Raw genomic sequence first — 197,150 nt, 5'->3', positions numbered from 1 at the left:
GAGTTATTCACAGCCGGTGGATAACTTGCCACTGGGCTAGCCTAAGGGATGGAAACGGCAGAAGATAGCAGGGAAAGACCTTGTGGATAATTCTCACAGTACGGCAGCTCAGGTGCCTGAAAGCCGTCGCCCGGGGGTCCTCATTGAGCTTTCTCGGCCTACGGCAACCCAAGGCTTGGACCAAGCGCCATTTGACTGCAGAGTACCGGATGACCTAATGTGGTGAAGTCCTTTGTGTCTACTATGTGCCGTTTGGCATGCGCCGATATTTGGCGCCGGTGGGCACCTGATTCTTCGCGTCGGCCTGTTCTTCCCCTGTATTACGGGCAAGGCGCATCTTTGATTGTCTTGGAGTAACCCAACGTGAGCAAGCGGACTTTTCAGCCGAATAATCGCCGTCGTGCCAAGAAGCACGGCTTCCGCCTTCGTATGCGTACCCGCGCAGGCCGTGCCATCCTTTCGGCACGCCGCGGCAAGGGCCGCATCGAACTGTCGGCCTAATCTACAACACCGGACTTTTGTCTAATACCGTTTTGTTGAATCCGATCCACCCGCAGTTGATCTGACGGTGCTAGCCACCCGAAATCGATTACGGGCCTCGGCCGACTTCTCGAATACAGTACGTTCCGGCGTCCGCAACGGACGCCGGAACTTAGTGTTATATGCGGCGCTTTCCGCCGCGGATGAACCGACGAAGGTCGGGTTCATCGTGGCGAAGACTGTAGGGAACGCTGTTGCACGGAACCTCGTTAAGAGGAGACTAAGAGAAGCTGCGGCAGCAACTGTGCGGCAGAATCCCGCCGGCCTCAATATTGTAGTCAGGGCACTGCCTGTGTCGGCCGGGTCTTGTTGGCCGGAGTTGGTGAAGGATTATCAGAATGCCTGCCTCAAAACGCTCGACCGGCTGGCCGCCGGAAGGGTAGCGGCGCCGGACAAGGAAGGGAATAACACGCCATGACATTCAGTGGTGCTGTTCACTCCCCGTCCGTCCCTCCGATGTACCGGTGGCAACTGCCGGCTTCCGGATCCCGGCGCCGGCTTATCCTGTTTCTGGGTCATTCAATCTGGAATCTGCCGCGCAACCTATTGATCCTGCTGCTGACCCTGTACCGGAAACTGATTTCGCCGCTGTACGGACCTGTCTGTAGGTTCTTCCCTTCATGCTCCGCCTATGCCTTGGAAGCCGTTCTGCTGCGCGGCGCGGTAAGGGGCAGCTGGCTGGCGGGGCGGAGACTTCTGCGATGCCACCCGTGGAATGCAGGAGGCATAGATCACGTCCCCGGCGCCCCGCACTCGCACGGCACCGATCCCGCTGCGGTCCCGTACATAATCCAACTGAACCATCCAGACGAGTTTCTAGCTGTTGAGTCAGACGCAGAAGGCCGTGAAGCGGCTTGAGGAGAATAGAAAAGAATGTTTGATTTCTTCGGGACAATCCTGGCGCCATTCAAATGGGTGGTGTCATGGATCATGGTGGTCTTCCATGATGGGCTGACCAGCATTGGACTACCGTCCTCCTCGGGCTGGACCTGGACCCTTTCCATCATCGGCCTGGTCCTGGTGATCCGCGCCGCCCTGATACCCGTCTTCGTGAAGCAGATCAAGGCCCAGCGGGGCATGCAGGCCCTGCAGCCGGATATGAAGAAGCTGCAGGCCAAGTACAAGGGCAAGACCGATCAGCTCTCCCGCCAGGCGATGGCGCAGGAACAGATGGCGCTGTACAAGGAACACGGGACCAACCCGTTCTCGGCATGTCTGCCGATGCTGATCCAAATGCCGTTCTTCTTCTCGCTCTTCCAAGTGTTGTCCGGCGTATCCAAGGCAGCCACCCAGACGCAGGAAGGAATCGGCGCGCTCAGCCATCAGCAGGTGCTGCAGTTCGACCAGGCGCAGATCTTCGGTGCGCCCCTTTCCTCCGCGTTCCTGCCCCAGGTGCAAAACGGCGACGTCAACGTAGCCGTCGTCGTACTTTCGATCATCATGATCCTCGCCATGACTGCCTCACAGTTCATTACGCAGAAGCAGATCATGTCCAAGAACATGTCCGAAGACGCCATGGCGAGCCCGTTCATGAAGCAGCAGAAAATGATGCTTTATGTCCTGCCGCTGGTGTTCGGCATCGGCGGCATAAACTTCCCCATTGGTGTCCTTATCTACTGGACCACCACGAACCTGTGGACCATGGGTCAGCAATTTTTCGTGATCCGCAAGATGCCGACGCCCGGCTCGCCGGCCTACCGCGAGTACCAGCAGCGCCGCGTAGCTAAGGGGTTGCCGCTGCTGAGTGCCAGCAGGAAAGCGGAACCAATCGTCGAGGAAATTGTTGAGCCCACCGGCCAGCGCCAACAACCGCAGCGCAAGAACAGGAAGAAGAAGTAATGACTGCCGATAGCCCCGCCGAGCTTGCCCCCGATGATGCCGCTCAGGCCTCCGACGCAGCACTCAGTACGGGTGTAAGCCGGCTCGACGAGGAAGGCGACGTCGCCGCGGACTATCTGGAAGAGCTGTTGGACATTGCAGATATAGATGGAGATATTGACATTGAAGTCCGCAACGGGCGGACATATATTTCGATTGTCTCCGATGAGGAAAGTTCCAACCTGCAGTCACTGGTCGGCGACGGCGGCGAGGTTCTGGAAGCGCTGCAGGAACTGACCCGGCTCTCGGTGCTATCGGCGACCGAGAGCCGCTCCCGGCTGGTGCTCGATATTTCCGGCTACCGGCTGGAGCGCAATGGTGAGCTGGCGAAGCTGGCCCAGAACGCCGTCGAACTCGTCAAGGATAACGGGCAGCCCGTTTCGCTTGCCCCCATGGGGGCTTACGAGCGCAAGATTGTCCACGACGCCATTGCGGAGCTGGGTTTCATCAGTGAATCAGAGGGCGAAGGTACCGATCGCCACATTGTGGTCTCCGCGGCGGAGTGACGTTGGTTTGTTCGATGCCATTCCGGGCGCCGGGTATGGTGCAGGTCCGAGGAGATATTTGTGGTTGAACTGAACGGTGCCGAAACTATTGCTGCCGAAAAAATTTTTGGCGCGCGGTTGGGGATTGCCGAACGGTTCGTCGAGCATCTGGCAACGTCCGGCATTGAGCGCGGGCTCATTGGTCCGCGAGAGGTTCCGCGATTGTGGAGCAGGCATGTGCTTAACTGCGCTGTCGTGACCGAGCTGATAGCCGACGGCGCTAGGGTTGCCGACGTCGGCAGCGGCGCAGGACTTCCGGGCCTGACGTTGGCGCTGGCGCGTCCGGATCTCCAGGTCACCCTGATCGAGCCGCTGGAGCGGCGCGTGACGTGGCTTGAGGAAGTGGTGATGGATCTCGGGCTGGATAACGTGGAAATCATGAGGGCGCGGGCCGAACAGGCGCTCGGGAGGGTTACGTGCGACGTTGTGACTGCCCGCGCCGTGTCTGCACTCGACACGCTGGTGGGTCTGACAATCCCCTTACTGGACGGGGACGGAGAGCTGCTTGCCATCAAGGGACGAAGTGCCCAGGAGGAGTTGGATAAAGCAGCCAAGGCCATCCGCAAGTTAGGCGGCGTGCAGACGAGCGTTGTAACAGCCGGAGTCGGCATTTTGGACGAGCCGACGACGGTCGTGAGAATTCGGGTTTCGAAGAGGTAGGACGTCGTTCTCCGGTGGGGTACGGCCTGCGCGTCCCGCCGTCGAGGACCTGGACCGGATCCGCTGCACATCAGGGTTGGCCGCACATGAGGGCTCGCCAGACTGCCGTTTCTCCGCCGGGTTTGTCTGCTGCAGCGGCTAGGCTAGAGAACGGCAAGCACAGCTTTATGAAAGTGAGAGTGTCATTGTGATCAGCAGCGAAGCGGCTTCGCGGCGCATCCCGCCCTTTGTATCCTTGGGCTCGGCACGCTCGGGGTCACAATCGGTCACCGCACAGACAAAAGCGACCAGCCAGTTCATCAAACAACCATCTAAGGTTGATAAACGCAGCGGCGGTTCTGTTTCACGTGAAACCGTCATTGAACCACCAGCTGGCGCGATGGACAATATGGACGAGGGCAGTCCTATTGCGCGCCAGCTCGTCAGCGAAACAAAGCGGCGCGAGCGGCTGTTGGGCCGTAGTTTGCCGAAGCCCAGGAAGACCCGGATCATGACGGTCGCCAACCAAAAGGGCGGTGTCGGCAAGACGACTACGACGGTGAACATTGCCGCCGCCTTGGCCTCGGCCGGCCTGAAAGTCCTCGTTGTGGACATCGATCCGCAGGGCAATGCTTCGACCGCTCTGGGAGTGGAGCACCACGCAGATGTGGACAGCATCTATGATGTCCTCATCAATGATTTTGCGCTAGCTGACGTTGTTGCACCCTGCCCGGATATTGTCAATCTGATCTGTGCTCCCGCCACTATTCATTTGGCCGGCGCTGAAATTGAACTGGTATCCCTGGTGGCACGCGAGCAGAGGCTGCGACGGGCTTTGGATGCGTACGCCCAGCACCGCGAGAAGTCCGGGGAAGAACGACTGGACTACATTTTTGTTGACTGCCCCCCAAGTCTCGGTCTCCTCACCGTCAATGCCTTTTGTGCTGCCAACGAGGTGCTCATACCTATCCAGTGCGAGTACTACGCATTGGAGGGCCTTAGTCAACTACTGAATAACATCGAAATGATACAAAAGCATTTGAACGGTGAATTGGAAGTATCCACGATCCTGCTGACAATGTACGATGGGCGGACCAACCTGGCTGCGCAGGTCGCCGCGGATGTCCGGGAACATTTTCCGGATCAGGTTCTCAAGGCGGTTGTTCCGCGATCCGTACGGATATCCGAGGCGCCCAGTTATCAGCAGACAGTAATGACTTACGATCCGTCGTCGACCGGCGCATTGTCTTATCTGGAAGCCGCGGCAGAGATAGCTGAACGCTAGACTCTCTTCTATCGCCGGCATTAAGACTTCACCAGAACAACATGGCCCGATGCTCGATGGGCCTTTCCAGCGGAGGGATCTGTCCATGACCGAAAAACGTAGGGGACTCGGACGAGGTTTGGGCGCGCTTATCCCCAACTCGGCCGCAGCGGACGGGGGCGCCAGCGGGTCTGCGCAGTCCGGATCACGGCCCGTAGACCTATTCTTTCCTGAAGCCACCATGAAGAAGGTTTCTCGGTCCGCTGTTTCACGTGAAACAGCGGAGGCGCAGGGATTAATGGAGGTCCCCGGGGCGCGGTTTGCCGAGGTGCCCATCACCGACATCCACCCGAACCGTAAGCAGCCGAGGACCACCTTCGATCAGGACGAAATGGACGAACTGGTCCACTCCGTGACGGAAGTCGGAGTGCTGCAACCCATAGTGGTTCGTACGTCCTCCGAAAAAGGCGGTGAGCCATACGAACTGGTCATGGGTGAACGTCGCTGGCGCGCTTCGCAACTCGCGGGACTGGAGTCCATTCCGGTCATTATTCGGGACACTACCGACGATAATCTGTTGCGGGATGCGCTGCTGGAGAACCTGCACCGAAGTCAGCTGAATCCCCTGGAGGAAGCGGCGGCATACCAGCAGCTCCTCGAGGATTTCGGGACAACACATGAAGAGCTAGCGGACCGCATTGGTCGTTCCCGCCCGCAGGTGTCCAATACGCTCCGCCTGCTTAAACTACCGGCCGTGGTTCAGCGCCGGGTTGCCGCAGGTATTATCTCCGCTGGGCATGCGAGGGCGCTGCTTGGCCTGCCGGACGCAGTGGCCATGGAGCGGATGGCGCAGCGGATCGTCGCGGAGGGAATGTCGGTACGCGGAACCGAAGAGGCTGTAACTCTTTATCAAGCCCCGGACGCGGATGGCCGCGTTCCAGCACCGAAGACCAGTCCCCGTCACGAACGCCTTGACTACTTGGCCACTTCTCTTTCGGACAAGCTTGATACAAACGTGAAGATCACGCTTGGAGCCCGGAAGGGAAAGGTCAGCATCGAATTTGCCTCCGTAGAGGATCTTAACCGAATTATGGACGTTTTGGCGCCCGGAGCCAGCTCCTAGCAATACGTCTGCTTTGTCTCTCAGGCCGGGCCTTAGCTTCAACTGATGGTCCGACGATACAAGGCTGCTCCGGCTCTCGGAGATGTGTCGCAACGTCCCTTTGTTCCTTAGCCGAAATATCAAAGGATGCCGCAGGGTCCGCTCCCCGACGCCATTTCAGACGTAAGCGGGTGTGTCAGGCTTCTCCAGGATCGATTCTAAGCCATGTCGAGCATGCCCGTTTGGCAGCCAGTGCGGCGTGTTTCGGCCCTATCTGGTCCCCCGGTGGGCAGCAAAATTGCACAAGGGGTACTGTTGACGCGTTCCCACAAGGACGAGCTCTAGCGCGGAACGTCTAGCCGCTGGGCACCTGCCTCGTACCAGAGACGGAGATGCCGCATCTGCCGTCAATGTTATAGGGCTGCGAAAAAGAGGAAGCAACGGAGGTTTTTGTTGCTGTAGGACGGGTGGATTCGTGCGCCCAGCGTCAGCGGGCCGATCTCCCGGTTGGGGTTGCTACGTCTTGGGTTCGAGCCGATGTTTCACGTGAAACAAGCGTCCGTTGTCCGGGGTCCCATTCCGACGACGTGAATAGTCAGGCCGTTTCACGTGAAACGCGCTGGCGGTGGCGGTTGCTTGTGGCGTTGCCCATGGCGGAGGAGGTACGCGCGGATGTCTTAAATAGGCACGTAGTCCCCAGTCTGGGGTGCTTTCTGTTCACAAGAAGGGGTCGCCGGCCCGGTTCGCGCCAAACGGTCCTCGGAGGACAAAGTTTTCGTTGCTGCAGGGGGAATGCCTCGGCGGTTACGAGGGTTGCGGACGTCACCGATGTAGCGGATGCTGGCCGATGCTGGGTATCCGCCGCGGCAGACCCACTTGAATCCGGGAGCGATATTGCGGGCAATTAGGAAGGTCGATGCCACTGCTGATTGGTGGACGATGATTGAGGGCCTTCATTGGGGCGACAGTGTTGATGTCTGGATATCCGTTGTAAGTATGGACACATAGCAGTCATCGCCTAATGGTTGTGGCAGTTATTCGTCTTTCGGCAGCGCCCATCGAGGCCCCGCCCATCGCGGCCGCGTTGCGATATTGCCCCTGCGGTACTCTCCGGAGTTTCTGCAGTCGTAAAATTTGGAGATTACTTGGATGCAAATAGGTCTTTACTAATAGTTTTCGGGCACGTGGAGCCCGCAGGATCATCGCGACATTGAGCACATCAGGCCGTTTCACGTGAAACGGATCAAGCCGTTTCACGTGAAACCGAAATTCACCGTCAGGAGGTCTTCCAAGCTTGGAGAGGAAGGAGGGGCGAGTCGTGCAGAAGGACATGGCAGGCACGTAGCCGAGCTCCCTGGGTGATCCTCTCCGCATTAATCCACTCCGATTGCCAAAAATGATTCCCCGAACGGAGGGATTCGCGGCGTACCAGCAGGTTGCAATCAACATTGCCCCCGTCGCCCGTGTATCGTCCATCGCCCTTATCACGCAGCTGGCGTCCTCCAGGGACTGAAAGTGCGCGAAAGGCAGCTATAGCTTCCGGCGTGTACTGTACCACCATGTGGTTTCACGTGAAACAGCGAGCCCCCAGGCAGCCGGGGCGGCAGGGAATGCGGAAACGACGCCGTCTCTGTCTTACTGGCTTTATTTAGGGGAGCTGGCGAATAGGGGCAGACTCTGAAACAACCGGCAGCGAGGACATAGTCGAGTTCACCCTCCATCCGTAAATAAGTCGGTGCTGACGCCTCGGAGACGTCCCTAAGATGCATGTTCCCACCGTCGGAGAGGTCCATTGGGAACACGGCTGTAGGGGCTTCTAAGGGCCGATTGGACTGCGTCGGGCGCCCATGGCCCTCTTTGATGTTCTGCGTCCGTCGCGTCGCTCTCTGTCGGCCCAGGAGGCGGTACCATACAGTCCCGCGTCCGTCGCGGTGCTCTCCGCGGTCCTAGCTGGCGGTAACCTACCGTCCTGCGTCGGTCGCGGTACTCTCCATCGCCCCAAGAGGGGCTTTCCTGCTGTCGTCCTGCATCACATCAACAAGGATGGAACTACGGAAACGTTAAGGGGAAAATCGGGAGCGCGTGGACCTGCGGGTAGTATTATCGGGCTGGCTCCCGCTGCAACGCAGATTGAAGACGCGACCGTTGGCCGGCTCGGAAAGCTCATGGTTGGCATTTGCTCGTGCAGCGACAGGCGCCAATTTCTGAGAAGTTGCGTTGCACCAGCCAAGAAGGCGTTGTGCACCGGAGCGGGCGCCCTCCTGAAAAATACGGCGAAGGTGGCGGCGCGAACGCACAACTAAGGTCTGGGGTTTGCGGACGAAGCGGTGGCGCCGGAGCCGTTCCGTGACCACCAGCATCGAGCCCGTTCGCTTCGGTAGTTTCACGTGAAACGAAACTGCCGGCCAACGCGCCTCGGACGATGCCAGGCCGTGAACCAGCACACCGGCCATCCAGAACCCAACCGATGCCGCTAGCCTCCAGACCGGCATTTTCGGTCTGCACGTTGCGGCTGGGCGCGGGGCGGAGGGCCCGACGGGTTTCCTCAGGAACGATTCTGAGCACCGAATAGTCGACGAACGCAATCGCTCCAAGCTCCATCATGTTTCCCATGAGCGCTTCTCCCACGAGCATTCCCTGGCTGGGTCACGGTTCGGCGGCGTTATTGGGTTCCACCTTCGGATACGCACTGTACCTGATCCGGCCCGGTGCAGGGCCAAGTGAAGTGGCGGTTCCACCGTCGCCGGGAGACATCGGAGTTGTTGTCCGGAATCAAAGCAATTCGTCTGGTCCGCAAACAACTGTCCGCAAACAAGTGTTCACAAACGGCCGTTCACAAACGGCTGTTCACGAACAAAAGAAGCCGGCGCGGACTGCCCATCACATCGGGTCACTCCGCACCGGCTCCCTAGGCTGAAGTTACGTTAGTTAAGACAGGAAGGTCCCCGGGTTTCCGGGGACCTTCCTGTCTTTGCGTCTGGGGTGTCTGGCTACTTTGTGTGGTCTTGGATGAGGATCGCGGCTTGGTGCTGGATCGGCGTGGGGACGGCGAGTAGTTCGAAGGTGCCGGTGGTGCCGATAATGTTCATGGTGTTTCGGGTCCTGGTGGCCAGGTGTGTGAGTAGGCCTTGGTAGCTGCGGGCCGGGGTGCCATCGGCCAGTTTTTGGGTGTGGGCCTTGGTTTGGGCGGCGATGGAGCGGTGCACGGAAGCCACGGGCTCCTCGGGTACGGGCCGGTTCTCATCGGTGTAGGTCAGCGGGTTGAGGGCCTCGCGTAGGTGCCAGGTCAGGTGTCCGGCGAGCATGCACAGGAACACGTGGGCGCGGGTGCGTTCTTCGGTGTGGTGGTAGACCGGGCGGATCTGCAGGTCCCTGGATTTGAGGGTTTTGAAGATCTTTTCCACGTTCGCCAACGCCTTGTAGACGCGCACCGTCTCGGCCGCGTCCATGGTGTCCGCGTCAACGCTGGTGCGGATGATGTAGATCCCGTCCAGGTCCGCTTCGCGGGCGATGGATTCGGGGTTGCGTGCGTAGCTTAGGGTGGTGTCGGTGATCGTGATGATGAAGTGCTTGGCCATGTTGTTCAGCCCCACGGTCTTACCGACCCGCACCCCGGTTTTCCCGGCGTTGGTGAGCCGGCCGGCACTCACCGCAGCCTGAATGACTTTTAGCCGCTCTTCGGTGACCTGCAGTAGCTCCTCGCGCTTGCGGGAGCGGCGGGCGGCCACGGGCGGGTTATAGCAGGCGATCAGGCGTTCACCGGGGTAGTCCGGGTGGCTGATTTCGGCCAGGTTCTGCTCATCGAACAAGCTCATCTGCAAAGGGCCCTGGTCCTCGGCGAGGGCTTGGATCGCGGAGTTACGCAACGCACTGACCCAGCCCAGGGAGGTCTTTTTCAGCTCACGGATCCGGGCGGAAGTGATCATGCCCCGGTCCCCGACCATGACCATGTCATCAACCCCGGCCAGGGCCTGGATTTCGGCGGCGATGCCAATGAAGGCGGCGGGGTCCGCAGTGTTCCCCGGCACCACGCGCACCGCGATCGGGATCCCGGCACGGGTGGCCAGCATCCCGTACTCGATCTGCTCCACGCCGCGCTTCTTATCCCGCGAGTACCCGTGGGCGGCCAGCGGGTTGTGGGTGCCGGTTACCCAGGACGAGGACAGGTCGAACAGGGCCGGTTTCTCCGGGTTTTGCTCGGTGCGCAGATACTTCCTCGCCAAGGTTTTCTCGATCCGGCCCTGCCGTTTGTAGAGCCAGTCCATTGCCCGGTAGAGGTCATCGGTGCTCACTGGCCCCAGGTCCGGTCCCAGGGTGGTGTCAGCGAACCAGGACAAGGTCGCCAGCTTCGGCGACGGCGCACAGATCCTTGCCGCGAGCAGGGCCATGATCAGGTCCCGTTCCCGGCAGGCCGGCCCCAACATTGATTCGAAACACAGCCCCTTCGCCAGGGCGTAGACCGCCTCGATATGACCGTGCGGCAGGGAACGAGCCAGTACCAGCTGCGCACCGGCTTCTACCATCGTCCTGCCTGCCAGCGACGCCTTCAGCGTCTCAATCGCCGGTTCAGGCAAGGCGGAGAGGTTGGCCAGGGTCTCGTGCTTGACCTTGCCTTCCTCCCGGTAGCTGCGCCGCAGCAACACCGAACGATACTGGACCTCCACGCCGTTCTTGTTCACACGGTTGGAAGTATTCACGGCTACATGCATTGCGGACGTCAACTGCTTCATACCGGAAGAATACGCCGATCGGTTACGAAAATGGAGGGGTATTCGAAAGAATTTAGTGGCTACAAATATTGTCATAAAAATGGCTCGTTCCCCGGAATCCGCAGGGAAACCGGGGAACGAGCCCACGTAACTTCAGCCTAAAGTCCGTTTGCCTTTGTCCGGCCGCCGTCCACCAGGCGCTGCTGAACCCCGTCTCCAGCTGAAACTTCTTTAGCTGAAATTTCCCTAGCGGAAATTACTGCAGGTAGTCGGCAAATTCCTTCTCAAAGTATTGTTTCGGCCGGGCACCAATGACGGTGCTTTTCACTTCGCCGGCCTGGAACAAATAGACAGCAGGGATGGACGTTATGCCGTACTGGGCTGCAATGGCCGGGTTTTCGTCGATGTCCACCTTGACCACATCGATCTTGTCCGCGTAGTCAACCGAGATCTGATCCAGGATCGGTCCCAATTTTCGGCAAGGTCCGCACCATTCGGCCCAAAAATCGACAATTACGGGCCTGTCAGCGGAAATGACGTCTGCCTGGAAGGTTGCATCGGTGACACTCTTGGCATTGCTCATGGCATCCTCTTTCTGATTTGGACGGGTATTACGTTTAAGTTTTCAGGAGTCGAGGTCGGAGAGGAAGTGCTCCACGTCCAATGCAGCCGCACACCCTGAGCCGGCCGCCGTGATGGCCTGCCGGTAGGTCGGATCGATGACGTCACCGGCGGCAAAGACGCCGGGGACACTGGTCTTGGACGATCGGCCGTCGACGGCTATGGTTCCGGCCGCGGTCAGGGTCAGTTGGTCCTTGACGAGGTCAATCCTTGGGTCATTGCCTATGGCAACGAAAACTCCCGTTACGGCAAGGGGGCTCTTCACTCCGGTAACGAGGTTGTTCAGGCGCAGACCCGAGACCTTCGTTTCGCCGTCGACACCAACAACTTCTGAGTTCCAGATAAAGCTGATCTTCTCATTTTGCAGAGCCCGATCCTGCATGATCTTGGACGCACGCAGGGTGTCCCTGCGGTGAACGACGGTCACGGTGCGGGCAAACTTTGTCAGGAACAGAGCTTCCTCCATGGCCGAGTCACCGCCACCGATGACGGCGATGTCCTGGTCCTTGAAGAAGAAACCGTCGCACGTGGCACACCAGCTGACTCCGTGGCCGGACAGGCGCTTTTCATCGGGCAGTCCCAGCTCCCGGTACGCGGAACCGGTCGAGATGATCACGGAGCGGGCAGCAAACACCTGACCGTCTCCAAGGGTGATGGTTTTCACCTCGCCGGCAAGGTCAAGTGTTGCTGCGTCCTCAAACATGATCTCGGTGCCGAACCGCTCGGCCTGCTTTTCGAACTGTTCCATCAGGTCAGGACCCATGATGCCGTCGGGGAATCCGGGGTAATTTTCCACGTCAGTGGTGTTCATCAATTCACCGCCGGCTGTGACCGAGCCAGCGATCAGTAACGGCTTCAGGTTGGCGCGGGCAGTATAGACGGCAGCGGTGTAACCAGCCGGGCCGGAACCCACAATGATGACATCCCGAACCTCTGGGGCCGGACTTGCTTTGGTGTTCACGGGTCGGAGAACCTCTTCCTGCATAGATGGGCCCATTTGGGGTGGGCTTGCCACCATCACAACTGATTCGTGGCGGACCTTATTCCAGATGGGTTGGGGACGCAACCACAGATTACGTGCGCAACCGCGCCTACTTGATAACGATTTCCGCGATCTTCACACCGTACGGATACGTTTGGAACGTCTGCTGCTTGGGCAGCTGGGTAAAGCTGATGATGACGTACTGTGCCTTCGTGCCTTGCGGCGCGCTGAGGGTGATGCTGGGAGCCGTGAAGCTGCCGGTACCGATCTCAGTGGCACCGTCCAGCGTCGGTGTGGTGTTGGTCAGCAGCTTGAAGCTGCCGCCGGACCCGCCGAGCTGGGCCAGTGCCACCGTGCTGATATCTGCGGCTGCCTTTAACGTGACAACGAGATTGATGCTGGACGTTAGCCCGGCGAACGTGTCATTGGAGAATTCCAGTGTCTGCCAGAAGGTAGCAGGGTTGCCGTCAAAAGTGGTGGGAAGTTTGTTGTCGAATTCCTGGCCCAAGGTGGGGGCATCCGGACTCAAACGGGCAACCGAAGCGATGGCCGGAACAACCGCCGGTGTGGCTCGCGCAGAGGGAGAACCGGCACCCGTGGCGGAGGAACTGGCCGAAGCCTGCTGTTGCGAGTGGGACGATGCCGGAGCAGCGCTCTGATTGCCGCCGAACCAACTGCCGAGGTTGGTCACGGCCAGAATCAGTGCGGCGACGATGATGATTGAGACGACGCCACCGACAAGCCAGCGCCCGCTCGTCCGCGGAGCGTTGGCCGCGTCGTCATCCTCCTCGGCATTTTCATCGAATTCGACACTAGCTTCCCGTGCGGAAGCGGGGAAGCTCGACGGCGCACGGGCGGCTCCCGATGACCTCGCCCCGGTGCCCGTGGCGGGCTCGGCGGCGTGCTCGTGGTTAAGGAACCCGTAGTCCTCTTCGGACCAGAGGGTCACCTTGGGTGCTGAGGGCTCCGGCGGTGTTGCGGGCTCCTTAGCCGGCGGTTCTACGGGCTCTTTTACGAGCGGCGCAGCCGACGTCCCCTGTTGAGCGTGGCTGGCGGTGGCAGGAGGGGCTGACGAGGCGGGCTGCCGGCGGGGGGCCTTGATCGAGGTGGGACGCACCACGGGCGGCGCGGGACGTTCCGAGGGAGCAGCCGCTGGCTGCTGCGGGGGAACGGCGCCCGTGGCTTTCCCGCCCATCGCGGATGCGGCCGGAGCGGACCTGGTAGCGGCCTCGTCCTGCTGCCGGGACGCGGACGCAGGGGTGGAGGCACCGGGCTCTACAGGGGAATCATCCTCGTAGACATAGTCATATCCGTCGGCGCTGTCGGGCGATTCAGCCCGGGGTATGCCGAAGATTTCGTTTCCCAGCGTGTCGGTGAAAACGGGCTCGACAAAAGGCTCGGTCGGAACCACCAGATCAAGGAGCTCCGCCGCAGCGCTCTTGTTGGAAATCAGATAAGTGGCGCCATCGCTGGTGCCCAGATCCAGGATCTGCAGATTCGCATGTCTTTCTCCCGTCGCCACCTCACGGGCACCAATAGTGAGGTTCCCGGCATGACCGGGGCCTGCCACCAGAATACTGACGGGTCGGTTCAGGACCTGATCAACGCCGTCCAGCACGGTATCGTGCTCGGCGGTGACCAGGACATGAGCGGTCACTTTGTAGCGTCCGCCGAGGACAGAGCCCACGTCAACGGATTGTGACACCGCATCCTCCTTCAAAGACCAGCGGCGCCCACGCGCCGGAAGGCGGCGCAGGGCGTATCAGCTTCCGATCCTATCGGATCAACCCGGTAGGTTCCGATATGATGTCCCGGCATCTACCGGCGCACGGGCACCCGTCCACGGAATCTGGCCAACAAAGGGTCAAGGAAATCGGCCAGTTCAGAGACCTTGAAGACCTTTAGCACGGCCAGGTAGGTCACCGCCATGACGAGTCCGACGACGGCGAGCGTCACCGCAGCGGTCACGATTGAATGCCAGGAAAAGCCATTCAGGTCAAATCCGCCTAGGGCCCACAACACTGCTGCGCCGAGAATTCCCGCAGCAGCAGCGGCTCCCGCAAACCTCAGATGAGAACGGAAAATGCCAGCCGTTCCGTAGTTACCCAGTCGGGACCGCAGAAACAAATGGCTTACGGCTACGGCGAGTATATTGCCCAGCGTGTAACTCAGGGCGAGGCCAAAAATGATGACGTCTTTGGGTAGGAATGCTGCCGCAACTGCTGTGCCGACACCGAAAATGATCAGCAGGCACTGAATGATGAACGGTGTCTTGGCGTTCTCGGAGGCGTAAAAAACCCTGTTCATCATGAAATTCGCGCTCAAAAAGGGTGAGCCGACCGCCAGGATGGCCAGCGTGATGGCGATATTCAAGGCGGTCTGCCGGTTACCGCCGCTGAACAGCATGCCGAAGGGGCCCGAAAGCACCAGCAGTGCGACGGCACCGAAGACGGTGGCGACACCGATGGTCCGCAGTCCCTGCGAGAGAAAGGTGCGCACGCCGTCGTCGTCCTTGTCGGCCGCAGCGCGGGCAATTCTGGTGAACAGCACCGTGGCAATCGAGAGTGCAACCACCGAGTGAGGCAGAATGTACACCTCGGTGGCGCGGCTAAGCTCAAAATTGCCCGCGATCGGCGTCCCGTTGCCTTCATCTGTCTGAGCGGCCGTGGCAATCGTGGCAACATAGCCGATCAGCAGGAACGTGAGATTACCGATCACCATGGTCCCCATGGTCCAGGCTGCGATCTTGCCCGTGGCCTTGAGCCCCACGCCGCGCCAGCCGAACTTGGGCCGCAGTCCCAGACCGAGCCTTTTCAGCGGCCAGAGCAGCACCAAAGATTGGAGCACAATCCCGAGCGTCGCAGAACCGGCCAGGATCAGCGTCTGGGTTGACGTCCAGTTTTCGACAGAGTGCGGGGAGAAGGCGTTGCTGCCGGCAATGGCGATGAACGTCACCAGCCCGGCGATGGCGATGATGTTGTTCACGACCGGGGACCAGGCGTAGGCCGCAAAGGTGCCGTGCGCGTTGAGGACCTGACCCAACAGCGAGTAGAAGCCGTAGAAGAATATTTGCGGCAGGAGCAAGGCGGCGAAGGCGGTGACCAGCGAGAGCTTTTGTTCCGTGAAGTCAGTGGTCAGCATCATGACGGGACGGGCGGCAGCGGTGAGCAGCACGGTGACGGCCAACAGGAGAATCACGGCGAGCGTGAGGATCCGGGAAATGAAGTCCGCTCCGCGGTCAGGTCGCTTGCTGGCCTTGACGATCTGAGGGATAAGCACGGCGTTGAACACTCCGCCGGCCACCAAGAGATAAATGATGTTGGGCAGGTTGTTGGCCGCATCAAAAATGCTGGCGACCGGTGAGCCGCCCACCGCAACGCCCAGGATCATGCCCTTGACGAAGCCGAGGACGCGGGAGGCAAGCGTACCAGCGGCCATGTTGGCGCTGGAACGGGCCATCGTGGGAGCAGTGAGAATGCCCGTGCCGGACGCTGGGGGGATGGCGGGACCGGAGGACGGATCCGTTGCTTCTTGCTTAGTCATCGCCACCCATCATCTCATTGAGGGGCTAAAAGTCTGCAGGCAGGATGTCCTTGGCCAGATCGGCGATCCGGCGTTCGTTCGGGAAGGAGAGCCGTTTGGGCAGGTCGGCCAGTTTCACCCAGGCGACATCCACCGCCTCGTGGTCCGGATCATTCTCGATGGTCAGGTACCCTCCTGTCGCGCGCAACAGGTAGTGGTGCACCGTCTTGTGGACGCGGTGCCCGCTGACGGTGAACCAATAATCGATGCTGCCCAGCGGCGCCAATACCTGGCCACGGATGCCCGTTTCTTCCTCAATCTCGCGGACGGCTGCCTGTTCATGGTTTTCCTGGTTTTCGGGATGGCCCTTCGGCAGGCACCACTCAAGCCGGCCCCCGCGGTTCAGGCGCGCGATAATCGCAACCCGTAGTTCGTCGTCGGCCTTGTCCACCACGACGCCGCCGGCCGAAATCTCTTCCACGGTCGGGAGCGCCGACACCTGATGGTGTCCTCCGGGCGCGATGTGGGCACCGATTGCCGACGGCAACGGTGTCCTCTTCGGAGCGCTCGGAACTGGGTGGGCCATGACCTCCACTCTAACTACCTTTGCGCGCAGATGAGGACAGACTGTCCGCTCCGTTCCGCACCCCCGTGCGAGTGCAGAACCCGGCCGTCAGCAAAAAGTCTGGCATTGTTAAAGAACTATGGTGCAAGATCTTGATAGCTCGTCGCTAGACCCGGTCGTACTCGAACTGGGGCAGCTCTTTGTGGACGCCGGGCATGAAATATCGCTGGTGGGAGGGCCGGTCCGCGATCTCTTTCTGGGGCGCGGCTCTCCGGATCTGGATTTCACCACCGATGCCACCCCGGAAGAGACCCTGCGGGTGGCCAAGAAGTGGGCGGATGCTCATTGGGAGATCGGCCGCGCCTTCGGCACCATTGCCTTCCGGAAGAACGGGCGCGACGGCAAACCGCTGACGATTGAAGTCACCACCTACCGTGCTGAGGCGTATGAGGCGGACTCCCGCAAGCCTTCGGTGGCGTTCGGTAAATCCCTGCGGGATGATCTGCAGCGGCGCGATTTCACCATTAACTCGATGGCACTGCGTCTCCCATCCATGGAACTGGTGGACCCTTTCGGCGGTGTCCGGGACCTGCGCGCAGGACTGCTCAGGACACCAGCCGCCCCTGAATCGTCGTTCTCAGATGATCCACTGCGGATGATGCGCGCCGCCCGCTTCGCCGCCCAGTTGGGCATGACGATTCACCCGGACGTGCACGCGGCGATGACCGCGATGGCAGCGCGGATCGGTATTATTTCCGCGGAGCGGGTGCGTGATGAACTGGTCAAACTGATCTGTGGGGCCGATCCGCGTGCCGGGATCGATGTTCTGGTGGATACCGGGCTGGCGGAGCAGGTGCTACCGGAAGTTCCCGCGCTAAAGCTGGAAACAGATGAGCACCACCGGCACAAAGATGTCTACCAGCACTCACTGCAGGTATTGGAACAGGCCGCGGAGCTGGAGACCGGCCCGGACGGCGCGGTGCCGGGCCCCGACTTTGTGCTCCGCTTCGCCGCCCTGATGCATGACGTGGGGAAACCGACCACACGCCGCTTTGAACCCGGCGGTGCGGTGAGCTTCCGTCACCACGACGTGGTGGGCGCAAAGCTGACGGCGAAACGGATGAGAGCGCTGCGCTTCGACAATGATTCCATCAAGGCCGTTGCGCGCCTGGTGGAGCTGCATATGCGCTTTTATGGCTATGGTGAGGCGGAGTGGACGGATTCCGCCGTTCGCCGGTACGTCGCGGATGCCGGACCGTTGCTGCCGCGGCTGCACCGACTGACAAGGTCGGATGTCACGACGCGCAATCAGCGTAAGGCCGACAGGCTCTCCTTTGCCTACGACGACCTGGAGCAAAGAATCGCGGTGCTGCACGAGCAGGAAGAGCTGGCCTCGATCCGCCCGGACCTTGACGGTGCCCGGATTATGGTTTTGTTGGGCTTGAACCCCGGGCCCGTGGTGGGGCGGGCCTACAAATTCCTGCTCGAGGAGCGAATGGAAGACGGTCCGCTGGATCAGGCGGAGGCAGAACGTCGTCTTCGCCTGTGGTGGTCGAAGCAGCCCGAGGCCGCCGTTGTCAGGGACAGGACCGACGGCGGCAGCGCGGGTGACGGGACCGGCGACGGTCAGGCTGCGGGTCCCCGGTCAAGGGACGTCCATTCCGGAATACCAGATGCACCGTCAATGGAGGAACAGCATGAGGGTTGATTCAGACGCAGCGACACGCTCATCCGAGACTGCACCACCCAAGCTCTGGCTGCTGCGACACGGGGAAACCGAATGGTCCAGGAGCGGGCAGTACACGGGTTTGACGGACCTGCCGCTAACGGAGCTCGGTGAGGAACAGGCACTATCGGCCAAGGCGGCCCTGCGGGGTGTCGATTTTGACCTGGTACTGACGTCTCCGTTGCAGCGGGCACGTCGTACGGCCGGTATCGCCGGGTTCCCCGACGCGATCGTGGAACCCGCCGCACATGAATGGGACTACGGCGACTATGAGGGCATCAACAGCGCCGAGGTCAGAGCGGAAAACCCCGGTTACCTAATTTGGAAGGACGGCGTACCCAACGGGGAAACACTGGCCCAGGTAGCCTCGCGGGCGGATGGCATCATTGCGCGGGTATTGAGCACCCAGCCGGACGGGGCAATGGTAGGGAATGCCCTACTGGTAGCCCACGGGCACTTCCTTCGGGTGCTGGCCGCACGCTGGCTTGAATTGGATGCGTTTGAGGGCCGGCACTTTTTGTTGGGCACTGCCAAAATTTGCACCCTCGGCTGGGACAAACGCACTCCCGCGATTGAGCAATGGGGCCTCTGAACAGTGCCTGCAGACGCGGAATTCAACCGTCCTTAAAACTTCCTTGAGAAACTTTATGAATGGTGTGGTCAAATACGCGCTTTATGGGGTAGCCCGGTGAATGAGTTCACCGCAATCAGCCTGCAGGTGCCGGAACATATCGCCGCCGACCGGCCTTAGCTCGTCGCGCCCGCCGATCCTGCTAAAGAATCCACGGCACCGCCAGGCACTGCCACTGGGACGAATGGACGAATGACTGTCGGTTCTTCCTTGAACAGGCCCAACTCAATGGGTCCAACCGGACAGCCCGCGTTGTCTGCCGGACCATACATTGGGAACAATACGGTGGAATTGCTACGGATTTCCGGTCAGGGACATCCCGACTGCGGCAGAAACCGGTGACCAGGTACAAACAATTCGCGCAGCTTTGTGCCCGGATAATGTCTTCTTCCCTAAAAGAAAATGGTTTTATTTGTTGCGCCCGATAAAAGGCTGCTCCAATCGAAAGGCCGCGCGGTGCCACTTCTCGTAAACACCCTTCACGCAATCCGAACGCATTCCTGCCCCCGAATCATGGTATTGAAGGAGGTGACAACATGAGTGGATTCCCTTCCCTTTCCTCCATTAAGAGGGTCTTCTTCACTCCGATCGATCAGGACCGGGTCGATCGGAGTCGTCAAAAGCACGAACGTGACATTGCGGGTCTCAGGACTCTGGACATAGGGCGTGACTGTCGCGATGGCTTCCGTGTGATTCCGGTGTTTTTGTTGAGTGGTCGGCTGTTAATTTTCCCTCAGACGCGATAGAATCTAAGCAAGATAATCGGCGGCTTCGGGAGGGGTGGATGATGGGCGTGATGACATCTCAACTGCCCCTTCCGATGGCCATGGACGCCGGTGCCGTCCCGATTGGTCTGGCGGTGTCGCTGGTCGAGGATGAGACGGGTGGCAGGGCTTTTGTTCATGGGGAACTCTCTTACGCCTGGGATGTCGGGGACACCGCGACGCGCCGGTTCACGGCGGCGAAACTGGCGGACATTAAGGCCGCGTCGGTGGCGGAGATTTCTGCCGCTTTCGGTGTGGATCCGGGCACGTTGTGGCGCTGGCGCCAGGTCCTGGCCATGGATGGGGTGTTGGGTCTGGCCCCGGAAAAGCCGGGCCCGAGGGGGCCCAGCCGGCTGACGGAATCCATGATGTCCGAGATCCGCGCCTTGCGCTCCACCGGCCTGCCACTGCGCGCAGTCGGTGCGAAAGTGGGTGTCTCCGAATTCACCGTCCGGCGGACATTGGCCATGGAAACCGCCGCACAGGAACCGGCCACTGCGCACCCGTCCCGGCAGGACCCGGAAGCCGGTCCCGTCATCACCGAACCGGCGGAAGGGCTGCCGGTTCTGCCGGCTGCGGCGGACCGGTCCGGGGAACGGGCCTGGGCCCGGACCGGGCTGCTGGAATGCGCGGCCCCGGCGTTCGCCCCGGCGGCCCGGGTGCCGTTGGCCGGGCTGTTCCTGGCCCTGCCCGCCCTGGTGAACACCGGATTGCTGGAGTGTGCGAAGGAGGTGTTCGGGGCGTTGCCGAACGGGTTTTACGGTCTGGACACCATCCTCACCGGGGCGGTGTTTCAGGCCCTGGCCGGGGAACCCCGGGCCGAGGGGATAACCCGGATCGACCCGGTCGCGATGGGACGGGTGCTGGGTCTGGACCGGGCGCCGGAAGTGAAAACCCTCCGCCGCAAAACCGCGGCCCTGGCCGGGACCGGCAGGGCCGGGGAACTGCTGACCGCGATGGCAACCAGACACCTGAACGGCAGCGGTGACGAGGAGGGCGGGGGTCTGGCCGCGGTGCTCTACGTTGACGGGCATGTCCGCGCCTATCAGGGCACGAGGAAGATCGGGAAGGTCCATTCCACGAGGTTGAAGTTCCCGGTCCCGGCGACCGAGGAGACCTGGGTCGCCGACGGACACGGGTCCCCGGTGCTGGTGGTCATGGCCGAACCCGGGGTGTTGGGCGTCGCATTGTTTGACGGTGGCCTCGTCATGGCTGGCGACGATACTGGTTTTGTCTGCAGGGTCTTGCTTTAAGTTGGTCGGCGGCGTCAGAGTGACGATGACCAGTTAAGCGAATGGCCCGGCATGCGAATTTGGAAACCTCCACGCCGGGCCGTTCTAACGCGGAAGGCCGCGCTGATGCTCACGGTAAATCATGATCTTGGGGTTGTCGAGTCAGAATTGTTGGACGGCCGCCTCTCGTGCCCCGGATGCGCCGGGAGATTACGCCCGTGGGGTTGGGCGAGGGTCCGCGTTATTCGCCATGGCACCAGCTCCGGGCGGGAACTAATGGAGCATCGTCCCCGCCGGGCCCGGTGCTCGGGGTGCGCTGTCACGCATGTGCTGCTGGCGGTTACTTTGGCGGCACGGAGGGCCGATAGCGCGGCAGTGATCGCCGCCGCGATAGAAGCCAAGACGGCTACCGGCGCCGGGCACCGGGTTATCGCTGTCCGGTTGAGCCGGCCCGCCTCCACGGTGCGTGACTGGTTACGCACCTTTGCTGCCTGCGCCGGGATCATCATAGAGAAATTCACAGCTTTTACGGTCCGTGACGCCGCGGACGCGGCCCGGATCTGGCCCAAACCAGTTGGCACTGCCGCCGGGCAGGCACTCTCGGTCTTGGCCGCTTATTCGAAGGTCCTGGGCCAGAGGTTCGGCGCCGTCGTTACGGTGGCGTGGGAACAGACCGGGATCGCTGTCTGCAACGGGTGGTTGTTCTGTCGTCCCTGGTGGGAAAACAGTGCCAACACGAACCCGCCCTTATGCCCGGCACTCTAGGTCCGGCACGCTGTGGGAAGCACCTTCCCCGACCCGGGGCAGGCGTAAACCCTGCCTAAGTTGAGAGGAGAGCCCTATGGCCGGCTCCCACAGCACCGCTTCCCGTGATGGTCTTGCCCGGAAAGAGCGAGCGGAGAAAATCGCGTTATTCCGTTACCAGCTCATCCGTGAAGCCGCGGACGACTCCGTCACTACCCGCCAACGCGGTCCCATGGTCAAGGCCCTTGCCGCGACCGTGCATCCTGGCCCGTTCGGCGGGACCATCCAGGTCTCCAAGGACACGATCGACCGGTGGATCCGTGCCTGGCGTGTCGGCGGGTTCGACGGACTCAAACCCAAACCCCGCGCCCAGGGCATGATTACCCCGGAACAGGTGTTGTCTCTGGCGGCGGTCCTCAAACGGGAAAAACCCGCCCGGACTTCGGCGCAGGTGCGGCGGATCATGATCGACACACCGAAATCACACCCGCCGGCGCCAACAAAACCGATGACGTCAAACCCGCCACCGGCGCTACGGTCCAGGATACTGCCGGGACCACGATCTCGTCCTTGGAGGAGCTGAACGCGTTATTCAGTTCCTGGGTGGAAATGGTCTACCACCAAGCCATCCACTCCACTACCGGACAAACACCGTTAGCCCGGTGGGATACCGGCTGGGCGAACCGGCGCCCGGACCGCCGGGACCCGGACATCATTGCCGAAGCGTTCCGCTGGTCCGCGCACCGAACAGTGACAAAATCAGCGACGGTCTCCCTGCAGCCCAACATCTACCAAGTCGACCCGTTGCTGGCCGGGAAACGCGTTGAGCTGATCTACGATCCCTTCGACCTGACCGGTGCCATCAGCGTTAGTGCCGCCGGCGGGGTCCCGGCCGGGGAAGCGGTCCTGCTGGAGATCCGCCGCCACGTCCACCACAAAGCAGCCAAAGCCGTTAACGACGCCGATACCGGGGCCGTCAACGCGTCCTCCGGGATCGATTACCTGCGCATGGTAGCGGACCGGCATAAAGACACCATGGTCGGAGCGCCCATCAGCTTCGACAAAATCGCCGCCGGGACCACCAACACCGCCAGCACCACCGGGACCGCTAAGGAACTAAACATATGAGTATCGATCGTTTACAAGCCCACTATGGATTCACCCGCATGCCCTTCGGTAGGGACCTCCCGCCCCAAGCCCTGCACGCCCACCCTTCCCACCGCGAAGCGATCGCGAGGATCGATTGGTGCGTCTCCCAACGCCAACTCGGAGTGATCACCGGTGAAGTCGGCGCCGGGAAAACCGTCGCCGTCAGGGCAGCCCTGAAACAACTCGAACCATCCCGGCACCAGATCATCTACATCCCGGACCCCACGATCACGATGCGCGGGATCCACACCGCGATCGTGACCGCCCTCGGCGGCGGGCCAGCCTTCTACTCCGGCGTCCTAGCCTCCCAAACCGCGTCCCTGCTCGCCGGGGAACTCGACGAGCGTTCCCGCTTACCCGTTGTCGTGATCGATGAAGCCCACCTGCTCTCCAACACCGATCTGGAAGCCCTGCGCATGCTCACGAACACCGAGATGGACACCGGTTCGCACTTCGCGCTGCTGCTCATCGGTCAACCAACCCTGCGCCGACGACTCAAACTCGCCGTGCTGGCCGCCCTGGACCAACGAATCTCCACCCGCTACACGATCACCGGGATGGCGCCGACAGACACCACCGATTACATCCGGCACCACCTCACCTATGCAGGCCGATCCGACCCGCTATTCTCCGATGACGCGATCACCGCGATCCATCAAGCATCCCGCGGCTACCCCAGAGCAGTGAACAACCTCGCCGTCGCCTCCCTGATCGCAACCTACGCCGGCAACAAATCCATCGTGGACGTCAGCGCCGCCCAATCCGCGATCACCGAAAACAGTGAATAAACCCGACCAGCGCCCCCGTCACCGATGACGACCACCACGTCACCATGACAATCAACGCCCCGCCGGGCACCACCGGCGGGGCGTTTCCATACCCGAACCATCGTCACCAAAGACGACGGCCCTATCGTCAAACAACGCGACGGATAACACCGGGGCCGCGCTGACCGGGGAACTGCGCCGGCTCCTGCCGACCCTGCGCACCATCATCGGCGATGACCGCCCGGTCCTGGTCGGTTTCGACCGGGGCGGCTGGTCCCCGGCCCTGTTCCAACACATGAGTTCAGCAGGTTTTGATGTGCTGACCTGGCGCAAGGGCACCACCGGGGACATCGACGACTCCCTCTTCAGCGAGGTCACGCACACCGACGAACACGGACAAACCCGGACCTGGGCCGCGGCCGACATCCGGGTCGAGGTGCCTGTCGGAACTACCGGGGAAGTGTTGTCGATGCGCCAGATCAGCCGCAAGGTCAAGGTCCCGGCAGGCGGGTTACGGCAGATCCACATCCTCACCACCGACACAGACCTCGCTACCGGGGAAGCGATTTACCGTATGGGTGCCAGGTGGCGGCAGGAGAACTACTTCCGCTACGCCAGGATCCGCTTCGCCCTGGATTCCCACGACGCCTACACCAGTACCGATGATGATCCGGAACGGTCGGTGCCGAACCCGGCCAAACGCAAGGCCTACCAGAACGTACTTACCGCCAAAACCCGGTACGGGAAGGCCCTCGCCGACACCGATGCCGCGTTGCTGGCGGCCCGGACCCCGGCGCCGGGAACGGCCACGGTCCTGATCACCAATGCCGGGCACAACGCGATCACCGCGGACCTTTTCACCGCCCAAACCGTCTTCGAGGAGGCGCAGGCGGTGCATAAGGAGATCCCGGCCCGGGTACCCCTTGGTGACATCGCCCCGGGCCAGCAGGTCCTGGACACCGAGACGAAACTGCTCACCCACGCGATCCGGATGGCCGCGTTCAACACCGCGTCCACCCTGGCCAGGGAGATCCGCACCAACACCGGCTACGCCCGCGCCGACGACGAAGCCCACGCCCTGATCCGGCAGGCTCTCACGACCAGCGGCGACATCGACCCCGGCCGGGACGGCTACCTCACCATCCGCCTCGACCCCCTCCCCACCAAACGGGCCACGGCCGCGATCGCCGAACTCTGCGACCACCTCACCAGCACCGAAACCCGTTACCCAGGCACGGACCGGATCCTGCGATTCGAGACAAAGAAACGCGAAACGTCGCTCAGCGATTAAAGCGCTAGGTCAGGAGTCCTGGGGACTGAACGTCATCAATATCAGGTAGCGGCCCGGGGTCAGGCTGCCTAGGCCCATGGCCGACGTGCACGCACCGGCTCTCCGGAGCCGTCCGGTATATTCACTCGCCGTTCGGCTCCGGATATGCTGCCCTCCTTTGTCAGCACCAGCCGGTAAGCTCGCAATCATGCAGGATTCCGAACCCCACGCGCGCCGCCGGCGCGTCCGCATCGCCGTTCCCACCCGCGGTGATGCGCTGCTGAGCCGTATGACCGAGGTGGTTGGTGGCCCGCTGGGACGCCGGAGTGCGCCGGGCGTTGTCAGTCCGGGATTCTTTACCGTCGAACGGGTGCTGATCATTATGGTCGTGGCGTCTGGAATCCTGGCGGTGCTGTTGAAATTCCATTGTCGCCAGTCCGGCTGGAGCACACCGGATCAGTACTCCACCACGTGCTGGTCCGAGATACCCAATGTCTTCAAGGAAAAGGGCCTGGCCGTTTTCTTTCCGTACTTCGGTCCCAACGCCACCTTTGACTACCCGCCGCTGACCGGCGAGGTCGCCGGAATCACGGCATGGCTCACCACTGCCGCCGGTGTGGGCGCTCCGCGTCAGCTGGCTTTTTTTGATCTCAACGCCGTCCTGATCATTGCGATGTGGATTCTTGCCGTCGTGGCCACTGCGCGCACGGCGCGGCGCCGCCCGTGGGATGCGGCAATCGTGGCGGCCAGCCCGGTGCTTCTTTTTACCGCACTGACCAGCTGGGACATGTGGGTTGTGGGCCTGGTTTCCGTGGGCATGCTGCTGTTTGCGCGGCGGCGGAACGTGGCCGGAGGCGCCGTGCTGGGGCTGGCCGTCTGCGCCCAGCCGTATGCCCTGCTGATCCTGGTGGCCCTGCTGATGCTGAGCATCCGGACCCGCCGGTGGCTTCCGCTGCTCGAGGCGGTGACCGCCGCCGTCGTCGCCTGGCTTGTTATCATGCTGCCGGTCCTGGTCCTGAATTTCGGCACATGGCGCGCCTACCTGAATATCGGACTGGATAACCAGCCCAGTGAATCCTCCATCTACAAGGCCTACAAACTGGTCGCGGAACGGTTGGGCGGGGCGGGAATGGGCACCGTGGCCGTTGACCTTGCCCAGCTGATCCTGCTGACGCTGTCGGTTTTGGGCATCGGTTGGTTAGCGCTGGCCGCTCCGCGCCGTCCACGGTTGGCGCAGCTCGCGTTCCTGCTGGTCGCGGCTTATTGCCTGACGGACAAGCATGCCGCACCCCAGCACGTCCTTTGGCTGCTGCCGCTGCTGGCGCTGGCGCGTCCCAAATGGCGCACGGTGCTCAGCTGGCAGGCGGTGGAGGTTCTCCACTACCTGGCGCTGCTGCTGTTCCTGGGCCGTGAACTCGGGGATGGAAATGCGCAGCACGCCATCGACATGCCGTATTTCGTGCTGGCGGTGCTGCTGCATGTCGGGGCGACTCTGGCCGTGATGGCGCTGGTGGTGCGGGAGATCCTGCGGCCCGAGTCCGATGTGGTGCGGCGTCTGGGAAGCGACGATCCGCAGGCGGGCATGTTGGAATTTGCTCCTGACCGGTTCACCGTGGGCACGGGTTGGTCCCGGGTAGTGTTGAACGGAACGAAGGCCCTGAACGGAACCGCGGGCGCGGAATTCACCCAAGGGTCAACACCGGAATCGGTCGATTGCGGAGGCACGAATCCGAGCTGTACGAGTCACGCCAACATGACTCACTCCAGTACGAATCACGCCAGTACGGATGAAGCCAGTATGAATCACGACAGCATGGATCCAGTTCATAGAGAGCAACCCCAAGGAGAATTCCCCCGGTGACCACCGAGCACTATCGTTACGAAGAGCTGACCGCGGCGCGCTTTGACGAACTCGTTGCCCGACATCCGGACACGCTGGTGCCACTCGAGCAGACGCCGCAGTGGGCCGTCTTTGAGCGCGAAACGGGCCGGAAGCCATTTGGGATTTTCGCCTATTTTGAGGACGACGGCGACGGGCCAGCAGTGCTGGCCAGTTATCTGCATTCCACCCGCCGTCTGCGCGAATCGATGGTGGTGGTTAATGGGCCCGTCTGGTTCGTGGCCCGGACGCCCGCGGCAGAGCGGCGTTTTGTGGCCACCATCCGTGGCCAGTTTGACCGTGATGCGCGGGTCAGTCCCGTCTTCCTGCGCCTGCAGGTGAAACATCCTCAGCCGGGGGTGGCCAAGGCCCTGGAACCGGGCTGGTATGACCGTGAAATTGTGGTGGACCTGACGCAGGACGAAAAGGCCATGCTGGCCGGATTCCGTCCCAACGCCCGGCAGAGCATCCGCAAGGCGACCCGCGCCGGGGTGGAGATCCGCAGGATCGAGCGGGCCGACCGGATGGAGGTATTCCGTCGGGAGCTGTACCCGATCATGGCGGAAACGGCCGCGCGTGACGGGTTTTCTGCCTTCGGCTCCGCCTACTACGAGACCTTGCTGAGCTCGCTGGCAGATTACACGGAACTGCTGGTGGCCTATCTGGACGGCAAGCCGCAGAGCTGGTTGATCAGCACAGAATACCGCGGATATGCCGTCTACTACTTTGCCGCGAGTTCCGCCCGGGCGCGGAAGGCCTTTGCCCCCTACCTGCTGTTGTGGGAGAGTTTCCGGATGCTTAAGGCCAACGGAAACACGAGCTGCGGGCTGACCGGAATCGTCAGCGAGACCTACCCGTCGCTTGCCAACGTCACGACCTTTAAGCGCAATTTCTCCAAAAACGTTGTGGTCCTGCCGACGACATTCGACGTGCCGGTGAAGAAGCTGCACTATGGTGCTCTCTGCACTGCCCTGCGGTTGCGACGCGAAGGATTCGTGGCCGTACGCCGCGGTCTTGTCCGGGCCAGGGCCCTGCTGAAGAGACTGACCCGGCGTGCCACCAAGGCAGCTGCTGTTACGCCCGAGGCAGACCATGACTGACGCCGTCGTCGTTGGTTCCGGCCCCAATGGGCTTGCCGCAGCGGTCACGCTGGCGCGGGCCGGACTGAAGGTACGGGTCTATGAGATGGGCGCCGGCATCGGCGGCGGAACGCGCAGCTCCGAACTCACTCTCCCCGGATTCCTGCACGACGTCTGCTCCGCGGTGCACCCGATGGCACTGGCCTCACCGTTTTTCCAGGCCTTCGAACTCGATAAGCGGATAGAGCTGGTGGTCCCGGAGATTTCCTACGCACACCCGCTGGACGGCGGCAGGGCCGGCATCGCCTACCGGGACCTTGACCGTACCGCCGACGGACTCGGGCGCGACGGGGACGCCTACCGGGCGCTGTTCGCCCCGATCGTGCGGCTGCTGGATGGCGTCACGGATTTTACCCAGCACCAGCTGCTGCGGATGCCTCGGAACCCGCTGGCCGCGCTGGTATACGGGCTGCGGACGCTGGAGCAGGGCACGCCGTTGTGGAATGCACGCTTTCGGGAGGACGTCGCGCCAGCGATGATCGCGGGCGTTAACGCCCACTCGATCGGCAAAATGCCGAGGCTTTCCACCGGCGGCGCGGGGATGCTGCTGGGTGCGCATGCCCACGGGCGGGGCTGGCCTGTCCCGCTGGGCGGATCCCAGGCCATCGCGGATGCCATGGCGGCGGATCTGCTGGCTCGCGGCGGTGAGATCGTGCTCAATACAACCATCTCAACACTGGCCGAAGCCCGCGCGGACTCGGGTGCGAAGGCTGTACTGCTGGATGTCTCCGCAGCGTCCCTGGCCAGAATCGCGGCCGACGAGCTGCCGCCGTCGTACCTGCGGGCCCTGGCATCCTTCACATACGGCAATGCCGCCAGCAAGGTGGATTTTGCGCTTTCCGGACCGGTGCCCTGGAGCAATGCCGAGCTGGCCGCGGCATCCACCCTGCACCTGGGCGGGAGCCGGGCGGAACTCGCCCGCTCCGAGGCGGAGGTGGCTGCCGGAATCCACCCCGCCAACCCCTACGTGCTGGTCAGCCAGCCGAGCCCCTATGACCCCAGCAGGGCACCCGCCGGACGCCAGGTGCTGTGGACCTACACCCATGTTCCGGCCGGCTCGACGGTGGATGTGACCGAGGGGATCACCGCGCAGATTGAACGCTTTGCACCCGGGTTCCGGGACGTCATCGTCGCCCGGAACACGATCACCGCCGACGAATACAGCCGGTACAACCCGAACTACATTGGCGGGGACTTCAGTGCCGGAGCGGTGACACTGCGGCAGCTGATCAAACGTCCCGTGGTTTCGGCCAATCCGTGGCGCACGCCGGCGAAGGGTGTGTACCTTTGTTCGTCGTCGACCCCGCCGGGCCCCGCCGTGCACGGGCTGTGCGGCTGGTATGCGGCGCAGAGTGCCCTCAAGGACATTTTCGCGCTGCCGGCGCCGGAGCTCGGCGTCTGACCGTTGGCTTTTCGGTGTCGCGGCTGAGCCTGTTAGGAAGCAGCCGGGCCCGATTCCGCGGGCCTGTCCGCCGGCATTGCGGCGGAGGTGGCAGTGGTCGGCGGCGTCGTACTCCGTCCGTCCGGGTCCTGTCCGTCCGGGTCCCGACGTTCGGCGCTCCTGGCTTCCGAGGTGCCCGTCGGCGCTGGCTCCAGCACCGCACCCGGCCGGCGCTTACGCCTACCGCGGAGCCAGCCACCGACGGAGTCTATGGTCGAGTCACGCACGAAGATGACATCCGCGGCCACCATGGACAAGGAGAAGACACTCAGACCCAAGAAGACGCCGATGCCGGCATGCATGGCGATGAGTCCGAGAACAGCAAGACGCCGGGTCCAGCGGTTGAGCAGCAGGAGCGGAAACAGCACCTGAATGGCCACCGAGCCCCAGGAAATCAGATGCACCATTAAATCATTGGCCACCAGCAGGTGGTTCAATTGCGGCCACGGACTGAAGTTCTCCGCATGCATTGGATAATAGATCGCCGTGCCGTCGCGCCATAGGGTGCCGCGGGCCTTTGCGACCCCGGCCACCAGATAGATGATGATGACCTGTGCGCCGATGGCGACGACAGCGAGGTTGTGCACGATGATGCCAAACCAGCCCGGTGCCGCGGTCCGGGCGATAAATGACTGACGCCGTGCGGTGGACGACTTCTCGCTGCGGATCCGGCGGCGCCGCGCGTCCAGGGACCACCGCTGCGAACCGTCGGTGAAGGAACTGTAGATCAGCATGATGCGCAGCGCATTATCCGCCGAGTCCGAGGAGGTGGGGCCCAGGGCCGCCAGCGAGATGAACATCAGCAGCGTCACCAGCGTAACGATGCGGGTCCGCCAGCCGAGCACCATGAGTACGCCGAAACCGGCCAGCAGCACCAGTTTGGCCACCAGCAGGGCATCAGGGTCACCGGCGTTAAAGTACTTGAACAGCCAGAAGTTCCAGATGCTGTCATTGCGGTAAGGCTGCGCCCAGCCAGAGGCGGTACCCCAGATGTATTTACGGTCCATGAAATTGGTGGCAACGATCGCGACCACGGACACGCCGAGCAGAATACGCAGGATGGATGTGGCGTACTTGGCGCGTTTTCCGTCCAGCAGCCAGGATTCGAGCCTGCCGACGACGTTGAGCTTCGGCGCTTCGGCTGTTCCGGCGGCGGGGGCCGACGACGTATTAGTTGCTGACATGGGGTGCCGCCTTCGTGCCGTACATGGCCTCGATGGCGGCCAAATCTATGTCTGGAACCTGGATGACGCCGCGCCAGCCCGCTTCGAAATCCGTCGCCGTGACCTGATAGTCGTTATTGTTCCGCTCGGCGTAGGGTTTTACCGGGATGGTCCGGATCGTGAATTGGACCGCCGTGACACCGTCGCCCCAGCGTGCCCGGGCCACGGAGCTGACCATGGACGTCATCGCCGTTTCATCCTTAACGAACTGCGTGACGGCCGCGGTGTCCGCGGCTGAGCCGGTATCGGCCAGATCCTTCTTCATCCGTTCCAGCCAGTCGGATCCGACGAATGGCTGCTTCGGCACGTTTTGCAGGTTCTGCGGGAGCAGCCCGGCGGATACCTGATAGTGCGAGGTGAGCTGGAAGTTGGTCAGGTACAGCCGGGAGGGCACGGGCTGGTGCAGGATGGACCTGTCCACGTCGGCCTGGGAGATATTGAACCACTCGGTGTCTGTGCCGTTGATCTGGGCCCGGACCAGAAGCTCCGTATCCACCTGGATCGGATCGGGGGCGAATACCGACCAGTACTGTTTGAACAGGGGGGTCATGTAGGCATTGATGGTTCCCTTACCGGCAATATTTGCGAGCTGGCTGGAACCGCTGAGATAGCTGACGGTGGCGAGGCCCTGCCACAGGAGCACAAGCGTCAGCGCGGCTCCCACCAGGCGTACCACTAAGGGTCTTTTTTTCATGATCTCGGCCGGACGCCCCCGTGGTCCGCCCGGTGGCGGTCGGGCGGTGCCGCTCCCTCTCTTCCGTTGCGCTCAAATTTCAGTATTGCATGCTGAAAATGAGCTCGGCGCGGGGCACGCCGGTCAGGGACCGGGCGCCGCGGGTAACAGCGGCGCCCGGATTCCGTCCCCTGCGGGGTACTCCGCTGTATTTCCGGCCGGATCAGGAATGCGTCGGGACGGCGGCGGACAGCTTGCCATCGCGCATCGTGGCCACGGCATCCGTAAGCGGAACAAACTCGGTGTCGTGGGTCACCATGACGGTGGCCAGCTGGAATTCGTCCGTGACCCGGCGCAGCAGCCGGACAATGGCGTCGCTGCGCTCATGATCAAGCGCCGCCGTCGGCTCATCCACCAGCAGCACCGTCGGGTCGCCCATCAGGGCGCGGGCAATGTTGACACGCTGGCGCTGACCCCCGGAGAGCGGGTGCGGGCGTTTGTTGGCCGACGACGCCAGACCGACGATGTCCAGCAGCTCGGCGGCCTTTGACCGTGCCGCTTTGAGCGGCTTCCCGCGCAGGTGGTCGCCGATAACGAGCTGTTCCGCTGCAGTCAGTGCGGCCAGCAGGTTTGGCTGTTGAAAGATGATGCCGACCTTGTCGCGCCGCAGCGTCGTGAGTTCCTTGTCCTTGAGGCCCGTCGCGTCGGTGCCGTCAATGATCACCAGTCCGCTGGTGGGGCGGACCAGGGTGGCGGCCGCCGCCAGCAGGCTGGACTTGCCCGAACCCGAGGGCCCGACGAGGGCCATCATCTGGCCGGCGCTGACCTCCATGCTGACGTCGTCCATCGCCTTGATGGTTCCCTCGCCGTCCGGGTATTCGAGGGTGACGTTGATGAGGCTCAACGGTGCGCCGGTGCGCGTCGGTGTAGGTGTCGGTGTCGGGGAGAGCGGGCCGAGAGTGGTGGAAGCCATGAGGAAGGTCCTTTCAGGAACTGAGGTGCTCATAGCGGGGGTGTTTTCGTTGAGGGGCCCCATCGCGGGCACCTCAGATTGTGGTTAGTTGCCGCCGAGGGCAATCAGCGCGTCCACCTTGGTCACCCGGCGGACGGCCAGGGCGGAGCCGGCCAGTCCCAGCAGCACAATGCCCACAATCGGCAGCAGCGTGGTGGCGGGTGAAACCAGGAAGGGCGCGGCCGTCGCGGCGAAGAAGCCGCCGGTGATGCCGATCAGGCCACCGATGGCGGCTCCTGCGAGCAGGACGATGGCCGCCTGGGTGATGGCGTCCCGGAGCACATAGGAGCCGGAGGCGCCCATCGCCTTTAGGACCGCGATGTCGCGGGTCCGCTGGACGGTCCAGACCGTCAGGAAGGCCACGATCACCAGGGCGGAGATGCCGTAAAGGAACGCCTGCATGAGCATCAACGAGCCGTTTTCGCTCTTGTAGGAACCCAGGGCCTGGAAGGATCCGGTACGGGAGGTGCTCACCGTGTTGGCGGCGCTGTTGGCCGCAGCCTCATCGACCCTGTCACCAATCACAGCCCCATCGGCGTAGCTGACCGCGAGGACCGTGCCCACCTGATCCTTGTCCGTCAGGTGCGCCAGCGCGGCCCAGGTGGGCTGGGCGGTCCACACGACACCGGTATGTGAGTACCACTGGTCATCGACGATGGCGCTGATGGTCAGCTCGGTATCGCCCACACTGGCCTTATCGCCGACCGAGAGTGAAAGGTCCTTTGCCACGGTTTTACCGATGACAACGGTGTCTGCGGTAACGGGCGCGGGGGCCAGGCTGCCGCCCGCCTGGACACCGAAGACCGCCACATTGGTGGTCCCGTTGTTGCCGCCGGCACCCTGGAAACGGGTCTGGCTGATGCCAACAGGCTCGGCATTGGCCACGCCCGGCTGCGTCTTCCAGCTTTGCACCTGTGCGGCGGTCACCTCTCTCTCCGTAAAGGATGCCTTGGGATCAGTGCTGCCGGGTGCGCCAAAGGCGATGGTGTCGACCGCCTTGGTGCTGCTGCTGGCGCCAAGCTCCGCGATGGCAGACGTTGACTGATTGCCCAGTCCGGCAGTGAGGCCGGAGAGCATGACCAGCAGCACGGTGATCAGGGCGACGACGCCGCCCATGAGGGCGAAACGGCCCTTCGCAAAGCGGATATCGCGGATGGCGAGAAACACGGTTTTTCTTCTTTCAGTCGGGTGCCGAAGCGGCGGAACATCTCGTACTTCCACTTTCCCGCCGATCAGTGCCTTCAACATCGGGGAGTCGGATGATCCCCGCTGACCGGGCGGCTGATCGCCCCATCAACCATTCGTATGATCCGCTCGTCTCCGGCAGCGCCTAAGCTGGTGCTATGCCTGCCCCGGAACCAGTCCCCGCGCCGGCCGCAGCGGGCAGCCCCGCCTCCTCCAGCGTCCTGATCCTGCGTTTCCTGCGGGTCACCTTGCATGTCGGCTTCGCGCTGCTGCTGACGATCGCCGTCGTCCGGCTCCTCACCACGGTCCAGGATGGCCCGGCACGCTGGGCGCTGCTGGCCGTCGCCGTCCTTCTGGCGCTGGTGTTTCTGGCCGGAACCGTACTCGAAAAGCGGTACGCGGCAGGACTCTCCGCGCTGGATCCGGGCCGGTATGCCATCTTCTGGCTGGCCACGGTCACCGCACTCTGGGGCGTCCTGCTCGCCGGAAGTGCCGAATTTTCCTGGCTGGCGTTTCCGCTGTTCTTCCTGCATATTCACGTGCTCCCGCGTCGGCTGGCGATAGTGACCGTTGCGCTCATGACCGCGGCCGTCATCGCGTCGCAGTGGGCCGCCAGCGGGCTTGCCGTACCGGCGGCGGCGGCCGTGGTGGGGCCGGTGCTCGGCGCCGTTTTCTCGATCGCAACCGGGATCGCCTACCGGGCGCTGTACCTGGAGGGCGAACTCCAGCGCCGTGCCGCGGATGAGCTCCGCCGGACCCGGGCCGAACTGGCAAGAACCCAGCACGACGCCGGTGTGCTGGCCGAGCGCGAGCGGCTGGCCCGTGAAATCCACGACACCCTGGCGCAGGGTTTTTCCAGCATCGTGCTGCTTTCGCGGGCCGCGGATAAATCGCTGAGCACCGGGGATCCGTTCACCGCGCGGAACCGGTTGGCGATGGTGCAGCAGACCGCGGCGGATTCGCTGGCCGAGGCCCGGAACTTTGTCCGTGGCCTGTCGTCCCCGCAGCTGCAGGAGTCGTCGCTGGTGGAGAGCCTGCGCCGGCTCTGCGAGAAGACGGAGACGGAGGCGGCCGCCCGCGGCGTTGGCCTGCGCTGCAGGTTCGAGCTCGATGGCGAACCCGTGGAGCTGCCGCAGCCGTACCAGGTCACCCTGTTGCGCGCGGCGCAGTCCAGCCTGGCCAACGTCTGGCTGCACGCGAAGGCCGGGACCGCCGTCGTCACCCTCAGCTCCCTGGGGAGCGAAGTGACGATGGACATTTACGACGACGGCGTGGGCTTTGATCCGGCGCCGGCGCCGGCGCGGGCGGACGGCAGCGGATACGGGCTGCGCTACCTGCGTGAGCGCGTCGGAGCGCAGAACGGGACGCTGGCGTTGGAATCCGCTCCCGGCGAAGGCACCGTGGTGGCTTTGCGCCTGCCGCTGGAACCGGCCGTTCCGCCGGATAGGGGCGACCGTGAAGGCGCCGGTCTGGGAAATGGTGTCGGGGACGGCGACGAATTGGAGGTCGTCGATCGCGATAGTGCCGTCCGGGATGGCCCCGCAGACAAGGGGAACGATGTCTGAAATCCGACTGCTGCTGGTTGATGACCACCCCGTGGTGCGCGCCGGGCTGCGCGCCATGCTCACCGAATTCGAGGGCATAACGGTCGCCGCGGAAGCAGCCGACGGCGGCGCCGCCCTGCGCGAGCTGGCGCGCCTGACGACGCTGGGTGAGCAGGTGGACGTGGTGCTGATGGATCTGCAGATGGGCGCCGGGATGGACGGTGTCATCGCCACAGCAAAGATCAGATCCCTGCCGTCGCCGCCCCCGGTGCTGATTCTGACCACGTATGACACGGATGCGGACATCCTGGCAGCGGTTGAGGCCGGTGCCAGCGGATAAATGCTCAAGGACGCGCCGCCGGAACAGATCCTGCAGGCGGTAATGTCTGCCGCGGCCGGACAGACCGCGCTGGCCCCGGAGGTGGCGGCCCGGCTGATGGGCCGGATCCGTAACCCTGAGCCGGCACTGTCGGTGCGGGAAGTGCAGCTGGTGGAGCTGCTGGCCACCGGAATGTCCAATCGTGCCATCGCCAAGGCCCTGTTCATCTCGGAGGCGACGGTCAAGACGCATCTGGTGCACATCTACGAGAAGCTGGGCGTGGATAACCGGACGGCCGCGATTTCCGTGGCCACGCAGCGCAGGATTATCCGCGCCTCCGGCCGCTAGTGTTCCGTGTTAATGGTTTGTTTGCGTTTCATCTTGCCCAGGAGATACTCCGCTGACTTGGTCCAGGTGAATGGTTTGGCGTCCTGGTTGTAGTTCTCGATGTAGCGTTCCATGGTTTCCTCCAGCTCTTTCACGGAGCTGAATGCTCCGCGTTTGAGGCACTGGCGGGTGATGATCCCGAAGAAGATCTCCACCATGTTCAGCCAGGAACAGCTGGTCGGGGTGAAATGCAGGCTCACGCGCGGGTTTTCGGCCAGCCAGTCCTTCACGTTCTGGTGCTTATGGGTCGCATAGTTGTCGCAGATGACATGCAGCTCAACCCCGGGGTGGGCGTGGGCGACCCGGCTCAGGAAATCGACGAACTCGATGTTGGTGTGCTTTGGGTAGAAGGCGTTCGCGCTGAGTTTGCCGGTGAGAACCTCCAAGGCGGCGAACAAGGTGGTGGTGCCGTTGCGCTTGTAGTCGTGCGTCTGCTGCAGCGGGTGGGTCGGGGACAGCGGCTGGTCCGGGCCGGTGCGGGACAGTGCCTGGATTTGGGTCTTCTCATCAATGCTCACCACCACCGCGTTTTCCGGCGGGGACATGTACAGGCCCACCACGTCCCGGAGCTTGGACTCCAGGGCCGGGTCGGTGGAGAATTTAAACGTCTCGATCCGATGCGGCTGGATCTTCCAACGGCGCCAGATTCGGGCCACGGACGAAAAAGAGATTCCGTGGCGTTCGGCCATGATGCGCGCGGACCAGTGCGAGATCCCCAGCTCCGCCGGCGGGTTCCCGTCATTGGTCAGGGTGTCGGCAATCAGGGCGAGTTCGTCGATCTCCCGCTCCCGGCCCGGGCGCTGGACATCGGACAGGGCCTCGATCCCGCCCTCGGCATAGCGGTTGCGCCACTTCAAAACCGTGGGCGCCGAAAACCCGGTGATCTTCTCAATCTGGACATTCGGCATCCCGTCAGCAGCCAACAAAACCGTGCGCGCCCGCAACGCCAACGTCGCAGTGGAAGAATTCCCACGAGTCAACGCTTCCAGGGCGCCCCGGTCCCCGTCGCGCAACTGAAGTGCCTTTGCCAGATAAACCATGGATCAAGTCTGACAAACAATCAGACCCAAAGGAATCAACGACACGCTACACTAGAACCGCTGATCAAGCGTGCCGCTGGCCGAACGAGCCGTCGGACTATTCGGGTGTGGCCCGCGGGTTGACCCTGCAGGGCCTCGCCGCCGATCCGCGTCGTCGGGGCCCCGCGGGTAGCTGCAGGGCCGGGCCGGTGCTACGCTCCGAGCTATCGGACCATCACACGAGGGACTTCGGCCATGAGCACTCCACATTCCAGCGTTCCGCAGCTGATCCGTGTTTCTGCACAGGAAAACGGCGACAGGCTGTGCGTACGCTTCCAACTGAGCAAGTCCATGCCGACGCATGGCAGTTATCTGATGGGAATGGTTGCCGCCAGTGAGGACTATTCACACCAGCGCCGGCTGTCCATTGAATTCGTCAACGGCGATCTGGTGGACTTTTCCACGTTCAACCACGAGCAGGTGGACCAGGAACACCACAACCACTCCGGTGTCACTCTTGACGGCACCACAGTCACCGCGGACTTCCCAGCCTCATCCATCGGAGGGTTAGGCAGGGGACGCATCGTCACCGCCTACAGCCACGCCGACGGTGAGCAGCTGCAGTCGCGCTTTCCGGTGGACACCGAAGGATTTTAAGGGCCGTTCCACCATCTGCTGATAGCCTGAAAAGTACCTATTGCCTCCGGCCTCATTCGGCGTACCCTCGGTACTACCGTTGGCCGAGCCTCAGGAGGTAGCTTTTGTGTCCCGTTCCCTTGGCCCCGCGTAAAGGCCGCCGCACTGCACTGACTTCCGCGTGCGCGTTCCTGGTCGGTATCGGCCTCCTCAGCGTCGGAACGGGAAGCACAGATCCGCTGAGGACCACCTACGCGGATGGACTGCAACCGGGCGTGATCGACAGTCCAGCCAGCACGGTGCTCGGTGAGAGGACGACGGCGGCCGTCTTGGCGCCGTCCGACGCCCAACTGGTGTTCGCCAGCAGTCCCGTGCTCTCGGAACCGGCACCGATACCCGGTTGGCCAACGCAGATGTTCCCGCTTCCAGCGCGGGACCGCGTCGCCCCGCTCTCCGCGACCGGGCAGCTCGCTGTGGTCAGGGCAGCGTATGCGGGACTGGGGCACCCCTACGTTTGGGGCGGGACCAGCGTTCTTCTTGGCTGGGACTGTTCCGGATTTGTGCAGTGGGCGTACCGGCAGGCCGGTCTCAATCTGCCGCGGACGGAACAGTGGACAGTCATGGTTCCGACATCGGCGCCGCAGCCCGGGGACCTGGTAGCGCAGAATCAGGATGGACCTGATCATTGGTCGCATGTGGGAATCTACGTGGGCGGCGGCATGATGATCAGCGCGCTGAACCCGGACGTGGGGACGGTATTACTGCCGGCCTGGGCCACGGGAACGTCGAGATACTTCACCATGGCCGCGCCGTCGGGTTCCGGGGAGCCTCTGCTGGAGCCGTCGACGGCGCCGGGACTTCCCTTTAGGGTGACCCCGGCTCCCGTGGCGGCGCCGCGGCCGTTGCCGGCCGCGGCATTTGCTCCGCCCGCGCCGTTGGCCCCGTCGCCGCGACCCGCGCCTGACCCTACCCCGTCGGTAAGGCCGAGGCCTATTCCGAAGCCGATGACTACCCCGTCCCCGTCCCCGACGCCTAGCCCGACTCCGAAGCCGTCGCCGTCGCCGTCGCCGACACCAATGCCGTCGCCGTCGCCGACACCGGCCTCGTCGCCGCTGCCGACCCCATCACGGACTCCGGCTTCGTCGCCGCTGCCGACTGCCACCCCGTCGCCGACTGCCACCCCGTCGCCGACTGCCACCCCGTCGCCGACAGCCACTCCGAAACCGACGGCAACCCTGCCTGCAACCCCGTCGGCCATCGGGCTCATTCCGCAGCTGGCGCAAAAACAAAAGTCCTCTGATGGGCTTACCGCTGCTGCGGCCGCCGCGCTGGCCGGCATAGGCATCGCCCCAGCCGATACGAGGAAGGTCGGAAAATCCGGCACGGTGAGCTATTTCGCGGCGGTGAAAGGTGCGGAGGGCATATGTTTCCTCGCTGCTGACCAGTACGGTGCACTGATCCAGAGCCGCTGCACCGACACTGACACCTTCTTTGCCCAGGGACTCCGGCTCACCGGCCTCCCACTCGGTCAGGCTGCGCTGCTCATCGCGACGGATTCAGATCCCGCCCACAGCCGGAGCGCCGGTTGGAACGCGGTGTCGGGGAATCTGCTGGTCAATAATCCGTAACCCGTTGAGCGCGGCCGTCCATACCAGTAGCGGCATGGTTTGGTGCGGGTGCGCCGATGCGGCCTTCAGGGTGGAAGACTGGTCACGTGGGCCATATAGACGTTGCAAATATTGATTACTTCCTCTCCGACGGCAGGCAGTTGCTCAACGGAGTGAACTTTCGCGTTGCCGATGGCGCCAAAACGGCGCTGATAGGCCCCAATGGGACGGGTAAGACGACCCTGCTGCGGATTATCGCCGGAGACCTTGTTGCGGATGAGGGGGCCGTCTCCAAATCCGGTAATCTGGGCGTCATGCGCCAGTTCGTCGGGCAGGTCCGGGATGAGACCACCGTGCGGGAGCTGCTGCTGTCCGTGGCATCGCCGGACATTCGGGCGGCCGGGAACGCCGTCGATGCCACCGAACTGACCATGCTGGAGCGCGACGACGAGCCCAGCCAGATGGCGTACGCCCGGGCAATCGCAGACTGGGGCGATGCGGGCGGTTACGAGATGGAGACGACCTGGGACGAAGTGACCATGGCGTCCATGGGCATCGACTTCTACAAGGCCCAGTATCGGAAGGCCTCCACCCTCAGCGGCGGAGAGCAGAAGCGGCTGGTGCTGGAAGCGCTGTTCAGCGGGCCGGACGAGATTCTGCTGCTCGACGAGCCGGACAACTACCTTGATGTGCCGGGCAAACGCTGGCTGGAAGCCAAACTTGCGGCCTCGGAGAAATCCGTTCTCTTCGTCAGCCATGACCGGGAACTGCTGGCCAATGCGGCCAGCCGCATCGTGACCCTGGAACCTGGCATCAACGGTGCCTCCAGCTGGACGCACGGCGGAGGATTCGCCTCCTATGTGCAGGCCCGCGAAGACCGTAATGCGCGCTTTGAGGAGCTGCGGCGCCGCTGGGACGAGGAACACGTCAAGCTCAAAGAGCTGGTGAACATGTACAAGAACAAGGCCGCATTCCGCTCCGACATGGCGAACCGGTACCAGGCCGCGCAGACACGGCTGACAAAATTCCTGGAGGTGGGGCCGCCGGAAGCGCTGCCGATTGAACAGAATGTGAAAATGCGGCTCAAGGGCGGCCGGACGGCGAAGCGTGCCATCGTGGCCCGGAAGCTGGAACTGACGGGGCTGATGAAACCGTTCAACGCGGAAATCTGGTTTGGCGACCGCGTGGCGGTGCTGGGCTCGAACGGTTCCGGGAAGTCACATTTCCTCCGGCTGCTGGCGGCCGGAGGTTCCGATCCGGACAAGGAACATCAGCCAGTCTCCGACGTCGACATCGCACCCGTCCCGCACGAGGGCTCGGTGAAACTCGGTGCCCGGATCCGCCCTGGCTTCTTTGCCCAAACGCATTCGCGTCCCGACCTTCTGAATCGCACGCTGCTGAGCATCATGCACCGCGGGGATGAACACCGTTCCGGGCTTGGACGCGAGGCCGCGGCCGGTGCGCTGGACCGGTATGGACTGGCCTCGCAGTCGGAGCAGAAGTACGATTCTCTCTCCGGAGGGCAGCAGGCGAGGTTCCAGATCCTGTTACTGGAGCTGTCCGGCGCAACGCTGCTGCTGCTCGATGAACCCACCGACAACCTGGACCTGCATTCTGCCGAGGCGCTGGAAAAGGCGATCGATGCCTTCGAGGGAACCGTGCTTGCGGTCACGCACGACCGCTGGTTTGCGCGCAGTTTCGATAGGTACTTCGTCTTCGGCAGTGACGGCAACGTCTATGAAAGCGACGAGCCGGTGTGGGATGAAAAGCGGGTACAACGGGCCCGGTAGGCCGGCAGCGGACTACAGGTCGAGGACGCGGCGGAGACCGCGGTCCACCTCGTCGATGAAGCTAGCTGGGACGTGATCGACTTCGTGGCTTAGATCCGATTTGTTGAGCGTGACCAGGGCCGTGACATTCACTACCGAATCTTGAGGCAGACCCGTCGCAGCGACGGGCAGGAACACATTTCCAGGCATCGCGGCTAGGGCAGTGTTGGAGGTGATGATCGCTACCAAGACAGTTGCCAAGTGACTGGCGTTGTAGTTGCTGGCCTGAATGACCAGGACAGGTCCGCGCTTGGCAGGTCGGCTGCCAATGGCTGGACCTAGATCAGCCCACCACACGTCGCCGCGCTCGATCACCACTGCTCGTCAGCAGCCAGCAGGAGCCGATGACCCTCTTCGACAGCCGCGGCGTAGGACTCGTCTTGCACGCCGATCTGGTTCAGTGCACTATTTATCTGCTCAGCCAGAGAATGAGTGTCCAGTTTGTCAAGGTAGCTGTTTGCGGCAAGCGCGAAGAACTCCGATCGGCTCAGCCCGAGGTCTTTTGCGCGGCGAGAGACCCGGTTAAAGGTGTCGTCGGGAACGGAGATGGCGGTCTTCATGGAATAAGTGTAGCCAGGTATAACCAGGTATAACCATCCTTTCACCAAAGTTGGCGCCAGCAGAATCAGCCGGAGTCGCCTTGGCGATATAACAGGAGGGACGCTAGCATTGAATGTAATTGCGGTAATCCGAAGAAGTTGAAGAAGCGGAAACTTCCGCCCGCAGGCTCGATGCGCAACTGTGTGAGGCACGCAAGAGCTCAAATTCATTGCGCTCGGCGCTTCTGTCTTCTGCCTTCTCCGGCCAGTTGGTTGACCAGGACCCCAACGACGAACCAGCCTCTACCCTGCTTGAGCGCCTCAAAACCGAGGGGGCCGCGGAAAGCCGGCCCCTCGCCGTCGTACTTCCCGAAAGGCCGTCTCCATATGAGCAACCACGCTGAACTCCGTCGCCTGGTCGACAAGTTATGGAGCTACTGTGACGTGCTGCGCGACGCCGGGGTGGCTGCGATCGAGTATGTGGAGCAGCTGAGTTTTCTGCTGTTCCTCAAGATGGCCGATGAGCGTGAGAAGAACCCGTTCTACCCCAAAAAGGTGTTCCCGCCGGGGCTTGATGTCTCTTGGGACCGGCTCGCCTCGCTCAGTGGGGACGCGCTGGAGGTGGAGTACCAGCGGGTGCTGCGCAAGCTGGGCAAGGAGCCCACCAATCTGGGCGTGATCTTCCGCAAGGCGCAGAACCGGATCCAGGAGCCGGCGCTGCTGCGCAAGCTGATCCGTGACCTGATCGGCACCGAAACGTGGTCTGTGGGCGGTGACCTGAACGGCGACGCGTTTGAGGCGCTGCTGCAGCGCTCGGCCTCGGGCGTGAAATCCGGGGCGGGCCAGTACTTCACGCCGCGGCCGCTGATTCACGCCATGGTGGAAGTGATGCGCCCGGTGCCGACGGATTTTATCATCGACCCGGCCTGCGGAACGGGCGGGTTTCTGCTCTCCGCTGTGGAGTACATTGAACGCCACTTCGGCACGGGGGTGACGCCGGACCAACGGGAAAATCTCAGCTCCGGGCAGCTGGTCCGCGGGGTTGAACTGGTGGATTCCACCGCCCGGTTGGCCACCATGAACCTTTTCCTGCACGGGGTGGGCCGCGAAAACGGGGAACCCGTGATTGACGTGCGCGACGCCCTCTCCGGGGTGTCGTCCACGCACGCCACGCTGGTGCTGGCGAATCCGCCGTTCGGCAAGAAGTCCTCCATTACGGTGACCGACGATGAGGGCCGGGCGGAAAGGGAGGACGTTTCCTACTCCCGCCCGGACTTCTGGGTCACCACCACTAACAAGCAGCTGAACTTCCTGCAGCACATCGCCTCGCTGATGGCCGTCGGCGGCCGGGCTGCCGTGGTGGTTCCGGACAACGTGCTCTTCGAGGGCGGGGTGGGGGAAACCATTCGGCGGCGGCTGCTGAAGGAGTACGACGTGCACACCCTGCTGCGTCTGCCCACCGGCATCTTTTATGCCGGTGGCGTCAAGGCCAATGTGCTGTTCTTCGACCGGAAACGTGCCCGGCCGGAGAAGCACTGGACTGACAAGCTCTGGGCCTATGACTTCCGCGTGGGCGAGCACTTCACCATGAAGCAGAACCCGCTGCGGGACGAGCACCTAGCGGATTTCATTGCCTCCTTTGCCGCGGAGGACCGCTCCCAGCGGGTGGAATCCGAGCGCTTCATCTCCTTTGGCTATGAGGAACTCCTGGCGCGGGACAAGGTCAACCTGGACATCACCTGGCTGAAGGACCCCTCGCTGGAATCCGCGGACGACGGCGTGCCGCCCGAGATCATTGCGCAGGAAATCGTGGAGGACCTGCAGGCGGCGCTGGCCGAGTTCGCGGCGGTGGCGGATGCGCTCACGGCCCGCGCGGCGGAACGGGGTTCGGTATGAAACCGGAGCAGGTCAACAAGGCGGCCATTGCCACTTTCGTGGTTTTTGCCATCAACGGGCTGGCCTTCGCCAGTTGGGCCGCCCGGATCCCCGCTGTCACCCGCGTGCTGGGCCTGAATCCGGGCGAAATGGGCGCGGTGCTGCTGACAGGAGCTGCCGGTTCGGTGCTGGCCCTTCCCGTGGCCGGGACTATCGTGGGCCGGATCGGAACGGCCAACACCTCTCGTCTGGGAGGGTCCTTGGCGGCCATCGGGGCCCTGGTCATTTCGATGGCGCTGCTGGTCACCTCGGTGCCGATAGTCGTCGTCGGGCTGTTCCTCTTTGGAATTGGCATCGGGCTGTGGGACGTCTCGCAGAACATCGAAGGCGCGGAAGTGGAGCGGCATCTGGGCCGCACGGTCATGCCCCGGTTCCATGCCGGGTTCAGCGGCGGGGCCTTTGTTGGTGCCCTGCTGGGTGCCGGAATGTCCAGTCTGAATCTCAGCCTGTCCCTGCACCTGACCGCGATCGCGGTCTTCGTGATGGTGGTGCTGCTGGTGGCGACCCGGTATTACCTGCCGGAGCGGGACCTGCACACCGGCCACGCCGAAGGGGTCCGGCTCGACAATCCGTCACCGGTGAAACCCGCCCCCAGCGCTTGGCGGGAACTGCGCACGGTGCTGGTGGGGCTGGTGGTCCTGGGTGCAGCGCTCACCGAAGGGGCCGCCAACGACTGGATTGCCAAGGCTACCGTGGACGGGCTGCACAGCAGCGAGTCCGTGGGCGCCGTAATGTTCGCCGTGTTCGTTGCCTCGATGACCATCTTCCGTTTCATTGGCGGGCGCTATATTGACCGCTTCGGCCGGGTTCCCGTGCTGTATGCAAGCCTGGGTGCGGCACTGGTGGGTCTGGTTGTCTTCGTTTTTGGTCCGAATATCTGGATTGCCGGGCTCGGCGCCATCCTTTGGGGAGCCGGCGCCGCCCTTGGCTTCCCGATGGGGATGTCGGCTGCGGCGGATGATCCGCAGCGGGCAGCCGCACGGGTGTCGGTTGTTTCGACCATCGGCTATGTGGCCTTCCTGGCCGGGCCGCCGCTGTTGGGATTCCTTGGGGATCATTTGACGATCCGGGTCGCGCTGCTGGCGGTGGGCGCCGCCATCGTTGCTTCGCTGCTGACGGCACCGGCGGCAAAGCCGCTCCCGGCCGTCCGGGCGGAGCTGGGCCGGCCTGAGCACCGGGGGTAATATGTGATGCGGTTCACATTTGGTTAAGCGGGACCGTTAACGAAGCAGGTGACGCGTGATCATTGAGGCAACCGGTTTGACGAAGGTCTACAAGGCCAAGGGCGGAGCTGTGCATGCGCTCGATGGGCTGAATCTCGCCGTGCCGGAAGGGACAGTGAAGGCACTGCTGGGACCCAATGGAGCAGGCAAGACAACGGCCGTGAAGGTCCTCACGACGCTGACCAGGCCCGACGCCGGCTCCGCCAGCATCGCCGGTATTGATGTCCTTCGTGACCCGAAGGCCGCGCGTCGCATCATCGGAGTCTCCGGGCAATACGCGGCAGTGGATGAAAATCTCACCGGCTTTGAAAACCTGGAAATGGTCGGGCGGCTCTACCATTTGGGCGCGAAACTGGCGAAACAGCGTGCCGGCGAGTTGATAGAGATGTTTGAGCTGACGGCCGCGCAGAACCGGCCGGTCAAAGGGTTCTCCGGCGGCATGCGACGCCGGATCGACCTGGCCGGCGCCCTGGTTATCCGGCCCAAGGTCCTCTTCCTCGACGAGCCCACCACAGGGCTGGATCCGCACGGCCGGCTGGCAATGTGGGACGTCATCAAGTCCTTGGTGGCGGACGGGACGACGCTGCTGCTGACCACGCAGTACCTTGAGGAAGCCGACCAGCTGGCGGATGAGATTTCCGTGATCGACGACGGAAAGGTCATCGCGGAGGGTACGGCGGATGAGCTCAAGGCCCGGATCGGCGGCCACCGTGTGGAAGTCACGCTGGTCGCGGAGTCCGACGCCGACGCGGCCCGCGAAATCCTGACCCGCCACGGCGAGGGCGAACCCTCGACGGACGGTGACGGCCGAAGCCTGGAGGTCGGGGTGATCAACGGGCCGGTGTCCCTGCACAGGGTCCTGGGGGCACTGAACGATGCCGGCATTGCCCTGCACGATGCCGGGATCCGCCGGCCCACTCTCGATGACGTATTCCTCAGACTCACCGGGCACGGCACCGGCCAGGAAATGGCTGACCACGCCAGTGGACCGGAGAAGGTCACGGAAAAGAGGGTTCAATGACCACGACATTGCCCCAGGTCCGGCTCAATCCCGCGGCACTGTGGCTCTCCGACGGATGGATCGTCACGAAGCGCAATCTGATCAAGATGAAGCGCTCGCCGGACATGCTGCTCTTCGCCGTACTCCAGCCGATCATGTTTGTGCTGCTCTTCAGCCAGGTGTATGGCGGGTCCATCGCGGTGACGGGGACGGACTACACGCAGTACCTGATGGCGGGGATTTTCGGTCAGACGGTGGTGTTCGGTTCAACGTTTTCCGGCTCCGCCATGGCCCAGGACCTGAAAGCCGGCATCATTGACCGGTTCCGGACCCTGCCAATGAGTCCTTCGGCGGTGCTGATCGGGCGCACCAACAGTGACCTGCTGCTCAACGCAATTTCCATGCTGATCATGATCGCCACCTGTCTTGCGGTGGGTTGGCGGGTGAACTCCTCCGTGCTGCATTTTCTGGCCGTCATTGGCCTGCTGCTGCTGTTCAGCTATGCCTTCAGCTGGGTGATGGCCCTGCTGGGGATGAGCGTGAAGAGTCCGGAGACCATTAATAACGCCTCCTTTGTGGTGCTGTTTCCGCTGACTTTTATTTCCAATGCCTTCGTTCAAAGCAGCAACCTTCCCACTCCGCTGCGGCTATTCGCGGACTGGAATCCGGTCTCGGCCCTGGTACAGGCCGCGCGGCAGCTGTTCGGGAACCTAGGTACTGCGCCCATTCCGTATGCGTGGCCTATGCAGCATGCCATTCCCACCGTGATAATCGGCGCCCTCGTGATGCTGACGGTCTTCGTGCCGCTGTGCGTGCGGAAATTTGCCTCCATCAGTTCCCGGTAGATTTTAGGAGGGCCTGGACCGGGTCGGTCCCGGGGCCGATCCGAAGATAAATCCCGATGTCATCCCTGCGGATTACCCGGAGCGGACCCTGAATCATCCCCCAGACAGACGTTTAATGCCCGGAGGGTGGGTAGCGTTGAGGCTGAAATCGACAGACAGCAGCCACCAGGCTGCCGGCAGATCTACACAAGAGGATGATCACATGATCGAGGCAACAAACCTCGCTAAGCATTACGGTGAAAAACCCGCCGTGGCAGGCGTGACCTTCACCGTCAGGCCCGGCCAGGTGACGGGTTTCCTCGGGCCCAACGGGGCCGGCAAATCCACCACGATGCGGATGATCGTGGGCTTGGATCGTCCCTCCGCCGGATCTGTCATTGTGAACGCGCTGCCGTACGCCAATCACAAGGATCCGCTGCACCAGGTCGGCGCCCTGTTGGATGCCAAGGCCGTGCACACCAGCCGCAGCGCCTACAACCACCTGCTGGCCATGGCGGCGACGCACAATATTCCGGACCATCGGGTGAACGAGGTCATCGAAATGACCGGTTTGGCGGAGGTCGCGAAGAAAAAAGCCGGCGGATTCTCCCTGGGCATGGGGCAGCGTCTGGGCATTGCCGCCGCCCTGCTGGGCGACCCGCAGACCCTTATCCTTGATGAACCGGTCAACGGGCTGGACCCCGAAGGTGTCCTCTGGGTGCGCAACCTGGTCAGGTACCTGGCCGGCCAAGGCAAAACCATCTTCCTTTCCTCGCACCTGATGAGCGAAATGGCCCAGACCGCGGATCACCTGATCGTCATTGGCCGTGGCCGGATCATCGCCGATGCCCCGATCAAGGACATCATCGCCGGCAACCAGCAGGCCCGGACCAGGGTACGGGCGCAGCAGGTCTCCGAGCTGGCCGCTCTGCTCGCCGGCAACGGTGTGAGTGTCAACAGCGGCGAAAACGAGACACTGGAGGTGTCCGGCCTTGATGCTCACCAGATTGCCCGCATCGCGCTGGACAACCGGGTGCTGATCTACGAGCTGACCCCGCTGAACGCCTCGCTGGAAGAGGCGTACTTCGATCTGACCAAGGACGAGGTCGAATACCACTCCCATCCACTCGACAGCGGCCCCGGCTCGGGTTCAGGTCCCGGCCCCTTCGCCGCTGCAGTCCCCGCCCCGGGCGGCTTCCCCCCGGCCGGCACGAATGCCGATCCGATGACCGGCAGCGGTTTCGACCGCGCGGAAGGAAAGTAAGAGCTATGGGTACCTCAACAACGGCCAAGTCTGCCGTCCCCTCGACCGCCGGTTCGGCCGGACTGACCTTCGGCGGTGTGCTGAAGTCCGAATGGATCAAATTCCGCTCGCTGCTGTCCACCAAACTCCTGGTGCTGTGCGCCTTCGTGGCCGTCATCGGCGTGGGCACGTTGGCGGCCTGGCTTCGCGGAACGGTGATACAGCAGCTCATGAGTGGTGCGGCAGAAAGGGGGCCGGCCCAAGGCGCGCGCGGCGTCAAGCTGACCGAGGCCATGGCGGAACAGAGTCTGCCGCCGGCTTTCGACATTTACGGTGTCCCCAATGCCGGTCTGCAAATCGGCATTCTGATTCTCGGATCCCTGGCGGTGCTGTTCATTTCCTCCGAGTTCGCCACCGCCATGATCCGCTCCACAATGACAGCCGTTCCCAGGCGCCTGCCGGCGTTCGCGGCCAAGGCCATTGTGCTGGTTGTGGTGGCCTATGCTCTCACGCTTGTCGCGGCGTTCGTCACCTTCCTGATCTCCATTCCGATCCTGCACGCCTACGGGGTCAGCATGAGCCTGCAGCGCGACGGCGTGGTGCAGGGGATCTTCATGGGCGGCCTGTACGTTGCCGGCGTCGCCCTGATCGGTCTGTCGCTGGGAGCGCTGCTGCGCAATTCGGCCGGCGGGATCATGGTGCTGGTAGCGCTGTTCTTCGTGCTGCCGTTCGCCACCTCGCTGCTCGGCCTGGTGCCGGGGGAATTCTGGATGCATGTCAATGAGTACGTGCCCAGCGTGGCCGGCGGCAGGATGCTGGAGATCGGGCACCGCGATGCCTTTATCGATCCGGGGGCCGGTGGCCTGATCTTCCTGGCCTGGATCCTGGTCTTCCTGATTCCGGCAGTGGTCACGCTCAAGAAGCGTGACCTCTAGCCTGCGGGGAAACAGGGCACCTAGGCTCACCACCATGGGCACCACAGAGCAGGCAGGGGCACCGGCGGAACGGACGGCCTACGGTGCCACTGCCGAACTGCATGGCGGGCAGGGCATAGCGGCCGTGTCCCCGGCCGAACTCACCGCGAGGCGCCGCGGAGCGTTCCGGCGGTACTTTTACGAACGGCCGCTGGTCATGGATCTCGTGATCGTCGCCATCTACCTCCTGCTGTCCGCGTCCACGGTAATCCCGCGGCTGATCGCGGTGAGTTTCTGCACCTGATTCTGACCGTCGTCTCCGCCGGTCTGCTGATGTTCCGGCGGCGCCGGCCTGTCGCCGTCGTCGTGCTGGCGGTGATCGAAACGGTGCTGCTGGTCCAGGACCCGCTCTCCAGTAACGCCAGCCTGAGTCTGTGGTTCGGGCTGTACGCCGTCGCGGTGCAGCGCGGCCGGGTTTTCAGCTTCATCACGACGACGGCGGTCAGCCTGCCGCTGCTGCTGGTGTTCCTCCTCCTCTTCAGGCTCCCTACCCGAATGGTTTCAGAGGGGACCGACAACCTGGCGCTGACCGGCATCATTGCCGCCGCCGTCGTTCTGCTGTCCAATGTGGTCGCCACCGGAATCGGACTGAACGTACGGCGGGACCGTGAGCATGAGATGGAACTGCGCGCCTGGGCGGACCGCAATGCCCAGCTGGCGTCGGTCTCCGAGCGGAACCGGATCGCCCGTGAAATGCATGACGTGGTGGCGCACTCGCTGACCGTGATGATCGCCCTGTCGGACGGGGCCGCCGTCGTCGTCAAACGCAGTCCCGAGCGCGCCGGCCAGGTGCTTGCGGAACTGTCCCAGACGGGACGCACCGCTCTCGCCGATATGCGCCGGGTGCTCGGCGTGCTGCGGGCGGACGGATCACTGACGTCGCAGTCGAGACGACCGCTGCCGGCCGGAGCAGGCATCGATGGTCTGCTGGACGGCTTTCGGACGGCGGGTCTGCCACTGACGCTGACCCGGACAGGACCGGCGCTCCCGACGGACCCCGCCTTTCAGCTCACCGTCTACCGGATCCTGCAGGAGTCGCGGACGAATGTGCTGCGCTACGGCCGGTCAATTTCACGGGTCCAGGTGGAAATTACGCATTGGGGCGGACAGGTGCGGCTGCGGATATCCGACGACGGGCGCGGCAGCACGTTAGAAGTCCCTTCCGTGGGTACGGGGCAGGGGATTGTCGGCATGCGGGAGCGGGCCAACATCTATGCTGGAACGGTGCAGGCCGGCCCGGGCCCCTACGGCGGGTGGGTGGTTGAGGCCGTACTGAACACCTGACCGCGGTGACTCTCGAACCGAGAGTCCGTCCGCACTTCACGAACGTTGGCCCACCGTTGAGGAGACCATGAGTTTGCCTGCGCACGACGACGACGGCGGCACGCCTGGGGCAGACGCCGCCGCTTCGGTGCTGCTGGTTGATGACCAGCCGCTGCTGAGAATGGGGTTCCGGCTGATTCTGGAGGGTGAGGAGTCGATCGTCGTGGTGGGGAGGCCTCCGATGGTGCCGAGGCGGTAGCCAAGGCGGCGCTGTTGCGGCCCGATGTGGTCCTGATGGATGTGCGGATGCCCGTTATGGACGGTATTGCCGCTACCCGGAAGATCACCGCGGGCGGGAGCTGCGCCCGGATCATCATTTTGACGACTTTCGACCTGGACGAATATGCGTTCGCGGGGCTGCAGGCGGGGGCGAGCGCTTTCCTGCTCAAGGATGTTGCCCCCGCCGAACTCATCCGCGCTATCCATCTGGTGGCCAGTGGGGATGCCGTGGTGGCCCCGCGGGTCACCCAGCGGCTGCTGGAGAATTTGTCCGCTCCCGGCCGCCGCGGAACGGGCAGGAGTCCAAGGACCCTTTGCTGGCCGAGCTGACCCGACGTGAGACCGAGGTCCTGCAGGCCATCGCGGAGGGCCTCTCCAATGCCGAGATCGCGCACACGTTCTTTTTGTCCGAGGCGACGGTGAAGACCCATGTGCGCCGGATTCTGACGAAGCTTCACCTTCGGGACCGGGTCCAAGTGGTGGTTTACGCGTATGAGACCGGCCTGGTGGTGCCGAGCAACCCCGACTACTGAACGATCGCTTCATCGGCGCCGGTAGCCGCGCCTATCCCCGCATACCAGCGGCCAGGTGTGTGATTGCCGGAATTCAATCCGGGTTCGTGAACCATCGGCTGTGGCTGCAGGGGTGACGGATGTTTGGTTAAATCGTTGTATGACTGAAGCCGTGAACCACATCCTGGACCTGGGCGCCTACATCAGCTCGTCGCCGTCGAGCTTTCACGCCGCCCATGAGGCGGGACGTCGGCTGACCGCCGCCGGGTTCACCCAACTGGCTGAATCGCAGGCCTGGACCGGCGGACCTGGGCGGTTCTTCCTCATCCGCGACGGTGCCATCATAGCCTGGCTGACGCCGGAGCATGCCACGGCGGTCACCGGGTTCAACATTCTTGGTGCGCACACGGATTCTCCGTCCTTCAAGCTCAAACCCAAGCCCACCACAGGCAGGTTTGGCATGCTGCAGGCCGGCGTGGAAGTCTATGGCGGTCCGCTGCTGAATTCCTGGCTGGACCGCGAACTGAGGCTGGCGGGCAGATTGGTGGCGCTGGACGGGACCGAGGCGCTGGTGGCCAGCGGCCCGCTGCTGCGCTTCCCCCAGCTCGCCATTCACCTGGACCGCGGGGTCAACGACGGGCTGGTGCTGGACAAGCAGCAGCACATGAATCCGGTCTGGGGACTCGGCGATCCGGCCGGCGCTGATCTGCTCGGGCTGCTGGCGGCCGAGGCCGGCCTGGACCCGGCGCAGATCGGCGGGTACGACGTCGTCATTGCCGACACGCAGGCCGCTGCCGTCCTCGGGGCGAAGGGGGAGCTCTTCGCCGCCGGCCGGATGGACAACCTGACCTCCGTCCATGCCGGCCTCATTGCCTTGATCGCGGCCGCCGAAGCCGGCGCGGCGGACGGCCCGATCGCAGTTTTCGCCGCTTTTGACCACGAGGAAGTGGGCAGCGCCTCCCGCTCCGGCGCCTGCGGTCCGATCCTGGAGGATGTCTTGACCCGGGTTTCCGACGGGCTCGGTGCGACGGTGAGCGAACGGCGCCGCGCCTTCAGTAATTCCTTTTGTGTCTCCGCCGACGCCGGGCACGCGGTGCATCCGAACTATCCGGAGCGCCACGATCCGGCCAACCGTCCGGTGCTCAACGGCGGCCCGCTGCTGAAGATCAATGCCAATCAGCGCTACGCTACGGATGGTGCCGGGGCTGCCGTCTGGGCGCGCCTATGCCGGGGTGCCGGGGTGCCATATCAGGAATTCGTTTCCAACAATGTGATGCCGTGCGGCTCCACCATTGGACCGCTGACGGCCACCCGGCTCGGCATCAGGACAGTCGATGTCGGCACGCCGCTGCTGTCGATGCACTCGGCCCGGGAACTGTGCGGGGTGGAAGATCCCTTCCGGCTGGCCCGGGTGGCAGAGGTCTTCTTCGGGACCGTGGCCTGAGCGCCGGTGGTCTGAGCCCCCGACCTTGGCCCGTGGGCTGAGTTCACGGCCGCGCGGGGACCGGCGCGCTACTGGGCCAAGCTGACCACCAGGTTGATGGTGGTGGCGAGGATGCCGGTGCCGAAGACGTAGGCCAGTAGGCTGTGCCGGAGCGCGGCGGAGCGCATTTCACGCGTTTGGATGTCCGTGTCCGAGACCTGGTACGTCATGCCCAGGCTGAAGGCGGTATAGGCGAAGTCCGTATACTGCGGCGGCTCGTCCTGATTGAAGCTGATTCCCTTCGGCACGCGCCGCGAGTAGTAGATTTCCGCGTAACGCAGGGTGAAGAGCGTGTGCACCAGGAGCCAGGACAGACTCACGGTGCCCAAGGCGAGGAGCGCCAGCAGCAGTTTGGCGATGCCCTTGGCGTCCTGCGCCGCGATCATGACCAGAACGACGGCGGCCAAGCTGACCAGGGCGGCCAACAGAATCAACAGATCAGCGGTGGAACGCCGGGGATCCTCCTCCACGGCATGCCGGGCCGTGGCATCCGCATCCATGCGGGAGATGGTCAGCCAGATCCAGAGGTTGTAGATCAGCGCCGCAGCCGCCCAGCCCACCGCCGGGGCATAGATCCACTCTCCCAAAAACGCGGTACCGAGGCCGGCAACTATCCCGGCCAGGATCATGATCGCAAAACGCAGATGCGCGCGCCGTGCCCGAAGTGATGTGATCGCCATGGCCCGATCTTCCCACATGTTGCTGCGGGCCGGACGGCGCGCATCCGCGGTTCTTGACGGGCGGGCGTATCGTGGCCAGAGTCAGCGGTGGCACGAATTCACGAACGACGGTGAGCATCACATGGCGGCGAACACAACCATCAATCCCACGGGTACCGGCAACGGCGTCAGGCAGATCGCCGCAGCCGGTGTCGGGAACGCCGTCGAATGGTATGACTGGTATGCCTACAGCTTTCTGGCAGTGAACTTTTCCGGTCAGATCTTCCCATCGCATGATCCCACCGCTTCCCTGCTCAGTGCGTTCGCCATCTTCGCTGCGGCGTTCCTGCTGCGGCCTATTGGCGGGCTTTTCATCGGCAATCTGGCGGATAAGATCGGCCGAAAAAACACCCTGTCACTGACCATTCTCACCATGGGTCTGGGCAGCCTCATTGTGGGCCTTACACCAACGTTTGACGCGGTGGGGGTCTGGTCCCCGATCATCCTGATCTTGGGCCGGATGATTTCCGGGCTTTCGGTAGGCGGCGAATTTGCCGCCAATTCGGTCTTCCTGGTCGAATCCGCGCCCGCCAACCGGCGGGGATTCTTTTCCTCCTTTCAATACGTCTCTACCACGTTCGGTCAGCTCATCGCCTCCGGCCTGGCAGCGGCCCTGGTATTCAACCTCGGTTCAGCCGGCATGAATGCCTGGGGCTGGCGCGTGCCGTTCATCCTCGGTGCGGTTCTCAGCCTCGTTGGCCTGTGGATCCGGCGCGGCGCCGCGGAAACATTCATCGAACCGGAAAAGACCAAGCGGGCCGGGGTCTTCGACGCGCTGATCAAGTATCCCCGGCAGTCCCTGCTGATTGTGGGCATCACGATCGCCGGAACCATCACGTACTACACCTGGACCACGTACCTGCCCACATATGCCAAGGCCAACGGCTCGCTGGGCCAGGGCCCGCTGCTGTTGATGTCGACGATCGCCCTGGTGTTCTTCATGCTCATTCAACCGCTGGTGGGCGCGCTTTCGGATCGGATAGGCCGCAGGCCGCTGCTGATAGGATTTGCGGCGATCTTCACCGCCGGAATCATTCCCGGGCTGTATCTGGTGTCCAGATCCGGCTTCTGGGGCGCGCTTGGCGTCATGATGCTCGGCATGCTCGTCCTCAGCGGCTACACCTCCATCTCGGCGGCGATCAATGCCGAGACAATTCCAACCCATGTCCGCGCCGCAGGCATCGGCTTCCCCTACTCGCTGGCCGTCGCTCTCTTTGGCGGTACGGCACCGCTCATGGGCACCCTCTTCGCCGAGTGGAACAACCCAGGATTGTTCGGCTGGTACGTAATGGTCCTGACCGCCATTTCCCTGGTGGTCTACATCTTCCTTCCGGAGACGGCGCGCAGACCCCTACCGGAATAGTGGTGGCAGGCCCGCATCGCCGCAGATCAATAGCCCAGGGGGATATCAGCGCGGCGGTCTGACGATTGGAGCCGTAAGACTCAAAGAGCTCGTTGAGGAAGGTCTGGGCCTCCGCCTTCTCACTGCCCGCCTACGGGCTCCATTTGCCGGCAAAATTGACCAGAGCCGCCCGGATTTCCTCACCGCTGCGCGCCAGTGCGCCCCCAATCATCGATATTCAGCTATGAGCCGAGGTTACAGGAGCCGGAAGGCTTCCTGCCGGTAGTACGCGTCCTGCATTAGCCGTTTCTGGGATTTATCGAGCGCGGTTATCGCCTCATCCAAGGCCAGCCTCGGACGCGGTGCGTTGCTGACCCGCTGGGTTGCGTGCCCTGAATCCTCCACTGCCAGCGCCGTAACGTAGTACTGCGTGCGCGGTCTCTGACCCCGTGTCAGAAGAGGTTCCCGGCATGTGCACCTAGTTTAACCCAGATCGGAACTTGACGTTTGAAAGTATCCACAGGGACAGACGACCGCTATCCACAGCCGGTCCTGTCGCCGTCGTACTTACGGTAATATAGATAAGTCTGTGCTGGCGGCCGGTAGCGGGTTTTCCGCTTGCTCCTGTCCGTAGCCCGCCCAGTCACCGCAAATGAACCTCCTGTTACGGAAAGACCGTAGCCGTTTAGCCCAAAGGAGGTGGGTTCACATATGCGTCCTTACGAACTGATGGTAATCATCGACCCCGAGGTCGAAGAGCGTACCGTTGAGCCGTCGCTTCAGAAGTTCCTGAGTGTCATTACCACCGATGGTGGAACCATCGAAAAGGTAGACATCTGGGGCCGTCGTCGACTGGCTTACGAGATCAAGAAGAAGACCGAAGGTATCTACGCAGTGGTGAACTTCACCGCAGCTCCGGCTACCACCCAGGAACTTGACCGCCAGCTGGGTCTCAACGAGACCATCCTGCGCACCAAGATTATCCGTCCCGAGGACCAGAAGGTCGTTGCCGAGTAATTCCGGTTTCAGCTTTTCAGCGTTTTCATCCGTAGGAACACACCAGCAGGAAGCAGGAGCAGATGGCAGGCGAAACCATTATTACTGTCGTTGGGAATCTCACCAGCGATCCGGAACTGCGGTTCACGCCGTCAGGTTCGGCAGTAGCGAACTTCACCATCGCATCCACTCCGCGGACCTTTGACCGTCAGTCGAATGAGTGGAAGGACGGCGAAACGCTGTTCCTCCGCGCATCCGTTTGGCGTGAGGCTGCCGAGAACGTTGCGGAGTCCCTGACCAAGGGCACCCGCGTGATCGTCTCCGGCCGGCTGAAGTCGCGTACCTACGAGACCAAAGAAGGCGAAAAACGCACCGTGATGGAGCTTGAGGTCGACGAGATCGGCCCCTCGCTGCGCTACGCCAATGCCAAGGTCAACCGCACCCAGCGCTCCGGCGGTGGTGGCGGAGGCAACAGTGGCGGCGGCTTCGGCGGCAACAGCGGTGGCGGTAACTTCGGCGGCAACTCCGGTGGGGGAAACCCGGCTTGGAGTGGCGGCGGAAGCCAGGGATCGGGCCAGTCCGCTCCGGCTGACGACCCGTGGGGCGCGCCCTCCGGTGGTTCTGCAGGGTGGGGTGCGGGTCCGGATTCCTCGGAACCTCCCTTCTAAACACTATTCATGACGGCAGTTGCCGTCGCAAACCATCCCGTGGATCCATATCCACGGGCTCCACGAATACTAAGGAGCTCCACGATGGCAAAGGCTGAACTCCGTAAGCCCAAACCAAAGTCCAATCCCTTGAAGGCCGCTGACGTCACCGTCATCGACTACAAGGACGTAGCATTGCTGCGCAAGTTCATCTCCGACCGGGGAAAGATCCGTGCGCGCCGCGTCACGGGCGTCACCGTTCAGGAACAGCGCAAGCTCGCCCAGGCAATCAAGAATGCCCGCGAAGTTGCGCTGCTGCCCTACTCCGGCGCCGGCCGCGGCTAAGCGAAGGGGATAACTAGATGTCTAAGCTCATTCTGACCCATGAAGTCACCGGTCTCGGTGCCGCCGGCGATATCGTCGAGGTGAAGAACGGTTACGCCCGTAACTACCTTCTGCCCCGCGGCTTCGCCCTGACCTGGAGCAAGGGTGGCGAGAAGCAGGTTCTGTCGATCAAGGCTGGCCGTGCCGCTCGTGCGCATGCTTCGGTTGAAGCTGCCCAGGCCCAGGCCGTTGCTTTGTCCGCGAAGCCGGTCAAGCTCGTCGTCAAGGCCGGGGAATCCGGCCGCCTCTTCGGTACCGTTAAGGCCGAAGATGTAGCCAAGGCAGTCGAGGCTGCCGGGCTCGGCACGATCGACAAGCGCAAGGTTGAATTGCCGGCGCACATTAAGAGTGTTGGCTCCTACACCGCCAATGTCCGTCTGCATGAGGACGTTGCCGCTGTGATCAACCTGGACGTTGTTTCCAGCTAATCGATCAACAGTTGAAGGGACTCCAAGCGAGTTTGGGTATCCCGCAGGTTTGAAGGCGAGGGCCTCTACCCATCGGGTAGGGGCCCTTTGCCGTCCCCGGTGGGACCACTGCCCTCAGGATCGGCACTCTCCGGATCGGTGCCGGCACGTCCAAAGGTGGCATAGCTGGTGAACGCGTCGCTGGTCATAAGCTTTTGCACCCGCTCCAGCGTGCTCAGCTTCCCCTCCGCCTGCTCCCGCTGATTCTCGGCCAGCGCGGCCCGCAGCGCCGCCCGCTGACGAGCGTCGCGGTCGTCGTCCGCTTCGGCGCGGTCGTCACCCGTTCCGGTGCCGCCGTCCGTCCCCCTGATGCCGTCCACCATGGGCTCAGTCTAGGCCTGATAGCCTGTGGCCGTGACCCTGCGACCGTTTGCCCAAGTTGACGTCTTTTCCGGCTCTCCGTACCGCGGAAATCCGCTCGCCGTGGTGCTGGACGCCCAGGGGCTCAGCGGCGATCAGATGCAGCAGTTCGCGAACTGGACCAACCTTTCCGAAACCACCTTTCTGCTGCCGCCTGGCGACCCCCCTTGCCGACTATAGGATCAGGATCTTCACAGCCACTGAAGAGTTTCCCTTTGCCGGACATCCGACGCTCGGCTCCGCGCACGCCTGGTTGGCGGCCGGTGGAGTGGCTAAGAGTGGGAACATGCTCATCCAGGAATGTGCCGCCGGTCTGGTGAGGGTGAAGCACGACGGCGACCGGCTGGCCTTCGCGGCCCCGCCACTGACACGCTCGGGACCGCCGGACGAAGCCACGATGGGTGCGCTTGCTGCGGGGCTTGGTCTGGCGGCTGCGGAGCTGCTGGACGTCTCGTGGCTGATAAATGGACCGGAGTGGATCGGCGTACTGCTTGGCTCGGCGCAGCAGGTCCTCGACGTCCGCCCTGACTATGCTGCGCTCGACGGACTCAAGGTTGGGATCATAGGGCCACACACAGCACGATCGGAGACTTACTTCGAAGTGCGTACGTTCATTGCCAACGACGCGGTGACAGAGGACCCGGTCACCGGCAGCTTCAACGCTGGAGCCGCACAATGGCTGATCGGCTCCGGGCGGGCACCGACGCGCTACGTTGCCTCGCAGGGCACCGTGTTGGGCCGGGCTGGACGGATTTATATCGAGGCGGACGGAACGGACATCTGGGTGGGCGGACGCTGCCGAACCTGCATCAGTGGGACGGTTGGGATCTAACGGCGAGACCCAGCGGTGGAGGCTCAGCGCCCGCTGTTACCCCGCACCGCTGTTACCCGAGCCGGTCCACGAACGTCTTCGCATCCATGAGGCCAACACCCGTCTTGGAGCGCAGCAGCGCGATGGCCTGCATCTTGCTGCCGTTGCGAACGAGCGCCTGAAGCTGTGAGACCAGCTGCGGATCCATTGACATGGGCTGGTCCTGGCCGGCAAAGCGACCACCATTCTGGCCCCCGTTACGGCCGCTAAGGTTCTGCCCGTGGGATTCATTCTGACCCCGGGCGACGTTCTGGCCGTGGGTTTCGTTCTGTCCCTGAGCGGGCGACGTGCGGTAAGCGTTGGCCTGAGAGTAACCGGTACGCTGGGACGGATGGGCCGGGCGCTGTGCGGCCGAGCGCGCCGACGCCTGGATCTGCGCCTGCGCCTTGCGCGCCAGCTCCTGCTGATAACGGTCGGCGTCGGAGAGGCCGCTCTTCCCGGTTCTGCCCGCCTTGGCTGCCCAGACAAGCACGATGACTCCGACGACCGCGATGAGCACCACAATGAACCAGTCCATAACCCGAGCATATGCCACCTTTGGCCAGCTGCGAACGGTCCGGTGCGGCGCAGCCAATCCTATGCTCGCAACGGATTATGTGACTGCTCGCGACCGGCGGTCAGACGCTCATCGGCCGGGGGTATGCCCGTACGGGAATACGCCGTGGTCAGACGCCCCCGACGGGATCCAATGGCGATACCAGGGGTGCATACTTCGCCATTTGCACGCGGCCGGCTATCGGCAGTGCGACGCTTTGTCAACACGTAAGCTGTGGATGAAGGTTGGAGGAAAACTTCTTTTCCTCCACAGGTTGTGGGGAACGTTTTCGCAGGTCAGAGCCGTATGAGAGCGGAATAATTAATGATATCCACAGCGTTCTCCCCAGCCTGTGCACAAGACACGCCCGCACTATTCACAAGTTATCCACAGGCTCGGGTTGGCTGTCCTGCGCTGAGGGTCTACCGTGACTGAGGATCCCTTCCCAGCAACGCACTTTGTCGGTGCCGGCTGTTAGGAATGAGGTATCCGCGGAACAGTCCGGCATCTTGTCGGTTCACGGTCGGCAGACCTGCGCGGCACGAAAGGGGCATTACCGATGTCAACGACGAATGTGGACTCGGTCGGGACCCTCCGCGAACCGGATTTTGCCCGCACCCCGCCCCAGGATCTCGTTGCGGAGCAGAGCGTGCTCGGCGGCATGATGCTCTCCAAGGATGCCATCGCCGACGTGGTCGAGGTGCTGCGCGGTAACGACTTCTACCGCCCTTCGCACGAGAGTATCTATGAGGCAATCCTCGATCTGTACGGGCGTGGTGAACCTGCGGACGCGGTCACCGTGGCGGATGAGCTGACCAAGCGCGGGGAAATTTCCAAAATCGGCGGTCCGGCCTATCTGCACCAGCTGATCCAATCCGTTCCCACCGCGGCCAACGCCGGCTTTTACGCCGAAATCGTCGGTGAACGCGCGGTCCTGCGGCGGCTCGTAAACGCCGGCACCAAGATCGTGCAGCTCGGGTACGCGAACGACGGCGAGGTTGAAGACATCGTCAACGCCGCCCAGGCTGAGGTGTACGCCGTCGCCGAGCGCCGCTCCGCGGAAGACTACGTCGCCCTAAAGGACGTGATGGAATCAACCGTCGACGAGATTGAAGCCTCCGGGCACCGTGGTGAAGGCATGACCGGCGTGCCTACCGGATTCTACGAACTCGACGAACTCACCAACGGGCTGCACGCCGGGCAGATGATAGTTATCGCGGCCAGGCCGGCCGTGGGCAAATCTACATTCGCTTTGGACTGGGCCCGTTCCGCGGCGATAAAGCACAACCTGCCGACGGTGGTCTTCTCGCTGGAAATGGGCCGCAACGAGCTCGCCATGCGCCTGCTCTCAGCCGAAGCCACCATCAGCCTGCAGGATCTGCGCAAAGGAACCATCAAGGACGATCAGTGGTCCAAGATTGCCACCACGATGGGTCGGATGAATGATGCACCGCTTTTCATCGATGACAGCCCGAACATGTCCTTGATGGAGATCCGGGCGAAATGTCGTCGGCTTAAGCAGCAGCACGGGTTGAAGCTGGTCATTCTGGACTACCTGCAGCTGATGTCTTCCGGCAAAAAGGTCGAATCGCGCCAGCAAGAGGTCTCCGAGTTCTCCCGCGCGCTGAAGCTTCTCGCCAAGGAACTGCAGGTCCCTGTCATTGCACTCTCGCAGCTGAACCGTGGTTCGGAGCAACGTACGGACAAGAAGCCCATGATCTCCGATCTTCGCGAGTCGGGCTCGATCGAGCAGGATGCGGACATGGTGATCTTGCTGCATCGCGAGGATATCTATGACAAGGAATCACCGCGGGCCGGGGAGGCTGACGTCATCGTGGCCAAACACCGTAACGGTCCCACCAAGACCATTGTCGTCGGATTCCAGGGCCACTATTCCCGATTCTCCAACATGGCCGTTGACTCCGCCGGCACCGGCTCCTTCTAGCTTCGCTGGCAGACCTGTCCTGAATTTTGTCTCGATTCGCTGGCCGGCGTAGCTGGCGGCGATGATCAGGACGGCGCCGGCCACGGCGGGAGGGCCCAGGCTTTCGCCGCCAATGGCCATTCCGACGACGACGGAGACGACCGCGGCGACGAAATACGCCGGCGGAAGCCAGCGTCGGGCTGCGACGGATTCGAGCATGGGAGTGAAGATGACAGTCAGCGAGATAATCAGCCCGGCGTTGGTGGCAAGCGTCAGGGAGACACCGGAAGTCTCCAGCAGTAGAACGGCCGCCTGCGTGAGGCCCAGGATGAGGCCAGTCAACCGTTCGGCTCGGCCGGGGATCGGCGGCCGTGCCAGTACCAAATGGGCAGTATTGTCAGAGAACAGCGACGACGAATCGGAGGGCCAGCAGGGCCGGAACGGAGGAGTGCCCGGTCAGGACTTTCCGCTGCTGACGGCCGATTATGATCTGGTGCTGGCTCACCGGCTGCCCAACAGTCCCGCGTGTCCGCGCACTTTGAACGTGGAGCCGCTGGTCTTTGAACCGTTGGATGTGGCCATGAGCCGTAGCCATCCGCTGGCGGGCAAGGAAAGGCTGACCGGCGGATTTAGCCACGGAGCGCTGGGTTTTGGTGCATCACGGCTATTCCCTGGAGGGCGCCATAGCTGATTTCCACTCTCGCCGGTACGGAGATCGATATCAGGCACCGCATCAACGTACAACTCGTGCTGCGGGAACTCCGGGCGTCCATGGTCGCTCTGACGGCCAGGGGGTCGGTCGCTGACGGCTAGCATTGTCCGGTGCCCACAACTACTATCAGCCGACAGATCCTGCATCTGGCGGTCCCCGCCTTCGGCGCGCTGATTGCGGAACCACTTTTCTTGCTCGCCGATTCGGCGATTGTCGGGCACCTTGGCGTGGACCAGCTGGCTGGCGTCGGACTCGCGGCGACGGTGTTGCAGACGGCCGTCGGGCTGTTGGTGTTCCTGGCGTATTCGACGACGCCGGCCGTCGCCCGATTGCTGGGGGCCGGACGGCTGGCTGACGCGCTCGCCGTTGGGCGGGACGGGCTCTGGCTGGCGGTACTGCTGGGCTTCGGGCTCGCGATAACCGGGTACGCGCTCGCCGCGCCCGCCCTGGGTTTGCTGGGAGCCAGCGGCCCTGTTCTGGAATTCGGCGTCGAGTATCTTCGGTTTTCGATGCCGGGGCTGCCCGCAATGCTGCTGGTGCTGGCCGCAACGGGCGTGCTGCGGGGTCTGCAGGATACCCGGACGCCGCTGCTGGTGGCGGGTGTGGGCTTTATGGTCAACATCGCACTGAACTTGCTGCTGGTGTTCGGGCTGGGCCTCTCGGTGGCTGGCTCGGCGCTTGGGACCAGCATCGCGCAGTGGGGTATGGCGGGGGTCTATCTGGTTATCGTGGCCCGGGCTGCACGGCAACACGGGGTACAGTTGGCTCCTGATTGGGCTGGAATTCGTGCTGTATCGCGGGTGGGAAGCTGGCTGATGCTGCGTACGCTTAGCCTGCGGATTGCCATCCTGGCCACCGTGCTGGTGGCCACGGCGCAGGGGGCCGTGAATTTGGCAGCCCACCAGTTGGCCATGACGATCTTCACCTTTTTGGCGTTCGCGTTGGACGCGCTTGCGATCGCGGCACAGGCGTTGGTCGGCAAGGAGCTCGGCGCGGAGAACGTGCTCCGAGTCAAGGAGTTGACCGGCACCATGGTCCGCTGGGGACTGGTCTTTGGGGCTGGAACCGGACTGCTGCTGCTGGTGGCCGGGCCCTGGGCCGGGTGGCTGTTCACCCCGGACCAGGGGGTGCATGCAGCGCTCGCGTCGGCCCTGTTGGTGCTCGCCATCGGCCAACCGCTCGCCGGACTTGTCTTTGTGCTGGACGGCGTGCTGATAGGAGCCGGCGATGCCCGGTACCTGGCGCTGGCCGGCGTGGCCAATCTGTTGGTTTACCTGCCGCTGCTGTTCTGGGTCTCCGCTGCAGCAAGAACCGGGCCGGGCGGGCTGGGCTGGCTGTGGGCGGCCTTCGCACTGGGCTATATGGCCGCGCGTGCGTTGACCCTCGGGCTACGGGCGCGGAGCACTCGCTGGATGCGAGCCGGGGCACACTAGGGATTGCACATTTGCATACTGGAGTCGACGGGAATCAGGAACCGCGCGGGAACCTAGCTAGGGCGACTAAACTGGCACGGTGACTGAACCTCCCGTACCCGTTCTCCTGCCCGAGGCCGGCAGCCCGGCGCAGCCGGCGTCGCTGTGGAAACCGGTGCTGTTGCGCGCCCTTGTGGGTCTGGTTTTCGGCGCGGTGACGGTTTTTTGGGCCGCGCCGAACACCGCCGGGATGGGACTGGCAATCGGGGTGTATTTCCTGGCCTCCGCCGCCTCCCTGAGCTGGCTGCTGCAGCACCTACGCCTGGCCAAAACGAACAAGAACTTCATTGCCTTGGCGCTGCCTGCCGGCGTCCTTGCAGCCTGCGGTTTCATCCTGTTTTTCCATGCTTCGAACTCTTTTGTGGCCTGGATCGGGGCGGCGGGGCTGTTCGTGCTCGGGCTCGGTGAGCTCTACCTGGGCATCAAATACCGCGGGAGACACCTGTTGGCGCGGGACTGGCTCACGGCAGGCATTGTGGGCATCGGTACGGCTGTGGTGCTTCCCTTTTTCACGGAGCTGGGGCCGCACGCTCTCCTTGGCGTGGCCGGCGGCGGCTCGATCGTCACCGGAGCCCTGCTGCTGCTGGCCGGCCTGACCATCCGCTTCGACGCGGGGAAGCCGGCCAGGCCGTAAACTAGAGATACCGGGCCTTCTACTCCGCGTAGAACTTGCGGGTGGGCTCTGCCGCGGGACAACATTTGCGCGTGCCGCCCTGCAGAACGGGCAAAGCACCGGCAGCGCCGGAAACAACAGGAGGACATGACGTGGCGGAGAAGAGACCGGCAACGCCCGGGGAACCGCGGATCTCGGTAAAGGCGCCGTTGGGGTTTTCCTTTGTGCTGGGATTGATCGCGGGGGTCGTGACGCTGGTTTTCTCAACTGGAGGCACCGCGCATACGCCCCGCTGGGATCTCGCGGCCATCGCGTTCGGCGTCGCTTTCATTGTCTGTCTGGTCGTGGCCGCGATGCTGTCCATGAGCTACAAGGAGAACGCCGAACACCTGGGCAAGGGATCAGGTGTGAATCTCACCTCCGCTGAGCGGCTGGCTCAGAACCAGCGTCGGCAGCAGAAGCCGCGTAACGACGACGGCGGCTCCCGGCAGTAGCCAGCTAGGGTCCGCGAAGGGCCGCCAACGTGTTGCCGATCCGGGAATAGACTGCTGCGTCTACGGTGACCCCGGCGTGCCGCAACGCGAGCACCGCGGCCCCCACGACGCCGTCGGCGACCCGTATCACTCCTGCGCCTTCGAGTGCGGGGCCGGGCAGTGACCGCTTCACCGACGACGCCAGCGGGGAATCCCTGCTGAGGATGCTGCCGCCGAATACGACGGGTCCCCTGGTTGATGGATCAATCACGGCACCGAGGGTGGCGGATAGGGCTCTGGCAGCGCCTTCCAGTATTTCCCGCGCGACTGGATCCGGTGCGGATTTGTTCTGGGCGGCTTCAAAAGCAAGCGGGGCGAAGCGGGCGAGTTCCACCGGCCGCAGGTCGTAGAGCGCGTCGACCATCTGCTGGGCCGCCGCCGGGCGTCCTTGGATGATCGCGGCCAGTCCCGGGTCGATGCCGAGGGCATCCATCAGTGCGGCGGTCAGCAGAGTCCGCGGCCCGCGTCCATCCACCGCTGCGGTGACGGCTCGGACCACGTGATGACCGATCCAGAACCCGGATCCGGCATCGCCGAGCAGCCAGCCCATTCCGTCCGCCACGGCGTCGAGCCTGCCGTCCTTGATTCGTGCTCCCACCGCGCCGGTTCCCGCCACGAGTGCATACCCTTGGTCATGAAAGGTCCCGGAAAAAAACGTCGCCAATAGATCAGCTTCGATCACAAGGCTTCCCCGCAGCCCGAGCGCCGCTAGTTCTCCAGAGAGCAAGTCCGCCGAAGTGTGCACGGACGAGCCAGCCATCGCGATGACCGCCGAAGAGTAGCCGCCGGACGCCGCTCCCAGCTGCGCCGCGGCGCCTTCCAGTGCCCCGCGCAGGGATGCCAACGCGACCGCAAATCCGCTGGAAACAGGGTTTCCGCTGCCACCCCTGCCGTAGCCAAGGCAGCTGCCCAAGCGGTCCAATATGACGGCGCGGGTGGACGTTCCTCCGGCGTCAAAGGCAAGAATATTCTGCATCGTTACCATTCCGTGTCTACATTATGACTTGACACACATCGGGTCTGAGAATAGTTTTCAAGGATCGATCGAAATCAAGAAACGGATTTTCATTTATGTCAACGTTCACGTCTGCTGGTGGGGCTGGTACTGCGGTGGGTGTCGTGAACCGCATTCAGGCCAAGCTACCCGAAATGCCGGCAGCCATGGCTAAGGTCGCCGGATATCTGCTCCAGCATCCGGCGGCGCCGATCCAACTGTCCATCTTGGAACTGGCCGAGCAGACGGGGACCTCCGCGGCCACCGTGACGCGGTTCTGCCGGCTCCTGGGCTACACCGGCTACGTCCCCTTCCGTGTGGCCATTGCCGGGGATGCCGGACGCAGCGATGCCAAGGAATCCTGGAAGGTGGACATCGGCCGCGCCTTTGGTCCGGATGATGCTCCGGAGGACGTCCTCAGTACTTTGGTCAACGCACACACTCGGTCACTGCGCGAAACAGCGACGGTCATGGACATGGCGCTGATGAATAAGATCGCCCGGCGGATCGCGCTCAGTACTCATGTGGACATTTACGGCATCGGTGGCAGTGCGTTGATGGCCAAAGAGATGCAGTCCAGGTTATACCGGATCGGAATCAATGCACACCATTGGTCGGAGGCCCACGCCGGTCTGACCAGCGCCGCCATCCAGGACAGCACCTGTCTGGCCATCGGTATCTCCAACACCGGCCGGACCGAGGAGACCATCCAAATGCTGCGGCAGGCCGGTGCGGCCGGAGCCATGACGGTGGCCTTGAGCAACAACCCGGGTTCCCCGCTTGCGGAGGCGGCGGACCTGCAGATCATTACCTCCGTCCACGAGCAGTTCCTTCAGCCCGACGATCTTTCGGCCAAGCACGTTCAGCTGCTGGTGCTGGATCTGCTCTATCTGCTGGTGGCCCAGCTCAACTTCACGCAGACCACGACGAAGCTTGCTTCCTCCGCGATGGCCGTCGCACCGCACCGTCGGTCTACCCGGTCGACCTCAAGGGTGGATCAACACGACAGTCTGTACACCGCGACGTCGTCACGAAAGAGGAGGAACCATGTCTGACGTGGTGGACGGGTATCTGCTTGAGGTCACGGGCAGACTGGACCAGCTGGCTGCGGAGGCCCGGTCCGGCGGTCTGGACGGGGCGGTGGATCTGATAGTCAACGCCCTGGAAGCCGGCGGCGTAGTGCAAACGTTTGGCACCGGTCACTCCGAGGCCTTCTCGATGGAGTTCGCCGGCCGCGCCGGAGGACTGATCCCGACCAATAAGATCGCCCTGCGCGACGTCGTCCTCAGGGGCGGCCGCGAAGCGGGCACTCTTGGCGGCTCCTCGCTGGAAAGGGACCCCGCCGTCGTCGACGAACTCTTCGATATATCTCCCATCGGCGCGGCGGACGTCTTTATTATCGCCTCGAACTCCGGGGTCAACGGATCGGTCGTGGGCCTGGCGCTGCTGGCGAAAGACCGCGGACACAAGGTCATCGCCGTCACCAGCCTACGGCATACCAATGCCGTCGAGACCAAGCACCCCAGTGGTATGCGGCTCAGTGAGATCGCCGACGTTGTCATCGATAACGAGGCTCCTTACGGCGACACCACACTCGAACTTCCAGGTATAGGGGGTGTCGGCGCCGTCTCATCGATCACGGCAGCGTTCATTGCACAGCTGCTGACGATCGGAACGGCCCGTCGGCTCGCGGCCGCGGGGAAGACACCGCCCCTCTATATTTCGGCGAATATTCCGGGTGGCGACGAACACAACAAGGGCCTCGAAAACCTCTATCAGGGCAAAATCAGGCGCGAGGCATGACCTGCGGAATTACCGGAGCCGTTCAGCATCCTGTCAGACAGGGATGCGGCGCCGGACGAACCAAAAACATTAGATCGAACCCGTTTCGCACCAATAATGGAAGGCACTAAAACAATGAACATCCAGAACAAAACTCTGCAACGCCGTGGTTTCCTCCGGGGCGTCCTGGCTGCGGCGGTCCTGGTTCCCGTCGCCGGTTCGCTGGCATCGTGCGCGGGCGGCGGAGGCGGCGCGCCCGCCGCCTCCACGGCCGCGGGCCCGGTATCCGACACGAACCCCTTCGGCATGGCGGATAACTCCACCATTGATGCGGTCATCTTCAAGGGCGGCTACGGCATCGACTATGTCGAATTCGCGGGCAAGCTGCTGGAGAAGAACCATCCGGGCAGCACCGCCAAAATAGCGCCCTCGACGGCCATCGCGCAGGAACTGCAGTCGCGTTTCGTCGGAGGTAACCCGCCAGACCTGATTGACAACTCGGGTGAAGGCGCCATGGGGTTCAGTGCGATCCTGGACCAGCTGGAGGACTTGAATTCCGTCCTCGAAGTTAAGAACCTCGAGGGCACGGTCATCAAGGACACCCTGTATGCGGGGGTAGAGGCGCCGGGAACCTTCGGCGGCAAGCTGGCTGCGTTGAACTACGCGCTGACAATATACGCCCTGTGGTACTCGGCCTCGTTGTTCCAGGACAACGGCTGGACGGTCCCGAAGACCTGGGACGAGGCGCTTGACCTCGGCGCCAAGGCCAAGGCCAAGGACAAGTACCTCTTTGTCTGGGGTAAGGAAGCGGCCACCTACTACCAGACCCTGGCCCTGGGTTCCGCCATCAAGGAAGGCGGCGACGCGGTCCGCCTGGCCGTGGACAACCTCAAGGATAAGTGCTGGTCCCAGCCGGCCATCCAAAGCGTGTTCGCCGCGATGGAAAAGGCGGTCAAGGCCGGCTACTTCAAGCCGGGTGGTTCCGGCACGAAGTTCACGGCGGCACAGGCACAGTGGAGCAACGACGAGTCTGCTCTGCTGTACCCGTCGGGTTCGTGGATTGAAAACGAAATGAAGGACCAGACCAGGCCCGGCTTCAAGATGACGGGGGCGCCGGAATTCACGGTCACCTCATCCTCCAAGATGCCGTACGACGCCATGCACAGTGCCGCGGGCGAGCCTTTCATCGTTCCGTCCAAGGGCAAGAATGTTGCCGGCGGCAAGGAACTGCTGCGCACCATGCTGTCCAAGGATGCGGCCACCAACTTCGCCAAGACGAAGCTGGCCCCGAGCATCGTCAAGGGCACGGTCCCGGCCGACGGGTTCGGCTCCACGGCCCTGGTCTCCCAGACCAAGCTGCTCGACGCCGCGGGGTCGAACATCTTCACCTGGGGTTTCGTTGACCTGTACGGAATGAACAAGGACCAGCTGGTGCTGTGGAACACCTTCCTGGACGGCAAATCGGACGCGGCGACGCTTACTTCCGGCCTGCAGAAGATCACCGATGACGTGCGCAACGACAGTTCAGTAACGAAGATTGAAGTGAAGTGAAGTGAAGTGATTGATCTAAGTTCCCAGGTGCGTCCGGATAGCGGCAAGCCCGCCGCTATCCGGTCCCGCCGGAAGAAACTGACCTTCGACAAGGTCAGTTTCATGGTTGTTTTTCTCGGCCTGCCGCTGGCTGTATACGTTATTTTCGTGATCTCGCCGTTCGTCCAGGCCGCGTATTACTCCATGACCGACTGGTCCGGGTTCACCGCGAATATGAACTTCATCGGCCTGGACAATTACGTGAAGCTCTTTCACAACGCCACATTTATGAAGGCACTTGGCAACAACATCATTCTGGTGATTGTGTTGCCCCTGGTGACTATCATCCTCAGCCTGATTCTTGCCACCCTGGTCACCGTTGGGGGCAGCAGCCGCGGACAGATCAAGGGCCTGAAGAACTCCAGTTTCTACCGCGTGGTCTCGTTTTTCCCTTACGTCATTCCTGCCATCATCATCGGCATCATGTGGACGCAGATCTACGATCCGAGCAACGGTCTGGTGAACGGAATCCTGACCTCACTCGGCTTAGACCAGTTCAAGTCCTTCCCGTGGCTCGGGGATGAACGCACCGCCATGGTCGCCACGATGTTTGTCATCGTGTGGGGTTTCATCGGCTTCTACATGGTCCTGTTCGTCGCGGCCATCAAGGGCATCCCCGCGGAGTTGTTTGAGGCGGCCAGGATCGATGGCGCCGGCAGGGTCCGCACCATGGTCAGCATCACCGTTCCGCTGATCCGGGACAACATCCAGACGGCCTACGTCTACATGGGAATCCTGGCCCTTGACGCCTTCGTTTACATGCAGGTCATGAATTCCGGCGGTGGCCCCAACAACTCCACGCTGGTCATGTCCCAGCAGCTGTTCTCCACCGCCTTCACCAAGAACCAGTTCGGCTACGCCAGTGCCATGGGCGTGGTCCTGGCGGCCGTAACCTTGGCGTTCTCCGGGCTGGTGTTTCTGGTCAACAGGCTGACCGGCGGAAAGGATGACGCACGATGATGTCACTCAAACAGACCTCACGACGGCGTGCGGTACCCATGGAACTCCTGAGGAAGTCCAAGGAAACGTCCGGCGACAAGGCCGTCGCAGCCGTCTCGCACACCATGCTCATCATCTGGTCCCTGATCGTCATTCTGCCGCTGTTGTGGACCCTGATGACGTCCTTCAAGACGACGCGGGAGATTTTTGCCTCCCCGTTCTCCCTGCCCGAGCAGTGGAATTTTGACAACTATGTCTCGGCCTGGACCACGGCGGGGATCGGCAGCTACTTTGTGAACACCATCATCGTGGTGGGCTTCGCCCTGATCATTGTGATGGTGCTGGGCGCAATGTGCGCCTACGTGCTGGCGCGCTTTAAATTCCCGGGCAGCCGCGCTATTTACTACCTGATGCTCGCCGGGCTGACATTCCCGATCTTTCTGGCCATCGTTCCGCTGTTCTTCATCCTTAAAAACATTGGCCTGCTCAATACCCTCCCGGGCCTGATCATTGTCTACGTGGCGTTTGCGCTGCCGTTCACCGTGTTCTTCCTCTTTTCCTTCTTTAAGACGCTCCCCCACGAGATCGGCGAGGCGGCGGCCATTGACGGGGCAGGGGAATGGCGGACCTTTTTCCAGGTCATGCTGCCGATGGCGAAGCCGGGGCTGGCGTCGGTGCTGATTTTCAATTTCCTCGGACTCTGGAACCAGTTCCTCATTCCGGTCGCGCTCAACACCAATGTGGGGCACTACGTCCTGTCCCAAGGCATGGCCGCGTTTGCGTCCCAGGCGGGATACGCGGTCAATTTCGGCGCACTGTTTGCCGCAGTCGTGATTACCGTGGTCCCCGTGCTGGTGGTGTATGTGATCTTCCAGCGCCAACTGCAAGGATCCGTTTCCGCGGGGACCAACAAATAATGCGGACCTGATCCGACGGCGGGTCGGCGCCGGACAGTTGCGGAGCCACCTTCCGCCAACTGGCCGGGTGCCGCGTCTGATGCGCCAGATTCGCCTTTGTCCGGTGCGGCTCCGGTTCAGGCCGGCATTTGGTCCGATTTGCGTCGGCGGCGGTATGCCGCCACGTGGGTGCGGTTGGCGCAATTGCCGGTGTCGCAGAAGCGCCGTGAGCGGTTCTTGGAAAGGTCGAGCACCACTGCGTTGCAGTCGCCGGCCGCGCAGATGCGCAGCCGGCCCAGTTCTTTGCCCCTGATGACATCCACCAGGGCCATTGCCGCTTCCGTACCCATCCGCAATGCCAGCGGGGCCTCCGGCGCGGTTGCGTGCAGGTGCCAGTCCCACTGGTCGTGTTTGACCAACTGCGGTAACGCACGGGCATTGGCGAGGATCAGGTTGGTCAGCCGCACGGCGTCCTCTTCCTCTGCCGTCCAGATCTCCCGCAGCTGACACCTTAATTGCCGGACCGACCGAAGCTCGGCAAGGCTGCGCGTGCGCGGGCCGGAAAACTGTTCCTGCTCGACGAACACCTCCAGATCATGGACAGTCGCCAGGGCGTCGGCATCGCGTTCCCCGGTGTTGATAAGCGCTGCCGCCGATCCAAGCGCAATCTCGGTGTCATTGCTGAATACCACTTTGACTCCTGACATAACATAGTCGTAGAGTCACTACCATACCGCGCTTTACTCATGACGTCCCCTTGGTGAGGACGCTCAGGACCGACACCGGAGTATGACCTGATGACGACGATACGCAAGACCCGCAGCCCCGCATCCTCCGCATTGCTGGTGGCCCTAATTTCGGCGGCGGCCTTTGCGCTTTCCGGCTCGTTTGCCAAGTCCCTCTTTGAAAGCGGCTGGTCTCCCGGCGCGGCGGTGGCGGTACGCATTGGCGGCGGTGCCGTCGTCCTTCTGGCCCCCGTGCTTGTCACCCTGGTCCGGCGATGGCACACCGTGCGGCGGTCCTTGGGCCGGGTGGCGTTGTATGGGATTGTGCCGATTGCCCTCTGTCAGCTCTTCTACTTCAACGCCGTTCAGCACCTTTCGGTGGGCGTTGCGCTGCTGCTGGAATACCTTTCCCCCGTGTTGCTGGTTGGCTGGGTTTGGCTGCGCACACGCACGTCACCTCGGGTGCTGACGGTCCTCGGCGCTGTGTGCGCGATGGGGGGCCTGGTACTGGTGCTCGACCTTGCAGGGGCACAGAAGCTGGATTTGCAGGGCGTTCTGTGGGGGCTGGCCGCGGCCGTCTGCTCAGCAGCGTTCTTCATCATGTCCGCGCGGTCGGACGACAACGTGCCGCCGGTGCTCATGGCCGGCGGTGGTATGGCGGTGGGCGCCGGACTGATTTTTGCTCTCGGTGGGCTCGGCGCGATGCCGCTGACCTTCTCCACCGGGGACGCAATCTTCGTCGGCCGGCAGGTCAGCTGGCTGGTTCCCATTTTGGGACTGGTGCTCGTGACGACCGTTTTCGCGTACATAGCCGGGATAGTGGCGGTACGGGGGCTCGGGTCCAAGGTGGCTTCCTTTGTGGCGTTGTTCGAGGTGCTGTTCGCGGTCATCTGGGCCTGGCTGCTGCTTGGTGAGCTGCCGCGGTCCATCCAGCTGCTCGGTGGGGCGCTGATCGTGGCCGGGGTGGTGCTGGTGAGGCTGGATGAACTACGCGGCCCCCGCCATCCGGAACTGGAGCACGCCAACTACCTGGAGACGCTGCCCGAAACCCGCTCCGAAACCCTGAACTCCCGCCAGTCGAATGTGGACATCTGCCCCTGAAAACTGCACGTACCCCCGCGCGGCAATTTTTGCCCCGGGGCCAGATCCTGAGCCGATTTTGACCCGGACCGAAAAAACTGTTGCGTCGGGCCCTCCCCGGTGGTCGAATGGGGGGCATGGCAACCAACGCGAGCGTGGTTTTGGCGATCGGCACCAAAAAGGGTCTCTGGGTGGGCACCAGCACGGACCGCAAGACCTGGGATTTCACCGGCCCGCATTTCCTGATGAACGAGATTCCCGGCATCGGCATCGACACCCGGGGGGGCCGGACGCGCATTCTGGTGGCCGCACGCTCCGAACACTGGGGAACCAATGTGGTGCATTCGGATTATTTCGGCGCCAACTGGACCGAGCCGGAGCAGGCTGCGATCGCCTTTCCGCCGGACACCGGGGCCGCGTTGGAACGCATCTGGCAGCTGCAGCCCGATTCCACCGACCGCCCGGGCGTGGTGTGGGCGGGCTGCGAACCGATCTCCGTCTGGAAATCCACCGACGGCGGCGAGCACTTTGAGCTCAACCGCGGGTTGTGGGACCACCCGCACCGGTCCCAGTGGGGCGCGGGCTTCGGCGGTGCGGCCGCGCACACGGTGCTGCCCAGCCCGGCGGACCTGCAGACGGTCCATGTCGCCATGAGCACCGGAGGCGTCTATCGGAGCACCGACGGCGGGGAATCATGGGAGGCCCGGAACCACGGTATCTCGGCATATTTCATGCCGGATCCGCAGCCGGAGTTCGGCCAATGTGTGCACAAGATCGCCCGCGACGCCGTACAGCCGGAGCGGCTCTACGCACAGAATCACCACGGGGTGTACCGCTCCGATGACAATGCGGACAGCTGGACCTCCATTGCGGACGGGCTGCCGGCGGACTTCGGTTTTGTGATGCTGTCGCACCCGAGGCGTTCCGGCACCGCTTGGGTGATCCCGATCAAGGCCGACGGCGAGCGGATTCCGCCGGACGGAAAGCTTGCGGTGCACCGCACGGACGACGCCGGAGCCAGCTGGATCCGCGCGGATGCGGGCCTGCCGCAGTCCGAGTACAACGTAGTCCTCCGAGATGCGGCCGCGACGGATACGGCAGAGCCTGTAGGGGTATACTTCGGGACACGCGGCGGGTCCGTGTACGCCAGCGCGGATGAGGGCACCACGTTTACGGAAGTCGCCTCTCACCTGCCCGATGTGCTCTGTGTACGTGCCGCCGTCGTCGCCGGTTAACCAGGAATGCCATGACCGAGCCTGCGGACGTTCTGGTGCGTGTCCCCAGTCTGCTGCGCCCGTTCACCGGCGGGAGGGAAGAACTCCTGCTCGCCGTGGAGGGGGCGGTGTCCGTGGCGGCGCTGCTGGACACGATCGGTGCTCAGTTTCCTGTCTTCGACCGGCGGGTGCGCGATGAGACGGGCGCGCTGCGCCGCTACGTTAACATTTATCTGGGGCACGACGACGTCCGCCGGCTCCGCGGGACGGACACCGAGGTGCAGCCCGGGCAGGAGCTGATGATCATCCAATCCGTGGCCGGTGGTTGAGCGGTCCTGTCCGCTGGGTCCTAACCGGCGAGTCGGCACATCTGCCCCTACAACGGCCGGTGCTGGCGGTAATCGGCGGGAGTGTCATCAACCAGTGTTCGTGAGACTAGCGGACGGCATCGGTTTGCGGCTGGCAGGATGTCAGAATCACTTCCAGGTGGCGCGCGATTTACGTCGTATCAAGTATTCGTGGAGCTTCGGTGCGGTGTATTCGTAGGTGCCCTTTTGAAGCCTGTAGACAACACCTTGGTCTGCAAGCCGCCCCATGAGCACATTGACATTTCCCTGCTTGCGAGATGTCACCCGATGGATATCGGCGGTTCGCAACGGCGGATACTCGCAATCCCCTGTGAGTTGCAGTAGGTGTTGTTCGGCAGGGGTTAGGGAATCGATCGTTGGAGAGTAGAAGTCATGATCCAATCGCCTGAAGATAGTCTCACGGAGTCCTACTAGAAGGCTGGCAGTCATGGAGTCTGTTGTGATGTCTTCCGCCTCTTCCCAGAGTTCGGCCCCCCACAGTTGCACAAAGTATGGATAGCCCTCAACGTCGTCCATTACGGCGTTTACAAGATCCGAACGGGCCGTTCTGCCGGTTCCATCGAGTGGCCGGAGGAAAGCCTCTCGGGTTTCTTCCCGTGTCAGACGACCAACTTCTTCCCCGCGGAACATCCGCTCGCTGTAGGTTCTCGCTTCAAGAGATTCGAGATAAGCGTAGGCAACCCGCAAAGCACAAGCGCTAAGGGTACGTGCTGTTCCTGCAGGCTGTTTACGGCTTCAACGAGCAAAGACAGAGGGTGCTGCCCCTCCCGGTCTTTCTCATCCACGAGTACCTGCGCTTCGTCCAGCATGAGCACGAGGCCCGATTTTCCCGCTTTAACTGCAATGAGTGTTGTCTCTAAGAGGTCTTCTGCCAGATTGGAAGCTTCCCGATCAGTCGTGCCGGACAGCGAAACGGTGAAATCCTCAATGGTCATCGTTTCCAACGAGCGAACGCTATTGACGACCATTTCTGTTCGCTGCCGAAGGTTTTCGATGCGGCATACCTGAGCTTGCACTTCGATGAGGCGGCTATGGAGCACGTTAACGATGGCGTCTTCACGGTTGTGACGGGGTTCGAGCTGAACGCGGCAGACTGCCCAGTTAAGTTCGCCCTTTTGATCTCTTCGAAGTGTTTCAGCAGGACAGTCTTGGGTTCTTCGTGACGTCTCCCGGCTATGCAGTACTAACAAAATGTTGTTGTTATCCATGGTCCTAACAGTTTTTTGTTAGAAGCGAATGGCCGGGCTCCAACGACATTTACGCCCTGCAAAAGAACACTACGGGCAGTGAATGCGTGCCGGTGATGACCTCGTGTCCGCACTGGTCACTGACGCCTTTACCCTGCTGGGCACCATTCCCCGACCATCAACCGATGCCACTTGGCCGCCGCATCCACACGGCCAAGAACGCGCGGAAAATGCTGCCCCAGTCCCATGAGCGGCTCCGCCGCGAACACCGTGTCCCGGCTGCTGGTTCCTGTTTCGCAAACGTTTACCGCCGGCACCGGCCGATGGTGCAGCGCTTGTCATGAGAGACGTGCGGGTCATGCGGACCCTGGCTGAATTGGCGTCAGGGGTGGACGACCGCCTTCAGTGCGCCGGGGGTGGCTCCGACGGTCAAGGCCGCTTCCACGTCATCGAGCCCGTGCACCGAGGTGACCAGTCCGTCCAGGTCAACCGCAGATATTGCCGCCAGTTCGATGGCGGTCGGCCAGGTGTTGGCGTACCGGAACGTTCCGGTGATCAGAAGCTCACGGCCCTGCACCAGCTGCACCGGCAAGGCGATGGTGTCGGCTCCCATCCCAACCAGGACACACCGGCCCCGGGGAGCCAACCGGGCCAGTCCGTCCAGTACCGCCGGTTCCGCTCCGGTTGCGTCGATGAAGACGTCGAATTCGGGCCCGGCGGCCGGGGCCGCGCGCGCCGGATAACTATGCGACGCACCGTAGTGCGCGGCCAGTTCCAGGCGTTCGGCGCGGACATCCGTGAGGGTGACGACGCCGCCGGCCAGTTGGGCGACCTTCGCCGCGAGCAGACCGATCGGGCCCGCACCGGCCACCAGCACCTTGTCGCCGAGCCCCACCTTGCCGGCGCGGCTTGCCGCAATCGCAACACTGAGCGGCTCCAGCAAGGCGGCCGCGTCGTCGGAGACGGAATCGGGAACGGGATGGCAGAACGCCGCGGGGTGGACGGCATACTCGGCGAACACACCGTCCACCGGCGGGGTGGCAAAGAACCGCACACCGGGATCCAGGTTGTAGCGGCCGGCCAGCGTCTGCGCGGAAAGCGGCTCCGGGACACCCGGTTCCAGCGACACCCGCTGACCGGTGGTCCGGTTCAGCACCCCGGGCCCGAGGGCGACGATAACACCGGAGGGCTCATGGCCGAGCACCAGGGGCCGGTCCACCAGATAGTTACCGATCCGTCCGTGCCGGTAATAATGCGTATCCGATCCGCAGACGCCCACGGATTTGATCCGGACCAGGACCTCGCTTGGCCCCGGCACCGGCAGGGGGCGTTCTTCCACATGCACGCTGCCGTGACCGGCATCGAAGGGACCGCTGAGAACCGCAACCTTCATCGTCGTCGTCATTTCACCGCGCCCATGGACAGGCCGCGCACCAGCTGCTTTTGCGCCACCCAGCCGGCAATCACGACCGGCAGCGACGCCAGCACGGAGGCCGCCGACAGCTTGGCCAGGAACAGGCCCTCGCTGGTCATCTGCGAGACCAGGAAAACGGGCACCGTGGCCGCGTTGGCGGCGGTGACGTTCAGGGCGAAGAAGAACTCGTTCCAGGCAAAGATCACGCAGATCAGGGCCGTTGCGGCCAGACCCGGAGTGACCATGGGCATCAGGATGGTGCGCAGGGTCTTGATCAGGCCGGCGCCGTCCATCGCGGCCGCCTCCAGGACCTCGGCGGGGACTTCCTGGAAGAAGGAGCGCATCATCCACACGGCGATGGGCAGGTTCATGGCCGTGTACAGCACCACCAGCGTCCAGATGTTGTCCAGGGCCTTGATCTGTCCGGCAATCACATAGATGGGCATGATCACGGCGACCACGGGCAGCATCTTGGTGGAGATGAAGAAGAACAGGACGTCCTGGGTCTTCTTCACCGGCCGGATGCTCAACGCGTACGACGCCGGCACTGCCAGCAGGATCACGAAGACCGTGGACACGCCGGTGGCGATCAGCGAATTTAGGAAGTAGCTGCCCGCTCCGTTGCCCAGGACGGCCGCAAACTGGTCGAACGTTGGCACGAAGAAGAACACGGGCGGGTTGGAGGCGGCCACCGATTCCTGCTTGAAGGCCGTCATCACCAGCCAGATCACCGGGGCGAAGAAGATGAACGCCAGCACCCACGTGCCGGTGGTGATCGCGGAACCACTGAGCCGCCGTCGGGCTTCACGGGACCTCCGCTCGGCGGACGGAGCGGTGGAATGGGGGGTCATGGTGGTGGTCACGGCTTAGTCCTTCGTGTCAAAGCTGCGGAAGATGAGGCGCAGGGCGAACGTGGCGATGATGATGGTGGCGATGACCACCACTACACCCATCGCGGCTGCCTGGCCGATGTCGAAGCCCAGGAAGGCCCGTTGGTAGATGTAGAACGGCAGGTTGGCGCTGGCGGTGCCGGGGCCGCCGGCGGTCATCAGGTAGATCTGGTCGAAGGTGTTGACCACGTAGATGGTGCCGAGCAGGACGCCGAGCTCAATGTAGCGGCGCAATTGCGGGAGCGTGACCCAAAGGAACGTCTTGCCCCAGCTGGCGCCGTCAATCTGCGCCGCTTCCAGCACGTCCTTGGGCTGCGACTGCAGGCCGGCCAGCACCAGCAGCATAGTGAACGGCGTCCACTGCCAGACCAGGGCCATCAGGATGGAGACCACAGGGAACGACGACGTCCAGTCCACGGGCGGGATGCCCACCAGGGAGATCACCCAGTTCACCAGGCCGAAGCTTGGATTGAGCATGGAGACGCTCCAAAGCGTGGCACCGGCCACCGGCATGATCAGGAACGGGGTGATGAGCATGGTGCGCACCACGCCCTGGCCGCGGAACTTGCGGTCGAGCAGGAGCGCGAAGATGATGCCCAGAACCATGGCGGCAAAGACGCAGCCCAGGGTGATGATGATGCTGTTCAGGGCGGAGCTGCGGAATGTGGAGTCCAGGAAGATGTCCACATAGTTTTGCAGGCCGGTGAACTGGTTGCCGTCCGGACGGAGCAGGTTCCAGTTGCGCAGCGAATACCAGATGGTGACCAGGAACGGCAGCTGAGTGACGATGATCGTGAAGACCAGGGCCGGCAGCAAGGGACCGCGCCGGCGCCAGCCCTCCACCTTGGAATGCCTGGTTCCATTCGTGGCATTCTTGAGCTTGTGTCGTTTGAGATTGTGCCGGTCAACGAGAGTGCTGGCCATCACTTTCCTCCTTGTTGGTAGGACTGCGCAATGGATTCCGCATAGAGCTGCGCCTGCTTGAGTGCGTCTTCAACGGATTTTTGTCCGGCAATCGCGGCCGAGACCTGCTGACTGACCCGGGTGCCCAGGTCCTGGAACTCGGGGATGCCCACAAACTGCAGGCCCGGGTAGGGGACGGGATTGACCATGCTGGTCTCCTGCGTGGCCGAGTACATGGCATCCAGGGTGGGCTTGGCATAGGCCTGCGCCACCTTCGCGTACTCGGGGATTTCATAGGTGGACTGGCGGCTCCCCGGGGGTACCCGCTCCCAGCCGATTTTGTTGCCCACCAGCTTGATGTAGTCCTTGTTCGTCATCCAGGAGATGAAGTCCCAGGCCGCAGCCTTGTGCTTGGTGGTGGTCGGGACGGCCAGCGACCAGCTGTACAGCCAGCCGGCGGACTTGGTGTCCTTCACGGGTGCCGGGGCGTACCCGGACTTGCCCGCCACCAGCGAGGAACTGGGATCCTCAATGCTGGAGACCATGGCCGTGGCGTCGTACCACATGGCCGCCTTGCCCTGGCTGTAGCGGGTGATGCAGTCGCCGTAGCCACTGGTTGCGGCGCCGGGCTGGCCAGCCGTTTGCAGCAGGTCCACGTAGTCGGTGACGGCGGACTTTACCTGCGGCGAGTCCAGCCTGGCCTTCCAGTCCTTGTCGAACCATTGGCCGCCGTAGGTGTTGATCACGGTGTCCAGCGGCGCCATGACCTCGCCCCAGCCAGCGAGCCCGCGCAGGCAGATGCCGGCGAAGTCCTTCGATGGGTCGTTGAGCTTCTGGGCCAGGGCACTGACTTCGGCCCAGGTGGGGTGCGCCGGCATGGTCAGCCCGGCCTGCTTGAACAGGTCCTCGCGGTACACCAGGAAGGACGATTCCCCGTAGAACGGGACCGAATACATGTCACCCTTGTAGCTGAGCGCATCCTTGATGGTGGGGATGAAGTCTGCGGTGTCGTAGCCGGACGTGGCATCGGCCATCGGCTGGAGGTCCTCGATCCAGCCGTTCTTCGCCCACATCTGGGTTTCGTAGTTGGAGATCATGACGACGTCGAACTCGCCGCCGCCGGTGGCCACGGATGCGGTGATCTTGGCCCTGGCCTCGTTCTCGGGCAGCGTCACGAATTTCACGTTAACGTCCGGGTGCTTGGCTTTGAAGTCGTCCTGCAGGGAAATGGCGTCCTTCATCTGCGGGTTGGCGACGATGGCCACGACGATGTCGGCTTTGGCGCCTTCGCCGCTGGCAGCCGGGGCGCAGCCGGACAGCGCAAGGGTGACGGCGGCGGCGCCCGCCAGCAGGGCCCCGAGCCGGGTCTTCCTGTCCTGCGGACGCCGGCGACGTGCGTTGTGGTGTGGAAATTTCATTGGCCCCTTCAATCGTCGTGCTCATTTGAGAGCGAACAGTTGCTCATTTGTAAAGTGACTCTAGTCATATAGACTCGTTTGAGCAAGACCTGATGCTTATCCGTATTATCCGAAAGAAGAATCCGGTGCCCCAGCCAACGCATGAAGAGCTTCTTGCCCTCATCGGCAGGGACTACTATTTGGGCAATAGATCCAAGGTCGAGATAGCCACTACCTACGGAATTTCACGCTTCCAGGTGGCGCGGATGCTGGATGAGGCGCGCGCCGAGGGCATCGTGAAGATCGAGGTCCGCACGCCGGGTTCCATGCCGCCGAAGGATCTGCATCAGCTGGCGGCCTGGCTGGGTATCCGGAAACTCGTGGTGGTCAAAACCGCCGGCGACGAGGTCCAGCAGCGCGACATCCTGGCCCGCGCCGTGGCCCGGGAACTGATGGGCGGCGTCCGCGCCGGTATGACTCTTGGCATTTCCTGGTCCCGCACCCTGGACCTCGCCGCCCGGTATGTCACCGAGCTGCCCAAATGCGATGTGGTTCAGCTGGCGGGCGCGCTGCCGGTGGCCGGCGACGGCAATCCGCTGGAGCTGATCCAGCGGCTGGGACAGGCCTCGAACGGCCGCACCTGGCCACTGTGGGCGCCGCTGGTCGTGGACAGCGCCGCCATGGCCTCGGGGCTGAAGCTGCAGCCGGAAATTTCCGATGCCCTGCGGAAGGCCGATGCGCTGGATATTGCCGTCATTGCCATCGGTGCCTGGGCGCCGAGCCTATCCACCGTCTGGGACCGGGTGGACAACACTGCACGCGAGCAGGGCATCACCGGCGGCGCGGTCGCGGAATGCTCCGGACGCCTCATCGACGCGGCCGGATCGGCGGTGGTCACCGAACTGGACAGCCGGATCTTGGGCGTCAGTCTGAGCCAGCTCAAGCGCACATTTATGGTCGTCGCCGTCGGGCACGGGGCCGAACGCGCCGCCGCCGTCCGCGCCGCCTCTGCGGCAGGCATAGTCAGTACGCTGGTCGCGGACGAATCCCTCGCCACCGCGCTGATCAAGGAAAAAGGCCGGCAGGAAAAGGATCAGAAAGTAATCGACTCGAAGGAAAGAGACCTGAAGGAATACCAGCTCAAGGAAAAACTGTGACGACGGTTGTGGGAGTCGATTCCTCAACCCAGTCCTGCAAGGTGCTGGCCGTCGACGCGGGAACCGGGCGCATCGTCGCCAGCGGCACCGCCGCCCATCCGGACGGCACCGCCGTCGACCCGCATCTTTGGACGTCGGCGCTGCGCCAGGCTTGGCACAGCGCCGGGATTCCGGGGCTGGGCGGGGACGTGACGGGCGTTTCCGTGGCCGCCCAGCAGCACGGCATGGTGGCCCTGGACGCAGAAAACGAGCCGGTCTTTGACGCGCTGCTCTGGAACGACATCCGCAGCGCCGGCGACGCGCGGACCATGCGCGCCGAACTCGGTGCCGAGGCCTGGGTGGATGCCGTCAATGTGGTGCCGGTGGCCTCTTTTACGCTGACGAAGCTGGCGTGGCTGGCGCGGAACGAGCCCGCGGCCGCCGCACGCCTGGCGCGGGTGGTGCTGCCGCATGACTGGCTGAACTATCAGCTGTCCGGGCGGTTCACCACGGACCGCAGCGACGCCTCGGGGACGGGATATTTCAGTCCCGTCACGGACAGTTACCGGCCCGAGCTGCTGCAGCGCTACTTCGGCCGGGTTCCGGAGCTGCCACAGGTACTCACACCCGGCGGCCAGGGCGGCCCGGTGCTGCCGTCCTGGGGTCTGCAACACGCCGTGCTGGGCGCCGGCGCCGGAGACAATGCCGGCGCCGCCCTTGGCTTGGGCCTGCAGCCGGGGGAAATTGTTGTATCCATCGGAACGTCGGGGACGGTCTTCACCACGTCGACCACACCCACCCGCGATCCGAGCGGACACATCGCGGGGTTCGCGGATGCCACGGGCAACCACCTGCCGCTGCTTGCCATGTTGAATTCGGCGCGGGTGATGTCGGCGACGGCCCAGATGCTGCAGATCGATCTGACCACCCTTGACGCGATGGCGCTCGCAGCCGACCCGGCTGCGGAGGGGTTGATGCTGCTGCCGTATCTGGATGGCGAACGCACGCCCAACCTGCCCGACGCCCATGGCAGCCTGCTGGGGCTGAGCCGGTCGAATATGACCGCGGAAAATGTGGCCCGGGCCGCGGTTCTGGGCGTGCTGAATTCGCTCGCCGACGCCATCGAACGGATGAAGGAGCACGGGGTGCCCGCCAAGCGGGTGCTGCTGATTGGTGGCGGGGCCAAATCGCGGTCCCTCCGGCAGGCTGCAGCCTCGGTTTTCGGACTGCCCGTCGAGGTGCCGGTGGCCAACGAATACGTGGCACTGGGTGCGGCACGTCAGGCGGCGTGGGCGGCCACCGGTGTGTTGCCGGCGTGGGAGCGCCGGATCGAGGCGTGTTTTGAGCCTGACGGCGGATGGGGCGCCGAGGTGCGCGGCCGCTACGGCCAGGCGAGGCAGACCGTCTACGGGGTTTAGCCGCGAGGGGTGTAACGGGAGCCGCGCGCGTAGCTCAGGGTGCTGATGGTGATGGTGAAGTGCCTGGCCATGTTGTTCTGCCCGACGGTTTTGGGTGACCTGCAGGTGTGCGCCGGCCTCCACCACCATCATCTTGCCTGCCAGGGACGCCTTCAACGTCTCAATGGCGGGTCCGGCAGGGCGGAGAGATTGGCCAGGGTCTCGTGCTTGACCTTGCCTTCCTCGCGGAAGCTGCGGCGCAGCAGCACGGAACGATACTGGACCACGGCCCCGTGCTTGTCCACCGGGCATTCCGTTGGGGTTACTCCTTGTAGACGTCGCGTCGGTGTCCAAGCGTTACGACAACGACGATCAGGACATCGTCGTTGACGGTATAGAGGATGCGATAGTTGCCGACTCGCACACGAAGGCCATCCCGGCCCCTAAGTTTTCGTGCCCCGGGCGGCCGAGGGTCCTGGCCCAGCAACGCAATGGCGCCGTGTATTCGGCCCCGGATCGATGGATCCAGTTTGCGAAGAGCGCGCAATGCCGCGGGGCGGACCTCAATGCGGTATTCGTTCATACCCAGCCGAGATCAGCCTTGGCCTGATCCCACGGTATATTCTCTCCCTCTTCGGCCATCGCGGCGTCAAAGGCAGCGATGTCCTCGGTCTCTTCCAAAGCGTGCATCATCTTCTCGTATTGTTCCGGACTCACCAATACGGCGGCCGATCGGCCGTAGCGCTCGAGAAATACCGCTTCTGTTCGTGCCGTCTCCATCGCTGCTGGGAGGTTCTCTCTCGCGGCACTTACATTCATGGTTGCCATGCATAAAACGTACAACTAAGTATTGGTCTTGTACAGACCTGTCAGCAGTCTCGTAGGACCACCGGCGCGATCGCCGGATTGCCTGGCAGGTACGACAGAAAGTCGCCGTGGGAGAGCGCGTGTGATGTCGACGCGGGCAGCAGGAAGATCTCAACCAGCGGGTTGATGCCGAAGAACAGTGGCAACCGCTCCATCGCCGCAACGATGGAGCGGTTGCGCCGGTACTCTCGGAGCTCCTTCCGGAAGACGGCCCGGACGTGTCTGCTGCTTATCCTCACCTCCGACTCGCCTCTTAGTCCTCCTTGATCAGCTTGAGGTAGACGTCCTCGAGCGAGTGGTGCGACTCGCTGATCGACAGCGCGTCAGCGCCAGCCGCCACGAGAACCCGGCTAACCTCTGGTGCGGCCAACGTCGAATCGGAGACAGCGAGGACGTATGCTTCGGGGCCGTCCGGGTGCCAACCGTCCACGGCCGGGAGGCAGGCAAGGACGCGGTCCGGCTCGGGGAACGGGACGAGGTCCTGACCATGAGCGTCCTGGCAAACAACTGCTCTCGCAGCGCGTCGGGTCGACCGATCACGCGCAGGGTGGTGTAGATAGCAACACGATCGCAGATTCGCTGGGCCCCCTCGAGGCGGTGAGCGGTGAGAAAGATTGTCACGCCCCGCGTGCGGAGCCCGTCGCTCAACTCATGAACCCCTCGGGCGGCGACGGATCCAGACCCGAGGTCGGCTCGTCGAGGAAGAGCACCTCAGGGTCGCTGAGTAACGCCCTCGCCAAGGCAACCCGCTGGCGCAGACCCTTGGACAGCACGCCATAGACATCATGCGCCCGCTCGGAGTCGTTCGCGGCTAGGAGGGCGCGATCGATGCGCTGGCGGGCATCGGACAAGTCATAAAGACCGGCAGACAGCTGGTCTACTTTACTGGTGCGAACGCGGATGCGTGGGCGTCACGCTGGCGCCAGGAGCGTCAGCTACCCGACGAGTTGGGCTACGGCCGCGCGTGCGCCCGCGGTGTGCAGCGTATCGAGGGTCTGCAGGTATGCGGCGACGAAGCGCTCGCTGTCGATCAGGTCGCCGAAGACCTCGCGGTTGGCCAGAAACGCGAGCTTATCCTCGTGCTGCCGTGCGGCCGCGGCCATCAGCGGCTCCTTGAGGCGGTCGACGACGTCGATCACCCCGCCGTTTTCGTCGACTCCCTCGGCGTACCGCGCCCAAGACGCGACGATGCCCGCTGAACGGAAGATGTCGCCGTCGTTCTCCAAATTGATCCGGATCACCGGCAGCAGCCACTTCGGGATCCGGTCCGAACTTTCCGCGCACAGCCGCGCCAACGTGTCACGGACGTATGCATTGGAGAAGCGTTCGATCAGGGTGCGCTTGTAAAGCGGCAGGTCCACGCCCGGCAGTTCGGCGAGCGTGGGGGTGCCCTCTTGATCCATGTAATCGAGCAGGAACCGGGCGAACAGGGGATCCTGAGCGACCTCATGGGCGTAACGGTAGCCGGTCAGGTAGCCGAAATAGCACAACCCCTGATGGCTGGCATTGAGCAGCCGCAGTTTCATCAGCTCGTAGGGTTCGACGTCCTCCACCAGCTGCACCCCGGCATCCTCGTACGGGGGCCGGCCCAGACTGAAATGATCCTCCAGCACCCATTGTTCAAAGGGTTCGCAGACCACGGGCCACTGATCCTCAACGCCGAATTCGGCGGCGATGGCCTCGCGGTCGGCATCCGTCGTGACAGGGGTGATGCGGTCCACCATGCTGTTCGGGAACAGAACATTCGCCGCCATCCAGTCACCGAGTTCGGGGTCCTTGAGGGAGGCAAATGCAGTGAACATCTTCTTGGCCACGTCCCCGTTGCCCTGGATGTTGTCGCAGGACATCACGGTGAAGGGCGTCATGCCACGCGCGCGCCGACGGCCCAGGGCCTCGGTGATGAGACCGAAGGTTGTCCGCGGCGCGGCGCCGGGCTGCAGATCCAGCAGCACGTCCGGGTTTGTGGCGTCGAACTCCCCGGTGACATGGTGGAAGTTGTAGCCGCCCTCGGTCACGGTAAGTGAAACGATGCGCACTTCCGAGGAAGCCATCTTCTCGATCACCGCCTCCGGATCGTCCGGCGCGAACAGGTACTGCGCAACGGAGCCGATGACGCGGGCCTCGCGGGTGCCGTCCGGATTCTTCAGCAGCAGGGTGTAGAGGCAGTTTTGATCTGCCATTACCTGCTTCATTTTCTCATCGTGGGCCAGCACACCGACGCCGCAGATGGCCCAGTCCAGGGCTTTCCCCTGATTCATCAGCCGGTCCAGGTACATGGCCTGATGAGCGCGGTGGAAGCCGCCCATGCCGAAATGCACAATACCGGTTTTCAGGGTGCTGCGGTCATACCCCGGTGTGGCAGGGGCGCCGATGCGTTCGGCCAGGACAGGCAGGGCGGCGGAGGCCAGTTTCGTCATCGAATCTCCTCGGTTGCAGGAACTTTGCTTCAGAGTATCATATGAGCAATTCATCCGTGCTCAGATGAGCACGGCTCCTTTTCCCGGCCGCCGACGCTCCTGTTCTCCGCGGGCCGACGTTGGTCCGTGGGGAGATGTGCCCCTTTCCACCGGATCTCAACGGGCAAATGGCCCCGCTTGGCAGACTTGTCGACGGGATGGCGGCTTCGTCGTTTGCGCCGAGGGCTGGCGAGTGCCTGCTCTGCTATGCCTGCCGGATGCTTTACTTTGGGTTAATCCGGGCTCACCTGGGCCTGCCACTACCGGGAGGTCGTTCCGCCGCGGGCCACCCCGCTCGAAAGACGCTTGGGCAGCCACGGCGGTAATGGCGACTGCGAGAACTTTTCGAATTCCTGCGTCCCCAACGAGCAGCTCTGGCCGCCATGGATAGTCGATGAGTTCGGCGGTGATGCACGAGTTCCGCGGCGTGCTGTGCTGTTTTGCCTTCCGCTCGGGCATTGGCTGCGATCTTCAGCCTTTTGGCCCGGCTTGCCCATGAAGGCCACGGCGAGCCGCACCTTGGCGAGGGTCATTTTGCCCGGATGGCAACGCCTACGAAAGAAGCCACAGAAGTCCTCACGGGCAAGATCCCGGAGGGCCATAAACTCCTCGCGATCCGCACGAACCGCTGACAGAGCATTAGCCCCCCGCAATGTCCCGCAGGATCTGCAGGTGTCCAGTCCAGGCCTCGCGTCCGTTCGCGGTCAAACTCGCCGAGGTTCGCGGCATCTTCCCGGCGAAAGTCTTCTTGATCTTTACGTAGCCGGCCTTTTCCAAGACGGACAGTTGTTTGCTGAGGACGGAATCGCTGACCTGGATGGCGTCACGGAGGTCCATGAAGTCCAAGGATTCCGCACGAGCCAGCGCTGCCATGATGGAAAAGCGGACCGGTGAGTGGACGAGCTCATTGAGCTTGTGACGGGGATGATCCGAGGCAGTGCTCATGCGCGCAGTTCGCGGAAGGCTGCGGCCAGGCCGATGCCGCCCAAGACGATGGCGGACGATATGTAGAACCACAGGTTGCCGTCGCGGAAGAGACTGACCCCCACACCCAATGCAACCCCGTACAGGGCGAAGTAGGCGGCCAGGGATGTCAGGAACCGCTTCGTGAACCCGACTTTGGTCGACCTCTGAAACATCGGCCAGATGCTTGCCGTCGCAACGGCCCAAACACCCACAGCCGCGGCCAGCAGCGGCGCGCCGTACCCGGTATGGGAAACGATCTGCATTCCGATCATCAGCATGGAACCCAGGATCGCCAGGCTGGTGAAAATTATGGCCACGGGCCAGGCCGCAGCGTTGGTCGATGCGGCCCCGATCGAATCGGCTTTGGCCAGAAGCGCCTGCGCCTGTGCCGGCGACGGGCTGCCCGTTGTCTCGTCCATTATGGGGCCTCTCCTTATTGGCGGCTGATTCCACGAGTATAGGAAAGTACTTTCCATTTAGTCAAGTACTTTCCGTAGAGCAACTGGACCGCCCGTGCGATGGCGTCCGCCAACCGCCGGGCGGACTACGGTCAAGCCTGGTGTGACCCTTGAGCCAGAGAGCTGGGTGGAGCTCTTCTCGATAACGAAGGATTTCAAGGATGGTTCGAATCGAGAATCGGCAGCCTGTGGTTTCCAACGATCGCTGTCGCATTTTTTTGCGAGGTTTGGGCGGCCGCCGCCCGTACCGAAGAAAACACCACGCCACGTCCAATTGTGAAGGGGCGGACATGCGCGCCCAGCGTCCTGGGCCAACCCCGCACATCTTGCATGTGTAGCAGACCGGACGGATTGCCGGGGGTGATTCGTGCCAGAAGAATAATGGTGTTCCGTCGTGGGATCGAGAGGGATTCGCACCAGTATGGTGGTTGTTAATGCCGATCTCTTCACCAAATCCATCCTCGGAGGGTTCGTGCAGCTGCTACCCGCCGGCCCATGGAAAGGTAACGACACCATGGTGATTTTTAGCCGCCCTCAACCGGGAACCCTGCCGATAACGTTAAAGCTTTTAGTGGCAATCCTGATTCCTTCCGCAATCGTGAGCGTGCTGGGAGGGTCCTCGGCCAGCATGGGATTTGGCCTGGCGATGGGCCTGGGGATGGCGGTCACTCCGGTGAGTCGACCGCGCCAGGCGGCGCTGCTGGTGGTCCTGGGCGCCGCACTTGGCGGGTTGGCGGCATGGGCCGGTTCAACGCCGTGGGCCATCGCGGTGCTTATGTTCATCTCTGCGGTCCTGTTTGCGGTCACCAACCAGCGCTCCGCCGGGCTGCTCTCGTTGACACCGATCATGGTGATCCTGTTTGGCCCGGGTCCTATCAACCTCAGCTGGTGGTCCGCGGCGTTGTGGATTCTTGCCGGTGGCGTGGTAGGTGCCTTCATCACCCGCATGCTGAAGTTCCAGGCTCCGACCCTGCCCGTGGAAAAGCGAACTGCCTGGGAGCACGGCATCGCGGTGGGCCTGTTGTGCGCGGCGATAATGTTCTGGAGCCTGACCAATAACATCCCCCATGGCTACTGGATCGCCGTAACCATACTGATGGCCTTGCGACCACTGCCCAACCAGCGCCGCGAGACCTTAAACGGGCGCCTCATCGGCACCTTCCTGGGGGCCGTGGTGGCCCTGCTGGTGGTGCTGTTCCTACCCGTGTGGGGCGCTGTCATCGTCGCCGTGCTGTGCCTGTTCTTCCTCGTCTGGTATTCCATGGGAGGGGCCTACCTGATGCAGGCGCTGGCTCTGACACCGATGCTGTTGATCTTCGCCTCTCTCGGCGACGTCGAGCGCGGTTTCGAGCTGACCCTTGAGCGAGTCATTTTCACGGTGATTGGAATTGCCGCGGCGGTGCTGATCGCCTTGCTGCTACGGCGCTGGGAATCCCGGCGTGAGGTCGTCTCCGGGTAAAACTTCAACACCGCCCCTGTGTGTCGTCACCCTGTAGCCTCGTCCTGCTCCGGGGCACATTGGTCCGCCCGGGCATTGCGCCTCGATTGCGGCGTGATACCGGGAGGTTACCGGACGAGGTGTTTGCCGGGCCGGTGTTCCGCTGGGCACCTCGCGGGTATATGCTGTCTATGCGACAGTAAATTCGACCCAAGGAGAAGAGCTTTTCTCATGCTTTTTGAGAACCAGGTAGCACTTGTCACTGCAGCCGGAGCCGGAATCGGCCGCGCCATTGCCCTGCACCTAGCCGCCGACGGTGCCTCGATCATCGTCTCAGACGTCAACGACGAGGCCGGCGCCGAAACAGTTTCGCTCATCGAGGCCGCCGGCGGACGCGCCGCCTACAAGCATGCCAATGTCGCCGAAGCGGACGAGGTCAACGCTCTGGTTCCCTTCGCAATCGAGAGCTTCGGCCGCTTGGACATGGCAGTGAACAACGCGGGTGTCGGGGCCATGCCCAAGCCCGTGCAGGAGATCACCGCCGCGGACTGGGACCGCACCATCAACGTGACCTTGCGCGGCACCTTTCTGGCCATGCAGACCCAGGTCGCCCACTTCCTGGAGCAGGGACGCGGTTCCATCGTGAACATCGCCTCGCTGGCAGGCATCAGTGCCACACCCCAACTGACTCCCTATGGAGCGGCAAAGCACGGGGTGGTTTCCTTGACCCGCAGCGTTGCCAAGGAAAACGCGGCACTGGGCATCCGCGTCAACGCGGTGGCGCCGGGCGCCATTGAAACCGCCGCGCTGGCTTCCCTGCCTCCCAAGGCCAAGGCCGGATACGCCGCAGAGATCCCGATGAAGCGCCTGGGACAGCCGGAGGACATCGCCAACGCAACCGCCTTCCTGCTTTCGGACCAGGCCGCCTTCATCACCGGCGTCGTGCTGCGTGTAGACGGCGGAACCGAGGCCTAGCCATGGCCGCAACGGAGCAGAATGCGGCGCTAATCCAGGTCCTGAACGGGATCTTGGCGCAATGGACGGCGCCGGACTTCACCACCGCGGTCGCCGCGCGCGAGGGCGTGGTGCTGGACCCGGGGGCCCTGACGCTGCTCACCATCCTGAACAACTCCGGTGCCCAGCGGCCCTCGGCGCTGGCCGAGCGGATGGTCACCGGAGCCTCCAACATCTCCAAGATCACCGCGCGCCTTCAACAGGCTGGACTCGTTGGTCGTTCCGGGGACCCGATGGATTCGCGGGCCTCGCTGATCGTGCTCACCCAGGCCGGGCAACGGGCAGGGGAGGCACTGCAGCGTTCGGGAAATTCCCTCATCGATGAGCTGCTGGAAGATTGGAACGCCGAGGACCGCAGCGACATGGTGCGTCTACTAACCCGGTTCGAGGTCGAAAGCAACCGCGTAGCCGCCACCTTGAGGGACGCCCACGGGCCGCCTACGTGCTCGTAGCCGCCACCTTGGGCGGCCTCATAAACCTACAGGATTATAAGACGCCGAGTATCCGATGTCGGCACTGTCGCGCCGGAAACGCTTGGTGAGTGCCGCCGTGGGGCCTTACAAACTGCCTGCCTTGACCCCGGACTGCCTTGACCCCGGACTGCCTTGACCCCGGACTGCCTTGACCCCGGACTGCCTTGACCCCGGACTGCCTTGACCCCGGACTGCCTGCCCCTGGACTGCCCCTAAACGTGCTGAACCGGCGGTGCTGAACCGGCTGTATTGAAGTATGTGCGGCAGCGACTAATCCCGCAGATGATCCACGAGAAGGTCCGCAATGCCGGTGTAGCCGCCGGGGGTGAGGGCCAACAGGCGCGCCTCGGCGTCCGCGGAAAGCCCCAGCCTGGAGACGAAGTCCTGCATGCGGGCGGCATTTATACGCTGCCCTCGGGTCAGGTCCTTGAGCCTTTCGTACGGGTTTTCCATCCCAGGGACGCCGGCGATCGCTTCCGCACGCATCACCATCTGGATCGCCTCGCCCAGCACCTCCCAGTTTTGGTCCAAATCGGCCGCCAGCACGTCCTCGGCGGTGTCCAGCCTGTCCAAGCCGCCCAGTACGTTGTTGATGGCCAGCAGTGAATGACCGAAGGCGACGCCGATGTTGCGCTGGCTGGAGGAATCGGTCAGGTCCCGCTGCCAGCGGCTGGTCACCAGCGTGGCCGCAAGGGTATCCAGCAGTGCGCTGGACATCTCCAGATTGGCCTCGGCGTTTTCAAAGCGGATCGGGTTGACTTTGTGCGGCATGGTCGAGGACCCGGTGGCGCCGGGAACAGGAACCTGGGCAAAGTAGCCGATGGAGATGTAACTCCAGACGTCCGTGCAGAGGTTGTGCAGAATGCGGTTGAAGCGGGCCATGTCGGAGTAAAGCTCGGCTTGCCAGTCGTGCGACTCGATCTGCGTCGTGAGCGGGTTCCAGGTCAGGCCCAGCCCTTCAATGAAACTGCGCGAGACCTGCTCCCAGTCCGCCGAGGGCACAGAGGCGTAGTGCGCGGCATAGGTCCCGGTGGCTCCGTTGATCTTGCCCAGATATTCAGTGTTTTCCACGCGCTTTAGCTGCCGGCCGAGTCGATGCGCCGTCACCGCGAGCTCCTTACCCAGCGTCGTTGGTGTGGCGGGCTGGCCGTGCGTACGGGAGAGCATGGGAACGGCGCGGTTCGTCTGCGCCATTTCCGTGATTTTGGCCACCAGTGCCCGGGCGGCCGGAAGCCAGACATTCTGCACGGCGCCCTTGATGCCCATTGCGTAGGAGAGGTTGTTGACGTCCTCGCTGGTGCAGCCGAAGTGAACCAGCGACGTGAGATTTTCGATTCCGATGCTCGGCAGCCTTCGCCCGAGGTAGTATTCCACCGCCTTCACATCATGGACCGTAACCTTTTCGATTTCGGCCAGTTCCGCCACAGAGCCGGCGTCGAACCCGGTCACGATGGCGCGCAGTTGAGCTTGCTGATCGGCGTCCAGCTCAACGGTTCCGGGCAGCACCCGGTGCGACGTGAGGTGGATCAGCCATTCGACCTCGACGGCCACCCGGTCCCGGTTCAGCGCAGCTTCGGAGAGGTAGTCCACCAGCGGTGCGACCGCCCGCTGGTACCGGCCATCGAGCGGGCCAAGCGGGATGCGCGCATCGGCGGCGGCTAAGGCCACCCGTCCGGAGGGTGTGCGGGTGGCAGATTCAGCGGCGGTAGCGGTTTCAGACATACCGCAATTCTTTCACGAAGTCCCGCAGCCCGACGGTTGGGCGGCTCCTTGCAGTGCATAAACCGGGATTTGAGGTGAACCCGTCCTGCACAGCCCTGCAAACGACGGAGTGGGGGCACCTTTCTGGTGGCCGCTCTGGTCGGTCAGCAGCTGCCGGTCTAGCGTCGTCAGCAGCAGACCGCGAGGCTGGTACAGGCAGCGGGCAGGGGGCGGCCGCTCAAACACGGCACGGCCGGACGAGGGGAAGGGGAAGGGGCAGGACTGATGGCGATGGCGGGGAAGGGGCAGGACTGATGACGACGGCGGGACGGCTCGCGCCGCGGGCCGATGACGTAGCGCGCCTGGCAGGTGACCTGTTCAGGGCGGCGGAAGATATGGACGGGCTGAGGTGCCGGGTGCATGGCGCCGGTCAGCTGCGCTGGCAATCGCCGGCCGCCACCGCGTTCCGGAACCTGCTGGCGGAGCGGGAGCGGCGGATGCAGGACGCCGCGGGCATGCTGCGGGACGGCGCGGAAATGCTGCACCGCTATGCGTCCCAGCTCTACGCGGAGGAGTCCGATGGCACAGCGGGACAGTCCGCACTGGGTAGTTTGGCTGGCTCTGGGATTTTAGCCGGCGGCGGCGTCTTGGCACCGGTGGGCAGGGCAGGGGCGGGCGGTCCGACGGGTTCCGGTCGCCTTACCTGGTCCGGTGCTTCGGGGCTGTTGCCGTGAACCGGCAGATCGGTGGCTGGCTGACGGATCCGCAGAATATTGCACCGGAAGGGCCTGTCGGCGGCCCAGTCCTGCCTGCACCGTCCGTAGCGCTGGCCGCCGTCCTAAGGGCGCCGGCCGGCAGTTATGCTCCGGCCAGCAGCTATACCGTGCGCGGAGGAGCAGGCTCGGTCAGCTACGTGCTCAGCGAGATGGTCCTGGCAAGTTCCGGGCTGCAGCGCGTTGCCGACGAACTGGCTGACGTGGAACGGACGGCAGCCGGCGCCCTAAATTATGCGGAGTGCGCGACACCCATCGTCGGTGCCCAACCTTTTGGCCTCATCCCGGTCCTCCGTGACGCTGCAGCAGATTGCCGTGAGTGCCGCGTTGAACTGCAGAAAACGGCCGACAATGCCCGGACCGCCGTAGTCCGCTATCAGGATGCGGAAAACCAGGCCATGGCGGGGCTGGAGTGGCAGAAGTCAGCTGACGCCCACATGGGCGGCCTGCTGCTTCGCGTCTTTGGGCTGCCGCTGGCCCCGTTTGTGGCCATGTACCAAGCCACCTCACTGGGGGTCGATGTGCAGAAACGAGGACTGCGGGACGTGACAGAGGACGTAATGGGGCATGTCCCCGATTACCTGGTCGGCCTGCTGGGTTTTCCGCCTGGGCTGCCGTCGCAGACCGCTTCCGGACCGGGCCGGACGGGGGTGCTGAAGCCGGCTGGTGTGGCCGCAGCGACCGGGCTGCGGCACTTCATGGACGCAGCCGGTCTATTCATGCTGGGAGACCTGCTGATGCGGCGGGTCCCACCGTCCGAATGGAATGCCGCCCAGCGTCCGGCACTCCGATTTCCGACGGGCCCGGGTTCGACCAACCAGGGACCGGTACCCCGGCCGTCGGAGAGGCAGGGTGCAGAGCGGGGGACCGGCGCCCAAGCCGACTTCGTCCTCGGCACCATGGCTCCCACGCTGCACGACGCACTGGCCGGTTCTCAGGACGCTTACTCGGTGGCGCCCGCGGCCATCGTGATCAAGCGGATCGACCGCGGCGACGGCTCCGTGGCGTGGATAGCCGATCTTCCCGGGACGGAGCAGTGGTGGCCGCTGGACAGTGCCAATCCCTGGGACGTGGAAGGGGATGTGGAAGCAATGACGTCGGCCCAGCGGGCAAAATTTGCACAACATCAGATCCTGGTCCAGGAGTGGGTCAAGAGTGCGCTCCGGGATGCCGGCGCCATGCCCGGGGAAGGAGTCATGATCAACGGCCATAGTGGCGGCGGAATCCACGCGGCAGCCATGGCCTCCGACCCGGCGTTCCTCGCTGAGGTTAACGTGCGGATCCTCAATATAGCCGGCGCCCCCGCGGCCAATCAGAACGTGCAGCCGGGGATCAAGGTGCTGGCTTTGGAAAATGTCGACGATGTAGTCCCGGCTCTGGACTTGGCGGCGGCGCCTGAGTCCGCCGATTGGGTCACCGTTACCACCGACCGGCGGCGGGCTAACACATGGCTGGATCCGGGGAAGTTAGTCACTGGCGCGCACAGTCTGGATTCTTATCTGGATGACGCGGAACAACTGGATGGAAGCCTGAACGTCTCGGTGCTGGCGCACAAGGAGGCGCTGCTGGAATTCCTGGGTCCGGCGGCGCTGACCGGAGCAGTCAGCTACCGCAAATTCGTCTACCAGGGCACAGACAAAAACAGGCAGAAAACGCAAGGCGAAAAGACAAAAGACGCAGGGTGAAGACGCCGTCTAGCTGCGCCTGCTGACCCGGCTCCCGTTGATGCCGGTGAGGGAGATGGCGATCATCGAAACAACGCTGATCACGATCGCCGCCAGCACGGCGGTCCACAGGAAGGTGTCGATGGTGAAGCGAACGGGCGTGTAACGGCTCAGCCAGGAGGTCAGCCACAACATGGAGGCATTGATAATGACGGTGAACAGACCCAAAGTGATAAAGGTGATGGGTAGGGACAGCAGTTTCACAATTGGCTTGACGAGGGCGTTGACCACGCCGCAAATCAGCCCAATGGCGACGAAGGCCAGTACGGCGCCTGCGGTGCTGTTGCCCGGCATTAGCCCGCCCGCGCCGCTGGAGGAGATCTGCAGGCCAGGCAGGAGTGCGCTGGCGATCCAGAGCGCCAGCGCGTTGACCAGGACACGGACAATGAATTTACCCATGCGCCATAATCCCATACCTGCCAGACATGGGCACGGGCCAGCGGCATTAAGCTGTAACCATGACAACTGAGAACCCCACCGCTGCTGCTGTGGTTCACCCCCGCTCCGTCGTGGGCACCCTGCCCCGGTATACCGCAGGCAAACCGCCCATCGTCGTCGAAGGACTGCAGAGCTTCAAGCTTTCGTCGAATGAAAATCCCCTGGGACCCGTTCCGGCCGTGCTCGATGCCGTGCGTTCGCTCGCGGACATCAATAGGTATCCGGACTCGCTGAGCACCAAGCTGCGCACTGCTCTGGGGAAGTTCCTTGACGTGGCCGCCGAGGATATTGTCACGGGTGCCGGCAGCCTGGGTGCCCTGAACCAGCTGCTGTCCGCGTTTGCGGGCCAGAACGAGGACGGCCGCCCGGACGAGGTCATTTACGCGTGGCGGTCTTTCGAGGCATACCCGATCTGCGTGGGACTGGCCGGGGCCCAGAGCATCATGGTCCCGCTCAAAGCGGATGGTACCCATGACCTGGACGCCATGGCGGCTGCCGTTACCGACCGCACCCGGGTGATCCTGCTGTGCACGCCGAACAACCCGACGGGACCGGTGCTGTTCACCGAGGAAGTGGAGCGGTTCATCGGCTCCGTCCCGGCCGATGTCGTGATCGTCATCGACGAGGCGTATATGGAGTTCGTCCGCGCTGAGGATGCCGTGGACGGCGTTGCCATGTACCGCAAATACCCCAACGTGGTGGTCCTGCGGACCTTTTCCAAGGCGCACGGGCTGGCCGGGCTTCGGGTCGGGTACTCTGTGTCCCGGCCCGAACTGACCCGGTATCTGCGGGTGACGGCCACGCCCTTCGCCGTGTCTTCGCTGGCTGAGCACGCCGCCGTCGTGTCCTTGCAGTACTACGAGCAGGTTGTAGAAAGGGTACAAAGTCTCGTGGATGAACGGAACCGTGTGACGGCCGGCCTCAGGGCCTTGGGCTGGGACATTCCCGATGCGCAGGGAAACTTTGTCTGGCTCAACTTGGGGGAGAGCAGCACCGGGTTTGCCGCCCTCGCCGGGCAGCGGGGGCTGTCCGTCCGGGCCTTCGGCGACGAGGGCGTGCGGGTCAGCATCGGCGAGACCGAAGCCAATACCCGCTTTCTGGAACTCTGTGTGGAGTATACAAAAGCGCCGCAGGGTTCCTAGCGCTTAATAAACGTCAGCAGGGCCGGCCTGCCGCTACAGTTGAATCCGGAAATAGATGAATATATGCGTCTGCGGGAAGCATTCCGGAAGACGTATGTCTTCCCACTGATGAACCGATGTTGCAGATGCGGCAGGCGAGGAGACGGTATGGGCGCCGCCCAGCTACCCACCACCGAGTTTGAGGATGCCGGACTTGATGAGCCCGGGGAGTCCTTGGAAGCAGCCCAGGCGGCGGAAACGGCCGCCCCCGAGGACGACATGGTCCAGCTGCTGGGCCCGGACGGAACACTCCGGCACGACGCTACCTTCAGCCCCTTCCTGGAGCGTCTGACTCCCGAGAAGCTGCGGGGGTTTTACCGCGACATGGCCACCATCCGCCGGTTTGATCAGGAGGCCACAGCCCTCCAACGTCAGGGCGAGCTTGCCCTCTGGGTGCCGCTGACCGGCCAGGAAGCGGCCCAGATCGGTTCCGGGCGGGCCACGCAACCGCAGGACTATATTTTCCCCACCTACCGTGAGCACGGCGTGGCGCTGACCCGCGGCGTCGATCTGTCCCAGCTGCTGAAGCTTTTCCGGGGCATTTCCAACGGCGGTTGGAACCCCAAGGACAACAATTTTCACTTGTACACCCTGGTCCTCGCCGTGCAGACCCTGCACGCGGTGGGTTACGCAATGGGGATCCAGCGTGATTTGGCGGCCGATCCGGAAACCGAGCCTGCCGCCGCCGTCGCCTATTTCGGTGACGGTGCCAGCTCCGAGGGCGACGTGCACGAATCGATGGTTTTCGCCGCCTCCTACAACGCCCCCGTTGTCTTCTTCTGCCAGAACAACCACTGGGCCATATCCGTTCCCTTTGAGGTCCAGTCGCGGGTCCCGCTGGTGAACCGGGCCGGCGGCTATGGGTTTCCCGGTATCCGGGTGGACGGCAATGACGTCCTCGCGGTGCACGCCGTCTCGGAATGGGCGCTGGAGCACGCGCGCTCGGGCCAGGGACCGGTGTTGATCGAGGCGTACACCTACCGCGTCGGCGCCCACACCACGGCCGATGACCCCACCAAGTACCGGCCGGCGGCTGAGGAGGACAAGTGGCGCGCCAAGGACCCGCTGATCCGGCTGGAAACATATCTGCGCGCACAAAACCTTGCCGACGATGCGTTCTTCGCGTCCATAAAGAACGACGGCGACGAGCTGGCCGCCTATGTCCGCAAGACAACGCTGGCCATGACCGTCCCGGACATCCGCTCCTCCTTTGCCAACGTGTATGCGCAGGCTCACCCGCTGGTGGCCGAGGAACTGGCTTGGTTTGAGAATTACGAGGCCTCCTTTGCCGACCAGGGCGCGGGCACTGTCGCCGGGAGCACGACCGAAAACGGTGCAGCATGACCACGATGACCATCGCGAAGGCCATCAACGAAGGCCTCCGCGCCACGCTGGCCGCCAATCCGAAGACGCTGATCATGGGCGAGGACATCGGTGCACTCGGTGGCGTGTACCGGGTCACGGAAGGATTGAAGGCCGAATTTGGTGCGAACCGGGTGATGGATACACCGCTGGCCGAGTCCGGTATTATCGGCACCGCGATCGGGATGGCGCTGCGTGGCTACAGCCCCATCTGTGAGATCCAGTTCGACGGTTTCGTTTTTCCCGGCTTTAATCAGATCACCACCCAGCTGGCTAAGATCCACACCCGCAGCAGTGGTCAGCTGAGCGCGCCGGTGGTCATCCGCATTCCCTACGGCGGCGGGATCGGGTCCATTGAGCACCACTCCGAGTCCCCGGAGGCTCTCTTCGCCCACACCGCCGGTCTGCGGATTATTTCACCCTCGAATGCCCATGATGCGTACTGGATGATCCAACAGGCCGTGGCGTGTCCGGACCCGGTCATTGTCTTTGAGCCCAAGCGACGGTACTGGCTCAAGGGCGATGTGAATACGGAATCGCCGGGGCTTGATGCATTCCAGGCCCAGGTGCTGCGCGCCGGAACGGACGCCACGGTGGTCGCGTACGGGCCGCTCGTTCCCGTGGCGCTGGCCGCCGCGGATACCGCGGCGGAGGAAGGGCACAGCGTGGAGGTCATTGACCTGCGGTCCATTTCCCCGATCGATTTTGACGCCGTAACGGCGTCAGTGGAGAAGACCGGGCGGCTGATCATTGCACACGAAGCGCCCACCTTCGGGGGCCTCGGCGGGGAGATAGCGGCCCGCATCAGTGAGCGTTGTTTTTATGCGCTGGAGGCGCCGGCTCTCCGAGTGGGTGGGTTCCACATGGCCTACCCGGTAGCCCGTGTGGAGGAGCATTACCTGCCGGACATTGACCGGATTCTAGAGGCGCTCGACCGCGCCCTGGCGTACTAAGGAAGGCCACCGATGTCCGCACTGAATACGTTCAATCTGCCCGATGTCGGCGAAGGCCTGACCGAGGCGGAAATCGTCTCGTGGAAGGTCAAGCTTGGCGATATCGTTGCCATTAACGATGTGCTCGTCGAGATTGAAACCGCCAAGTCCATTGTTGAGCTGCCCTCGCCCTACGCCGGGCTCGTCGCCCAGTTGCTGGTCGAGGAGGGGCAGACAGTGGACGTCGGCACCGCGATCATCAGAATTGGCGCCGCAGCGGAAGCGGCCGGTGCGATCCCCATGTATAGCGCTCGGGCGGCAGATGTGGAGCGGGCGCCCGAAGGGAAGCCGCTGGTTGGTTCAGGACCCAAAGCCGACGCGGTCAAGCGCCGGCCGCGGCGCACGGCAACTCCGTCCGTCCCAACGGCGGCTCCGTCCGTCCCAACGGCGGCTCCGTCCGTCCCAACGGCGGCTCCGTCCGTCACCATGGCGGCTCCCGCGGTGGCGACGGGCACGGACTCCTTAGTGACGCCGTCGTCCGTTCCATCCTTCGGACCTGCCGCAATCGGGACCAGGGACGGCCGCGTGCTGGCCAAGCCTCCGGTCCGCAAGGCAGCCAAGGATCTCGGGATCAATCTGGCCGATGTATCCCCGACGGGGCCGCGCGGGGAGGTCACGAAAAAGGATCTACTCAGTTACCAGGACCAACGGACCGCGGAACGGGACGACGCGGGGAGCTTCTGGCAGCCCATCAGGGCCAGCGGGCTGGGCGCTGCCGCGGATCAGCGCGTCTCCCGGATTCAGGTCAGGGGCGTGCGGAAGGCGACGGCGAGGGCGATGGTGGAGAGTGCCTTTAGCGCCCCGCACGTGAGCATTTTTGTGGATGTCGATGCCAGCCGCACAATGGAATTTGTCAAGCGGTTGAAGAATTCACGGGATTTTGAGGGCATCAAGGTTTCGCCGCTGCTGATTCTGTCCAAGGCCGTGATCTGGGCGGCGGCGCGCAATCCGTCGGTCAATGCGACCTGGACCGGGGATGAGATTATCGTCAAGCACTTCATGAATCTTGGCATCGCCGCCGCCACGCCGCGCGGGCTGCTGGTGCCGAACATCAAGGATGCGCAGGATTTGTCGCTCAAGGAGCTGGCCGTTGCCATCAATGAGTTGGCCAGCACCGCGCGCGCGGGCAGGACGCAGCCGGCGCAGATGGCGGGCGGCTCGCTGACCATCACAAATATTGGCGCCCTGGGCATTGACACGGGTACCCCGATCATCAATCCGGGCGAGGTGGCGATCGTCGCATTCGGCACGATTAAGCAAAAGCCATGGGTGCTCGACGGCGAGGTGCTGCCGCGCTGGATCACCACGCTGGGCGGTTCCTTCGACCACCGCGTGGTCGACGGCGATCTATCTGCCCGCTTTATGGCGGACGTGGCATCAATCCTGGAAGAGCCGGCGCTGCTCCTTGACTGATCATCTGAGGCGCGCGTTTGTGGCCAATCCACGGAACGGCCACTAATGGGTACCTCAGATGAGGTTAATGGTGACGGTCGACGGCGGCACGCAGCACCGGGGCGAGCCGGCGGACACCTTCCCAGATGTTTTCCGGCGTAGCGGAGCTGAAGGCGAGCCGCAGAGTGTTGCTGGGCCCTGTGACCGAGGTGAAGGCAGCTCCCGGCACAAACACCACGCCGGCGTCGATCCCCTTGCGCAGCAGCGGATAGGTATCCACGTGCTCGGGGACTGTCAGCCAGATAAAGAAGCCGCCCGCCGGAGCGGTCCACCGGATCCCCGCGGGCATGAGCTCGGTCAGCGCCGCGAGCATGGCTTCGCAGCGTTCCTGGTAGAGCGCTCGGTAGGTGCGGATCTGCCCCATCCAGTCAAAGTCCCGCAGATATGTCGACACGAGCATCTGGTTGAACGTCGGTGGGCAAAGCGTGACAGCTTCGCTGGCGAGGTAGAAACGCTGCTTCAGATGTGCGGGGACCAGCGCCCAGCCGATTCGCAGACCAGGGGCAAAAATCTTGGAAAAGGAGCCCAAATACAGCACTTCGCGCGCATTCCCCGCCCGTAGCGGTGACGCGAGTTCGCCATCGAACTTCAGCAGACCGTACGGGTTATCCTCCAGCACCAGAACATTCGCTTCACGGCATATATCAACGATTTCCTGCCGTCGACTGCGGGAAAGCGTTACGCCGGAGGGGTTGCTGAAGTTGGGAATCGTATACAGCATCTTGACTGTTTTGCCCGCGGAGCGCAGTTCGGCGATGCGGCGCCGGAGCTCTGATGGCACTAGGCCGTCGTCGTCGACCAGGACGGGCTGCACATCGATCTGGTACGTCTCAAACGTGTTCAGCGCACCCACGTAGGTCGGATCCTCAATCAGCACGACGTCCCCGGGATTGCAGAACACCTTGGCCGCGATATCCTGGGCGGACTGGGAACCGGCCGTGATGACAACGTTCTCCGGATCCGCATCTGTGATGCCCTCGGCGGCCATCACCATGCAGATCTGCCGCCGGAGTTCCAGTGTCCCCTGGCCGCCTCCGTACTGCAGCGCCTCCAACCCCTGCTCGGCGATGATGGCTGCCGCAGCCTGTCCCAGCTTTTCCAGCGGCAGGGACTGCAGATACGGATTGCCGCCGGCCAGGGACACGAGGCCGGGCTGCATGGAGATTTCAAAGACATCCCGAACCGCGGACTGCTTGATATTTGCGGCGCGGTCGGAGAAGAGCGACTCATGTGGGTGGACGGTTCCGGAGCTTTGCGCTTCGGCCCGTAAGAGGGCCTCTTCGGTTTCGGCGGGGAGCGGCTCTGCGGCATCGGTGGCGCGCGCTGTTTTGTAGGTCACAGACCAAGGATAGCCCCATTGTTGCTAAAGAGGCATCAAATGTTTTCTGGTCGTCTCCGATTGGCCGGCCGCTGCGACCGTGACTGCCGTCCGTAACTGTTCCTGCTGCTCGCCACCGCGTCTGACGTCAGCCAGGCCGCGGTCACCGATCGGCGGCCGACGGCGGGAGCTCGAGCCCAACCGCCGGTTGCCGGCGCTGTTTTCAGAGGAGTCCGGACCAATCCGCCGCCAGTTCCAGCCCGAGGGCGCTGGAAACCGAGTGGTGGGTCACCTTGCCGCCGGCCACGTTCAGTCCGGCCGCGAGCGAGGCGTCCCGCTGCAGCGCATCGCTGACGCCGAGGTTGGCCAGGGCGACGGCGTACCGCAGGGTGACGTTGGTCAGCGCGTAGGTCGAGGTGTTCGGCACCGCGCCCGGCATGTTCGCTACGCAGTAGAAGATCGAGTTATGCACCGTGAAGGTGGGGTCCTCATGGGTGGTGGGATGGCTGTCTTCAAAGCAGCCACCCTGGTCCACGGCGATATCCACCAGAACTGATCCCGGCTTCATCCGGGACACCGTCGCGTTGGTGACCAGCTTCGGCGCCTTGGCTCCGGGGATCAGGACCGAGCCGATCACCAGGTCGGCCTCCAGCAGGGACCTCTCAATTTCAAGCCTGTTGGATGCCACCGTCTTAAGCCTGCCCTGGTAGATGGCGCCGAGCTCGCGCAGCCGCTCAATATTAATGTCCAGGATGGTGACCTCGGCGCCTGCGCCCACGGCCATGGCCGCGGCATTACTTCCCGCTACCCCGGCACCAAGCACCACAACCTTGGCTGGCCGGACACCGGGGACACCGCCGAGCAAAATGCCTGGGCCGCCGGCGGGCGCCGTCATGCTCTGTGCACCGACCTGTACGGACAGCCGTCCGGCTACCTCGGACATGGGTGCCAGCAGTGGCAGAGAACGGCCAGCCTGGACGGTCTCATACGCGATGGCGGTCACGCCGGATTCCATCAGCGCAGCGGTCAGCTCGGGTTCGGCGGCCAAATGCAGGTAGGCGAACAGGATCAGACCCTGCCGGAAGTGGTGGTATTCGGCGGCAATCGGCTCCTTGACCTTCATCACCATATCCGCGCGCTTCCACAGTTCCTCGGCGGTGTCCACCAGCTCGGCACCCGCGTCCGTATATTCCGCATCGGTGATGTTCGAGCCCAGACCAGCGCCCTTTTCAACCAGAACCTGGTGGCCGTGGTCCCTAAACTCGTGGACCCCTGAGGCGGTGATGGCGACGCGGAATTCGTTGTTCTTAATTTCCTTGGGGACGGCGATGATCATGGTTTCTCCGTAGCTGGGTCTGGCTTTTGGGACTGAAATTTGAGTCTGGCTTTTGGGACGGGGATCGGGCCGGATGCGAGGACGGCCGCGTTGTCCGCCGGGTATTCAGCTTAGGTCCGGATGTGATGCGCGGTACAGGCGGCCGCAGGGCTGTCCGAGCGCCCGCGGCGGTATTCCGGTCCGTTTGGGCCCCGGGGATCGACATATGTCGTGTGCGGGGACGTCAATTGTCGTCTGCTGTCGCCGGCCGAAAGTAATGTTGGAGCATGCACACAACCGACGTTGAGCAGCTGGTCGAGCAGCTGGCCGCGAAGCTGGGCAGGGGGCTGTCGCTGGAGGATCTCGACGGCGTCCTGCTCGCCTACAGCTCGGACCAGTTGCATGCGGACAAGGTGCGGGTGAATTTCCTGCTCAGCAAGCGGGTTCCGGCGGATGTCAGCGGGTGGCAGCTCTCGCACGGTATCTCGGCTGCGGTGCGCCCCGTCGTCGTCCCGGCTAACGATGAGCTTGGCATGCTCGGCCGCGTTTGCGTTCCGCTGCTGGTCCGCGGCTTCCGGGTGGGGTATCTCTGGGTGCAGCAGGACGAGGCGGACCAATCGGCGACGGCGATCCTGGCTCAGTTGCCCGGTGTCCGGGACGGTCTGGATCTGCTGGCGTCGTTGTTGCTGGATTCAAATACGGCAGAATCGGAGAGCCGACGCCGGCGGGAGCAGGGCTTCCTTGCCGCGTGTGCTGCCGAGACCGCTGCAGCGGCGGCCGGCCGGGAGGAGATGCTGCAACGCGCGCCGTGGCAGCTGGGGATTATTTTCGAGGTAGCCGGTGCCCCGGCGGGGCCCGGGCCTGCCCAGGTGTTACCCGCGCGGTCGGATCCGCTGGCCGCTACCCTAATTCATCGAGCCGCAGCGCTGCAGGCCACGATCGGCATCGACGACGCCCTCTTCAGTGCCGGAACCGACACTCACGCCGTGATCCTGTTCCACGCCTCGCACGGTGAGAGGAGCCATGCCGCCGTGCTGGAGCGGTATGAGCGGGAGCTGGCGAAGCGCGCAGGCGCTACGGCCCGGGTTCTGATGGGACTCAGCGAGCCCTTCGCGGCCCAGCGGCAGCTGGCCGCTGCGTATCAGCAATCCGCGGTGGCTGTGCAGGCGTCGGCGGTGGATCCACAGTTCGGCGATCTGCTCAATTACCGGTCCGCGGGCGTTTATCAGCTGTTGGCGGCTGGCCGCTGGGATCAGCTGACATCCGTGCACTACCGCACCCTGCAGGCGCAGGACCGCAACGCCGAACTGCTGCCGGTGCTGGAACTGCTGTACGACAACGACGGCGCGGTGCAGGACGTAGCGGACGCGGTGCATCTGCACCGCAGTAGTGTCTATAACCGGATCGCCCGCATCAGGGCGCTGCTCGGGACTGATCCGCTGCATGGGCGGATTCGGTTGGAACTCCATCTGGCCATCAAGGCCGGCCGCTGGCAGCGCAGGCCGCGGTTGTGATGCCGCGGGGCCGATCCGACCGCGGCACTGCAGCCCCCGGCCCCGGCTCTGCCGCCGCGGCGAGGGGTTAGTCCCCGGCCACCCCGCCACCGGTTGCCCCGCCACCGGTTGCCCCGCCACCGGCTGCCCCGCCACCGGTCTCCAGTGCATTCGGCTGCGTCGCCAGCCACGCCAGCATGTCCTGCAGGCGGATCCGCCGGTGCGTGCCGCGGTACTGCACGGGGATGATGCCGGCATCAGTGAGCCTGCGCAGATAGGTGTGCGAGATGCCTCCGACTTCGGACGCCTGGGAAGTGGTCAGCAGATTTTCCACCGAACTGACCACGATTCCTTCGCCGCGGGCAAACCGTTGCAGCAGGTCCAGTACTGCGCCCACCGCGCCGGCGGAGAGCCGGTGAACGGTGCCGTCCACGAAGATCGTCACATCCTTGTCCGCCTCGAGGACACGGGCCAGCGACCGCGCCTCCTCATCCGGAAGGGGCGGCGCGGTACGCGGCGGTAGTTGGGCCATGGGTCGAGCCTAGACGCATGACGAGGGCATGGCTTTGTTCCGGCAGGTGCTGGAGGCGAAGACCGAAGACGCAGAGATCCGGCCGACTGGGCAGTCGACCAGAGTGGCAAACCCACCACCGGACGCCATTGAAGCCCTGTTGGATGCGGAGTCAGGGGATGGTCTTCGAGGGTAGCTGATCTCTGCGCGCAGTCGCGCGGGTCGGAATATTCCACTTCCGGCGATCGCGGACGGTTCAGCACGGGCTTCCGTAATCGCGAGGTACTACGACCATCGGAACCGGCAGAGCACGGAGCATCTTGTTCGCGGTCGCACCGAGAAAAATTTGGCTGTTCTGAGCCAGTCTGCTGGAGCCTATCAGCACGATGTCATTGTCGTCCCATTCAAGGCTTTCAATTGCTGCTTCAATGGTTCTTCCATGAGCGATCAACGCAGTCACTGTCGTCTTTTCGTCTGCTTTTTCAGCTGCCCGTGTTCGTACCGAGTCTGCGTGGGATCTGGCGCGTTCAACGGACTGGCTGTTGCTCTCGGTTTCCTCGGGGCCCAGGGCGACCAGCGAGATCAGCCGCAGGGGAATGTGCCGCCGTGAGGACGCGTCGACCGCCACATCCAAGAGCGTGTCCGCTCCTTCTCTGGTGCCCACGGCGCACGTCATGCGAGTGACGGCACCCTCTGACCGGTAACCGGACGGCGCCAGCGCCACTGGAATCGGAGAGGCATGCAGCAGTGCATTGGCGACGGAACCGATGGTAAAGCGCTTGAGCAATCCGTTGCGGGCAGCACCGACCACGATGAGACTTGCGTTTAGCTCCGTGGCAGCTTCAATCAGGCCCTCGGCGAATGAGTCTGCGTAACTGATGTGCTTGTGCGCGGGAAGCCCTTGAGGCACCATGGCCAGTCCCTCGTCCAGCCATCCGTCAGCGGTGCCGGTGAGGAATTCCTGGACGGCCCGCTCCGGAGGGAAGGCGGCGTCCTGCGGCGCCGGATTGCTGAGAACGTGCACCAGGTCCAACTGAACGCCGGTGGTTTGCGCCAGAGCCGATGCAAGGGCAATGGCGTCCCTGCCGCGGGCATCTTCGGTATAGCCAACGATATAACGCGTACGGACTGCCTTCTTTCGTCCCACGCTGCGAACTGAACTCGGTACCAGCTAAAGTATCCCAGCTGTTCTGGGCATCTGCACCCAGCAGGTGCCCAGAAGACGGTCTTGGCCGTCGAGCAGGCGGAACGCCGAGCATGGTCAATAAAGGGACTCAGGGCCCGGGAATCCACCCCCTAACGAGGCTGTAATACGAGCGGGAGTCCCGGTCCGCTCCCATCTGTGCCATCTGTGCCATCGGTGCCTCCCGGTAAGCTGGCTGCCATGCAGCCGATCCGCACCGCCATTGTTGGCTTCGGCCTGGCCGGAAGCGTCTTTCATGCTCCCGCCATCGCTGCCAATCCCCGCTATTCACTGGATTCAATCGTCACTTCCAATCCGGAGCGTCGGGCCCTGGCGCGGGCCCGGTACCCGCGGGCGCGCGTCCTGGACAGCGCGGACGAGCTGTTCGCACAGCCCGGACTGGATCTGGTCGTCCTCGGCACTCCTCCGGCCAGCCACGCGCCGTTGGCGCACGCCGCGCTGGACCGCCGGATCGCCGTCGTCGTCGACAAACCGTTCACCGTGACGTCGGGGCAGGGACAGGAACTGATCGACCGGGCCACCGGGCTGGGCGTACCGCTGACCGTCTATCAGAACCGGCGCTGGGACGGGGAATACCTCACGCTGCGCAAACTGCTGGCGGAGGACGCGCTCGGCGAGGTGTACCGTTTCGAGTCCCGGATTGAGCGCTGGTCGCAGGAGATTGCCAAGCCTTGGAAGGCGGCGGCAAGGGCGGACGACGGCGGCGGGCTGCTGTACGATCTGGGCACGCACTTGATCGATCAGGCGCTGCAGCTATTTGGTCCCGTTACGCGTGTGTACGGCGAGCTGAGCGCGCGGCGGCCGCAGGAAAAGGCCGACGACGACGACTTTGTGGCGCTGCGTCATGCCAACGGCGTGCGCTCGCACTTATGGATGAATTTCAGCGCCGCCCGGCTGGGCCCCCGCTTCCGCGTGCTCGGCGCCAAGGCCGGGTACACGAAGTTGCGCGCCGATCTGCAGGAGGCACAAATCCTTGCCGGCATGCTGCCCGGTAGTCCGGCCTACGGCCTGGATCCGCAGGAGAACTGGGGCACGCTGGGCCGCGACGGGGCGCTGATTCCCGTGCCAACGGAACGCGGAAATTTCCCGGCGTTCTATGAACTGCTGGCGGCGTCGCTGCTGGAGCGCGGCGCGCTTCCGGTGGATCCGGCGGACTCGGTGGCGGCACTGAAAATTATCGAAACGGTGCGCGCACAGAACGGCTGACGCCGTAGGCTGAAGCCAATAGCGGGCCGTCCATCCGCTGGGCGAGGAAAGAGTGCCATGACGCTGAGCCAGCCATCAAAGAGTTATCCGGACAGAGGCACCGCCGGAACGCGAACGGCGCTGCACGAGCCTGTCACGAAGGTCCGTCACCGCTGGACGGCCGGCGTGGTGCTGGTCAACGTGGGCATCAACGCCGCATTCTTCGGTCCGATCCAGGTGCTGCTGGGCCAGCAAGCCATCCACTTCGATGCCGCCAATAAGGAAGGAATTCTGGCGCTGGTGACCGGCTGCGGCGCCGCGGTTTCGCTGGTGGCCAACCCGCTGTTCGGGGCATTTTCGGACCGGACCCTGTCCCGCCTCGGCAGACGGGTCCCTTGGGTGCTGATCGGGTCCCTGCTGGGAACGATCGGCCTGCTCGGGCTCACGGTCGCTCCCGGAGTGGCCGCGATGACGGCGTTGTGGTGCCTGGTCCAGCTGGGCTGCAACGGGGCGCTCGCCGCGATCACCGCGGCGGTCCCGGACCGCGTTCCGGTTCGCCAGCGCGGGACCATCGGCGGTCTCGCGTCGATGGGGGCAACGGCCGGTATCCTGATCGGCGCTGGAGTAGCCGCGGCGGTTGCCGGAAACTTCGGGCTCGGCTACCTGGTCTGCGCGGCGGCACTGATGCTGGGGATCGTGATGTATTTGTTCACCTCGGAAGACCAGCCCCTCGATCCGGCGCTCCGGCCGGCCTTTTCGCTGCCAGGTTTCCTGCTGAGCTTCTTCTCACCCTTCGCTTTTCCGGATTTTTGCTGGGCCTGGCTGACGCGGTTCCTGGTCAATGTGGGGAATCACTTGGTCACGCTGTACCTGCTCTTCTTTCTGATGGATGCGGTGCACTACGCCGATCCGGCACTCGGAGTGCTGATCTTGACCGGCATCTATGCCGTGATGACGCTCATCACCGCCGTTATTGGCGGGATGTGGACGGACCGGGCCGGGAAACGGAAACCATTCGTGATCGGTTCTTCCGTCATTATTGCCCTGTCCGCGCTTATTCTGGCCTTCTTCCCGACGTGGGCCGGAGCCTTGGTCGGCGCCGCGGTGCTGGGCGTCGGCTATGGGGCGTACCTCGCGGTGGATTTTGCCTTGCTGACACAGGTGCTCCCGTTCGCCGCCGATCGCGGCAAGGACATGGGGGTGATCAACGTGGCCAATTCACTGCCGCAGGTCATTGCGCCGGCAGTTGCCTGGTTCCTGGTGACGGCGGTCAACGGTGGGTACCTACTGCTCTACGTAGTCGCGGCCGTGATCGGGCTGCTGGGAGCCGTTTTCGTTGTCAAAATCAAGAGCGTGGACTGACCGCAGGCACTTCACGCCAAGTGGGGAGACAGGCCTTGGCGCCCGATATTAGGGCGGATGTCCCCCGGTCGGGAGGGTCGTTATTCGGAGGCGAGAAGCCCGGTCATTCGATAGGGGATCAGCTCGCGCAGGAACATGCTGGTGGATGTGCGCATGATGCCGGGACAGAGCCGGATTTCTTCACTGACCCGATACAGATCGTCCGGTGTCCGTGCCACCACCCGCACCAGCAGATCGGTGTCGCCGGCCGGGGCATGGCATTCGAGCACCTCGGGAATCCGCTTGAGTCCCTCGATCGCCTCGCGTAAGTGGTGCTGGTCCACCTCCACCCGAACGCTCGCGCCCACGCCCCTGCCCAGCGCCGCCGGAGTTATGCGGCTGCTGTTGGCACGCAGTGCGCCCGAGGCCGACAGCTTTTCCAGCCGGGACTGGACGGTGCCGCGGGCCAAGGCAAGTTTTTGCGCCAGCAGCAGCACCGGAATGCGCGGGTCTTCATCAAGGGCCAGCAGGATTCTGCGGTCGGTAGCGTCCAGGTTCTGCAATATGACCACTTCCCGGAGATTTGATGGAGGCGTATTTGATCATATTGTCCACTATCCGCAGCAGCGATTGCACTGATTGTCCGCAGTTTGTTCCAATGGACAGCAGCAGCCGGACAAGCCACAAGCAACCTCCGGCGAGGATCCGACCGTTGGCCTACCGGTCCCGGCCGGAGAAGTCCGCCGACACAGCGGCAACCTCACGATGGAGCGGGTCCTCACCTGAACGCGCCGTTCCGCTGTTTTCGCAGCCGAAGACCCCAGGATGTGCCTTGCGCATCCAGGGGGCTTCGTCGTCGTTCAAGACCTTGGCATATCCGGCCCGGTTTGGCTGGCGGTGGCTTGTCGGCCTGCTAGACCGGCTTGGCTTGCCCGCCCTGCATGCGCCCGGCTGGCAGTGGCAGACTGGCACCATGGACACCCAGCTGGTTTGGACAGTCATTTGCGGTTTGCTCATCTTCGTTGGAGCCGCCGGAGTCGTCATCCCGGTGCTGCCGGGCAGCATCCTGATCGCGCTGAGTCTGCTGGCCTGGGCCCTGGCGGTGGCGAGCCCCGTCGGCTGGGTGGTGTTCGCCGTCGGGCTCGTGTTGGTCACCGCCGGCATGCTCTCCAGTGCGGTGCTGACCGGGCGGACCATGCGACGGCGGCAGATCCCCGGGCGGTCAGTGCTGGCCGGCCTGGCCTTGGGAATCGCGGGGTTCTTCATCATCCCCGTGGTCGGGCTGCTGATTGGTTTTGCGGCCGGACTTTTTCTCAGCGAGCTGGCGCGGCAGCGTGGCTTGGCCCCAGCACTGTCGTCGAGTCTGGCCGCGCTGAAAGCGACCGGGCTGGGCATACTGGCCGAATTCGGTTTCGCCGCACTGGCCGGCAGCGCGTGGATCATCGGCGTCTGGATCCAGTTCGCCACCCGGTAGTTCTCCTCCGTGGGCGGCGGTAGCGCTGGCTCGAGGAGATCAGCCGGTGACGCTCGGCGAATGAGTTTCCGCATGGATGGGCGGGTAGCCCGCCTAAGTTACCAGCGAGTAGCATGGACGGAATGCACCTGCTCCTGCGCACCCTCCTGCACATATTTCTGCCCTCCCGACGACGCCGCCGGATGGCTTCTGGGAGCCCTCCTCGGTGGCCATGCGGGTTCTCCCGACAGACCTCGATCTGGCCATGCACGTCAACAACGGCATGTATTTTTCGCTGATGGACCTGGGTCGGCTCGGACACCTGGCCCGCAGCGGCATGTGGGGCACAATGCGCCGCAAGGACTGGAGTCCTGTGGCCGGCGCGGAAACGATCGCGTTCCGAAAATCCTTGAAATTAGGGCAGCGCTATTCCATAGGGACTCACGTCGTTGGCGTCGATGATAAGGCCATTTACTTCGAACACCGGATGGTGGCCGACGGCGAGATCTACGCCCGCGCGCACGTCGCCACCCGGCTGGTCGGCAAGCACGGGCCGGGGAGTAACGAGGAGATCTTCGCGATGGCGGGACCGCCGCCGGCAGACCTGGTACTGCCCGACTGGATCCGGCAATGGCGCGAGGGGAACGCCCTGCCCGGCAGCCGGAGGCCGGCCCCGCACAGCTGGGTGTGAGACCGCCGGGGACTTCCTCTGCTCCCGACGGTGGAGCTATTCGGCACTGTGCCGACGTTGCATTTTTCTGCGGATCCGGCCGCCGCCCGGACCGTCAGCCGGGCGCGGGGGTACGCCGGGAGCCGCGCCGGGGCGGAGCCCCAAACGTTCGGGCTCGCCGCTGGCGATTCGCCCGGGGCACTGATCCGTCGCCACTATCTCAGCTGGGCATCGGTGATCTGCCAGCTGCGCAAATCGCCGAACGACATCGAGGAGTCGGTGGCCTGACCCATGATTCCCAGCTGAAAGTTGGTCCAGACGTAGATGCTCTCCCCGGCGTCAGTCTGATAACACCCGTATCTACCGGTGGTCGCGTTCCCCTGGGCGAAGGTGCCGCGCCCCTGAAAGGTGGCCCTGCAGGTGCTCGCCGACACTGGAATTTTACTGGTCAGGGAGGAGAAGGACTGTTCCAGGGCCGGGACGTTGAAGTACTGCAGAAAATACGCCTTCTCCGGGGCGCCGGAAGCGGGCGAACACGACAGCTCCGCCACCAGCCCCAGCGCCTGGCCGGGGTCCTGCTCGCTTACCTCCTGGCACCTGCCGGCGAACGAGGACGGAAGGTGGCTGAGCAGGACCTGCGCGGCGGTCGGAGGCGTCGGTTCGGGGCTCTGCTGGGGCTCGGGGGGCTGCTGGGGGTCGGAGGTCTCCTGGGGTTCGACAGTAACCGAGTCCTCCGGGGCGGTCAGCAGCACCGTTCTGGCCTGGGTGCCCACGAAACCTGTGAAGACCAGCGCCGCCGCGGTGACCAGGGCCGCGATCACTGCCTGGACGGTCTTCCGTGAGCGGCCGGGCGTTCGCCCGTGCGGCGAATCCTGGATCGCCTTGGTCAGCCGCTGACGGGCGGCGGGATCCAGGGTGTCGAAGTACGCCTGGGCCGGGACGGGGGACCTCTGGGCAGCGAAGGCCATGAGGTTCAGGTAGCGGTTGGTTAGGTGCGGCTCGTTCATGGCGAGCTGGGAGAACCGCGGCAGCCAGCGGGTGCGGACCCTCGCCGCCTGGTCCAGGACCCCGCTGATCACCAGGCTGGGGCTCAGTTCCTTGCCCACCAGGAGCCGGTTCATCATCGCCCCCGCCGCCTGGATGTCGTTGCAGCAGGCGGCGCCGATCTGGTCGCCGGAATACGTGGTGGCCCTGAAGTACGGGGCCAAAAACAGGTTGAGGAACTTCAGGCTTTCCTGCCCCTCCAGCCAGGCGACTAGTGGTGTGTCTCCAAAATAGTTTATGACTTGTGGATTAAGCTGGGAACATGTCGAATCCAGCTCCCGCATTGACCCTCACCGACGCCCAGCACCAGGTCTTGGAGGCCCTGTCCAAGTCTCGGCTTGCTTCACATCGCGAGGTGCAGCGGGCGCAGGTTCTCCTGATGGCTGCCGAGGGCCTGGCTAACGAGTGGATCTCCCGGGTGGTGGGTGTAAGCCCGGCGACGGTGCGGGCTTGGCGTGCCCGGTTCGTAGGGGAAGGGCTGAAGGAGTTCGGCAAGGTCAAGGAGGGGCGGGGGCGCAAGCCGGCGATCCCGGAGTCGAAGATCGCCGAAATCGTTGAATTGACGCGGTTTTCCAAACCGGAGGGTGCGACGCATTGGTCGGTGCGGTCCATGGCGGCACGTGTCGGTGTGTCTCCGGCGCAGGTGCAGCGGATTTGGGCGGCACGTGGGCTGAAGCCGCACCTGATCAAGACGTTCAAGCTCTCCACCGATCCGAACTTTGACGAGAAGCTCATTGATGTGTGCGGGCTGTACCTGAATCCGCCGGAGAACGCGATGGTTTTCTGCATGGATGAGAAGACCTCGATCCAGGCTCTTGACCGTTCCCAACCGTCCCTGCCGATGGTCAGGGGTCGGGCCGAGACCGTAACGCATGACTACAAGCGCAACGGAACCACCACGCTCTTCGCGGCCTTGGAGGTCGCCACGGGAAAGGTCCTGGGATCCTGCGTGCCCAAGCACCGGCACGATGAATTCCTGGGGTTTCTAAAAACCATCGAGAAGGAGGTCCCCAAGGGCCTTCAAATCCACCTCATAGTGGACAACTATGCGACCCATAAGCATTCGAACGTGAAAGCATGGCTGGAGAAGAACCCGCGGTTTCACCTGCATTTCACCCCAACCTCCTCCTCCTGGCTGAACCTGGTGGAGCGCTGGTTCAGGGACCTCACGGAGAGGGCACTGCGCCGCGGGGTCTTCCACTCGGTGCCGGATTTAATCGAGAAAATCGAAGCCTACATCCGCGTCAACAACGAGAACCCCACGCCGCTGATTTGGACAGCGACCGCCGACTCCATCATCGAAAAAGTCCGCCGCGGACGCGTAGCCCTCCACAAAACAAAACTGAGACACTACACTAGATGGGGGTTATTGGGGACTGTTCAGCGGGTCAATGAACCGTTTTCCCTTGTGACAGCCGGTTTGGTGCTTGATTCTTCCTTCGAAATGACCCATGACCTAAAGTATGACAAGTCTCTACAAGAAGGTGATCCCCGGCCACCCGTACTGGTACCTGCGCGAGATGGGTTGAGTGGACGGCAGGTCTTCCCGCGCTACCTCATCAGGAAATCGGACGAACCCGGGGGTCTGTTCATCACTGATGAAAATCGGCGGCCATCCCACCAATTCAACAGGCACCGGGCTCCTAAGCGTGAATATCCGTGCCGGTCCTCCTCAGACCCCGAAACGCCAACGACCAGAAGGGTGATGAGTGCGTCAGTGACCCGCAGCCGGTCCACGTACCCGGCACTCCAATTCGCCTCGGTGCGCTTGCCTTCCGCGGCAAGGCCGGGCAGGTGTGCGTCCCAGACGTCCGCGACAAGGCACCCGAACTACTCGCCGACGCCGTGGTGGACGCAAGCTTCGATGAGATGGACGTGGACTCGCTGTCCCTCGTGGAGATCGCCGTCATGGTCAGCGAGAAGTACGGCTTCACCATCCAGGACTGGGAGATCGCCGAGGCCGGCAACTTCCCTGCCCTCGCCACCCTGATCGGCGACCGGCGCGCTTTCGAGACAACACGCTGACCAGCCGCCAGCCCGCCGCAGCGTACTTCGACGTCGACGGCACCGTCACCCCGCTCACCACGATGTTTGAGCTACTCCGCTTCGACGCCGCCAACACGAATCGGCTGAGCGAAGGAAACGCCTTCCTGGCCCACCTGCGCGAGCTCAAGCTCAACGGTGCACCTCGACAGGACACCAATCGGAAGTACTTCACCTGGTGGGCAGGGCGTCGGGTGGGCGACGTCGAGAAACTTGGCAGGGAGTGGTTCAAGCACGCCCTGGCCACCCACGGGCAACAGCTGATCCACCCGGAGGTCCACGACCGCATGCTCGAACACGAAGTGCTTGGCGACAGGATTGTGCTCGTCAGTGGCTCGTTCCTCCCGGCCCTCAACCCCTCGCCAAGCATGTGGGCGCGGACGACATCCTCGCCTCCGAGCCCGAGATTACCGGCGGCCACTACACCGGCGGCATCACAACGCCGATGATCAGCCACGGCAAGGCAGATGCGGTCCAGGCGCACGCTGCCCGTCTTGGCTACGACCTTGACTCCTGCCACGCCTACGGAGACGACGCCTCCGATGAACCCTTCATGGAGCGCACCGGACACCCCGTCGTCGTGGGGCATCCCAAAGAGTCCTTTGCCACAAAATCGAGCCAGCTCGGCTGGCACCTCATTCCCGTCACCTAACAACCCATCGAGGCACAATGCGAATCGCCATCACCGGCGCCCACGGCGTCGGCAAAACCACCCTAACCAACGCACTTACCGGGAACCGCCGCTTCATCGCACCGGTTCCCACACCAATGCACAATCCGCAGCCGGGCCAACTGAAGTCCCTCCAGGACTGCACGAACGAGGAAGTCCTCCGCCTCACCCAGCGGCGCTATACCGAGCGCATCCAACAAGAGCACTCGGCCGAATTCATCATCTCGGACGGATCGGTCCTCCACGAGTGGGTATACGCGGCCACGAGGCTCCAGTACGGGGTCTTCCCAGCAGCCGACGTCACACCCTTCATCCCGGATACAGGGCAGGTCCAGCTCGCCCTCATCGAGGACTTCATTGAGGAGGCGCTGGCCTACACCGAGGCGAACTACGACGAGATCTTCTTCATCCCGGTCGAGTTCCCGCTCCCAGCCGACGATGCACCGATCAGCGCCCGCTTCCAGCGTGAAGCGGGCGAGCACCTCTACCAGCTGCTCAAGACGCTTAACAAGCCAGTGCACATCCTCGGCGGCACGGTCGAGCGACGGCAGGCATGCGTGTCGTCCATTCTTGACCCTGAAGGCATCCGAGCGAATACTAAATTCGTTGGCAGATGACAAGACATAGATGGCCAACAGGAGGGCCACGATTCAATGGCCGTCAGTGCGCTCGGATCTCCGCGAGGCTCTGGCCGCTTGCCAGGCTGGGGATACCTTCAAGGTCACCAAGCTCGACCGCCTGGCCCGTTCCGTCCGAGACGCCCACGAAATAGCAGACGACCTCGCCAGCCGCGAAATCAAACTGAACATCGGTGGCTCGGTCCACGACCCAACCGACCCAATGGGCAAGAGTGGCCAATCGCGCCAACGTCGGCTTCTCCGCCCGAGGTTCGCAAGCGGGACAGCCGTCCGCGGTGACGGTTTCTTGACGGGGCATCGGTTGGTGATGGTGCGGTGGATCGTGTCGTGTTCGGCCTGGCTCATCCAGAACCCGTGTTTGGCGTTGAGCGCCGTCTGCTGGCCGATGTAGTCGCACCCGTGCCAACCATTCGATCTCCCGATTGTGATGCGACGATGTAGATGATCAGCCAATTAGTCAATCTCAACAATGGAACCATTGACAGGATTCACCGCGGTCGACCTTCTGTGCCGCAAGTGCGCGGCTTCTCGCGGACCCTGGTTGTCTCAATATTGTGTCTCATCCCGCTATTCTCGGAATCAGACAAAACCATCCTTTGATGGGACGTCGGGAATCAGGCTCGTGACGTGCGTGGGTGTCGCTTTCAGAAGTCGTCTGCACAGCCATTTTGTGTCCGTATGGTGAAGGCTGTGGTCAAGTCCAAAAGGCAAGAGCATGAATCTGAGTACCTGCCTGCGCGATCCCCTGCAGGTAGGTGATGCGTCCATTTGGTGTGAACTCCAAGCAGACACGCTCGAGGCCACACCGAGCGTTCGCAAGGTCTAGCCTTGCTTACAGGCTGAGCCGGTGCGCTCCCGCTAATTCTCCGGCCCGACCTCACCCGTATGAGTGGCACGCATACTGATGGCCCAGCAAGACACTTGGGAACGGCACTGACATCCATCGTGACCGGCTCACACCCATCAGAAACCAGCCTCTGGGGTATACATCTGACCGGACTAGTGTAGTGTCTCAGTTTTGTTTTGTGGCTTGGAGGGCTACGCGTCCGCGGCGGACTTTTTCGATGATGGAGTCGGCGGTCGCTGTCCAAATCAGCGGCGTGGGGTTCTCGTTGTTGACGCGGATGTAGGCTTCGATTTTCTCGATTAAATCCGGCACCGAGTGGAAGACCCCGCGGCGCAGTGCCCTCTCCGTGAGGTCCCTGAACCAGCGCTCCACCAGGTTCAGCCAGGAGGAGGAGGTTGGGGTGAAATGCAGGTGAAACCGCGGGTTCTTCTCCAGCCACGCTTTCACGTTCGAATGCTTATGGGTCGCATAGTTGTCCACTATGAGGTGGATTTGAAGGCCCTTGGGGACCTCCTTCTCGATGGTTTTTAGAAACCCCAGGAATTCATCGTGCCGGTGCTTGGGCACGCAGGATCCCAGGACCTTTCCCGTGGCGACCTCCAAGGCCGCGAAGAGCGTGGTGGTTCCGTTGCGCTTGTAGTCATGCGTTACGGTCTCGGCCCGACCCCTGACCATCGGCAGGGACGGTTGGGAACGGTCAAGAGCCTGGATCGAGGTCTTCTCATCCATGCAGAAAACCATCGCGTTCTCCGGCGGATTCAGGTACAGCCCGCACACATCAATGAGCTTCTCGTCAAAGTTCGGATCGGTGGAGAGCTTGAACGTCTTGATCAGGTGCGGCTTCAGCCCACGTGCCGCCCAAATCCGCTGCACCTGCGCCGGAGACACACCGACACGTGCCGCCATGGACCGCACCGACCAATGCGTCGCACCCTCCGGTTTGGAAAACCGCGTCAATTCAACGATTTCGGCGATCTTCGACTCCGGGATCGCCGGCTTGCGCCCCCGCCCCTCCTTGACCTTGCCGAACTCCTTCAGCCCTTCCCCTACGAACCGGGCACGCCAAGCCCGCACCGTCGCCGGGCTTACACCCACCACCCGGGAGATCCACTCGTTAGCCAGGCCCTCGGCAGCCATCAGGAGAACCTGCGCCCGCTGCACCTCGCGATGTGAAGCAAGCCGAGACTTGGACAGGGCCTCCAAGACCTGGTGCTGGGCGTCGGTGAGGGTCAATGCGGGAGCTGGATTCGACATGTTCCCAGCTTAATCCACAAGTCATAAACTATTTTGGAGACACACCACTAGTGCACATTTATCCAATGCGCTCCAAGCCGGATTGGGCTGGGGTTGGGTGCTCGAAGCCTGGTAGTCGCCCCCACCGGCTCAGGCGGCTTCGGCGTGGCGTTCCGGTGTTGAGTACTTGTCTGCAAATTCGTGGCGTCTATGGGCCGATGGTGACCCCAGCCTGAATAATCCAGAGTTAGGCGGTCAGCTGAATACCCCAAATCAGCCTAACCAACCCGCCACCTGATCAGACATGCGCCGTTCAATATACAGTTCCATTCCGAGATCCTACGGCGGTGTCAGCCGATGCGGATCATCTTCTTGTTGACGAACTCGTCTGCGCCGAAACGTCCGAGCTCACGTCCTGAGCCGGAGCGCTTGACACCGCCGAAGGGCAGCTCGGCGCCGTCCGCGCCGACAAGGTTGACGAAGACCATTCCGGCCTCGATCCCGTCGGCAACCCGGAGCGCCTGCTCGGGGTCCGTCGTGAAGACATAGGAGCCGAGGCCGAACGGCGTATTGTTCGCCAGGGCGATCGCCGCTGACTCATCGCGGACGCGGAAGATCTGCGCGACGGGGCCGAAGAACTCCTCGTGGAACGCATCCGAGCCGGGCTGCACGTCCGTCAGCACCGTTCCGGCGTAGAAGTTGCCGTCCACGGTGCCACCGGTGACCAGCGTCGCGCCCTGTTCGACGGCTCGCGCTACCTGCTTGATGAGGGTTTCGGTGGCCTTGGCGGAGGAAAGCGGGCCGAGATCGGTGCCCTCCGCCGTGGGGTCGCCCATTTTGACAGCCGAGATGGCCGCCGAGAACTTCTCAACGAACGGATCGTAGAGGTCGTCCGCGACGATGAAACGCTTGGCGGCGTTGCACGCCTGACCGTTGTTGTCCAGGCGGGCGGTTAGCGCAGCGTTCACCGTCGCATCCAAATCGTCGGTGGACAGCAGGATGAACGGGTCGGAACCGCCGAGCTCGAGCACGATCTTTTTCAGGTTGCGGCCAGCAACCTCCGCGACGGCGGCACCGGCCCGCTCGGACCCGGTGAGCGAGACACCCTGCAGCCGCTTGTCGGCGACGACCGTCGCGATCTGCTCGTGCGATGCGTAAATGTTCGTGTAGGCGCCCGCGGGGAAGCCCGCGTCGTGGAAGATCGCCTCGATCGCCGCGGCTGATTCCGGGCACTGCTCGGCGTGTTTGAGGAGGATGGTGTTGCCGATCACCAGGTTCGGGCCGGCGAAGCGGGCGACCTGGTAGTACGGGAAGTTCCACGGCATGATACCCAGCAGAACGCCCAGCGAGGAACGGCGGATCAGCGCTGAGCCTTCGCCGGCCAGGAGTGCGACCGGCTCGTCGCGCAGCAGTGCCTCGGCGTTGTTCGCGTAATAGGCGTAGATGTCCGCGCTGAAGTCAACCTCGCCGAGCGCCTGCACCATCGGCTTGCCCATCTCTCGGACGATGATCTCGGACAGCTCCTGACGGCGTTCGGCAAACAGCTCGCCGACTCGGCGGATGAGCGCGGCGCGCTCTGCGACGGTGCTTGCGCGCGACCAGTCGCGGTGTGCGGCGTCGGCAGCGCCGATCGCGGCGTCTAGATCAGCACCACTGATCGTGGGATAGGTCTTCACTGTCTCGCCGGTTGCCGGGTTGATGACTGCGTAAGCGTTCATGGCTCTCCTTATCGGGCGCCGGCGCACGGAGAAAGCCGGCGCCGGTGCAAGCTCTCGTAATTCAAAGGTATAACAACGAATGGGATACGAGACATATCGCAGGGGCGATGTCGATCTGAGTTCGGAAGGTACCTGTCACCTTCAGAAGCTCACTTCACGGAATATCCAAAGTCGTCTGCACATCCGGTGCACCCGTTCGAGGAGGCATCCGATGCGTGAAGGCAGCCACCGGGGCGGTGCCCTGCAGCCTGACGTCCATTCTCGGTAACGAAGGATTCCGAGAAGACCACGAATCGAGAATCTCCCGGCCTGTCGTTCCCCGCTCCAGCGCGGCGTCCTGCCGCGGAAAACCAGCACTTCGAACACGGGACTGGCCACTGACCCCTGATTCTCACAAATAGTTCTCGGAACGGTACAGCTGAACCAAGACCCGGAATCGAGTTTTGAGAAGGGACCCCCCATGGCTGCACACCGCATCGGCTAATGCCCGGGTCTCCACCCGGGAGCAGAACCTTGACCTGCCAGGAGTTTTCCACTGCCTAAGCCGAGTCACCCAATACCTCGATCACATGGCTGCCAACGCTGGTGTCGGTGGCGACTAGTTGCCTCGAAACGACAAGCTAGAATCCGAAGTCGCTCAAGCCCGGGTGGTCAAGCGGACGGGGACCGCTACGATACCAGTTGAACTTGCGTTCGGATTCCTTGATCGGCACGTCGTTAATGCTCGCATGCCGCCAACGCATGAGTCCGTGCTCGTCAAAGTGCCAGTTCTCGTTGCCGTACGCACGGAACCATGCGCCGTCGGAATCGTGGTACTCGTAGGCGAAGCGCACAGCAATGCGGTTGCCCTCGAACGCCCACATCTCTTTGATCAGGCGATATTCGAGTTCGTGCTGCCACTTACGGGTGAGGAAAGCGATGATGGCGTCGCGCCCCTCGACGAATTCCGACCGGTTGCGCCACCAGCTATCGACCGTGTACGCGGAAGCGACCTTTACCGGATCGCGCGCGTTCCAGCCGTCTTCACCGGCTCGGACCTTCTGCGTCGCGGTCTCGCGCGTGAAGGGCGGGAACGGCGGCTTATCCTCTGTCATGGCTGTGCCTATCCTTCTGCCGGCCTCGTTTGCGGCTTGCGTCGAGACGAACGCTGGCGCTGCGATCACGCCAGTCTAGTCGGTTGACACATTAGAGGAGAGGAACGAGGCGTGAAAGTTGGCGCGGAACTACTGCAGGATGCTTGATGAACGCCCAATGATCCCTGGCTGCCATTTTCACTATCTGTCGATTCGCCAGCCCGCAAAAGGCTGACCACCTACCCCTATAGGACTATTTAACTGACTTCCCCTCGTCGGAGGCCCGGTGCTCCTGAAGGTGCCGTGGGCCGCCAAGTTGGGGTTTACCCCAACTTGACGTCAGGCATGATGCCTTCTCGCCTGTCAGAATGAAGTCCTCTTTTCGATTCATTAACAAGTGTTGTCGCGGGTCTCGGATTTCATCCTGACAGTTTCAATCCTGGGGGGACTGTGAGCGGTCAGCGTCTCGGATACATTCGGGTCAGCAGCCTGAACCGGCGCACGCATACTTCCCGCTGCCGTTCAGGGCTGCGTACAGCGTCTGCCGCGAGACGCCGAGATCCCGGGCCACTTTGGCTTTGGGCACGTCCTGGTCAATCCGTTCGCGTGCCAGTTGGATCTGTTCCGGTGAAAGCTTCGGGACGCGGTCGTAGACGCCGTTCCTCTTGGCAATGGCGATGCCCTCGGCCTGTCGCTCACGGATGGTCTTGCGCTCCAACTGCGCGATGGCGGCGAGGACCGTGAGCATGAACTCCCCTTAGGCCGTGTCAGTGTTCAGGGCCGGGTTGTCGATGAACTCCAAGGCGACGCCCTTGGCTTTGAGTTGCTCAACGAGAGCGAGAAGGTCCGTCGTGGACCGTGCCAAACGGTCGAGTGACTTCACTCGAACCTTGTCCCCGTCGCGGACGTAACCGAGCATTTCTTGGAGCTGGGCTCTGTCGTCTGTGTTCTTGCCGCTGACCTTCTCACAGAACAGCCTATCTACAGGGCCAAGTGCTTCGAGCTGCCGCGCCTCGTTCTGGTCGGCGGCGCTCACCCTCACGTAGCCAACCACCTGCCCTTTATGTCCAGTCATCCTTAAGACCCTCCATCATTTATGTCTAACCATAGTCGAACTAGACCCTAATTGACGTAGCCCCACAGTGGACTCAACCTGTTCTGCCAGTGCTTGCAACTGTGCAGGTCCGGGGCAGGTGTGTCCGGTGCGGGACCGGCTTACGGGACGTGGCCTAAATCGCCGAGGCGGGAGGCCAGTAGCGGATAGGTGGCTCTTCGCATTTAGGCATGGTTTGCCGCTTTTTTCCGGTATGGGCGATGGCCGCCGGCTGCGAGTAGGCATCTGAGTCTGTAGTGGTCGAAGTTCCGGAATCCGCGGGCGATCCGCCGTGTGGTCTCGATAACACCGTTGATCGCTTCGGTCGGTCCGTTGGAGGCCCCGTGTGTCTCGAAGTACGCGAGGATCGCGCTCTTCCATTGCCGTAGGGTCCTGCCGAGTCTGGCGATCTCCGGGATCGGACAGGACGGGAAAGAAGTGAGTATCCCGGTCACCAGATCCCGGCCTCTGGCCGGGTTGGAGTGGTATACATCCCGGAGCTTCTGGTAGCACTGCCAGGCCAGCGTGACTTCATGGCCGGGATCTCCGGCGATGAGTTTGTCCTCCAGCCGTTTGGCCTGTTTGTCGTTGAGGTGTTCGGCACCGATCTGCAGGGTGCGGCGGATCCCAAAGAGCGGGTCCCCTTTACGTCCGCGGTGTCCCAGGGTGCTTTGTTGGACGCGGCGGCGGACATCGTCCAGAGCAGCACCACCAAGCTTTACGACGTGGAATGCGTCAACGACGGTGATTGCTTCGGGTAGCTCATCACGGACGGCGTTGGCGTAACCACGGAATGGATCCAGTGTTGCGACCTTGATCCCCTCGGCGAAGTCCTTGCCCTGGGCCTTGATCCAGTCCGCGTAGACCTTCCCCGACCGTCCCGGCATAAGATCCAGCAGCCGGGCATTAACACGGCCCTTCTCATCGCGGGTGTGGTCCACGATCCCGGTGACCATGCCCGTGCCGGGGAAGCCGGTATGGGACCAGACATGCTCGTCAACGCCGAGGGCGTCCACCCCGGTCAGCCGGACCTTGTCCGCGAGCCGCCGGAGTGCTTCGGCTTCGATTCCGTCCCAGACGGTCCGCCACGCCACGCCGAGCTGGTGTGCCAGGGCCGAGACGGAGGTATCGAAGCGTTCCAGTGCGTCCACGGCCCAGTGCACGGCCCGGGTCGTGAGTTTCGCCCGACGACCGGCCAGGGCGTGTTCCTCGGTGAAGGTGCCTCTGGGGCAGCCGGTGTCCGGACACCGCCATACCCGCTTAACCCAGACCAGGGACACCGGCCGCCCCAACGACGGTGCGTCGTGCAGGCGGACTTTACGGCGGCCGTGGCCGATCGCCACAACCCCGCAGTCCGGGCAACCGGTGGTGTTCTGATCGGTTTCGACATGAAGGAGGAGTCTGCTGGCAGCATTCGCGGCAGAGATGACGTGCACGCCGTCGACGGCGAACATCGTGTCTGCCCGTTCGCACCAGCGCCCATTCGGGCAGGACATAGAATTAGACAAGTCAGGGTCTCTTTTATGATTGGAAGCTTGGTCGCTACCAATTCAAGGAGACCCTGACCTCGTTCCGCCTCACGCCACGCCGCGCAGGCCGGAGAACATCCCACAAATCCCAATTCTTAGGCCGCCCTAACCATGCTCAAATGCGAAGAGCCCTCTAACGGGACAGGCCGTCGAAGGACGAAACAGGGTCAATGACTGATTAGCGGATCCGATTGTAGTGTTTTGGCATGGCTGACGAAGCATGGATAGTTCCACCGCCGGCACCACCCAGCCAAGGTTCTGATCGGTTTGTTGGCATGGACGCCACGGTCGTTGACTTCTGGCGGTTCGCTATGAGCGACTTGCGCATGAATAACACGCGCGGGTATCTGGCTGAGTTCCTCGTCGCGAAGGCTCTCGGGTTGCACGATGTCACGCGGGTGGAGTGGGACGCGTACGACCTTCTGTTGGACAAGATCCGGATCGAGGTAAAGTCGTCTGCTTACTTGCAGGCGTGGGAACAGCCTAGGCCGAGTCGAATCGCTTTCAGCGGTTTACGGAGCACCCGATACCACCCACGTCACGGTTACGATCCGGGTGGAAAAGGACTGAACGCCCACGTTTACGTCTTCTGCGTTCAGACTGCTGTGGCCCACGAGGATTATCGACCGCTGGACCTCGGTCAATGGTCGTTCTACGTCGTGAAACGCAGCGCTCTGGAACGCCATGGGTCTGGATCTGTTGGGCTCGATACTGTCGTCCGGCTCGCCAATAGCGACACTGCGTGGGCGGAGTTGCGTCCCACGGTGCTTCAGGCTGCACAAGGGGAAGAAGTCGACGAATCACTTTGGTGGTCATAACCAGACGGAGGTGAAGCATCGGCCCTCGCCCTGCTGGGACTGCTTAGCTGTCCCAGCCAAGGTTCCCCAAACGGACGGACTTTGGCCAGCTTCCATCGACAAGCTGCGGACCAGTGGTTACCTGCCTCGACGCGGCCTTAGCGTACGATTTTTTCCGTTTTCTGAAGCGACCCCAGAGACACCGTTCTTCTGCGGGGTGACAAACCAGACGGCAAACCAGGTCCGCATCGGAGTGCGGGTGCGGTCAAAAATGGTCCCGGCTGTCACCGACGTCCGCCGTGAGCATCCCCGACACATCCATAGCCCAGCACCCGTACGCCAGCACTCGCCAGCGCCGCATTTAGGGCAGAGGAATCCATCTGGCCAGCGCAACTTTGCCAGGCACTCCAGACACGCATCATCGGTACCGAACCAGTCCTGAAACTGTCCAAATGTACTGGGATAGTCCACGCCTGCGCCTAGGGCGTGCCGCCCGATCAGTCAAGGGGCGGGCGGCACCCCGGCCGACTAGCCGGCGTCGAAACTTTGTTCGCCGTTTTCCTTACCTTGATCCTCGATGCCCTGGCGGCGGTCAGTGCCCGAACCATCGGGCAGCGCGTCAGCGTCCTTGCGGGCTGGTTTTTGCGTGGCGGCCCCGTTCGGGTCCGCCGTACTCTCTGCGTCAGAGGCGCTTTCTTCGCTGCCTAGCGGATCTGGATTCTTCTCGTTGGGTGTCGCGTCAAATGATTGCATGTCACTCCCTGGTGGTGAAGGCGATTGATGTGGGCTTATGGACGAATCTATCCTCGGCCGCTGCAATTGTCGACCAGTTCCAGCCTTCTGCGGCCGTATGGTCGTACAGATCCTCGGCGCCCTGGATGCAGATTTTGTGGACATCCAGGGTGATAGATGGCATGGTCTTGTTGGGTGTCGCCGCCCTGTGCTGTGTTCTGGCAGTCCTCATTGACGGCTGGCTATAGAGACATGCAAAGCCATGGAAGCGAATTAGCGAGAGCATATTGTCCTTTCTTGACGGGCAACGACGACGCTGGTGTCTGGCAGCACTTTGACCTGGCTGATGATGACTGTTCGTTGACTGCGGAAGCCGGCTTTCGGACGTACCGCGTGAAGGCCGAGGCTAGAGACAGAACAACTTCCATGAACGAGAAAAACCAGCGGGCTCCGCCAGGGACGGCACCTTTAGACCGTGTCGTTCTGTCCACAGCCGAGCCTGCGCCGCGAAGCGTGTTCCTGTGGAAACGCGAGGAACAGTATTACTACTCATCGCGTTAATTTATGGAACATAGCAAAATGAGCGGTGGGACACGGAAGGGTTCACTGCGGCGCCCCGCCAGTCCTCCACCGTTGGAAACTATCAGCCTCCCGAGGGGTTCTCCACGGGGGTGCCGTCCGGGTCTTCCGTCACGGGGGTGCCGTCCGGGTCTTCCGTCACGGGGGTGCCGTCCGGGTCTTCCGTCACGGGGGTGCCGTCCGGGTCTTCCGTCTTGTCGGGTTCTCCTGCCGGTTTCGTAGACGGGTTGTTTGTTCGGGGATCCTCGGGTTCGCCGTAGGGCTGTTGTTCAGTTCCGGGGTCGCTCATGATGCTCCTCTGGTTGGTTTTTTCACGCTAGTCCAATTCCGTGAATCCGACAACAAACCCCGAGTGTGTCGGCGATCTCCTGCACCGTATACTCGCCCGCGTCGTACCTCGCGAGCCTGGCGGATCTTTTCGGTCTCATCTTGAACTTTGGACCGCCCTTGCGACCGCGGGCGCAGACGGCCGCAAGACCGTCGTGGGTGGGTTCGACGATGAGATTGTGCTCGAACTCCGCGATCGCGGCGAGCATGTGGAAGAACAGTGCCATTTTCCGAAGTCGTCTGCACGGATGTCCGAAAGTCGAGTGCACAGATCGTTGTTTCAACAACACGAAATTACCGAAGGCATCCGCACGCGCAAACACTCCAGTCCCGGTGGTGGCCCCACATTCGCGCCCAAAGCGTCGGCAGCGGAGTGAAGCGCACCCATCCCCATGGCTGGTCGCACCGAATATCTTTCACATCCAGTTTGTCCACGACAGCTCAGCGGAGCGGACACCGGAAACGGGGTAGGCCCTGTCGCAGGCGTAAAACCTGATGTCCGCAGTCGCGGCCGACAGATACCCACATCCCGCCGACGCGACCTAAAGGAGCGAAAAAACAGTGGACAACGTACACCCCGTCATCACCTCAAGAGTCGTTTTTGACCGGATCAGACAAGACCATGACATTGCCGACCTTGAAGTCCGATTCGTGTACCCAGAACAGCTCAAAGCAATGATTCGGGACTATGTCCTGCCGTACATGGACTATCCGGAATTCGACCTGCACATCACCCAGGACAAGGGCTTGATCGATGCTGTCACCTATAACGCCGGCAACTTCACCATCACCACCGAAAACCCCGCCGTCGCAGACGAAGCCGGCACCGGTACCGGCGAGAACCTGGTCCCAGGTCGAAAAACGCTCAACAACGAGAGAACACTCCAAAGTGCTGCCCAAAACCACCTGGACGCCACCATGCGGCTGGAGGAAACCAAACAGCAACTGGCACAGCTCATCCGCACGGCAGCAGGGAAGCATCCCAACCCGGAATGGATAGCCGACCAAACCGGACTCAATCTGAACGTCGCGGAACAGGTGTTGAGCGTCGCATTGTTTGACGGCGGCCGCGTCGTGTCCAGTGGTGATGGATGATTTTGGGAGAAAGCCTGATTAGGCTGGCCGGCAGCGTCAGAGTAACGATGACCTGTTAAGCGAATGGCTCGGCGTAAGACTTTGTAACCTCAACGTCAGTTCTAACGCGGAAGGCCGCGCTGATCCTCACCTTGGCGCTGGGTTTTCTACGTCAATATTCCCATCGGAGCGGCGGCACTGATCGTGGTGGCCTCGGTGCTGCCCGGCTCCGGGGAACGGGTCAAACGACAGATCGACTACCTGGGCACCGCAGCACTCGCCGCAGCAGCCACCGGTCTGGTGCTGGTGACAACCCTTGGTGGCACCTCATACTCCTGGGGCTCAGCGTTCATCATCGGCCTCGCCGTGGCCAGCGCGGTGTTGATCGTGCTGTTCGTGCTGATCGAGCGCCGTACCAAGGAGCCCGTCATTCCGCTGACCCTGTTCCGCAACAGGGTCTTCGCGGTAGCCAGCGGAATCGGCTTCATCGTCGGTTTCGCCATGTTCGGCGCCATCACGTTCCTGCCGTTGTTCCTGCAGGTGGTCCGGGGCGACGCCGCCACGAGCTCTGGGCTGCAGCTGCTGCCCATGATGGGGGGCCTGCTGCTGACGTCCATCGGTTCGGGCCGGCTGATATCACGGTGGGGCCGCTACAAGATCTTTCCAGTGGCCGGCACCGCCGTCATGACCGTGGGCCTGTTTCTGTTCTCCACCATGGATCAGAACACGCCGACCATCGTGGTCTCACTGTTCATGTTCATCCTGGGCATCGGCATCGGCGGGGTCATGCAGGTGCTGGTGATTGCGGTGCAGAACGCCGTGGATTACTCCAATCTGGGCACAGCAACCTCCGGCGCCACCTTCTTCCGGTCCATTGGCGGCTCGTTCGGCTCGGCCGTTTTTGGGGCCATTTTCGCCGCCGTGCTGGCCACACACACTCTGCCTGCGGGCCTGAGCGGGGCGAACATCAACCCCGCGCAGCTGGCGGCGCTGCCGGCGGGTGCGCGCGCCGAATTCATTTCCCAGTACGCCAACGCGCTGCAGACCGTGTTCCTGATCGCCGCACCCGTTGGTGCGCTGGCCTTTGTGCTCACCTTGCTGCTGCCCGAGCTGAAGCTGCGGGCCACGGTGGACGCCGATGCAGCCGAGGCCTTTATTCCGCCGGAGGGACGCACATCGCTGCAGGAAGTGGAGCGCAAGCTCAACCACCTGCTGCAGCACGAAAACCGGGCGGAGATGTACCGGCATTTGGCTCAGCAGGCCGACGTCGATTTGGAGCCAGGGGCCGTGTGGCTGCTTTACAGGTTTGCCGAGCGGCCGGCCGCCAGTCTGTCCACGCTGGCCAGCGGTCTGCACACCGGCCAAACGGATCTGGAGCCCCTGGTGCAGGAGCTGCTCCGGAACGAGCTGGTCACGGGCATCTCGGTAAGGGGCGCCCCGGCTGCCGACGATCGGGCTGCGGGAGCCCGGGCCGCGGGCGGGCGGGGCGCTCCCAATGTGGATGCCGGGGCCGACGACGGCGGCACGCGTCGTGGCTCTGACGGCCGTCCCGGCGGCGCGCACGCCGCTGCCCACATTCTCAGCGACAGCGGCGAAAAGTTCACGCTCACGCCGGCCGGGCGTTCCGCCGTCGACCGCCTCACCACGGCCCGGCGTGACGGGCTCACGGAGCTGCTGGCCGGTTGGGACCCGGGGGAGCACCCGGAGCTGGCGGAGCGCTTGGAGAAACTGGCGCATGACCTGCTCGCCGACGACGATCAACTGGTGCTCGATGCGGTCCCCGCGGAACGGTGATTCGCCGACTCGGCGTCCGTTACCCGGATACCTGTCGTCTGTCTGTCGTCTGCCTGTCTTCCTGCGACGGTTCCGAACCCGGTCAGCGGAAGCCAGCGCCATCGCTGCCCGGACATGCTCACACGGCCGGACATGCTCACACGCGGGGGAAACTCACGCGCCGGGCTTCCTCACGCTCCGGGGGTTCCGCCGCGCAGATAGACGGTCGTGGTGTGCGTGAAGAACTCCTTGGCGGACTGGCCCTGCTCCTTAGGCCCATAGCCGCTCTTCTTGGCGCCGCCGAACGGCACATGCGGGTCCGCGCTGGCCGATTCGGAGTTCACGTGCAGAATGCCGACGTCGATCTCATCCATCGCTTCCAGGGCGCGGGTCACGTCTTGGGTGAAAAGGGCAGCCGAGAGCCCGAATTCGTTGTCGTTGGCGAGCTCGAAGGCCTCGTCCGCCGTGGCTGCCCGGCGGACGCAAAGCACCGGGCCGAACAGCTCCTCCCGCCAGGCATCCACCGGTCCGGCAGCGGCGCCGGCAGCCGGCAGCTCCACAATGGTCGGGGCAATAAAGTAGCCGGCGGCCAGCTCGCCGCCGCTGTAGGGGCGGCCGCCCGTGACCAGCGTTGCCCCCTGGGCCAGCGCCGTATCGATGCCGGTTTGGATGGATTTGCGGGCGCCGTCGTTGACCACCGGCCCCATTTGGACCGACGGATCGGCGGGATTGCCCACGATGAGCGATTCGGCCCTGCTCCGCAGCATGGCCAGGAACTCGTCCGCAACGCTGTCCGCGACAATGAGCCGGGAGGTGGCCGTGCACTTCTGGCCTGTGGACCGGAAGGCGCCGAGCATGACCTGATCGGCGGCGAGTTCCAGGTCCGCGTCGGCGAGCACCACGGCCGCGTTCTTGCCGCCCATTTCCGCTTGGACGGGAACTCCCCGGCCGGCCGCAGCACCGGCCAGCCGGCGGCCGACGCCGGTGGAGCCGGTAAAGGTCAGGCCGTCCAGGGCTGGGTGCTCCACCAACTGGTTGCCGATCGAGCCGGGGCCGATCAGCAGGTTCAGCACGCCGGCGGGCAGGCCCGCGGCGTCCAGCGCCTGCGCCAGGCGCATGGCCAACAGCGGCACGGTGCTGGCCGGCTTCCAGACCACGGTGTTGCCGTACGTCAGCGCCGGGGCGATTTTCCAGGCAGGAATGGCGATCGGGAAGTTGAACGGCGTGATCACGCCGACGACGCCGAGCGGTTTGCGGGTGACCAGGATCTTCTCGCCGCGGCGCGGCGAGGAGAAGATCTCCCCGGCCGTTCGGTCGCCGTCGTTCCCGTAATAGCGGAAGATCTGCGCGGCCCGGCGCACCTCGCCCCTGCCCTCGGCGAGCGTCTTGCCCTCTTCGCGGGCAAGTTCGAGTCCCCAGCTCTCCGCGGACTCCTCAAGGACGGCCGCCGCCCGCAGCAGGACGGCGCCACGGTCATGCGCGGGGGTGCGTGCCCACCCGCGCGCGGCCCGTGCCGCTGCACCCATGGCGGCATCGACGTCGTCCGACCCCGCCTGCAGCCCGCGCGCCACGCACTCTTCGGGCCGTGCCGGATTGAAACTGCTGGTGGCCGCACCGGTGCCATCGAGCCAGGCGCCGTCGATGTAATGCCGGAGTTGAATAACGTCGGTCATGGTCCCTCTTTCTTAGCGGAAGGCGTTCTTAGCGGAAGGCAGGGATGCCAGTGATGTGCTGGCCCAGGATCAGGGTGTGCACCTCGTCGGTTCCCTCGTAGGTGCGGACGGATTCCAGGTTGTTCGCATGGCGCAGCGGGGAGTAGTCCAGCGTGATGCCGTTGCCGCCGAGGATGGCCCGGGCGTCTCGGCAGATGGTGATGGCTTCCCGGCAATTGTTGAGTTTGCCGACGGAGATCTGGTGCTGGCTCAGCTGCCCGGCATCCTTGAGGCGCCCCAGATGCAAGGCCAGCAGGGTGCCCTTGTTGATCTCCAAGGCCATATTGACGAGTTTTTCCTGCGTGAGCTGGTACCCGGCCAGCGGTTTGTCGAACTGCAGGCGCTCCTTGGCGTACTCCAGAGCCGCGAGGTAGCTGTCCCTGGCGGCGCCCATCGCGCCCCAGATGATGCCGTAGCGGGCCTCGTTGAGGCACTCGAACGGACCGCGCAGGCCCTTGGCGTGCGGGAGCACGGCGTCGGCGGGCAGGCGGACGCCGGAGAGTTCGATGTCGCACTGGATGGACGCCCGCATGGACAGCTTGGGTTCGATGGGCGTGGCCGTGAAGCCCTGCGTCTCGGTGGGGACTACAAAGCCGCGGACGCCGTCGTCGGTCTGGGCCCAGATAAGGGCGACCTTGGCCACCGAGGCCAATCCGATCCAGCGCTTGCTGCCGTTGATGACCCAGTCCGCGTCCGGGCCGGAGCCATCACGGCGAGCGAAGGTTTTCATGGCGCCGGGGTCGGACCCGGCGGTGGGTTCCGTGAGGCCAAAGCAGCCGATCGCTTCGCCGGCGGCCATCCTGGGCAGCCATTCGTTTTTCTGCTCTTCTGAGCCGTGCTTGTAGATGGCGCTCATCGCCAGGGATCCCTGCACGCTGACGAATGTCCGCAGCCCGGAGTCACCCGCCTCCAGCTCCATGCCGGCCAGTCCGTACATGACGGCGGAACGCCCGGCGCAGCCGTAGCCCTTCAAATGCATGCCCAGCAGCCCCAGCTTGGCCATCTCGGGGACGATCTCCAGCGGGAAGACGGCATTCTCATACCAGCCGGCGATGTTGGGCTTGATTTCGGTGTCCACGAACGCACGGACGGACCGGCGGAGCTCAATTTCGTCGGCGCTGAGGAGGGAATCAATATTGATCAGATCAACTGCATCTGGCATGGTTTTTGCTTTCTGTGGGGAGGGACGGCTGAGTTGCGGGTGCGGCCGGCCGACTAAACGACGACGGCGGCAACCGGCTCGCGGTCCGCCGCCAGGATGCTTTCGGCAAGAACCTGGAGACCGTCGGCCAATAGTTCATCACCGATCACCAGCGGCGGCAACAGGCGGATGACATTGCCGTAGGTGCCGCAGACCAGCACCAGCACGCCCTGCTCATGGCATGCCGCGGCCACTGCCTTGGCAATCTCCGGCAGCGGCTCCAACGTGTTCTGGTCCGCGAATTCGACGGCCAGCATGGCACCGCGGCCGCGGACGTCGACGACGACGGCGGTGCCGGCCAGCAGGGGTTCGAGGACCGCACGGGCAGTGGTTTCAATGCGGCGGGCGTTGGCAAGCAGGGAGCCGTCCGCAAAGGCTTCGAAGACGCCCAGTGCCGCGGCGCAGGCCAGCGGGTTGCCGGCGTAGGTGCCGCCCAAGCCACCGGTGTGGACAGCGTTCATCAGCTCGGCGCGGCCGGTCACCGCACTGAGCGGCAGGCCGCCGACCAGCGCCTTGGCGGTCAGGATAAGATCCCCTACCACGCCCTCATGCTCGCTGGCGAAGAGGGCACCCGTGCGGCCCATGCCGGCCTGGATCTCATCAATCACGAAGACGATGCCGTGGCGGGTGGCGATCTCCCGCAGCCCGGTCAGGAATCCCGTCGCCGGCACGATCAACCCGCCCTCGCCCTGAATGGGTTCAATGACCATGGCGGCAAAGTTCTCCGCGCCGTGGTCGGCCAGCGTCTGCTCCACGCCGGCCAGGGCCTCGGCGGTGGCGTTTTCCGCGCCCGTCGCCCAGCGCAGCGGCGCGGCCATCGGGGCACGGTGGACATCGGAGGGGAACGGACCGAAGCTCTTCTTGTAGGGGTTTTCCTTGGCCGTCATGGCCATCGTGAGCATGGTGCGGCCGTGATAGGCGTCATCGAAAACCAAGACCTTGTCCCGCCCGGTCGCTGCACGGGAGATCTTGACGGCATTTTCCACCGCTTCCGATCCGGTGGAAAACAGGGCCGTACGCTTCTCGAAGTCACCGGGCGTGTGCTCGTTTAGCCATGTGGCCACCTCAGTGAATGACTCGTATTCGGTGACCATGAAACAGGTGTGGGTGAAGCGTTCCAGCTGCTCCGCCACGCGGGCCTGGACGTGCGGGTTCGAGGCGCCCACGCTGGTCACCGCGATGCCGGAGGCGAAGTCAATGAGGCGGTTGCCATCGACATCCGCCAGGATGCCGCCCTCTGCGCGGTCGATGAAAACGGGCAGGGTCACACCGAACCCACCGGTGACTTCCTGCAGGCGCTTGCTGTGCAGCGTCTGGGACTTGGGACCAGGAATCGAGGTCGCGAGGTGGCGGGACTGGGGAACCGGCCGTGTGGTAGGTGTCATGAATCAAAAGTAGCCATTGCCGGGACCGTTGCCATTAGGTACAACGACCATAATGTGCCGAATTTTAGATAGAATATCCAAAACGCTTTTCCAGGGTTGCGGCATCGGCGGGAATGGGGGCACCATGATCAGTCTCGCGCAGCTTTGCGGCGAGCTCGATGCGCTGCAACCAGCCGGCGGGGCGGAGGTGGCCCGCCGACAGATCTCCGGTGTGCACATATCGGAGCTTGACGATCCCACGCCGTATCTGGAAGGCGGCGAGTTGCTGCTGACCACGGGCATCCCCGTCTCGGGCAGTGCGGAAAAGGTGCTGCGCTACGTGGAGCGGCTCGTGGAACGGGACATCGCCGCGCTTGGACTCGGGCTGGGGGCCGGCATTGACGCGGTTCCTCCCGCGCTGACGTCCGCCTGCGACGACGCGGGACTGGCGCTGCTGATCATCCCCGCCGGCACACCGTTTATGACCGTCTCCAGGAACTATTGGGATCTGGTCGCCCGCGGCGGACAGGCGGATCTGGCTGCCAGCCTGGGCACGCAAACGGCGCTGGCCCGGGCCGCCACCCGGCCCGACGCCTTGATCGCCGTGGTGAAGGCGCTGGCCCAGGCGCTCGGCGGCTGGGTGGTCTATTTAACGTCACTGGATGGCGCCGAGACAATCTGGCCTGCAACCGCTCAAGGGGTTGTACCGCAGCTGCGGCTCGAAACGTCACGCCTGAACATGGCCACCACCTATTCGGCGGCGACCTTCCAGCTGCACGGCACCGATGTCGTCGAATATCCAGTCCTGGTGGGGGAGCAGATGGCTGGTTTCCTCGCGATCGGCGCCGGCCGGAAGCTGACCAAGGCCGATCGGCAGATTATCCTGACGGTGTGCGTGCTGCTCTCGCTCAAGGCGCAGCAGGACCTGGAAGTTGCCGGCACCCGTGCCACGCTCGGGGCGGCCGTGGCGAGGATGATCCTCAAGGGACATGTGGAGGCAGGTCGTGCACTTGCTGTGGATCTGCAGATGGCGCCGCCGCCGGAACAGGTACGGCTACTGGTCATCCGGCCCGGTGCCGACAAAACCGCCATGGCTGCGGACACCATGCCTGCGGAAACTGTGACTGCGGACATGTCCTACGCGGATACCGTTGCGCTGCTGGGCACGCTGCTCCAGGAAGAGCCGTGGCCCGGGCTGGCCGCCGCCGTCCGTGGTTGCAGCTTGCGCTACGCCGAGAACGGACTGGCTGTCCTGATTCTGGATGCCGAGCCGCAGCGTGGGATTCCGGCGGGTGCCGCCGTCGCCGAGTCCGGTAGTGAATCAGCCGTCGGACTTCCGGTCAGGCCCGTGCGGCCCGGGGTATCAGCCGGCCTGACTGCCGCTGCAGGAAGCGCAGGTGGAGCACTGCCGGCCGCGGTGCTCAGCCGTCCCATGTCCCTGCACCGCGCCGTGGACCATATTGCGGAACTGGCCGACGCTGCACGCCGGGTTAAGGCCGGGCAGCTGGCCGGGGCCGGCGGCACCCCGGCTGATCGGCAGGCGGAGCGCTGGGTCGCGGAACTGCGTGCCTATCCCCGGGCAGATCTGGTCGAGACCGTCCGCAGTTACCTGCGCCACCGCGGCCAATGGGAAGTCACCGCCCGCGAACTCGGGGTGCACCGGAATTCACTGCGGCACCGGATTGCAATCGCGGCGAAACTCCTCAATACCGACCTGGATGACCCGGATGTGGCGGCAAATCTGTGGCTGGCACTGCGGTGCACCGGCGGAAGCCGCGCCGGGAGCCATTCTTCGTAGCTGCGCCGGACCGCACCGCTTCGTCCGGTGGTAAGGCGGTCGGGTCATGGTGCAGGGCAGTACCTACTGTGGCGAAGCGAGCCACCCGCGGATGGCCCGATCGTCCGCGCCCAGTGCCGGCGGCGCCTGGGTGCGCGGCGGGAGCGGCGGGGTCCATGTGATGGGGTGTCGCACCTGCCGGCCGACCGTATCGCCCGCCGAATTCCTGACATCAATGGTGGGCTCCAGTCCCAGGGATGCAGCGAAGTCCAGGCCCTCGGCGATGGTCGCCACCTGCCCGGCCGGGACCCCGGCGCCGGTCAGCTTGCCCTGCCAGATTTCCGCCGGCGCGGTGCCCAGCGCCTTCTCCAGCAGTTCCACCAGTTCCAACCGGTTCGCCACGCGAGCACTGTTGGCCGCAAACCGTGGATCGGCTGCCAGCTCGTCGCATCCCAGCACCGCCGTGAGCCGGGCAAACTGACCGTCGTTGCCGCAGGCCACGGCCAGCGGACCGTCCGAGCATTGGAGCAGTTGGTAGGGCACGATCGACGGATGGTCGTTGCCCATCCGGCCGGGGATTTTATCCGCACCCAGATACGCCTGGCCCTGGTTGGCCAGTGCCCCCTGCAGGCTGGAGAGCAGATTAAGTTCAAGCCGCGCCCCGCGTCCGGTGGACCGGCGCGCGGTAAGCGCGGCGAGGATGCCGATGGCCGCGTCCTTGGCGGTGAGCACGTCGACCAGCGCGACGCCGGCCTTGACCGGGCCGCCGTCGGCCTCCCCGGTAATGCTCATCAGGCCTCCGAGGGCCTGGACGATGAAGTCGTAGCCGGGCAGCGCCGCCCCGCCGGCGCTGCCGAATCCGGTGATTGAGGCGTAAACCAGGCCCGGATTCTCCGCTGCGAGGTCCGCGTAGCCAAGCCCAAGCTTGTCCATTGTGCCCACCATGAAGTTCTCAGCAACGACGTCGGCCCTGAGCGCGAGGCTGCGCGCCAGCTTCCGGTCGGCCGGGTCGCCAAGATCAAGACAGACGGACTCCTTATTGCGGTTGACGCTTTCGAAATACGTTGCCCCCGTAGCGGAAAACGGCGGCCCCCAATGGCGGGTGTCATCCCCGGTCCCGGGCCGCTCGACCTTGATCACCCGGGCGCCCAGATCGGCCAACGTCATGGTGGCGAGTGGGCCGGCCAGGACACGGGAAAAATCGGCGACGATGATTCCGTCGAGCGGACCGGCTGACGGTTCTGCGCAATGCGCGGAGGGGAGCATTTGTGTCCTTTTTGCTGTACGGGCTGCATTTCCAAGGATGCAGGGCAGGAAGGGGCTGCCTTGTCCTTCTGTCTTGTGGCGTCCGGCTTGTCACGTCCGGTGGTTTGGAAGCTTAGCAACGGTCTTAAGGATCCTCATTGAACGTTCTATCCAGTATTGGTCAATTGGCCTACCGGCGCATTCGCTCGTTGTTGATTGGCCTGTCAGATCCACCGGTCTCAGATCCGCCTGCGGCGGATTCGCCGGACTTTGCGTCGGCTGAGGTAAACCTATGGAAGCAGATGCCGGCCCGAGAAACCGGCCGCCTGCGGCCCCCGGGGCCAGATCGGCGGTTTTCGCGCAGCTGGCCGGCGGCGGGCGGGCCGAGCAGGTGGCCCAACCGCTGACGGATGCGATCATTCTGGGTGTCCTTGCCCCGGCGCGTCTGCCCAGCGAAGCATAACTGGCGAAGCGTCTTGGTGACGCCGTGGTCACCGCGCGGGAGGGCCTGGGCGCGCTGCGCGGGGCCGAATTGGTGGAAACACGGCGCAGCCGTGAGGGCGGCAGCTTCGTCAGGGCAGCCGAGACCACCCACACCTCCCTGCTGCATGCCCGGCTCCAGCGGCTGGCCAACGTGGAGATCTCGGATCTGGCCGTCTACTTTGCCACTATTGCTGCCGGGTGCGTATAACAAGCGGCCGAACGTTCCTCCGCGCAGGCTAATGCCCGCCTGTCGGCCTGGCTCGGTGGGTGGGCCGGGGAACGCCCCGGGGCATTACCGCAGCCGAGTCCGGGGCCGTAACGGGGGAGCCCGTGCCGGGAGCCGAGTCCGGGAACGAGGATAGGGAAGAGACGAGGACGGACAGCGGGCCGGCAGCCCAGCTCGGGACGGAGAGGGGGTCCGTGCCTCAACATTGTTAGCCCTGCGGCGCATTCGATGCCATCAACGCAGGAGCCTTGCCGCGTTCAGCTTCGGTGACAGGAAGCCCGGAGGTGTCTTCAAGGCTTCTGCCTTTGGTTTCGGGCGCCCAGGCGTAGCAGGCGAGCAAACCGACGAGAGTCAAAATTGCGCCGAACATCATGGTGGTCCCTGTTCCGAGTTGCTCGAGGCTTATGGGCAGTAGATAGACGCCTGTGGCCGCCCCGATCCGGCTGATGCCGACGGAGACGCCAACGGCGGTGGCACGGATCTCGGTGGGAAACAGTTCGTTCGGGTAGATCCACTCCGTGATATTCGGACCGCCTGACGTGAATGCGTAGAAGCAGAACGCAAAAATAACGAACCAGAGGGGGCCATTCGGGAAGAGCCAAAGTGCCACCAGCGGGAGCAGCATCAAGGCAAACGGGATCACGGTCATGGGCCGGCGTCCCTTTGTTTCCACCAGTTTCATGGCCGGAAGGCAACCGACCGCGAAGAGGATGGTAATGGTCAGCTCACCGACGAGACCCAGCGGTCCGTCGGCGATGCCGAAGCCTGCCAGTATCAGTGGGCTGAACGTGAGCAGCGCGTACTGGGGGGTGATCTGCGTCAAATAGAGAGTCCCGCACATAATTGTCCGCTTGAGATAACCGCCGGAGACAATTGCCTTGAAGGCGGCCCGGCCCGTCATCTCTTCCTGCTTGTTTAAGGACGTCTGAGTCGAGAGATTGAGTTTCCTGCCGTAGACAGCTTCGACTACCTTTTCGGCCTCGGCGACGCGCCCCTTCAGGAGCAGCCAGCGCGGGGATTCCGGGATGCCCCGCCGCAGGGCCACGACGATTACGCCTAAAATCGCGCTGCTGAGCAACAACCAGCGCCAGGCGTCGTAGCCGCCGGTGGAAACCACCACCGTGGTTCCAACCACGTACGCAAAGCCCGCCCCCAGGGACCATGAGAAGGCCGCCATGCCGATCATGTAGCCGCGTTTTTTCGTCGGCGTGAACTCTGTCAACAGGGACGTTGCGATCGGATAGTCGGCACCGATGGCCAGCCCAAGGATGAAGCGCAGGATTATCAGCTGCCATCCAAGCTGGATAAACGTTGAGAGAAAGCATGCAGCGACCAGCACCGTGAGGTCGAGGGCATACATCTTTTCGCGTCCGATCCTGTCGGTCAGGTTGCCGAAGATCGTCGCGCCGAACAGAATGCCCACGAGCGAGGCCGCGCCGATGAGCCCGACTTCCACGCTGCCGAGATTGAAATCCGCCTTAATACCTATCAACGCGATCCCGATGATGCTCAAGACGTATCCGTCGAGGAACGGTCCGCCGCAACAAGCGAGCAGAAGTTTTTTATGGAATTTCGAGACGGGTGCCTCATCCATGATGGCCAGGGAATCCATAACGTCTCCTTTGACAGGTGGGGTTTGCATTATTGCGTGATGGAAATCACGGTTGATGCCTCGGTCGACATTACCCATAGGCGCCGGACCGCACTATTAGACAGTTGTATGAATTCCGCCGAATGTTCATACATGAGTAGGATCAGAGAATGAATGAGCCGCTGCGCATCCGGAGCCTGACGGACATACCAGCCCTGGGCAGCCGGGTCGTCGCGGGGGCGGGAGGCCTGGACCGCGAAGTTGTCTGGGCTCACAGCTGTGAAATGCCTGATCCCACTCAGTGGCTTGGCCCGGATGAGCTTCTCATGACCGTAGGGCTCTGTGTTCCCAGCGCTGCGGAGGAGCAGGTTTCGTTCATTGGCCGCCTCGACGATTCACGGCTGGCGGCCATCGCCATTGGCGACGAGTTGATGTCTCCGCCGCTATCTCAGGCAATGTTGGATGAGGCGGACCGCCGGGGGTTCCCCATTCTGCTGATCTCCCACAAGGTTCCTTTTGCTGCAATCGGGCGAACGGTAGCGGCCGCGAATTCCTCGATCCAGACGCAACAGATGCTGACGCTGAACAGGCTATACCGCGTTTTGATCGACCAGGTCGTCGAGCCGGAGACATTCGTCTCGAAGCTGGAGGCGGTCTTCAGTGTCAATATGTGCGTGCTCGATGCGAAAACGGGAGCCACACTCTTAGCCGGCATGCTGGTCCCGGACGAGGATCTCGTCACGCGTGTCCGTCACAGGACCGGAGTGGATGCGCCCGGCCATGCCGACCGGCTGCGAAAGGCGGCAAAAGACGAAGTGAGCGTCTGGAAGATTCCCTCTCAGCATGATGCTGTCCTAGCGATATCCGAGCAAGGCGGTGAAATGCTCGACTCTTTTACCGCCCTGCACCTGCGCGATGCGGTTGCAGTTGAGGTGGATCGTGTGATGGCCGCGAAGCTGGGGCTCATTGCACGGGGAACACAGTTGATTGCTTCGATTCTCATCGGTCAGACCGGAACCGGAACCGGAAACACGGCACAAGCGGCCAAGGATCTCGGTCTGGTCGGCATGGAATTCGCGGCGTTGGCGGTCCCGGCCGATGCAGCAGAGGAAATTCAGCTGCTACTGGTTTTGGCTGGCATAGCAAACGCCTCCGTTGAACACCACGGCCAATTTGTCTGCTGGATCAACGGACGCGACACCAAAACGGCGTGCGAACTCCTGCTTCCGCTGTGCCAAAGGATCGGAGTTTCCACCACGTTCACCGGTATCCGGGATGTCCGCGACGCGGTCCGTTCCGCTGCCTGGGCGCTGGGTTCAGTGCGCGAGGGTGAGCGCCGGGTGGCGTACTACGGCGACGTCGAGCTTTCGCTCCTGCCTCGGTCGGCGGCAGAAGCGCGTGAGGTTGTCCGGAAGGTCCTAGGATCTCTCTTTACCGAGTCGGGGGAGCGGACGCGACTGTTTGAAACTCTCCGCTGTTTCCTTGAGCACGATCGGAACTGGTCTGCGACCTCGACGGCCCTGGGAATCCATCGTCAGACATTGGTATACCGGCTTCAACGTATCGAAGCCGAGACCGGCAGAAGTCTTAAGAACACCAGAGATTTATCGGAAATGTGGATCGCATGCGCGGCGACGGATTTTCTGTGACGGCTCATGAGGACCGCCACCCGTTCGGCCAGAATCCCGCTGACCAGGCGACCCGGCGGCCGATTCCCGTCCCCCTTGGCCCGGGCCTGCCGCCGTCGATGCCCGGTGCCATACTGAAAGGGTGCCCGCACTGACCTCGATCTCCGCAACCGTCAGACAATCGCTGCGGTTGGACTTTTCCCAATCGGACCCCGTCGTGGCCGCCCGGAACGCCATGGGGGTCGCCGTCCCGCTCGTCGTTGGGGTGGTGGTCGGGAACATCGGCATCGGTGTTTTCGGCGCCGTCGGGGCCATGTTCGCCGCGTTTTCCGACCGGCCGGGCGGGTACCGGCTGCGGCTGGCGCGGATGGTCACGACGTCTGCGGCGGCCGGAATCGGCGGTGGATTAAGCATTCTTTGCGCCCCCTCCGTGCCGCTGTCGCTGCTGTTGGTTGCGGTTTTCGCCTTCATCACCGGCATGCTGCTCTCGCTCGGCGCCAATGTTTCGCAGATCGGCACCGCGGCCACCGCCGTTGCGATTGTGCTTAACCGGTTCCCGCAGACCCCCGCCAACGCGCTGGGTATTGCGGCGCTGATTGCCGCGGCAGGGCTCGTGCAGAGCCTGCTCGCCGTCGCCGGCTGGCCCCTGCACCGGCACGCGCCGGAGCGGGCGGTGCTCGCCGGTCTGTACCGGAAGCTGGCCGAGCGGGTTCGTTCGCCGCAGCCCAAACGGATGGCGCCCGGGGCCGCCGCGGTGCTGGACAAGGCCCGTGACACGATCACCGGGTTCGGCCACGGCCACGGTCCGAGCATGCAGTCCTACCGCGCGCTGCTCGACGAAGCGGAGCGGATCAGGCTTGAGGTGATGGCGCTCGCGTACTGCGTCGAGAGGTTCGAACGCGCCGGGCGCCGGCCGCAGCGCGATGCCGTGCACGAGCTGCTGCTGGCCGCGGGAACCGCGCTCGATGCAGTCGCCGAGGCACTGGGTAAGGGCCGTAAGTTCGACGACGGCGGCCTGCAGCCGGCGTCGGCAGCACTGGCCGGGATGGAGGAAGTGATGGGACGATTTCCGGATTCTCCGACCGGGCACTTTGCCCTCCTGCACGCCCGTGCCCTGGACGGCCAGCTCCGGGCATGCGGGCGGATCGTCACGCCGGGAGCGCTGGAGGGCCGGGCCGATGAGCAGGCAGCGAAGGTCGGGAATGTCCGCGTCGCGCTGCAGGCCCCGCTCGGTACGCTGCGGGCGAACCTGCACTTCAACTCCGCCATTGCCCGGCACGCCGTCCGGCTGGCCGTCCTGGTCACCGCCACAGACGGCCTGGCCCGGCTGCTGCCCGGCGGGGATCGGGGCTACTGGGTTTCGCTGATGGTGCTGCTGCTCCTGCGTCCCGACTTCGCCGCCACGCTCCAGCGCACCAGCGCCCGTCTGTTCGGCACCCTGATCGGGCTCGGCATCGGCACGGCCGCGACCTTCCTGCTTGCGCCCGCGGGCAGTTACGCGCTGATCGGACTGGTGGTGGTCTTCGTCTTCGCGGTCCGTTCCTCCGGTGCGCCGAACGCCCTGTTCATGGGGACCTGGATCGCGGCCTATCTGGTCGCCCTCCTTGACCTGGCCGGCTCGCCGGCGTCCGTCGTCGTCGTCCCGCGCCTGCTGGATACCGCGCTGGCCGGTGTTCTGGCCGTCGCGGCAATACTTGCGTGGCCCGCCTGGGAGCGCGCCTACCTGCCCACCCGGATGGCCGAATTGCTGGCTGCGTACCGCCGGTACCTTGTCGCGATCACCGATCCACAGGCCCGGAAGCCGCGGATTGACGCCGCGCGCATCGATGCGCGCCTTGCCCGCTCCAATGCCCAGGCCTCGCTGGACCGAACGCAGGCCGAGCCGGTGACGGGTCACCGGATTCTGTACATCAGCGAGGGTGTGCTGGCGCAAAGCCACCTGCTTATTCAGGCCGCCATGGTGCTCGACGCCGCGCGCATTTCGCTGCGCCAGAACGGCCGTCCCGTCGCGGAAATGCTTGACCCGCTGGCACCCTACATCGCCGGCGTGGACGGGACCCTGCTCGCCTGCGAGAACGCGGCCGCGACCGGTTCCGCGCCGCGCGGTACCCGCAGCCTGCGGAGCGCGTATGCCGAATTGGAGTTGGGGCTGCGGCAGGCTCCGGACTTTCCGCGCGACGTTCTGCCTGCCGTGCTGGATGCGGCGGACCGCATCGCCAACAGCGTCGACACGATGGCACATCTGCTGCGGGAAGGCCCGAGGTCCGTCAACGCCGTGACCGCGGCGGCGCCCGCTGCGTCGGGCACCGGGTCGGTCGAAGGGAGCACACCGTGAGTGCGGAAACCGGGCACGACGGCGGACGCCGGCTGACATGTTCCGTCCCCATGCGCTGGGGAGACATGGACGCCTACGGGCATATCAACAATGTGGAGATCATCCGGATCCTCGAGGAGGCACGTATCCACGCCTTCGGACCCCCCGCCGGTACCGGCCTGCCCGGGCTGGATGTGGAGCTGCCGGTGTTCAATAACATGCCGGAGGGGACCCAGGCGCTAGTGGCAGAACACCGCGTCAGATATCTGATGCCGCTGAATTACCGCAACATCCCGGCACGCGTCGAGGTATGGATCAGCGCCATCAACGGAGCCAGCCTGACCGTGGCCTACGCCATCCACGATCCCGTTACGGGCGCGCAGTGCGTTGCTGCGGAAACGGTGCTGGCGTTTTTCCAAACGGATACGCGGACGCTGTTGCGCGTCGACGCGGGGAAGAAGGCCTTGCTGCGGCCGTTGCTCGGGGCCTCAAACTTCCGCTAAGGTCCGGCAGCCGCGCTGTGCAGTCAGCTATCGGCCGGCCCGCATCCGGCTTCCGCCCGGTCCCAGGGGGCGGGCGCACACATCGTTGCCTTGGTAGCGTTACTGATATTGACTCTGATTCTCATTAGCCATATTCTTGAAAGCGATGGCGGCCCATCCGCGACGGCGCGCTGGTCCGGGGCTTCCGCACCGCAACGAGCCTGTCCGTCCTCCCTAAACCTCGTTCTTAGCCAGATTGGTCCCATGAACCGCAAGCTGATCGCCGTTCCGCTCCTAGCCGTCGCCACCGTGCTGACTCTTGTCGGATGCTCGTCCGCCGATGCCCAGCGAACCGCCGGCTCAGGCACCATTAAGGTGGTGGCTTCAACGGACGTCTGGGGCTCCATTGCCCAGACCATCGGCGGGGATCATGTTGCTGTCACCTCGATTATTGATGATCCGGCCAAGGACCCGCACCAGTACGAGGCAAACGCACAGAACCAGCTCGCCTTGTCCAAAGCGGACGTTATCGTGGAGAACGGCGGCGGCTACGACGATTTCGTCAACACGATGATTACCGCCGCCCGGAACGAATCGGCAGTCCGGCTCAACGCGGTGGACATCTCGGGCAGGCAGGCTTCCGCAAACGGCGCCCTGAACGAGCACGTCTGGTATGACTTCGCCACGGTGCAGAAAGTCATCGATCAAATCGAGGGCGCCTATTCAAAGGTTGACGCAAAGGATGCGGCGGTTTTCGTCGGCAATGCTGACGCTCTCAAGGGCAGGATTGCCGCGATGGAGCAGCAGGAGGCCGATCTGAAGACGAAGTACACCGGCGTCGGCGCTTCCATCACGGAGCCCGTGCCGCTGTACATGCTGGATGCAATCGGACTCGGGAACAAGACGTCCGTCGAGTTCAGCAAGGCCGTGGAAGAAGAAACGGACGTGGCGCCGAGCGTGCTGCAGGAAACACTCGCCCTCTACAGCAGCCACGCGGTGAAGCTGCTCGCCTACAACGAGCAGGCCCCCGGTGCACAGGCCGAGGCCGTACTGACGGCGGCGAAGGAAAACGGTATCGCCGTCGTTCCCGTCACCGAGACACTGCCTGAAGGTAAGGACTACGTCGGCTGGATGAGCGATACTTTGAACGCGATATCAGCGGCACTTGCCAAGTAGCAGCCGCCACGGCCGGCACGGCAGCGCCGCAACTATTGGATAATGGCCCTGTGACAATTGACATCACCGGCACGACGGCGGACGCGCCCGCCCAGGGCGGCGCCGGCGTCGTGCTCCGGCTGCGCAATGCGACGCTCGGCTTCGCCGAACGCACTCTCTGGAGCGGGCTCGACCTGGACGTAGCGGCCGGTGAATTCATCGCCGTGCTCGGAGCCAACGGCTCCGGTAAGACGAGTCTGCTGAAGGTCATCCTCGGCCAGCAGCGGCTGCTCAGCGGCGAAGCGACTTTCCTGGGCGAACCCCTTGCCCGCGGCAACCGCCGCATCGGGTACATCCCGCAGCAGAAACCGGCCGGCGAAGGTACGCCGCTGCGCGCGCGTGACCTGGTGGCACTTGGCCTGGACGGGCACCGGTGGGGATTTCCATTGCCTTCCCGCAGGCGCCGCACGGATGTCGCTGCAGTCCTCGACGTCGTCGGTGGCCGGCCGTATGCCAAGGTCCCGATCTCAACTCTTTCCGGCGGCGAACAGCAGCGCTTGCGCGTCGGCCAGGCATTGGCCGGCGGTCCCAGGCTTCTGCTGTGCGACGAGCCGCTGCTGTCCCTCGACCTCGCCCACCAACGACTCGTCAGCGAACTGATCGACCGGCACCGCCGTGAGCGTAGATTCGGTGTCCTCTTTGTCACCCATGATGTGAATCCCATCCTCGGCATGGTCGACCGCGTCCTCTATCTTGCCGGCGGCCGCTTTCGTATCGGCTCTCCCGACGAAGTGCTGCGCTCCGATGTGCTCAGTGACCTGTACGGCTCGCCCGTGGACGTTATCCGGACGCACGGCCGCATCGTCGTCGTCGGTGCACCGGACGGGCCGCATTCACATCCCGACGGACTGGACGTGCTCCACGACGCCCAACATGAACCGGACCACGGCGGCCGGCACGTCACGGAAGGCGCCACAAAACCATGATCGAAACACTGTCAGCGGCCAGTCTGCCTGCCGCCGATGCCTCGTGGTGGTCTCAACTGTTCCAGTTCGAGAACTACGGTGAACTCCTCGTACTGCTGCAAAACTCTCTCCTGGCGGGCGCAGCACTGGGAATTGTCGGCGGCCTGATTGGCGTGTTCGTCGTCGCCCGGGACATGCCCTTCGCCGTGCACGGGATCAGTGAACTCAGCTTCGCCGGCGCATCGGCGGGCCTGCTGTTCGGATTCGGAGTGGTTGAAGGATCCCTGGCCGGCTCGCTGATCGCCGCGCTGCTGATCGGCATTCTGGGGTCCCGGGCCCAGGACCGGAACTCCATCACGGCCGTGCTGATGCCCTTCGGCCTCGGTCTGGGCATCCTGAGCCTGGCGCTGTACTCGGGTCGTTCGGCCAATAAATTCGGATTGCTGACAGGGCAGATCGTTGCCATTGACGACCCGCGCCTGACATCGCTGCTCATCATCTCCGCGGTCATCCTCGTTGGTCTGGCGATCGTGTGGCGTCCGCTCATGTTTGCCAGCGTCGATGCCGACGTGGCCGCCGCCCGCGGTGTCCCGGTGCGGGTTCTGTCCATCATTTTCATGCTGCTGCTCGGCCTCGCAGTCGCCGTGTCCGTGCAGATTGTCGGGGCATTGCTCGTCCTGTCGATCCTGGTGACGCCGGCGGCAGCGGCGCTGCGGGTGTCGGCCTCACCCGTCCTTGTCCCGGTTTTGAGCGTGGCCTTCGCGGTCGTGTCGATGGTCGGCGGAATGCTTCTAGCGCTCGGTGGCTCGGTGCCGATCAGCCCGTACGTCACGACCATCTCGTTCCTCATTTACGCTGCCTGCAGGGTTGTCGCAGCGGTCCGGAAACGCAGAGGGCGCACCGGCAGGGTGGGGGAGCGTCCCGAGGCCGTTTCCGGACGCGTTGCCGCGGCTCCGGCCGGCCGGTAGTTTTCCCGGCCGGCCGCTATCTCACCTCGCTGTCCCACCAGGCCAAGTCCGGCGGTCCCGCTGATCGAGGTCCATACTCTTAGGCGCGCTCGACGAGGATCCCGTCCGGATCACAATAGACCATGGCCCCGGGCCGGATGGTGACGGAGCCGAGCTGCACAACAATGTCCGCCTCACCGGTCCCGTCCTTGCTGCTCTTGCGTGGATTGGTGCCAAGAGCCTTCACGCCCAGCGGCATCGTGGCAAGGGCTTCACTGTCGCGGACCGGTCCGTTGATGACGACGCCGGCCCAGCCGTTGTCCACGGCGAGCCGGGCGATCATATCTCCCATCAGGGCGGACTCAAGCGAGCCGCCGCCGTCCAAGATCATCACGGCGCCGTGCCCGGGGGTGGAGACAATCGATTTGAACAGCGCATTGTCACCGTGGCAGCGGACGGTCCTGGCGGGACCGCTGAAGGCCTTGACCGCGCCGAAGTCACGGAACTGAATGGGCACGGACTGGAGCTCCTCGCCCCGCTCGTCATAGAGATCGGCTGTGGCAATGGTCATCTGGGTCCTCCCGGCGCGCGTGGATATGGTGCGCCCAGCTTATCTGCCGGATCCCGGCCCGACCGCCCGCGCGGTCTGCGGGGATCGCCCGGCACGCCATCCGGCTGGCCGTCCTCGTTACGGGGACCGACGCGCTGGCCCGGCTGCTGCCCGGCGGCGACCGCGCCTACTGGATTCCGCTGATGGTGTCCGCCCAAATCCGCTGCCCCAGGGGTGGCTGGCTCGCCGAAAGCGGGGCGGCCCCGCGAAAACGGTGCCGGGCAGCACCGTCTTCATGGGGGAGCCCCGTCCTCGATGGTCCGCCGCGGGTGAGCCCCGTTCTCGGCGAGGGAGTCGCTTGTCCCGCCGGGATCAGCTCTGCAGGAAATCGCGCAGCGACATCGGCGCCGTCCCCGTCAGGTCCCGCACCGCCGTCGTCGGCCCGGACAGCTCCCCGGCGGCCATCGCCGAATACGTACTGACCCACGCATCCATCTGCCACCGCGGCGCACCGTAGCCGGCACGGGAGGCATACGCCTCCTCCGTGGTTTCGTTGTGGAAGGTGACGCGGCGGCCGGTTTCCTGGGAGATGATCTCCGCAGCCTGCGCCAGCGTGAGTTCCTCCGGTCCGGTCAGATCATGGGTGGACCCGGCGTGAGCGGCAGGCGCCCGAAGAACCTCGGCGGCGACCCGGGCAATGTCCGACCGCGTCACGGCCGCAACCCTGCCGTCGCCCGCCGGTCCTCGGATTACGCCGTCGTCCCCGGTCAGCTCGGGCAGGAAGTCCAGGTAGAAGTTATCCCGCAGCAGCGTGTACGCCATGCCGGACACTTTGAGGTATTCCTCCGTTGCCCAAATGATCGCGGGCCAGCGTGAACGTGGCCTCCGGCGCCGCGCCGAAAAATGAGGTGTAGACAATGTGTTCCACTCCGGCCGCCACGGCGGCATCGATGAACGAATAATGCTGCTGCTGGCGATCCTGCGCCTCGGCCGCGGAGACCATGAAAAGCACCTTCACCCCGCCCAAGGCCGCCGCGGCAACGGCGGCGTCCGCATAGTCCACCGGCACGGCCACCGCGCCGGGCAGTTCCGGGGCACGGTTCACATCGCGCACCAGCAGACGCAGCGGCACGTCCGCCGCGGCGAGCCGCCGGGCCAGAAGACCACCAAGATGCCCGGTCGATCCGGTGATGGCCAATTCGGGGAGAGCCATCATAACGGGACCTTTCATCTCATGCGCGGTATCTGTTGGGTAGATCTCTGTTGGTCGGAATCGTACGTCGGGATTGCCTCGGCGCCCTTGTGCTGGGTGCGGCTGCTCCGTCGTCGCACCTTCAATAACAGCACATGGCTACGATGCACTCTCAGATGTGACTTAATGTAGGGACGTGTTATGGGATTGCACAGCCGAACGAAGGAGCAGCAAAATGGCGGGGATCATCGTTGTCGGAGTCGATGGAAGCGAGACGGCTATGAAGGCCGCACGCGGTGCGGTGCGGTTGGCCACAGCCCTGGAGTCAAGCCTTCGGGTGGTGACCGCCTATGAGGGCGACAGGACGGAAGTTGTTGAGATCGGCAGTGACCGCTGGGTGGTGTCCGACGCGGATGATGCGGAAAAGGTGGCGCAGCTTGTCGTCACCCAACTCGGTACAACAAGCGTGGAGATCAGCTACGCGGCCGTCCGGGGTAAGCCGCACGAGGTCCTCATCTCGGAGGCCGAGCGGGTCGGGGCGTCGATGATTGTTGTCGGAAGCGTGCGGATGCAGGGCATGGGCCGGCTCCTCGGAAGCGTGGCCAACACCGTGGCTCACCACGCGCCTTGCGATGTGTTCATCGTCAAGACCGACTAGCTGCTAAGAGCGACGATGCTGGGACGGACCTACCGTCCCAGCATCGGCAATCGTGGCCGGGCAGGTACCGTCTAGTGCCCGGCGGCGGAGTCGAGCACCGTCACGGCCTCCGTCGTCGGCCGTGGGTCGGCGATTCCCTGCACCGACTGATCCGTCCCCCCACCATGCTGGTGCCACTCAGCCCACTGCCGGAGCACGGCGTCGGTCAGCTTCAGACTGGCCCACTGGAGCCCCCTCGCTGCCAATGCGAGCAGCAGGCAGCCAAGGAAGGCGACGCCAATAATTGCGAACATCGCTGCGGCAATCAGTAGGGTTCCGGAATAGACGAGCAAGTCGTTGACTGTCAGATACTGGTCCATAAAAGCTCCCCAAGAGCGTCGTGCGGGTGGACGGCCATCCGCGGCGTGGCCACATGTCGTGGCGGCAAAATTTGGTGCAGGATTTGGACCTTACGCGTAATCCTCGGGAGCGGACACCCCCACACGCCAGGTCGTGCAGAATGAGACCAATTCGACATAAAGATTACGGAGCGGCCTCGAACACGGCCATTGCCACCGCCGGTTCGGAACACCAGGCCGTGTCGGAAATGCCGCCGCTCCGCGGCACCCGGTCGTGCTGGATAGACACAAGGATAGCTTCCTGCTGCGGCCATGCGGCCATGCGGCCATGCGGCCATGCGGACGCGGCGCGCTGCGACCGTGGCACCTGAGGCAGGCGTCGGCGGCGCCCGCCTAAAATTTTGCCTACACGCCGTCGATAATGCTCTGCACCAAGGCGCCGTACTGACGGATCAGTTCCTCGCTATCTGACTCGTCCGGTGCCAGGACGCTGAGAGTCCGTACGCCCGCGCCCAGACCAAGCAGCGCGCAGATGACCAGCTTCGCGCGCCGAAAATCCGGTGACCGGTCGCCGATCCGCTCGGCAATCCTGCTGACGTACCTGGTCCTGAAGGTCGTCCGAGCAACGTCCGGATCCGGCGCATCGTGGATCAGAATCGGCACCATGGCCCACGGCTCGGCCTCTCCACGGTCCCGACGGGCAACAATCCGGCGCACCAGCTGGTGCCCCACCGGTTCATCGCTGCCCGCGTCGTCCAGATTAGGAGCCGACGGAGCCGAAGCGGTGTACAGCTCGGCTTTACTGCCCATCACCTTCATTACCATCGCGGGGGAAAAGCCCGCACGGGCGGCAACGTCTTTGATGGTCACGGCGTTGTAACCGCGCTCGCCAAAGAGTTCACGGCCGGCATCGACTATGGCAGTGCGCGTGGCGTTGTCCGTCATTGTGCCACCGCCGCCGAGTCGGACGCCCGTGCCATATCGCCCCCGGCAGCGTCAAAGTCGACGACGGCGGATTGGCTCGCGACCACGATCTGCCTGGCCTGGGCAGCACGTCCCTGCGGATCAAGGGTAGTCAGGATGTATCGTCCCGTGGCTGGCAGAGGCAATTCATACCGCCCGTCCTTGGTATGCGTGGAGGCCACAAACTCACCTGTCGGTTTCGTGAGCGTCACCAGGGCTTCGTTCTGCAGGCCACCCCCACCGCCCGCACTGTCCGCATAGTATACACTATCCGGACTCTCTTCACCTTCTAAACCGGCTGCTCGGTCCACCGTTCCGGAGAGGGTGAGCCGCTGCACGAGACTGATCTGCTGCCAGCTGTCCGGATCCGTGAACTCCAGGACCTGGGAATGCGGGGCCCAGCCGTCCGCACTGGACACCACGAGATAACGACCCGGGCCGGGCAGCACCACAGAATAAACGCCCTCGTTATTGGCCCGGCTCCAATCCACCGGCTCACCAGCTGTGCTCAGAACATTGACCACCGCGTTGCGGATCGGCCGGCGGTCGGCACGGACCACCGTGCCGCTTACCACAATCTCCACCTCGCCGTCGTCGGCTGTTTCATTCAGGGCCGTAACAGCCCCGACCATAGCCGGAGCCTTGCTGCGCACGGCTGTCTTCTCAGGCCGATCTGAGGACGCGGCCGCGGCAGGCACCCGTGCCGGGAAGACGCCTACAGGAACGGCAGAGGCGCCTCCCTCGGCGGCCTTGCCCGGCACCGCACCGGCGACCCGGTCAGCAGTTGCTTTGGACAGCGGCGCCAGGAATTTCGGAATGAACACCGTTACGCCTACAGAGAGCAGAGCAGCGACCGCGGCGAACCAGAAGATGAACTTGAATGCGTCCAGCGTCGGCAACGACATCCCGTTATGGTCCATGACCACCGAGGTGAGGATTGCGGCCACCGTGGCAGACGCCGTCGAGGTTCCCACCGCGCGCAAAAGCGAGTTAAGACCGTTGGCCGAGGCGGTTTCCGTAATCGGCACCGAGCGCATGATCAACGTCGGCATCGCAGCGTAGGCAATTGCTGTACCCATACTGACCACGATGGCGCCAACAATGATCATCCAGACCTCGCGGGTCAGGAAAACCCGGGCAACGTAGGCCACAGCAAGAACCAGCGCGCCGACAATTAGCGTGGTCTTGGCACCGAACCGCTTGGTGATCATCGCGGAAATTGGGGCCAGCGCCACCATGGCCAATCCGGACGGCACCATGCAGAGCCCGGCGATGACGACGCTCAGCTCGAAGCCATAACCGGAGACTTTGGGCATCTGCAGCTGCTGCGTGGTGGAGAGCATATTCGCGTACATCGAAAATCCCACCAGAATCGAGGCGATATTGGTCAGCAGCACCGGACGACGCGCGGACGTGCGCAGATCCAGCATCGGCTGGCTGACCCGTAGCTCGAACGGGAACCAGATGGCCAATACCACTGCGGTGGTGATGAACAGCAGGATGACCGGCTCGCTGTTCCAGCCCCAGCTGCCGCCCTTCGAAATGGCCAGCAACAGCGTGGTCAGGGCAACGGAAAGCATCGCGGCACCCAGGAAATCGAACCTCCCGCGCGTCCGCAGCTCGGATTCCGGCACCACCGCGAGCACCGCAGCGATCAGCGCGAGGCCGACCGCGGCCGACAGCCAGAAAATGGCCTGCCAGCCCAACGCCTCATAAATGATGCCCGAGAGCGGCAGGCCCAGTGCGCTGCCGATGCCCAGCGTCGCGCTCATCAGCGCGACAGCCGAGGCCACCTTTTCCTTGGGCAGCTCATCTCGCATAATGCTGATGCCCACCGGGATCAGCGAAGCGGCGAACCCCTGGAAAGCCCGGCCCACCACCAACGTGACGAAATTGCCGCCCAGGGCCGCGATGACGGAGCCGATCACCATCAGGATCATGGCAACGAGCATCATCCTGCGCTTCCCGAACATGTCCGCCAGCCGGGACACTATAGGAGTCGCCACGGCGCTGGTCAGCAGCGTGACGGTAACCAGCCAGGAGACATCGTCCGGGCTGGTGTTCAGGATTTTGGGGAAGTCCGGCAGCAGCGGAATCACCATGGTCTGCTGCAGTGACACCACCGTGCCTGACAGACAAAGGATAGCGATTACCAAACCGGTGGGTCTGCGGGCAGTGGTCTTCGTGGAGTGCGAGGGCAAGGGCAAGGGCAAGCCTTTCGAAAGGACCTGGTGAACGCTGATTCACCTTCCAGTGAACACCTGTTCACCTGCCGCTGGCAACAATCCGGGCTGGACGTGCCTCATCCGCATATTACAAGGGTCCAGTCCCGGCTCGCGCCAGCGCCTCCGAGAGCTGTCTGGATCAACGGTCCGCCGCGCCGGTAATTCCCAGCCGTTGGTCCTGACCGCAGACGCCTGATCCCCTCGCCCAGAGGGCGAGCCCGTCCAGACTGCAGACGCTCCTCCGGCTCCCGACAGGCCGGACCGGTCCAGACCGCAGACGCTCCTCCCGGTTCCGACGGGCCATGTCGGTCGGGACCGCCGTGGCTTGCTGTCCGCGGGGGTTATCGGTGGGGGTTCTGGTCTGCGGCATGGTTCAGCTTGCACGTCTGTTCAACCTGCCTCGGTCACCGCTGAGTGTCGTCTGCCGCTGGATCCCGGCCCCAGTGCCGTTCTCCGCGGCAGTCTCACCCTCAATCCGGCGCCGGTCTCGGCCGAGGGTTCGGCATTAATTTCCCCGGCAGTCTCCCCCGCGGTCTCGGCCGCAATCTCCGCGTCCCGGTCGTTCCCCGCGTCGGTCTCCGCGTCCCGGTCCCAGCCGGTATTGGTGTTGGGGTCCAGGGGTGGGAGGGTTTCGGGGGCGCCGGGGCGGGGTGGATTGAAGTACGTGTTCCGCCGTGGTGTCCTGGACGGGTCGAGGTCCTGTGGCGCGAGCCAGTACGGGAGGCCGTGTTTCATCAGAATTTTCCAGCGTCCCTGATGAATCAGATGATGGTCATACGTACACGCCAACGCCCCGTTGTTGACGCTGGTGCGTCCGTGGTGCTCGTCCCAGAACCTCACATGGTGGCACTCGGTCCACGCCGCGGGCATCGTGCATCCGGGTCTGCTGCAGCCCCGGTCCCGGGCGGTCAGGGCCAGACGCTGGGCCCTGGTATGCAGCCGCCGGGACCGGCCCTGATCCAGGACCTCCCCGGCCGCGCCGAGAACGACGGGAATGAGGTCCGCGTTGCAGGCCAGCTCCCGGACGTTCTCGGCCGTCACCGCGCCGGTGAACATGAACTCCCCGGCCATGCGCCCGGTCGCCAGCTTATCGAACAACTCCCGGTAATCGACGGTCACGAGGACCTGCGCATGGTTGCCCCCGGATTCGGGGAGTTCCCCGGCGCGCAGCGCGATCCCGCACGCCCCGGTCAGGGCATCGAGGAGTTTCTGCGGCCGGGTCCGCTGATCCAAGGAGCGCTGCTCCAGGGAGTAGGTGCGCGGATTCGTGCCGGTGTTCATCACGGTCTGCAGGACCTCGTACTGGGGCTGGGTCGCGAAGATCTCTACATGGTGCAGTCCCCGGTACATGCCGTGGTCGTGGACGCCCTGCCGTTCCGTGAGTTCCTCCGCGGTCGGTTCCCCGGCGTCCCGGTCGATCTGCAGTTCCCGCTCCCGGGCATCCCGGGCCAGGGTGTCCGGGTCCGTGGTGAGGGCCCGACCGGCCAAGACCGTTTCCATCCCGGTCAGCTGCGCCGCGGTGGCCTTGACCCGCACCGTGTTCAGGGCCCGCACGGCCAGGTTCAGGGTTTCCCCCGACACGGCGCCGGCGGCCGCGGCCCGGGCCAGCAGCGGATACACCGGCCCGGTAACCGTCCCGTCCGCGGACCGGCAGGGCAGCAGGTCCCGGCCCAGGAAGACCCGCCGGTTCGCGGCCGAGCGGGAGATCCGCAACCGCTCGATCAGCAGGTCCTGGACTCGGCGGTACGGGGATTTACCCCCGGCCGGGACATCCCAGACGAAGCGGGTATCCACACCTCCCGTCGCGGCGAGGTTCTGCGTATCGATCGCATGCGCCACGGTCACCTGGTTCACCTCGATCAGCCGGGAAGCGCCTTCGATCAGGTCCGCCGCTTCCAGCAAAGCGTCCCTGCCCAGCAGCGGCGCGGCCCCCGCGAAGGACGCGGTAAAAGACGCCAGCACGGCCACCGCACCTCGGAGCCCCGCGATGTCCGTCACCCCGGGAAAGCCTCCCGCGTCTCCTTTTGTTCCCATACAAAGAACACTAGGCGAACACACCGACAAAACCCGGACCACCCACACAAAGTGCACCCCCACCCCAATACCACCCCCTGTGCAGAAACAGTGGCTGGTCATCGGAATGGACTTGCCCGAGGGAGACGGCATGGCGGGCTGCGCAGTGTGAACCGGAGTGTATCCCCATTGAGGAAGCCAGGTCGTCCATTGCGGAAGCAGGAACGGTCACGCGTATAGGCAAAGGCGTGTCCATAACCGTTCGTGGCCGCCGCTCGTCCTAATGGCCACGCTAACCAGCATCTTAGGCGCCCGCGATGGGGTCAATTCCCCCGGTTGTGCCCCACCACGGTCACCTCAGTTTTGAGGGGCGCCGGGAATCGGAGCGTCGCTGCGGTGCGCTTTCCCATGATGGAGCTGCATGGCGCTGTTCACCAGCGCAAAATGGCTAAACGCCTGCGGGGTGTTGCCAAGTTGGCGCCCGGCCTGCGTGTCCCATTCCTCGCTGAGCAGGCCGACGTCGTTGCGCAGCGCCAGCAGCCGCTCGAACAACTCGGTGGCCTCCCGCCGCCGCCCGGCTCCGAGCTGCGCGTCCACCATCCAGAAGGAGCAGGCCAGGAACACGCCCTCTCCGCCCGGAAGGCCGTCGTCGCTCTTCTGCGGTCGGTACCGCATCACAAAACCGTCCTGTGAGAGGTCCTGCAGGATGGCGTCAATGGTGCCGATAACACGCGGATCATCCGGCGGCAGGAACCCCACGCGCGGTATCAGCAGCAGGCTGGCGTCCAATTCGGTGCTGCCGTAGGACTGGACAAAGGTGTTGCGGTCCGGATCGAAGCCCTTCGCCATGACGTCCGCGTGAATGGTGTCCCGCAGCGCCTCCCACCGGTCTACTGGCCCGGCCAGGTGGAATTTTCGAATTGCCTTGACCATCCGGTCCGCCGCTACCCAGGTCATCACCTTCGAATGGGTGAAGTGCCGCCGCGGCCCGCGCATTTCCCACAGCCCGTTGTCCGGCTGGTCCCATGCCCCTTCGAGGTGCTCCATCAGAGCCGTCTGCACACCCCAGGAATCGTCATCGGCCTTCAGCAGTGCATTACGGGTCAGCGATAGCCCATCCAGCACCTCGCCCCAGACATCGAGTTGGAGCTGATCCGCCGCGGCGTTGCCCGTGCGGACCGGGGATGATCCTTCGTAGCCGCGCAGCCAATCCAGCTCCGCCTCCGGAATGCGCCGCCGGCCGTCAATGGCGTACATGATCTGCAGGTCCGCCGGATCACCGGCCACCGAGCGCAGCAGCCAGTCCCGCCACGCCGTCGCCTCATCCGTATAGCCGGCGGCGAGCAGCGCCTGCAGCGTCAGGGTGGAATCGCGCAGCCAGCAATAGCGGTAGTCCCAGTTCCGCGGGCCGCCGATCTGCTCCGGCAGGGAGGTGGTGGCTGCGGCCACGATGCCGCCGGTCGGGACATAGGTCAGCGCCTTAAGCGTGATCAACGACCGCTGCACGGCCTCCTTGTACGGGCCGGTGGCCTTGCTGCGCCCACTCCACTGCGTCCAGTAATCGTGCGTCTGGGTCAGCGCCTTGTCCGGATCGATGGTGCGGGTCCGGTGATGTGTCAGGTGGCTGGGATGCCAGGTCAATACGAACGGCACCTTTTCGCCCGCCTTCACCGTGAATTCGCTGACCGAGCTCATGTGCTCGCCCTTCACAGCTACCGGCGTCGCCAGCAGTACGGCGTCCGGGCCCGCCACGGCGCGGATCCCCTTCCCGTGCTTACGCACCCACGGCACAATGTGGCCGTAGTCAAAGCGCAGCACCAGTTCACCGCGCATGCGCACGGTCCCGCTGAGCCCCTCAACAATACGGACGACGTCGGCAACCTCGTCGCGCGGCGGCATAAAGTCCGTGACGCGGACCCGGCCGTGCTTGGTGCGCCATTCCGATTCCAGAATCAGCGTTCCGCGTTGATAGCGTCGGCTGGTGCACACGCCCCCCTCTTCCGGCGCCAGCAGCCAGCGGCCGGCGTCGTCGTCGTCCAGCAGTGCTGCAAAGCAGGCGGGCGAGTCGAAATGCGGCAGGCACAGCCAGTCCATTGAGCCGTTGGTCCCGACCAGAGCCGCGGTGTGCAGGTCGCCAATGATCGCGTAGTCCTCGATCCGCGGCATGGCTACCGTCCCCCGAAGCCGAAGCCGAAGCCGAAGCCGAAGCCGAAGCCGAAGCCGAAGCCGAAGCCGAAGCCGAAGCGGGGGACGGCCGTCGCAGCCGGGACCATCGGGACTTCCCTGACGACCGTGGGTATCGCGGCGGCTGCGACCACTGGGGCAGTACGGGCGCGTTGGGCGGGACGGGCGGTAACAGTTGGCCGGGGCTCGTGAGTCAGCATGCTTATGGTCTATCACCGGGACCCGCGCCTGTCAGCCCCCGGGAGATGGGACGACGCCGGGTCTGGAAGTGCGTGTCCGGGGGTGCGACGATGGAAGCGTGCAGTCCATTCTCAATTTTGTCGGCCACTTCTGGTGGCTCGTGTTCCCGCTCAGCGGCGTGGTCGGCGGCTGGGCACGCGCCTGGACGCGGGCCGGCGAACGCCGGTACCAACGCAAACTCGAGCTGTACAAGGTCAAAAACCAGGCCCAGCGGGTGGAACAGGTCCGCGCCGATGAGGTGGGGCAGCTGATGACCACGCACGACGGCGTCAACAAGCGCTGGTTGGCCTACGAACTGGACGTGGGGAAGCTCATCGATTTTCCGATGATGACAGACGTGCGCGAACCGCTCACGGTCGCGTTCCTGCGCGCCAAGAGGGAGGCCGACGGGCTGCGCCCGGGCAGCCCCGAAGAAATCACCGCCAAGGGTCGGCTGGATGAATACCGCGCGGCCGTCAACGGGTACGAGGTCGCCTTCGAGGTGGCCGAGCGGGAAGCCCGGCGGGTCAGGGACAGCAGCTTTACCGGACCGGAGCGCCAGCGGCTGGCCACCGCCCGGAAGCTGATTACCATCGCCGTTGACGACGCCGCCACGCCGGCCGAGCGGCAAACAGCCTACCGGCGTGCCCGCCGTGAGCTGGATGGCCTGATCGTGCTGCCGGACGCGACCGTCGCCTCGCTGGAGGAAAAAGTGGCACGCATGCTCGGGACCGGCAAGGCACAATAGGCACGTCCGGGCGGGCAGATCTGCGCACTGCAGCGGCCACCGGCCCCACGTATAAACCTGAGGATCCTGTACAAAATTTTGTACGAAGGAGGCCGAATGAAGACCATGAGATATTCCGAGGCGCGCGCCAGTTACGCCGCGACCCTGGACGCGGTCCTTGATGGCAGGGAAAGGAAGCGGGGTTTGATCCCACCGTGCACCGGAGCGAGCGCGGCCGCTGGAAGCTGTATCTGGAGGCCCGAATAAGGCAGTTTCGGTGACGACGGTGCCGACGACTGTGCCGTGCTCCAGGGGCGCTATGTTCTGGCCATGCTCTCTGAATTTGCGGCAACGCTGGGGCTGATTGATGTGCGTTATACGGATCCGGAGGGCGCGCGGGATGATTTCCGCGATCGCTGGGGCGCCGACGACATGCCGTACCTGAGCCGCTATGACGGATTGGCCGCCATCCGGCTGAACCCGATTGGCGGGTTCAGCCTGGGGATGACGCGTGCGGTGGACGGCTGAGCGGGTAAATCCGCGCCCTGTTGTCCAAGGACCCTGGCCGTCCGCAGGCAGGTCCGCACCCGTCATCCAATGGCCTTGGCCCTGTCCCCGGATTCCTGACACGATGAAGACATGACTGCCAGCCTGAGCGCCCGCCATCTTCCTCCGACGCCGTTCCTTGCCGTGGACGCCGCCATCGTGGAGCGGAACCTGACCGGGATGGCGGATAGCGCCGCGGCCAGGGGCCTGTCCCTGCGGCCGCACGCCAAGACGCACAAGGTGGTTGAGCTGGCCCAGCGGCAGATCGGGCTCGGCGCCGTCGGGCTGACCGTCGCAACCCTGGGCGAGGCGGAAGTCTTCGCGGTATCCGGAGTGAAGGACATCTTCATCGCCTACCCGCTGTGGGCGGACGAGGGGAAAGGTGCGCGGCTGCGGGCGCTCACGGAGAACATCACGCTGACGGTCGGCATCGACACGGAGGAAGGCGCACGCCAACTGGCCGCGACGACGGCGGGAGCCCCGGTCGGTGTGCTGGTGGAAGTGGACAGCGGCCACCACCGCAGCGGCATTGCTCCGGCCGACGCCGGTGTTCTTGCCCGCGCTGCGGCGGACGCCGGGCTCGACGTCCGCGGAGTATTTACTTTTCCCGGCCATGGTTATGGACCGGGAAACCGGGGCAGCGCCGCCGAGGATGAGGCGCAGGCGCTCGCCGTCGCGGTGGAGTCCCTCGCCGCTGCCGGGCTGGCAGCGGCGGTGGTCAGCGGCGGTTCGACCCCGACGGCGGCAGCGGCGGACGCTTCAGTTCTGACCGAGGTGCGCCCCGGGGTCTACCTCTTCAATGACGCTCAGCAGCTGGAAATGGGCACCTGCGGCTGGGATGACATCGCCCTCTGGGCCGTGGCGACGGCGGTCAGCCGCAGCGGGCAGCACGTCATTCTGGACTCCGGCAGCAAAACGCTCGGCGCGGACCGGCTGGCCTGGGCCACCGGCGGCGGCCGGCTCCCTGACCATCCGGACGCACGCATCACCGCGCTGTCCGAGCACCATGCCACCGTGGAATTCCCTGCCGGCGCGGCGCTGCCGGGCCTGGGGGAGCTGGTCCGGGTGGTGCCGAACCACGTGTGCGCGGCGGTGAACCTGGCCGATGAGCTGGTGGTGATGGTCGACGGCGCCGTGGCCGATACGTGGCGCGTGGCGGCCCGGGGGCGGAACAGTTAGAACCCTGCGGGACCCGGGTGCCAGCCCAACGGCCTCGACCGGCTACTTCTTGGCTTGAATACTCAAGAAGACGTGCATCAGCTGGCTGTGGATCGCTGACTTCAGGTAGCCGGACATGGGTGCATCTGCCGTCCCGGAGGCGCCGGAATTCTGGGCATACGCGGTGGTGCTGATCGAGGCGCTAAAGCCACTGGTTCCGGCCGGCTGCCATTGAATGAAGGGGTACATATCGCAGATACCGGCCGCAGGTTTGACGTCCTTGACGGTATATCCCACATTGGGACCGTGCATTTTTACGGTGACCGTCGGGGTCTGGGAGGAGATCGACGGTGAGGCGAGATTCAGGCCCTTCACCGGCAACCGCAGTACGGTGGCTGCTTCATCGGGTGCCGAACCGCCGGGGCCGCAGGCTCCGCCCAGGCCGCTGATCCCCTCGATTACCTCGAATTTCACCGTTCCGGACGGATCTGTTGCGACGGTCCGTGCGCCGGCTGGTTCAGCGGCGGGCGTGGAGCTGACAGTCCAGTCGGCCGGCAGATTAAAGCTGAAGCCTCCTGCTTCCGTAGTGCGCGTCGTCCAGCCGCCAGACGATGACGTGGTTGCACCGGTGCCGCCGTCGCCGGTGCGGCTGCGGTCGCAGCAACCTGCCGCTGTGTGACCGTCAGCGTTATCGGCAGCACCGAGTACGAAACGTCGTAGGCTCCCGGCACGCCCGGACCATCAAAGCCGTAGATGACACCCCCGGCGGTAACGCCCGCGACGTAAGCGCTCCCGCCTTCAACAGCCGCTCCCGATACCAATTCTGTACCGTCCAGCGCGGAGACAACCGCCATGCGCCCGGCAGGTAAGGACGTGTTCTTGGTGGGTCCCGCGTAGCCCAAAACAAGCGCTTCCTGGAACCGGACGACGCTCGTCAGCGGCTGATCCACGGTCCACAGTTTGGCGCCTTTGGCATCGTAGGCCGACGTTGGGCCGCCCTCGCCTGCGTTTTCCTCAACCACCAGGTACTCGGAATCGGCGTACAGCACCCGCGTCGGCGTGCAGCCCGCGGCACCGGTGAACTCGCACGAGGTTCCCTGGGAGCCGTGAACGTCGACCGCGTTAAGGACCGTGCCGCCGTCGGACGTGGAAAGTCCGACGACGCCGGGCGCGTAGGAGCTGAAACCGTCCCGCTCCGACGTGGTCCCCGCCAGCAAAGTTCCTGCCTTAGCGTGCGTGGCACCCGGGGTGCCGTTGGAAAGCTTTAGCGAGCTGACGCCGTCGGGGGTCCCGATCAGCAGTTCGTCCGCGGTGACCGCGAGATCCCTGGGAACCGTGGGGAGCCTACTGGCCCAGAGCTGGGCGCCCTGGTCAGTGACAAAACTCAGCTGGTAGGCGCTATCAATCGGGTCACTCTGGTAGAGGAAGACAAAGCCGCCCGGCGCGGCGAGGACGTGGTTGAGCGACACCCGATCATTGCCCGTGATGCCGGGAATGGCGACCGGGGGAGTCCGCTCCAGCGAGAGAGGATTCCGGAGCTGGCTCTGGCCGATGATGGCGTTCATCTGCGGCGCTGCCTTTCCGGAGCGCTGCATGCAGACCATCTTGTCCGCCGGGCCGAGAACGCAGCCGCTCTGCGGCGGACCAAAGTAGATCGACTTGTCCAGCCACACCGGTTCACCGAGCTCGGCGGCAGTGGCCACCTTCACGAGCACCGGCTCGGGCGACGACGCCGGAGGTGCTACCGGCCGGGTGGATTGGACTGCGGCCGGTTCCGAAGTGCATCCGGTGGCGGTCATTAAGAGAAGTGTGGTGACGGCGAGGAGCCCCCAAGCTCGCATTATTTTCCGATCTGTTGTTATAGGTCAAAGCTGGTTGTACCCAACTTCAGTTTTGTGTCAATCGTCAGTGTAGCGGTCGACGCCCCGCCGGCCGGCTGCAAGAGATGGAACCCCCGGACGCGCCGTCAGCAGGGCCGGTACGTCTTGCCGCCCGGGGCGTAGCAGCGCGGGCCTGTGTAGCCCTTGGCCGGGGCAGGAACGACATCGGGTGCGATATACGGTTGCGCGGCGGGAGGGACGTAGGGCTGGGGAGCCGGGGGTGCATACGGTGCCGGAAGATTGCTGACCCTTAGCGCGTCCCGCCTTGCCGCCTCCTGCGCTGCCGCTCCTTGCACTGCTGCTTCTTGCACTGCCGCGTCTCGTGCCGCTTGTGCGGCGACAGCTTGTTCTGCAGCAGCGGCCGCGGCGGCTTCTGCTGCTGCCTTATCCGCCGCGGCCCGCGCGTTAGCGGCCAACAGCTCGTCACGGCGGTTCTCCAACACCGGAACGTTGGCGTCTATCCGGTCGATCGCCGCGTGACACGGGCGAGGTGCCGCGAAATATCCGCAGCGCTGAACGCAGCCCAAAGCACGGGTTTGGTTGAACCGGCTCCGGCAGAGAGCAGAGCGTGGACCACCTTGGCCGAAGCCAGCGCGGCAACGGCAGCAGCGGCTGCCCGGACTGTTGCAAGGTACTTCGTATTTGCCCCAGAGGAGACAGGAATCCCCAGACCCTTCCTGGCTACTTCTGCATCGATCAACTGCCCGGATTCGTTATACACCGCGGCCAGGATGGGCCCTGGCTTTCGGCGTGAGATGGGTGGTTTTGAACCCATGATTCCCCCCATTGGATTTTAGCGATCGAAGCTGACGTATAACAACAAGCTGGGTCCGGAACAAGTGACGCGCAGGCGCCGTTCTATCATCAGCAGCTCTCTCCCCGCACTGCGGACCTCCCGCTGGATAACCCGAAGGATTAGCCATGGCAGAACGTACGATCGTCATCACCGGAGCCAGCGACGGAATCGGTGCCGCAGCGGCGCGGGCGTTGGCTGCGACAGGTGACCGTGTCGTCGTCGTCGGCCGGTCGCCGGAAAAGACCAAGGCGATCGCCAACGAACTCGGCGCGGAGCACTTCCTCGCCGACTTCGCCCAGCTGGACCAGGTGCGCGGGCTGGCGGCCGCGCTGAAGGAAAAATATCCGCGCATCGACGTGCTGGCCAACAACGCCGGCGGCATTATGGGGCGCCGCGGGCTGACCGTGGACGGGCACGAGAAGACGTTCCAGGTAAACCATCTGGCACCGTTCCTGCTGACGACCCTGTTGCTGGACGTACTGTTGGAGAGCAAGGCCCGGGTGATCAATACCTCCAGCGTGGCCAACAGTTTCTTCGGTCATCTGGACATCGATGATCTGGACGCCGAAAAGAAGTACGGCACGAACCGGGCGTACGGCAATGCCAAGCTGGCGAACATTTTGTTCACGAAGGAACTTGACCGCCGTTACGGTGGGCAAGGACTGACGACGGCGGCGTTCCACCCGGGAGGGGTGGCGACGAACTTCTCCGCCGAGTCGAACAGTCCGATGCGTTTTGCCTACAAGGGCATCATGCGCAGGTTCATGCTGACCCCGGAGCAGGGCGCAGACACGCTGGTCTGGCTGGCGACCGCGCGGCCCGGATCGGACTGGATTTCCGGACAGTATTATGCCAAGCGCAAGGTCGCGAAGGCGAACAAGCAGGCCGACGACGCCGGATTGGCCAGGGCGCTGTGGGAGCGCAGCGAGGAGATGGTCATAGCGCAGCCGGCAGGATAGCCGGGACAGTTCCCTGACGCGGCGGCCGTGTGAGGCCCGCTGCACTCACGGCCGGCCAATCGGGGGGAGAATCCGCTGGCTGAATCACAACCGGCTGAATCACAACCGGCTGAATCACAACCGAAGGGCCACGCCCAGTTGGTCTGCCGCAGCAGCCAATGTTGAGTCGAAGGTTGCCAGTGAGGCGCCGGAGTTGACCGCCGTGAGCAGCACGCATGCGGCCGGCATCTTCAGCCCGGTTTCCGCCCGGAGCGAGGCCAGCTCCGGGGCCTGGTCTGCTGCCAACGAGTCGGTGTGAATGTTCAAGAGAGCCAACGCGGATCGGGCTTGTCGGAGACGACCCACCCTGGCCGGTGCGACCAAAACTTCGGCCAGGGTCAGGACATTAATGACCCACGACTCGCTGGCCGACGTTGCGAGGAACGCCTTGGCAGCCTCGTGATGCGGATCTTCATTTTCCAAAAGTGCGATGAGGATGCTGGCATCCAGGGCGATCACGCGGGCCACTCGTCCCTGAGTAATCTCAGGTAGTCCGGGCCGTATACACCGCTCATACTGCCAGCCGCTCCATCGACGGCCTGAATGCGGGCGGAAAGGGCGCGTTGCCGCTCGTTATGAATGGCTTTGTGGCCTTCCCGCAAGAGCCTGGCCAGGAGTATGCCAGGGCGCAGAGCATCCTCTGGCCAAACTTGGGCAGCATCACGGAGCGCGGCCTCGACTTCTTCCGATTCAGTGATGACGTGGCGGCGCCTGGTCGTAGGCATACCCCCGTGTAACACTGATGGATGAAGTGCAACACCTGTAAACCCACGACGCCGTCGCGTAGCTGGGAGGATAAGTGGATGGCATTTGAACCGGATCAGTACTCCGCAGCCGAAGTTCTGCCTTTGTTTCGCACCCGCGCGGACCTGCATCGATGGAGCGCCGCACATGCATTCGGCAGGCAGGCGTCAGAGGGCCTTCAACTGCTGCAGGGGGCGGCCGAACTCGGCGATCCGGCAGCCGTCATCGCCCCGGCGCAGACAGCGATCGCCAGCCTCTGCCGCATCCTGTTGCGGGCGGACGATTCCAGCGGCATCATCGGCGACGTGGTCAGGGGATTGCTGAAGCTGCATGCCCGGTCGTGCACGCAGGCGCCGCCCACGCCGGCGAAACTGGTGCAGTGGATGATCCGGTTCCAATTCCTAGATGATCAGGAATTCTTCGAGATCGACCCCGTTGATTATGCTGTCGGGTCATCAGGCGGAGGCCGCTGGCCATTATTGGGGCAGCCTGCTGGCCGAGCACAGGCCGGCGGAGGAACTTGCCGCGCGTCGGACGGTGTTTGAGCGTTGGCCAACGTCGAGCAACGCGACCGCTGTATTCCGGGCAGCGGGGGATCGGTGGGGTGTCATGGAAACGGCTGTCTTGGAACGGCTGGAACAGCGGACCTATGACTACATTGTTTTCCTTCTCCTTTCGATCAAGGACGTGCCGCGTGCCTGGGCCGAGGCGCACCGAACAGGACTCGACGACGATGGCTTGTGGACCCAACTGGTTGATGCTTACCAGCAGTCAAACCCCGCGGCCGTCATCCCGGTGCTGCAGCGCCTGGTGGAATCGGACCTTCAGGTGGCCGACGTCCGCAACTACAAGAGTGCCGGCCGCCGCCTTGTGCAACTGCGCGGCCTTGCCACGGATACGGGGCAAACCGATCTGGTCGCTGCCTTGATCTCAGATATCAGGTACCGGCACCGCAACCGGCCACGCCTGCTGCAGGAACTGGATCGCTCCGGATGCTGATCTGCGGCACATAGCTGGCTCTTTCGCGGCGGCGTCCATGCTGATTCCCTTCATGCTGACTCCCGGTCGTGCTTATTCCCGGCTCCTGCGCTGCCGCACGTCCAGCAGAAATTTGATCCCTGCCAGCGTGAGCGGGCCCTGTTTGCCGAACTTTTCCTCCGGTTCCCTTATGTCCAGGCAGCCCAGTGACCAGCGCAGATCCCGATACAGGCCCATTGCGTCCAGCTCTTCCACGGGCGCGCCACCGGGCATCCGGAACATCGAGTTATTCAGGATATCGGCCAGCACCGCTGCGATGACGTTCCATTCGGGCATGGTGCCTTCCAGCAACCAGCCGACAACCACGCGGTGCACCAGGTCCGCGGCGTTGCTGCCAGGCAACGCAAGACGTTCGGCTACGTGCGCCCACAAGGCGGCGTCGTCGTCGGCCATTTTCCGTGCCGCCGGCGTGAGGACCAGCCGCCCCTTGGTCTTGCGCAGCAGCTTCCACCGCACGCAATTCTCACGCAGCGCGAGCACCGGAATGGCCTGGTCCTCGCGGTTAATCGTCCCGTAACAGCGCTCCTGCCAGCCCAGCTCGCTCACGGCCGCGCGTACCACGGCGGGTTTGAGGTAACCGGCTGCCGTGAGTTCCAGGCCATCGGTCCCGGCGCGCTGCAGCAGCCAATGGATAGGACGGACGACGGCGGCAAGCTCGGTTTCGGTGGGCGGTCCGGCACTGCGCAGCAAGGCAAAACGTGCCAGGCGCGCGTTGACGGCGTCGATGTCGAAGGCCTCCGGATCGAAAGATTCAGCGTCCAAAGTGCCCGGCATCGACGCGGCGCCCGCGTACCAGTCCGCCAGATCTTCATACTCCGGATGCCGCGGATCCGCGAGCACCTCGCTCAGGTGGGTATAGCCGCTGATCCCGCCGGAATCCTCCACCGGACCGCGGCGCTCGCCGCCGCTACACGTAATCTGGCCCGGCTGGATCAAGCACCGCCCCGTCAGCGCGACGGTATGGTCCCAGGAATCGCCGAAGTCGTACTCGTACGCCAGCGTGGCGGGCCGGCCAGCGGCTGCGGCAGCGCTAGTCGCATCTGTGCCGGTCGAGCCTGCCACCGTCTCCAGCACGGCGGTCAGCTTGACGCCGGTCTCGGATTCGACCCCGATCTCCCGGGAGGTCTCTTCGTCCGAGAGGATTCGTTGCGTGTCCGGGTCAATTCCGGCGGTGAACTGGTGCAGATGGCGGTCCTCCCAGCCGAACGCCAACTGGATCACCCGGTGCAGCTCCGCCAGTTCTATGCTCTCCGGGACACGGATCGACCGCCAGATCGGCGGCGCGATCCCGTCCAGTGAGATGCGGAGTTCGAGTCCCTTTTCGGCGTTTCCCATGCCCGCCATTGTGTCAGAGCGGGGCGCAGGGCGTGGTTTCTGGCCGAAGCTGCGTGAACGACAAGACGGCGGAAGACGTTGGTCACTTCACTGTCGATGAGGTGCGGAGCTATCAACTCCTCATTACCGAGTAGGTCGGGATCGAGATCGTTGGCGAGCAACTCGACGACGACCCTCGCGTCGATTACGTTCACTCGCCGCGGCCTTCCCGAAGAGCACTGAGAATGACACCTCTGTCAGCATGGCCATGGACCCTGGCCTGTGGCTGTCGTACGACGGAAGCGTTAAGGTATGGAACCTGCGGCGTTGCATCAGGTTCCCTGGTTCGCGCAGCAGGTACCTCGTCAGGGAGAGGGCCTGCGCCGCCCGCAGCATCCGCCAAGGTTAGGGCGGGGATGGTCCACGACTGCTGCCTTGGCGCCCCTATTCGGGCAGCGTGTAGCGCAGGCTGAGCCAGTTTTCCCGGCTGGCCCGGGCCGCGCCCTCCGCGTCGCCGTCGCGGGCACACCGGATAATTTCCGCGTGCTGGGACACCGAGGTCCGGGCGGCAAAGGACGCGAAGTGCACCCGTTCCACCCGGCGCAGCACCGGAGTGCTTTGTTCCAGCACCTCGGGGACCACCGTGTTTCCGCAGCGGGCCACCAAGACGCCGTGGAAGTCATCGTCCGCCAGGAGCGCACCGTCCACATTCTGATCCTGCAAGGCCGCGGCGAATAGCGAGTTGGCCTCCTCCATCAGGGCAATGTGCTCCGCCGTCAGGGAAGGAACGGTCAGCCGGGCCGCCAACTCATGCATTGACGCCACCACCTGCTGCGCGCTAATAGTGGATGCCAGGTCGAAGGGAGCAACGATGGTTGCCCGGCCGGGCACGGCGACGGCCAGCCCGGCGCGCTCCAACCGCAAAAGCGCCTCGCGGATGGGAGTACGGCTGACGCCCAGCCATTGCTCCAGCTCGCTGTCCTTCAACCTTTCCCCCGGTGCGAACGTTCCGTCGACTATCGCATCGCGGAGAGATTGGTACACGTTGTCGCGCAGGAGCGAACGCTTGTGGACGCCCTGGATGGAGGGGATAGGCATGCTGCAAATGATATACACACTGGTCCGGCCTCCATCCGCGTCTTCTTCCCCTCATAACCGGACGGCCGACGACGGCGGCACCCGCCTGCCGCCGTCGGCCGTCCAGTGCCTTGACAGGCGAGTCGGAAAGGCATGCAATATATTACATGTTGGTCCGGCAAGTAGATGCCGGCCAACGCTCTTCCGCACCTGAGTGTCCCGCAAACCCATAACAAGGAGATCCTGTGGCCATCACGGATTTTGAGCGTTACCCCCTCACTTTCGGGCCCAGCCCCGTCCATTCGCTGCCGCGGCTGAGTCAGCATTTGGGCGGCGCGCAGATCTGGGCCAAGCGCGAGGACGTCAACAGCGGGCTGGCCTTCGGCGGCAACAAGACCCGGAAACTGGAGTACCTGGTGCCGGACGCGCTGGCCCAGGGTGCCGATACCCTGGTCTCGATCGGCGGGTATCAGTCGAACCACACGCGCCAGGTTGCAGCAGTGGCGGCCAAGCTCGGGCTCAAGGCGCGGCTGGTGCAGGAGAACTGGGTGGACTGGCCCGACCCGCTGACCGACCGGGTCGGCAACATCCAGCTCTCCCGCATCATGGGCGCCCACGTCACGCTGGACAATGCCGGGTTCGACATCGGCATCCGCAGCAGCTGGGAGCAGGCCATCCATGAGGTGGAGGAAGCCGGCGGCAAGCCCTACGCCATCCCGGCGGGCGCCTCCGACCACAAGCTCGGCGGTCTTGGCTTCGCGAACTGGGCCTATGAAGTGGAACAGCAGGAGAAGGACCTCGGGATTTTCTTCGACACCATCGTGGTCTGCACCGTGACCGGCTCAACCCACGCCGGCATGATCGCCGGATTCGCCGGCCAGGACCGGCCGCGCCGCGTGATTGGCATTGACGCCTCGGCCACGCTGCAGAAGACCCGCGACCAGGTGGAGCGAATCGCCCGCAACACCGCCGAACTGATCGGTCTGGGCCGCGAGCTGCGCGATGACGAAATCAACGTGCTGGAGGGCTGGGCCGGGGACTTCTACGGCGTCCCTGTCGAATCGACCCTGGACGCGATTCGGCTGGGCGGCTCCCTGGAAGGGATGATCACGGACCCGGTTTACGAGGGCAAGTCCCTGGCGGGCCTGATTGACCTGGTCAAGAGCCGCGATATTCCCGCCACCAGCAACGTCCTCTACGCGCACCTGGGTGGCCAGCTCGCGCTGAACGCTTACAGCGGGCTGTTCCGCTAACCGGGACGTTAGCCGGAGTTGCATGGCGCGAGCGACGACGGCGGCAGGCGGGTCAGGGCGCCCGGCGCCACACGCCGACACCTCTAGTAGCCGAGGACCGGGCGGACTTGCGTCCCGCTGCCGCTGCCCGGGCCGAAATGGAAGAAACCGGCGGATGCCCCTTGCCGTGGGAAGAAGTTAAAGCCGAGCTGGGATTGGCGCGGACCAGCCGACATCCCATCGTTCCTACGTCGACGGCGACCGACCACGTACTACCAGCCCCCAGCCATTGCCGGGGTGGCGACCACAACGGAGTCCATGCTGGCTGCCGCGGTGGGCACCACCGTGTAGGATTAAGATGTGACTGATGTGAAAGCCCGCCGTACTCCACGGATTGGCCTGCCGTTGACCGAGGAACGTGCGCTTTTCATTCAAGAGATTCGCAGCAAACCTGAGGACTTCGTCGTACTCGCTGCCTTCGCGCACGCAAAAATTACGGCGGAGTCGCCTGAGTCCACGGTTGCCAGCGCAATTTTTGATGCAGGTGTCAAGTCTCTTCGGGAAGAAATCGCGGCGTTGAGTTACGCTGAAGAAGCTGGCGACCCCGAGCACCAGCGTGAGGCAGCTGCGATGCGCCGGCGTCCGCGGGGCATAGCGTAGGCGAATGAGTCCCAACCGAAAGCGGCCGACCTTGCCGCTGCGCCGGGGCGTAATCTACGCGGCCACGCTCTCCGAGGAGGTCGGCGAAAAGTATTGGCTCGTTGTCTCGAATAACCAGCGCAACCAGGCGTTCGGCAACGCCCTGGCGATTCGCATCACCACGACCGTCCGCAGCGACCGGCCCAGCCGTGTTGCCCTCCCTCCAGAGAACGCTGTGAACGGTTGGGCTCTATGCGACGAGGTCACAACTCTTTATGATGACGAACCGGTCGCTGAGCTAAGTGGCTTGTCAATGGCGGCGATGGCCGACGTCAACGTCGGCCTGATGGCGGCGCTGGGAATCCCCTTACCGCAAACCGAAGGAGTTTGAGGCAGCTCTGTCCATCCAGACTGTCTACCGTCCACACGGCAACGAGCGGCCATACGCGGACGAGATCGGCGTGGACGACGTTCTGCGCTACAAGTGGCAGGGCCAGGACTATGAGTCCTGGGACAACAGATCACTTCGCCGAGCCATGCCGCGCGGCAGAGAGTTCCGCGAATGTCGCATCATCCAGCACGACACTGGCTGCGCCCAGGTTTTCCTCCAGGTGCTTGACGGATCCGGTGCCCGGGATCGGCATCATCACGGGGGAGCGGCGCAGCAGCCACGCCAGGGCGACCTGCGCCGTCGTCGCGCCTAAACGCTTTGCTGCTTCGTCCAGCGCGCCGCCGGGCTGTGCCAGTTCGCCGGCGGAAATGGGTGCCCAAGGGATGAAGCCGATGCCGTTTTCTTCCGCGTAATCCAGCACGTCCTCGGAGGAGTTGTCCGTGAGGTTGTAGCGGTTTTGCACGGTGGAGACGGTGAAGAATTTGGCGGCGGCCTTGAGCTCGTCGACGCTGACCTGCGACAGGCCCAGCGCCTTGACCTTGCCTTCCTGCTGCAGGTCGCGCAGCACGCCAAACTGCTCCTCGGCGTCCACCTTGGGGTCAATGCGGTGCAGTTGCAGGAGGTCCAGCGCGTCAACCTTGAGCTTGCGCAGGCTCAGCTCGGTCTGCTGACGCAGGTATTCCGCGCGCCCCACCGGCACCCACTTGTCGGGTCCGGTGCGGGTGAACCCGACCTTGGTGGCGATTTTCAGGCTGCCGCCATAGGGGTGCACGGCCTCGGCGATGATCTCCTCGCTGATATTCGGCCCGTAGGAATCGGCGGTGTCGATGAAGTCCACGCCCAGTTCGACGGCGCGGCGCACGACGGCGACGGCGGCGCGCCGGTCCGCGGGCTCACCCCACACTCCGTCCCCGACAATGCGCATGGCGCCGAAGCCGAGGCGGTGCACGGTGCCGAGGTCCTTGAGGTCAATGGTCGACGGCGTGTGGCTGCTTTGGGTGTTGTGGATAGTCATGGTGGCGGCAACCACGTGCTGCCCGTCGATATTCCGGGACGGATTTAAGCACTGGACACCACCGCACCGCAGCCGCGCCGTCGCCGCCTGACTGCCCGCCGCCGTCGTCGTAATTCGGTGCACTGGAATTCATCAGCAAACTGCGCAATGCTGGAACGATGACTGAAACCGAAGGAAGACTGACAGTGGACCGCGTAATCGATGCCCCGGCGAAGGAGATTTTCAAGCTGCTGAGCAACCCGGCCAACCATACTCAGCTCGATGGCTCGGGGATGGTGCGCTCGGATGAGAAGACGGACCGGATCACCGCCGTGGGGCAGGTGTTCACGATGAACATGTTCTGGGACAAGTTGGGCGGGGAGTACCAGACAGAGAATTATGTGGTGGGGTTTGATCCGAACAAGCTGCTGGCCTGGAAGACGGCCGACGCAGGCAAGGAACCGGCCGGCTGGGAATGGGTCTGGGAACTGGAAGCGACCGCGCCGGATTCCACAAAAGTCTCGCTCACGTACGACTGGAGCCAGGTGACGGACAAGGACGTGCTGCGGCAGATCTCCTTCCCGGTGGTAGAGGCGCACCAGCTGGAGGGCTCGCTCGGGAAGCTGGCCGAAGCCGTGGCCGGACCGCACCACACCAACTGACGTCACCAACTGACCTGGGCCGCCACGGAGCGCCGCTGATCTTCGCCGGCCATATTGCAGGGCTGGGGACTGCTTCCGGGCTCCGCGCTGTGGTCGGAGTCTGGGCGACGTCTCCTTTCGGACAGTTCGCCGATGTGATGGTGGAGCTGGCGTCCGGACACAGGATTCTGCTGGCCCCGGATGCCGCAACAGCCGAGTTCATCGGGGACACGTACGTCTTTGACGAGACGCGTCTGGTGGAGGTGACGGCGACCTTTGACGCGGGGAATCTGGTGGTCGAAGCCGGGCAGCTGCGGATCCGGGCCCGTGTGGGGGCCAGATCCATTCTGGGCTATGCCGCGGCGCTGCTGCCGCGGCGTTTGGCGGTTCACCCGCGCTGGCTGCGCGCCATCAGCCCGGTGGCGGCCCGGCTGAGTCCAGGGGTCCAGACCGCCGGTTCCGCCCGGGACGGCCGCCGGGAGTTTTATGGGGTCACCGATGTACGGCGGATCGATGCGGCCGTGGTGAGCTGGGAGGGGCGCGACGCCGGCGAGCTGGCACCCATCCGGCCACCGCTCCGATTCGGGTTCAGTAGTGTTCCGTCGCGACCAGGCGTTGCGACGGTGCAGACCACCGTGCTAGCGGAGCCGTGCTGACCACGGCTGACCACGCCGAAGCTCTACCCGGGGTTTATGGCCCACCGGTTTCGGGGACCTGGCCCACCGGTTGCGGCCGACGCCGGGAGCCCCGCAATTAACCGGCCGGTCGGGGAGCCAAAATCCTGCTGCCCACGGGATCCGCAAGTTGCACGTAGCCGTGGAACATGGCCACGTTGTGTGGGCAGACCATCCCCGGCGTCGGTATGGCGCCGGCGAGTGTCAGGACTACGCGGGACGGTTCTTCCGTGATGATGGCCTGCAGCGGGCGGTTGCAGGCGGGTACCATGGCCGTCAGGTAAACCCGGTTGAGCGAATCGTTCACCCCGTCAAGCAGCCAGTCCAGGGATACTCCCGGGCTGGTCCCCGACGGTGCGCTGGGGATGGGTTGATAGTCCGCGGCGTTGCCGGTGAACGCTGCCGGCGGTGTGGACGACGGCGACGGCGTGAGTGGTGCTGTCGTGTCCGGCGCTGCGGACGGTGAGTCTGAGATGTTCGACGGCGTCGACAAGGGTTGGATTTCCGGGAAACCACCTGTGCTTCCCCTGCCTTGCGGCAACCCGCAGCCCGCGGCAAGCAGCACCGCCACCAGCGTTAGCAGCGCGGTTTTCGCGCGCACATTTCCGCTGCCCTTCATTCCTCCATAGTAGGCCCGGTAGGCCCGGTAGGCCCGGCGACCACGTGGTCCGACTGGTCATGCCGAGGGCTTCGACCGTTGCCGTGAGGGTGACTGTTACTGGTGAGATACATCGAAGGTGCCTTCGGCTTCGAAGCCGAAGGAATTTTCGATCATCGATACAGCTGGCCTGCACCGCGCCGCAGCGACTGTGATGTAGGCTGCATTCACGGCTGGCCATCCGCGCAGCGGGCCCTGTGCCCATGCCGTCCCACGAGGAGGTTCAAAATGAGAATCGGATCGTCCATTTTCCTGATCGCTGTCGGAGCTATTCTGGCTTTTGCCATTGATGGCAGCGCCGTCCCTTACGTTGATCTGCACCTGGTCGGTTACATTCTGCTGATCGTGGGTGTCCTGGGGCTCATCATCTCGCTGGTTATGAGCGGCTCCCGCCGGCAGCGCCGGGTAACTGAGAGCAGGTCCGTGGTGGACCCCAACACTGGTGAACACATCACCCGCAACGAGAGCCGCGACACCGGCCTCTGAGCGCTCCGCCTATATGCTAAGCAGCATGAGTAATTCCGCGCCCGACGGTCCCGATGCCAACCACCAGCGCCCGAACGGCGTGACGGACGCGACCGTGATGGCCCTTGGCAAACTGTCCGAGGCCCTCGAAGTGGTCGAACAAGCACGAGGCTACCTCTACGGATTCCATCGGCTGACCGGTAAGGCAGACCTGGCGCTGGGTGAGGCAGTCGATCTGCTCCGCGAAGCCGGACACACCGGACTGGCGGATAAGTTGGATCAGCAGATCGTGGGCCGGAACGTGATCGACGGCCGGTGGACGTTCCAGGTCATTGAGGATTACGACGACGGCTATTACGCGGAGTTCAAGGCGGCGGAAAAACTGGCCCGCCAGGAGCTTGTTGACGGGAAGCGGCACCTCTTCGAGGCCGGGATGAAGGAAGACCGCCGCTCCCATGGGCGTGTGAACCATGAGGCGTTACCTTCGGAAGCTGAGTAGGGCGAGTAGGCGGCAAGGACCGGTGCTGTTTCATACGCCCGGCCCGGGAGTTCTCCCACAGGCGTTCGACCGCTAGTAATCATTTCCTTGGCGACACGCCGGGAGGTTGAGGCTCCCTCCAACTGGCTGGAAGTGATGGCTTCCTCAATGAGCGAATTGACGATGTACTGGTTTCGACCTCGTCCGCTGGTAACCAACTAGGGTAGTCCGATTTCCCGCTTGCTCTTCGCGTTATTTCTTCGCAAGCTTGCAGAAGTTCGTCTGTCGGTGAGTAGCTGCTGCGTTAGGACCAGAGACGGTGGACGGCGTCAGCGACCGTCGCTGCTTGATCCTTACCGGCGCGGGCAGCGGTTTCACGGAAGGCCGGGTCGAGGGAGTTGCGGCCCATGGCTTGCTTAGCGGCGTTGATGGGGGTGATCAGCAGGGTGCGGACCGAGGGGCCCAACGCGGCCAGTTGACCGGCCACCGACCAGCGCTTCCGTAGTGACATGGCGATGGGAGCGAGGACGACGACGACGTCGCAGCCGGCGGCGAGGTCGGTGTTGGTGTTGGTGCCGGAGAGGGTTCCGCCGTCGATATAACGGTGAGCGCCGATGGTGACGGGTGGCCAGACGGTTGGAACGGCACAGCTTGCGGCAACGGCATCGACCAAGGAAATGCCGTTGTCTTTGAAGGCACGGCTGTCCTTGGTAAAGACGCGGCGCTCGCCGGTGTTGGCGTTGATGGCGATGATGCGCAGGTCGGTTTCCGGCCCCTTGGCGGAGGGGACGCGATGGGCGATGATTTCGCGGCGCTCGGCCTCGCTGACGGTGCTGGCTCGGAGGGCGGCACGGCCGATTCGCCGCGCGATGGCCGGGTCGGAACGGGGGAGGAGTCGTGGGCCGAGGAGGCGTGCGATGTTGCTGATGCCGAGCGTGGCGGCCTTTTCGCTTCCGTGGCTGGCGATTTGGGTTTGGTAGGCGTCGTTGGCGGAGATGCCGGAGGTCAGGGTGGCGGCGACGCTGGAGCCAGCGGATGTTCCAATGATGCGGTCGGCTTCGCTGAGGTGGATACCGCGCTCAGCGAGTCCTGCAATCAGCCCGGTTTCCCAGCCGATGCCGGTAACTCCGCCGCCGCCGAGGACGAGCGCTCTGCTGCTCATGGGTCTCCTTCCGAATGCTCACAGCGATTGGTCACTGTCTGTCGCTTTGAGGGTACCAAAGTGAGTGTGAAGCGAGAGATAGCGACCCCTCGACTAAAGGCCTTAGCTGGGCGCGAGCGGCTAGATTTTACCACGTGGAGGCTGTTGTAAACTCACAACGCCCAGATGTTCGCTTAAATGCATGGTCAGCGCGGGCCGGCAAGAATCCGATTAATCAGGCCATCAGGCCATCAGGCCATCAGGCCATCAGGCCATCAGGTCGTTGGACGCTTCGCAATTCGAAGTCGTGGAGATCCACAAAGGACATCGCTGGGGTATGGTCCGCTGTCGCGTTTGTGCAGATGAGGTAGCAATTTGGTCCACTCCTCGCGTTCCTGAAGACAACGCGGCAGCTATTCAGAGATTTACCAGCAGACACAATCACCGGGGAGGTGAACAACGTGAGCGATTTTGAATTCGTAGTCTTCCTCGATCGGGCTCCCGTCGACGAGGACTACGACCGACTCTTTGAGGCCGGTCTTGACGATGCTTTTCCCGGCACGCGAGACGGTCGAGGTGTGCTGGATGTAAACCGGGAAGCGGTATCGCCGAGTGCAGCGATCATCAGCGTTGTCGAGGACGCTGCCCGGGCTGGGTTTCAGGTCAATGGCATCGATGAGGAAGATCTCGTTTCGCTTAAGACGATCGCCGGGAGGATCGGCCGAAGCTACGAGAGCTTGCGCCTGCTTGCCCAGGGCAAGCGCGGGGCTGGCGGTTTTCCCGCGCCGCGGTCTGCGGATGGATGGGCCCTCTATTCTTGGGCGGCCGTCGCCGAATGGCTTCGGGCGAATGTCGGTGCCGAACCTGCCATCAGCGACGGTGAACGTGTGTTCGCCGCAGCAGATCACCTTCTGCGGGCCCGCACACTGGTTTGGCGATGCCGGGTTAGCGGAACTGTCTGCCCTGGTCCAATATCGCGGGGTCCGCGTACTGGACCATCCGGTAGGGGACTTCGCTGCAGACGCGTTTGTTGCGACAGAACAGCATCGCGAGATGGAACCCGGATTCCCGTCCGAGGCCTCACAGTGAAAGGTCGCTATCTGTCGCTTTGAGAGTACCAAAGCGAAAGATAGCGACCACACGGCTAAAGGGCCCCGACCGGCTGGTGCGGCTCGACCGTTGGACCGGTTGGACCGGTTGGACCGGCTAGCCCACGTCCCCGCGGCGCAGCAGGTTCCCGGTGGGCGTCATGCCGTCGATTTCATGGCCGCGTAAAAAGGTTTTGCGGACCACTCCGGCCAGCGGGCGGCCGTCGTAGGGCGTGATGGGGTTCTTGTGCTTGAGCTTCGAGACGTCCACCACGTAGGCGTCGTCGGCGGCAAAGATGGCCAGGTCGGCGTCGTAGCCCAGTGCCAGCTGGCCCTTTTGGGTCAGCCGGGCCAGTTGCGCTGGTTTGGTGGACATCCACGAGATGACCTGTTCAAGCGTGATGCCGCGCTGCCGGGCCTCGGTCCAGATCAGGGACAGCCCCAGCTGCAGCGAGGAGACCCCGCCCCAGGCAACGGCAAAGTCGCCGTTTTCCAGATCCTTCAGATCCAGTGTGCTGGGGGAGTGATCGGACACGATGCAGTCGATGGTGCCATCCTCCAGCCCGGCCCAAAGGAGTTCGCGGTTGGCTGCTTCGCGGATGGGGGGGCAGCACTTGTAGGCGGTGGCACCGTTGGGGATTTCCTCCGCCATCAGTGTGAGGTAGTGCGGGCAGGTCTCCACCGTGAGCCGGACGCCGTCGCGCTTGGCGGTGGCGATCATGGGCAGCGCGTCGGAGGAGCTCAGGTGCAGGATGTGCGCACGGGCGCCGGTCCAGCGGGCGCGCTCAATGACCTCGGCAACCGCTACGTTTTCCGCTCCACGGGGACGGGAGGCCAGGAACCTGTCGTAGTGGTTCCCCTCGGCGCTGGGCGCATGGTCGATGGCCCGCGAGTCTTCCGCGTGGACGATCATCAGGGAGTCGAAGCTCCTGAGCTCGGCCATGTCCGCTTCCATCTCATCCGCCTCGAGATGGGGGAATTCGTCCACACCGGAGTGCAGCAGGAAGCATTTGAAGCCGAAGACGCCGTCGTCGTGCAGCCCACGCAGGTCTTTCTTGTTGCCCGGGATGGCACCGCCCCAGAAACCGACATCTACGAAGGCCTGGTCACGCGCCACGCTGCGCTTGAGCTCCAGGGCTTCCACCGTCGTCGTCGGCGGAATGCTGTTCAACGGCATGTCGATGATGGTGGTGACTCCGCCGGCCGCGGCGGCGCGGGTGGCGGAGGCAAAGCCTTCCCATTCCGTCCTGCCGGGCTCGTTGACGTGAACGTGGGTATCCACCAGGCCCGGGATCAGCGTTTCGTCGTCGGCCAGGTCAATGCTCCTGGCGCCTTCCAATCCGTTGCCTAGGGGTTCGATGGCGACGATCACGCCGTCGCGGATCCCCACCTCGCGGGCCACGATGCCAGCGGTGGTCAGGATCCGCCCTCCTCGGATGACGAGATCAAACGCGGCCTTGGGTGCCGCATCGGGCGCTGCTGTTGTTTCAGACATTGAAATACTCCTTTGTATCGGATTCGGTGGCCCACTGCAGGGCGATCTTCGCGCCTAGCTGTTCCAGCAGCACGCCGGCCTCCGTCATGCATTTACTGACATCCGCCTCGAGCTCCGTCAGGGCATACGTCTGGGCAAAGCCGGCGGCGGCCAGAGTCCCGCGGTCAAGGGTGGTTCGCCCGCAGACGGCGATCACCGGGATGCCGGCGCGCGCCGCGGCCTGCGCCACTCCCATCGGTGTCTTGCCGCCCAGGCTCTGCTCATCCAGGCTGCCTTCGCCGGTAATGACCAGATCTGTTCCCGCAATTCTCCCGTCCAGCCCGGTGAAGTCAAGGACCACCTCGATGCCGGGTCGGCGCACCGCACCCAGCACGGCCAGCGCCGCGTAGCCCACACCGCCGGCGGCCCCGGCTCCGGGAGCATCGGAGGTGGTGACGGCATGCGTGCCGATGGCGTTGGAGAGCAGCCGGAAGTAGCATTCAAGCCCGTGCTCCAGCGCCAGTACGTCCTGCGGGGAGGCGCCCTTTTGGGGGCCGAAGATTTCCGCCGCGCCGTTGGGGCCCAGCAGCGGGTTGTCCACATCGCTGGCCAGCACTATGTTTGTGGTGGCCAGCCGTGGGTCCAGCCCGCAGACGCTCACCTCCGCCAGTCGCGCCAGGGCGCCGCCGCCGTCGGGCAGTTTCTGCCCGCGTGCGTCCAGCAGTTTCACGCCCAGTGCGCTGAGCAGCCCGGCGCCGCCGTCGGTGCACGCGCTGCCGCCCACACCGAGGACGATGTCCGTGCAGCCGGCGTCCAGGGCGGCCCGGATCAGGTCCCCGGTGCCGCGGCTGGTGGCAGTCAGCGCTGCCAGTTCACCGTTGGGGAGCACGGCGAGCCCGGAGGCCACCGCCATTTCGATGACCGCCTGGCTGCCGCGGACCGCGAAGTCCGCGCTGATCGGCAGGCCCGTCGGGCCGGCCACCGTAGCGCTTCGGCGCTCAAAGCCTGAGGCGACGGCGGCGTCCAACGTCCCCTCGCCGCCGTCGGCCACTGGAATTTGCTCCACTGTCAGCCCCGGATCCGCGGCCAGCAGGCCGGCGGCCAGGTGCGCGGCCACCTCCGGAGCGGCGAGCGAGCCTTTGAATTTATCCGGGGCTATGACAATGCGCATGTGCTTCTCTCAGTCCAGCAGGGCGATGATCGCGGTGGGGGCATCCTGGTGCTTCTCGGCCAGGTCCTCGAACTCGGTCACGTTGTCCAGCTCGGTGCCCATGGAGATGTTGGTGACGCGCTCCAGGATGACCTCCACGATCACCGGGACCTTGAACTCGCCCATCATCGCCTGCGCCTTTTCGAACGCGGCGGCCAGATCCGCGGGATCTTCCACCCGGATGGCCTTGCAGCCCAGCCCCTCGGCGACCTTGACGTGGTCCACGCCGTAGCCGTTGGTCTCCGGGGAGTTGATGTTATCGAAGGCCAGCGAGACCTCGAAGTCCATCTTGAAGCCGCGCTGGGACTGGCGGATCAGGCCCAGGTAGGAGTTGTTCACGACCACGTGGATGTAGGGGAGCTGGAACTGCGCGCCCACGGCCAGTTCTTCGATCATGAACTGGAAATCGTAGTCACCGGAAAGGGCGACGACGGTACCATCGGGTTTGCCGCGCACCACACCGAGCGCTGCCGGTACGGTCCAGCCCAACGGACCCGCCTGGCCGGCATTGATCCACTGGCGCGGGCCGAAGACGTGCAGCATCTGCGCGCCGGCGATCTGGGACAGCCCAATGGTGGAAACGTAGGTGGTGTCCTTGCCGAACGCCTTGTTCATTTCCTCGTAGACGCGCTGTGGTTTGATCGGGATGTTCTCGAAGTGGGTCTTGCGCTGCAGGGCACCCTTGCGGGCGGTGCAGTCCTTGACCCACGGGTTGTAGTCCGGGAACGGCCCGGCGGCCTTGCGCTCGCGAGCCACCTCCAGCAGCGTATCCAGCGCGGCACCGGCGTCGGAGACGATGCCCAGGTCCGGGGCGAAGACCCGGCCGATCTGGGTCGGCTCGATGTCGATGTGCACGAACGTGCGGCCCTTGGTGTACGTCTCGATGCCGCCGGTGTGGCGGTTGGCCCAGCGGTTGCCGATGCCGATCACGAAGTCCGATGCCAGCATGGTTTCGTTGCCGTAGCGGTGCGAGGTCTGCAGGCCCGCCATGCCGGCCATCAGCGGATGGTCATCGGGAAGGATTCCCCAGCCCATCAGCGTCGGGATGACCGGGACGTTGAGCAGTTCCGCCAGTTCAACCAGCTGCGCGGAGGCGCCGGCGTTGATGATGCCACCGCCGGCCACGATCAGCGGGCGCTCCGCGGCGGTGAGCATGTCCAGCGCCTTCTCGGCCTGGCGGCGGCTGGCCTTGGGCTTGGACACGGCGAGCGGCTCATAGGCATCGATGTCGAATTCGATCTCCGCCATCTGCACATCAAAGGGCAGGTCCAGCAGGACCGGGCCCGGACGGCCGGAGCGCATCAGGTAGAACGCCTTCTGGAAGGCGCCCGGGATCTGGCCCGGCTCCAGCACGGTCATGGCCATTTTGGTCACCGGAGCGGCGATGGAGGAGATGTCGACGGCCTGGAAGTCTTCTTTGTGCAGCTTGGCCACCGGTGCCTGGCCGGTGATGCACAGGATCGGCACGGAATCCGCCCACGCGGCGTACAGGCCGGTGATCATGTCCGTGCCGGCGGGGCCCGAGGTGCCCAGGCAGAGGCCGATGTTGCCATCGGCCGCGCGGCTGTAGCCATCGGCCATATGCGACGCGCCCTCGACGTGACGGGCCAGCGTGTGGCGGATGCCGCCGTCGGCCTTCATGGCTGAATAGAACGGGTTGATCGCGGCGCCCGGCAGGCCGAACGCCTCGGTGGCGCCCTCCTTCTTCAGGATCGCGATCGCAACATCAACGGTGCGCATCTTGGACATGGGATTCTCCTTCTGGTGTCCCCCGGCCGGCGCTGCGCGCCGGCCGGGGGAAGTCTGTAAATAGTTTTGTGCCGGTTGATCCGGCTGATTGGACTGCGTTGGGCGGTCCGGTTGATTAAGCGGTCCGGTTGATTAAACCGTGCCGGTTGCTCCGGCTATTGGATCGTGCAGGACGGTCCGTTGATCGGGCTTGGCTAGTTTTTTCCGGACTTGCCGGAAAGCTGCTCGACGAGCTTGAAGAGACCGGAGTGGTCCAGGCCGCCGTCGCCCTGGTTGACCATGGAGCCGACCAGCTGTGCGACCAGGGCCCCGAGCGGGATGGTGACCCCGGCTTCGCGGGCGGCGGAGGTGACGATGCCCATGTCCTTGTTGTGCAGCTGCAGGCGGAAGCCGGGCTCGAAGGAGCGGTCCAGCATCTTCTGACCCTTCTGCTCGAGGACCTTGGAGCCGGCCAGGCCGCCGCCGAGCACCTTCAGCGCGGCCTTGGTGTCCACGCCGTAGGCCTCGAGGAAGACGATGGCCTCCGCGAGCAGCTCGATGTTGCCGGCCACGATCAGCTGGTTGGCCGCCTTGACCGTCTGGCCCGAACCGGAGGGGCCGACGTGCACAATCGTCTTGCCGACGGCGTTCAGCACGTCAGCAACGGCATCAAAGTCCGCGGCGTCCCCGCCAACCATGATGGAGAGCACGGCGTCGATGGCGCCCTGCTCACCGCCGGAGACCGGAGCGTCGAGGGGCTTGACGCCGGCTTCCTTGGCGTCTTTGGCGAGCCGGACGCTGACATCCGGGCGGATGCTGCTCGCGTCGACCCAGTACGCTCCTGACTTGGCGTTGGCGAAGACGCCCTCCGGGCCGGACACGACGCCCTCAACATCGGGGGAGTCCGGCACCATGGTGATGACGACGTCGGCATCCTTGACGGCCTCGGCAATGTTGCCGGCGCCGTTGCCGCCCGCCTCGACCAAGGCGTCAATCTTGTCCTGGCTGCGGTTGAAGCCCGTGACGGTGAAGCCGGCCTTGACGAGATTAGTGGCCATGGGGAGGCCCATGATGCCGAGTCCGATAACTGCAACGTTTGTCATAATGAATCCTTTGGGTCTTCGCGTTTGTGCGTCTGCGGGGTGTGTGCCCCAACTAGGTAGCAGTTGTTGCACTCATTCGCGGTTTTGAGTGCCTCAAGTGCGACCCAGTTGGGAGGGGGAGGGTCGCTGCGCTGGGGTGCGTGGGGTGCGTGGGGTGCGTGGGGTGCGGGCGGTGCGGGGAGTGCGGGGAGTGCGGGCGGTGCGGGGAGTGCGGGCGGTGCGGGGAGTGCGGGGAGTGCGGGCGGTGCCGGGTGCTGCGCTGCGCCTAAGATGCCGGCTAGCGGATCAGCCAGGCGAAGGCTTGGTCCGTCTCCGTCTTGTATTCGAGGCCGATGTGGCCGTCGTAGCCGAGGTCGCGGCTCTTCGTGATCCAGTCGCCGAGCGGGAGTTCGCCCGAACCGGGGGCGCCGCGGCCCGGTGCATCGGCGATCTGGATGTGGCCGAAGTCCTTGGCGTAGCTGTCGATCACGGCGGCCACATCGTCACCGTTTACCGAGAGGTGGTAGAAATCCGCCAGCAGCGCGATGTTCTCCGCACCGGCGGCGCGGACCTTGCCGATCACGTCCATGGCCTGCGCGGCGGTCTTGATCGGATAGAGCTCGGCGCCGCTGACAGGCTCCAGCAGCACCGTCCCACCGATCCCGGCCACGCCCTGGGCCGCGGCCACCAGGTTCTTCACGGCGAGTTCGTCCTGCTCCTCGGGCGTGAATTCAGCCATCCGGTTGCCATAGAGGGCATTGAAGGCCTTGCAGCCCAGGCGTCCGCCGATGCCGGCGACGACGTCGATATTGTCCTTGAACTCCGAGCAGCGACCCTTCCAGGACACCAGTCCGCGGTCCCCGGCCGGCATGTTCCCGGCGTTGAAGTTCAGACCTGTGAGCTGGACGCCGGCATCCGTGATGGCGTTTTCGAAGGCTGCCACCTCGGCATCGGCGGGAACCGACTCAGCGAAGGGCCACCAGAATTCGACGGCGTCAAAGCCGGCAACCTTGGCCGCGGCCGGCCGCTCCAGCAGGGGGAGATCCGTCAGGAGGATGGAGCAGTTCACTGTGTACGTCATTATGGGTGTCCTTCGCCAGCGTCTTGATGATTCGTGTTAAATGTTCCATAGTTTTCACACAATGAAAACTATATCTTGCCTAATGAAAGTTTAGGCCTGCGATGCCATACCGTCAACCCCTGCTGAGCGGCCGCCTCTCCTAGCGGTTGCCCGGTGCCACCCGCGGCTGCGTGGAGATCCGCGAGGGTGGAGATCTCCAGGCATTCCCAGGGCGTCGTGTCATGGCGCCTGACGATCCCGACAGGTAGACTCCTGTGTCGAAAGCGTCGGACGGGAGAACCAAAGTGACGACGGAACAGCAGGAAGAATCACTCACTGGAGCGCAGGGGAAACGCCCTCTGCTGATGCAAATGGCCGAAAATATGGCGCGCAGCGTCGAAGCGCTCGGCCCTGCTCTCGCTGCCGTGGACGTCGCCGTGTCGCCCCAACTGGCCGCCGTCATGCAGGAGACCGAAAATACCTGGCGAGAAATGGAAGCCGAGTTTGGTCTCCTGACCAGTACCGAGGTCTCCGCGGCAGTTGGATCGAAGTCGCCGAATCGGAGTTGGGCTTCCGAGCAGCGGTCCGCAGGAAGGTTGTTGGCGATCAACCGGCCGAGGGGCTACCGATACCCCGGGTTTCAGGTGGACCGCGTACACGGCGTCATCTTGCCCGTGATCGGCCGTCTCATCACGGTGGCCAAAAAAGCAGGGTGGAGTGAAGCCAGCCTGGCACTGTGGCTTGTTGCTTCCACAGGGTATCTTGATGATGCACGGCCGGTCGACCGGCTGGATCGCGGGGACGAAGTCGTCTACGCCGCGGAGCAGAGTTTCAACGTTCAGTGGTGAGGTTAGCCCCTCCTCAGCCGTTTGAGGCGCAGGCCTTGGTACTGCAGGAAGGCACTGAGCTGTGGCGGGTCTTCTCCAACACCCGATTGGCTGCGGAATTCAATCCAGGCTTCGGCAGCCGCATCCGGTTTGCCTTTTTCGGAAACCCCGCTGTGCCGGTTCTTTATGCCGCAGACACCCTTGAGGCTGCTGTCTGTGAAACGATCCTCCATAGCGTTCCATTGCGCAACGGCAAGATCCTGTACCCGAGTTTCGCCGACAGTGTTGCCGCAACTATCGCCACCACACGGGAACTGAAACTTGCAGTATTCATGGGAGATGGTCTGCGTGTGTTGGGAACCGACGCAGGGACCCTGAGCGCGACGACAGCGTCCCAGTCCTCAAGGACAGTCCGTTGGGCCGAAGCTGCCTACAAATCGGGTTTCGACGGTGTCGTCTGGATGAGTAACCGGCGCAATACGGACAGAGCGTTCGTACTCTTCGGTGACCGCGTTGGTGTCAGGGATCTGACCCCGACGACCACCGGCGGAGTGATATTCAGTGCGGGTCCGGGCTTTGACTGGCTGGTCAGCTACTGCGGATCCCTCGGGATCGCGGTGCAGATTCCATGAACGGCGATCCGCTGTTCGCGCGCTCCATAATTTGGAGAGTTGGTGCACCCGCTGGGTGGAGAGACCGAGCAGAATTCCAGCATCGCTCAATGTCACTCCTCCGGCGCCCAACTCATGAACTGCTGCTCGCTTGAGAACGGCCGCCCCCTTCACCATTTCGCGGGCAGCATCTTCGCGGGCCTCGCCGTCCTGCCACATCTTCGCCACGGCTTCGGGAAGGCGCAGGGCTACGTGTACGCGGACGTCGTGGGGGTCCACATCCAGCCAAAGAACAGCGATCTCAGTGGCGGCTTCCTCAATGTCCTTGACGGGTGAGAGCTTCGCCGTCGGCCATGAGCTGGTCCACGGCAGCGGCGAGGTGCGCATCGGCGGGGTCCTCGCCGGCCAATGACGCGGCAACCACGGAGCGCCGGACCAGCTCCTTGGCGAACGAGGCCGTGGTGCCCGCGGTTCGTGCCGTGGCGGACTCGAGCGCCGACGGTGAAAAGGCAAGCCCGCGCGAGTACAGGCGCAGCAGTTCCGTGCGCTCATGCTCGGACGGGAGCGGGATTCCACGGCCAGGTCCACGCGTCCGGGCCGCTGGGCAAGGGCGCGCTCCAGCATGTCCACGCGGTTGGTAGTCAGGACAAAGGCGACGTCAGAATCGTTATCCAGCCCGTCCATGGCATCGAGCACTTCGAAGAGCAGGGGCTGCGGGCCGTGGCCGAAACTGCGGTCCTCGGCGATCAGGTCGCAGTCCTCCAGCACGACGATTGAGGGCGCGAGGGCCCGTGCGGTCTTGGCCGCCTCCGAGATTCGGGCGAGCGAACCGCCCGAGAGGAGCACCGCCGTCGTGCCCTCACTTTGACTCAGGAGATAGCGGACTGTGTGCGTCTTGCCGGTCCCCGGCGGACCGTACAGGAGCAGGCCGCGCTTGAGGTGCTGCCCGTGCGCCCTCAGGACGTCGGCCTGCCGGGCGATGCCCAGAGTGTGGTTCTCCACCCTGCTGAGGAGGCCGTCGGGGAGGATGACGTCGCTGCCGGACAGTTCGGGGCGCCGCACGAACGTCACCCCGCCGACGCTGGGCCCGAAATCGCTGATGCTCAGGGCGATGATCTGGCCCTTGAAGACGCTTCGGTGCTCCATTTCGCGGCGCACATTGGCCAGGAAATCGGCGGCCACGGAGGGCCGGGCGGCGAGGACCTCCAGCGCGGCGAACTGCCGGCCGAATTTGGGTTTCGCTTCGCGTTGGAGGACCGCGACGGGCGAGCTCGCGTACGTAAAGAGCCGCAATCCCAGCGCCACGGCCTGGCGCTGCTCGTCGGGGCCGACGGAAAGATTCGTGTAGTCGGGCTGGGACAGCGGGAAGTTCGGAAAAATCAGCGATTGCTGGATGATGTCGCCGAGGGACATATGGTTGCGCTGCTCGCCGCCGCCGATGCCCACCAGCCTGTTGTCCGGATCCCCGCCAGCCATGGCTTCCAGCAGGATGTCGAGGTCCACCAGGCGGTGCGGTGCGATCTCCTCCACCACAACACATAGGTCCTGAGCGGCCGCGCCAAGGTGATCGGTGAGTGTCCGGAGCAGCTCATCGCCGCCCTTCACCAGCTCCAGTCCGGCCTGCGCCAGGCGCGCCAGCGTGCCGAAGTATGCGATGAACTTCCCCAGGTTCTCATCCATGGACAGACCCTAGCAGAAGCGACATCGGCCGATCGGTGGCTCCTGTGGTGTCGGTACCGCGCCGGCAAACGGCGTCCGTAACCCAGACGAAAGGTGACTTGGCGGGCTCGCCTGGGATCTCCACGCGGACGTGGCCGGCCCTGGTCGATCACCATGTGGGTCAGGGGTCAAAATTCGCACGGCATCACGGAGTCATCAGGCGCCACCGGCTCCCGAGATGCCGTGGAAATGGACGGATGCCGTGGAAATTTCAGCGGCATCCGTCCAGACGAGCGGCAAAAGGAGTCTGGATCACCGGACGGTAGCGATCGACCAAGCGAGATGCCGCCGGTTACGTCAGGCGGATCTGCCGGTTGACGTCCTTGTACAGCAGGTAGCGGAAGTTGCCCGGGCCGCCGGCGTAGCAGGCCTGCGGGCAGAAAGCGCGCAGCCACATGAAGTCGCCGGCCTCCACCTCGACCCAGTCGTTGTTGAGCAGGTACATGGCCTTGCCCTCGAGCACGTACAGGCCGTGCTCCATCACGTGGGTCTCCGGGAAGGGGATCACGCCGCCGGGCCGGAACGTCACGATGTTCACGTGCATGTCGTGAGCCAGGTCGTTCGGGTCGGCGAAGCGGGTTGTCTTCCAGACGCCGTCGACGTCGGGCATCTCGTTGGGCGCCACCTCGGCGTCGCTCGTGACGAAGGACTTGGCCTCGTAGCCCTCGAGACGCTCGTAGGCCTTGCGGATCCAGTGGAAGGAGACGATGTCGTCGGAGACGTTCTCCAGGCTCCATGCGTCACCGGCGGCCAGGTAGGCGTAGCCGCCTTCCTCCAGCGGGTGCAGCTCGCCCTCGAGGGTCAGGTTGACCTTGCCCTTGGTGACGAAGATGACCCCTTCGACGCCGGCCTCCTGCTCGGGCTTCTCGGAGCCACCGCCGGCACCGATCTCCACGATCAGCTGGGAGAAGGTGGTGGCGAAGCCGGAGATCGGGCGGGCGATGATCCAAGATCGGGTGTTGGTGAATCCCGGGAGGTTGCTCGTGACGATGTCCGTCAGCACGCCCTTGGGGATGACCGTGTAGGCCTCCTTGACGATGGCGCGTTCGGTGGTGAGGTGTGTTTGCGGCGGCAGGCCGCCCTCGGGGTAGTAGTACTTGCCCATCAGTGAATCCTTCAGTGAGAGACGGTGGCGAGCCGCGGGTGGGCCAGCGCCGTCAGTTGGGTTTGGTCAAGGCTCGTCAGGGCCAGCACTTCCTCGGCGCCGGCGGCGCCGCAGACCAGGCCGCGCAGGATGAAGTTGGCCAGGGCGCGTGCCGTGGCCGGTTCGTCCATGACGGCGCCCGGGGTCTGCTGGACGTAGTTGCGCAGGCGCACGGCGGCTGCCGGGAGGCCTTGGCGGTAGAAGGCGTACGTGGCGCTGAAACGGCTCGGCAGCTGGGCGGGGTTCAGGTCCCAGCCCTGGTAGTAGCCGCGTTCCAGGGAACGCCGCACTAGCCGGCCGTGCAGTGCCCAGGCGGCGTCCGCGCCGTCGCCGATCGGCATGATGTTAGTAGAGCCGTCGGAGAGGCGGATGCCCGTTCCGGCCACGGCCAGCTGCATGATTTCCTTGGCGAAGTCCGCCACCGGGTGCTCCATGGACTGGTACTCGGCGGAGATCTCCAGCGAGGCGCTGTAGTCGTAGGTGCCGTAGTGCAGACCGCTGATGCGTCCGGGGACCACGTGGGGCAGCTGCGCCACGGGGGAGGTGCCGTCGGGGCCCAGGATGAGCTGCGGGGTTTCCACCTGCACCTCAAAACGCAGGCGTCCGGCAGGCAGTCCGTGGATTTCCTCTAAACGGCCCACGGCGAAGTCCATGGCCTTGACCTGATCGACCGTGGTCACCTTGGGCAGTGTCAGCACCAGGCCGTCGGGGAGTTCCCCCGCCTGCGCCAGGGTGGAGACGAACAGGTCCAGGGTGCGCACGCCCCGGGCCCGGGTCGGTGCCTCGAAGCACTTGAAGCGGATGCCCACGAACGGCGGGGCCGTCCCGGCGGCCACTGCGGCGCTGACGGTCTTGGCGGCCGTCACGGCGGCGGCATCCTCGACGTCGTCGCCGCGGTTGCCAAAGCCGTCCTCAAAGTCCAGGCGCAGGTCCTCAATCGGCTCGTTCGCCAGCTTGGCGGCAACCCGGGGAGCCACGGCCGCAGCCAGTTCCCCGTCTTGCCCCAGCAGCGCGCCGAGGCGCTCGAGGCCGCCGGCGTTGTTGATCGCCTCAAGGCCCTGTGCGCCCCAGTCGGCGGCAAAGGTGGTGGTGAACTTGTCCGCCGGCACGTACACGGTGTGCACGGGCTGGCGGGTGCCGTCGTCGCCCGGGTAGTTGCGGTCAAGCAGCTGGTCCGTGGCGGCGCAGGAAGCATCGATGTGCGCCAGGTCCGCCGCTGTCAGTGACTGAGTTTCAGCCATCGCTAGCCCACCAGTTCGTAGGCGGGAGTGGTCAGGAAGTCCGTGTACTCCTCGGAGAGGCAGATATCGGCGATGAGTTCGCTGGCGGGCTTGTAGTACTTCTCGAAGGATTCTTCGCCCACCTCGCCGCGCAGCTTCTCCGTTTCCTCGGCCAGGATCCGCGTGACGAGCTCGCGGGTGGCGGTGTTGCCGGTGTCCGTGAGGGTGACCTCATTGCGGATCTGCTGCCACACCTGTGAGCGGGAAATCTCCGCCGTGGCGGCGTCCTCCATCAGGTTGTGGATGGCCACCGCGCCGTTGCCGGAGATCCAGACGGCGGTGTAGGCCACCGCTACATACAGGTTCGCCCGCATTCCGGCCTCGGTGACCTCGCCCGGCGCGGAGGCCACGTCCAGGAGCTGATCCGCGGTGACGGAGACCTCCGGGCGCTGCTTGTCCAGCTGGTTCGGGCGGTCTCCGAGGACGGCGTCGAATACCTCCTGGCAGATGGGAACCAGGTCCGGGTGCGCTACCCAGGAGCCGTCAAAGCCGTCATTGGCCTCGCGGGTTTTGTCCGCACGGACCTTCGCGAAGGCCTGCTCGGTGACCTCGGGCTCGCGCCGGTTCGGAATGACGGCTGCCATCCCACCCATCGCGAACGCGGCGCGTGCGTGGCAGGTCTTGACCAACAGCTCCGTGTAGGCGCGCATGAACGGGGCCGTCATGGCCACGGATGCGCGGTCCGGGAGAATGAACGCCTCGCCGGCGTCGCGGAAGTATTTGATCATGCTGAAAAGGTAGTCCCAACGGCCAGCGTTGAGGCCGGAGGCGTGGTCGCGCAGCTCGAAGAGGATCTCATCCATTTCGAACGCGGCCGGGATGGTCTCGATCAGGACCGTGGCGCGGATGCTGCCCTGCGGCACGCCCAGGTAGTCCTGCGCGAAGACGAAGACCTCGTTCCACAGCCTGGCCTCCAGATGGCTTTCCATCTTCGGCAGGTAGTAATACGGACCGGCGCCGTTAGCCAGCAGCAGCTTGGCGGTATGAAAGAACAGCAGACCAAAGTCCACCAGCGCGGCCACGGCCGGTTCGCCGTCGACCAGCACATGCCGTTCGTCCATGTGCCAGCCGCGCGGGCGGGCGATCACGGTGGCAAGAGGTGCGTCGGTGCGCAGCCGGTATTCTTTGCCCTCCGGCGAGGTGTAGCTCAGTGTCCCGGCGGCGGCGTCGCGCAGGTTCAGCACTGCGTCGATCACGTTCGGCCAGGTGGGGGTGCTGGCATCCTCCAGGTCGGCCAGCCAGACCTTGGCGCCTGAATTGAGCGCGTTGATCGCCATTTTGGCCGGGGACGCGGGTCCGGTCATTTCAACCCGGCGGTCCTGCAGCGCCGCCGGCGCGGCGGCAACCTTCCAGTCGCCGGCGCGGACATCGGCGGTTTCGGGCAGGAAATCCAGCCGGCCGGTCCGGGCCACCTGCTCGCGCTTGGCGGCACGGTCGTTCAGGCGCTTCCGGCGCGTCGGGGCGAAGCGGCGGTTCAGTTCCTCGATGAACGCCAGTGCCTCGGGAGTGAGGATCTCCTCGGCCCGGTCGATCGGGTTCGCATCGGAAAGGGTCAGGGCGGGTGTGGATGCGGAGGTCATGAAACTTGTCCCTTCTCAGTGGTGTGTCCGGCAGCGGCGGCTACGGCTGATGCCACGTCGCCGGCAACGTGCTGGTCGAAAACGCTCGGCACAATGAAGCTGGCGTTCAGCTCATCATCGCCCACACGGTTGGCAATTGCAGTGGCGGCGGCAACCAGCATTTCCGGCGTGATGTCGGCAACGCCGGCATCGAGCAGCCCGCGGAAGAATCCGGGAAAGGCAAGTACATTGTTGATCTGGTTGGGGAAGTCGCTGCGCCCGGTGGCTACGACGGCGGCGTACTTGGACGCGATGGCCGGATCCACCTCAGGGGTGGGGTTTGCCATCGCGAAGACGATGGACTTCTCCGCCATGCTGGCCACCTGCTCCTCGCCCAAGACATTCGGGCCGCTGACGCCGATGAACACGTCCGCGCCGGCGACGGCCTCGTGCAGGGTGCCGGTGAAGTTGTCCGGGTTGGTATTCTCGGCCAGCCAGGTGCGGTGCGCATCGGTGTAGGTTTCTGTGCGGTTGATGGCGCCGTTGCGCCCGCAGGCGACGATATTGTTGGCGCCCTCGGCGATCAGCAGCTGGATGATGGCATTGCCCGCGGCACCGACGCCGGCCACCACGAACTTCACGTCGCCGATCTTCTTGTCCACCACGCGCAGAGCGTTGGTCAGCGCGGCCAGGGTGACAATGGCAGTGCCGTGCTGGTCATCGTGGAAGACCGGGATATCGAGTTCATCGCGCAGCCGCTTTTCGATTTCGAAGCAGCGCGGGGCAGCGATGTCCTCGAGGTTGACGCCGCCGTAAACGGGGGCCAGCGCCTTGACGATCATGATGATCTCTTCGGTGTCCTGCGTGTCCAGGCAGACCGGCCACGCGTCAACGTTGGCGAACTGCTTGAACAGCGCGGCCTTGCCTTCCATCACCGGCAGCGCCGCGGCGGGGCCGATATTGCCCAGGCCAAGGACGGCGGAGCCATCGGTGACGACGGCAATCGTGTTGCGCTTGATGGTCAGGTTGCGGGCCGCGCTGGGATCTTCAGCAATTGCCATGCAGACGCGGGCGACGCCGGGCGTGTAGGCACGGGACAGATCGTCCCGGTTGCGCAGGGCTACCTTGGGGACGACCTCGAGCTTGCCGCCCAGGTGCATCAAAAAGGTGCGGTCAGAGACCTTGCGGACGGTGACGCCGTCGAGCGCGTCCAACGCATCTTTGACGCGGACGGCGTGCGCATCGTCGGTAGTGTTGCAGGTGACGTCCACCACCAGACGCTCGTGGTGGGATTCGGTGACATCCAGCGCAGTGACGGCTGCGCCCGCGGCGGCAACCGCGGCGGCCAGCTCGCTGGTGGCGGTGAAGCTGGACGGCGCTTCAACGCGCAGGGTGATCGAATTTCCGGGGCTGGGACTCGCCATTGAATTTCCTCCTGGTGCCGGTCGGGCCGGCGTCGTCTGCGATAGAAATCTTTTCGTATTATGGATATTATTATCTATCTTGCGGAAACACAATCCCTTTGGCACTTCAAGGCCGGGCGCGTCCGACGGTGCGGTATCTTGGGACTACGAGGGGCGGATATTTCGCGATGCGGATAAATAATGTCGCATGACTTACGGGAGACGATGGAAATGGCTGTAAAACCTGCCGGCGGCGTGCAGTCCGTGGAGCGTGTCTTCGAATTGCTGGAGCTCGTCACCGATGCCGGCGGCGAGGTGACGCTGTCCGAGCTGGCCGGTTCCACCGATCTGCCGCTGCCCACGATCCACAGGCTGCTGCGTACGCTGGTCAAACTGGGCTACGCCCGGCAGCTGCCGAACCGGCGTTATGCGCTCGGTCCGCGGCTGATCCGGCTCGGCGACGGCGCCAGTAAGCAGCTCGGCGCGCTGGTCCGGCCGCAGCTGGTGTCGCTCGTCCAAAAGCTGGGCGAGACGTCCAATATGGCGATGCTCGACGGCGACATGGTGGTCTACATCGCGCAGGTGCCGTCCGCGCACTCGATGCGGATGTTCACCGAGGTGGGGCGCCGCGTGCACACCCACGATTCCGGCGTGGGCAAGGCGATTCTGGCCCAGCTCGACGACGACGTGGTGCGCGGCATCGTCGGCCGCGCAGGCATGCCCACCCCCACGGACCGGAGCATCGGTGACGTCGAGGAGCTGCTGGCGGATCTGCAGCGGATCCGTGAGCGCGGCTATTCCATCGATGACAACGAGCAGGAAATCGGCGTCCGCTGCTTCGCCGTGGCGATTCCCGGCGCCCCCACGCCCACGGCCGTTTCCGTGTCCGGACCGGTCTCCCGGGTGGACGAAGGGTTTGCGGACCGGGCGATTCCGCTGCTGCACGCTGCCGCCCGGATCATCGGCGACGACCTGGACCAGGCCAGCCGCGCGTCCTAGCCTGCTGAGCCACCGCCCCGCCCGCGCTGCACCCGCGTGCCTCGGGGCCGAGCCATGACTGTGATCGCGCCGATGACGGGGCGTAGCCGCGACAACGATGCTGGCCAACATCGTCATCGCGGTTACGCCCCGTCATCGCGGCTACGCCCCGTCATCAGTGGTGGCGGCCAGACCGCCGAGTAGGGGTGGTCAGTTCTCGATCTTTAATTCTCGATGCCGTCACGCAAGCTCGACTTCCGATTCGCGTTGCGGCGTCCCGTCGGCCTCATCGAATGCCACTTCCGGCGTCGGCCGACGGAATCCTTGAGTGATCCACAGTAGGTAGACGACGCCGATCAGGGTCCACACGACACCTACGGTCATGGCCAGCGGATCTAGATTGGCCCACAGGTACGCATTGATCAGGAACCCAATCGCCGGCGCCATGATCCACCCGAGCGTCGAGCCATCGAAATGGACGCCCTTGCGGCGGATGTGGAACGCGATCACCGACAAATTCACGAAGGCGAACGCCGTGAACGCGCCGAAATTAATCAGGGACGTCGCGGAGTTGAGGTCCAGCATCAGCGCGGTCAAGGCGATCACCGCGATGGCGAGAATGTTCAGTACAGGTGTTCCAAATCGCGGATGCACGTAGCCGAAGAAACGCTTGAACAGGATCCCGTCCCGGCCCATCGCGTACAGCAGGCGGGACGCGCTCGTCTGTGAGGCGAGGCCCGAGGACAGCACGGAGAAGGTTGCTCCGACCAGGAAGATCGTCTGGAAGATAATGCCGCCAATGAAGAGGGCAATGTGCGGGGACGCGCTCTCCGTATCCGTGGTGATTTGTTCCAAAGACGCCAAATCCGGGACGAGGGTCTGCAGGAAGTAGGTGACCGTGATGAAGAACAGGGCACCGAGTGCTGCGACCCACATGATCGCGCGCGGCATGTTCTTCTTGGGTTCGACGGTCTCCTCGGACAGTGTCGTGACAGCATCGAAGCCCAGGAAGGCCAGGGCAAGCACGGAGGCGCCGCCGATCAGGCTGGCCGTGTCCATATCCATCGCGTAGAAGGGGGCGAGGGAGAACTGCAGGGCGTTGTCCGACAGAATCGCCTTGATGGTGAGGGCAACGAACACGACGGCGACGACTGCCTGGAACACGACCATGATCATGTTGGCGGAAGCGCTGATCTTCACGCCCACGATGTTGAGTACGGTGACGACGACGATGAGGCCGACGATCCAGACCCAGCCGGGGACGTCGGGGAACTCGGCGGAGAGATAGATCTTGGCCAACAAGGCATTGATCATCGGCAGGAACAGGTAGTCCAGCAGCGCAGCCCAGCCGACGAGGAAGCCCACTCCGGATTGATGGTCTTGCGGGTGTAGGTGTACGCCGACCCGGCAGACGGGTAGATCCGAACCATCTTGGCATAGCTGAATGCGGTGAAGATGACGGCGATCGTGACGATGATGTACGACGCCGGGACGTGCCCGTTGGTCGCCTCGGTCACGATGCCAAAGGTATCGAACACCGCAAAGGGTGACATATAGGCAAGGCCGATGAAGACTACATGTCGCAGCTTCAGCCGGCGCTGCAGTGTTCCGTGTTGCGGTGACATTTTGTCGCCTTTCTGATGTGCGTGGTCGCCGAATGCGTCAGCGCGGGGTATCAATGTGTAGTGCGGGTTGTTGTTGCGTTATGCAATGGATTCCGCCTCCGCGTGCAAACAGCGGTCGGGCGTCGACGGTGACGACCCGTCGGCCTGGGTAACATGCGCGGAGAATTTCCACCGCGGTTTGGTCCGCAACATCGTCGAAACGGCAGGCGATGACGCCACCATTGACCACAAGATGGTTGACGTAGCTGTAGTCGACGAATCCTTCCTCGTCCTGCAATGTCGCCGGCGCGGGAAGCTCCACGATTCGCCACGGGTTCCCCTCTGCGTCCGCCGTGGTGGCGAGATGGTCGATGATGTCCTGGCAGATCGTGAAGTCCGGGTGTTCCGGGTCCGCTTGCCGGTGCACCAGCAGGACGCCTGGGGAGGGAATGGTCGCGACGATGTCGACATGGCCGCGGGTGCCGAAGGTATCGGCGTCGCGAGTGAGCCCGCGCGGCAGCCAGATCACGTTGCTGGCCCCGAGGGTTCGTGCCAGTTCGGCCTCGATGTCCGATTTGCCCGCGCCCGGGTTGCGGAACGGATCAAGCTGGACGGTCTCAGTGACCAGCACGGTGCCCCGGCCGTCAACATGGATGGCGCCGCCCTCGTTGACCAGCTTGGAGGCTACCGGCACGGCCCTGGCTGCGGCCGTCACCTGGGCTCCGATCGTGGCGTCTTTGTCCCACGTGGCCCAGCTCTGCTGGCCCCAACCGTTGAAGACCCAGTCGACGGCGCCGAGCCGGCTGCCGCCGTCGTCGACCACGAAGGTCGGCCCGATGTCCCGCATCCAAGCATCGTTCAGCGGCGCTTCAACGATGTCTATATCAGCCGAGAGGTACTGCCGGGCGACAGCCGCGGCGCTCGGGTCAACCATCACAGTGACCGGCTCGAACTCGGCCGCGGCGTGGGCCACGGCGGCCCACGTTGAGCGCGCTTCGTGAGCTTGGGCTGCCGTCCCGCCCAGTGTGTAGCCGTCCACCGGGAAGGCCATCCAGATTCGTTCCTGCGGCTCGGTCTCCGCCGGCATCCGCCAACTCATGCCCGCACCTGATAGTCCATGTGGGTGGTCTGCGGCTGCAGTCCATTGATGGTGTTATTGACCGGATCGGTCAAGCGGCCGTAGGTGTCCGGGCGGCGGGTGGCGAGGAAGGGAAAGAGATCCAGCCAGTCCTTGCGCTGGTCCAGATCCAGGTCCGCCACCAGGACCGCGGATTGGTTCCGCGGCGCCTGGACGAGGATCCGGCCATAAGGGTCGGAGATAAACGAAGAGCCGTAAAAGGTCACCGCCCCCTCGTCGCCGTACCGGTTCGGTGCCACCATGAACAGGCCATTGGCGATTCCGTTGCCGACGATCACCTGCTGCCAGAGCGGTTGCGTGTCGAAGCCGGGATGGGCCGGCTCGGAGCCGATCGCTGTCGGGTAGACGAGCAGTTCCGCTCCGTCGAGTGAGTAGAGGCGGGCCACTTCGGGGAACCACTCATCCCAGCAGGTGGGCATGCCCAACCGGACATCGACGAGGTCCTCGATGTTGTAGACCGGGTAGGGCTGGCCGGCGTCGCCGCCGCGGAAATACTTGTCTTCGTAGTAGCCCTCGGTGACCGGGATGTGCAGTTTCCGGGTGCGGCCGACGAGCTCGCCGGCAGGGGAGACCAGGATGGAGGTGTTGAGACCCAGTCCGTCACCGGTCTCGGCCCTTTCGTACAGGGACGCGTGCACATGTACACCGTGGGCACGTGCCGCTTCGGCTGCGAAGGTAAAGGTGGGCCCGGAGGGCAAATCCTCCGCCGTCGTGCCGGGGGCCGACGTCGGCACGGTGTCGGCCGGGTAGCGGGACAAGGTGAGTTCCGGAAGAAAAACGATGCCGGCGTCGTGCCCGGCGGCACGGGCGATGCCCTGGTTGAGTTCGGCACGCAGCGCAGCGGCGTCAGCTAGCCAGCGGTGCTGCACGAGGCCGACCCGCAAAGGACGGCGGCGGGGTGCATCGACGCGGGCGAACGATGTCGGGGGTTCAAATGTGGTTATTTCAAGCATGCTTGGCTCCTGACGGGAGTGGCCACAATGAGAGTTGGCTCACGTAAAACGAATATCATTCGTTTTGTTATGGGGGCAGCGGCGAATGGATGCAAGAGCCTGTTCCGGGAATTGATAGATTCGAAGGTAGGCATCCATCCCGGCAACTATCTGCCATCTATTCAAGGAGCACCATGGCTCGCCCGTTGACGCCACTGTTATCCGTGGAGAGAATCGCGAAGAGCGCTCTGGCACTGGTTGACCACAGCGGGGAGTTCACCATCCCCGGCCTCGCCGCAAAGTTGGGCGTCCGGCCGTCCTCGCTGTACAACCACGTGTCCGGCCGGGCCGAGATCGTGGAACTCATGCGCGGATTGGCCTCCGACCACATTCACCTGCCGCACCACGGCTCCGACTGGTACGCCACAGTTACCGAGATCTGCCGGCAGTATCGCAACAGCTATGCACGCCACCCACGGTTGATTCCGCTGCTGACCGCTTACCCGGTCTCCCACCCAGCCACCACCCGGATGTACAACCTGCTGGCGGAGGTGCTGACCGACGCCGGTTTTGATCCGGTGGAAGTGCTGAAGGCGATTACCACGCTGGACAGCTTCGTGCTCGGCTCGGCGCTCGACGTTGCCGCCCCTGAAGTGGTATGGACGCCGGGGGGTCAGGCCGGACCCGCCTTGGCCGCCGCCCTGGCGACGCCGCCGCCGAGCACCCAGCAGCGCGCGGATGAAGCTTTCGACTATGGGCTGCGCATCGTGATGAATGGGCTGGCCCAGCAGCTGGACGCGATTCAGAGGCGGACCGCCCACCACTGACGTCGCCGTCAAAATATTTCGTCTGTCGAGAAAAAAGTTTCAAAGAAAGTATGGTGCCAGTCACAATTTGCTGTTAGTGTCGTCTTCAGCCACAGGCGGGCATACCTTCAGCGGAATGCTATCTACCGGGTAACTGAACCTTCATACTCACTGAAGCTGCCGGGCCGCTCTGGACTCGCCGTTACACCGCGTACCATCTGCGCGGCCGGGCTGCTTCTGACGCAAGGAAGTCGCCATGAAATCTGCAGCTGAGCTCGAAACCTATCTGGTCCAGGCCATTGACCTCGCCACCCGGAACGTCCACAACAACGGCGGCCCGTTCGGCGCCGTCGTCGTCACCGCCGAAGGCCGGGCGTTCGAAGGACTCAACCGGGTCACGGCCACCAATGACCCCACCGCACACGCGGAAGTCACCGCCATCCGGGCGGCTTGTGCGGGATCCGGCACCTTTGATCTGACCGGAGCCACCCTTTACACCAGCTGCGAGCCATGCCCCATGTGCCTGGCTTCGGCGCTTTGGGCGCGCATTGACCAGGTCATCTTCGCGGCCGACCGGCACGATGCGGCGCGGGCCGGCTTCGATGACGCCGTCTTCTACGACTATTTCGAAACGCCGGTGGAACTGCGGTCGATGCCGGTGCGCCGGTTGACCCCGGAGGAAACGAGCCCGCTGGCGCCGTTCAAAGCATGGCTGGCCAGCGACACCCGGATCGATTACTAGGCGCCGGCGATCTCCATGACACTTCTGACGAAAACAAGCGAAGAGCAGAATCCCGCCTCAGCCACAGGCAAGGGCCGCGTGCGCGCGTTTCCCCGGCTGGACCGCTTCTTCCAGGTCGCCGAGCGCGGCTCAACCATTGCCAGGGAAATGCGCGGCGGGCTGGTCACCTTCTTCACGATGGCCTACATCGTCATCCTCAATCCGCTGATTTTGGGCGGCCTCAATGCGTCGACCGCGCCGGTGGATGTGGCCGGCGGCTGGTTGCCGGCGGCGCAGGTCGGCGCCGTCACTGGTCTGACGGCCGGGGTCATGACGATCCTGTTCGGCATCGTGGCGAACCTGCCGTTCGGACTGGCGGCAGGCCTGGGCATCAATTCCTTCCTTGCTGTCTCCGTCATCGGCGAGGTGACCTGGCCGGAAGCCATGGGACTGGTGGTGATTAACGGCGTCCTGATCGTGCTGTTCGGCATCACGGGCGCGCGGACGGCCATTTTCCGGGCGGTGCCGCGCGAACTTAAAGCCGCCATCACCGTGGGCATCGGTCTGTTCATCGCCTTCATTGGATTTGTCGATTCCGGCTTTGTCCGGCCAACTAAGGGCGGGCCGCCCGTTCAGTTGGGCGACGGCGGCTCCATCACCTCGGTGCCGACCCTGGTCTTTGTCGGCGCCCTGCTGCTGATCGGGATCCTGCTGGCGCGCAAGGTTCAGGGCGGTCTGCTGATCGGCATCATCGTGAGCACCATCGCCGCCGTCGTCATCGAGGCGGTCTTCCGGATCGGTTCGTCCGGACCGTCCAACGCGGGCGGCTGGCATCTGAACAAGCCGGAGCTCTCCGGAACGCTCGTATCCGTGCCGGACTTCGGGCTGCTGGGACACTTCGATCTCTTCGGAGCCTTCGGCCGGCTGGGGGCGCTCGCGGCCACCATGCTCGTCTTCACCCTGGTTTTCACGAACTTCTTCGATGCGATGGGAACGATGACGGGACTGGCCAAGAGTGCCGGACTGGCGGACAAGCGCGGGACTTTCCCCCGGCTGAAGTCCGCGTTCATCGTCGAGGGGATCGGCGCCGTCGCCGGCGGAATGACCAGCGGATCATCGAACACGGTCTATGTGGATTCCGCCGCCGGGATTGGCGAGGGCGCCCGCACGGGACTGGCCTCGGTGGTCACGGGCCTGTTGTTCCTGGGCTCTATGTTCCTGACACCGCTCACCGCGGTGGTGCCCATAGAGGTTGCCGCAGCGGCGCTGGTGGCGGTTGGTGCCATGATGGTGGCCCAGATCCGGGAGATTAACTTCAAGAAGTTCTCGGTGGCCCTGCCGGTCTTTCTGACGATTGTCACCATGCCGCTGACCTACTCGATTGCTAACGGAATCGGCGTGGGGTTCATCAGCTGGGTGGTGGTCCGGGGTGCTTCGGGCAAGGGGAAAAAGATCCATCCGCTGATGTGGGTGGTTGCGGCCGGTTTCCTGGTCTATTTTGCCCGTGGGCCGATCGCTGCCTGGATGGGCGGCTAGGACGTAGGCGCTGCGCGGTTCGGGGGGTCCCTCCCGGAGCGGCGCCGCGTGCCTGCCCCTACCCGACCAGATGTGCGACCCAAAGACTATGTCCAGGCCCGCGGCCCACACGCCAAACCGGGATTCAAGGCCGCACCACCCGCGGAGGAGGAATAATACAGTCATGTTGGATCTTCTGGATTCGCTGCTGGCACTGCTGGCAGAGTCCGGCGACGGCCGCCCGTACGCCGTCGCCACCATCGTGGGAGCAACGGGTTCGGTGCCGCGGGCGCTCGGGACGTCCATGCTGGTGAGCCCGGACGGTGCGCTGACGGGCAGTCTCTCGAGCGGCTGCATCGAAGGCGCCGTCGTCGAGGCCGCCTTCGAAGCGATTGCCAGCGGTGAGTCGAGCCGGCGGCATTTCGGTTACACCGACTCCGACGCGCTCGCCGTCGGGCTGACCTGCGGAGGCAGTCTCGAGGTGCTGGTTCAGCCGGTCTCCACGGGAGAACGGACTCCCGCGGCGCCGATGTTGACGGCCGGCGCGTTGGCGGCATTAGCCGGGCGCAGCCCGATGGCGGCGGCCGCGCTGATCCGGCGCATCGACGCAGGCGGTGGCGGCGTCGTCGTCGTTTCCGAACCGCAGAACGTGCAGCCGGAGTCCATCATCACCGGGTTGACCGCCATGCTGGGAGAGTCGGTTGCGGTGCAAACGGCCGCCGCGCAACTGATACCGCTGCTGCGCGCGGGTTGGACCGGGCAGCTCCGGCTGACCACCGACTCGGCCGATTGTTGCGGCGAGCCGCTCACGTTGTTCGTTGAATCCCGGCTCAGTGCGCCACGGTTCCTGCTGTTTGGAGCCAATGATTTCGGTGCCGCGCTGTTGCCGGTCGCGCAGCTGCTCGGTTACCGCGTGACGCTCTGCGACGCACGCCCGGCCTTCTCCGGGCAGCCCCGCTTCGACCGCGCGGACGAGGTGGTCACCAGCTGGCCGGACCGCTACCTGCGGACGGAGGCCGCGGCGGGCCGGGTGGATGGACGCAGCGTGATCTGCGTGCTCACCCACGACCCTAAATTCGAAATCCCGCTGCTCACGGCGGCGCTGGACCTTGACGTTGCCTATCTGGGGGCCATGGGATCGCGGCGCAGCCATGCTCAGCGGACCGAGGCGCTGCTCGACGCCGGAGTTCCGCCGGCGAGCCTGGACCGCCTGCATTCGCCCATCGGCCTGGACCTGGGCGCGGTGACACCGGCCGAGGTGGCCGTTTCCATCACCGCAGAGATTCTGGCCACCCGCGCCGGCAAGCGCAGTGTCGGCCCGTTGCGCCATGGTGCCGGTCCCATCCATGGCGCTGGCCGGGGCGATGATGGGCCGTTGCCCGCTGCTTCTGTGCATGCCACCGCGCACCACTGATTTTTCGCAACATTAGGAGCTTGGCATGGATATGAACACCATCGAATCCACCATCCACACCACGGACCCGGGGCGCTGGCGGCCGGGCGACGCGTGGCTGGCCGGCGGGACAGTGCTGTTTTCCTACGGGAGCAGCGTGCTGCGCCGGTTGCTGGACATCAGCGCCGCAGGCTGGACGCCCGTTACCGTTACGGCAGACGGCCTTGAGCTGGCCGCTACCTGCACCATCGCCGAGCTGTATGCACTACTGGAAACGGCGGAAACGGCGGAAGTGTCAGGGCAGCCAAATTTGCCGGCGACGTGGCCCGGGCTTGACTTGGTGCGCCCGTGCTGCGACGCCTTTGTGGCCTCCTTCAAAATCTGGAACATGTCCACGGTGGGCGGGAATCTGTGCACCGCGCTGCCGGCCGGACCCATGACGTCGCTGACCGCAGCCTTGGACGGGACCGCCAGAATCTGGACGGTCGACGGCAGCACGCGCGCCGTGGCGGTCGAAGAGCTGGTGGTCGGAGACGGCGTGACGTCGCTGGCGCCCGGTGAACTGCTGCGCAGCATTACCCTGCCGGCCGCCGCC

The 197,150-nt window shown here is 63.9% G+C and carries 189 protein-coding genes and 11 pseudogenes (1 of these 200 running past the window's edge); 110 read left to right on the top strand and 90 right to left on the bottom strand.

Annotated features, from left to right (window positions below; all coding sequences use genetic code 11):
- Nucleotides 1-363 precede the first annotated feature (363 nt).
- From rpmH to ACLLJI_RS20710, 8 genes are all read left to right on the top strand, one after another.
- Nucleotides 364-501: a 50S ribosomal protein L34 gene (rpmH, locus tag ACLLJI_RS20745; RefSeq protein WP_196395440.1), complete on the top strand. Its 138-nt coding sequence runs from the start codon at nucleotides 364-366 to the stop codon at nucleotides 499-501.
- A gap of 67 nt (nucleotides 502-568) precedes the next feature.
- On the top strand, nucleotides 569-958 hold the full coding sequence (rnpA, locus tag ACLLJI_RS20740) for a ribonuclease P protein component (protein WP_283559631.1): 390 nt from the start codon (nucleotides 569-571) through the stop codon (nucleotides 956-958).
- A gap of 38 nt (nucleotides 959-996) precedes the next feature.
- Nucleotides 997-1,398: a membrane protein insertion efficiency factor YidD gene (yidD, locus tag ACLLJI_RS20735; protein ID WP_434621735.1), complete on the top strand. Its 402-nt coding sequence runs from the start codon at nucleotides 997-999 to the stop codon at nucleotides 1,396-1,398.
- A gap of 15 nt (nucleotides 1,399-1,413) precedes the next feature.
- Nucleotides 1,414-2,379: a membrane protein insertase YidC gene (yidC, locus tag ACLLJI_RS20730; RefSeq protein ID WP_434616404.1), complete on the top strand. Its 966-nt coding sequence runs from the start codon at nucleotides 1,414-1,416 to the stop codon at nucleotides 2,377-2,379.
- Nucleotides 2,379-2,924 carry a protein jag gene (locus ACLLJI_RS20725; protein ID WP_434616401.1) on the top strand — a complete coding sequence of 182 codons (546 nt, stop codon included), beginning with the start codon at nucleotides 2,379-2,381 and terminating at the stop codon, nucleotides 2,922-2,924. The genes yidC and ACLLJI_RS20725 overlap by 1 nt, the downstream gene beginning before the upstream one ends.
- 60 nt (nucleotides 2,925-2,984) lie before the next feature.
- The gene (rsmG, locus tag ACLLJI_RS20720; protein WP_434616398.1) at nucleotides 2,985-3,623 is read left to right on the top strand and encodes a 16S rRNA (guanine(527)-N(7))-methyltransferase RsmG; all 639 of its coding nucleotides are present in this window, start codon (nucleotides 2,985-2,987) and stop codon (nucleotides 3,621-3,623) included.
- A 379-nt stretch (nucleotides 3,624-4,002) separates the two neighbouring features.
- Nucleotides 4,003-4,887: a ParA family protein gene (locus ACLLJI_RS20715; RefSeq protein ID WP_434621732.1), complete on the top strand. Its 885-nt coding sequence runs from the start codon at nucleotides 4,003-4,005 to the stop codon at nucleotides 4,885-4,887.
- A gap of 85 nt (nucleotides 4,888-4,972) precedes the next feature.
- Nucleotides 4,973-5,989, top strand: a complete 1,017-nt coding sequence (locus tag ACLLJI_RS20710) for a ParB/RepB/Spo0J family partition protein (RefSeq protein WP_283559636.1) — start codon at nucleotides 4,973-4,975, stop codon at nucleotides 5,987-5,989.
- A gap of 2,969 nt (nucleotides 5,990-8,958) precedes the next feature.
- Here the strand turns inward: ACLLJI_RS20710 and ACLLJI_RS20705 are convergent.
- The 6 genes from ACLLJI_RS20705 to ACLLJI_RS20680 form a co-directional block, all read right to left on the bottom strand.
- Entirely contained in the window at nucleotides 8,959-10,665 is a 1,707-nt protein-coding gene (locus tag ACLLJI_RS20705; RefSeq protein WP_434616395.1) for an IS1634 family transposase, read from the bottom strand.
- Nucleotides 10,666-10,933: 268 nt separating this feature from the next.
- Nucleotides 10,934-11,260: a thioredoxin gene (gene trxA, locus ACLLJI_RS20700; protein WP_283559637.1), complete on the bottom strand. Its 327-nt coding sequence runs from the start codon at nucleotides 11,258-11,260 to the stop codon at nucleotides 10,934-10,936.
- Nucleotides 11,261-11,302: 42 nt separating this feature from the next.
- Nucleotides 11,303-12,283, bottom strand: coding sequence for a thioredoxin-disulfide reductase (trxB, locus tag ACLLJI_RS20695; protein WP_434621729.1), 981 nt, complete (start codon nucleotides 12,281-12,283; stop codon nucleotides 11,303-11,305).
- Between the two features lie 106 nt (nucleotides 12,284-12,389).
- Nucleotides 12,390-13,985 carry an ABC transporter substrate-binding protein gene (locus ACLLJI_RS20690; RefSeq protein ID WP_434616392.1) on the bottom strand — a complete coding sequence of 532 codons (1,596 nt, stop codon included), beginning with the start codon at nucleotides 13,983-13,985 and terminating at the stop codon, nucleotides 12,390-12,392.
- 113 nt (nucleotides 13,986-14,098) lie between these two features.
- The gene (murJ, locus tag ACLLJI_RS20685; RefSeq protein WP_434616389.1) at nucleotides 14,099-15,823 is read right to left on the bottom strand and encodes a murein biosynthesis integral membrane protein MurJ; all 1,725 of its coding nucleotides are present in this window, start codon (nucleotides 15,821-15,823) and stop codon (nucleotides 14,099-14,101) included.
- Between the two features lie 25 nt (nucleotides 15,824-15,848).
- The gene (locus ACLLJI_RS20680) at nucleotides 15,849-16,349 is read right to left on the bottom strand and encodes an NUDIX hydrolase (protein ID WP_434621726.1); all 501 of its coding nucleotides are present in this window, start codon (nucleotides 16,347-16,349) and stop codon (nucleotides 15,849-15,851) included.
- Between the two features lie 157 nt (nucleotides 16,350-16,506).
- On the opposite strand from ACLLJI_RS20680, the gene ACLLJI_RS20675 reads away from it, so the two are divergent.
- From ACLLJI_RS20675 to ACLLJI_RS20625, 11 genes are all read left to right on the top strand, one after another.
- A complete protein-coding gene (locus tag ACLLJI_RS20675; RefSeq protein ID WP_434616386.1) occupies nucleotides 16,507-18,075 on the top strand; it encodes a CCA tRNA nucleotidyltransferase in 1,569 nt (522 codons plus the stop codon).
- On the top strand, nucleotides 18,065-18,685 hold the full coding sequence (locus ACLLJI_RS20670) for a histidine phosphatase family protein (RefSeq protein ID WP_434616383.1): 621 nt from the start codon (nucleotides 18,065-18,067) through the stop codon (nucleotides 18,683-18,685). Before ACLLJI_RS20675 ends, ACLLJI_RS20670 begins: the two co-directional genes overlap by 11 nt.
- A gap of 823 nt (nucleotides 18,686-19,508) precedes the next feature.
- A complete protein-coding gene (locus tag ACLLJI_RS20665) occupies nucleotides 19,509-20,741 on the top strand; it encodes a putative transposase (RefSeq protein WP_434616380.1) in 1,233 nt (410 codons plus the stop codon).
- A gap of 255 nt (nucleotides 20,742-20,996) precedes the next feature.
- Nucleotides 20,997-21,485: a hypothetical protein gene (locus tag ACLLJI_RS20660; protein WP_434612708.1), complete on the top strand. Its 489-nt coding sequence runs from the start codon at nucleotides 20,997-20,999 to the stop codon at nucleotides 21,483-21,485.
- 76 nt (nucleotides 21,486-21,561) lie between these two features.
- Nucleotides 21,562-22,047 carry a helix-turn-helix domain containing protein gene (locus ACLLJI_RS20655; RefSeq protein ID WP_434616378.1) on the top strand — a complete coding sequence of 162 codons (486 nt, stop codon included), beginning with the start codon at nucleotides 21,562-21,564 and terminating at the stop codon, nucleotides 22,045-22,047.
- Entirely contained in the window at nucleotides 22,035-22,592 is a 558-nt protein-coding gene (locus tag ACLLJI_RS20650; protein ID WP_434616375.1) for a Mu transposase C-terminal domain-containing protein, read from the top strand. Before ACLLJI_RS20655 ends, ACLLJI_RS20650 begins: the two co-directional genes overlap by 13 nt.
- Complete coding sequence (locus ACLLJI_RS20645; RefSeq protein WP_434612713.1) at nucleotides 22,589-23,401, top strand: ExeA family protein; 813 nt, start codon at nucleotides 22,589-22,591, stop codon at nucleotides 23,399-23,401. The genes ACLLJI_RS20650 and ACLLJI_RS20645 overlap by 4 nt, the downstream gene beginning before the upstream one ends.
- An 88-nt stretch (nucleotides 23,402-23,489) precedes the next feature.
- Entirely contained in the window at nucleotides 23,490-24,671 is a 1,182-nt protein-coding gene (locus ACLLJI_RS20640) for a putative transposase (RefSeq protein ID WP_434621723.1), read from the top strand.
- Between the two features lie 187 nt (nucleotides 24,672-24,858).
- Nucleotides 24,859-26,511, top strand: coding sequence for a glycosyltransferase family 87 protein (locus ACLLJI_RS20635; RefSeq protein ID WP_434616372.1), 1,653 nt, complete (start codon nucleotides 24,859-24,861; stop codon nucleotides 26,509-26,511).
- On the top strand, nucleotides 26,508-27,629 hold the full coding sequence (locus ACLLJI_RS20630; RefSeq protein ID WP_434616369.1) for a lipid II:glycine glycyltransferase FemX: 1,122 nt from the start codon (nucleotides 26,508-26,510) through the stop codon (nucleotides 27,627-27,629). Before ACLLJI_RS20635 ends, ACLLJI_RS20630 begins: the two co-directional genes overlap by 4 nt.
- Nucleotides 27,622-29,070: a phytoene desaturase family protein gene (locus ACLLJI_RS20625; protein ID WP_434616366.1), complete on the top strand. Its 1,449-nt coding sequence runs from the start codon at nucleotides 27,622-27,624 to the stop codon at nucleotides 29,068-29,070. The genes ACLLJI_RS20630 and ACLLJI_RS20625 overlap by 8 nt, the downstream gene beginning before the upstream one ends.
- Before the next feature lie 32 nt (nucleotides 29,071-29,102).
- On the opposite strand, the gene ACLLJI_RS20620 is transcribed toward ACLLJI_RS20625, so the two are convergent.
- The 4 genes from ACLLJI_RS20620 to ACLLJI_RS20605 all read right to left on the bottom strand — a co-directional run bounded on the left by ACLLJI_RS20620 (nucleotide 29,103) and on the right by ACLLJI_RS20605 (nucleotide 33,184).
- Complete coding sequence (locus ACLLJI_RS20620) at nucleotides 29,103-30,293, bottom strand: HTTM domain-containing protein (protein WP_434616363.1); 1,191 nt, start codon at nucleotides 30,291-30,293, stop codon at nucleotides 29,103-29,105.
- A complete protein-coding gene (locus ACLLJI_RS20615) occupies nucleotides 30,280-31,026 on the bottom strand; it encodes a DUF5819 family protein (protein WP_434616360.1) in 747 nt (248 codons plus the stop codon). The genes ACLLJI_RS20620 and ACLLJI_RS20615 overlap by 14 nt, the downstream gene beginning before the upstream one ends.
- 202 nt (nucleotides 31,027-31,228) lie before the next feature.
- Nucleotides 31,229-31,978 (bottom strand): ABC transporter ATP-binding protein, encoded by a 750-nt coding sequence (locus ACLLJI_RS20610; protein WP_434616357.1) that lies wholly within the window; start codon nucleotides 31,976-31,978, stop codon nucleotides 31,229-31,231.
- A gap of 84 nt (nucleotides 31,979-32,062) precedes the next feature.
- The gene (locus ACLLJI_RS20605) at nucleotides 32,063-33,184 is read right to left on the bottom strand and encodes an ABC transporter permease (protein WP_434616354.1); all 1,122 of its coding nucleotides are present in this window, start codon (nucleotides 33,182-33,184) and stop codon (nucleotides 32,063-32,065) included.
- 176 nt (nucleotides 33,185-33,360) lie between these two features.
- Here ACLLJI_RS20605 and ACLLJI_RS20600 point away from each other — a divergent pair, with 176 nt between their 5' ends.
- Nucleotides 33,361-34,767, top strand: a complete 1,407-nt coding sequence (locus tag ACLLJI_RS20600) for a sensor histidine kinase (RefSeq protein ID WP_434616351.1) — start codon at nucleotides 33,361-33,363, stop codon at nucleotides 34,765-34,767.
- A pseudogene (locus tag ACLLJI_RS20595) lies at nucleotides 34,760-35,413 on the top strand (response regulator). The gene ACLLJI_RS20600 and the pseudogene ACLLJI_RS20595 overlap by 8 nt, the downstream one beginning before the upstream one ends.
- Here ACLLJI_RS20595 and ACLLJI_RS20590 read toward each other — a convergent pair.
- Complete coding sequence (locus ACLLJI_RS20590) at nucleotides 35,410-36,492, bottom strand: IS630 family transposase (RefSeq protein ID WP_434616348.1); 1,083 nt, start codon at nucleotides 36,490-36,492, stop codon at nucleotides 35,410-35,412. The pseudogene ACLLJI_RS20595 and the gene ACLLJI_RS20590 overlap by 4 nt on opposite strands.
- A 234-nt stretch (nucleotides 36,493-36,726) precedes the next feature.
- Between ACLLJI_RS20590 and ACLLJI_RS20585 the strand changes: the two genes are divergently transcribed.
- Nucleotides 36,727-37,128 (top strand): hypothetical protein, encoded by a 402-nt coding sequence (locus ACLLJI_RS20585; protein WP_283559653.1) that lies wholly within the window; start codon nucleotides 36,727-36,729, stop codon nucleotides 37,126-37,128.
- A gap of 392 nt (nucleotides 37,129-37,520) precedes the next feature.
- Nucleotides 37,521-37,784: pseudogene (locus ACLLJI_RS20580) on the top strand (C40 family peptidase); the annotation flags it as partial.
- Nucleotides 37,785-37,810: 26 nt separating this feature from the next.
- Here the strand turns inward: ACLLJI_RS20580 and ACLLJI_RS20575 are convergent.
- On the bottom strand, nucleotides 37,811-38,374 hold the full coding sequence (locus tag ACLLJI_RS20575) for a hypothetical protein (protein ID WP_434621774.1): 564 nt from the start codon (nucleotides 38,372-38,374) through the stop codon (nucleotides 37,811-37,813).
- 118 nt (nucleotides 38,375-38,492) lie between these two features.
- Here ACLLJI_RS20575 and ACLLJI_RS20570 point away from each other — a divergent pair, with 118 nt between their 5' ends.
- Entirely contained in the window at nucleotides 38,493-38,735 is a 243-nt protein-coding gene (locus ACLLJI_RS20570; protein ID WP_434621771.1) for a hypothetical protein, read from the top strand.
- An 86-nt stretch (nucleotides 38,736-38,821) separates the two neighbouring features.
- Nucleotides 38,822-40,504, top strand: coding sequence for an ABC-F family ATP-binding cassette domain-containing protein (locus tag ACLLJI_RS20565; protein ID WP_434616345.1), 1,683 nt, complete (start codon nucleotides 38,822-38,824; stop codon nucleotides 40,502-40,504).
- 12 nt (nucleotides 40,505-40,516) lie between these two features.
- Here the strand turns inward: ACLLJI_RS20565 and ACLLJI_RS20560 are convergent, their stop codons facing one another.
- Both ACLLJI_RS20560 and ACLLJI_RS20555 read right to left on the bottom strand, forming a co-directional pair.
- Nucleotides 40,517-40,861 (bottom strand): type II toxin-antitoxin system PemK/MazF family toxin, encoded by a 345-nt coding sequence (locus tag ACLLJI_RS20560; RefSeq protein ID WP_434616342.1) that lies wholly within the window; start codon nucleotides 40,859-40,861, stop codon nucleotides 40,517-40,519.
- On the bottom strand, nucleotides 40,855-41,103 hold the full coding sequence (locus ACLLJI_RS20555) for a ribbon-helix-helix protein, CopG family (protein ID WP_434616339.1): 249 nt from the start codon (nucleotides 41,101-41,103) through the stop codon (nucleotides 40,855-40,857). The genes ACLLJI_RS20560 and ACLLJI_RS20555 overlap by 7 nt, the downstream gene beginning before the upstream one ends.
- A 366-nt stretch (nucleotides 41,104-41,469) precedes the next feature.
- Here ACLLJI_RS20555 and ACLLJI_RS20550 point away from each other — a divergent pair, with 366 nt between their 5' ends.
- The 10 genes and pseudogenes from ACLLJI_RS20550 to ACLLJI_RS20505 all read left to right on the top strand — a co-directional run bounded on the left by ACLLJI_RS20550 (nucleotide 41,470) and on the right by ACLLJI_RS20505 (nucleotide 51,779).
- Nucleotides 41,470-42,978, top strand: a complete 1,509-nt coding sequence (locus ACLLJI_RS20550; RefSeq protein ID WP_434616336.1) for a type I restriction-modification system subunit M — start codon at nucleotides 41,470-41,472, stop codon at nucleotides 42,976-42,978.
- Entirely contained in the window at nucleotides 42,975-44,201 is a 1,227-nt protein-coding gene (locus ACLLJI_RS20545; RefSeq protein WP_434616333.1) for an MFS transporter, read from the top strand. Before ACLLJI_RS20550 ends, ACLLJI_RS20545 begins: the two co-directional genes overlap by 4 nt.
- A gap of 55 nt (nucleotides 44,202-44,256) precedes the next feature.
- The gene (locus ACLLJI_RS20540) at nucleotides 44,257-45,261 is read left to right on the top strand and encodes an ATP-binding cassette domain-containing protein (RefSeq protein WP_434616330.1); all 1,005 of its coding nucleotides are present in this window, start codon (nucleotides 44,257-44,259) and stop codon (nucleotides 45,259-45,261) included.
- Nucleotides 45,258-46,085 carry an ABC transporter permease gene (locus ACLLJI_RS20535; RefSeq protein ID WP_434616327.1) on the top strand — a complete coding sequence of 276 codons (828 nt, stop codon included), beginning with the start codon at nucleotides 45,258-45,260 and terminating at the stop codon, nucleotides 46,083-46,085. Before ACLLJI_RS20540 ends, ACLLJI_RS20535 begins: the two co-directional genes overlap by 4 nt.
- A gap of 202 nt (nucleotides 46,086-46,287) precedes the next feature.
- Nucleotides 46,288-47,328, top strand: a complete 1,041-nt coding sequence (locus ACLLJI_RS20530; RefSeq protein ID WP_434616324.1) for an ABC transporter ATP-binding protein — start codon at nucleotides 46,288-46,290, stop codon at nucleotides 47,326-47,328.
- Between the two features lie 5 nt (nucleotides 47,329-47,333).
- A complete protein-coding gene (locus tag ACLLJI_RS20525; RefSeq protein WP_434616321.1) occupies nucleotides 47,334-48,242 on the top strand; it encodes an ABC transporter permease in 909 nt (302 codons plus the stop codon).
- Between the two features lie 34 nt (nucleotides 48,243-48,276).
- The gene (locus ACLLJI_RS20520) at nucleotides 48,277-48,525 is read left to right on the top strand and encodes a hypothetical protein (protein ID WP_434616318.1); all 249 of its coding nucleotides are present in this window, start codon (nucleotides 48,277-48,279) and stop codon (nucleotides 48,523-48,525) included.
- A gap of 29 nt (nucleotides 48,526-48,554) precedes the next feature.
- A complete protein-coding gene (locus ACLLJI_RS20515; RefSeq protein ID WP_434616315.1) occupies nucleotides 48,555-49,565 on the top strand; it encodes a sensor histidine kinase in 1,011 nt (336 codons plus the stop codon).
- A 67-nt stretch (nucleotides 49,566-49,632) separates the two neighbouring features.
- Nucleotides 49,633-50,356 (top strand): annotated as a pseudogene (locus ACLLJI_RS20510) (response regulator).
- Nucleotides 50,357-50,495: 139 nt separating this feature from the next.
- Nucleotides 50,496-51,779 carry a M18 family aminopeptidase gene (locus tag ACLLJI_RS20505; protein WP_434616312.1) on the top strand — a complete coding sequence of 428 codons (1,284 nt, stop codon included), beginning with the start codon at nucleotides 50,496-50,498 and terminating at the stop codon, nucleotides 51,777-51,779.
- A 68-nt stretch (nucleotides 51,780-51,847) separates the two neighbouring features.
- Here the strand turns inward: ACLLJI_RS20505 and ACLLJI_RS20500 are convergent, their stop codons facing one another.
- Nucleotides 51,848-52,498 (bottom strand): DUF1345 domain-containing protein, encoded by a 651-nt coding sequence (locus ACLLJI_RS20500; protein WP_283561000.1) that lies wholly within the window; start codon nucleotides 52,496-52,498, stop codon nucleotides 51,848-51,850.
- Between the two features lie 121 nt (nucleotides 52,499-52,619).
- Here ACLLJI_RS20500 and ACLLJI_RS20495 point away from each other — a divergent pair, with 121 nt between their 5' ends.
- The 5 genes from ACLLJI_RS20495 (at nucleotide 52,620) to rplI (ending at nucleotide 56,334) form a co-directional block, all read left to right on the top strand.
- On the top strand, nucleotides 52,620-53,900 hold the full coding sequence (locus tag ACLLJI_RS20495) for an MFS transporter (protein WP_434616309.1): 1,281 nt from the start codon (nucleotides 52,620-52,622) through the stop codon (nucleotides 53,898-53,900).
- Nucleotides 53,901-54,590: 690 nt separating this feature from the next.
- Nucleotides 54,591-54,896: a 30S ribosomal protein S6 gene (gene rpsF, locus ACLLJI_RS20490; RefSeq protein ID WP_283560998.1), complete on the top strand. Its 306-nt coding sequence runs from the start codon at nucleotides 54,591-54,593 to the stop codon at nucleotides 54,894-54,896.
- A gap of 62 nt (nucleotides 54,897-54,958) precedes the next feature.
- Nucleotides 54,959-55,543, top strand: coding sequence for a single-stranded DNA-binding protein (locus tag ACLLJI_RS20485; RefSeq protein WP_283560997.1), 585 nt, complete (start codon nucleotides 54,959-54,961; stop codon nucleotides 55,541-55,543).
- Nucleotides 55,544-55,627: 84 nt separating this feature from the next.
- A complete protein-coding gene (gene rpsR, locus ACLLJI_RS20480; protein WP_196397754.1) occupies nucleotides 55,628-55,867 on the top strand; it encodes a 30S ribosomal protein S18 in 240 nt (79 codons plus the stop codon).
- A 17-nt stretch (nucleotides 55,868-55,884) separates the two neighbouring features.
- Nucleotides 55,885-56,334 (top strand): 50S ribosomal protein L9, encoded by a 450-nt coding sequence (rplI, locus tag ACLLJI_RS20475; RefSeq protein ID WP_283560996.1) that lies wholly within the window; start codon nucleotides 55,885-55,887, stop codon nucleotides 56,332-56,334.
- A 65-nt stretch (nucleotides 56,335-56,399) separates the two neighbouring features.
- Here rplI and ACLLJI_RS20470 read toward each other — a convergent pair whose 3' ends face one another.
- Complete coding sequence (locus tag ACLLJI_RS20470; RefSeq protein WP_434616304.1) at nucleotides 56,400-56,696, bottom strand: hypothetical protein; 297 nt, start codon at nucleotides 56,694-56,696, stop codon at nucleotides 56,400-56,402.
- 31 nt (nucleotides 56,697-56,727) lie between these two features.
- Here ACLLJI_RS20470 and ACLLJI_RS20465 point away from each other — a divergent pair.
- Nucleotides 56,728-57,565, top strand: a pseudogene (locus tag ACLLJI_RS20465) (PhzF family phenazine biosynthesis protein).
- A gap of 52 nt (nucleotides 57,566-57,617) precedes the next feature.
- Here ACLLJI_RS20465 and ACLLJI_RS20460 read toward each other — a convergent pair.
- Nucleotides 57,618-58,121, bottom strand: coding sequence for a hypothetical protein (locus ACLLJI_RS20460; RefSeq protein ID WP_283560993.1), 504 nt, complete (start codon nucleotides 58,119-58,121; stop codon nucleotides 57,618-57,620).
- A gap of 577 nt (nucleotides 58,122-58,698) precedes the next feature.
- On the opposite strand from ACLLJI_RS20460, the gene dnaB reads away from it, so the two are divergent.
- The 5 genes from dnaB (at nucleotide 58,699) to ACLLJI_RS20435 (ending at nucleotide 63,354) form a co-directional block, all read left to right on the top strand.
- Complete coding sequence (gene dnaB / locus ACLLJI_RS20455) at nucleotides 58,699-60,084, top strand: replicative DNA helicase (protein ID WP_434616301.1); 1,386 nt, start codon at nucleotides 58,699-58,701, stop codon at nucleotides 60,082-60,084.
- A gap of 373 nt (nucleotides 60,085-60,457) precedes the next feature.
- Entirely contained in the window at nucleotides 60,458-60,754 is a 297-nt protein-coding gene (locus ACLLJI_RS20450) for a hypothetical protein (RefSeq protein ID WP_434616298.1), read from the top strand.
- Nucleotides 60,755-60,885: 131 nt separating this feature from the next.
- Complete coding sequence (locus ACLLJI_RS20445) at nucleotides 60,886-62,208, top strand: MATE family efflux transporter (RefSeq protein ID WP_434616295.1); 1,323 nt, start codon at nucleotides 60,886-60,888, stop codon at nucleotides 62,206-62,208.
- Between the two features lie 79 nt (nucleotides 62,209-62,287).
- A complete protein-coding gene (locus tag ACLLJI_RS20440; RefSeq protein WP_434616292.1) occupies nucleotides 62,288-62,881 on the top strand; it encodes a hypothetical protein in 594 nt (197 codons plus the stop codon).
- A gap of 131 nt (nucleotides 62,882-63,012) precedes the next feature.
- Nucleotides 63,013-63,354, top strand: a complete 342-nt coding sequence (locus ACLLJI_RS20435; protein WP_434616289.1) for a hypothetical protein — start codon at nucleotides 63,013-63,015, stop codon at nucleotides 63,352-63,354.
- A gap of 4 nt (nucleotides 63,355-63,358) precedes the next feature.
- Here ACLLJI_RS20435 and ACLLJI_RS20430 read toward each other — a convergent pair whose 3' ends face one another.
- Complete coding sequence (locus ACLLJI_RS20430; protein WP_434616286.1) at nucleotides 63,359-64,369, bottom strand: N-acetylglucosamine kinase; 1,011 nt, start codon at nucleotides 64,367-64,369, stop codon at nucleotides 63,359-63,361.
- 143 nt (nucleotides 64,370-64,512) lie between these two features.
- Between ACLLJI_RS20430 and ACLLJI_RS20425 the strand changes: the two genes are divergently transcribed.
- From ACLLJI_RS20425 to ACLLJI_RS20405, 5 genes are all read left to right on the top strand, one after another.
- Nucleotides 64,513-65,442: a MurR/RpiR family transcriptional regulator gene (locus ACLLJI_RS20425; protein ID WP_434616283.1), complete on the top strand. Its 930-nt coding sequence runs from the start codon at nucleotides 64,513-64,515 to the stop codon at nucleotides 65,440-65,442.
- The gene (locus tag ACLLJI_RS20420; RefSeq protein ID WP_434616280.1) at nucleotides 65,435-66,190 is read left to right on the top strand and encodes a sugar isomerase domain-containing protein; all 756 of its coding nucleotides are present in this window, start codon (nucleotides 65,435-65,437) and stop codon (nucleotides 66,188-66,190) included. Before ACLLJI_RS20425 ends, ACLLJI_RS20420 begins: the two co-directional genes overlap by 8 nt.
- Nucleotides 66,191-66,304: 114 nt before the next feature.
- Entirely contained in the window at nucleotides 66,305-67,720 is a 1,416-nt protein-coding gene (gene ngcE / locus ACLLJI_RS20415) for an N-acetylglucosamine/diacetylchitobiose ABC transporter substrate-binding protein (protein WP_434616277.1), read from the top strand.
- Between the two features lie 102 nt (nucleotides 67,721-67,822).
- Entirely contained in the window at nucleotides 67,823-68,719 is an 897-nt protein-coding gene (locus tag ACLLJI_RS20410) for a carbohydrate ABC transporter permease (RefSeq protein ID WP_434621720.1), read from the top strand.
- Nucleotides 68,720-68,757: 38 nt separating this feature from the next.
- A complete protein-coding gene (locus ACLLJI_RS20405) occupies nucleotides 68,758-69,615 on the top strand; it encodes a carbohydrate ABC transporter permease (RefSeq protein WP_434621717.1) in 858 nt (285 codons plus the stop codon).
- 116 nt (nucleotides 69,616-69,731) lie between these two features.
- On the opposite strand, the gene ACLLJI_RS20400 is transcribed toward ACLLJI_RS20405, so the two are convergent.
- Nucleotides 69,732-70,286, bottom strand: a complete 555-nt coding sequence (locus ACLLJI_RS20400; RefSeq protein ID WP_283560983.1) for a CGNR zinc finger domain-containing protein — start codon at nucleotides 70,284-70,286, stop codon at nucleotides 69,732-69,734.
- A 105-nt stretch (nucleotides 70,287-70,391) separates the two neighbouring features.
- Here ACLLJI_RS20400 and ACLLJI_RS20395 point away from each other — a divergent pair, with 105 nt between their 5' ends.
- The 3 genes from ACLLJI_RS20395 to ACLLJI_RS20385 all read left to right on the top strand — a co-directional run bounded on the left by ACLLJI_RS20395 (nucleotide 70,392) and on the right by ACLLJI_RS20385 (nucleotide 72,942).
- Complete coding sequence (locus ACLLJI_RS20395; protein ID WP_434616274.1) at nucleotides 70,392-71,420, top strand: EamA family transporter; 1,029 nt, start codon at nucleotides 70,392-70,394, stop codon at nucleotides 71,418-71,420.
- A 107-nt stretch (nucleotides 71,421-71,527) separates the two neighbouring features.
- Complete coding sequence (locus ACLLJI_RS20390) at nucleotides 71,528-72,634, top strand: exo-alpha-sialidase (RefSeq protein ID WP_434616271.1); 1,107 nt, start codon at nucleotides 71,528-71,530, stop codon at nucleotides 72,632-72,634.
- Nucleotides 72,635-72,645: 11 nt separating this feature from the next.
- A complete protein-coding gene (locus ACLLJI_RS20385) occupies nucleotides 72,646-72,942 on the top strand; it encodes a MoaD/ThiS family protein (RefSeq protein ID WP_283560980.1) in 297 nt (98 codons plus the stop codon).
- Between the two features lie 147 nt (nucleotides 72,943-73,089).
- Here ACLLJI_RS20385 and ACLLJI_RS20380 read toward each other — a convergent pair whose 3' ends face one another.
- The 6 genes from ACLLJI_RS20380 to ACLLJI_RS20355 form a co-directional block, all read right to left on the bottom strand.
- A complete protein-coding gene (locus ACLLJI_RS20380) occupies nucleotides 73,090-73,497 on the bottom strand; it encodes a hypothetical protein (protein WP_434616267.1) in 408 nt (135 codons plus the stop codon).
- A gap of 83 nt (nucleotides 73,498-73,580) precedes the next feature.
- Nucleotides 73,581-74,189 (bottom strand): hypothetical protein, encoded by a 609-nt coding sequence (locus ACLLJI_RS20375; RefSeq protein WP_434616264.1) that lies wholly within the window; start codon nucleotides 74,187-74,189, stop codon nucleotides 73,581-73,583.
- A 361-nt stretch (nucleotides 74,190-74,550) separates the two neighbouring features.
- Nucleotides 74,551-75,573 (bottom strand): NAD(P)-dependent alcohol dehydrogenase, encoded by a 1,023-nt coding sequence (locus tag ACLLJI_RS20370; protein ID WP_434616261.1) that lies wholly within the window; start codon nucleotides 75,571-75,573, stop codon nucleotides 74,551-74,553.
- Complete coding sequence (locus ACLLJI_RS20365) at nucleotides 75,570-76,433, bottom strand: carbohydrate ABC transporter permease (RefSeq protein ID WP_434621714.1); 864 nt, start codon at nucleotides 76,431-76,433, stop codon at nucleotides 75,570-75,572. The genes ACLLJI_RS20370 and ACLLJI_RS20365 overlap by 4 nt, the downstream gene beginning before the upstream one ends.
- Before the next feature lie 15 nt (nucleotides 76,434-76,448).
- Nucleotides 76,449-77,396 (bottom strand): carbohydrate ABC transporter permease, encoded by a 948-nt coding sequence (locus ACLLJI_RS20360; protein WP_434616258.1) that lies wholly within the window; start codon nucleotides 77,394-77,396, stop codon nucleotides 76,449-76,451.
- A complete protein-coding gene (locus tag ACLLJI_RS20355) occupies nucleotides 77,396-78,793 on the bottom strand; it encodes an ABC transporter substrate-binding protein (RefSeq protein ID WP_434616255.1) in 1,398 nt (465 codons plus the stop codon). The genes ACLLJI_RS20360 and ACLLJI_RS20355 overlap by 1 nt, the downstream gene beginning before the upstream one ends.
- 92 nt (nucleotides 78,794-78,885) lie before the next feature.
- Between ACLLJI_RS20355 and ACLLJI_RS20350 the strand changes: the two genes are divergently transcribed.
- Both ACLLJI_RS20350 and xylB read left to right on the top strand, forming a co-directional pair.
- Nucleotides 78,886-79,929 carry a sugar-binding transcriptional regulator gene (locus tag ACLLJI_RS20350; protein WP_434616252.1) on the top strand — a complete coding sequence of 348 codons (1,044 nt, stop codon included), beginning with the start codon at nucleotides 78,886-78,888 and terminating at the stop codon, nucleotides 79,927-79,929.
- On the top strand, nucleotides 79,926-81,326 hold the full coding sequence (gene xylB / locus ACLLJI_RS20345; RefSeq protein WP_434616249.1) for a xylulokinase: 1,401 nt from the start codon (nucleotides 79,926-79,928) through the stop codon (nucleotides 81,324-81,326). The genes ACLLJI_RS20350 and xylB overlap by 4 nt, the downstream gene beginning before the upstream one ends.
- 152 nt (nucleotides 81,327-81,478) lie before the next feature.
- On the opposite strand, the gene ACLLJI_RS20340 is transcribed toward xylB, so the two are convergent.
- The 9 genes from ACLLJI_RS20340 to ACLLJI_RS20300 all read right to left on the bottom strand — a co-directional run bounded on the left by ACLLJI_RS20340 (nucleotide 81,479) and on the right by ACLLJI_RS20300 (nucleotide 86,013).
- Nucleotides 81,479-81,610 carry a hypothetical protein gene (locus ACLLJI_RS20340; protein WP_434621768.1) on the bottom strand — a complete coding sequence of 44 codons (132 nt, stop codon included), beginning with the start codon at nucleotides 81,608-81,610 and terminating at the stop codon, nucleotides 81,479-81,481.
- A gap of 17 nt (nucleotides 81,611-81,627) precedes the next feature.
- Entirely contained in the window at nucleotides 81,628-81,888 is a 261-nt protein-coding gene (locus ACLLJI_RS20335; RefSeq protein ID WP_434616246.1) for a type II toxin-antitoxin system RelE family toxin, read from the bottom strand.
- The gene (locus ACLLJI_RS20330) at nucleotides 81,885-82,133 is read right to left on the bottom strand and encodes a type II toxin-antitoxin system Phd/YefM family antitoxin (RefSeq protein ID WP_434616243.1); all 249 of its coding nucleotides are present in this window, start codon (nucleotides 82,131-82,133) and stop codon (nucleotides 81,885-81,887) included. Before ACLLJI_RS20330 ends, ACLLJI_RS20335 begins: the two co-directional genes overlap by 4 nt.
- A 41-nt stretch (nucleotides 82,134-82,174) precedes the next feature.
- Nucleotides 82,175-82,411, bottom strand: coding sequence for a hypothetical protein (locus tag ACLLJI_RS20325; RefSeq protein WP_434616240.1), 237 nt, complete (start codon nucleotides 82,409-82,411; stop codon nucleotides 82,175-82,177).
- Between the two features lie 14 nt (nucleotides 82,412-82,425).
- Nucleotides 82,426-82,602 (bottom strand): hypothetical protein, encoded by a 177-nt coding sequence (locus ACLLJI_RS20320; protein WP_434616237.1) that lies wholly within the window; start codon nucleotides 82,600-82,602, stop codon nucleotides 82,426-82,428.
- A 214-nt stretch (nucleotides 82,603-82,816) separates the two neighbouring features.
- On the bottom strand, nucleotides 82,817-83,074 hold the full coding sequence (locus ACLLJI_RS20315; RefSeq protein WP_434621711.1) for an ATP-binding cassette domain-containing protein: 258 nt from the start codon (nucleotides 83,072-83,074) through the stop codon (nucleotides 82,817-82,819).
- 33 nt (nucleotides 83,075-83,107) lie between these two features.
- Nucleotides 83,108-84,589 (bottom strand): mannitol dehydrogenase family protein, encoded by a 1,482-nt coding sequence (locus ACLLJI_RS20310; protein WP_434616234.1) that lies wholly within the window; start codon nucleotides 84,587-84,589, stop codon nucleotides 83,108-83,110.
- Nucleotides 84,590-85,267: 678 nt separating this feature from the next.
- Nucleotides 85,268-85,573, bottom strand: a complete 306-nt coding sequence (locus ACLLJI_RS20305; protein WP_434616231.1) for a winged helix-turn-helix domain-containing protein — start codon at nucleotides 85,571-85,573, stop codon at nucleotides 85,268-85,270.
- On the bottom strand, nucleotides 85,570-86,013 hold the full coding sequence (locus ACLLJI_RS20300; protein WP_434616228.1) for a hypothetical protein: 444 nt from the start codon (nucleotides 86,011-86,013) through the stop codon (nucleotides 85,570-85,572). Before ACLLJI_RS20300 ends, ACLLJI_RS20305 begins: the two co-directional genes overlap by 4 nt.
- A 610-nt stretch (nucleotides 86,014-86,623) precedes the next feature.
- Here ACLLJI_RS20300 and ACLLJI_RS20295 point away from each other — a divergent pair.
- From ACLLJI_RS20295 to ACLLJI_RS20285, 3 genes are all read left to right on the top strand, one after another.
- Entirely contained in the window at nucleotides 86,624-87,511 is an 888-nt protein-coding gene (locus tag ACLLJI_RS20295; protein ID WP_434616225.1) for an FUSC family protein, read from the top strand.
- A gap of 210 nt (nucleotides 87,512-87,721) precedes the next feature.
- On the top strand, nucleotides 87,722-88,465 hold the full coding sequence (locus tag ACLLJI_RS20290) for an SDR family NAD(P)-dependent oxidoreductase (RefSeq protein ID WP_434616222.1): 744 nt from the start codon (nucleotides 87,722-87,724) through the stop codon (nucleotides 88,463-88,465).
- A 2-nt stretch (nucleotides 88,466-88,467) separates the two neighbouring features.
- Nucleotides 88,468-88,956 (top strand): MarR family winged helix-turn-helix transcriptional regulator, encoded by a 489-nt coding sequence (locus ACLLJI_RS20285; protein ID WP_434616219.1) that lies wholly within the window; start codon nucleotides 88,468-88,470, stop codon nucleotides 88,954-88,956.
- Nucleotides 88,957-89,247: 291 nt separating this feature from the next.
- Here the strand turns inward: ACLLJI_RS20285 and purB are convergent, their stop codons facing one another.
- A complete protein-coding gene (purB, locus tag ACLLJI_RS20280) occupies nucleotides 89,248-90,699 on the bottom strand; it encodes an adenylosuccinate lyase (RefSeq protein WP_434616216.1) in 1,452 nt (483 codons plus the stop codon).
- Between the two features lie 293 nt (nucleotides 90,700-90,992).
- Here purB and ACLLJI_RS20275 point away from each other — a divergent pair, with 293 nt between their 5' ends.
- Nucleotides 90,993-91,412, top strand: coding sequence for a hypothetical protein (locus tag ACLLJI_RS20275; RefSeq protein WP_434616213.1), 420 nt, complete (start codon nucleotides 90,993-90,995; stop codon nucleotides 91,410-91,412).
- The gene (locus ACLLJI_RS20270; protein ID WP_434616210.1) at nucleotides 91,409-93,136 is read left to right on the top strand and encodes a hypothetical protein; all 1,728 of its coding nucleotides are present in this window, start codon (nucleotides 91,409-91,411) and stop codon (nucleotides 93,134-93,136) included. The genes ACLLJI_RS20275 and ACLLJI_RS20270 overlap by 4 nt, the downstream gene beginning before the upstream one ends.
- Nucleotides 93,137-93,145: 9 nt before the next feature.
- On the opposite strand, the gene ACLLJI_RS20265 is transcribed toward ACLLJI_RS20270, so the two are convergent.
- Nucleotides 93,146-93,574 (bottom strand): phage holin family protein, encoded by a 429-nt coding sequence (locus ACLLJI_RS20265; protein ID WP_434616207.1) that lies wholly within the window; start codon nucleotides 93,572-93,574, stop codon nucleotides 93,146-93,148.
- A 59-nt stretch (nucleotides 93,575-93,633) separates the two neighbouring features.
- Between ACLLJI_RS20265 and ACLLJI_RS20260 the strand changes: the two genes are divergently transcribed.
- The 4 genes from ACLLJI_RS20260 (at nucleotide 93,634) to ACLLJI_RS20245 (ending at nucleotide 98,561) form a co-directional block, all read left to right on the top strand.
- Entirely contained in the window at nucleotides 93,634-94,755 is a 1,122-nt protein-coding gene (locus tag ACLLJI_RS20260) for a histidinol-phosphate transaminase (RefSeq protein ID WP_434616205.1), read from the top strand.
- A gap of 147 nt (nucleotides 94,756-94,902) precedes the next feature.
- Nucleotides 94,903-96,138 (top strand): pyruvate dehydrogenase (acetyl-transferring) E1 component subunit alpha, encoded by a 1,236-nt coding sequence (gene pdhA / locus ACLLJI_RS20255; RefSeq protein ID WP_434616202.1) that lies wholly within the window; start codon nucleotides 94,903-94,905, stop codon nucleotides 96,136-96,138.
- Nucleotides 96,135-97,109 carry an alpha-ketoacid dehydrogenase subunit beta gene (locus ACLLJI_RS20250; protein ID WP_434616199.1) on the top strand — a complete coding sequence of 325 codons (975 nt, stop codon included), beginning with the start codon at nucleotides 96,135-96,137 and terminating at the stop codon, nucleotides 97,107-97,109. Before pdhA ends, ACLLJI_RS20250 begins: the two co-directional genes overlap by 4 nt.
- A 12-nt stretch (nucleotides 97,110-97,121) precedes the next feature.
- Nucleotides 97,122-98,561, top strand: coding sequence for a dihydrolipoamide acetyltransferase family protein (locus ACLLJI_RS20245; RefSeq protein ID WP_434616196.1), 1,440 nt, complete (start codon nucleotides 97,122-97,124; stop codon nucleotides 98,559-98,561).
- Between the two features lie 64 nt (nucleotides 98,562-98,625).
- Here ACLLJI_RS20245 and ACLLJI_RS20240 read toward each other — a convergent pair whose 3' ends face one another.
- Both ACLLJI_RS20240 and ald read right to left on the bottom strand, forming a co-directional pair.
- Nucleotides 98,626-99,939 (bottom strand): PLP-dependent aminotransferase family protein, encoded by a 1,314-nt coding sequence (locus ACLLJI_RS20240; RefSeq protein WP_434616193.1) that lies wholly within the window; start codon nucleotides 99,937-99,939, stop codon nucleotides 98,626-98,628.
- 202 nt (nucleotides 99,940-100,141) lie between these two features.
- Nucleotides 100,142-101,254: an alanine dehydrogenase gene (gene ald, locus ACLLJI_RS20235; protein ID WP_434616190.1), complete on the bottom strand. Its 1,113-nt coding sequence runs from the start codon at nucleotides 101,252-101,254 to the stop codon at nucleotides 100,142-100,144.
- Between the two features lie 266 nt (nucleotides 101,255-101,520).
- On the opposite strand from ald, the gene ACLLJI_RS20230 reads away from it, so the two are divergent.
- Nucleotides 101,521-102,747, top strand: coding sequence for a PucR family transcriptional regulator (locus ACLLJI_RS20230; protein ID WP_434616187.1), 1,227 nt, complete (start codon nucleotides 101,521-101,523; stop codon nucleotides 102,745-102,747).
- Nucleotides 102,748-102,814: 67 nt separating this feature from the next.
- Here the strand turns inward: ACLLJI_RS20230 and ACLLJI_RS20225 are convergent, their stop codons facing one another.
- On the bottom strand, nucleotides 102,815-103,258 hold the full coding sequence (locus ACLLJI_RS20225; RefSeq protein ID WP_434616184.1) for a helix-turn-helix domain-containing protein: 444 nt from the start codon (nucleotides 103,256-103,258) through the stop codon (nucleotides 102,815-102,817).
- Between the two features lie 235 nt (nucleotides 103,259-103,493).
- Nucleotides 103,494-104,384 (bottom strand): universal stress protein, encoded by an 891-nt coding sequence (locus ACLLJI_RS20220; RefSeq protein WP_434616181.1) that lies wholly within the window; start codon nucleotides 104,382-104,384, stop codon nucleotides 103,494-103,496.
- A 237-nt stretch (nucleotides 104,385-104,621) separates the two neighbouring features.
- Here ACLLJI_RS20220 and ACLLJI_RS20215 point away from each other — a divergent pair, with 237 nt between their 5' ends.
- Both ACLLJI_RS20215 and ACLLJI_RS20210 read left to right on the top strand, forming a co-directional pair.
- Nucleotides 104,622-105,647 carry a Gfo/Idh/MocA family protein gene (locus ACLLJI_RS20215; RefSeq protein WP_434616178.1) on the top strand — a complete coding sequence of 342 codons (1,026 nt, stop codon included), beginning with the start codon at nucleotides 104,622-104,624 and terminating at the stop codon, nucleotides 105,645-105,647.
- A gap of 57 nt (nucleotides 105,648-105,704) precedes the next feature.
- Complete coding sequence (locus tag ACLLJI_RS20210) at nucleotides 105,705-106,988, top strand: MFS transporter (RefSeq protein ID WP_434616175.1); 1,284 nt, start codon at nucleotides 105,705-105,707, stop codon at nucleotides 106,986-106,988.
- Nucleotides 106,989-107,068: 80 nt separating this feature from the next.
- On the opposite strand, the gene ACLLJI_RS20205 is transcribed toward ACLLJI_RS20210, so the two are convergent.
- Nucleotides 107,069-107,530: an Lrp/AsnC family transcriptional regulator gene (locus ACLLJI_RS20205; RefSeq protein ID WP_283560954.1), complete on the bottom strand. Its 462-nt coding sequence runs from the start codon at nucleotides 107,528-107,530 to the stop codon at nucleotides 107,069-107,071.
- Between the two features lie 410 nt (nucleotides 107,531-107,940).
- Between ACLLJI_RS20205 and ACLLJI_RS20200 the strand changes: the two genes are divergently transcribed.
- The gene (locus tag ACLLJI_RS20200; RefSeq protein ID WP_434621708.1) at nucleotides 107,941-108,441 is read left to right on the top strand and encodes a DUF456 domain-containing protein; all 501 of its coding nucleotides are present in this window, start codon (nucleotides 107,941-107,943) and stop codon (nucleotides 108,439-108,441) included.
- 122 nt (nucleotides 108,442-108,563) lie between these two features.
- Nucleotides 108,564-109,111, top strand: a pseudogene (locus ACLLJI_RS20195) (acyl-CoA thioesterase).
- A gap of 194 nt (nucleotides 109,112-109,305) precedes the next feature.
- On the opposite strand, the gene ACLLJI_RS20190 reads toward ACLLJI_RS20195, so the two are convergent.
- Nucleotides 109,306-110,418, bottom strand: a complete 1,113-nt coding sequence (locus ACLLJI_RS20190; protein ID WP_434616172.1) for a hypothetical protein — start codon at nucleotides 110,416-110,418, stop codon at nucleotides 109,306-109,308.
- Between ACLLJI_RS20190 and ACLLJI_RS20185 the strand changes: the two are divergent.
- The 6 genes and pseudogenes from ACLLJI_RS20185 to ACLLJI_RS20160 all read left to right on the top strand — a co-directional run.
- Nucleotides 110,397-111,470: pseudogene (locus ACLLJI_RS20185) on the top strand (IS630 family transposase); the annotation flags it as partial. The gene ACLLJI_RS20190 and the pseudogene ACLLJI_RS20185 sit on opposite strands and share 22 nt — an antisense overlap.
- 533 nt (nucleotides 111,471-112,003) lie before the next feature.
- A complete protein-coding gene (locus ACLLJI_RS20180) occupies nucleotides 112,004-112,159 on the top strand; it encodes a phosphopantetheine-binding protein (protein WP_434616169.1) in 156 nt (51 codons plus the stop codon).
- On the top strand, nucleotides 112,156-112,626 hold the full coding sequence (locus ACLLJI_RS20175; RefSeq protein ID WP_434621705.1) for a haloacid dehalogenase-like hydrolase: 471 nt from the start codon (nucleotides 112,156-112,158) through the stop codon (nucleotides 112,624-112,626). The genes ACLLJI_RS20180 and ACLLJI_RS20175 overlap by 4 nt, the downstream gene beginning before the upstream one ends.
- Nucleotides 112,548-112,829 carry an HAD family hydrolase gene (locus tag ACLLJI_RS20170; RefSeq protein ID WP_434616166.1) on the top strand — a complete coding sequence of 94 codons (282 nt, stop codon included), beginning with the start codon at nucleotides 112,548-112,550 and terminating at the stop codon, nucleotides 112,827-112,829. Before ACLLJI_RS20175 ends, ACLLJI_RS20170 begins: the two co-directional genes overlap by 79 nt.
- Before the next feature lie 17 nt (nucleotides 112,830-112,846).
- Nucleotides 112,847-113,464, top strand: a complete 618-nt coding sequence (locus ACLLJI_RS20165; RefSeq protein ID WP_434616163.1) for an AAA family ATPase — start codon at nucleotides 112,847-112,849, stop codon at nucleotides 113,462-113,464.
- A 49-nt stretch (nucleotides 113,465-113,513) separates the two neighbouring features.
- Nucleotides 113,514-113,696 (top strand): annotated as a pseudogene (locus tag ACLLJI_RS20160) (recombinase family protein); the annotation flags it as partial.
- Between the two features lie 801 nt (nucleotides 113,697-114,497).
- Here the strand turns inward: ACLLJI_RS20160 and ACLLJI_RS20155 are convergent.
- The 6 genes and pseudogenes from ACLLJI_RS20155 to ACLLJI_RS20130 form a co-directional block, all read right to left on the bottom strand.
- Nucleotides 114,498-115,586, bottom strand: a complete 1,089-nt coding sequence (locus ACLLJI_RS20155) for an IS630 family transposase (RefSeq protein WP_434615129.1) — start codon at nucleotides 115,584-115,586, stop codon at nucleotides 114,498-114,500.
- A gap of 329 nt (nucleotides 115,587-115,915) precedes the next feature.
- A complete protein-coding gene (locus tag ACLLJI_RS20150) occupies nucleotides 115,916-117,283 on the bottom strand; it encodes an NAD-dependent succinate-semialdehyde dehydrogenase (protein ID WP_434616160.1) in 1,368 nt (455 codons plus the stop codon).
- A 620-nt stretch (nucleotides 117,284-117,903) separates the two neighbouring features.
- On the bottom strand, nucleotides 117,904-118,377 hold the full coding sequence (locus tag ACLLJI_RS20145) for a DUF1348 family protein (RefSeq protein ID WP_434616157.1): 474 nt from the start codon (nucleotides 118,375-118,377) through the stop codon (nucleotides 117,904-117,906).
- 460 nt (nucleotides 118,378-118,837) lie between these two features.
- Entirely contained in the window at nucleotides 118,838-119,029 is a 192-nt protein-coding gene (locus tag ACLLJI_RS20140; protein WP_434621702.1) for a helix-turn-helix domain-containing protein, read from the bottom strand.
- A pseudogene (locus ACLLJI_RS20135) lies at nucleotides 119,021-119,431 on the bottom strand (recombinase family protein); the annotation flags it as partial. The pseudogene ACLLJI_RS20135 and the gene ACLLJI_RS20140, both read right to left, overlap by 9 nt.
- A 203-nt stretch (nucleotides 119,432-119,634) precedes the next feature.
- Nucleotides 119,635-120,945: an ISL3 family transposase gene (locus tag ACLLJI_RS20130; protein ID WP_434621131.1), complete on the bottom strand. Its 1,311-nt coding sequence runs from the start codon at nucleotides 120,943-120,945 to the stop codon at nucleotides 119,635-119,637.
- A 239-nt stretch (nucleotides 120,946-121,184) separates the two neighbouring features.
- On the opposite strand from ACLLJI_RS20130, the gene ACLLJI_RS20125 reads away from it, so the two are divergent.
- The gene (locus ACLLJI_RS20125) at nucleotides 121,185-121,796 is read left to right on the top strand and encodes a hypothetical protein (protein ID WP_434616154.1); all 612 of its coding nucleotides are present in this window, start codon (nucleotides 121,185-121,187) and stop codon (nucleotides 121,794-121,796) included.
- A 117-nt stretch (nucleotides 121,797-121,913) separates the two neighbouring features.
- Here ACLLJI_RS20125 and ACLLJI_RS20120 read toward each other — a convergent pair whose 3' ends face one another.
- The 5 genes from ACLLJI_RS20120 to ACLLJI_RS20100 form a co-directional block, all read right to left on the bottom strand.
- Nucleotides 121,914-122,246 (bottom strand): transposase, encoded by a 333-nt coding sequence (locus ACLLJI_RS20120; protein ID WP_434616151.1) that lies wholly within the window; start codon nucleotides 122,244-122,246, stop codon nucleotides 121,914-121,916.
- 57 nt (nucleotides 122,247-122,303) lie between these two features.
- A complete protein-coding gene (locus ACLLJI_RS20115) occupies nucleotides 122,304-122,528 on the bottom strand; it encodes a hypothetical protein (RefSeq protein WP_283562358.1) in 225 nt (74 codons plus the stop codon).
- Between the two features lies 1 nt (nucleotide 122,529).
- Nucleotides 122,530-122,691, bottom strand: a complete 162-nt coding sequence (locus tag ACLLJI_RS20110; RefSeq protein WP_434616148.1) for a hypothetical protein — start codon at nucleotides 122,689-122,691, stop codon at nucleotides 122,530-122,532.
- Nucleotides 122,692-123,150: 459 nt separating this feature from the next.
- On the bottom strand, nucleotides 123,151-123,375 hold the full coding sequence (locus ACLLJI_RS20105) for a hypothetical protein (protein ID WP_434616145.1): 225 nt from the start codon (nucleotides 123,373-123,375) through the stop codon (nucleotides 123,151-123,153).
- 22 nt (nucleotides 123,376-123,397) lie between these two features.
- On the bottom strand, nucleotides 123,398-123,640 hold the full coding sequence (locus ACLLJI_RS20100) for a hypothetical protein (protein WP_434616142.1): 243 nt from the start codon (nucleotides 123,638-123,640) through the stop codon (nucleotides 123,398-123,400).
- Nucleotides 123,641-123,974: 334 nt separating this feature from the next.
- Here ACLLJI_RS20100 and ACLLJI_RS20095 point away from each other — a divergent pair, with 334 nt between their 5' ends.
- Nucleotides 123,975-124,508, top strand: a complete 534-nt coding sequence (locus ACLLJI_RS20095) for a hypothetical protein (RefSeq protein WP_434616139.1) — start codon at nucleotides 123,975-123,977, stop codon at nucleotides 124,506-124,508.
- Nucleotides 124,509-124,691: 183 nt separating this feature from the next.
- A complete protein-coding gene (locus tag ACLLJI_RS20090) occupies nucleotides 124,692-126,281 on the top strand; it encodes an MFS transporter (RefSeq protein WP_434616137.1) in 1,590 nt (529 codons plus the stop codon).
- A gap of 170 nt (nucleotides 126,282-126,451) precedes the next feature.
- Here the strand turns inward: ACLLJI_RS20090 and ACLLJI_RS20085 are convergent, their stop codons facing one another.
- From ACLLJI_RS20085 to gabT, 3 genes are read right to left on the bottom strand one after another with little or no spacing between them, the layout of a single operon-like run.
- The gene (locus tag ACLLJI_RS20085) at nucleotides 126,452-127,933 is read right to left on the bottom strand and encodes an aldehyde dehydrogenase family protein (RefSeq protein WP_434616134.1); all 1,482 of its coding nucleotides are present in this window, start codon (nucleotides 127,931-127,933) and stop codon (nucleotides 126,452-126,454) included.
- A gap of 28 nt (nucleotides 127,934-127,961) precedes the next feature.
- Entirely contained in the window at nucleotides 127,962-129,134 is a 1,173-nt protein-coding gene (locus ACLLJI_RS20080; protein ID WP_434616131.1) for an acyl-CoA dehydrogenase family protein, read from the bottom strand.
- Nucleotides 129,135-129,187: 53 nt separating this feature from the next.
- Complete coding sequence (gene gabT, locus ACLLJI_RS20075; RefSeq protein WP_434616128.1) at nucleotides 129,188-130,558, bottom strand: 4-aminobutyrate--2-oxoglutarate transaminase; 1,371 nt, start codon at nucleotides 130,556-130,558, stop codon at nucleotides 129,188-129,190.
- Nucleotides 130,559-130,682: 124 nt separating this feature from the next.
- On the opposite strand from gabT, the gene ACLLJI_RS20070 reads away from it, so the two are divergent.
- Nucleotides 130,683-132,335 (top strand): PucR family transcriptional regulator, encoded by a 1,653-nt coding sequence (locus tag ACLLJI_RS20070; protein WP_434616125.1) that lies wholly within the window; start codon nucleotides 130,683-130,685, stop codon nucleotides 132,333-132,335.
- 63 nt (nucleotides 132,336-132,398) lie between these two features.
- On the opposite strand, the gene ACLLJI_RS20065 is transcribed toward ACLLJI_RS20070, so the two are convergent.
- Entirely contained in the window at nucleotides 132,399-133,580 is a 1,182-nt protein-coding gene (locus ACLLJI_RS20065; protein WP_434616122.1) for a CaiB/BaiF CoA transferase family protein, read from the bottom strand.
- 271 nt (nucleotides 133,581-133,851) lie between these two features.
- On the opposite strand from ACLLJI_RS20065, the gene ACLLJI_RS20060 reads away from it, so the two are divergent.
- Nucleotides 133,852-134,022, top strand: a complete 171-nt coding sequence (locus ACLLJI_RS20060; RefSeq protein WP_434616119.1) for a hypothetical protein — start codon at nucleotides 133,852-133,854, stop codon at nucleotides 134,020-134,022.
- A gap of 24 nt (nucleotides 134,023-134,046) precedes the next feature.
- Nucleotides 134,047-134,250: a hypothetical protein gene (locus ACLLJI_RS20055; RefSeq protein WP_434616116.1), complete on the top strand. Its 204-nt coding sequence runs from the start codon at nucleotides 134,047-134,049 to the stop codon at nucleotides 134,248-134,250.
- Nucleotides 134,251-134,476: 226 nt separating this feature from the next.
- Here the strand turns inward: ACLLJI_RS20055 and ACLLJI_RS20050 are convergent, their stop codons facing one another.
- Nucleotides 134,477-135,880 (bottom strand): MFS transporter, encoded by a 1,404-nt coding sequence (locus ACLLJI_RS20050; protein ID WP_434616113.1) that lies wholly within the window; start codon nucleotides 135,878-135,880, stop codon nucleotides 134,477-134,479.
- Nucleotides 135,881-136,029: 149 nt separating this feature from the next.
- On the opposite strand from ACLLJI_RS20050, the gene ACLLJI_RS20045 reads away from it, so the two are divergent.
- The 6 genes from ACLLJI_RS20045 to ACLLJI_RS20020 all read left to right on the top strand — a co-directional run bounded on the left by ACLLJI_RS20045 (nucleotide 136,030) and on the right by ACLLJI_RS20020 (nucleotide 143,371).
- Nucleotides 136,030-137,508, top strand: a complete 1,479-nt coding sequence (locus ACLLJI_RS20045; protein ID WP_434616110.1) for a PucR family transcriptional regulator — start codon at nucleotides 136,030-136,032, stop codon at nucleotides 137,506-137,508.
- Nucleotides 137,509-137,629: 121 nt separating this feature from the next.
- Nucleotides 137,630-139,822, top strand: a complete 2,193-nt coding sequence (locus ACLLJI_RS20040; RefSeq protein ID WP_434616108.1) for an FUSC family protein — start codon at nucleotides 137,630-137,632, stop codon at nucleotides 139,820-139,822.
- On the top strand, nucleotides 139,819-140,304 hold the full coding sequence (locus tag ACLLJI_RS20035; protein ID WP_434616105.1) for an acyl-CoA thioesterase: 486 nt from the start codon (nucleotides 139,819-139,821) through the stop codon (nucleotides 140,302-140,304). The genes ACLLJI_RS20040 and ACLLJI_RS20035 overlap by 4 nt, the downstream gene beginning before the upstream one ends.
- Nucleotides 140,305-140,547: 243 nt before the next feature.
- The gene (locus tag ACLLJI_RS20030) at nucleotides 140,548-141,459 is read left to right on the top strand and encodes a metal ABC transporter solute-binding protein, Zn/Mn family (RefSeq protein WP_434616102.1); all 912 of its coding nucleotides are present in this window, start codon (nucleotides 140,548-140,550) and stop codon (nucleotides 141,457-141,459) included.
- A gap of 50 nt (nucleotides 141,460-141,509) precedes the next feature.
- Entirely contained in the window at nucleotides 141,510-142,424 is a 915-nt protein-coding gene (locus tag ACLLJI_RS20025; RefSeq protein WP_434616099.1) for a metal ABC transporter ATP-binding protein, read from the top strand.
- Nucleotides 142,421-143,371 carry a metal ABC transporter permease gene (locus ACLLJI_RS20020; RefSeq protein ID WP_434616096.1) on the top strand — a complete coding sequence of 317 codons (951 nt, stop codon included), beginning with the start codon at nucleotides 142,421-142,423 and terminating at the stop codon, nucleotides 143,369-143,371. The genes ACLLJI_RS20025 and ACLLJI_RS20020 overlap by 4 nt, the downstream gene beginning before the upstream one ends.
- Nucleotides 143,372-143,450: 79 nt before the next feature.
- Here ACLLJI_RS20020 and rraA read toward each other — a convergent pair whose 3' ends face one another.
- Both rraA and ACLLJI_RS20010 read right to left on the bottom strand, forming a co-directional pair.
- Nucleotides 143,451-143,921: a ribonuclease E activity regulator RraA gene (gene rraA / locus ACLLJI_RS20015; RefSeq protein WP_283560118.1), complete on the bottom strand. Its 471-nt coding sequence runs from the start codon at nucleotides 143,919-143,921 to the stop codon at nucleotides 143,451-143,453.
- Between the two features lie 351 nt (nucleotides 143,922-144,272).
- Nucleotides 144,273-145,116 (bottom strand): annotated as a pseudogene (locus ACLLJI_RS20010) (SDR family oxidoreductase).
- A 211-nt stretch (nucleotides 145,117-145,327) separates the two neighbouring features.
- Here ACLLJI_RS20010 and ACLLJI_RS20005 point away from each other — a divergent pair.
- Nucleotides 145,328-145,750 carry a universal stress protein gene (locus ACLLJI_RS20005; RefSeq protein ID WP_434616092.1) on the top strand — a complete coding sequence of 141 codons (423 nt, stop codon included), beginning with the start codon at nucleotides 145,328-145,330 and terminating at the stop codon, nucleotides 145,748-145,750.
- Nucleotides 145,751-145,821: 71 nt separating this feature from the next.
- On the opposite strand, the gene ACLLJI_RS20000 is transcribed toward ACLLJI_RS20005, so the two are convergent.
- The 6 genes from ACLLJI_RS20000 to ACLLJI_RS19975 form a co-directional block, all read right to left on the bottom strand.
- On the bottom strand, nucleotides 145,822-146,109 hold the full coding sequence (locus ACLLJI_RS20000) for a hypothetical protein (RefSeq protein WP_434616090.1): 288 nt from the start codon (nucleotides 146,107-146,109) through the stop codon (nucleotides 145,822-145,824).
- A gap of 384 nt (nucleotides 146,110-146,493) precedes the next feature.
- Nucleotides 146,494-147,033, bottom strand: coding sequence for a TetR family transcriptional regulator (locus ACLLJI_RS19995; RefSeq protein WP_434616087.1), 540 nt, complete (start codon nucleotides 147,031-147,033; stop codon nucleotides 146,494-146,496).
- On the bottom strand, nucleotides 147,030-149,207 hold the full coding sequence (locus tag ACLLJI_RS19990) for an MFS transporter (protein ID WP_434621699.1): 2,178 nt from the start codon (nucleotides 149,205-149,207) through the stop codon (nucleotides 147,030-147,032). Before ACLLJI_RS19990 ends, ACLLJI_RS19995 begins: the two co-directional genes overlap by 4 nt.
- A gap of 459 nt (nucleotides 149,208-149,666) precedes the next feature.
- Nucleotides 149,667-151,310 (bottom strand): DUF222 domain-containing protein, encoded by a 1,644-nt coding sequence (locus ACLLJI_RS19985; RefSeq protein ID WP_434616084.1) that lies wholly within the window; start codon nucleotides 151,308-151,310, stop codon nucleotides 149,667-149,669.
- 336 nt (nucleotides 151,311-151,646) lie between these two features.
- The gene (locus ACLLJI_RS19980) at nucleotides 151,647-153,455 is read right to left on the bottom strand and encodes a glycoside hydrolase family 15 protein (protein ID WP_434616081.1); all 1,809 of its coding nucleotides are present in this window, start codon (nucleotides 153,453-153,455) and stop codon (nucleotides 151,647-151,649) included.
- 2 nt (nucleotides 153,456-153,457) lie between these two features.
- Nucleotides 153,458-153,673: a hypothetical protein gene (locus ACLLJI_RS19975; RefSeq protein ID WP_434616078.1), complete on the bottom strand. Its 216-nt coding sequence runs from the start codon at nucleotides 153,671-153,673 to the stop codon at nucleotides 153,458-153,460.
- A 98-nt stretch (nucleotides 153,674-153,771) separates the two neighbouring features.
- Here ACLLJI_RS19975 and ACLLJI_RS19970 point away from each other — a divergent pair, with 98 nt between their 5' ends.
- From ACLLJI_RS19970 to ACLLJI_RS19960, 3 genes are all read left to right on the top strand, one after another.
- Nucleotides 153,772-154,440, top strand: a complete 669-nt coding sequence (locus ACLLJI_RS19970; protein ID WP_434616076.1) for a hypothetical protein — start codon at nucleotides 153,772-153,774, stop codon at nucleotides 154,438-154,440.
- A 309-nt stretch (nucleotides 154,441-154,749) separates the two neighbouring features.
- Nucleotides 154,750-154,947 (top strand): hypothetical protein, encoded by a 198-nt coding sequence (locus ACLLJI_RS19965; RefSeq protein ID WP_434616073.1) that lies wholly within the window; start codon nucleotides 154,750-154,752, stop codon nucleotides 154,945-154,947.
- A gap of 111 nt (nucleotides 154,948-155,058) precedes the next feature.
- Entirely contained in the window at nucleotides 155,059-156,144 is a 1,086-nt protein-coding gene (locus tag ACLLJI_RS19960; protein ID WP_434616070.1) for an alanine racemase, read from the top strand.
- 42 nt (nucleotides 156,145-156,186) lie between these two features.
- Here the strand turns inward: ACLLJI_RS19960 and ACLLJI_RS19955 are convergent, their stop codons facing one another.
- From ACLLJI_RS19955 to ACLLJI_RS19940, 4 genes are all read right to left on the bottom strand, one after another.
- Complete coding sequence (locus ACLLJI_RS19955) at nucleotides 156,187-156,597, bottom strand: hypothetical protein (protein WP_434616067.1); 411 nt, start codon at nucleotides 156,595-156,597, stop codon at nucleotides 156,187-156,189.
- Nucleotides 156,594-157,922: a hypothetical protein gene (locus ACLLJI_RS19950; protein WP_434616064.1), complete on the bottom strand. Its 1,329-nt coding sequence runs from the start codon at nucleotides 157,920-157,922 to the stop codon at nucleotides 156,594-156,596. Before ACLLJI_RS19950 ends, ACLLJI_RS19955 begins: the two co-directional genes overlap by 4 nt.
- A gap of 167 nt (nucleotides 157,923-158,089) precedes the next feature.
- Complete coding sequence (locus ACLLJI_RS19945; protein WP_434616061.1) at nucleotides 158,090-158,446, bottom strand: hypothetical protein; 357 nt, start codon at nucleotides 158,444-158,446, stop codon at nucleotides 158,090-158,092.
- 14 nt (nucleotides 158,447-158,460) lie between these two features.
- The gene (locus ACLLJI_RS19940; RefSeq protein WP_434616058.1) at nucleotides 158,461-158,778 is read right to left on the bottom strand and encodes a hypothetical protein; all 318 of its coding nucleotides are present in this window, start codon (nucleotides 158,776-158,778) and stop codon (nucleotides 158,461-158,463) included.
- A 146-nt stretch (nucleotides 158,779-158,924) separates the two neighbouring features.
- On the opposite strand from ACLLJI_RS19940, the gene ACLLJI_RS19935 reads away from it, so the two are divergent.
- Nucleotides 158,925-159,758: an SDR family NAD(P)-dependent oxidoreductase gene (locus ACLLJI_RS19935; RefSeq protein ID WP_434616055.1), complete on the top strand. Its 834-nt coding sequence runs from the start codon at nucleotides 158,925-158,927 to the stop codon at nucleotides 159,756-159,758.
- A 114-nt stretch (nucleotides 159,759-159,872) separates the two neighbouring features.
- Here the strand turns inward: ACLLJI_RS19935 and ACLLJI_RS19930 are convergent, their stop codons facing one another.
- Nucleotides 159,873-160,265 (bottom strand): type II toxin-antitoxin system VapC family toxin, encoded by a 393-nt coding sequence (locus tag ACLLJI_RS19930; RefSeq protein ID WP_434616052.1) that lies wholly within the window; start codon nucleotides 160,263-160,265, stop codon nucleotides 159,873-159,875.
- A 335-nt stretch (nucleotides 160,266-160,600) separates the two neighbouring features.
- Here ACLLJI_RS19930 and ACLLJI_RS19925 point away from each other — a divergent pair, with 335 nt between their 5' ends.
- Both ACLLJI_RS19925 and ACLLJI_RS19920 read left to right on the top strand, forming a co-directional pair.
- Nucleotides 160,601-161,086, top strand: coding sequence for a hypothetical protein (locus tag ACLLJI_RS19925; RefSeq protein WP_434616049.1), 486 nt, complete (start codon nucleotides 160,601-160,603; stop codon nucleotides 161,084-161,086).
- A gap of 64 nt (nucleotides 161,087-161,150) precedes the next feature.
- Nucleotides 161,151-161,540, top strand: a complete 390-nt coding sequence (locus ACLLJI_RS19920) for a hypothetical protein (protein ID WP_434616047.1) — start codon at nucleotides 161,151-161,153, stop codon at nucleotides 161,538-161,540.
- Between the two features lie 72 nt (nucleotides 161,541-161,612).
- Here the strand turns inward: ACLLJI_RS19920 and ACLLJI_RS19915 are convergent, their stop codons facing one another.
- Nucleotides 161,613-162,914, bottom strand: coding sequence for a plasmid pRiA4b ORF-3 family protein (locus ACLLJI_RS19915; protein ID WP_434616044.1), 1,302 nt, complete (start codon nucleotides 162,912-162,914; stop codon nucleotides 161,613-161,615).
- Nucleotides 162,915-163,337: 423 nt separating this feature from the next.
- Entirely contained in the window at nucleotides 163,338-163,991 is a 654-nt protein-coding gene (locus ACLLJI_RS19910; protein WP_434616041.1) for a GntR family transcriptional regulator, read from the bottom strand.
- Nucleotides 163,992-164,215: 224 nt separating this feature from the next.
- Here ACLLJI_RS19910 and ACLLJI_RS19905 point away from each other — a divergent pair, with 224 nt between their 5' ends.
- From ACLLJI_RS19905 to ACLLJI_RS19895, 3 genes are all read left to right on the top strand, one after another.
- Complete coding sequence (locus ACLLJI_RS19905; RefSeq protein ID WP_434616038.1) at nucleotides 164,216-165,223, top strand: 1-aminocyclopropane-1-carboxylate deaminase; 1,008 nt, start codon at nucleotides 164,216-164,218, stop codon at nucleotides 165,221-165,223.
- Nucleotides 165,224-165,562: 339 nt separating this feature from the next.
- A complete protein-coding gene (locus ACLLJI_RS19900; protein ID WP_434616035.1) occupies nucleotides 165,563-165,862 on the top strand; it encodes a hypothetical protein in 300 nt (99 codons plus the stop codon).
- A 4-nt stretch (nucleotides 165,863-165,866) separates the two neighbouring features.
- Nucleotides 165,867-166,232: a type II toxin-antitoxin system PemK/MazF family toxin gene (locus ACLLJI_RS19895; protein WP_434616032.1), complete on the top strand. Its 366-nt coding sequence runs from the start codon at nucleotides 165,867-165,869 to the stop codon at nucleotides 166,230-166,232.
- A gap of 130 nt (nucleotides 166,233-166,362) precedes the next feature.
- On the opposite strand, the gene ACLLJI_RS19890 is transcribed toward ACLLJI_RS19895, so the two are convergent.
- Nucleotides 166,363-167,247: an aldo/keto reductase gene (locus ACLLJI_RS19890; protein ID WP_434616029.1), complete on the bottom strand. Its 885-nt coding sequence runs from the start codon at nucleotides 167,245-167,247 to the stop codon at nucleotides 166,363-166,365.
- A 158-nt stretch (nucleotides 167,248-167,405) separates the two neighbouring features.
- Between ACLLJI_RS19890 and ACLLJI_RS19885 the strand changes: the two genes are divergently transcribed.
- The gene (locus ACLLJI_RS19885) at nucleotides 167,406-167,888 is read left to right on the top strand and encodes an SRPBCC family protein (protein ID WP_434616026.1); all 483 of its coding nucleotides are present in this window, start codon (nucleotides 167,406-167,408) and stop codon (nucleotides 167,886-167,888) included.
- Nucleotides 167,889-167,977: 89 nt separating this feature from the next.
- Nucleotides 167,978-168,523: a hypothetical protein gene (locus ACLLJI_RS19880; RefSeq protein ID WP_434616023.1), complete on the top strand. Its 546-nt coding sequence runs from the start codon at nucleotides 167,978-167,980 to the stop codon at nucleotides 168,521-168,523.
- A 97-nt stretch (nucleotides 168,524-168,620) separates the two neighbouring features.
- Here ACLLJI_RS19880 and ACLLJI_RS19875 read toward each other — a convergent pair whose 3' ends face one another.
- Nucleotides 168,621-169,160, bottom strand: coding sequence for a hypothetical protein (locus tag ACLLJI_RS19875; protein WP_434616020.1), 540 nt, complete (start codon nucleotides 169,158-169,160; stop codon nucleotides 168,621-168,623).
- Nucleotides 169,161-169,427: 267 nt separating this feature from the next.
- Between ACLLJI_RS19875 and ACLLJI_RS19870 the strand changes: the two genes are divergently transcribed.
- Both ACLLJI_RS19870 and ACLLJI_RS19865 read left to right on the top strand, forming a co-directional pair.
- Nucleotides 169,428-169,685: a DUF6458 family protein gene (locus tag ACLLJI_RS19870; RefSeq protein WP_283560094.1), complete on the top strand. Its 258-nt coding sequence runs from the start codon at nucleotides 169,428-169,430 to the stop codon at nucleotides 169,683-169,685.
- Between the two features lie 25 nt (nucleotides 169,686-169,710).
- Nucleotides 169,711-170,163: a hypothetical protein gene (locus tag ACLLJI_RS19865; protein ID WP_434616017.1), complete on the top strand. Its 453-nt coding sequence runs from the start codon at nucleotides 169,711-169,713 to the stop codon at nucleotides 170,161-170,163.
- Nucleotides 170,164-170,446: 283 nt separating this feature from the next.
- Here ACLLJI_RS19865 and ACLLJI_RS19860 read toward each other — a convergent pair whose 3' ends face one another.
- From ACLLJI_RS19860 to ACLLJI_RS19830, 7 genes are all read right to left on the bottom strand, one after another.
- Entirely contained in the window at nucleotides 170,447-171,304 is an 858-nt protein-coding gene (locus ACLLJI_RS19860; protein WP_434616014.1) for a patatin-like phospholipase family protein, read from the bottom strand.
- A gap of 404 nt (nucleotides 171,305-171,708) precedes the next feature.
- Nucleotides 171,709-172,191, bottom strand: a complete 483-nt coding sequence (locus ACLLJI_RS19855) for a hypothetical protein (RefSeq protein ID WP_434616011.1) — start codon at nucleotides 172,189-172,191, stop codon at nucleotides 171,709-171,711.
- A 298-nt stretch (nucleotides 172,192-172,489) separates the two neighbouring features.
- Entirely contained in the window at nucleotides 172,490-173,866 is a 1,377-nt protein-coding gene (allB, locus tag ACLLJI_RS19850; protein WP_434616008.1) for an allantoinase AllB, read from the bottom strand.
- On the bottom strand, nucleotides 173,859-175,016 hold the full coding sequence (locus ACLLJI_RS19845; protein WP_434616005.1) for a glycerate kinase: 1,158 nt from the start codon (nucleotides 175,014-175,016) through the stop codon (nucleotides 173,859-173,861). Before ACLLJI_RS19845 ends, allB begins: the two co-directional genes overlap by 8 nt.
- A gap of 9 nt (nucleotides 175,017-175,025) precedes the next feature.
- Nucleotides 175,026-176,804, bottom strand: a complete 1,779-nt coding sequence (gene gcl / locus ACLLJI_RS19840) for a glyoxylate carboligase (protein ID WP_434616002.1) — start codon at nucleotides 176,802-176,804, stop codon at nucleotides 175,026-175,028.
- Nucleotides 176,805-176,998: 194 nt separating this feature from the next.
- Entirely contained in the window at nucleotides 176,999-177,886 is an 888-nt protein-coding gene (locus tag ACLLJI_RS19835; protein ID WP_283560087.1) for a 2-hydroxy-3-oxopropionate reductase, read from the bottom strand.
- A 277-nt stretch (nucleotides 177,887-178,163) separates the two neighbouring features.
- Nucleotides 178,164-178,946: a hydroxypyruvate isomerase family protein gene (locus tag ACLLJI_RS19830; protein WP_434615998.1), complete on the bottom strand. Its 783-nt coding sequence runs from the start codon at nucleotides 178,944-178,946 to the stop codon at nucleotides 178,164-178,166.
- 284 nt (nucleotides 178,947-179,230) lie between these two features.
- On the opposite strand from ACLLJI_RS19830, the gene ACLLJI_RS19825 reads away from it, so the two are divergent.
- The gene (locus ACLLJI_RS19825) at nucleotides 179,231-179,773 is read left to right on the top strand and encodes a hypothetical protein (RefSeq protein WP_434615995.1); all 543 of its coding nucleotides are present in this window, start codon (nucleotides 179,231-179,233) and stop codon (nucleotides 179,771-179,773) included.
- Nucleotides 179,767-180,201, top strand: a pseudogene (locus ACLLJI_RS19820) (RES family NAD+ phosphorylase); the annotation flags it as partial. The gene ACLLJI_RS19825 and the pseudogene ACLLJI_RS19820, both read left to right, overlap by 7 nt.
- On the opposite strand, the gene ACLLJI_RS19815 reads toward ACLLJI_RS19820, so the two are convergent.
- From ACLLJI_RS19815 to ACLLJI_RS19795, 5 genes are all read right to left on the bottom strand, one after another.
- Complete coding sequence (locus ACLLJI_RS19815; RefSeq protein WP_434621695.1) at nucleotides 180,154-181,509, bottom strand: ATP-binding protein; 1,356 nt, start codon at nucleotides 181,507-181,509, stop codon at nucleotides 180,154-180,156. The pseudogene ACLLJI_RS19820 and the gene ACLLJI_RS19815 overlap by 48 nt on opposite strands.
- Before the next feature lie 865 nt (nucleotides 181,510-182,374).
- Nucleotides 182,375-183,187 (bottom strand): bifunctional allantoicase/(S)-ureidoglycine aminohydrolase, encoded by an 813-nt coding sequence (locus tag ACLLJI_RS19810; protein ID WP_434615992.1) that lies wholly within the window; start codon nucleotides 183,185-183,187, stop codon nucleotides 182,375-182,377.
- 11 nt (nucleotides 183,188-183,198) lie between these two features.
- Nucleotides 183,199-184,467 carry a DUF6986 family protein gene (locus ACLLJI_RS19805; RefSeq protein ID WP_434615989.1) on the bottom strand — a complete coding sequence of 423 codons (1,269 nt, stop codon included), beginning with the start codon at nucleotides 184,465-184,467 and terminating at the stop codon, nucleotides 183,199-183,201.
- A gap of 2 nt (nucleotides 184,468-184,469) precedes the next feature.
- Nucleotides 184,470-186,086, bottom strand: a complete 1,617-nt coding sequence (aceB, locus tag ACLLJI_RS19800) for a malate synthase A (RefSeq protein WP_283560082.1) — start codon at nucleotides 186,084-186,086, stop codon at nucleotides 184,470-184,472.
- A complete protein-coding gene (locus ACLLJI_RS19795) occupies nucleotides 186,083-187,489 on the bottom strand; it encodes an NAD(P)-dependent malic enzyme (protein ID WP_434615986.1) in 1,407 nt (468 codons plus the stop codon). The genes aceB and ACLLJI_RS19795 overlap by 4 nt, the downstream gene beginning before the upstream one ends.
- Before the next feature lie 210 nt (nucleotides 187,490-187,699).
- On the opposite strand from ACLLJI_RS19795, the gene ACLLJI_RS19790 reads away from it, so the two are divergent.
- Nucleotides 187,700-188,467, top strand: a complete 768-nt coding sequence (locus ACLLJI_RS19790) for an IclR family transcriptional regulator (protein ID WP_283560080.1) — start codon at nucleotides 187,700-187,702, stop codon at nucleotides 188,465-188,467.
- Between the two features lie 219 nt (nucleotides 188,468-188,686).
- Here ACLLJI_RS19790 and ACLLJI_RS19785 read toward each other — a convergent pair.
- The 3 genes and pseudogenes from ACLLJI_RS19785 to ACLLJI_RS19775 form a co-directional block, all read right to left on the bottom strand.
- Nucleotides 188,687-189,999: pseudogene (locus ACLLJI_RS19785) on the bottom strand (APC family permease).
- A gap of 109 nt (nucleotides 190,000-190,108) precedes the next feature.
- Nucleotides 190,109-191,149 carry an agmatine deiminase family protein gene (locus ACLLJI_RS19780; RefSeq protein ID WP_434615982.1) on the bottom strand — a complete coding sequence of 347 codons (1,041 nt, stop codon included), beginning with the start codon at nucleotides 191,147-191,149 and terminating at the stop codon, nucleotides 190,109-190,111.
- Nucleotides 191,146-192,141 (bottom strand): nitrilase-related carbon-nitrogen hydrolase, encoded by a 996-nt coding sequence (locus ACLLJI_RS19775; RefSeq protein WP_434615979.1) that lies wholly within the window; start codon nucleotides 192,139-192,141, stop codon nucleotides 191,146-191,148. Before ACLLJI_RS19775 ends, ACLLJI_RS19780 begins: the two co-directional genes overlap by 4 nt.
- Nucleotides 192,142-192,314: 173 nt before the next feature.
- Between ACLLJI_RS19775 and ACLLJI_RS19770 the strand changes: the two genes are divergently transcribed.
- The 5 genes from ACLLJI_RS19770 to ACLLJI_RS19750 all read left to right on the top strand — a co-directional run.
- Nucleotides 192,315-192,947, top strand: a complete 633-nt coding sequence (locus tag ACLLJI_RS19770; protein ID WP_434615976.1) for a TetR/AcrR family transcriptional regulator C-terminal domain-containing protein — start codon at nucleotides 192,315-192,317, stop codon at nucleotides 192,945-192,947.
- Between the two features lie 235 nt (nucleotides 192,948-193,182).
- Nucleotides 193,183-193,668: a nucleoside deaminase gene (locus ACLLJI_RS19765; RefSeq protein ID WP_283560075.1), complete on the top strand. Its 486-nt coding sequence runs from the start codon at nucleotides 193,183-193,185 to the stop codon at nucleotides 193,666-193,668.
- Nucleotides 193,669-193,683: 15 nt separating this feature from the next.
- Complete coding sequence (locus tag ACLLJI_RS19760; RefSeq protein WP_434615973.1) at nucleotides 193,684-195,183, top strand: NCS2 family permease; 1,500 nt, start codon at nucleotides 193,684-193,686, stop codon at nucleotides 195,181-195,183.
- 163 nt (nucleotides 195,184-195,346) lie between these two features.
- Nucleotides 195,347-196,576: an XdhC family protein gene (locus tag ACLLJI_RS19755; protein ID WP_434615970.1), complete on the top strand. Its 1,230-nt coding sequence runs from the start codon at nucleotides 195,347-195,349 to the stop codon at nucleotides 196,574-196,576.
- A gap of 25 nt (nucleotides 196,577-196,601) precedes the next feature.
- Nucleotides 196,602-197,150, top strand: the 5' portion of a protein-coding gene (locus tag ACLLJI_RS19750) for an FAD binding domain-containing protein (protein WP_434615967.1). Its footprint extends 501 nt past the window's final position; 549 of the gene's 1,050 nt are visible here — the first part of the coding sequence; it begins with the start codon at nucleotides 196,602-196,604; its stop codon lies off the right edge, out of view.

This window comes from Arthrobacter sp. A5 (assembly GCF_051131705.1).
Taxonomy (GTDB): Bacteria; Actinomycetota; Actinomycetes; order Actinomycetales; family Micrococcaceae; genus Arthrobacter_M.
The sequence above is the reverse complement of the archived record's forward strand: the minus strand, read 5'-3'. Positions and strand labels throughout refer to the sequence as shown.

Bases quoted from the DNA above. Each gene is read 5' to 3' on its own strand.
- ACLLJI_RS20725 (WP_434616401.1), top strand. From the start codon at position 2,379: ATGACTGCCGATAGCCCCGCCGAGCTTGCCCCCGATGATGCCGCTCAG.
- ACLLJI_RS20635 (WP_434616372.1), top strand. From the start codon at position 24,859: ATGCAGGATTCCGAACCCCACGCGCGCCGCCGGCGCGTCCGCATCGCC.
- ACLLJI_RS19895 (WP_434616032.1), top strand. From the start codon at position 165,867: ATGAGTCCCAACCGAAAGCGGCCGACCTTGCCGCTGCGCCGGGGCGTA.
- ACLLJI_RS20675 (WP_434616386.1), top strand. From the start codon at position 16,507: ATGGTGCAAGATCTTGATAGCTCGTCGCTAGACCCGGTCGTACTCGAA.
- ACLLJI_RS20670 (WP_434616383.1), top strand. From the start codon at position 18,065: ATGAGGGTTGATTCAGACGCAGCGACACGCTCATCCGAGACTGCACCA.
- ACLLJI_RS20225 (WP_434616184.1), bottom strand. From the start codon at position 103,258: ATGGCCCAACTACCGCCGCGTACCGCGCCGCCCCTTCCGGATGAGGAG.
- ACLLJI_RS20100 (WP_434616142.1), bottom strand. From the start codon at position 123,640: ATGGCACTGTTCTTCCACATGCTCGCCGCGATCGCGGAGTTCGAGCAC.
- ACLLJI_RS20500 (WP_283561000.1), bottom strand. From the start codon at position 52,498: ATGGCGATCACATCACTTCGGGCACGGCGCGCGCATCTGCGTTTTGCG.
- yidD (WP_434621735.1), top strand. From the start codon at position 997: ATGTACCGGTGGCAACTGCCGGCTTCCGGATCCCGGCGCCGGCTTATC.
- ACLLJI_RS20590 (WP_434616348.1), bottom strand. From the start codon at position 36,492: ATGGTTTATCTGGCAAAGGCACTTCAGTTGCGCGACGGGGACCGGGGC.
- ACLLJI_RS20300 (WP_434616228.1), bottom strand. From the start codon at position 86,013: ATGGACGAGACAACGGGCAGCCCGTCGCCGGCACAGGCGCAGGCGCTT.
- rplI (WP_283560996.1), top strand. From the start codon at position 55,885: ATGTCTAAGCTCATTCTGACCCATGAAGTCACCGGTCTCGGTGCCGCC.
- ACLLJI_RS20535 (WP_434616327.1), top strand. From the start codon at position 45,258: ATGACCACGACATTGCCCCAGGTCCGGCTCAATCCCGCGGCACTGTGG.
- ACLLJI_RS19780 (WP_434615982.1), bottom strand. From the start codon at position 191,149: ATGAGTTGGCGGATGCCGGCGGAGACCGAGCCGCAGGAACGAATCTGG.
- ACLLJI_RS20105 (WP_434616145.1), bottom strand. From the start codon at position 123,375: ATGAGCGACCCCGGAACTGAACAACAGCCCTACGGCGAACCCGAGGAT.
- ACLLJI_RS20420 (WP_434616280.1), top strand. From the start codon at position 65,435: ATGTCTGACGTGGTGGACGGGTATCTGCTTGAGGTCACGGGCAGACTG.
- ACLLJI_RS20305 (WP_434616231.1), bottom strand. From the start codon at position 85,573: ATGAGCACTGCCTCGGATCATCCCCGTCACAAGCTCAATGAGCTCGTC.
- ACLLJI_RS20555 (WP_434616339.1), bottom strand. From the start codon at position 41,103: ATGAAGACCGCCATCTCCGTTCCCGACGACACCTTTAACCGGGTCTCT.
- ACLLJI_RS20485 (WP_283560997.1), top strand. From the start codon at position 54,959: ATGGCAGGCGAAACCATTATTACTGTCGTTGGGAATCTCACCAGCGAT.
- ACLLJI_RS20000 (WP_434616090.1), bottom strand. From the start codon at position 146,109: ATGGACCAGTATCTGACAGTCAACGACTTGCTCGTCTATTCCGGAACC.
- ACLLJI_RS20020 (WP_434616096.1), top strand. From the start codon at position 142,421: ATGATCGAAACACTGTCAGCGGCCAGTCTGCCTGCCGCCGATGCCTCG.
- allB (WP_434616008.1), bottom strand. From the start codon at position 173,866: ATGTCTGAAACAACAGCAGCGCCCGATGCGGCACCCAAGGCCGCGTTT.
- ACLLJI_RS20550 (WP_434616336.1), top strand. From the start codon at position 41,470: ATGAGCAACCACGCTGAACTCCGTCGCCTGGTCGACAAGTTATGGAGC.
- ACLLJI_RS19835 (WP_283560087.1), bottom strand. From the start codon at position 177,886: ATGACAAACGTTGCAGTTATCGGACTCGGCATCATGGGCCTCCCCATG.
- ACLLJI_RS20530 (WP_434616324.1), top strand. From the start codon at position 46,288: ATGATCGAGGCAACAAACCTCGCTAAGCATTACGGTGAAAAACCCGCC.
- ACLLJI_RS19815 (WP_434621695.1), bottom strand. From the start codon at position 181,509: ATGGAGCACCGAAGCGTCTTCAAGGGCCAGATCATCGCCCTGAGCATC.
- ACLLJI_RS19830 (WP_434615998.1), bottom strand. From the start codon at position 178,946: ATGACGTACACAGTGAACTGCTCCATCCTCCTGACGGATCTCCCCCTG.
- ACLLJI_RS20285 (WP_434616219.1), top strand. From the start codon at position 88,468: ATGGCCGCAACGGAGCAGAATGCGGCGCTAATCCAGGTCCTGAACGGG.
- ACLLJI_RS19940 (WP_434616058.1), bottom strand. From the start codon at position 158,778: ATGGGTTCAAAACCACCCATCTCACGCCGAAAGCCAGGGCCCATCCTG.
- ACLLJI_RS20260 (WP_434616205.1), top strand. From the start codon at position 93,634: ATGACAACTGAGAACCCCACCGCTGCTGCTGTGGTTCACCCCCGCTCC.
- ACLLJI_RS20610 (WP_434616357.1), bottom strand. From the start codon at position 31,978: ATGGCTTCCACCACTCTCGGCCCGCTCTCCCCGACACCGACACCTACA.
- ACLLJI_RS20030 (WP_434616102.1), top strand. From the start codon at position 140,548: ATGAACCGCAAGCTGATCGCCGTTCCGCTCCTAGCCGTCGCCACCGTG.
- ACLLJI_RS20335 (WP_434616246.1), bottom strand. From the start codon at position 81,888: ATGAACGAATACCGCATTGAGGTCCGCCCCGCGGCATTGCGCGCTCTT.
- ACLLJI_RS20290 (WP_434616222.1), top strand. From the start codon at position 87,722: ATGCTTTTTGAGAACCAGGTAGCACTTGTCACTGCAGCCGGAGCCGGA.
- ACLLJI_RS20410 (WP_434621720.1), top strand. From the start codon at position 67,823: ATGGTTGTTTTTCTCGGCCTGCCGCTGGCTGTATACGTTATTTTCGTG.
- ACLLJI_RS20110 (WP_434616148.1), bottom strand. From the start codon at position 122,691: ATGCCATCTATCACCCTGGATGTCCACAAAATCTGCATCCAGGGCGCC.
- ACLLJI_RS20505 (WP_434616312.1), top strand. From the start codon at position 50,496: ATGACTGAAGCCGTGAACCACATCCTGGACCTGGGCGCCTACATCAGC.
- ACLLJI_RS19985 (WP_434616084.1), bottom strand. From the start codon at position 151,310: ATGGGAACAAAAGGAGACGCGGGAGGCTTTCCCGGGGTGACGGACATC.
- ACLLJI_RS19795 (WP_434615986.1), bottom strand. From the start codon at position 187,489: ATGGCGAGTCCCAGCCCCGGAAATTCGATCACCCTGCGCGTTGAAGCG.
- ngcE (WP_434616277.1), top strand. From the start codon at position 66,305: ATGAACATCCAGAACAAAACTCTGCAACGCCGTGGTTTCCTCCGGGGC.
- ACLLJI_RS20060 (WP_434616119.1), top strand. From the start codon at position 133,852: ATGGAAGCAGATGCCGGCCCGAGAAACCGGCCGCCTGCGGCCCCCGGG.
- ACLLJI_RS20660 (WP_434612708.1), top strand. From the start codon at position 20,997: ATGGAGCATCGTCCCCGCCGGGCCCGGTGCTCGGGGTGCGCTGTCACG.
- ACLLJI_RS20625 (WP_434616366.1), top strand. From the start codon at position 27,622: ATGACTGACGCCGTCGTCGTTGGTTCCGGCCCCAATGGGCTTGCCGCA.
- trxB (WP_434621729.1), bottom strand. From the start codon at position 12,283: ATGCAGGAAGAGGTTCTCCGACCCGTGAACACCAAAGCAAGTCCGGCC.
- ACLLJI_RS20080 (WP_434616131.1), bottom strand. From the start codon at position 129,134: ATGCCAGATGCAGTTGATCTGATCAATATTGATTCCCTCCTCAGCGCC.
- ACLLJI_RS20365 (WP_434621714.1), bottom strand. From the start codon at position 76,433: ATGACCCCCCATTCCACCGCTCCGTCCGCCGAGCGGAGGTCCCGTGAA.
- ACLLJI_RS19925 (WP_434616049.1), top strand. From the start codon at position 160,601: ATGGCATTTGAACCGGATCAGTACTCCGCAGCCGAAGTTCTGCCTTTG.
- ACLLJI_RS20265 (WP_434616207.1), bottom strand. From the start codon at position 93,574: ATGGGTAAATTCATTGTCCGTGTCCTGGTCAACGCGCTGGCGCTCTGG.
- ACLLJI_RS20520 (WP_434616318.1), top strand. From the start codon at position 48,277: ATGGGCACCACAGAGCAGGCAGGGGCACCGGCGGAACGGACGGCCTAC.
- ACLLJI_RS20395 (WP_434616274.1), top strand. From the start codon at position 70,392: ATGACGACGATACGCAAGACCCGCAGCCCCGCATCCTCCGCATTGCTG.
- ACLLJI_RS20385 (WP_283560980.1), top strand. From the start codon at position 72,646: ATGACCGAGCCTGCGGACGTTCTGGTGCGTGTCCCCAGTCTGCTGCGC.
- pdhA (WP_434616202.1), top strand. From the start codon at position 94,903: ATGGGCGCCGCCCAGCTACCCACCACCGAGTTTGAGGATGCCGGACTT.
- ACLLJI_RS20145 (WP_434616157.1), bottom strand. From the start codon at position 118,377: ATGACAGAGGATAAGCCGCCGTTCCCGCCCTTCACGCGCGAGACCGCG.
- gcl (WP_434616002.1), bottom strand. From the start codon at position 176,804: ATGTCCAAGATGCGCACCGTTGATGTTGCGATCGCGATCCTGAAGAAG.
- ACLLJI_RS20525 (WP_434616321.1), top strand. From the start codon at position 47,334: ATGGGTACCTCAACAACGGCCAAGTCTGCCGTCCCCTCGACCGCCGGT.
- ACLLJI_RS19845 (WP_434616005.1), bottom strand. From the start codon at position 175,016: ATGCGCATTGTCATAGCCCCGGATAAATTCAAAGGCTCGCTCGCCGCT.
- ACLLJI_RS20360 (WP_434616258.1), bottom strand. From the start codon at position 77,396: ATGGCCAGCACTCTCGTTGACCGGCACAATCTCAAACGACACAAGCTC.
- ACLLJI_RS20515 (WP_434616315.1), top strand. From the start codon at position 48,555: ATGTTCCGGCGGCGCCGGCCTGTCGCCGTCGTCGTGCTGGCGGTGATC.
- ACLLJI_RS20390 (WP_434616271.1), top strand. From the start codon at position 71,528: ATGGGGGGCATGGCAACCAACGCGAGCGTGGTTTTGGCGATCGGCACC.
- ACLLJI_RS19960 (WP_434616070.1), top strand. From the start codon at position 155,059: ATGACTGCCAGCCTGAGCGCCCGCCATCTTCCTCCGACGCCGTTCCTT.
- ACLLJI_RS20245 (WP_434616196.1), top strand. From the start codon at position 97,122: ATGTCCGCACTGAATACGTTCAATCTGCCCGATGTCGGCGAAGGCCTG.
- ACLLJI_RS19755 (WP_434615970.1), top strand. From the start codon at position 195,347: ATGTTGGATCTTCTGGATTCGCTGCTGGCACTGCTGGCAGAGTCCGGC.
- ACLLJI_RS20045 (WP_434616110.1), top strand. From the start codon at position 136,030: ATGAATGAGCCGCTGCGCATCCGGAGCCTGACGGACATACCAGCCCTG.
- ACLLJI_RS20470 (WP_434616304.1), bottom strand. From the start codon at position 56,696: ATGGTGGACGGCATCAGGGGGACGGACGGCGGCACCGGAACGGGTGAC.
- ACLLJI_RS19910 (WP_434616041.1), bottom strand. From the start codon at position 163,991: ATGCCTATCCCCTCCATCCAGGGCGTCCACAAGCGTTCGCTCCTGCGC.
- ACLLJI_RS20130 (WP_434621131.1), bottom strand. From the start codon at position 120,945: ATGTCCTGCCCGAATGGGCGCTGGTGCGAACGGGCAGACACGATGTTC.
- ACLLJI_RS20065 (WP_434616122.1), bottom strand. From the start codon at position 133,580: ATGCTCCCCTCCGCGCATTGCGCAGAACCGTCAGCCGGTCCGCTCGAC.
- ACLLJI_RS19865 (WP_434616017.1), top strand. From the start codon at position 169,711: ATGAGTAATTCCGCGCCCGACGGTCCCGATGCCAACCACCAGCGCCCG.
- ACLLJI_RS19810 (WP_434615992.1), bottom strand. From the start codon at position 183,187: ATGGGCAAGTACTACTACCCCGAGGGCGGCCTGCCGCCGCAAACACAC.
- ACLLJI_RS20050 (WP_434616113.1), bottom strand. From the start codon at position 135,880: ATGGATTCCCTGGCCATCATGGATGAGGCACCCGTCTCGAAATTCCAT.
- ACLLJI_RS19920 (WP_434616047.1), top strand. From the start codon at position 161,151: ATGGAAACGGCTGTCTTGGAACGGCTGGAACAGCGGACCTATGACTAC.
- ACLLJI_RS19965 (WP_434616073.1), top strand. From the start codon at position 154,750: ATGCTCTCTGAATTTGCGGCAACGCTGGGGCTGATTGATGTGCGTTAT.
- murJ (WP_434616389.1), bottom strand. From the start codon at position 15,823: ATGACTAAGCAAGAAGCAACGGATCCGTCCTCCGGTCCCGCCATCCCC.
- ACLLJI_RS20545 (WP_434616333.1), top strand. From the start codon at position 42,975: ATGAAACCGGAGCAGGTCAACAAGGCGGCCATTGCCACTTTCGTGGTT.
- ACLLJI_RS19915 (WP_434616044.1), bottom strand. From the start codon at position 162,914: ATGGGAAACGCCGAAAAGGGACTCGAACTCCGCATCTCACTGGACGGG.
- ACLLJI_RS20070 (WP_434616125.1), top strand. From the start codon at position 130,683: ATGATCAGTCTCGCGCAGCTTTGCGGCGAGCTCGATGCGCTGCAACCA.
- ACLLJI_RS20210 (WP_434616175.1), top strand. From the start codon at position 105,705: ATGACGCTGAGCCAGCCATCAAAGAGTTATCCGGACAGAGGCACCGCC.
- ACLLJI_RS20370 (WP_434616261.1), bottom strand. From the start codon at position 75,573: ATGACGACGACGATGAAGGTTGCGGTTCTCAGCGGTCCCTTCGATGCC.
- ACLLJI_RS20350 (WP_434616252.1), top strand. From the start codon at position 78,886: ATGCTTATCCGTATTATCCGAAAGAAGAATCCGGTGCCCCAGCCAACG.
- ACLLJI_RS20495 (WP_434616309.1), top strand. From the start codon at position 52,620: ATGGCGGCGAACACAACCATCAATCCCACGGGTACCGGCAACGGCGTC.
- ACLLJI_RS20600 (WP_434616351.1), top strand. From the start codon at position 33,361: ATGCCTGCCCCGGAACCAGTCCCCGCGCCGGCCGCAGCGGGCAGCCCC.
- ACLLJI_RS20620 (WP_434616363.1), bottom strand. From the start codon at position 30,293: ATGTCAGCAACTAATACGTCGTCGGCCCCCGCCGCCGGAACAGCCGAA.
- ACLLJI_RS20155 (WP_434615129.1), bottom strand. From the start codon at position 115,586: ATGTCGAATCCAGCTCCCGCATTGACCCTCACCGACGCCCAGCACCAG.
- ACLLJI_RS19770 (WP_434615976.1), top strand. From the start codon at position 192,315: ATGGCTCGCCCGTTGACGCCACTGTTATCCGTGGAGAGAATCGCGAAG.
- ACLLJI_RS20615 (WP_434616360.1), bottom strand. From the start codon at position 31,026: ATGAAAAAAAGACCCTTAGTGGTACGCCTGGTGGGAGCCGCGCTGACG.
- ACLLJI_RS20575 (WP_434621774.1), bottom strand. From the start codon at position 38,374: ATGAGCCCGATGGCCGACGGGGTTGCAGGCAGGGTTGCCGTCGGTTTC.
- ACLLJI_RS20085 (WP_434616134.1), bottom strand. From the start codon at position 127,933: ATGACCGACGTTATTCAACTCCGGCATTACATCGACGGCGCCTGGCTC.
- ACLLJI_RS20125 (WP_434616154.1), top strand. From the start codon at position 121,185: ATGGCTGACGAAGCATGGATAGTTCCACCGCCGGCACCACCCAGCCAA.
- ACLLJI_RS20380 (WP_434616267.1), bottom strand. From the start codon at position 73,497: ATGGACGACGTTGAGGGCTATCCATACTTTGTGCAACTGTGGGGGGCC.
- ACLLJI_RS19995 (WP_434616087.1), bottom strand. From the start codon at position 147,033: ATGACGGACAACGCCACGCGCACTGCCATAGTCGATGCCGGCCGTGAA.
- ACLLJI_RS20715 (WP_434621732.1), top strand. From the start codon at position 4,003: ATGGACAATATGGACGAGGGCAGTCCTATTGCGCGCCAGCTCGTCAGC.
- ACLLJI_RS20330 (WP_434616243.1), bottom strand. From the start codon at position 82,133: ATGGCAACCATGAATGTAAGTGCCGCGAGAGAGAACCTCCCAGCAGCG.
- ACLLJI_RS19790 (WP_283560080.1), top strand. From the start codon at position 187,700: ATGGCTGTAAAACCTGCCGGCGGCGTGCAGTCCGTGGAGCGTGTCTTC.
- ACLLJI_RS19870 (WP_283560094.1), top strand. From the start codon at position 169,428: ATGAGAATCGGATCGTCCATTTTCCTGATCGCTGTCGGAGCTATTCTG.
- ACLLJI_RS20150 (WP_434616160.1), bottom strand. From the start codon at position 117,283: ATGAACGCTTACGCAGTCATCAACCCGGCAACCGGCGAGACAGTGAAG.
- rraA (WP_283560118.1), bottom strand. From the start codon at position 143,921: ATGACCATTGCCACAGCCGATCTCTATGACGAGCGGGGCGAGGAGCTC.
- ACLLJI_RS19760 (WP_434615973.1), top strand. From the start codon at position 193,684: ATGACACTTCTGACGAAAACAAGCGAAGAGCAGAATCCCGCCTCAGCC.
- ACLLJI_RS20005 (WP_434616092.1), top strand. From the start codon at position 145,328: ATGGCGGGGATCATCGTTGTCGGAGTCGATGGAAGCGAGACGGCTATG.
- ald (WP_434616190.1), bottom strand. From the start codon at position 101,254: ATGATCATCGCCGTCCCCAAGGAAATTAAGAACAACGAATTCCGCGTC.
- ACLLJI_RS20200 (WP_434621708.1), top strand. From the start codon at position 107,941: ATGGACACCCAGCTGGTTTGGACAGTCATTTGCGGTTTGCTCATCTTC.
- ACLLJI_RS20190 (WP_434616172.1), bottom strand. From the start codon at position 110,418: ATGCGGGAGCTGGATTCGACATGTTCCCAGCTTAATCCACAAGTCATA.
- ACLLJI_RS20180 (WP_434616169.1), top strand. From the start codon at position 112,004: ATGGACGTGGACTCGCTGTCCCTCGTGGAGATCGCCGTCATGGTCAGC.
- ACLLJI_RS19890 (WP_434616029.1), bottom strand. From the start codon at position 167,247: ATGACTATCCACAACACCCAAAGCAGCCACACGCCGTCGACCATTGAC.
- ACLLJI_RS20585 (WP_283559653.1), top strand. From the start codon at position 36,727: ATGAGCACTCCACATTCCAGCGTTCCGCAGCTGATCCGTGTTTCTGCA.
- ACLLJI_RS20230 (WP_434616187.1), top strand. From the start codon at position 101,521: ATGCACACAACCGACGTTGAGCAGCTGGTCGAGCAGCTGGCCGCGAAG.
- purB (WP_434616216.1), bottom strand. From the start codon at position 90,699: ATGTCTGAAACCGCTACCGCCGCTGAATCTGCCACCCGCACACCCTCC.
- ACLLJI_RS20665 (WP_434616380.1), top strand. From the start codon at position 19,509: ATGATGGGCGTGATGACATCTCAACTGCCCCTTCCGATGGCCATGGAC.
- rpsF (WP_283560998.1), top strand. From the start codon at position 54,591: ATGCGTCCTTACGAACTGATGGTAATCATCGACCCCGAGGTCGAAGAG.
- ACLLJI_RS20115 (WP_283562358.1), bottom strand. From the start codon at position 122,528: ATGCAATCATTTGACGCGACACCCAACGAGAAGAATCCAGATCCGCTA.
- ACLLJI_RS20275 (WP_434616213.1), top strand. From the start codon at position 90,993: ATGACGACGGCGGGACGGCTCGCGCCGCGGGCCGATGACGTAGCGCGC.
- ACLLJI_RS19860 (WP_434616014.1), bottom strand. From the start codon at position 171,304: ATGAGCAGCAGAGCGCTCGTCCTCGGCGGCGGCGGAGTTACCGGCATC.
- ACLLJI_RS19765 (WP_283560075.1), top strand. From the start codon at position 193,183: ATGAAATCTGCAGCTGAGCTCGAAACCTATCTGGTCCAGGCCATTGAC.
- ACLLJI_RS20250 (WP_434616199.1), top strand. From the start codon at position 96,135: ATGACCACGATGACCATCGCGAAGGCCATCAACGAAGGCCTCCGCGCC.
- ACLLJI_RS19975 (WP_434616078.1), bottom strand. From the start codon at position 153,673: ATGCTGACTCACGAGCCCCGGCCAACTGTTACCGCCCGTCCCGCCCAA.
- ACLLJI_RS19935 (WP_434616055.1), top strand. From the start codon at position 158,925: ATGGCAGAACGTACGATCGTCATCACCGGAGCCAGCGACGGAATCGGT.
- ACLLJI_RS19805 (WP_434615989.1), bottom strand. From the start codon at position 184,467: ATGGCTGAAACTCAGTCACTGACAGCGGCGGACCTGGCGCACATCGAT.
- yidC (WP_434616404.1), top strand. From the start codon at position 1,414: ATGTTTGATTTCTTCGGGACAATCCTGGCGCCATTCAAATGGGTGGTG.
- ACLLJI_RS20645 (WP_434612713.1), top strand. From the start codon at position 22,589: ATGAGTATCGATCGTTTACAAGCCCACTATGGATTCACCCGCATGCCC.
- ACLLJI_RS20310 (WP_434616234.1), bottom strand. From the start codon at position 84,589: ATGACGAAACTGGCCTCCGCCGCCCTGCCTGTCCTGGCCGAACGCATC.
- ACLLJI_RS20355 (WP_434616255.1), bottom strand. From the start codon at position 78,793: ATGAAATTTCCACACCACAACGCACGTCGCCGGCGTCCGCAGGACAGG.
- ACLLJI_RS20460 (WP_283560993.1), bottom strand. From the start codon at position 58,121: ATGGACTGGTTCATTGTGGTGCTCATCGCGGTCGTCGGAGTCATCGTG.
- dnaB (WP_434616301.1), top strand. From the start codon at position 58,699: ATGTCAACGACGAATGTGGACTCGGTCGGGACCCTCCGCGAACCGGAT.
- ACLLJI_RS19950 (WP_434616064.1), bottom strand. From the start codon at position 157,922: ATGACCGCCACCGGATGCACTTCGGAACCGGCCGCAGTCCAATCCACC.
- ACLLJI_RS20215 (WP_434616178.1), top strand. From the start codon at position 104,622: ATGCAGCCGATCCGCACCGCCATTGTTGGCTTCGGCCTGGCCGGAAGC.
- aceB (WP_283560082.1), bottom strand. From the start codon at position 186,086: ATGACCTCCGCATCCACACCCGCCCTGACCCTTTCCGATGCGAACCCG.
- ACLLJI_RS20430 (WP_434616286.1), bottom strand. From the start codon at position 64,369: ATGCAGAATATTCTTGCCTTTGACGCCGGAGGAACGTCCACCCGCGCC.
- ACLLJI_RS19775 (WP_434615979.1), bottom strand. From the start codon at position 192,141: ATGCTTGAAATAACCACATTTGAACCCCCGACATCGTTCGCCCGCGTC.
- ACLLJI_RS20405 (WP_434621717.1), top strand. From the start codon at position 68,758: ATGGAACTCCTGAGGAAGTCCAAGGAAACGTCCGGCGACAAGGCCGTC.
- trxA (WP_283559637.1), bottom strand. From the start codon at position 11,260: ATGAGCAATGCCAAGAGTGTCACCGATGCAACCTTCCAGGCAGACGTC.
- rpsR (WP_196397754.1), top strand. From the start codon at position 55,628: ATGGCAAAGGCTGAACTCCGTAAGCCCAAACCAAAGTCCAATCCCTTG.
- ACLLJI_RS19980 (WP_434616081.1), bottom strand. From the start codon at position 153,455: ATGCCGCGGATCGAGGACTACGCGATCATTGGCGACCTGCACACCGCG.
- ACLLJI_RS19885 (WP_434616026.1), top strand. From the start codon at position 167,406: ATGACTGAAACCGAAGGAAGACTGACAGTGGACCGCGTAATCGATGCC.
- ACLLJI_RS20655 (WP_434616378.1), top strand. From the start codon at position 21,562: ATGGCCGGCTCCCACAGCACCGCTTCCCGTGATGGTCTTGCCCGGAAA.
- ACLLJI_RS20375 (WP_434616264.1), bottom strand. From the start codon at position 74,189: ATGGATAACAACAACATTTTGTTAGTACTGCATAGCCGGGAGACGTCA.
- ACLLJI_RS19875 (WP_434616020.1), bottom strand. From the start codon at position 169,160: ATGAAGGGCAGCGGAAATGTGCGCGCGAAAACCGCGCTGCTAACGCTG.
- gabT (WP_434616128.1), bottom strand. From the start codon at position 130,558: ATGACACCTACCACACGGCCGGTTCCCCAGTCCCGCCACCTCGCGACC.
- ACLLJI_RS20165 (WP_434616163.1), top strand. From the start codon at position 112,847: ATGCGAATCGCCATCACCGGCGCCCACGGCGTCGGCAAAACCACCCTA.
- ACLLJI_RS20710 (WP_283559636.1), top strand. From the start codon at position 4,973: ATGACCGAAAAACGTAGGGGACTCGGACGAGGTTTGGGCGCGCTTATC.